This is a genomic window from Streptomyces sp. NPDC058985 (assembly GCF_042740985.1).
Classification (GTDB): Bacteria; Actinomycetota; Actinomycetes; order Streptomycetales; family Streptomycetaceae; genus Streptomyces.
In genome coordinates this window covers 1-223,917 of the sequence record NZ_JBHYJX010000008.1, presented here as the reverse complement: position 1 = coordinate 223,917, position 223,917 = coordinate 1, and the positions used below count along the sequence as shown (strand labels likewise).

Below are 223,917 nucleotides of genomic sequence, written 5' to 3'. Positions count from 1 at the left end.
GCGGGCACGATGACCTGGTCACGCGGCCCGCCGTGCCCGGTGGCGGCCGTGCGCGCGACGGCCATCCGGTACCGGTCGGTGGCCACGACGTGCAGGGTGTCGCCCTCCACGTCGAACAGGACCCCGCCGAGCATCGGCAGCTCGGGGTCGGCGCCGACGGCGAACCGGACCGCGTCGAGCGCGGCGGCCAGTCGGTCGGCGGGGACGGACAGCCGGACGGCGTCGGTACGGGGCGAAGCGGTCATGGGATTCTCCCTCTGGTCGAGCAGGACTCGGAGTGCGGAGAACTCGCTGCGGGCATCGGCCAGCCCACCTTCGAGCCGGCGCAGGTGCGCCTGGAGGAGCCCGCGCACGAGGTCCGTGTCCGAGCCGGACCAGCCGGCCAGCACCAGCCGAACGTCCGCCAACGGCATCCCGGCCCGCCGCAGCCGCGCCAGCAGCCGGGCCTCGTCCAACTGCCCCGGCGCGTACCAGCGATAGCCGCTCACCGGATCCACCCAGGCGGGCACCAGTACACCGGCGCGGTCGTAGAACCGCAGGGCGCTCACGCCCAGTCCGCTGTCGCGGGCCATCTCCCCAATGCTGCGCATCTCGCTCTCCACGTCCGGAACACTGGGCCCTTGACCAGGTCGAGGGTCAATCCCCACCCGGATGCACCCGACCCCCCTCAGGACGCGCCCTCGCGTCTGCCATTCTTGCGCCGTGCAGAAGCCCAGCGCCGTCACTCCCGACGCCCCCGCACCGATACGCGTGCCACTCCTCACCCAGGAGTGGCTCGACCTCGCCTTCGTCCACTGGGCCGTGGATCCCGCGGACGTGGCGGGCCTCATGCCGCGCGGCACCGTCCCCGACACGCACGACGGGCTCACGTACGTCGGGCTGGTCGCCTTCCGGATGCACAGGGTCGGCTGGTTCCGGCTGCCCGGGGTTCCGTACTTCGGCTCGTTCCCGGAGACCAACGTCCGCCTGTACAGCGTGGACGCCCACGGCCGCCGCGGTGTGGTCTTCCGGTCGATGGACGCCTCGCGGCTGATCCCGGTGGTGATGGGGCGCGTCGGTTTCCGGCTGCCCTACCTGTGGTCCCGCATGAGTGTCCGCACCGCCGGCGACACCGTGACCTACACCAGCTCCCGGCGCTGGCCCGGCCCGCGCGGCGCCCACAGCCGCATCACCGTACGGCCCGGCGAACGCATCCACGAGCCGACCGCCCTGGAGCACTTCCTGACCGCCCGCTGGGGCATGCACAACATGTTCTTCGGCGGGGCGGCGTACCTGCCCAACCACCATCCCCGCTGGCCTCTGCACCGGGCCCAGCTCGTCACGTGCGACGAGGACCTGGTCGCGGGCGCCGGGATCGAGGCCCCCACCAGTGCCCCGGTGAGCGTCCTGTACTCGCCCGGCGTCCCCGTCCGACTCGGCCGCCCCGCCCTCGCGGCGAAAGGGTGATGCGCGCCGGCTCCCGGCAACCGCCTCGAAGTCCTGGAAGCCCGTTCGCATCCCCTGCCCAGTCCTACGTCGACGAGGGCGGGCCCGCGGAGCGGAGCACCAGCAGGGTGATCTCACTGGGGGCGAAGACACGGAACGGCGGGCCCCAGAAGCCGGTGCCGCGGCTGGTGTAGAGGAGCGTGCGGGAGCCGTGCTCGCTGAGGCCGGCCAAAGCGGGCTGGTCGAGCCGGACGAGGTGGTGGAAGGGCCAGATCTGGCCGCCGTGGGTGTGGCCGGAGAGCTGGAGGTCGATGCCGGCGGCTGCCGCCCGGTCGATGAACTTGGGCTGGTGTGCCAGGAGCAGGACGGGCAGGTCGGGGTCGGCGCCGTCCAGGGCCCCGGCGAGGTGGGCGCGATGGCCCGCCACGCCGGAGGACTCGGCGGTCACGTCGTCCACGCCCGCGACCACGAGGGTGTCGCCTCCGCGTTCGAGCAGCACATGGCGGTTGCGCAGCGGCTCCCAGCCCAGCTCGTCCATCAGGTCGACCCAGCCCTGGGCCTCGCTGTAGTACTCGTGGTTGCCGGTGACGTAGACCCGGGCACGGGTGGCCCGGACGGTTCCGAGCGGGGCGGCCTGGGCGCGGCGGCGTTCGGCCGTGCCGTCCGCGATGTCGCCGGTGTGGCAGACCAGGTCGGCCTCCAGGGTGTTCACCGCCTCGCACACCCGTGCCGACCAGCGGGCGCGATCGAGTGGACCGTAGTGGGTGTCGGTGATGAGAGCGACCCGGGTGCCGTCCAACCCGGCGCCCAGCCGGGGGAGTCGCACGTCCAGCCGGCGCACCCGTGGCACGCGGCGGGCCTCGGCGTACCCCCAGGCGAGCAGGACGGCGGTCACACCGAGGACGGCCCACGTGACGATGCGGGCCCGGTCCTGCCCGTCGCCGACACCGGCCACGGTCAGGGCGAGCCGCAGGAGGACGCCGAGCAGGACGGACCACGTGAACAGAACCCAGCCGGCGCCCAGCAGGGTGTCTCCGACGATCGCCGCCCGGTCCTGCTGACGCCGGCCGTGGCCGCGCGCCATCGCGAGCGGCATCCCGACCAGGCCGAGCACGAACAGCGCGCTGGCGACCAGCGTGACGGACAGCGGCCAGTGCTGCCCGGCGTACAGGAGCACCCAGCAGGGCACGGCCCACAGGAGTACGGGGGCGACCAGGGGGAGATAGCGCATCAGGCGGTGCAGTCTGTTCTGCCGCGGAGTCCGCGATTCGCTGTCGGCGGATCGGGTGTTGCTGGTGTCGGTCACGCTGCCCCTCTCTGACCAAGGCGGGCCGTCCCGCGCACTGTATCCGGTGGCTCTGGGCCGGCCGGACCGGCGGTGAGGGGCAGGCACCGTACCACCGGAACGGCAGCTTCGGGTCGGCGATCTGGAACTGGAAGTCGACGATCAACAGGTCGAGACCGTCGACAGCCGCCGTGGCCGGGCTGCGCATGCCCTGGCCATGGACGGAAGCCGCAGTCGTTGACGTCGAGGGGCCGGCGGCGAGCAGTCCGGGCTCGTCTGCTCGCGGTACACCGCAAGGCGCAGAGGTGGAACCGGCTGTCGTTCCTCGGCTGAGCGACGTGGCCACGGCAGACCGCGGCGTGCCCCGTGCTAACGTTGTGCGTTTGCAGGGTCGCTGCGTCGGTACACCGTTCGGTGTCCCTGGCTTGTTGACCGCGTCCCCGCCCGCCGCGCCTTCCTCGGTACGGTCCCTTCGGAGGAAGGCTCTCTGTGAGCGAATCAGCACGTGGCGATGGACGGCGGCAGGACTGTGTGTCCGAGGCGGCGAGCGCCACTTCGGCGATGCCCACGGTGGCGTCCTTCGCACAGCTGGGGCTACCGGCCGAGGTTCTGCGGACGCTGGACGAGCACGGTGTGACCGTGCCGTTTCCCATCCAGGCGGCGGCGCTGCCGAACGCGCTCGCGGGACAGGACGTCCTGGGCCGGGGCCGCACAGGTTCCGGCAAGACGCTCGCCTTCGGCCTGGGGATGCTCGCCCGGACGGCCGGGCGGCGCGCGCAGCCCAAAGAGCCGCTGGCGCTCGTTCTGGTGCCCACCAGGGAGCTGGCACAGCAGGTCGGTGAGGCACTCACCCCGTACGCCGAGGCGCTGCGGCTACGGGTCGCGACCGTGGTGGGTGGAGTGTCCATCGGACGGCAGACCGCCGTGCTGCGGGACGGCGCCGAGATCGTCGTCGCCACGCCCGGTCGGCTGCACGACCTCATCGAGCGCAAGGGCTGCCGACTGGGACGGGTCCGCATCACGGTCCTGGACGAGGCCGACCAGATGTGTGACATGGGTTTCCTGCCGCAGGTGACCGAGATCCTGGACCAGGTGCGTTCCGACGGGCAGCGGATGCTGTTCTCCGCCACCCTCGACCGTGACGTCGACCACCTGGTGCAGCGGTACCTGCGCGCCCCCGCCGTCCACTCCGTGGACCCCTCGTGCAGCGCGGTGTCCGCGATCGAGCACCACGTCTTCGTCGTGCACGGCCCGGACCGGTACGCCGTGACCACGGAGATCGCCGCCCGGGACGGGCGCGTCCTGATGTTCCTGGACACCAAGCACGGCATCGACCAGCTCACGCGGCATCTGCGCGCCAGCGGCGTGGCCGCCGCCGCCCTGCACAGCGGGAAGTCCCAGCCGCAGCGCACCCGGACCCTGGCCCAGTTCAGGAACGGGCAGGTCACCTCGCTGGTGGCGACGAACGTCGCCGCACGCGGCCTGCACGTCGACGACCTCGACCTCGTGGTCAACGTCGACCCGGCCACCGACCCGAAGGACTATCTGCACCGCGCCGGACGCACGGCTCGGGCCGGTCGCTTCGGCACCGTCGTGACACTCGTGCTGTCGGGGCAGCGCCGCGAGACGAGCCAGGTCATGGCGGACGCCGACGTCGCCCCCAAGGTCACCAAAGTGCGGTCGGGCGAGGCGGAACTGAGCCGGATCACCGGCGCCAGGGCTCCCTCCGGAAAGCCTCTCGACGGCGGGCCGGCTGTATCGCGCCCCAAGAACCACAACGCCCCGTTCCGTGGCCTGGGCAGCGCCAAGGACGCGAAGAGCGGCTCCGGTGGCAGGTCGTCCCGCAAGAGCAGCGAGGCCCGCAAGCTCGCGGAGGCCCGCAAGGCGGCCCGGGTGCGGCGCGGCGGCTGAGCCCGGCTTCCCGGAGGCCGAGAGGAGTGTTCGTCTACGCTGCCGGACGGACCTGCGGGACGGGATACCGGCCGGGGTGCACCGACGGTGCCCGGAACTGACACCTGACCGAGTACACCCGGCGGAGCAGCCGTAGTCGTCCTGCTCGTCGAGGGAACGGCCAGGCCAGGACACCGACCTTGCGCGGCACCCGGTCGGTGTCCTGGAAGCGGTCCACGTCGACTCGACCGCGGACCAGCCCGGCTCGTGCTGCCGGGCTGTGGCTCAGGCGTCGATGATGACCGGGATGATGAGGGGCTTTCGGCGGTGGGTGCGGAACGCCCAGTTCGCCACGGCGCGAGCGAGGAGCTGTTCGAGTTGGCGCGCGTCCCCGACGCCTTCCTCGGCCGCGGTCGCCAGGGTCTTCTCGATGACGGGGATGACCGGTTCGAAGGTGGTGTCGTCGTGGACGAAGCCGCGGGCCAGGAAGTCGGGGGCCTCGGCGAGGGCGCCGGTGTCCGCGTCGACGATCGCCACCACGGTGACGACGCCTTCCTCCGCGAGGGTGAGGCGGTCCTTGAGGGACGCCTCGGTGGCGCCGCCGACTTCCATGCCGTCCACGTAGACGTTGCCGGCGGGGACCTTCCCGGTGATGGAGACCCGCCCGGCGACGAGGTCGACGACGACGCCGTCCTCGGCGATCACGACACGGTCGGGATCGACGCCGGTACGGATGGCGAGGTCGCCGTTGGCCCGCAGGTGGCGCCATTCGCCGTGCACGGGCATGACGTTGCGCGGTTTGACGATGTTGTAGCAGTAGACGAGTTCGCCGGCGCTGGCGTGCCCGGAGACGTGCACCTTGGCGTTGCCCTTGTGGACCACGTGGGCGCCCCACCGGGTGAGTCCGTTGATCACCCGGTAGATGGCGTTCTCGTTGCCGGGGATGAGGGAGCTGGCGAGCAGGACGGTGTCGCCCTTGCCGATGCGGATCATGTGGTCGCGGTTTGCCATCCGTGACAGCGCGGCCATCGGTTCGCCCTGGGAGCCGGTGCACACCAGAGTGATCTTGTGGTCCGGGAGCTTCTCCAGCTCCTTCGTGCTCACGACCAGACCGGACGGGACCTTCAGATAGCCCAGGTCGCGGGCGATGCCCATGTTGCGGACCATCGACCGGCCGACGAAGGCGACCTTGCGGCCGTGCTGGTGGGCGGCGTCCAGGACCTGCTGGATACGGTGCACATGGCTGGCGAAGCTGGAGACGATGACCCGGCGCGGCGCGGTTCGCATCACCTGCTCGATCGCCGGGTTCAGCTCACGCTCAGAGGTGGTGAAGCCGGGTACTTCGGCATTGGTGGAGTCGGTGAGGAACAAATCAACGCCCTCCTCGCCGAGGCGGGCGAAGGCGCGCAGGTCGGTGATGCGGTCGTCGAGAGGGAACTGGTCCATCTTGAAGTCGCCGGTGTGCAGCACCATGCCGGCGCCGGTGCGGATCGCGACCGCGAGGCTGTCCGGGATGGAGTGGTTGACCGCCACGAACTCGAGGTCGAAGGGTCCGAAGCCGCGCCGGTCGCTCTCCCGCACCCGCACTGTGCGCGGCCGGATGCCGTGTTCCTTGAGCTTGGCCTCCAGGAACGCGAGCGTCAGCTTGGAGCCGACGACGGGAATGTCGGACCGCTCGCGCAGCAGATACGGCAGGCCGCCGATGTGATCCTCGTGGCCGTGGGTGAGGACCACGGCCACGATGTCGTCCAGCCGGTCCCGGATCGAGGTGAAGTCCGGCAGGATCACGTCCACGCCTGGCTGGGTCTCCTCGGGGAACAGCACGCCGCAGTCGACGATGAGCAGCTTGCCGGCGTACTCGAACACGGTCATGTTGCGGCCGATCTCACCCAGGCCGCCCAGGGCGATGACCCGCAGCCCTCCTTCGGGAAGGGGCGGGGCGGCTTTCAGCTCGGGGTGTGGATGGCTCATACCTTGACGGTACCCGGAGAGCGCAACGAGGTGATCCATCGCCTGTGCGATCTTTCCGTCCTGCGGGGCTCGGCACCCGCAGCGGCTGCCCCGGACGACCGCGTCACGTCGGCAGCCAGTACAGGGAGTGGTGAAGGCGGGACCGCCTTCCGTGGGTGAACCGGCGGTGCGTCCGATCGCTGTCTCGTCGAAAGGACGACTCGATGCGGAGCGGCAACAGGATGGCCGAGCCTGTGCACCCGAGCGGTTCTGCGCGGCTGGCCGCCCGCGGAGAGCGTGTCCGGATCCTTCAGTCCTCCACCCGGCCAGGCCCGCACAGTCATGCCCAACATCATGGGAACATCCTGACGGGACCGCGGTGCGACATACTTTCCCGATGAGTTCACGCAGTTCCCCGATCCGCCTGCCGATCACGATACGGAGGGCAGTCGCGCGGGATGCCAAACGGCTCACGCGGCTCGTACGTGGCTCAGGCGCCTACGAGGGTAAGTACGCGGCCGCAGTGGCGGGCTACCGGGTCGGTCCTGACTACATCGAAGCCCACCGCGCCTTCGTAGCCGTCGGTGCCGACGAGCATGAAGGCCGGGTCCTCGGGTTCTACTCGCTCGTCCTTGGTCCGCCGGAGCTCGATCTGCTGTTCGTCGCCGACGAAGCGCAAGGCCGCGGTATCGGACGGCTGCTCGTCGCGCACATGCGGTCCGAGGCCCGTGCCGCCGGGATCGACCGTGTCAAGGTCGTGTCGCATCTTCCCGCCGAAGGCTTCTACCACCGCGTGGGCGCGGTGCGGACCGGGACCGCGCGCGCGAACCCGCCCGCCGTGCCGTGGGACCGTCCCGAGTTCGAGTTCTGCCTTGCTGCGGCATGACGCGGTGTGCCGGTTCGCAGAAGACCGGCTTCCGTGCATGGCTGCCAGAGTTCGGCGCGCGGCTGCGGACCGTCATGACGTGCCAGGCCGGAGACGAGGTCGATGTCGTTCGTGGTGAGGTCCACCCAGACCGATCCCTGGCGCAGCGCGGCCGGCGTGCCCCCGTCGAGCATGACGGCCTCCATATGATCGGGACGTGGCCGCGATGTCAGGAAGGTGTCAGCCGCGGACGCGCAGGCGGTCGCGGATTCGACGGCGACAGCCCCCGGCCTCGACCGCCGAGGCGACCTTCGCGACGTTAATGTCGAACGCACACACGTCGTAGCCGGCCTGCGCCAGACGGCGGAACGAGCGTCGCGAAGCGCACCGCCTTGGCGCGGCCGTTCTCAAGTGCCGCCGGATTGGCGGGCGTGGCCCCTACGCGGTCCACGAGCTCGCCCACGGACCTCTTCCGCCTGGCCGGCATCACGTCGATGACGGCAGCGATCGGCATCAGATCACCTCGTCCAGCTCAGCCTGCATCTGCGACGCTTCGACGTCGCGCGCGACGGCCTGGGCGAGCAGCATCCGCAGCACGAGGACGATGAGCGCGACCCCCAGGATGGCCACACCGATCCCGCCCATGATGACGGTGACGCCCGGGTCGTCCCGCTGGCCCGGCGCATTGATGATCGTGATCGCGAACCACAGGAGGGCAGCCCCGACGAATGCGCCGATCACGCCGTTCACGTACCGGAAGGCGGCGTGGGAGAACACGGTTCCGCGTCGCACCATCGTCACCAGCCGCCCTAGGCAGATCAGGGCGACCTGGGCCGCCAGCATGCCCAGGACAGTGATCACCCGCAGCGGGGTCAGCGGGAGCGCCCCGTCCTCCGGGTCGCTCCCGCTGACCAGTGTCCACACCATCAATGCCTGCACGAAAACGGTGCCGACGAGCAACAGCACGAGCACGGCGCGCAGTGCACGCACGGCAAGCTCTCCCATGACCCACCTCTCCATCGAAATGCGATGGGAATCTATCGAGATTCGATAGATAGAGCAAGGGCTGAGGTGAAGGGGAGCGGTACATCGCGTGGCGACATGCCGTTGCCGCCCCTCATGGCACGGCGCGATTGCACGAACCATCTTGATCTTGTCGAAGTCGGCCTCACTTGAACACAAATCGGACGCCGCCCGATTGCGCGGGCCGTGCGCTGGGCGGGGGCGTTACTCGCCCGGCGCGGATCCGAACGAACGAAGCGCCGGGAGACAGAACTCCTTCGTGGCCAAGAGGAGATCCGCGAGGACCGTTCGCTGCGACGCACCTGTTATGTGGAACTCAACCGAGATGCCCGCCGGTTCACCCGCACCCAACCGCCAACTCCACGTCATGAGGGAGCGCGGAGTGGAGGAGGCTGACAGCGACGCACTTGAGGAGGCGAAGAACGCGCACCGCGATCGATGCTCCGAAGCACAGATGATCGCGCCCGAAGAAGTGCGCCGGCGGTGAGAGCCGGCGACTGCTCGATGACCAGGTAGGTCGGCCCGAGCCGCCAGCTGCATCCGCCTCCCCCCTCCCGGACGATCTCGTCGAGCAAGGAGGAGCCATGGGTCATGGTGCCGTCGTCGGTGCCTGCGGTTATGGCGTGAACCAGGCTCCGTGTTGAAGGGGCTGAGCGCGAGGCCTGACCGGGTCAGAGACCAGGCCAGGCGCCCTTTCATGTGCTCTCTAGAAGAAGCCCAGCTTCTTGGCCGAGTACGACACCAGCAGATTCTTCGTCTGCTGGTAGTGATCCAGCATCATCTTGTGGTTCTCCCGCCCGATGCCCGACTGCTTGTACCCGCCGAAGGCGGCGTGCGCCGGGTACGCGTGGTAGCAGTTGGTCCACACGCGTCCCGCCTGGATCGCACGGCCCGCGCGGTAGGCGGTGTTCATGTCGCGGGTCCACACCCCGGCGCCGAGGCCGTACAGCGTGTCGTTGGCGGTCTTGATCGCGTCGTCGAAGTCGTCGAAGGACGTGACCGACACGACCGGGCCGAAGATCTCCTCCTGGAAGATCCGCATGCGGTTGTGGCCCTCGAAGATGGTCGGCTGAACGTAGTAGCCGCCCTTCAGCTCGCCGTCGTGCTCGATGCGCTCGCCGCCGGTGAGCACCTTGGCGCCCTCCTGCCGGCCGACGTCCAGGTAGGACAGGATCTTCTCCAACTGGTCGTTGGAGGCCTGCGCGCCGATCATCGTGTCGGTGTCCAGCGGGTGCCCCGGCTTGATGGACCGGGTGCGGGCGACGGCGGCCTCCATGAACTCGGCGTAGCTGCCACGCTGGATCAGGGCCCGGGACGGGCAGGTGCAGACCTCACCCTGGTTGAGCGCGAACATGGTGAAGCCCTCGAGCGCCTTGTCGCGGAAGTCGTCGTCCCGCGCCCAGACGTCGTCGAAGAAGATGTTCGGCGACTTGCCGCCCAGCTCCAGCGTGACCGGCTTGATGTTCTCCGAGGCGTACTGCATGATCAGCCGCCCGGTGGTGGTCTCGCCGGTGAACGCCACCTTCGCCACCCGAGGGCTGGACGCGAGCGGTTTGCCCGCCTCCACGCCGAAGCCGTTGACGACGTTGAGGACACCGGGCGGCAGCAGGTCCGCGACCAGACTCAGCCAGTAGTGGATCGACGCCGGGGTCTGCTCGGCGGGCTTGAGCACCACCGCGTTCCCGGCCGCGAGTGCGGGGGCGAGCTTCCAGGCCGCCATCAGGATCGGGAAGTTCCACGGGATGATCTGGGCGACGACACCGAGTGGCTCGTGGAAGTGGTACGCCACGGTGTCGTCGTCGACCTCGCCGAGCGACCCCTCCTGGGCGCGGACCGCTCCGGCGAAGTAGCGGAAGTGGTCGATGGCCAGCGGGATGTCGGCCGCCAGCGTCTCGCGCACCGGCTTGCCGTTCTCCCAGCTCTCGGCGACCGCCAGACGCTCCAGGTTCGCCTCCATGCGGTCGGCGATCTTCAGCAGGATGTCGGAACGCTCGGTCACCGAGGTGCGGCCCCAGCCCGGGGCGGCCTCGTGTGCCGCGTCGAGCGCCCGCTCCACGTCCTCCGCCGTTCCCCGCGCGATCTCCGTGAACGGCTGCCCGTTCACCGGAGACGGGTTCTCGAAGTACTGCCCGCGGGCCGGAGGCACGTAGTCGCCGCCGATGAAGTGGTCGTAGCGCGACTGGTAGGAGACGATCGCGCCCTCGGTGCCGGGCGCCGTGTAACGGGTCATCCTGAATGCCTCCTCGTCGAGCGCTGCCCGCCGTTGGACAGCTCTGCGCGCGAGGCTAGGCAGCGAGACGTTGCAGACACGTTGCGCCGGCGACGGTCACCACGGGCCCGGCGCCGTCAGTTCCGACTCCAGCGCGGCGAGCCGGGACCGAGTCGCCGCCGTGGGCCGGACCGTGGCGAGCGCGCGCCAGACGTCGAGGTCGTCCTCACCCCACGGCGCGTGCGCCCAGTCGGCCAGCAGGTCGGGATCACGGCGGGCGATCAGCGCGGCGCGCAGCCCGTCGGCGAGGCGGCGCCGGAGCCGCACCACCGCCGGGGCCTGGGACCCGGGCAGCAGCGGACCGGCGTACGCCGTCGCCGCCCCGGTGACCGCTCCCGCCCGCAGACGACGCTCGACGACGGCGGCGTCGGACTCCACGGGCAGCGTGAGCCGGTACGGCCGGGACGCCAGCCGGCCCGGCCCCACGATGCCGCGCAGCCGGGCCAGTTCGGCCCGCAGGGTCACCGGCGGCGCCGTCTCGTCCTCGTACAGCGCGCACAGCAACTCGTCGCCGGTCAGGCCCTCCGGATGCTGGGCCAGCAGGACGACGATCTCGCTGTGCCGTCGGCTCAGCCGGATCCTGCGACCGTCCGCGCTCAGCAGGGCCTCGTCACGGCCCAGCGCGGTCAGCTCCGCGGCCTCGCCCGCGGGTGCCTCCGGAGCGAGCAGGGCCAGCTGTGACTCGGCGGCACGCGCCACAGCCTGTACGAAGCCCAGGCTGTGCGGGTGTGCCAGCCCGTCCCCGCCGGTGATGTCCACGGCGCCCAGAACCCGCCCGGTGCGCGGATCGTGCACCGGAGCCGCCGCGCACGTCCACGGCTGCACCCGGCGTATGAAGTGCTCCGCCGTGAAGACCTGGACCGGACGGCCGACCGATATCGCCGTGCCCGGCGCGTTCGTCCCGACCGCGGACTCCGCCCACCGGGCTCCCGGCACGAAGTTCATCCGTCCCGCCCGGCGCCGGGTGGCCGGATGTCCTTCCACCCAGAGCAGTCTGCCGTGCGCGTCGCACACGGCGAGCAGATGCTCGCCGTCCGCGGCGAAGGTGCCCAGGAGTTCCCGGACCAGCGGCATCACGTGCGCCAGCGGATGCTCGGCACGGTAGGCACCGAGGTCGCCGTCCATCAGCTCCACGCTCGCCGTGCCGTCCGGACCCACCCCCGCCCGGACCGACCGCCGCCAGGACTCCGCCACCACGGCGCGCACAGGGCGCGACACCGTGCCCGCCGCGGTGAACGTCTCGTGCGCGCGGCGCAGTGTCCGGGCACGTTCGGCGGGGTCGGCCCCCGGTTCCAGAGCCAGCCATGAATCAGTCAACTCGGCCTCCCCGGACAGTGATGGGATGGGAGACATCGTCACTCCGCCGATACGCGCGGACAACCTCTTCGACCAGCCGGATCAGCGCGACGTGGGATCTGCCGGGGCCGAGGCCAGGTTGACCAGTCTGATGTAGCGGGTCCAGTCCCAGTAGGGCCCCGGGTCCGTGTGGTCGCTGCCGGGAACCTCATGGTGCGCGATGATGTGCGTGCGGTCCATGGGGATGCCGTACGTGGTGCAGATCGCCGCGGTGAGCCGGGCCGACTGCTCGTACATCGCGTCCGTGAAGTACGCCGGCTGGTCCACCCATCCCTCGTGTTCGATGCCGATGCTGCGGGTGTTGTAGTCCCAGTTGCCCGCGTGCCAGGCGATGTCCACCTCGCGGACGCACTGCGCCACGTGTCCGTCGGAGGACCGGACGACGTAGTGCGCGGACACCTGCCTCTCGGGGTCGCGGAAGATGGCGAGGGTGTCGGCGTATGTTTCCTGCGTGACGTGGATGACCACGTAGTCGACGGGATAGGCCGTGGGCCTGCTGGACCGGCTGTAGTTGGACGTCGTCGCGGGCTGCCACTCGGCGGAGGGGTAGTCGACCGCCCGGGGCCGTGCGGCGGCCGGCGTACCGGAGAGCAGGGTGAACGGGACGGTGGCGAGCGCGGCGCCCATCAGAATCCGCCGCCTGGTCGGAACCGGAGCTGTCCTTTCCCTGTCCATGGATGCCCTTTCGTCGGTGGGCCCTGGAGCCCGGTGGGGGGAGTGGGTGCTCAGCTGTTCGGTCATGCCGAGGAGAAGTCCGGCCCTGCCGAGGAGAGCAACGCCGACGGTCCGTCCACCCTGTCTGCGGGGTGCGTCCGCGCAATCACCGTACGGGGGACGGGGATTGCGCAGAAGAACGCCGCGCCGTTCTGTGGACGGCCACCGCCTTGTGGACATCACGCTCACTCGATCGAGTGAAAGAGGGGCGTGAGTGGACCCCTCGCCGAGCCCCTGAAAGGCTCAGGCGCGCTCCGCCACCACCGCCGGGTCGTCCAGAACCGCCCGCACCACCGAGTGCGCCGCGCCGAGCAGCGGCCCCCGCGGGCCCAGGTCCGACACCGAGACCGGGCAGGCCGGGCCGGCCGTGCGCCGGGCCAGTTCGTCGCGCAACGACGGCAGCAGCCAGGGCGCGAGCCCGGCCAGCGCGCCGCCCAGCACCACGCTCTCGGGATCCAGCAGGTTGACCGCCCCGGTCAGCGCGATGCCGAGCGCCGTGCCCGCCTCGCGCAGGGCGCGCCGCACGTCCTCGTCGCCGTCCGTGGCCCGTCCGGCGAGCAGCCCTACGCGGTCCTCGCCCGGCTCCACGCCGGCGGCGCGCAGTACCGCCTTCTCACCCGCGTACTGCTCCAGGCACCCGCGTCCGCCGCAGGGGCACTCCGGGCCGTCCGGCCGGACCGGCACATGACCCAGCTCGCCCGCGAATCCGCGCGTGCCGCGCAGGAGCCGTCCGTCGAAGACCACGCCTGCGCCGATGCCGATCTCGGCCGAGACGTGCAGGAAGTCGCGGAGCGTCCCGTCGCCGAGCCAGAGTTCGGCGAGCGCCCCGAAGTTGGCCTCGTTGTCCACGGTCAGCGGCAGGTCCGCGGGCAGCAGCGCGCCGAGATCGGCGTCGTGCCAGTCCAGGTTCGGTGCGCGTACGACGGTGCGGCCGTCGCGCGCCACGAGACCCGGCACGGCCACCGCCAGCCCGGCCGGCCACAGCCCTTCGGACTCGGCCTCCGCGACGACCTGCCGCACCAGAGTGGTGAGCCGTTCGATCACCGGCGTGACGGAGCTGTCCCGGTTGCTGCCGTACCGCACGGCACGAGACCGCACCCGGCCGCGCAGATCGACCGCGCAGACCGCGAGGTGGTCGACGCCGACCTCCGCGCCGATGCCCGCCGGGCCCCGCGCGCTGACGGCGAGCGCCGACCCGGGCCGCCCCACCCGGCCCGGCCGCTCGGGACCCAGCTCTTCCAGCAGGCCCGAGCGGATGAGTTCGTCGACGAGGGTCGAGACCGCCGCGCGTGTCAGCCCGATCCGTGAGGCGACGGCGGCCCGGGACAGCGGTCCTTCCGCGCTGACGGTGTGCATCACCCGGGCGAGATTCCGGCGGCGCATCCCCTGCTGGGTGTCCGGAAGCACGCGCCCGTGCCGGGCCGGTTCGGCTTCGTGCGGCGGTGCGGTCATGCCTCCGTCATCCCTCGGTCGGTCGTCGCCCGGGTCACCGCGTCCTCAGCGGGAATCCGTGGACCGCTCCAGCAGCGGTGCCGCGTCGGAGAGTACCCCGGTGATCCTCGCCAGCGTCGCCTCGTCCCGTTCCACGGCGTCGAGTACCGGTCCGGCGGCCGTGTTCCAGCGCCGGGCGACCGCGGCGGCGTCCTCGCCGGTCAGCAGGCCGGCGGCCTGTGCCGCGGCGCCGAGCGCGACCAGTTCCCTGGCATCGGGGATCTGGACGGGACGCCCCGACAGCCGCCGTACCGTCTCCTGCCAGGCGCCCCCACGTGCCCCGCCGCCGATCAGGAGCAGCGGCGCCGACGGGTCGGCGTCGGCGTCGAGCACCAGGTCGAGGGCGTTGAGCAGCGAGTGGACGGCGCCGTCGTACGCGGACTGGAGCAGCTGACCGGCGGTCGTGTCGTGCCGCAGTCCGTGCAGGAGGCCGGAGGAGTGCGGGAGGTTCGGGGTGCGTTCGCCGTCCAGGAAGGGCAGCAGCGTCGCCTCGGTGCCGGGTTCGACGGCATCCCGGTCCAGGCCCAGCAGGGTCGCCACGCGGTCCACGGCGAGCGTGCAGTTCAGGGTGCAGGCGAGCGGCAGCCAGTCACCGCGCGCGTCGGCGAAACCCGCCACCGTGCCGGTCGGGTCGGCGGGGCGCCGCTGCGAGACGGCGTACACGGTGCCGGACGTGCCGAGGCTCATCACCGGCACACCGGGACGGAGCCCGAGTCCCAGAGCGGCGGCCGCGTTGTCACCCGTGCCCACGGCGACCAGGGTGCCCCTCGTGAACGGCAGGCCATGGCCGTCGCGCACGGTGCCGGCCACCTCGCCGGGCCGGACCACCCGGGGCAGCAGTGCCGGGTCGAGTCCCACGCGCGTGAGGATGTCCTCGTCGTACGCCTCCGTGCCGGACGCCCACCAGCCGGTGCCGGACACGTCGCCCCGGTCGGTGGTCCCCTCGCCGGTGAGCCGCTCCGTGAGGTAGTCGTGCGGGAGGCGGACGGCCGTCGCGGCGCGGACCGCGTCCGGCTCGTGTTCTGCCAGCCAGGCCCACTTGGTGACGGTGAAGGAGGCGCTGGGCACGCTGCCCGTGCGCTCCGCCCAGGACTTGGGCCCGCCCAGCTCCTCGATCAGACGCCGGGCCTGCGGGGCGGACCGCACGTCGTTCCACAACAGTGCCGGGCGCACCGGCTCACCCTGGGCGTCCAGGGTGACGAGCCCGTGCTGCTGCCCGCCGATCGACACCGCGGCGGCCTCACGGGCGGCGTCGCCGCACTGGTGCAGCGCCTCGCCCAGCGCGTCCCACCACTGGCGCGGATCGCTCTCCCGGCCGGCTCCGGAGGACACGGTGTGGGGGGCCTGGCCGCTCGCGACGACCCGGCCGGTGGCCGCGTCGACGACCAGCGCCTTCGTGGACTGAGTGGATGTGTCCACACCGACGACGAGCGGACCCTCGGCTGCTGACATCGGTCTACTCCCTCTTCCCGGACTTCACTGCTTCGGGCACTGGCACACCTTGTCCCTTCCCAGGACCGTGTGTGCATACTAATTTGTAAAGCGCCATGACGAAATAGTCGGCAGCGAGTGATCGGCAGCGAGTGAGGAGCCGCGGAATGAACTACCAGCCCACTCCCGAGGACAGGTTCACGTTCGGTTTGTGGACGGTCGGCTGGCAGGGCCGTGATCCGTTCGGCGACGCCACCCGGCGGGCCCTGGACCCGGCGGAATCGGTGCGTCGCCTGGCCGAGCTGGGCGCCCACGGCGTCACGTTCCACGACGACGACCTCATCCCGTTCGGGTCGAGCGACTCGGAGCGGGAGGCGCACGTCAAGCGTTTCCGGCAGGCCCTCGACGCCACCGGCATGAAGGTGCCGATGGCGACGACGAACCTGTTCACGCACCCGGTGTTCAAGGACGGCGCCTTCACGGCGAACGACCGGGACGTGCGCCGGTACGCACTGCGCAAGACGATCCGCAACATCGACCTCGCGGTGGAGCTGGGCGCGAGCGTGTACGTCGCCTGGGGCGGCCGGGAGGGCGCGGAGTCCGGTGCGGCCAAGGACGTGCGGGACGCTCTCGAGCGGATGAAGGAGGCCTTCGACCTGCTGGGCGAGTACGTCACCGAGCAGGGCTACGACTTGAGGTTCGCGATCGAGCCGAAGCCGAACGAGCCGCGCGGTGACATCCTGCTGCCGACGGTGGGCCACGCGCTGGCGTTCATCGAGCGCCTCGAGCGGCCGGAGCTGTACGGCGTCAACCCGGAGGTCGGCCACGAGCAGATGGCGGGGCTGAACTTCCCGCACGGGATCGCGCAGGCCCTGTGGGCGGGCAAGCTGTTCCACATCGACCTCAACGGCCAGTCCGGCATCAAGTACGACCAGGACCTGCGGTTCGGCGCGGGCGACCTGCGGGCGGCGTTCTGGCTCGTCGACCTGCTGGAGCGGGCCGGATACGCGGGCCCGCGGCACTTCGACTTCAAGCCGCCCCGGACCGAGGACCTCGACGGTGTGTGGGCGTCCGCGGCCGGCTGTATGCGCAACTACCTGATCCTCAAGGACCGCGCGGCCGCCTTCCGCGCCGATCCGCAGGTGCGGGAGGCCCTGGCCGCGGCCCGCCTGGACGAGCTGGCCCGCCCCACCGCCGAGGACGGCCTGGCGGCACTGCTGGCCGACCCGACCGCGTACGACACCTTCGACGTGGACGCGGCCGCCGCGCGCGGTATGGCGTTCGAGCACCTCGACCAGCTCGCCATGGATCACCTCCTCGGCGCCCGCTGAGGTACCACGGAGGGGCCCGTTGCGGACTGGTGGGCTCCGGCCTCTCTCCGTGTTCCGGAAGGAGGCCGGAGCCCCCGCGCGGGAAGTGCCCACCGTGCGGGGGCCGGGACGTCAGGGTCGGTCGACCGTCCCCAAGGCGGCTGAGGCGAGCGCCGTAGCCGGGTCCTGAACCGGCCCGCCGACGGGCACCCAACGGTCACGTTCCTCGCGGTACGGCCACCAACGGCCGTCGTGGTCCAGGCGGAGCTGCCGCGGCTCCCCGACGACGGTCCACCGGTTGGCCCGCGCCCGCAGCGACGGGCGTTCGTCGTCCTCCCAGGCCGACTCCAGCGCCGCACGCGCGCGTGCGAGCGACTCGCCCTCCGGCGCCCACTCCTCCTCGAGCACGGACAGGGCGGTCACGCCGCCGAGCCGCCACGCGCCCACGGCGACGGCCAGTGCCTCCGGTGTGCGCCCCGAACCCTCGCCGAGGCGTCGCAGCACATCGGGGCCGGGCTCGCCCGCGGCCAGTCGTACCGCGTCCTGAGCGGCCGTCGCCTCCCTGCCCGCGGCCTGCTGCTCGTGCCCGCCGCGCAGGGCTTCGGCGAGCAGGCGGTGCGCGTCCGCGGCCGCCCTGGAGGCCAGGTGGGCCACGGCGGACGGATCGACGCCGTACGGGGGCGCCGTCTCGGTGTCCAGGGACGGCGGCACACCGGGGCCGTCCCCGAGTTCGGGCGGCGCGGGCAGCGGAGGCAGTACGTCCCCCGCCGCGTACGCCTCGCCTGCGTCCACGCCCTCCCTGTGGGACGCGGACTCCCGCGCGGGTGCGCTGCCCTGCGTCTGCAGTGCTTCGAGCAGCGCGCCCTCCGTGCGGCCTCGCATCAGCAGCAGGATGAAGGGGTCCTGGTCCAGCAGCCTGGCCATCTGGTAGCAGAGGGCGGCGGTGTGCCCGCAGTGGTCCCAGGCGCCGCAGTCGCACTCCGGTTCCAAGTCGCCCATGCCGGGCAGCAGATCGATGCCGGCGGTCGCCGCGTCCTCCACCAGGTGCGGGGGCATGTCCCGGTCCAGCAGTGCCGCGACGTGCCCGGAGCGCTCGATCGCCATGTCGACAAAACGATCCCACTGTGCGTCGGACAGCTGTTCCAGCAGGACGTCGGCCCGATGTGCGGTGCGATCGCGGTCCTGGACGACGGCCGTGATGCGCCCCGGCCGCACCGACACGGCGCCGACCGCTCCCGCGCGTGCGAGACGGCGGCCCGACTTCACCTGGGCCGCGTCCATCGCCGCGTCCTCCAGCGCCTTCAGCCAGGCAAGGCCCCACCAGGTCCGGGCGAAGCCCCGTCCGTGTGCGGGTGGCAGCGCGGTGAACGTCCGTTCCGTGTCGTTGTCGTACCGGGTCATCGGGTACCCCCTCGCAGTTCGACCAGGTCGGCCAGTTGCGCGTCCGTCAGCTCCGTGAACGCCGCCTCGCCGGTGCCCAGTACCGCCTCGGCGAGTTCCCTCTTGAGGTGCAGCAGGGCGGCGATGCGGTCCTCGATCGTCCCCTCGGCGACCAGCCGGTGCACCTGCACGGGGCGGGTCTGGCCGATGCGGTAGGCACGATCGGTGGCCTGAGCTTCGACCGCCGGATTCCACCAGCGGTCGTAGTGCACGACGTGCTCCGCGCGTGTGAGGTTCAGCCCGGTGCCCGCCGCCTTCAGCGACAGCAGGAAGACCGGCACCTCCCCCTCCTGGAACCGGCGGACCATCGACTCGCGTGCCGTGACGGACGTGCCGCCGTGCAGGAACAGCGACGCCACGCCGCGGGCGGCCAGGTGCCGTTCGAGGAGACGGGCCATCTGCACGTACTGCGTGAAGACCAGGACGCTCGCCTCTTCTGCGAGGATCGTGTCGAGCAACTCGTCGAGCAGTTCCAGTTTCCCCGAGCGGCCCCCGATCCTCGGCCGGTCCTCCTTGAGGAACTGCGCCGGGTGGTTGCAGATCTGCTTGAGGCTCGTCAGCAGTTTCACGATCATGCCGCGTCGCGCCATGCTGTCGGCTCCGGCGATCTCCGCGAGCGCCTCGCGCACCACCGCCTCGTACAGGCCCGTCTGCTCCGCCGTCAGTGACACGGGACGGTCGGTCTCGGTCTTCGGAGGCAGCTCGGGTGCGATCCCCGGATCCGATTTGCGGCGTCGCAGCAGGAAGGGCCGTACGAGCCGGGCGAGTCGCTCCGCCGCGGCAGGGTCCTCGCCGCTCTCGACGGCCTCGGCGTACTGACGGCGGAAGGTGCCGAGCGGGCCCAGCAGGCCCGGGGTGGCCCAGTCGAGGACGGCCCACAACTCCGAGAGGTTGTTCTCCACCGGAGTGCCGGTGAGCGCCACCCGCGCGCGTGCGCCGAGGGAACGCAGTCGGCGCGCGGTCTCCGAGTACGGGTTCTTCACGTGCTGGGCCTCGTCCGCCACGACCATGCCCCACTGCACGGCGGAGAGACGTTCGGTGTCCAGGCGCATGGTCCCGTAGGTGGTCATGACGAACTCGCCGTCCGCGAGGCCGTTCAGGTCACGTCGGGTGCCGTGGAAGCGGCGAACCGGTGTGCCGGGCGCGAACCGCTCGATCTCCCGCTGCCAGTTGCCCATCAGGGAGGTCGGGCAGACCACCAGGGTGGGCCCGGCGGCGGCCGGGTCGGTCTGCCGGTGCAGGTGCAGGGCGATCAGCGTGATGGTCTTGCCGAGGCCCATGTCGTCGGCGAGGCAGCAGCCGAGGCCCAGTGACGTCATGCGGACCAGCCAGTTGAGCCCGCGCCGCTGGTAGTCGCGCAGCGTGGCGTCGAGCGCGGCGGGTTGCGGGACCGCCTCCTGCGCCTCGGGGTCGGCCAGCCGTTCCCGCAGCGTCGCCAGCCAGCCCGTGGGGTGCACCTCGACGCGGTGTCCGTCGACGTCCGTCGAGCCGGTGAGAGCGGCCGCGAGCGCGTCCACCGGAGCGACCTCGTGGTCCTGCCGGGCGCGGGCGCGGTGGACCTCCCCGGGGTCGACCAGCACCCATTGGTCGCGCAGGCGCACGAGCGGCCGGCCGGCTTCGGCGAGCAGGTCCAGCTCCTCGCGCGTGAGGCTCTTGTCGCCCAGGGCGAACGTCCAGTTGAAGGCGAGCAGCGCGTCGGCGGACAGCAGCGAGGGGCCGCCCTCTGCGGCAGCCGCGAGGGGCGCCCGCGCGTCGTCCGGCGGTCCGACCTCCGCGCGTACGGTCAGATCGCGGGCCAGCTCCCTCGGCCAGTGCACGTCGACCCCCGCGCCCGCGAGTGCCCGGGACCCCGTGCCGAGCAACTCGGTCACGTCCGCGTCCGCGAGCTCGACCGCGTCCGGCACGGAGGCCGACAGCAGCGGCGTGAGCGCCGGCCAGGCCCGTGACGCGCGGCGCAGGGCGAGCAGGACGTCCACACGCGCGCGCGTGCCGAACGCCTCGCCCACCGTGCCGGCCCACACCTCGGCGGCGTCGACGACGAGCGCGGGGCCGCTGACGCTGTGCACCTGGAGCACCGCCCGGAACGCCGGCTTCTCCTCAGCGGGAGCCTCGGCCGACAGGCCACCTACCTCGACGCGCAGGGACAGCCGTACACCCGCGTCGTGTCCCGCGGCGACGTCGGCAGCCCACTCGTGCAGTTCGGGCATCCGCCGCGGTTCCCGCGAGGCGTAGGCGGGCCCGGCCGTCACCAGGGCGGCGGCGGGGGAGCGGGGCAGCGTGTCCGCCACGGCGTCCAGGAAGGCGCGTACCAGCCGTTCCGGGTCGTGAAGCCGCGGCGGACCGGTGGCGTCGATGGGGACCGCGTGCGCCTCTGGCGGCATGGCGGCGGCGAGATGGCGGACCCGCTCGGTCTCTTCCGGGCCCAGCGGGCCGGCCCGCCACGCGTCGTGGTCGGCCGTGGACAGGCCGGGCAGCAGCAGCCCGCGCGCGACCAGGTGCAGTGCCTCGACGGTGACGGCGCCCCAGAACACCGACGACCGGTGGGCGTGCGCGGAGGTACGCGCGCGCGTGAGGACCGGCAGGGCCGCCCGCAGCGGCAGCACCACCGCGGGTACGCTCACCCGTTCCACACCGGCGCCGTCGGGCAGGACGACGGTCAGGTCCTCGGTGGTCGGGTTCTCCCGGCCGCCCGGCGTGGTTCCGGGTGGGGCGCCGTCCGGTCGCCAGAAGGCCACGGCGCCGGTGCGGCCGGGGTCACCGGGCAGGAAGACAGCGCAGCAGCCGACGAGTGCGGAGATCTCGGAAGGGGTTTCCGGGAGAGCGGTCTGCACGGTGATGATGTATTCCTCAAATTTGACTAGCCGGTATGCGGCGGCTGACTGTACACCACTCCTGAGGTCACGGGGTGTGGATGATCTGTGGCATGGGTCACTATGCAAGGGGAGAGGCTTCTCGCCCCGGGCGGACGGATCGATGCACGGACGAGCGGGGCGGCCACGCCGACCGATCCCTCAGGGTTGTCGGGGTCCGGACTCAGGGACGTCTCAGGGTCGGGGTGCGGAACCGCCGGGAGCGCGGGCCCGTTTTCAGGACAGAGAGCGGCAGTGGCCGCGAAGGAGGCGACACCATGTCGAAGAACGCCAAAGTCGCAGCAGGGGGTGTGGCGGTCGGGCTCATCCTGCTGATCTGGCTGCCCTGGTGGGCTGCCCTGCTGATAGTTCTGGGAGTCCCGGCCGCCGCTTACCTCACCCTGGACCCCTCCCAGCGGCGCAGGCTGCGTCGGACCACGCGCAGGGAGATAGGGCGCTGACGCGCCGGCGCCGGCGCGTGCCCGGCTAGGTCGTGTCCGCAAAGTCCTGCCGTCCGCCCGGAGGGCGGGCCCCGCGGCGTCCGGTGCGTGCTTTGGGGGTCCCCCCCCGGCCGGAGGCTGGGGGAGTGCCGGGCGCAGCCCCTCGTACTGGGCGTACTCGGGGCTTCGCCCGGTGCGGCGAGAGTGCGTGCCGGGCGTCGCGGGGCAGGCAGGACTTTGCGGACACGGCCTAGCGCAAGGGGCAGGAGTCGATCACGTCGCCGTCCGCGGGCTCGCCGACCGTGTGGTCCGCGGGCGGCGGCGTGCCCCGCTCCACCCACGCGGTCAGGGCGTCGAAGGCCGACCGGAAGCAGGGCAGGATCGGCCGCAGCCGGTCGGGATACGTGTCGTACAGCCCGTCGACATGGGTCCCGCCCCGGACCGTGTAGTAGCGGTGCAGCACGCCCCGCCCGCGCGCGTCGATCATGCGCGCGTACACGTCGGAGTCGGCGGCCTTGGGCAGCAGTGCGTCCAGATCGCCGTGCAGCGTGATCAACGGCTTCCCGATGCGTCCGGTCAGTGCCACCCGAGCCACCGCGCGATGGACGGAGGCAGGACGTGCGGTGTAGTCATAGGCGGCGTCGGAGGCGCACGGCGCGAGGATCTCCTCCAAGGAGGATCCTGCCGAGCTGCCCGGGCAGCGTGGGTCGTAGGACGGGTCGAACTCGGCCCGGTAGATCTTCTGCGTCACGCCCCAGTAGGCGTTCTCGTGGTACGGCCAGAGAAACTCGGAGCCACGGGCGAACCCGGCCGCGTACAGGTCCGCGTCCCGGGCCGAGCCGAGCGTCCGGGCGACCGCGGTCGGAAGTGAAGTGAGCAGGCTGGGCCCGTCCGCCGTCCACAGGGCTCCCTCCCAGTCCACGCCGCCGTCGTAGAGCCCGGGGTGGTTCTCCAACTGCCAGCGGGTGAGATAGCCGCCGTTGGAGATGCCGGTGATGTACGTGCGGCGCGGCGAGTGGCCGTAGCGCTGGGCCGCCACCCGCCGGGCGGCGCGGGTCAGCTGGGTGGTGCGGGCGTTCCACTCGGCGACCGCGTCTCCGGGACGGACACCGTCCCGGTAGAAGTCGGTTCCGCTGTTCCCCTTGTCGGTGGCGGCGTACGCGTACCCCTGCGCGAGGACCCGGTCGGAGATCGCCTTGTCCGTGGCGTACTGCTTGCGGTTCCCGGGCGCTCCCGTCACGACCAGTCCACCGTTCCAGTGGTCCGGCAGCCGGATCACGAACTGCGCGTCGTGCCGCCAGCCGTGCGTCGTGTTGAAGCGGGAGGAGTCCGGGAAGTACCCGTCGATCTGGATGCCCGGAACGCCGGACGGCGTCCTGGTGCCGGCGGCCGTCAGTCCGGCCTGGTCGGCCAGGTCGGTGTACCGGGTGCCCGCCAGCCCGGTGGTGGTCAGATCGTCCAGGCAGGCGCCGCGCTGCAGGGCCGCGCCCGGCACCCGCACGCGCTCCAGCCGGGCACAGTGTCCGGCCGTCTCCACCGCGGCTGTGGCCGCGGGAGCCGGCCCGGTGAGCGTGACGGCCGTCAGGACGGCGGCGAGGAACGGAACACCACGGGACAGACGCATCAGGGCCTCCGGACGCGACGGGGGAGTGAGGTCGAGGGCTGCCCCATGGTGCGGGCCCGCCACGACCCCTTCCATGGGCTGGAGCCACATGGAGAGGAGGCCGATCATGGAGGTTGAAGACAGTCGGGGCCTCTGCGCCCCTGGTCAGCTCGGACGTACGGCCATCTTGTCGAGGGCCTCCAGGAGGCCCGGCAGCGACGGCCCCCGGCCCACCGGCAGGACCTCACCGGGTTCCTCGTCGAGCAGGATGAAGGCGATGTCGTCGGTCCGGGCGACGAGCGACCAGCCGGGGCCGTCGGCCCGCAGCGTCCGCGCGTCCCCCGGCGCGAACGACGACCGCACCCGGCCGAGCGGCGGGGGAGAGTCGACGTAGGAGCGGGCCTCCGCGAGCACCCTCCGGACCCCGCCGTGCCCCGAGGCCGCCGCGTCCTCCTCGCCGTGCGCGACGCCGCTCGAGACCGGCGCTTCGTCGCGCGTGCCCTCCCCGGTACTCACGCCGGCCTCCACGTCGCCGGAAGGCGTGTCGGACGAGGCGCCGGCGCCACCCGCCGCCGGGAACTCCGCGTCGTCGATCTGCTCCCGCCACTGCGCCCACTGCAGGGCGATCTCGTCGGCCCCCAGACGCCGCTGGGCAGGCCCCCACACCGTGGTGTCCGGCGGGCACAGCGCGGGCTGGTCGGCGGACTCGGGCCCGGGGTCGTGCGGCGCGGGTACGCCGGGTGCCGCCACGGCGACCGCCAGGGGCCAGCCGGGCAGCGCCGCGACGACTGTGCGCTCGTCCGGCGACAGGTCGTACTCCATGCCGCAGTCCCAGGAGGCCACGGCCACGGCCACCAGCGACACGTCGTCCACGACGACGGTCCACCGGGCACCGTCACCGTCCTGGCCGAGCACCAGTCCGTAGCCGTCGGCCAGCGGCGGGAGACCGAGCGCGGCGCACGCCTCCGGGTAGTCGTCGCCCAGCACACTCGGAAACTTCGCCGGCGTCAGCAGCACCGCCGTGAGCACATAGAGCGCGTCGTCCGCGGCGGCGACGGCGTCCTCATCCGTCCCGGCCATCCCAGCCTCCCCATCGGTTCGTCCAATGGCGCGCACCCTAGTGCGCCCGGGAATGCCTTGTCACGACTCCCAGACGCACCCGAGCTGCAGTTTTCCGGCTGGACGGGGGCGAATCGACCACGCGCCGCGGGGATCCGGCGGTCAGGTCGCGGGCAGCCCCAGGAGCGCGCGGGCGACGTCCGACGGCGACTGGTCGCGCTCCCGCGCCAGCGCGACCACGGCGCGGCACGCAAGCTCGTTCACCCCGAACGACAGGGCCTCCGGCGACACCCACCCCGCCGCCTCGTCGATCCGGTCCTGATCGTCGTCCGCGCACGCGGACACGTACGCGGCCGCGGCCTCGAACAGATTGTGCGACCTCGGTTCCGTTCCCGCCCTGTCCTCCGTGCGCCGGGCGGCGCGAGATCTGTCCCAAGCTTCGAGGATCCTGCCGAACAAGCGGACCACCCTCCCCTGCCGGTCACCATCGCCGATCGTGCATCTCCTGCTGCTCAACGTAGAGTTGAAGCCTCGGCGGCAGAAGGGTACGGGCACGGTGAAGCGCTTCCAACGGCTGGCGGAGATCCGGCGGATGGACCCCCACGAGGACGCCTCCGAGATCTACCGGCTGTCCTCGGCCTACGAGTTCCCCTGGGATTTCAGCCGTGCCCTGGAGCTGGCCCTCTTCCGCACCTACGCCGTGCCGAGCATCGGCCGGCTGCTGGCCGAGACGGCGGAGTTCACCGACCGGACGCAGAAGCGGTACGACGACACGGCACTGCTGCTCGACGCCGTCGTCGAGCACGGCTTCGGCAGCGATCAGGGCCGCACCGCCATCCGGAGCATCAACCGGATGCACCGCAGCTACGACATCGCCAACGACGACATGCGGTACGTCCTGTGCACGTTCGTCGTGACTCCCAAACGCTGGATCGACGCCTACGCGTGGCGCAGGATGTCGCGGCACGAGACCGTCGCCTCCGCCGTCCACTACCGCACGCTGGGACGGCACATGGGGATCCAGGACATCCCCGGGTCCTACGAGGAGTTCGAAGACTGCCTCGACGCCTACGAGGCAGCCCACTTCGCCTGGGACGAGAGCGCCCGCAGGGTCTCCGACGCCACCCTCGACCTCATGGCCTCCTGGTACCCGCGCCCCCTCGCGCCCCTCCTGCGCGCCGGCACACTCGCCCTGCTCGACGAGCCCTTGCTGCGCGCCTTCCGGTACACCCCGCCGAGCCCCACCGCGCGTGCGGTCGTGCGCCGCGCGGTGCGGCTGCGCGGGCGCGCCGTCCGGCTGATGCCCCCGAGGCGCGCCCCGCACCACGCCCGGCAGAACCGGGAGATCAAGGGCTACCCGAAGGGCTACCGGCTGACCGAGCTGGGCACCAGCCCGGTCCCCGGCGTGCGGGGCTGCCCGGTCCGCCACATCGACACGTCGTCAGCCGAGTGAGCCGATCGTCTCGCGCAACGAGCCGAGGCCGGTCCGGGAGGCTCCGGAAGCCGCGGGAGTGCGCGGCGACTGTCAGTTCTCGCGCACGGCCAGGGCCAGGAAGCGGTCGTCCTCGTCGACGTACGACGTCATGCGCCACCCCGAACCGGTCAGCAGCGGCCGCAGGTTGGCCTGGGCGCGCAGGTCGTCCGGTGTGATCCGCCGCCCCTGGCGTGCCGCGAGCGCCGCCCGGCCGATCGGATGGAACAGGGCCAGCACACCGCCGGGACGCACGACGCGCGCGAGTTCCCGCAGGTTCCCGCCGGGCTCGGGGAGGTGTGCGATGAGGCCCGCCGCGAACACGGCGTCGAGCGAGCGCGGGCGCAACGGCAGCGCGGCGACATCGGTCAGCACCAACCGTCCGGCACGGTCCCTCCCGGCCCGTACGGCGGCCTGGAGCATGGCCGGTGTCAGATCGGCACCGAGGACCAGCCCCGACGGCCCCACGGCCGCCCGCAGCGGCGGCAGGGCACGTCCGGTGCCGCAGCCTGCGTCGAGCACCCGGTCACCTTCCCGCAACCCCAGCTCGGCCACCGCGGCCGCGTAGGCGGGCCCGTCGTCGGGGAAGCGGCTGTCCCAGTCGGCCGCGCGGGCGCCGAAGAACTCCTGGACGTGCGTGTGGTCGTCGCTCATGGTCCGCATGATTCCCCAAACGCGCGGGGGATGCCGAGGCGCACACGTTCGAGCGTGACGCGATCGTTCCAGCGCCTCTCTGTGTCAGATAGCAACACCTTTCGAAATGCGCCCCCGTTGTGCGCCCTGCCCGGTACTAGCGTCCCGGGGTCATGGGACACCTGGACCACGCCGCCCTCGGCTGGCTGACCCCGGTGCTGTCGTACGCGATGGCCTGCACCGGCGCGGCCCTCGGACTGCGCTGCACCGTGCGCGCCCTCGCCACCACCGGGCGCTCGCGCCGCAACTGGCTGCTGACCGCGGCCTCGGCCATCGGCACCGGCATCTGGACGATGCACTTCGTCGCCATGCTCGGCTTCCGGGTCAGCGGCACCGACATCCGCTACGACGTGGCGCTCACCCTCGCCAGCCTGCTCGTCGCGATGCTCGTCGTCTGCGCCGGCGTCTTCGCGGTCGGGTACGGCCGCGACCGCGCGCGGGCACTCCTGCTCGGCGGACTCACCACGGGGATCGGCGTCGCGAGCATGCACTATCTGGGCATGGCGGCCGTGCGCCTGCACGGAGCCGTGAGTTACGACCCGGTCCGCGTCGCGCTCTCCGTCCTCATCGCCGTCGCCGCGGCCACCGCGGCACTCTGGGCCGCGCTCAACATCAGGTCGCCCCGCGCGGTCACCGTCGCCTCACTGATCATGGGGGCGGCGGTGAGCAGCATGCACTACACCGGCATGTTCGCGGTGAGGGTGCGGGTCGCACCCTCGGGCGAGACGCTCCCCGGGGCCACGGCGATGCAGTTCATCTTCCCCCTCGCCGTCGGCCTCGGGTCCTACCTCTTTCTGACCTCGGCCTTCGTCGCGCTGTCACCGACGGCGGGGGAACGTGACGCGTCCGCCGCGGCCCGCCGCCCCGTCGGCAGCACCGCCCGGTGACGGCGGACCCCCGCAGGCGGCCCGGCGACCACGCCCCGACCCCCGTCCCGAGCGAGGAGGCCATGCGTACACCCCGTACGACCCCCGCAAACGGCGCCGACACGCCGTCCCGGCCACCCACGCGCGGTCGTCGCGCGCACGCCGGACCACCTGCCGACGAGGGCCCGGTGGAGCCCACGGGCGAGGCACCCGAATCGGCTGCCACGCGCGCGTGGCGCGGGCGAGTCCAGCCCCGGACCGTGCGCGCCAGGATCGTCTGCCTGCTGATGGTGCCCGTCGTCTCCCTGCTGGCCCTGTGGGCGTACGCCACCGTCACCACCGCCCAGGACATCTCCCGGCTGAGGCAGGTGCAGCGCGTGGACGCCGGCGTCCGGGCCCCCGTCAGCGCGGCCGTGGCCGCCCTGCAGGCCGAGCGCCTCGCGGCCGTGCGCCACGCCACCGACCCGTCGGCGGTGCCGGACGCCGACTACCGGGAACTGTCCGAGCGCACGGACCGCGCCGTGGCGAAGCTGCGGCTCGGCGACCGCCACACGGTCGCCGACGGCGAGGAACTGCCCGCCGGAGTGGCACGGCGGCTCGACGCGTTCGTGACCGGCGCCGAACGGCTGGGACCGCTGCGAACCGCCGTCCTGGACCGCCGCACCGCCTGGGAGGAGACCTACCGCCGGTACACGACGGCCATCTCGGCCGCCTTCCGCGTGGGCGGCGCGCTGAGCGGGATCCAGGACGCGGACCTGGGCTCCGACGCGCGCGTGCTGGTCGAGTTCGCCCGCGCGGGCGAGGCCCTGGCCCAGGAGAACACCCTGCTCGCCGCCGCTCGCCTCGCCGGCCGCCTCGACGGCGAGCGGCTGCGCCTGTTCACCGGCGCCGTCGACACACGACGGAGTCTCACCGAGTCCGCCGTCACCGACCTGCGCGGTTCCGAACGCGCGGCCTGGCAGGACCTCGCCCGCGACGCCGCCTATACGACCGTGGGCAAGGCCGAGGACGGCCTGCTGGACTCCTCGGCTCAGGACCGTCCGGTCGAGGTGGCGGCACCCCTCGCCGCCTGGGACGGGGCCCACGCGCGCCTACGGGACGGCATGCGGACGCTGGAGCGGGACGCCGCGCGGGGAGTGGCCGACCGGGCCGATCCGTTCACCCGCGGTGCGCTCACCCCGGCCGGGGCCGCGGTCCTCCTCGGACTTCTCGCCGTCGTCGCCTCGCTCGTCATCTCCGTCCGCATCGGCCGTGGCCTGGTGGTCGAGCTGGTGAGCCTGCGCAACAGCGCCCTGGAGATCGCCCGGCACAAGCTCCCGGAAGCCATGCGCAGACTGCGTGCGGGGGAGGAGATCGACATCCGGTCCGAGGCGCCACCCGAACCGGCTGCCGAGGACGAGGCCGGCCAGGTCGCCGAAGCCCTGGGCACCGTGCACCGGGCGGCGCTGCGGGCCGCGGTGGAACGCGCCGAACTCGCCAGCGGCATCTCCGGCGTCTTCGTGAACCTCGCCCGCCGCAGCCAGGTCCTCGTCCACCGCCAACTGAGCCTCCTGGACAGCATGGAACGCCGCTCCGACGACCCGAACGAACTGAACGACCTCTTCCGCCTCGACCACCTCACCACCCGCATGCGGCGCCACGCCGAGAGCCTGATCATCCTCTCCGGCGCGGCGCCCGGACGGGCCTGGCGCATGCCGGTCTCCCTCACCGACGTGGTCCGTGCGGCCGTCTCCGAAGTGGAGGACTACGCGCGCGTGGAGGTACGGCAGCTCCCCGAGGCGTCCGTCGTCGGCGCGGCCGTCGCCGACCTCACGCACCTCTTGGCCGAGATCATCGAGAACGCCGCGCAGTTCTCCCCGCCCCACACGCGCGTGCGTGTCACCGGAGAACCCGTCGGCAACGGCTATGCGATCGAGGTCGAGGACCGCGGCCTCGGCATGGGCAAGGACAGTCTCGCCGAGGCCAACGACCGCATCACCCGCTCCGAGGCACTCGACCTGTTCGACAGCGACCGGCTCGGCCTCTTCGTCGTCAGCCGCCTCGCCGCCCGACAGGACATCAAAGTCCACCTCAAGACCTCTCCCTACGGCGGTACCACGGCCGTCGTCCTGTTGCCCACCGCGCTCCTGCACAGCGGAACCGCGGAACGCTCCCCAGGGGCGGCACACGAGGCGGCCCCGCCAGCGGAGCGCCTGTACACGCGCGTGCCGCACGCCGCCGCGCACCGGGAGACCGTGCCCGCGCCGTCCGGCCGCCCGGCACTGACGTCCGCCGCACCGGTGACCGTGGAGACGACGGCTCCGAACCGGCCCCCAGGAGCCCCCGCCTTGCGACTGCACCGATCCCCCGACGTCCCGGACGACTCCGCCGACGACACTGACGGCGACGGCTTCGGAGACTTCACACCGGACCCGGCCGCGGAGTCCGACAACCTGCCCCGGCGGGTACGCCAGGCCAGCCTCGCACCCCAACTGCGGGACGGGCGCCCCGCGGAACCCGCTCGCCCGCCCCAGTCGCGCGGCGACGAAGAGCGCACACCCCAAGCGGTGCGGGACCGCATGACCGCCTACCGCGACGGCTGGACCCGCGGGGGTGGACGCCGGCCCGGCCACGCGGAGCAGCCGGCCCCGCAGGCCGGCCACAGCAGCGAAGGAGACCTCGCATGATCCACGACCCCGGCACGGGGACCGCCCGGCGGACCCGCGAACTCGACTGGCTGCTGGACGACCTGGTCGGCTGCGTTCACGAAGTACGGCATGCCGTCGTGCTGTCGAACGACGGGCTCGCCGTGGGCGCGTCGGCCGGCCTGGGGCGGGAGGACGCCGAACACCTGGCCGCGGTCGCCTCCGGTTTTCACAGCCTGGCCAAGGGCGCGGGCCGTCACTTCGGCGCCGGGGGCGTGCGCCAGACCATGGTCGAGATGGACGACGGCTTCCTGTTCGTGGCCGCCGCGGGCGACGGCTCCTGCCTGGCCGTCCTCACCGCCGTGAGTGCCGACATCGGCCTCGTGGCCTACGAGATGGCGCGGCTGGTCAGACGCGTCGGCGAGCACCTCCACACCGCGCCGCGCGCCGTCGCACGGCCACCCTTCGGCGGATGACCCGGAAGGGCCGCACGGATGACCGACGAGAGCACGGACGGCGGCCGGGAACAGCCGGGCAGCCAGTGGTACGACAACGAGGCGGGGCCCCTGGTCCGCCCCTACGCGATGACCGGCGGGCGCACCAGGCCCGGACCCACGGGCGTACGCTTCGACCTCATCGCCCTCGTGACGCGGGTCCCGGGCGCGCCGGGCAGCGACGTCACCGTGCTCGGACCGGAACACCGCACGCTGCTCGAGCTGTGCCGCACCGAGACCCAGTCGGTCGCCGAACTCGCGGCGGACGCCGATCTCCCCGTGGGAGTCGTCAGGGTGCTCCTCGGGGACCTGGTGGAAGTGGGCTGCGTGACCGTCAGCCGTCCGGTGCCGCCGGCCCAGTTGCCCGACGAACGGATTCTGCGCGAAGTGATCGACGGACTGCGCGCACTGTAGAGAAGGCCGAGGACCATGACCGGCACGCACGCGTACGACCACCCGGACCGAGAGAAGTGATCAATGGTCTCCGAACACGCCGAACACGCCGAACACGCCGAACATGCCGCACACTCAGATGCCACGGACGGCGAGTCGGCCGCGCTGGCGCTGAAGATCCTCGTCGCCGGAGGGTTCGGCGTGGGCAAGACCACCCTGGTGGGCGCGGTCAGCGAGATCAGGCCGCTGCGCACGGAAGAACTGCTCAGCGAGGCCGGTCGGTTGGTGGACGACACCGGTGGCATCGACCGCAAGGTCACCACCACCGTCGCGATGGACTTCGGGCGGATCACCATCCGGTCCGGTCTCTCCCTCTACCTCTTCGGCACACCGGGGCAGGACCGCTTCTGGTTTCTCTGGGACGAGTTGTCGCAGGGCGCGCTCGGGGCCGTCGTCCTCGCGGACACCCGGCGGCTGGCGGACTGCTTCCCGGCGGTCGACTACTTCGAGCACCGGCACATCCCGTTCGTGGTGGCCGTCAACTGCTTCACCGGAGCACGCCGGCACGAGGCCCAGGACGTACTGCGCGCCCTCGACCTGGACTCCGGAACACCCGTGGTGCTGTGCGACGCCCGGGACCGCGACTCGGGCAAGGAGGTCCTGATCCGCCTCGTCGAGTACGCCGGGCGGATGCACACCGCCCGGCTGCTCGACTCCGTGCGCTGACGTGCCTCAGCCCGCGCCCTCAGTCCGCGACGGACTTCTGGGCGAGGACCTTGTCCACGGCGACACGGACGAGGAGTTCGCCCGGGACGCCGTTGCGCGCCCCGAACTCATCGGCACGTTCCTCACCCATGTAGCGCGCCCCGATGCGGCCCGCCCAGTGCCGGAGTTCGTCGAGGTCCTCCGAGATCCGGGCACGTCCCTGCAGCACCACGAAATGGAACGGCGGCCGGTCGTCGTCCACGCACAGGGCGATCCTGCCGTCGCGGGCCAGATTGCGCCCCTTCACCGTGTTCTTGCCGGTGTTGAACACGATGTCGTCCCCGTCCAGGAGGAACCAGATCGGCGCCACATGCGGACTGCCGTCCGCCCGGACGGTCGAGAGCTTTCCGGTCCGGGTGCCGTCCGAGACGAACGCCCGCCATTCCTCATCGGTCATCTTCTGTGCCATGCACCCCATCCTCCTTGCCCGGAGCACTGGCGTGGGGAAGGCTGGCGGACAGATCCCCCGGCCAGGGGGAGGCAAGGCATACGGGGACGACACGGGGAGTTCGGATCAATGGTGCAGAACCAGGGACTCGGCTGGCTGCTGGACGACCTGACCGCGCGCGTCGAGCACGTCCGGCATGCGCTGGTCCTGTCCAACGACGGCCTGGTGACCGGAGCCAGTACGGGACTGCGACGCGAGGACGCCGAACACCTCGCGGCCGTCTCGTCCGGGCTGCACAGTCTGGCCAAGGGCTCGGGCCGGCACTTCGGTGCCGGCCAGGTACGGCAGACGATGGTCGAGTTCGACGACGCCGTGCTGTTCGTGACGGCGGCGGGCTCGGGCAGCTGCCTGTGCGTGCTCAGCGGGGCCGAGGTCGACATCGGGCAGATCGCGTACGAGATGACTCTGCTCGTGAACCGGGTCGGCGAGCACCTCGACGTCGACGCACGGCAGCCGGGACGAATATCGCCCACAGACCTCTGACCTGCACATCCAACACCGTCGTGGGGTGGGCGGCGGAGTTTTCCACAGGCCGGACGCGGATGCCGTCGCAGCGGCTACGGTTTTTCGTGTCAGGCGGGCACGCACGGTGCCGGCCGAACACTCCACGGGGGAGACGAGCATGTCCGGCAGCACCGTCACGCGCGCATTCTCAGCGGCCACCGAGCAGACCGGCAGTACCCGGGACGCCCCTCTCACGCCAGGGCGTGCGGCGCGAGTACTGGGCCTCAAACGAAGCGAGTTCGACCTCGCCGTCCACCTCGGCCGCATCCGCACCGTGCCCGACGACGTAGGAGGCGGCGGGCGCGTCACCCGCGACGAGATCGAGCGGATCCGGGCGGCGGAGGGTTTCCCCGAGACCCTGAGGGCGGGCGTCCGGACCTTGGGGACCACGGAGGGTGCGGCCCTCATGGACGTGACCAAGGTCCGCTTCACCCGCCTCGCACGGCTGGGGCTGCTGGTCCCCGTGAAGTTCTACGTCAACCGGTATCGAGCCGTCGTCTGGTTGTACCTCGCCGACGAACTGCGGCATTTCGCCGCCGACGAGCGGAACGTCGCACTTCTCAAGGGCCGCACGCCCGAGGGACTGCGAGGCCAGCTGGGGGAGGGGCTGGACCTGCGCCCCCGCAACTGGAGGGGGCGGCACCTGGGTTTCCTGCTCCGCCAGGCCGACGACCCCTGGGCCCGTGCGGCGGCCGTGGCGTCCCTGCTCGACACCACCGAGGTCGCCGCGGTCGTCAAGGATCCCTACGAGCGTTCGTACCTGCGCCGGTTCCACCCCGTGCGGCCGGCTCACGGCTCGCCCGGGTCCCCCGCCGCACAACTCGCCGAGGAAATCATGACGGCGGTGGACCCGGACGAGATCGACTGGTTGCGCGCGGACCTGGCGGACGCGGTGGCAGCCGCCCGCGAGCAGCGCCCCGCGCCCGGACCGGCCCTTCGCACCGCTCCTGCCCCGCAGCAACCGGAGCCCACGCCGGACGACACCGAGGAGCCCAGGAGGCTGCGCGGTCTGCTCGGCAGGCTGTGGCGAAGAGACGCCTGACCCCGTGGCCTGCCCGGTGACCTAAAGGGCCCGGAAGAGCCCCTCCTGGACTACGGACACCAGCATGCGTCCCTCGGTGTCGTAGATCCGCCCGCGCGCCAGGCCCCGTCCGCCGGTCGCGATCGGCGACTCCTGGTCGTACAGGAACCACTCGTCCGCGCGGAACGGCCGGTGGAACCACATGGCGTGGTCCAGCGACGCCATGTCGAAGCCCCTGGGACCCCACAGCGGTTCCACCGGGATGCGTACGGCGTCCAGCAGGGTCATGTCGCTGGCGTAGGTCAGTGCGCAGGTGTGTACGAGCGGATCGTCGCCGAGCCGCCCGACCGCCCGCATCCACACCGCACTGCGCGGCTCGGCGCCCTTGACCTCCTCGGCGCTCCACCGCAGCCGGTCGACGTAGCGGATGTCGAAGGGCTGACGGCGGGCCATCCGCTCCAACTGCTCGGGCAGCGCGCCCAAGTGCTCCCGCACCTCGTCGGCCACCGTCGGCAGCGACTCCGGGTGCGGGACCTCGCGGGCCGGCGGCAGCTGGTGCTCGAAACTCCCCTGTTCAGGCTTGTGAAAGGAGGCGGTGAGCGTGAAGATCGTGCGGCCCTGCTGTACCGCGGTGACCCGCCGGGTCGTGAAGGACCGTCCGTCCCTGTCCCGTTCGACCTGGTACACGATCGGCACGCCCGGACGTCCGGGACGCAGGAAGTACGCGTGCAGCGAGTGCACCGGGCGGTCGCCGTCCGTGGTGCGGCCGGCGGCGACCAGCGCCTGGCCCGCCACCTGTCCGCCGAAGACCCGCTGCAGCGACTCCTCGGGGCTGCGGCCACGGAAGATGTTGACCTCGATCTGCTCCAGGTCGAGCAGGGCGACGAGGCTCTCGGCCGGATTCGTCATGGGCGGGGTTCTCCTGTGCTCACAGCTGGCCGACATCGGTGACGCGGACGACAGCCCGGCCCTCCGCGTCGGAGGCCGTGAGGTCGACCTGAGCGCTGATGCCCCAGTCGTGGTCGTCATTCGGGTCGTCGAAGATCTGCCGCACGCGCCACAGACCGTTCTGCGGCTCCTCCTCGATCACCAGCAGCTTCGGGCCGCGGGCGTCGGGACCGGTGCCGAGGTCGTCGTACTCGTCCCAGTACTTGTCCATCGCCTCGCCCCACGCGTCCGCGTCCCAGCCCGCCTCCGCGTCCATCTCGCCCAGCTCGTCGACATGGTCGAGGGCGGCGAGTTCGACCCGGCGGAACATGGCGTTGCGGACCAGGACCCGGAAGGCCCGCGCGTTGGCGGTGACCGGCCGCACCTGATCGGCCTTCTCCTGTGCCTCCTCGGCGGTCATCTCCTCCGGGTTGGCGAGTTGCTCCCACTCGTCCAGCAGGCTGGAGTCGACCTGGCGCACCATCTCGCCGAGCCACTCGATCAGGTCCTGAAGGTCCTCGGACTTCAGGTCGTCCGGGACGGTGTGGTCCAGGGCCTTGTAGGCGCTCGCCAGGTAACGCAGCACGATGCCCTCGGTGCGGGCCAGTTCGTAGTGGGAGACCTGCTCCGTGAACGTCAGCGCCCGCTCGTACATGTCACGGATGACCGACTTGGGCGACAGCGGATGGTCACCGACCCAGGGGTGGCTCCTGCGGTACGTGTCGTAGGCGTGGAAGAGCAGCTCCTCCAGAGGCTTCGGGTACGTGATGTCCTGGAGGCGCTCCATGCGCTCCTCGTACTCGACACCGTCGGCCTTCATCGCGGCCACGGCCTCACCGCGCGCCTTGTTCTGCTGGGCGGCGAGGATCTGCCGCGGGTCGTCCAACGTGGACTCCACGACGGACACCATGTCCAGCGCGTACGACGGCGATTCCGGGTCCAGCAGCTCGAAGGCCGCCAGGGCGAACGTGGACAGCGGCTGGTTCAGCGCGAAGTCCTGCTGGAGATCCACGGTGAGGCGCACGTCGCGCCCCTCGGCGTCCGGCCGGTCGAGCTTCTCGACGATGCCGCCGTCCAGCAGCGAGCGGTAGATGGCGATGGCCCGCCGGATGTGCCTCAGCTGCTGCTTGCGCGGCTCGTGGTTGTCCTCCAGCAGGTGCCGCATCGCGGCGAAGGCGTCGCCCGGGCGGGCGATCACCGACAGCAGCATGGTGTGCGTGACCCGGAACCGGGACGTCAGCGGCTCCGGATCGGAGCCGATGAGCTTGTCGAACGTGCTCTCCGACCAGGCCACGAAGCCCTCGGGAGCCTTCTTGCGGACGACCTTCCGCCGCTTCTTCGGGTCCTCGCCGGCCTTGGCGAGCGCCTTCTCGTTCTCGACGACGTGCTCCGGGGCCTGGGCGACGACGAAACCCTCCGTGTCGAACCCGGCACGGCCCGCCCGGCCCGCGATCTGGTGGAACTCCCGGGCCCGCAGCGTGCGCACCCGGGTGCCGTCGTACTTGGTCAGCGCCGTGAACAGCACCGTCCGGATGGGGACGTTGACGCCTACACCCAGGGTGTCCGTCCCGCAGATCACCTTGAGCAGACCGGCCTGCGCAAGCTTCTCCACCAGCCGCCGGTACTTGGGCAGCATGCCGGCGTGGTGGACGCCGATGCCGTGCCGGACGTAGCGGGAGAGGTTGCGGCCGAACTTCGTGGTGAAGCGGAAGTTGCCGATCAGGTCGGCGATCCGTTCCTTCTCCTCACGCGTGCACATGTTGATGCTCATCAGCGCCTGCGCCCGCTCCACGGCCTGCGCCTGTGTGAAGTGCACGATGTAGACGGGCGCCTGCCGGGCGGCCAGCAGATCGGTGAGCGTCTCGGTCAGCGGCGTGTAGCGGTACTCGTAGGAGAGCGGCACCGGGCGGGTGGCCGAGCGGACCACCGCGGTGGGCCGGCCGGTGCGGCGGGCCAGGTCCTTCTCGAAGAACGAGACGTCGCCGAGCGTCGCCGACATCAAGACGAACTGGGCCTGCTCCAGTTCCAGCAGCGGAATCTGCCAGGCCCAGCCGCGGTCCGGCTCCGCGTAGAAGTGGAACTCGTCCATGACGACCTGGCCGATGTCCGCGTGCTTCCCGTCGCGCAGCGCGATCGACGCCAGGACCTCGGCGGTGCAGCAGATGACGGGCGCGTCCGCGTTCACGGACGCGTCGCCGGTCAGCATGCCGACGTTCTCGGTACCGAAGATCTTGCACAGCTCGAAGAACTTCTCCGACACCAGCGCCTTGATCGGAGCCGTGTAGAAGGTGACCTCGTCCCGCGCCAGGGCCGCGAAGTGGGCACCCGCCGCGATCATGCTCTTGCCGGATCCGGTGGGCGTCGACACGATCACGTTCGCCCCGGAGACCACCTCGATCAGCGCCTCCTCCTGATGGGGGTAGAGCGTGAGACCGCGCTCCTGGGCCCACGCCTCGAAGGCTTCGTACAGGGCATCGGGGTCGGCGGTCCGCGGCAGCTGATCGATGAGGGTCACGCCCCCATCTTGCCTGCCTCGCGTCGTGATGGGGGAATCGGCTGTCCGCATGAAGATCACGAACGCTACGCTGGGTCGCCGACGAGGCATCAGTGGACCCGGACAACTGCACAGCGGCACACGAGGAATGGGGCGGGCAACGGCGATGATGGGACCAGCACACTCACTCTCGGGCGCCGCGGCATGGCTCGGCGTCGGAGCGGCGGCCGCCGCCGCGGGACACCCGATGCCGTGGCCGGTGCTGCTCGCGGGGGCCCTGATCTGTGCGGGCGCGGCGCTGGCCCCGGACCTCGACCACAAGGCGGCCACCATCTCCCGGGCCTTCGGGCCGCTCTCCCGGGGGCTGTGCGAGATCGTGGACAAGCTGTCGTACGCCGTCTACAAGGCCACGAAGAAGCCGGCCGACCCGCGCCGCTCGGGCGGGCACCGCACCCTCACACACACCTGGCTGTGGGCCGTCCTGATCGGCGCGGGCACGTCGGTGCTGGCCATCACGGGTGGCCGCTGGGCGCTCCTGGCGATCCTCTTCGTGCACATGGTGCTGGCCATCGAGGGCCTGCTGTGGCGGGCCACCCGGGGCTCCAGCAGCGACGTGCTGGTCTGGCTGCTGGCCGGGACGAGCGCGTGGATCATCGCCGGGATACTGGACAAGCCGGACGGCGGCGCGGACTGGCTGTTCACCGCGCCTGGCCAGGAGTACCTGTGGCTGGGGCTGCCGGTCGTCCTCGGCGCGCTGGTGCACGACATCGGGGACGCGCTGACCGTCTCGGGCTGCCCCATACTCTGGCCGATACCGGTGGGCCGGAAGCGCTGGTATCCGGTCGGGCCGCCGAAGCCGATGCGGTTCCGGGCGGGGAGCTGGGTGGAGCTGAAGGTACTCATGCCGGCGTTCATGCTGCTCGGAGGAGTGGGCTGCGCGTCGGCGCTCAACTTCATCTGAGGGAAGCGGGCCCTGGCACCTCAGCCGGAGGCCCCGGCGCCCTGCCCCTCGTCGTGGCCCTCGCCACCGTAGCGCCGCTCGAAGCGGGCCACCCGCCCCTCCGAGTCCACAGTTCGCGCCTTGCCCGTGTAGAAGGGGTGGCTCTCCGAGGAGATCTCCACCTCCACCACCGGGTAGGTCTCCCCGTCGTCCCACGAGATGGTCTGGTCGCTGGTCGCGGTGGACCGGGTCAGGAAGGCGTAGCCGGCACTGCGGTCGCGGAAGACCACGGGCCGGTACTCGGGATGCTTGTCCTGCTGCATGGCTGCTCCTCGTGCCGCGCGGATCATGGAACGGACGGCGCGGATGTGCCGCCGCGGGGGGTGTCAGCCGGGCAGCGAGTCCTCGTCGACGACGTGCATCGCGGCCTCCTCGGCGGAGGCGGCCGCGCCGTCGATGCCCACGTCCAGGGCCACCAGCGCCGGCTCCTCGTCCTCGTGCGCCCCCTCGTCGGGTGCCACGAGCCGGCCGGAACGGTCGGCGCCCACCTCGCCGTCCAGCAGTTCTCCGTCGGTGCCGTCGGCGTCCCCCAGCCCGTCGCCCTCGGGCGCGAGCACGTCGGGCCGCTCCTCGGCGAGCCGCTGGTCGAGGGACTCGCCCTCGTGACGTTCGGCCGCCGTCACGCCGGTGTGTTCCACCGCCCAGGGGCGCTCCGGCGGGGACCAGCCGCGATCGAGGGGATCGCCCACACCGTCGTTCTCGAGCGTGTCCTCGCTGTCGAGCAGCCCGGTGTCCTCCCGCTGCTCCGATCCGTCCGGCTGGTAGACGTCGTCTCCCCATCCGTCGGCGCTGTTCACGGGTACCTCCAGGGGGTGGGGACCGGCCCCTTCTCGCCGCGCGCCGCGGCGGGCCGCCGCTGCACGGGGCACAGGTTTCGCCCGTCGCGGAACCGCATGGTCCCCGGGCTCACCTCGAGCCGGTGCCTACCTCCAGCCTTCCACTCCGGTTCGGGAGCGCGCAACGGCACGGGCCCCGCCCGGGTGCCCGTCCTCCCTGTCCACCCCGTTCCTCGCCGCATCGCCGCTCAGTCCGGCACCCCCGCTTCGGCCCGGCCCGCGCCCGCCTGGTCCGGCACGGGTGAGCCGCCGTCCAGGGCCGATGGGCGGCCCTCAAGCACCGAAGGCCTGCCGTCCGGCACCGAGGGGCTGTGTACCGGCACCGCCGGGGGCCGACCGGGCGGGAGCGATGCCCGTGCCCGGTCGCATTCGAACCCGATTCCGAATCCGCCCCCACTCCCGGAGGGCGCCGCGGGCTCACCCGTGCCAGGACCGCCACAGTGCCGCGTAGGCGCCGTCCGCCGCCACCAGCTCGTCGTGGCTGCCCAGCTCGCTGATCCTGCCGCTCTCGACCACGGCGATGACGTCCGCGTCATGGGCGGTGTGCAGCCGGTGGGCGATCGCGATCACCGTGCGACCGTCCAGGACCCGGGCCAGGGACCGTTCGAGATGGCGCGCGGCCCGCGGGTCGAGCAGCGACGTCGCCTCGTCCAGGACCAAGGTGTGCGGGTCGGCCAGCACCAGCCGGGCCAGGGCGATCTGCTGGGCCTGCGCGGGAGTGAGAGCGAAGCCTCCCGAGCCGACCTCGGTGTCCAGGCCGTCGTCGAGCGCGCGGGACCAGGCGTCCGCGTCGACCGCGCCCAGCGCCGCCCACAGCTCGGCGTCGGTGGCGCCGGTTCTGGCAAGCCGGAGGTTGTCCCGCAGGGAGCCCACGAACACGTGGTGCTCCTGGTTGACGAGGGCGACGTGGGAACGGACCCGCTCCGCGGACATCCGGGACAGTTCGGCGCCACCCAGGGTGATCCGGCCGTCACGAGGACCGTAGATGCCGGCGAGCAGTCTGCCCAGCGTGGATTTGCCGGCGCCCGAGGGCCCGACCAGGGCGAGCCTCGTGCCGGGGGCGACCTCCAGCGACACCTTGCGCAGGACGTCCACGCCCTCGACGTAGCCGAAGTGCACGCGGTCGGCGTGCACGTCCCGTCCCTCGGGGGACAGGGTGCCGTCACCGGCGTCCGGCTCGATGTCCCGCACGCCCACCAGCCGTGCCAGGGAGACCTGGGCCACCTGGAGCTCGTCGTACCAGCGCAGGATGAGGCCGACCGGGTCGACCAGCATCTGCGCGATCAGGGCGGCCGTAGTCATCTGCCCTACCCCGATCCAGCCCTGCAGGACGAACACACCGCCGATCAGCAGGACGGAGGCGAGCACGGTCACATGGGTGACGTTGATGACCGGGAAGAGCACCGAACGCAGCCAGAGCGTGTAGCGCTCCCAAGCCGTCCACTCCCTGATCCGCTGCTCCGACAGCTCGATGCGCCGGGCGTCCAGACGGTGCGCCTCGACGGTGCGTCCGGCGTCCACCGTCTCGGCGAGCGCGGCGGCCACCGCGGCGTACCCGGCGGCCTCGGACCGGTAGGCGGAGGGTGCCCGCCGGAAGTACCAGCGGCAGCCGATCACCAGAAGCGGCACCGCGATCAGCACCACCGGTGCCAGCGGCGGAGCGGTGACCACCAGTCCGCCGAGCAGCAGCACCACCCACACGGCACCGATCGCCAGCTGTGGCACCGCCTCGCGCATGGCGTTGGCGAGCCGGTCGATGTCCGTGGTGATCCGGGAGAGCAGGTCCCCGGTACCGGCCCGTTCCAGCACGCCGGGCGGCAGTCCGACCGACCGCACGAGGAAGTCCTCGCGCAGATCGGCCAGCATCCGTTCGCCGAGCATGGCCCCGCGCAGCCGCACCTCGCGGACGAACAGCGCCTGCACGGCGAGCGCGAGCACGAAGAACGTGGCGGTGAGGCCGAGATGCAGCTCACGGGCGCCGTCCGACACCCGTTCCACGAGCCCGCCCAGCAGGTAGGGGCCTGCCATCGAGGCGATCACGGCGACGGTGTTGACCGTGACGAGGAGCAGGAACGCCCGGCGGTGCCGGCGCAGCAGTTCGCCCGTGTAGGCGCGGACGGTCGCGGGAGCGCCGACGGGGAGGGTGTTCGCCGTCGTGGGGGCCGCCGGGTCGTACGACGGTGGTGCGACGCCGATCATGCCTTCTCCTCGATCTCTTCCAGTCGGTGCAGTACGTCGCCGTCGTGGCGCAGTACGTCGTCAGCGCCCAGGACGTCGTCGTCCGGGGTCTTCGCCGGGCGGCCGCCGGCCTTGCGCCCGCCGACCGCGGTCACGTCCGTGCGGGCTGTCGTCTCCTCGTCGGTCTCGCGGGTCACCACCGCCCGGTACCGCGGCTCGGTGTGCAGCAGGTCCCGGTGCGTGCCGGTCGCGGCGACCTCGCCCTCGTGCAGGAACACGGTCCGGTCCGCGCGGTCCAGCAGCAGGGGCGACGAGGTGAACACCACCGTGGTGCGCCCCGCGCGCAGCGCCCGTACGCCCTCCGCGATCCGTGCCTCGGTGTGCGAGTCCACGGCGGAGGTCGGTTCGTCCAGGACGAGCGCTCCCGGGTCCGTGACCAGGGACCGGGCCAGGGCGAGCCGCTGGCGCTGGCCGCCCGACAGCGAGCGGCCCCGCTCGGTGATGCGAGTGTCCATGGGATCCTTCACATCGAGCGAGCCCTGCGCGAGCGCGGCCAGCACGTCGCCGCACTGGGCGGCGGCCAGCGCGTCCTCCGCGCTCACCGCGCCGGAGGCGGGTACGTCGAGCAGTTCGCGGAGGGTGCCGGAGAGCAGCACCGGGTCCTTGTCCTGCACCAGGACGGCCGTGCGGGCGGATCCGAGGGGCAGCTCGTCGAGCGGCACCCCGCCCAGCAGCGCCGACGTGCCGTCCTCCGAGGGGTGTCCGCCGAGTCGTTCCGCCAGACGTCCGGCCGTGTCCGGGTCGCCGCACACCACGGCGGTGAACCGGCCCGACGGGGCGAGGAGACCAGTGGCGGGGTCGTACAGATCGCCGGTCGGGGTCTCGGCGGTGCGCGTCCCCGCGGTGTCCGTGGCCCGTTCCAGCGCCAGCACCCGGGCGGCCCGCTTGGCCGAGGGCTTGGAGAAGGAGTACGCCATGGCGATCTCCTCGAAGTGCCGCAGAGGGTAGGTGAGGAGCATGACGGAGCTGTAGACGGTGACGAGTTCGCCGATGCCGATGCGGCCCTCGCGGGCCAGGTGGACGCCGTGCCAGACCACCGCGATCAGCAGCAGGCCCGGCAGCAGCACCTGGATCGCGGAGATCAGGGACCACATGCGCGCGCTGCGCACGGCCGCGTGACGCACCTCCTGGGAGGCGCTCCGGTAGCGGTCGAGGAAGAGTGCCTCCCCGCCGATGCCGCGCAGCACACGCAGGCCAGCGACGGTGTCGGAGGCGAGTTCGGTGGCCCGGCCGGCCTTCTCGCGCTGGACGTCGGCCCGCCGAGTGGCCCGGGGCAGGAGGGGCAGTACCGCGAGGGCCAGCACCGGCAGGCCCAGGATCACGACGACGCCGAGGGCCGGCTGGTAGACGACGAGCGCCACGCAGACCAGCACGATGGTGAGCGCGGCCGCGGTGAAGCGGGAGACGGCCTCCACGAACCAGCCGATCTTCTCGACGTCGCCGGTGGACACGGCCACGACCTCGCCGGCCGCGACGCGCCGGGTCAGTGCCGAACCGAGCAGCGCGGCCTTGCGGGCGAGGAGTTGCTGGACTCGGGCCGCGGAGGTGATCCAGTTGGTGACGGCGGCGCGGTGCAGGAAGGTGTCGCCGAGCGCGTTGCCGGCGCAGCACAGCGCCATGAGGCCGCCCGCGAGGGCGAGCCGGCTGCCGGACCGGTCGACGACGGCCTGGATGGCGAGCCCGACGCAGAAGGGCAGGGCGGAGACGGAGGCGAAGTGCAGCATGCCCCAGGCCAGTGACTTGAGTTGGCCGCCCAGCTGGTTGCGGAACAGCCACCACAGGAAGCGGGAGCCCGAGCGTGCGTCCGGCACACCCGGGTCGGGATACGGAAGGTCTTGGATCTGCATGACGTCCCAGTGGCTCGTGTCAGGGGGTGCCGTTGCCACACGGCATCGAGAGGCTGCAAACCGTGAAAGGTTCGCGTCGCGGCATGCCCAAAATCAAGCGGTTTTCCGCGGTGGGGAACGGATCAGGCTGCTTCCGCAGTACTCGCGCCGGGCGTTGGGGACGCGAGTGCGACCATGGACCGATGGGAAGTGGTGGCGCACGGCGTGCGGCGGTCGCGATGGCGGCCCTGGGATCCCTGACGGTGGCGGCGCTGGCCGGCTGCGGCGGCCCCTCCGGGGGCGGCGCGGAGGCCCGGGGGAGCCGGCCGGCCGACGGGGCCGGGCACGCGAGTGCCACGGCCGACCCGACACGGCTCCCCGGCGTCGGCGACCGGTACCAGCGGCTGGTGCCGGCCGGTTCCCGGCAGGTCGTGGCGGTGTACGGCGACGGCCCGGACTCCGCCGACGCCACCGTGGTGCTCTACACGAAGCAGGGCTCCGCCTGGCACCGCGCCCGCAGTTGGGCCGCGCACAACGGCACGAAGGGGTGGACGACCGACCACCGCGAGAACGACAAGCGCAGCCCCGTAGGCGTCTTCACGCTGAGCGATGCCGGCGGAGTACTCCCGGACCCGGATCCCGCCCCGGGTACCGGGCTGCCGTACACCCGTTCCGCGTCCTTCGCGGCGCCGAGATGGTGGGCGAAGTCGTACTGGCACGACTTCGACTACGTGATCGCCATCGACTACAACCGCGTCAAGGGCACCTCGCCGAACGACCCGACCCGTCCCCGGGGCGCGTCCAAGGGTGGCGGGATCTGGCTGCACATGGACCACGGGAGCGGCACGTCGGCCTGTGTCAGCCTGCCCAAGCCGGCGATGGAGTACCTGCTGCGCACGCTGGATCCGGACGCACGTCCCGTGGTGGTGATGGGGGACAAGGCACGGCTGAAGGCCTGACAGCGTCCGGGACCGCCTCAGCTCCCGGTGGCGCTCCGGTCCGGTCCGCAGCCGGGGCCGTCGACCAGCGTGTCCAGCAGACCGCCGAGCACCGCGCGCTGCTCGTCCGACAGCGGTGCCAGGATCTCCTCCGCCGCCGCTCGGCGGGCGCCGCGCAGTTCGCTCAGGGCGGTGCGTCCGTCGTCGGTGAGTTCGATCCGGATGACCCTGCGATTGGCCGGATCCGGGGCACGCCGCACCTTCCCGGCCGCCTCCAGCCCGTCGACCAGCGTCGTCACCGCCCGGGGAACCACCTCGAGGCGCTCGGCCAGGTCGGCCATGCGGGGCGGCGAACCGTAGTGCGCCAGGGTGCGCAGCAGCCGGGACTGGGCCGGAGTGATGCCGAGGGCGCGGTGCTCCAGGTGGCGCTTCTGGATGCGGTGCACCCGGCGGGTGAGCCGCAGCAACTGCTCGGCGAGCAGGCCGTCGGGATCGCAGGCGGTCATGCGGGAACAATATCAGGACGATATTCATTGTGAGTATAGGTAACAATGACCTATGCTCCGCAAGGCCGGCGGTCCGAGGGATCCGCCGGCCCTCCCACTGCCGACACACCCGTAGGAGCCCATGCAACCCGATCGCGCGTCCACCTGGACCGCACCCGCCGACGCCGAGGAACAGCCCCGGCAGGTGCGACGCATCCTGAAGCTGTTCCGCCCCTACCGGGGCCGCCTCGCGGTCGTCGGACTGCTGGTCGGCGCCGCCTCGCTCGTCTCGGTCGCCACGCCCTTCCTCCTGAAGGAGATCCTGGATGTCGCGATCCCCGAGGGGCGCACCGGCCTGCTGAGCCTGCTCGCCCTCGGCATGATCCTCGGCGCCGTCCTCACCAGCGTCTTCGGCGTGCTGCAGACGCTGATCTCCACGACCGTGGGCCAGCGTGTCATGCACGACCTGCGCACCGCCGTCTACGGCCGGCTCCAGAAGATGTCCCTCGCCTTCTTCACCCGCACCCGCACGGGCGAGGTCCAGTCCCGTATCGCCAACGACATCGGCGGCATGCAGGCGACCGTCACCTCCACGGCGACCTCCTTGGTCTCCAACCTCACCAGCGTGGTCGCCACCGTCGCCGCCATGGTCGTCCTCGACTGGCGCCTGACCGTCGTCTCGCTGCTCCTGCTCCCGGTGTTCGTGTGGATCAGCCGCCGCGTCGGCAAGGAGCGCCGGAAGATCACCACCCGGCGTCAGAAGCAGATGGCCGCGATGGCCGCCACGGTCACCGAGTCGCTCTCCGTCAGCGGCATCCTGCTCGGCCGCACCATGGGCCGCTCGGACTCGCTCACCCGCGCCTTCGCGGACGAGTCCGAGGGGCTGGTCGACCTCGAGGTGCGGTCGAACATGGCGGGCCGCTGGAGGATGGCCGTCATCACGATCGTCATGGCCGCCATGCCGGCCGTCATCTACTGGACCGCCGGCATCGCCCTCCAGTTGGGCGGGCCGGAGGTCTCCCTCGGCACGATCGTCGCCTTCGTCTCGCTCCAGCAGGGCCTGTTCCGTCCGGCCGTGAGCCTTCTGTCGACCGGTGTCCAGATCCAGGCGTCGCTCGCGCTCTTCCAGCGCATCTTCGAGTACCTCGACCTGCCGATCGACATCACCGAACGCGACGAGCCGGTCCACCTCGACCACATCAAGGGCGAGGTCCGCTTCGAGGGCGTCGGGTTCCGCTACGACGGCAAGGGCTCCGCGGTCCTCGACGGCATCGACATCACCGTCCCGGCGGGCAGCAGTCTCGCCGTCGTCGGCCCGACCGGCGCCGGCAAGTCCACCCTCGGCCACCTGGTGCCGCGCCTGTACGACGCGACGGACGGCCGTGTCACCCTCGACGGGGTCGACGTGCGCGACCTGGACTTCGACACCCTCGCCCGGGGGATCGGCGTGGTCTCGCAGGAGACGTACCTCTTCCACGCCTCGGTCGCCGAGAACCTGCGCTTCGCCAAGCCGGACGCCACCGACGCCGAACTGGAGGCGGCCGCGCGGGCGGCCCAGATCCACGACCACATCGCCGCCCTGCCCGACGGCTACGACACGGTGGTCGGCGAGCGCGGCCACCGATTCTCCGGCGGGGAGAAGCAACGTCTGGCCATCGCGCGGACCATCCTGCGCGACCCGCCCGTCCTGGTCCTCGACGAGGCGACCAGCGCGCTGGACACCCGTACCGAGGCCGCCGTGCAGGACGCCATCGACGCGCTGTCCGCCAACCGCACCACGGTCACCATCGCCCACCGCCTGTCCACCGTCCGGGACGCCGACCGCATCGTCGTCCTCGACTCGGGGCGCCTGGCCGAACAGGGCACGCACGAGGAACTCCTGGAGCGGGACGGACGCTACGCGGCACTGGTCCGCAGAGACGCCCGACTGGAGCCGACAAAATGACGATATGCCAGGTTTGTGTGCAAATCGGGGTTACCGTGCCCGCATGCAGACGAACACTCCGCGACGAAGCGCGAGGCGCGCGAGGAGCGCCGGCAGCACCAGGAGACCGAGGAGCCCGAGGCGGACGATTCGGCTGACGCGCCGGGGCCGTGTCGCCCTGATCGCGGCCGGCGCCGTCGTGGCCGCCACCGCCGTGGCGGTGCCGCTGCTGACGACGGACGAGGAGGGCGAGTCCCGCCCCACCTCGCTCGTGATCCCCGAGGGCTGGCGGGCGACGCAGGTCTACGAGGCGGTCGACAAGACGCTCGAGATGCCGGCGGGCACCACCAAGAAGTCCCTGGCCAAGGCCGACCTCAAGCTGCCGAACGACGCCGAGGGAAATCCCGAGGGCTATCTCTTCCCGGCGACATATCCGCTCGGTGAGTCTCCGACACCGGAGAAGCTGCTGGAGGCCATGGTCGACGCGGCGAACAAGAAGTTCACCGGCGCGCCGGTCGCCGCGGGCGCCCAGCGCAACGCACTGAACGTCTACCAGGCCGTCACCATCGCCAGCATCGTGCAGGCGGAGGCCGCCGCCAAGGAGGACATGGGCAAGGTGGCCCGGGTGGTCTTCAACCGGCTGGAGCGCGGGATGCCGCTCCAGATGGATTCCACCATCAACTACGCCCTGGGCCGTTCCACACTGAACACCACCACCAAGGACACCCGGATCGACAGCCCCTACAACTCGTACCAGCGCATGGGCCTGCCGCCCACGCCCATCGCCAATCCGGGCGACGTCGCGATGACCGCCGCGATCAATCCGACCCCCGGGGACTGGTTGTACTTCGTCACGGTCAAGCCGGGCGACACCCGCTTCACCGCCGACTACGCCGAACACCAGCGCAACGTCGCCGAGTTCAACCGGGCCCGGGAGAGCGCCTCGAAGGCGGCCGGGGCCGGGTGACCGGGCGGGACGTCACGCGGCCACCGGTGCCTCCTGGGCCAGCAGCCGCCTGATGTCCCGCACGGCCGAGCGCCCCGCCCGGTTGGCACCGATGGTGCTGGCAGACGGCCCGTAGCCGACGAGGTGGACCCGCGGATCGGCGACCGCGCGCGTCCCCTCGACCCGGATGCCACCGCCCGCCTCCCGCAGCCGCAGCGGCCGCAGATGATCGATGGCGGGCCGGAACCCGGTTGCCCACAGGATGACGTCCGCGGCCACGCGCCGCCCGTCGCCCCACTCGATCCCCTCGGGCGTGATCCGGTCGAACATGGGCTGCCGGTCCAGCACACCCGACTCCAGCCCCGCCCGGATCGCGTCGTTGAGCGGCAGCCCCGTCACCGACACCACGCTCTTCGGCGGCAGCCCCTGCCGCACCCGTTCCTCCACGAGCGCCACCGCCGCCCGGCCCGCGTCCTCGTCGAAGGGCCCCTCACGGAAGACGGGGGGCCGCCTGGTCACCCAAGTGGTGGAAGCGGCGTACGAGGCGATCTCCAGCAGATGCTGCGTCCCCGAGGCACCGCCGCCCACCACGACCACGCGCTGCCCGGCGAACTCCTCGGGCCCGGCGTACTGAGCGGTGTGCAGTTGCCGGCCCCGGAAGGACTCCTGCCCGGGGTAGCGCGGCCAGAAGGGCCGGTCCCAGGTGCCGGTCGCGTTGATCAGCGCCCGCGTGGACCAGGACCCGGCCGAGGTCTCCACGAGCAGCCGCCCGCCCGCCCCCTCGCGCACCGCGCGCACGTCGACGGGCCTGCGCACCCGCAGGTCGAAGGCCCGCTCGTAGTCGGCGAAGTACCCGCCCACCACCTCGGCGGACGGCCGCGCCGGATCCGCGCCGGTCAGCTCCATGCCCGGCAGCGAGTGCATGCCGTGCACCTTGCCGTACGTCAGTGACGGCCAGCGGAACTGCCAGGCGCCCCCTGGGCCGGGCGCGTGATCCAGCACCACGAAGTCGCGTTCCGGCTCGAAGCCGGTGCGCCGCAGGTGATAGGCGGCGGCGAGTCCCGCCTGACCGGCCCCGATGACGACGACCTCGACCTCGCGTGTGTAGTTCACGCTTCTACCAACGGTGCCGGGGGCCCGGATCTTCCCGCGGTGTCAGGATGGTGCCATGTCAGATGCCTTCACCACCCGCGTCCTGAACCTCGCCACCGGCTCGGCGGAGCGCGTCGCCGACATCACCGGTGACTGCGAGTCCTTCCTGCGCGATGCGGCGGCCGGCCGCGACGGCCTCCTCAACGTCTTCGTGCCGCACGCGACCGCCGGGATCGCGATCATCGAGACCGGCGCCGGCAGCGACGACGACCTGCTGGCCGCACTGCACACCCTGCTCCCGGCCGACGACCGCTGGCAGCACCGCCACGGCAGCCCGGGCCACGGCCGCGACCACGTCCTGCCCGCCTTCGTACCCCCGCACGCGACCCTGCCGGTGATCGACGGCCGCCTGGAGCTGGGAACCTGGCAGTCCGTGTGCCTGGTGGACACCAATAAGGACAATGCCAACCGTCAGGTTCGACTGAGTTTCCTGGGCTGAGGGATCGTCCTGGGTGCGGCCGCCGATTCTCGGATGAAGCCCGCCGCCTCGTCGCCGGAACGGCAACGCGAGGACCGCTGACCGCCGCCGCGTCTGTCGGCGGCCACAGCATCGGCTGGGCCGACGACTGAGAGGTCGGTCTTGGGCGCCACCGCTCCCGTGCCCCGGCCGAGACTGGGCCCCGGGCTTCGAGTATGCGGCCGACGCGGATGCCTGCCACGGCGGACACCAGCAATGCCGCAGAGAACGCGGCGCCGTGGTTGCGGTCGCGCGCCAGCCCGTGGCCATGGTGATCTGCGGGTTGAGGACGGGAAACGCGTTGTAGACCATGCCCGAGCCAGTGATCTGGGTCAGACACAGGGCAGGGAGGGCCGCGCCGGTTGGTCGACGGCGACGGACGCAGGAGCAGCCGTGGAGCGGTCGTTCGTGCGGCGGTCAGCAACAACTCGTTGTCGTGGTCTGCGGCCCGGGCTGGGTGGCGTCGGAGGAGGCGCAGCATGTGCTTCCGGGCTGCTTGGCCAGGGTGTCCGCATCTGCCTTCACGACGTACACCTCCCACGCCTCCTGGCCGGGACCCTGCACCCACACCTTGTCCTGCACGGCGTAGCAACAGGCGGTGTCCTTCTCTTCACGGGTCGCCAGCCCCGTCCCGGCCAGCCGGGCGGTGGCTGCCTGGACCTCCTCGGCGGATGCCACCTCGATGCCGAGGTGGTCCAGGCGGGTGTCGTCGCCCTCCTCTCCCTCGATCAGGACGAGCTTGAGTGGTGGCTCGGTGATGGCGAAGTTGGCGTAGCCGTCACGGAGCTTGGCCGGCTCGGTGCCGAACAGCTTGCTGTAGAAGTCGATGGCGGACTGCAGGTCAGGGACTCGCAACGCGAGTTGGATCCGGGACATGAGGTCATTCCTCCTGACGGTGTGTTGGAGTGCGCTGACCGTAGTGCGCGTGTCTGCGCGTGCGGACTGACGCGCAGGGCAGGTCAGGCTTTGCAGCCGCTGCCGGGTGCGGTGACCGATCCCGGCGCGACGGCGGACAGCTCGACCAGTTGCGGAGCTGGGGGCGAACAGCAGCCTTCCGTTTCGGGCTTGGTGGCCTCGTCCGTGTCGAAGAGTCCGGAGCCACCGCACACGCCGGTTTCCGGCAGGACCAGTTCAACGCGGTCGGCCGCGTCGGTTTCGCCGGCCAGGGCGGCCACGACGGAGCGGACCTGCTCGTAGCCCGTCATCGCCAGGAACGTGGGAGCCCGTCCGTAGCTCTTCATGCCGACCAGGTAGACACCGGAGTCCGGGTGGGACAGTTCCCGATGGCCGTGCGGGTACACGGTGCCGCAGGAGTGCTGGTTGGGGTCGATCAGCGGGGCGAGTTCCACCGGCGCCTGCAGGCGGTCGTCCAAGCGCAGGCGGACCTCGGAGAGGAACGACAGATCGGGTCGGAAGCCGGTCAGGACGATGACCTCGTCCACGGCCTGGAGCCGACGGCCGTCCTCGGCGACAAGGATCAGCCGGCCCTCGGCGTCTCGTTCCACGCCTTCGGTGCGGAAGCCGGTGACCGCCTCGGCGTGACCTTCGTCGACGGCGGCCTTGGCCGCCAGACCGAGGGCGCCGCGCGCGGGCAGCTGGTCGGCGTCGCCGCCGCCGTAGGTGGAGCCGGAGAGACCCCGGCGCAGTACCCACACCGTCTCGGTCCTCGGGCTGTCCTGGGACCGTGACAGCTCGGCCAGGGCAGCGAGCGCGGTGAATGCCGAGGCGCCCGAGCCGATGACCGCGGTGCGCTTACCCGCGTAGCGTGCGCGCACCGCCGGGTCCGTGAGGTCGGGGACGCGGTAGCTGACGTGGGCGGAGGCCCTGTGCTCGCCGAGGGCGGGCAGACCGCTGCTGCCGGCCGGGGAGGGGAGGGACCAGGTGCCGGAGGCATCGATCACCGCGGAGGCGGTGATCCTTTCTTCCCGCCCGTCGGAGTGCTTCAGCTGCACGACGAACGGCTGTGCCTCACGGTCGGCGTCCACGACCCGGTCGCGACCGGCCTTCGAGACGCCGGTGACTCTGGCTCCGTAGCGGATCCGGTCGCCGAGGGCGTCGGCGAGTGGCTGCAGGTAGTGCTTCACCCAGTCGCCGCCACTGGGGTAGGCGCCGTCGTCGGGCGTGCTCCACCCGGTGGAGGCGAGCAGCTTCGCGGCGGTGGGGTCCACGACCTCGCCCCAGGTGGAGAACAGGCGGACGTGCGCCCACTCGCTCACGGCGTTGCCCGCACCGGTGCCGGCTTCCAGCACGAGCGGGGCGAGGCCTCGATCCAGTAGATGAGCTGCGGCGGCCAGCCCGATGGGTCCGGCGCCGATGACGACAACGGGGGAGGTGGGGGCGGCAGACGCGGTCACGACGACTCCTCGGGTTCGATGTTTGTCGATGCCCCCAGGATGACTCTGGGATTGACGTTCGTCAACATAGAAGTACATCTATTCCGCGCGAGGTCCGTGCCCGTCCGTGCCCGTTCGTGCGCAGAGGGGTTCCGTTTGCCGCTTGGCAAAGGATTTGATGCCTGTCAACATAGAGACATGTCGAATCTGGCTCTTGACTCCGCCAACGCGAACGCCGCCGCGTCCTGGTGCTGCCGGCCGCTGGGCGAGGAGGAGCTGTCCGCCGCCGACTCCGAGAAGATCGCCGCCATGTTCAAGGCGCTGTCCGATCCGGTCCGGCTGCGGCTGTTCTCGAAGATCGCCGCTCGCCCGGGCGGAGAGGCCTGTGTCTGCGACATCCAGGACGTCGGGGTATCGCAGCCCACGGTCAGCCACCACCTGCGCAAGCTGCGAGAGGCCGGACTTCTCGAGTCGGAGCGTCGTGCCAGCTGGGTGTACTACCGAGTGGCGCCCGGCGTTCTGTCAGCCATGGCGGGGCTGCTGTCACAGACCACCTGAACCGGTCCGCTCCGGGGGCCCACGGTGCAGCTCCGAGGGGATGCGGCAGCCCCTTGGGCGCCGCGACATATCCACCGGTAACGGATCCCAGAAGGCGCGTTGGGAGGGCAGCGCAGGCAGGTCGGCGCACAGCAGTCGGCAGCCGTGTCCCAGGTCCAGCTCCTGGTGATCAGCCCACGGCGGCAGCCGTCGATGCCGCCACGGGTTGAGCCAGGTGGACGGTCGCGTCGCACAGGGGCCCCACCTGTGCCGGGCCGTGGGAGACCAAGAGGACGGCCCGGCTTCCGCGTAGCGCCGAGATGGGCTGTTCGACCTTGTCCCTGCTGCGTTCGTCGAGTGCGCTGGTGGGTTCGTCGAGCAGCAGTCCTGCTGGCTCAAGAGCCAGAGCCCGGGCAAGACAGAGCCGTTGACGTTGTCCCCGGACAGGTTCTGCGCGGGTACGTCGAGCCGGTCGGCGACCTCCTTCCACAGCCCAGCCCCTCCAGCACAACTGTCGCCACCGTCCGGCTGCGGGCCAAAGGTCACCGGGGCGCCGGCAGTGCGGCCGCCGACCTGGTCATGGTCTTCAAGCTCGTCGAGTCCGCCCAGCAGCGGTGGCGGGCCGTGAACGCACCCCAGCTCGTCGCCCTGGACCGTGCCGGAGCCCGCTTCGAGCGCGGCCACCTCGTCGAACGCTCCGAGAGCCACGCGGCCTGAACGACCGCAATTGATACACAGGTCATGACTCCTACAACCGGCCTATCCACCCCAGCCTGAGGCCAGCCCCCTCAGAGGACCGGCAGCAGGGCCAGCGCGTCGGGCCGATGAGATTGCCGGTTGCCTGAAGTCTTCCTTGTGACACTCCCGCACCGTCGGCGGATCGGGAAACGCCGGATCCTCGATGCCATGGAGGAGAGACGGAGGCCCAGCATGAACAATCCGATTCGGCTGTACATGTCGATGTCGCTCGACGGCTATATCGCCGGCCCGGACGATCGGCCGGGGCAGGAGCTCGGACGCGACGGTGGACGGCTCTTCAACTGGCTCGACGACCGAGAGTCCGAGGGTCCGAGTGGCCAGGTCTACCGCGAAGCGCTGGCGACCGGCGCGGTGATCTCCGGCCGTCGGACCTTCGAACTAGCCGGACGCTGGCAGGGCGACCACCACGACGGCGTGCCGATCTTCGTACTCACCCACCGGGTGGATGACGGGGATGTGCCACCCGGCCACGCGCGTTTCGTCACCGATGCCGAGGACTGCGCCCGTCAGGCTCGCGCAGCCGCAGGGGACCGGCCGGTCATGGTCCACGGTGCGGGGGCGGCCCAAGCACTTCTCCGAGCCGGGCAGGTGGACGAGATGGAGATCCACCTGGTTCCGGTCCTCCTCGGGGCCGGCCGACGGCTGTTCGACCACCTGGGTAGTGATCACATCGAACTCGACCTCGTCCGACGGCTCGAGGACCGAGACGTCACGCACCTCCGCTACCGGGTGCGTCGGCCCGAGGAGGCCGCGTGAAGACACTCTTCGTCTCCTACCGCGTCACCGACTTGGACCGCTCGCTCGGTTTCTACACCGCCTTGGGCTACGTCGAATTGGGCAGGGTCGAGGTCGGCGACGGGGCTCGCCTCGTGATCCTCAAGTTCCCCGACGAACCGGCGGCCTCGCTCGAACTGGTCCACCGCCCCGGCGACCGACCGGTCGACGTAGGCAGCGGTTTCGACCACCTCGCGATCCAGGTCGAAACGCTCGACGCCACCCTGGAGACGCTGACCGAAGCCGGCCTGAGACCCGAACCCCTCCAGTACCCGGGCGGCCCTCACGGCCCGAAGACGTTGTGGCTCACGGACCCGGATGGTTACCGGATCGAGTTGGTGGAGTGGCCCTCCGGTCATCCCGACGGCATCACCGCAGCAGACTTCTCCTGAGGCGGTCACGGTCTGCGGAGTGACGAAGCTCCCCCTCGGTGCGACCGCGGTGCAACGCAACAATGCACCCCATCTGCAGGTCTTGACGATCACTCCTCTCGCTGTCGAGGGCACATGCGATCTTGTCGTCGGAGGACGCGCGGTTCTGCATGACCTGGGATGCCCGCGGCGTAAGCGGCGGTGGACGACGGTGACCGAGCGGGCGAACGGGTGAGGAAGGTGGCCTCCTCCGTAGCCTGACGGGTCTTCACAGATCGACGGAGACGATGTCGTCCTCCACGATCTCGGCGCCGAACCTCTCCGCCTGGCACGCATGCCGGCCATCAGTGGGAGGCGGTATATCCGGCCGGTTTTGAGTCGATGACTATGACAGGGTGAATCGTGCTCATGCGCTCGTCTCCGGTGCGATCTCCTTGAGAAGTCCCTCGACCAGTGCCTTGATCTCGTCGCGGATCGGGCGCACGGCTTCCACGCTCTGGCCGGCGGGGTCGTCGAGCTTCCAGTCCAAGTAGCGCTTGCCGGGGAAGACCGGGCAGGTGTCGCCGCAGCCCATCGTGATACACACGTCCGACTCCTTGACCGCGTCCGCGGTGAGGATCTTCGGTGTCTCGGCGGAGATGTCGATGCCGACCTCGGCCATCGCCGCGACGGCGGCCGGGTTGACGGCGTCGCCGGGGGTGGATCCAGCGGACCGAACCTCGACGAGGTCGCCGGCCAGGTGGTTCAGCCACGCAGCCGCCATCTGGGAGCGGCCGGCGTTGTGGACGCAGACGAACAGGACGGACGGCTTGCCGGAAGACTCGGCCATGATCATTTTCTCTCTGTCGCGCGACGGGAACAGCCGTCAATGACTTCAGGCCTCGCTGCTGTCAGCGGGCGATGATGTGAAAGTATCAGTACATGCTGACTTCAGTCGATACTGATGTGATCCGCGTGCTGGGCGATCCCCTGCGCCTGCGGATCGTGACTCTGCTGGCCCGCGAGACGCTCTGCACGACGCACCTGGTGGAGGAGACGGGGGCCAGGCAGACGAACCTCTCCAACCACATGAAGGTCCTGCGCGAGGCCGGGGTCGTGGAAACCGAACCGTGCGGCCGCTACACCTACTACAAGCTGCGCCCCGAGGTCCTGGCGGGACTGTCCGAGCAGTTCGCCGTCCTCGCGGCCTCCGCCCGTACCGCCGCCGGGAACAAGAGGGCCTGCCCGTGACCTCCTCGGAAACCAACACCACGGCCACGGCGCGACCAGTCGGCCAGGACGACTCGATCGTCAGGAAGCTCTCCACCCTCGACCGCTACCTCGCGGTCTGGATTCTTGTCGCCATGGCCGCCGGCCTCGGCCTGGGCCGTCTCGTCCCGGGTATGAACGACGCGCTCGCGAAGATCGAAGTCGGCGGTGTCTCGCTGCCGATCGCTGTCGGCCTGCTTGTCATGATGTACCCGGTCCTGGCCAAAGTCCGCTACGACAGGCTCGACTCCGTCACCCGCGACCGGAAGCTGATGGTGTCCTCGCTGGTCATCAACTGGCTCATCGGTCCAGCGGTGATGTTCGCACTGGCCTGGATCTTCCTGCCTGACCTGCCCGAGTACCGGACAGGGTTGATCATCGTCGGTCTGGCCCGCTGCATCGCCATGGTCATCATCTGGAACGACCTGGCCTGCGGTGACCGCGAAGCCGCCGCCGTCCTCGTAGCGTTGAACTCCGTCTTCCAGGTCATCGCGTTCGGGGTGCTCGGCTGGCTCTACCTGGACCTGCTGCCGCAGTGGCTCGGTCTCGGCGACGGCCAAGGTCTGGACGTGCCCGTCTGGCACATCGCCCTCAACGTCGTCGTGTTCCTGGGCATCCCGCTTCTCGCCGGCTTTCTCACCCGCCGCATCGGCGAGAAGAGAATGGGCCGCGAGTCCTACGAGGTGAACTTCCTCCCGAGAATCGGCCCTTGGGCTTTGTACGGTCTGCTGTTCACCATCGTCATCCTCTTCGCTCTGCAGGGGAAGACGATCACCTCGCAGCCGCTTGACGTGGTCCGGATCGCACTGCCGTTGCTGGTGTACTTCGCAGTCATGTTCTTCGGCAGCTTCATCCTCGGCAAGTCCCTCGGCCTCGCCTACGAGCGCACCAGCACCCTTGCTTTCACCGCTGCGGGCAACAACTTCGAACTGGCCATCGCGGTCGCCATCGCCACCTTCGGCGTCACCTCGGGACAGGCTCTCTCGGGCGTCGTCGGCCCTCTGATCGAGGTACCGGTCCTCATCGGACTCGTCTACGTCGCCCTCGCATGGCGCAAGAAGTTCACGTCCGGCACCCTCGCTTCATGAAGGGCGCAGTTGATGCGTTGCCGCCGTCGGTGCGATCGCAGCGCCAACCACCCCGCTCGCCTACTGGCGGACCGCGACGGCGATCTTGCCACGTGGGCGTCTGCGGCCCCCGCCGGCAGAGCCGCCCTCCAGCAGTGTGTGCGCCTGTGCGACGTCGGCCAGCGGTAGCACGGCGCCGATCACCGGCCGGAGTCCGCCCTGGTCGACCAGTCGGCCCAGTGCCTCGAGCTTCGCCCGGCCGGGGCTGACGAACAGGAAGTGGTAGGTCGCGTTCACGCCCCACGCGGCGAGCAGATTCTGCGGTTCGGGGGTGTCCACGATGGAGACCACGCGGCCTCGGTCGGCGAGGACCTCCGGGCTGCGGGCGAGGGTGTCCCCACCCACCGTGTCCAGCACGACGTCCACCCCACCCAGCGCGCGGACCTGCGGCACGTAGTCACCGGCCGAGAAGTCGATCACAGTGTCGGCTCCCAGTCCGGTGACGAACTCGTGATCCCTTGCCCGTGCGGTGGTCACCACCTCGGCTCCCAGTGCGCCGGCGAGCTGGATCGCGGCCGAGCCGACCCCGCCCGCTCCGCCGTGCACCAGGACCCGCTCCCCGGCCCGCACCCCGGCGCGTTCGACCAGCGCCTCCCACACCGTGACGCCCACGAGCGCGAGACCGGCGGCCTCGACGTGCGACAACCGGGTGGGCTTGCGGGCGACCAGGGCCTGGTCGACCACGTGGAACTCGGCGTAGGTTCCCTGCCCGGAGAAGATCGGCGCCAGGTACCAGACCTCGTCGCCCGGCTGGAAGTCGCCCGCCCCAGGGCCGCTCTCGACCACCACGCCGGACGCGTCGTTTCCGACCACCGCAGGCAGCGCTACCTGGTCACGGTAGTCGCCGCGCCGGGTCTGCAGGTCGAGAGGGTTCACGGACGTGGCCTCCACGCGCACCAGCAACTGGCCGGGTCCGGGAGTGGGTCTCGGCAGCTCTCGCGGGGCGAACGCGGTGTCCGCGTCGCCGAAGCAAACGAGTTCCATCACACGCATCAACGTCGTCATGAGACGACGGTAGATCGTCATATCGCGAATCGTCAATATGTGTGTGCGTTACGATCACCAGATGTTCTCGGAGGCGGAGTTGCTGGCTGTGTTCCGGGCCCTGTCCAACCCGGCCCGCCGCCAGATGCTGGTGTGGCTCAAGGAGCCGATGAGTTTCCCTGGCCAGAAGCCCGAGGACGTCGAGATCGGTGTCTGCGTCACCGACATCCAGCGGCGCACGGGTCTGGGGCAGTCAACCACCTCGCAGTACCTCGCGATGCTGCGGCAAGCAGGGCTGGTGGTCGCCACCCGGCGGGGCAAGTGGACCTACTACCGCCGCGACGAGGCGAACATCGCCCGCCTCCTGGAGACCCTGCGCGACGTCTTTTAGAGCACTTTCAGAGCGGATACCACTGTCCAGCAGCTTCCCTGCCTGCGAGCGTGCCGAGCTTCCCCGGGCCACGTGTGCGGACATGCACCCACCTCTCCATCCATCGACGCACGTGACGGACCGGCCCGCATCTTTTGCGGAGTGCCTGAACGGTGCAGCCGCGCCGTCCCGGCGCAACGGCACGCCCCGCCCCTCGAGAACCACGGCCCGTGTGAGGGAAGGGCCCGTCCGTTACCCGTCAGTGCCTGCGGGCGGGTCGGCGAAGACACCTTTCAGCATCCCGGTGGCCTGCCCCACCTCGATCAGGTAGCCGTCCGGGTCCCTCATGTAGCAGCGCACCTCCGCCTTGCGATCGATCGGCTCGGTCAGGAACCGCGCTCCCTTCGCGCTCGCATCCGCATAGAAGGCGGCGATGTCGGCCACCCGAACGTTGAGGAAGCTGGACACCCTCGCCGGCCCGCCCGTCGCCGGGTCCGGCGGCGGCTCCAGCGAGATGCCGGGCTTGTCGGGGGTGGGGCCGCCCCCGGGGTTCATGATGATCCAGCTGTTGGCGACCTTCACGATGGCCGGGTTCTCCTCCAGCACGATGTCCCCGCCCAGGACCTCGGCGTAGAAGCGCCGGGAGACCGCCACGTCGCGGACGGTCAGGAAGTGGGTGAGGACCAGCCCCTCGGCCGGAGCCGGCAGGTCTTGCTGTGCCATCGTCCATACCTCCTGATCGGAGAGTGGGGATCGGACGGACGTGACCCGAGTGCCCGCCTCCGGCCGTGCCCAGGCATCCCCGCACCCTGATCGCTTCGCCCCGGTGGGCGTGGCGGAGGCCGCAAACCCCCGGTGCCGCCCTACGGTGCTGGTCGCGGCGTTCTCGAACTGCTCACCACGCACCCAAGGGGAACCGATCATGGCAGGACCCGGAACGGAAGCAGGCGCGAGGTCCACAGACGGGAACGGGCCCCGTTTCGACGGGCTGCGGGCACTGTTCATCAACGCCACCCTCAAACGGTCACCCGAGATCAGCAACACCGGCGGCCTCATCGACCGCAGCGTGGAGATCATGCGGCACCACGGAGCGCAGGCCGACATCGTCCGGGCCGTCGACCACGACATCGCCACCGGTGTCTGGCCGGACATGACCGAGCACGGCGCTGCACGGGACGAGTGGCCCCAGCTCTACCGTCGCGTGATGGACGCGGACATCCTGGTCCTGTGCGGCCCCGTCTGGCTCGGGGACAACAGCTCCGTCATGAAGCAGGTCATCGAGCGCCTGTACGCCTGTTCCAGCGTGCTCAACGACGCAGGTCAGTATGCCTACTACGGCCGGGTCGCCGGCTGCCTGATCACCGGCAACGAAGACGGCGCCAAGCACTGTGCCATGAACGTCCTTTACAGCCTGCAGCACCTGGGCTACACCATCCCCCCGCAGGCCGACGCTGCCTGGGTCGGAGAGGCCGGGCCGGGACCGTCATATCTGGACGCCGGCTCCCGGGGGCCGGACAATGAATTCACCAACCGCAACACCACATTCATGACGTACAACCTGCTCCACCTGGCGGCGATGCTGCGCGCAGCCGGAGGCATCCCGCCATACGGCAACCAGCGCACCGCATGGGACGCCGGCTGCCGCGCCGACTCCAGCAACCCGGAACACCGATAGCCGAAGCGGAGGTGGACGCCGTGAGCCTCCAGCACTCATCCACCGCATCCGAGTCCTCGCACCGCGCAGCTTGGCCCGCACTACGGGTGGCCGACTGGACCAGAACCCGTGACACCCTGCACATGTGGACACAGATCGTAGGCAAGCTGCGGCTGGCCCACGCCCCCATGGTCAACCACTGGTGGCAGGTGACCCTCTACGTCACTCCGAGGGGCCTGACGACCAGCTCAGTGCCCTACGGCGACGGCGCCTTCGACGCTGAATTCGACTTCGTCGAACACCGGCTCGTCATCCGCAGCAGCAAGGGCGCGAGCCGCGAAGTGGCCCTGAAGCCCAAGTCGGTCGCGACCTTCTACGCCGAAACCATGCATGCCCTGAACGAGCTGGGCATCGAAGCTGCCTTCCAGCGCCGTCCCAACGAGGTGGAACCCTCCATCCCGTTCGCCGAGGACGAGCAGCACTGCTCCTACGACGGGACGGCAGCACAGCTCTTCTGGCGCCAACTGCTGCAGGCCAACCGTGTCCTGGGCCGATTCCGCGCGGAGTTCGTCGGCAAGGTCAGCCCCGTTCACTTCTTCTGGGGCGCCATGGACCTGGCCTGCACCCGCTTCTCCGGCCGGTCGGCTCCCACCCATCCGGGCGGCGCCCCGAACTGCGGCGACTGGGTGATGGTGGAAGGCTACTCACAGGAACTCTCCAGCTGCGGATTCTGGCCCGGCGGCGGCGACGAGGGTGCCTTCTACTCCTACGCGTACCCCGAGCCGGACGGTTTCGCCGCCCACCCGACTCGCCCCGACGGCGCCTACTACAGCACCGAGAACGGACAGTTCCTGCTGCCGTACGAGACCGTGCGCACCGCGCGCGATCCCGACCAGGCACTGATGGAATTCCTGCACACCACCTACGAGGCCGCTGCCGAGCACGGCGACTGGGACCGCGCCGCGCTGGAGAGCGATCCGGGCCGTTGGGACCGGACTGCAGTACGAGCAGCGCCGGGCTGAGCGTGTCGTGCCCTCGCGATCACGTACGTGGGCGCCGAGACCGAAGCAGCGCGAGGACGTGGCTGATCGTCTCGACCCTGTCGGGGGCTCATCAACCTTGGGTCGACGGTCAGGCAGTCTCGGGCGTCACCGACCCGGTGCGGACGCAGCTGATCCCGGCGACCCTGCCGGACACGCAGGCGTTCGGCAGGCAGGCCCCCGGCCGGCTCTTGGTCCTCGGCGAGAAGGCCGCGGTCAGGCTTGACCTCAAGTTAAGTTGACGTTGCAGGGTGGGTGTGCTGCTGCAGATCCACCGGGAGGAACAGGCATGCGCGCCGTTGTTCTGTACGAGTTCGGACCCGCTGAGAACCTCCGCCATGAGACTGTGCCCGACCCCGTGCCGGGCCCGGGTGAGGTTCTCGTGCTCGTGAAGGCCGCAGGGGTCCATCAGATCGAGACGGCCATGCGGGAAGGGCTGGAGATCGGTCCGCCGCTTCCCGGGCTTCCGGCGATTTTCGGGGGAGAGGTGGCCGGCGTCGTCAAGGCGGTCGGGCCGGCGGTGGACGAGTCCTGGATCGGCGCCGACGTGGTGACCGCGCACGGCAGACCCGGGGGCTACGCCGAGTTCGCCGTCGCCGACGTGTCGTCCCTGCACCGGATTCCGGCCGGAGTGGGGCACGAGGCCGCCGTCACGATGGTCGTGACGGGTGCAACGACCATGGGCCTGCTCGACATCGCGGAACTCACCTCCGGCGACGTGGTCCTGGTCACCTCCGCGGCCGGTGGCATCGGCCGTCTGGTCGTTCAGTTCGCCGGCCGACTCGGCGCCACGGTCATCGGAGCGGCCGGGGGAGCGGCCAAGATCGCGGCCTTGCGCGAGCTGGGAGCGGACATCGCTGTCGACTACAACCTGCCGGACTGGGCGGGTACGGTTCGCGATGCCTTGGGCGGGCGCGGCGTCACGGTCGTTCTGGACGGTGTCGAGGGCGACAAGGGACGGACGGCCTTCGAGCTGCTGGCCGAAGGCGGTCGGTACATCACCATCGGGGCTGCCTCGCGGGAGGAGTTCCGTCCCGATGAGGCTGAGTTGAAGGAGCGCGGTGTGCACTTCACCGACGCGCTGGCCCTGCTGCTGGACGGCCAGGACGCCGCCGCCGACGAGGGCCGCGCGCTGGCGGCGGCCGCCGGGGGGATCCTGGTGCCCGCCTTCCAGACCTTCCCCCTGTCGCAGGCGGCTGAGGCGCACGCCGCTCTGGAAGCCAGGGCAACAACGGGCAAGGTCGTCCTGGTCCCCGACGCACAGGCCCCCGCATAGTGGGCCGCGCCCGTTCTTCCAGCGCGTCGCCGAAGGGGAGGTAGTGCGGACTGGGTGCATCTCGACATCCCGGTCGGCACCGGGCTCGCGGGGGACGAGCGCCTCGCCGCACTCGAAGCAGAGTGCGCACGACTGATCGCGCTCGGTGCGACCCACGTGCAAACGCCGTACGCCGATGAGGAAAACGAGTCGTGCATCCCCATGCTGGACACCGAGGGCAACGAGTTCTGCATCGACTGATCGCGGACTCGTGGCGTCGGGTGGTCAGGACCGCGGGGATGTCCCGATCCACCTGACCGGCGTCACTCCGCATCAGGGGCGTCCAAGCCGGACGCCTCCCCGTGCGACACCCGATCGACCCGCACCACCCGTGTCTTCGCGGGGGAGCCGACCTCACCGCGCCGCAGAAGGACCACGGCCTTCGCGCTGATCCACTCCGTGACAGAGCGCAGGGCACAGGATCAGACGAAGGCCGTCTTCACGTCCGCCGAACTGCGAAACGCCGATCGAGTGAGAGTCGCCTCGTTCAACGTCGGACGGTGAACCTCGAGGTCAGGGCAGGTTCCATTTCTGGTTGGCGTCGGTGTGGCAGGTCCACAGGTGGACCGGGGTTCCGTCGTTCCAGGTTCCGCCGGAGGCGTCGAGGCACTTGCCGGACTGCGGATTGCGTACCGTGCCGTCGGCCTGTGGCTGCCAGGACTGCGCGCCGGAACCGTTGCAGGTCCAGAGTTGGATGCGCGTGCCGTCCGCGCTGCCGCCGTTGGAGACATCGAGGCACTTGCCCAGTGCCGTGATCGTGCCGTCTCCAGGCAGCGTCCACCTCTGCGCGGCCGTGCCGTTGCACGTCCACAGCTGGACCTTCGTACCGTCCGCGGTCTGCGAGTTGTCGACGTCCAGGCACTTGCCGTTCACGCCCTTCACCTCACCCGTGCCGGAGATCGCGCCCGGCAACTTGTTGAGCGTGTACCACGCCTCGGTGCTCCACAGGGCCTCGCCTCCCGTGGAGCTGAAGGGACGCGGTGAGCGGACATGGACCACCCGGTCCGCCTTGAGGCCGGGAATGGCCAGGGTGACCGTCCTGCCGTCGGCGGACAGGGTGGCCGACTGGGCGGTGAGGGTCTCCTGGTCGACCTTGGGGCCGCCGTAGTCGGCGGTCGGGACGTAGCGCCACTGCTTGATCTTGTAGCGTCCGGCCAGGCCTGCCGCGGTCTCCTCGGAGAGCGGCTGGGTGTACTCCAGCTCGAAACCGCCGGGCACAGCCCGCATGGCGCGGATGTCGAAGGCGTCCGTGCCGTTCGGCGTCAGCTTCTGCAGGCCGTGGCTCAGTTTCCCCTCCTGGCCCCAGTTGCCGCCCGCGCCCAGGCCGCCCGCGTAGAGCGCTCCGTCCGGACCGATGCTGATCCGTGTGACGCCTGCCTCCAGGCCCTGGGTGAGGCGGAAGACGGCACCCTGGTACTCACCGCCGACCTTCTCCAGATAGCCGCGCTGGACGCCGCCGTAGGTGACGTCGCCGAAGAGCATCTGCCCGGCGAACGGTCCTTCGGTCAACTGCAGGGGTGTGCTGGGCGAGTTGCCGATCTCGTTCTGCGGCAGCCACAGTACCGGCTGGGTCACCGGCTTGTTGTCGAAGGGGCCGTCCGGGTTGGTGTAGTGGTTGAAGAAGCGGTCCTGCTTGATGTGGACCAGCTTCGACGAGGGCAGCCACCCGCCCTGGTTGTCGGTGACGAAGATCCCGCCCTCGGGGCCCCATCCGATGCCGTTGGGCGTCCGCAGCCCGCCGGCGATGTAGTCGACCTTTCCCGTCTCCTTGTTCACCTTGATGGTGGTGCCGCGGTTCTGGTCGGGCTGCGGGTCGGTCGTGGCGCCGCCGTAGTTGATGGAGACGGAGAGGTTCAAGTAGAAGGAGCCATCCTTGTAGAGCAGGCCGAAGGCGAACTCGTGGAAGTTGCCGCCGAAGGGCCAGGTCGCCACCCTGCGGTAGGTGTCGGTGACCTCGTCGCCGTTGGTGTCGTTCAGTTCGGTCAGCTCGTGCTTCTGGGAGACGTAGAGCTTTCCGTCGACGTACTTGATGCCCATCGGCTCCTTGAGGCCCGAGGCCACCTTCTTCGCCGTCACCTTGTCAGGGCCGGTGTTCCCGGTGACGTTGTCCAGGAGATAGACCTCTCCCGTGGTGTTGTTGCTGCCGCCCCAGGTGGTGATGGCCAGCCGGCCGTCCGGCAGCCAGTCCATCGCGGAGACCTGCGGCTCGAAACCTGCGGGACGCAGGTCGGTGAGGGTGTAGTTCGGATGCACTCCCGTCAGGGGCAGGCCGTCGCCCGGCGAGTCCGTGCCGCCCTCGCACTCCTTCTGGCCGGGCGCGGTCACCCGGACGACGTCCGCGTCGGTGCTGAGCGCCGAGTTCGGTACGACGGAGAACCCGGAGGCGCCCGGCGGCTTCCAGGCCAGGGTCAACTGCTGGCCCCCGTCGCGCTCGAAGTGCTCGATGCGCAGCGAGTGGTACCCGGCCGTCAGCTCTGCGGTGCCGTCCTTCGGCTCCGGACCGTGCAGGCCGTCGTGATCGATGACCAGTTGGTCGTCGATCCAGAGGCGGGAACCGTCGTCGCTCGTGAGGCGGAAGGCATAGCTGCCCGCGCCCGGGGCGTTGAGGTTGCCGAGGGCGTGGGTGACGAAGCCGCTGTCCAGGCCGAAGTCGTCGACCGAGGACCAGTCGATCACCGGCATCAGCTTGTCGATGTTGGGCGTCTGGCCGGCCTTGAGCGTGCAGATCCCGCTCAACGGGGTCTGCACGTCGAAGACGCGCATGGTGACGCCCGGTTCCTGCGGGGGCAGATCGGCGGCGGCCGCGTCCTGCGCCGGGGCGGGAGACGACGACAGTCCGACGGCCAGCAGGGAGGCGACGAGCGCGCCGGCCAGGCGTCTGCCCAGGCGGTGGGGGTACAGGTGTGGATACACGTGACCTCCTGACGGCCCCCGGGGGCAGGGGGCTCGGTCGGATGGGTGGGAGATCCACCGCGGCCGGGACGCGCCGTCGTCCCGGACTCGGCAGGGTGCGGACGGGGACTGGAGCCGCCCCCGCGCCGGGCTCGGTGAGGTGTCTTGAGGACGGTGCGGTCTCCGTCGGGGACGGGTCCTCACGGCTGGTTCCTCACGGCCGTTTCTTCACGGCCGTTTCTTCACGGCCGGTTTCTCAGGGCAGGGTCCACTTCTGGTTGGGGCCGGTGTGGCAGGTCCACAGGTGGACCGGGGTTCCGTCGTTCCAGGTTCCGCCGGAGGCGTCGAGGCACTTGCCGGACTGCGGATTGCGTACCGTGCCGTCGGCCTGTGGCTGCCAGGACTGCGCGCCGGAACCGTTGCAGGTCCAGAGTTGGATGCGCGTGCCGTCCGCGCTGCCACCGCCGGAGACGTCCAGGCACTTGCCCAGTGCCTTCACCGTGCCGTCTCCCTGTACCGTCCACTTCTGCGCGGCCGTGCCGTTGCACGTCCACAACTGGACCTTCGTACCGTCCGCGGTCTGCGAGTTGTCGACGTCCAGGCATTTGCCGTTCACGCCCTTCACCTCGCCCGCCGACGGCCCGGCGTTCAGTACCTTGGCCCGGATGTTGCGGAACGACACCGTGTCACCGTCACCGTGGTTCTGGATGCCGATGTGTCCCTGGCGGAGGCTGCGGGCGGGGTCGGTGTTGGTGAAGTCGTTGATCCTGCGGCCGTTGAGGAAGATTTCCAGCCGTTCCCCGGTGACGCGGAGTTCGTAGGTGTTCCACTCTCCGGGCGGGTTGAGCGCGGCGTCCCGTGCGGCGACGTCCGCCGCCTGGAACCCGTACACGGAGCCCGTGGTGCGGTCCGGGGAGTCGCTGGCGTCGATCTGGATCTCGTAGCCGTTGTTGACCGCGGACCAGGGGTCGTCGGAGGCGGGGAAGCCCAGGAAGACACCGGAGTTGGAGTCGTCGTCCATCCTCCAGTCCAGCTTCACGGAGTAGTCACCGGTGAACTCCTTGGCGGTGTACCACATCATGCCGAGGCCGCCGTACGACGTCAGGGAGTCGTCGGCGAGCGTGAAACCGCCGGGACCCGCCTGGCTCCAGCCACTGGTGCCGGAGCCGTCGAAGAGGCTGCTGTAGCCGGTTTCCGGACGGCAGTCCGACTCGGTCATGCCGGCCGCCCACCGGACACCGCCCAGCAGGTGGCGGCGGAACTCGGGCTGTCCGTAGGACTCGTCGGTGTGGCCGCCACCGGTGTAGAAGGCACGGCCGCCTTCGTAGTCCTTGCACCAGGCGATCGGATGGTCGCCGGACATGGAACCGCCGGAGTAGCTCGACTCGTCCAGTGAGGCCAGAACGCGTGCGGAGGCACGCGGGTTGGTGCGGTAGTTGTACCACTCGTCGGTGCGCTGCCAGGCCCGGTCGAGATGGGCGGTGGCGTCGTGGGCCCGGTCCTCGACCTGGACGGTGGCGGACTGGACGGCGGGATGGGACTGGAAGAGGGCGCCCGCCAGACCCTCGTAGAACGGCCAGTCGTACTCGGTGTCCGCGGCCGCGTGCACGCCGACGTAGCCGCCGCCGTCGTTGATGTACTGCTCGAAGGCCGTCTGCTGGGCGTCGTTCAGCACGTCGCCCGTGGTCGAGAGGAAGACCACCGCCTCATAGGGGGCCAGGCCGGCCGTCGTGAAGGCTCCCGCGTCCTCGGTGGCGTCGACGGTGAAGTTGTTGGCCGTGCCCAATTCGCGCAGGGCCGCCAGGCCGTCGTCGATCGAAGAGTGGCGGAATCCGGCCGTCTTGGAGAAGACCAGGACCTCGTAGTGGGGGTCGGCGGCTGCCTGTGCCGCCTGAGCGGCGGGCGCCGACGGCGGGGACGGTCTCTCGGGCGCTGCCGCGGCGTACGGTGTGGCACTCAGCGCTGCCGCCGCGATCAGGGCCAGGGTACTGATCAGTTTTCTGGGCAAGACGGCGTCATCTCCTTCGATGAGAGGGATGGACTGCGCAGTTACGGTCCCGGATCCCGGCCGTCAGACCTCGAAGTCCGGGCATGCTGTGCCGCGACGGGAGATGCCCGACGCGGAAGTGTCCGCCGACGCCGTCGGCCGGAGTCGATCGCTCTGCCGGCCTGGAGTGCTGCTTCCCAACGGTCGTTTCGTGCGCACAGGTGTCTCCCGAAGCTGTGAGGGGTTGAGGCATGCATGCCCGTCAGGGGGCATGTGTGGGGAGTACTGGCGCGCGCCGTCGCGCCGATGTGCGGCTGCCGGAGGTCATGACATGGCCGCAACAATGAAGCTAGCGGTCATCGGGTGTGTGCGTAAGACCTTCAGCACGAAACACGGTTACTTTTCCCTTGATCGGGACAAAGGGGTCCTGGAGCGCGTTCGGGCGCCCTGTTGCCGTCGCGAACGTGGTGGCGAGGCCGGTCACACGAAGAAGCTGTCGTGGCGCACGAAGAACTCCGCGCGCTCCTCTTCGCTGAGGCCGTCGAGCCGGGTGACGCCTTCGAAGTAGTCCTCTCGGGGCGCACCCGGGGCGAAGAGCATGAGCATGGAGGCGGGTTCGCCGGATTCGTTGCGGAAGGCGTGCAACCCGCCGACCGGTACGTACAGGTAGTCGCCGGAGGTGGCGTCGATCCAGCGTCGCCCGTCGAAGAGCCGCATGGTGCCGGACAGGATGAAGAACGACTCGGACATGGCCTTGTGGAAGTGTGTACTGGGCCCGCCGGACTCCGGGCCCATGTCCACCCGGTACAGGCCGTACTCGCCGCCGGTGGAGACGGTGGTGGACAGGTAGTGGTAGGCGGTGCCCCGGGAGACGTTGGGGCCGTCGGTGGCGACGGGCCGGGAGACGAAGTCGGGCGGGGTCGTGGCGGGGCGGAAGTCGGCGTTGATCTCGCCGTGTTCACCGAAGTAGCGGGGGTCGGGGTAGGACACGGTCACTCCATGGGCGTACGAGAAGGAAGAGCAGGCTGGGGAGGGGGCGTCGGGAGCCGGAGTCAGTCGTCGAGGAAGTCGTGGGTGAGCGCGACGAGTTGTGTGGGGTCGGCGAACCAGTCCATGTGGCCCGCGTCCGGGATCTCCACCAGCCGGCTGCCGGTGATGCCCGCATGCAGGTGCCGGGAGCCCTCGACGGGGATCATGGCGTCGCCGCCGAAGCCGACGACCAGGGTGGGCGCGGTGACCGCGGGGAGCAGGTGCCTGATGTCGACCTGTCCGGCAAGGTCGATCTGGCGGACGATGCCGGCCGGCGGCCAGGGGTCGGCCAGCGACTGGGTCAGTCCGTCGTGGCCGAACAGGTCCAGTGTCGCGGCGCTGAAGCCGGTCAGTGCCGAGAACCGCTTGAGCAGTTCGCGGTCGGTGGCGAGCAGCTTGCGCCAGGTCTCGAAGTAGTAGCTGTCGCGTGGTCCGCCGGAGTGCGTCCAGCCGCCGACGAGGACGAGCCGGCGCACCAGGCCGGGGTGGGCGGCGGCGACCGCGGCGGCGGCGACAGCGCCGAGGGAGAAGCCGAGCAGGTCGACGGGGCCGTCGGAGGCGTCGCGTACGGCGGCCGTGACCTGGTCGGCGATCAGGTCGACGGTCAGCTCCGTACCGTCGTCCTCGGTCCGGCCGCTGCCGCTGAGGTTGGGCCGGACGACGGTACGGGTGTCGGCGAAGTGGCCCACGACGTTGCCGAATACCTTCTCGGCGTCGCCGCCGACGCCGTGCACCAGGGCGAGTCCGGGGCCGGGGCCCTGGCCGTCGACCTCGTAGTGGACGCGGGAGTTGCGGGCAGGGGTGAACGGCATGGCCGACTCCTTCGTTGAGCGCCGATTAAGTGAGTGCTAAGGTAAACGAGACTTTGGTGAGCGTCAATTAAATGAGCGCTCAGCTATCTAGGTTGACGGCAGAATGACGGCAGGACTGGAGGGCCCATGGCGGACGCGGTGGAGTCAGTGCTGGAGCAGTGGCAAAGGGAGTGCCCCGACCTCGATTTCACGCCGATCGGCGTCGTCGGCAGGGTCATGCGGCTGTCCCGGCTGTGGGACAAGGAGATCAAGGACTTCCTCGCCGGGCACGGCCTCGAACCGGGCGAGTTCGACATCCTGTCCACGCTGCGCCGCTCGGGGGAGCCCTACGAACTGACGGCGAAGACCTTCCTCAGGGCCTCGCTCGTCACCACCGGGGCGATCACCCTGCGGGTCGACCGCATGGCCGCCAAGGACCTGGTCACCCGCGTGCCCGACGCCACCGACCGACGCTCGGTCAAGATCCGCCTCACTCCGCACGGCCTGACGGTGATCGACCGGGTCCTCCCGCTCCACCTGGCCAACGAGGCTCGCCTGTTGGAGGGCCTCGCCCCCGAGGACCGCCAACGCCTCGCCACCGCACTCGCCGCGGTACTCGAATCCCACGGCGACACTCCCGCCCGCTGACTCCGAGTGGCGTGGCCGCGCAACATCTCCAGCCCTCACCGCTGTCCGGCGAGCGATGTGCGGAGGCGTGAAGCCGGCACCGGGGAGCTACTCGGCCGCCGGGCTGCCGGGCAGGCGCTCCAGTGCGGACGCCACGTCTGTGTGGCGGGCGACCTCCTACGGGGCGCGAGCCATGTGTGCGGCACGATGCCGGCTCATCGGGCAGTCCGGACGTGGGCGAAGGGTGTGGCTACGGGTGCGCCGGACCAGTGGGACGTCCAGTGCCTTCCCCAGTTTCTGGATCGCCGTTCCCGGGAGAGGGTGACCAGCGCTGACCAGTTGCTGAAAGCGGACCAGTTGCTGAAAGCGAACCGGCCTCACGGCCAGGGCCGGCTGTGCAGCTTTGCCAGCAGGCCGTACGCGTTCTCTTCGGCGGCGGCGACCTCGGCGGGGTCCAGTCCGGCGGGCCACAGTTCTCCGGCGGCCACGTCGTCGGCTTCGCGTAGCTCGACCACGGCCGTGGCGAGCTCCGCCTGGACGGTGGGTCGCGGTTTCGACGCCGCTGCGAGCGCCGACTCGGCACGTTGGGCAGACCTCCGGCAGGCGGCGAGGGCGCGTTCGGTCCGTAGGGCGGCGTGGTCGTGGACGACCAGCATCGCGCAGAGCAGGCCGACGACGATCCCCAGGAGGCTGCCCAGCAGCCGGTGGTGGACCAGTTCGCCTGCCGGTGCTGGTTCGGCGAGATCGCTGAGCAGCAGCGCGATGGGCGTGATGAACACGACCCCCAGGCCGTAGTTGCGCACCACGATGTACTCCAGCAGGAACTCCAGCACCACGATGACCAGGGCGAGCGCCACGGGAGTGGGATGCGTGGCCAGGACGGCGAGGGCGAGCAGCACTCCGAGGACCGTACCGACGGTGCGCTGCGCTGCTCGCTGGGCGGTGGTCCTCAGATTGACGGAGTGCAGTACGGCGGCCGCCGAGATGGCAGCCCAGTATCCGTGCTGCAGGTCCAGGAGCACGGCCAGCCCGCCGGCCGCCGCGGTGCCCAGGGCCATGCGGAGCGCGGGAATGGCGAGGACGACGAGACGATCCGGAATGCCGAGGCGCCGTAGGCCCAGCAGCTCGGCCGTACGCTTCGCGACGGGATCGACCGGTGGTGTCTGGTCGGGGACCGTCGCCGGCCTCCCTCGGCCTCGGTCTCCCGGCGCCGAGTGCCCCGAGTGCCCCGTGGGCCCCGTGGGCCCCGAGTGCCCCGTGGGCCCGGAAGGCTCCGGAGGCCACGGCAGCTCGGGCAGCAGCACGGGAGGCCTGCGCCGTCGGTCCGTCAGAAGACGAGCCTGCCGACGCAGGAGGAACGCGGTGCCGTCAGGGTCGGCGAGCCCATGGCGTGCCAAGCCGACCAGCAGTGACCAGGACAGGTGGCTGAGCCTTACGAAGGCCGAGGGGTGGCTCTGCGGCAACGATTCCGCGGCCGGTACGAGCCCGAGTGAGCGGTAGGCGTTGAGTACGGCGTGGGTCGCCACGTGCCGAGCCCGGCCCGCAGCAGCCCCGGACGGCGCGACCAGCAGGTCGGCCACGGCCCGCAGAGCCGCGGCCACGGCCAGTCGCTGCGGGCGGTCGGGGTGGATGAGCCGCCCTGACAGGCCGAGGGCCCAGGCCGCCGCGGCTCCCGCGGCGGCCAGTGCCGTCTGGGGGAGGACATCGGTCCAGGGCGATGGGTCGTTGGCCGCCACGGCGAACGAGAACAGCAGCATGACCGCCCCCAGCCCGCTCAGTTGTGTCGCGTCACAGGCCAGCTTCGCCAACCCGGCGACGACCGCGGTCACGGCAACCACGACCGCAGCGCCGGCCCCGCCCTCCCACGGCCGGGCCCAGACGCCCAGGACCGAACCGCAGCCCACGCATGCCGTCATGGCCACGGCGACGAAGGCGAGCGCGTGAGCGCGCCGTGCGTACGGCAGGTTGCGGCCGAACGTGGTCGTGAAGCCGCCCAGCATGGCGTACACCGCGAGGCCGGGGTGGCCTGCCAGGGTGAGGGGCAGGGCGAGCCAGCCCAGGGCCAGCGCCGAGCGCGCCGCGAAGAGAAGGGCACCGTCCGCGGCGTGCAGGGCGAAGACACCGTGGGGGGAGAGTGTGCGGACCGCGTCGGCCATGAAGCGCCTGAGGCCGTGCCGGGAAATCGTCCGAAGGACGCGACGAGGGGAGAGCATGCGCGGCGGGTCACCCGATCTGGTCGTGCAGCCGCCGAGTGCGAGGGACACCTCGATGTCCGACGATCGCGCCAGGTCCACCCGGCGCGGATCGGATGGGCAGGAGCACCTGGACCTCGGGGGAGGGGTGAACGGTTTCTTGGCAAGTCGAGCCCGGGCTCAGCCTTCGGCGGCCGCCTCCTGGAGGTCCTGGTGAGTGTGGTCCATCACCTCACCCAGGTCGTCCAGCGCGGGATCGAGTTCCTCCGCACGCGGCGCCACCCGTTGCAGGCAGTCGGTCGTCGCCAGCGCCAGATCGACCGCCTTCCCCTGCTGGCCGTCGCTCAGCAACTCCTCGACGGTGAAGGAGAGACCGGCCAACGTTTCGTCGTTGGTCTGCGGTAGCAGGTAGCCCTTGAGACCCGCCGGGTACGGCTCCCGCTCCCGGTACTCGCGCAGAGCGGCGACGACGGCGGGGTTCTCGCTGTACTGGTCGAGGAGTCCCATCAGGACGTACAGCCGGGCCACCAATCGCGGTAGACCGGGGTACTCGTCCAGCCAGGCGATGAGCTTGCGCTGACCGCCGAGGTCGTCGATGAATCGGGACATGGCCTCGGCGAGCTTGTTCGGCTCCGACCAGTGAGCCGGCAGCTCCCGGGCCACCTGCTGCGCCAGTTCCCGCTGACCGGCCGGTGAGAGCGTCCCGGCCCCGAAAGCAGTGATCAGCTCCTGATCCACGCCGAAACCGGCAGGCGCCGATCCGCCCTCAACGGCACGCGACGCGTCACGTCGGATGCGCAGCAGTTCATCGCCGATCTTGCCGAACGGCTTCTCCCTCATGGAGCCCTCCCGGTCCAGAGTGCGTACCCGACATCCTGGCTCCCGGCTCGGCCGGACGCGCGCCGGTGGCGACCATGTGGGCTAGGAGGCGTGCGCACGGTGCCTCGTCCGCACTGGGTCGCGTAGTACATGGAGGCGTATCGGGTGGCGTACATCAGGTGCATGGTGGCCCAGGCCATGAAGACACGCATCCCTTTAGTCTGCTATGTCCGGGTGTCCGGGTGTCCGGGTGGCCGGGATCGCTGACGTGCGACCCGTGCCGGGCTCAGCCCCAGGTCTGGCCGGCCGGTTCCTTGATGGTGCGATTGATCCTGTTGAAGAAGTTCGTCAGCGCGATCTCCAGGTTGATCGCGCCGATCTGCTCCTCGGTGAAGTGGGCGTCGGCCTCTTCCCAGATCTCGTCGGTGACTCCCTCCGCACCGTCCTGCAACCGGGTGGCGGCCTCGGCCAGCGCCAGTGCCGCACGCTCCGCGTCGGTGTAGAACGGCGCCTCCCGCCACGCCACGACGCTGTGCAGCCGCTCCTCGGTTTCACCGGCCTTCCTGCCCCCGGAGACACTGGCGTGGACGCACGCCGAGCAGCTGTTGATCTGGCTGACGCGCAGGTGGACCAGCGCGAGCAGCTTCGGGTCGACGCCCCCGGCTGCGATCGCCTTGTGCAGGTGTCCGATCGCCTTCCACACGTGGGGGTTGTCGGTGTTCTCGCTCTTCAGCCGGTTCTGCATGGCAGGGTGCTCTCCTTGGTCGGGGTTACCTTGCGGGGCTCGTGCCCGTCACCCCTGTGACGGAGCAGCTGCCAGGGAGGTAACACCATGTCCGGCGCCCATCCCGCCGATCCGATAGCCGTGGCCTTCGAGACGCACCGCGCCCGGCTCACGGCCGTCGCCCACCGCGTACTCGGCTCGCACGCCGACGCGGACGACGTGGTCCAGGAGGCGTGGCTGCGTCTGTCCCGCCAGGACGCCGGCGGCATCGACAATCTCGGCGGCTGGCTGACCACCGTGGTCGGCCGCATCAGCCTCGATCTCCTCCGCTCCGGCCGCACGCGCCCGACGGTGCCCCTCGACGACCGGCTGCCCGAACTCACCGTGACGCTCGACGACGGTTCGACTCCGGAAGAACTCGTGGCTCTGGGCGACTCGGTCGGTCTGGCGCTGTTGACGGTCCTGGACTCGCTGCGCCCCGACGAGCGCCTCGCGTTCGTGCTGCACGACGTGTTCGCCGTGCCCCACGGGGAGATCGGCACCATCCTCGGCAGGTCGGCCGACGCGACCAAGATGCTCACCAGTCGCGCCCGCCGCAAGGTGCGGGCCGCCCGGCGGTCGGTGAGCGACCGGCAGCAGCAACGCGAGCTGGTCGGGGCGTTCTTGGCCGCGGCCCGCGAGGGCCGGTTCGAGCGGCTGCTGGAAGTTCTCCATCCCGAGGTGGAGTTCACCGTCCGCGCCCCCGGCGGACGGTTCGTCACGATCGGAGCCACCGAGGTCGCCGGCCGAGCCCGAGTGGCCGGCGGTGCTGCACACGGACATGCCGTGACCGTCAACGGGCGACCCGGAGTCATCGCCTGGAACGAGGACGGCGTCCCGCTGTCCCTGCTCACGTTCACCGTCGCCGACGGCCGCATCACCGAGATCACCGCCGTCGTCGACCCGGCCGAACTCGCTCAGATGGACTTGCCGGACCTGGTGTGACCGGACGTGGTGGTTGGCGTGCTGGTTTGTCAGCGGGCCCGGTCCGCGTGAGCGGGGGCCGCTCACGTTCTAGTATGAAATGATGAAATGAGCTTTAAAGGCACATTTCCTCCGGTGGAGGAGGGCTGCACCGTGTCCGCCAGGTATCTGCCCGTCTCGGAACACGGGCTGATCGGAGACCTGCGCAGTGCTGCTCTCGTGGGGACGACCGGCACGATCGACTGGTACTGCTGCTCCCGATTCGACGCCCCCAGTGTGTTCGCCTCGATCCTCGACGCCGAGAAGGGAGGGAGCTTCGAGCTCGCGCCGGACGTGCCGGCCCGCACCAAGCAGTTCTACTTCCCCGACACCAATGTGCTCATCACCCGCTTCTTCGCGCACGACGGTGTGGCCGAGATCCAGGACTTCATGCCGATCGTCGACAACTCGCGTGAGGCCGACCGGCATCGGCTGATCCGCAGAGTGGTCTGCGTCCGCGGATCACTGCCCTTCCGGGCCGGCGTCTCACCACGGTTCGGGTACGCGACCGAGCCGCACACCATCCGCACCGAGCACGGCTGTCCGGTCTTCGAGTCTGCCTCGCTCTCCCTCGCCCTGACCTCCAGCGTGCCGGTGGAGCACGACGGCCGGGACGTGTGGTCGCTCTTCAAGCTCCACGAGGGCGAGAGTGCCGTCTTCGCACTCGACCGTGTCGGGGACAGCGTCGTCCCCCGGGCCTGCGCCGTGGCCGAGGCGGAGGAACTGTTCCAGGCCACCGTCCGGTACTGGCGGGGGTGGCTGTCCTCGTCGCGCTACCGCGGCCGCTGGCGCGAGATGGTGCACCGCTCCGCGCTGACGCTCAAGCTGCTCACCTACGTCCCGACCGGCGCCATGGTGGCGGCACCGACGACGAGCCTGCCCGAGCGGATCGGCGGCGAACGGAACTGGGACTACCGGTACGTGTGGATCCGCGACGCGGCCTTCTGCGTCTACGCGCTTCTGCGGCTCGGTTTCACCGAGGAGGCGCAGGCTTTCATGCGCTTCCTGACCGAGTACGCCCACCCCTCCGACTCCGGCAACGGCCCGTTGCAGATCATGTACGGCGTCGACGGTCGCCGGGATCTGGCCGAGCGCGAGCTGCCCGGTCTCGAGGGCCACCTGGGCTCTTCCCCCGTCCGCGTCGGCAACGAAGCGGTCGGCCAGCTGCAGCTCGACATATACGGCGCCCTGGTCGACTCGATCTACCTCTACGACAAGTGGGGAGAGCCGATATCCAGCGCCCACTGGGACACGGTCTGCGCCTTGGTCGACTGGGTCTGCGACAACTGGGACCAGCCGGACGAGGGCATCTGGGAGCCCCGCGGCGGACGCAGGAGCTACCTCTACTCGCGACTGATGTGCTGGGTGGCGATCGAGCGGGCGATGCGCCTGGCCAGGCGTCGCGGGCTGCCGGCCGACATCGCGCGCTGGAGCGGCACACGCGACGCCATCTACCGCCAGATCATGGACCGCGGCTGGTCGGCCGAACGGAAGGCGTTCCTCCAGCATTACGGCGGCAGCGTCCTCGATGCCTCCGTGCTGATGATGCCGCTGGCGAAGTTCATCTCCCCCACGGATCCGAAGTGGCTGTCGACGCTGGACGCACTGGGGGAGGAGCTGGTCGCCGACTCCCTGGTCTACCGGTACGACCCGCAGGCCGGCCCGGACGGGGTGCGGGGCGAGGAAGGGACGTTCTCGATCTGCTCCTTCTGGTACGTCGAGGCACTGAGCCGTGCCGGACGGCTGGAAGAGGCACAGCTGGCGTTCGAGAAGATGCTCACGTACGCGAACCATCTCGGGCTGTACGCGGAGGAAATCGGCCACACCGGCGAGCAGAACGGCAACTTTCCGCAGGCGTTCACCCATCTCGCCCTGATCAGCGCGGCATTCAACCTGGACCGGGCGCTGGGCTGAACCGCGCGGCATCGGCGAAGGACCGCCGACGGTCATGGCGGCCACCGCCCCGGTCGGATCCTGGTCCACGAGGCGAGGTCTCCCATGGTCATGCGCGCTCACGACGGCAGCGCCGGTGACGTCGGCCACGGCGCCACCGGATCCGGCCGCGCCCGCGCGCGCCGCCCGCATGGCCCGGGACCTCGCGGAGGCTCTCGGTGACACCGGCACCGTCCCCGACGCGTACTACGGCCGCCCCGAGATGCTCCTCGACCCCGGGGCGGGGCAAGCCTGCTCGGCGTGGAGCTTCATCGACGACCGCGCCCGCCGGGAGTCCGACTTCTCCCTGCGCCGTGTCCCGGGCTCCGGCGCCGGGGACGGTCATGTGATCCGGGGTAGCGTCCTCGGCATGGACTTTCCTACCACCGTTGAGCGGGCTCAACTCCTCAGGCAACTGCACGCCCAGTACCAGCCGTTGGTGCTGCCGACCGTCTGGGACGTGTGGTCCGCGCGGACGGCGGCCGGCGCGGGGTTCCCCGCGCTGACGATCGGCAGCCATCCGCTCGCCGGCTCCCGGGGGGCCGAAGACCGGGAGGGGCAGACGTTCGAGGAGGTGCTCGCCGCGGTCAGGCCGATCATCGCGGCGGTCGACGTCCCCGTGTCCGTGGACCTGGAGGCCGGTTACGGACAGGAGCCCGCGGACCTCATCGCCGGGCTCACCGAGGTCGGCGGCGTCGGTCTCAACCTCGAGGACACCGTCCACTCGGAGGGCGGACGCGTGCGCAGTACGCAGGAGCACGCGAGCTACATCGCCGGCCTGCGCGCGGCGGCCGACGACGCGGGGATCCCCGTCTGGGTCAACGGGCGTACCGACCTCTTCCTGCACGCGGAGGACGCGGCCGGCGTCCTCGACGAGGCGATCGGGCGGCTGCGGGCCCTGGAGCAGGCCGGCGCCGACAGTGTCTACCCGGTGCGTATCCAGGACGACGACGACCTGCTCGCGGCGGTGACCGGCGCGGTCTCCGTTCCCGTGAACTCCACGGCCCACCCGGTCAAGCACGACGTCGAACGCTTCCGTCGCCTCGGTGTCGGCCGGATCACGTACGGCCCGCTGCTGCAATCCGCGATGACGGACGCGATGAAGGACGTGCTCGGGCCGTGGACGCCCTGAAAGGCTGATCGAGCGACGGGCGCACCCCTGGAGAGGGGTGCCCCGAGCTCCAGCGGGAGGCCGGCCTACCTGAACGGCCGTACGCCCCTCAGCTGCGGTCGACCGCCATCTCACCCAGCAGCGACCAGTCGTCCTGGTCGAGCGACGCGTTCACGATGCGCGGCGTCCGGGCCAGGTAGCGCGGCAGCTGCTCCTGCGCGGCGCGGAAGTGCGCCGACTGGACGTGCGCCGCGCCCGCCTCGTCGTCGCGGAACGCCTCGACCAGGACGTACTCCGCGGGGTCCTCGACGCTGCGGGACCAGTCGAACCAGAGACAGCCGGGTTCCGCCCGGGTGGCCCGGGTGAAGTCGCCGGAGATCTCCGGCCACCGTTCCGCGTGCTCCGGAAGGACCTGGAACTTCGCGGTGATGAAAATCATGGGGCTCTCCCTCTGTCGTGCGGACGCGGGTCCTGCGGGACCGAGCAGGACCCGTCTCCGGATCACGGTACGAGGATCTGGGGTCAGGCGTCGGCCCGCGTCCGTCCCCGGCCCGCCAGCCGCGCCAGCGGCCGCCTCAGCAGCGGCCAGGCCAGCAGCAGCACGATCACCGCGTACACCGTGACCGCGAACGGCGTGTTGACCAGGCCCGTCACGCTGCCGTCGCTGATCTGCAGGGCGCGGCGCAGCTGCTGCTCGGCGTTCGGGCCGAGGATGACGCCGATGACGGCGGGCAGGACGGGCAGGCCGTAGCGCCGCATGCCGAAGCCGACCAGGCCGATGATCAGCAGGATCACCAGGTCGACGACCTCACCGCCGACGGCGTACGCGCCGACCGCCGCGAAGAACATGATCCCCGCGTAGAGGTACGGCCGCGGGATCCGCAGCAGCTTGGCCCACACGGGTGCCAGCGGCAGGTTGAGCGCGAGCAGCAGCACCATGCCGACGAAGAGGGACGCGATGAGGCCCCAGACCAGCTCGGGTTCGCGCTCGAAGAGGAGCGGGCCGGGCTGGATGCCGTACTGCTGGAAGGCGGCCAGCATGACCGCCGCGACCGCCGTCGTCGGCAGGCCCAGGGTCAGCATGGACACCAGCGTGCCCGCCGCCGAGGCCGACGCCGCGGACTCCGGTCCGGCCACGCCCTCGATGGCGCCCTTGCCCCACTCGTCCTTGTGCTTGGACAGGCGCTTCTCCGTGACGTAGGAGAGGAAGGTGGGTATCTCCGCACCGCCCGCCGGGATCGCGCCGAACGGGAAGCCGATGAAGGGGCCGCGCAGCCACGACTTCCAGGTGCGGCGGACATCCCCGCGGCCGAGCCAGGGGCGGCCCACCGGGATCGGCTCGGCAGCGCCGCGCCTCAGGTGCGCCGCCACCCACAGCGCCTCGCCGATCGCGAACAGACCGACCGCGACGATCACCACGTCGACGCCGTCGGCGAGTTGCAGCGAACCGAAGGTCAGCCGCTGCTGCCCCGTCATCTGGTCCAGGCCCACCAGGCCGATGGTCAGGCCGATCAGCAGCGAGGCCAGACCTCTGACGCGCGAGGACCCCAGCACCGACGTCACGGCGATGAACGCCAGCACCATGATGGCGAAGTAGTCCGGCGCACCGATGTCCACCGCCAGGTCGGCGACCGTCGGCGCCAGCGCCACCAGCAGGATCGTGCCGATCATGCCGCCCGCGAAGTGGCCGATGGCGGCGGCCGCCAGCGCCTGCGCACCACGCCCCGCCTTGGCCATGGGGTTGCCCTCCATGGCCGCCACCACCGCGGCGCTCTCGCCGGGGGTGTTCAGCAGGATGGAGGTGGTCGAACCGCCGAACATCGCGCCGTAGTAGATGCCGGCGAACATGATGAACGCCGCGACCGGGTCGAGGCCGTACGTCACCGGCAGCAGCAGCGCCACCGCCATCGCCGGGCCGATGCCGGGCAGGACACCGATCGCCGTGCCGAGCAGCACACCCAGGGCGGCCCACAGGAGGTTGAGCGGGGACAGGGCCGTGCCGAACCCGTCCATCAGGGAGTTGAGGGCGTTCATGTCAGAGCACTCCCATCAGCGGACCGCCGGGCAGCGGCACACCGAGCAGCTTGTCGAAGACGACGTAGGTGAGCAGGGACAGCGCCGCGGCGATCAGCGGGTCGCGGTCCACGCGCCGGCTGCCCAGGGCGAAGGCGGCGCCCCAGAAAAGCAGGGCTCCGGCGACCGGGAAGCCGGCCGGCTCGATGAGCGCGGCGGCGCCCAGGAAGATGCCGGCGAGCAGCAGCACCGTGCGCCAGTCCGCCGGTTCGGACAGGTCGACGTCCTCGCCGCCCTCGGCCTCGCCCCGGCCGCCGCGCAGGACGTCAACGGCGAGCAGCGCGGCGATCACCAGCAGGCCGATGCCTACCACGATCGGCACGGTCTTCGGGCCGACCGGACCACGCTGGGTGATGTCGACGTCCATGGTGAGGGCGTCGGTCAGGACGAGAACGCCCAGCGCCAGCAGCATGGCGCACACGCCGAGTTCGGAGTGGTCCCGCAGCCACGAGCGCCGCTCGGGCGCCGACGTGCCGGCCGCCTCCCGGGCGGGCTCGGGGGTGGGGACGGAATCGGTCGGTGTCGTCACAGTCCCAGCTCCTTCAGCACCGACACCACACGCTTGTCCTGGGCCTCCAGGAAGGTGCCGAACTTCTCACCGGTGAGGAACGCGTCGTCCCAGCCGTTCTTGTCCATCGACTCCCGCCACTCGGGCGAGTCGTGCAGCTTCTCGACCAGGCGCGTCAGCTTGTTCCGCTCCGCCTCCGAGAGGCCGGGCGGGGCGACGATGCCGCGCCAGTTGGTGAAGTCCACGTCGTAGCCGGACTCCTTCAGCGTCGGCGCGTCCCCGAGGTCGTCCACCCGCTCCGGGCCGGTCACCGCGAGCACCCTCAGCTCGCCCGCCTTGATCTGGTCCAGGTACTCGCCGACGCCGGAGACGCCGAAGCCGACCTTGTTGCCGAGGATCGAGGCGAGCAGCTCGCCGCCGCCGTCGAAGGGGATGTAGTTGACCGACTTCGGGGCGATCCCGGCGGCCTGCGCCATCAGCATCGGCGCGAGGTGGTCGGGCCCGCCGGGCGACGAGCCGCCGCCCACGGGGATCTTGCCCGGGTCCTTCTTCCAGGCGTCGATCAGCTCGTCGATCGTCCGGTACGGCGAGTCCTTGGCGACCACGACGACGTCCTGCTCCTCGGTGAGCCGCGCGATCGGCGTGGTGTCGGCGAGGGTCTTGGGCGCGTGGTTGGAGCGGGCGGCGCCGACGACGCCGAGGCCCATGGACATCGCCAGCTTGCCGTTGCCGTGTTCGCTCACCAGCCGGCTCAGGCCCACGGTGCCGCCCGCGCCGGGCAGGTTGAACACCTCGATGTTGTGCGTGAGCCCGGCGTCCTCGGCGTTCTTCGCGGCCGTGCGGGCGGTGATGTCGTAACCACCGCCGGGCGTGTTGGGAACCATGAAGCGCAGGCCGGGAATCTGCGTGCCGGAGTCGGAATCGCCGCCGGAGGAGAGCAGCGGCGGTCCCGCGAGCACGAGCACGGCGGCCCCGAGCAGGGCAAGGGGGGTGCGCAGGCGCACGTATGACACCACCTGTCGGTTGGGTAGATCGGTACGGGGAGCCCTGTGGGGAAGGGTGACGTGGGCCACATGGTGCCCGCGCTCCGGCGGCGTGTCTTCCTTGCGGAACCAAGGGAGGTTGTGGTCATTGCGGTCGCCGCTTCATTGCGAAGACGGCACATCCCTTTCCTTCGCCGCAGGTGGGCGCCATGATGGCGACCCGGCACACCCGCCCGCCCCCAGTCAGCCGAGCCCGCCCCAGTCAGCCGAGATCGAGTCCGCCGTGGCACCCACCTTCCGCCGTCAGACCCTCGCGGGCGAGATGCTGGTCCTCCAGCTCGCCATCGTCGTGGTGGTCCTGTGCGCGGTTGCCGCCGTCTCGCTCGCCCAGTCCCGCGCCACCTTCAACCGCGTCGAGGGCCGCCGGGTCACCGCGCTGGCCGAACAGCTGGCCGCCACGCCGCTGGTCCGCAGCCAGCTGCTGCGCCCCGTGCCCGAGGAGGCCCTCGCCCCGCTGGTCAACTCCACCCAGACCCAGTCCGGCGTCACCTCCGTCACGATCGCCGGCGCCGACGGCAGCGTCGTCAGCTCCACCGACCCCACGCTGATCGGCGGCCGGCTGCCGCGCGCCGAGGGCGCCGCCGCGGGGCGGGGCTGGTCGGGGCCCCTGACCCTGCGGGGCAGCCGTGAACGCGTCGCCCAGGTTCCGGTGCTCGGCGCCACCCGGGACACCCTGGGCCGGCACCTCGGCACGGTGATGGTCGGCGAGGCCGACCCGACGGTGTGGCAGCGACTGAGCGGCGCCTCCTCCTACCTCCTCGCCTACCTCGGCATCGCCAGCGGCCTCGGCGTGGCCGGCTCCTGGCTGCTGGCCCGGCGCGTCAAACGGCAGACGCTCGGCCTGGAGCCGCGCGAGATCGCGGGGCTCGCCGAGCACCGGGAGGCCATGCTGTACGGCATCGCCGAGGGCGTCGTCGCACTCGATCCGCAGCACCGGCTCACCCTGGTCAACGAGATGGGCCGGCGCCTGCTCGACCTCCCCGCCGACTGCGTCGGCCAGAGCCTGGACGGCCTCGGCATCGAGGGACGGCTGCGCGACGTACTGGGCGGGACCGCGCCGGACGCCGCCGAGCCCCGCGACGAGGTCGTCGTCCGGCACGGGCGGGTCCTGGTCATGAACCGCATGACCGTCACCAAGGACGGCCGCCCGCTGGGCTCGGTCACCACCCTGCGCGACCGCACCGAACTGGCCCGCCTGGAGCGGGAGATCGGCTCCTTCCGCAGCACCTCCGAGCTGCTGCGCGCCCAGGCCCACGAGTTCGCCAACCAGCTGCACACCATCTCCGGGCTCATCCAGATCGGCGAGCAGGACGAGGTGGTGCGCTACATCCGCGCGCTCAACCAGCGCCGCCAGTCCCTGGACGTCACGCTCAGCCGCCGGGTCCGCGACACCGCCGTCGCCGCGCTGATCACGGCCAAGTCCTCGCTCGCCGCCGAGCGCAGGGTCGCGCTGCGGGTCTCGGACCGCACGGCGCTGGACCGGCTCGTCCCGCAGGACGCCGCCGACGTGGCGACCGTCCTCGGCAACCTCGTCGACAACGCCGTGGACGCCGCGGCGGCGGGCGAGGACCACGACGCCTGGGTCGAGGTCGAGCTGCGGCAGGACGCCACGAGCGTCGAGATCGTGGTCCGCGACTCGGGGCCCGGCGTGGCGCCCGGACTGGCCCGCGAGGTCTTCTCCCACGGCTTCACCACCAAGGCCGCCCGGCAGGGCGAGCGCGGCATCGGCCTGGCGCTGACCCGGCTCGTCTGCGAACGTCACGGCGGTGAGATCTCGGTGACCAACACCCCCGAGGGGGCCAAGTTCACCGCACGCATGACCGTCAGCCACCTCACCGACGCGGTGGCGGAAGGAGCAACGCGATGACGGGCAGGAGCGGCACGTCCGACGCGACCGGTACGGCGGGGGCGCCGGCGTCCCCCCGCCCCGGCGCCGCGATCGGCGTGCTCGTGGTCGACGACGACTTCATGGTGGCCCGCGTCCACCGCGCCTTCGTCGGACGCGTCGAGCCCTTCCGGGTCGTCGGCGTCGCCGGCACCGGCGAGGAGGCGCTCGCCGCCGTCGCCGAACTCCGCCCCGACCTCGTCCTCCTCGACCTCTACCTGCCGGACGTCTTCGGCCTGGACGTCATCCCCAGGCTGCGCGCGGCCGGGCACGACTGCGACGTCATGGTCATCAGCGCGGCCCGGGAGGCGGACGCGGTGCGCGGCGCGGTCCGCCACGGCGTGGTCGACTACTTGCTCAAGCCGTTCGAGTTCGACGATCTGCGGGTCCGGCTGGAGCGCTACGCCGTCCAGCGCGGGCGGCTGCTCGGCACGGTGGTGCGCAGCCAGGCCGACGTCGACCGCGTCCTGGCGGGCGCGGTACCCGCCGCCGCACCGGCGCTGCCCAAGGGCATGAGCGTGGAGACCGCCGAGCTGGTCGAACGCACCCTCCGGGAGGCCGACGGCACGCTGTCCGCGAGCGAGTGCGCGGCACTGACCGGCGTCTCCCGGGTCAGCGCCCGCCGCTACCTCGAGCACTTCCACACCGTCGGCACCGCGGAGGTCTCGCTGCGCTACGGCGTGGCGGGCCGCCCGGAGCGCCGCTACCGCTTCCGGGGCGCGGTCACCGGCCTGGCGCTCCCGCCCGCAGCCCGTCCATGACGAGGTCGAGGAGCCGGGTGACCCTCGGCTGCCAGTCCTCGCTGGCGTCGACCTGCCAGAGGCCGCCGATGGCCAGGAAGAAGTCGTCCGCCGACACGCCGGGCCGGATGGTGCCGGCCTCGTCGTTCGCGCGGAGCAGGAGTTCGGTCGCCTCCGTGACCGGGGCGGGTTCCGGTTTCGCCGGGCTGCCCGGTGCGCTGGTGACCAGCCGGATGGCCTCCGCCAGACCGACCTTGGTCAGGGCGAACCGGGCGAGCCGGTCCATCCACTCGCGCAGCGCCCGGTCGGGTTCCCGGGTGGCCAGCAGTTCCCTCGCGGCGTCCGCCACCTGCTGCATCTCGTAGCGGTAGACCTCCAGGACCAGCGCCTCGCGGTGCGGGAAGTTGCGGTAGAACGTGCCCTGCCCGACGCCCGCCTTCTTGGCGATCGTGCTCAGCGGGGCGTTCGCGCAGCGCGTCAGCTCCTCCGTGGCGACGCGCAGGATGCGCTCGCGGTTGCGCTGCGCGTCGGAGCGCAGGGGCGCGTCCGTCCTGTCCTTCTTCGGCGGCGGCACTCCTCCTCCTTCCGGGTTCGTGGCCGAATCCCGTTCTTGCTAACCGGACAGCTGTCCGTTACGTTTGCGTTCTCAGCGAGCGGACAGTTGTCCGGTTGTGAGTCCACTCTAACGGCGATCGGGGCCGGCGAGACCGGCCGGAGGCCCCGGCCGCGAATGTCTTCCCGCCTGCAGCCCCGTTCATCCAGTCGTCGGACACCCAAGAAGCTGTCACCAGAGACCAGAGAAGGCTGATCATGGCCCCAGCACCTTCCTCTACGACCAGCGCCGTAACCCTGAACATCAACGGCGAGAAGCACCAGCTGACCGTCGACCACCGCACCACCCTGCTCGACGCCCTGCGCGAGCGGCTCGACCTCACCGGCACCAAGAAGGGCTGTGACCAGGGACAGTGCGGCGCCTGCACCGTCCTGGTCGACGGGCGCCGCGCCGTCTCCTGCCTGAACCTCGCCGTCGCCGCCGAGGGACGCGAGATCACCACCATCGAGGGCATGGCCGAGGGCGACCGGCTGCACCCGGTGCAGCAGGCCTTCCTCGACCTCGACGGCTACCAGTGCGGCTACTGCACCCCCGGCCAGATCTGCTCGGCGATCGCCGTCATCGAGGAGCACGCGGCCGGCTGGCCCAGCGCCGCCACCGACGACGTACGTCCCGAGGCCGGGCCGCCACCCCTGACACCGGACGAGATCCGCGAACGCATGAGCGGCAACCTGTGCCGCTGCGGCGCCTACGTCTCCATCGTCCAGGCCGTGACCCGCGCCGCCGAGGCGCACGAGGCCGCGGCCCGCGACGACGACCACGCCCCGACCGCGGAGGGGGCGGCGGCATGAGGCAGTTCGGATACCAGCGTGCCGACGACGTCTCCGGCGCGGTGGCGCTGCTCGCCGCCGACCCGGACGCCCGCTTCCTCGGCGGCGGCACCAACCTCGTCGACCTGATGAAGACCGGCGTCGAACGCCCCGCCCGCCTCGTCGACGTGCGCGAACTCCCGCTGGACGGCATCGAGCCGGCCGCGGACGGCGGCCTGCGCATCGGTGCCACCGTCACCAACAGCGACCTCGCCGCCCACCCCGAGGTGCGCCGGCGCTACCCCGCGCTGGCCCAGGCGGTCCTGGCCGGCGCCTCCGGCCAGCTGCGCAACATGGCCACCGTCGCCGGCAACCTGCTGCAGCGCACCCGCTGCGGCTACTTCGCCGACCTCAGCCGGCCCTGCAACAAGCGCGCCCCCGGCAGCGGTTGCCCCGCCGTCACGGGCGAGCACCACAACCACGCGATCCTCGGCGCCTCCGACCACTGCGTGGCCACGAACCCCTCCGACATGGGCGTGGCACTCGCGGCCTTCGACGCCGTCGTCACCTACGAGACCCTCGACGGCCCCGGCGAACTGCCGCTCGCCGACTTCTACCTCCCCGTCGGCGACACCCCCGACCGCGAGACCGCCCTGCCGCCCGGCGCGCTGATCACCGGCATCACCCTGCCGCCCGCCCCGGTCGCCGCCCACTCCCGCTACCGCAAGGTGCGTGAGCGTGCCTCGTACGCCTTCGCGATCGGCTCCGTCGCCGCCGCGCTCGACATCGAGGACGGCGTCGTGCGCGAGGCGCGGCTGGCCTTCGGCGCGGTGGCCTCGCGGCCCTGGCGGGCGCACGCGGCCGAGGCCGTGCTCACCGGCTCGCCCGCCGACGGCGAGACCTTCGCCGCCGCGGCCGACGCCGAACTCGCGGCCGCCAGGCCGCTGCCCGACAACGGATACAAGGTGACCCTCATGCGCAACCTCGTGGTGGCCGTGCTCACCGAACTCAGCGAGGAGGCCGCCCGATGACCACCGCCACGACCGGCGGCCGTACGACGCTCAGGGGCGTCGTCGGCACCTCGCGCACCCGCGTCGAGGGCCACGAGAAGGTCACCGGGGCCGCCCGCTACGCCGGTGAGATCCCCTTCGCCGACCTCGCGCACGGCTGGCTGGTGCTCTCCACCGTCGCCCGCGGCCGCGTCCGCTCGGTCGACACCGAGCCCGTCCTCGCCATGCCCGGCGTCCTCGCCGTCCTGCACCACGGCAACGCGCCGCGCCTCGAAACCGACTACGTCGGCCTGCTCGGCATCCGGCCGGACCCGACCGCCGCCGTCTTCCAGAACGACCGGGTGCCGCACCTGGGCTGGCCGGTCGCCCTCGTCGTCGCCGAGAACTCCGAGCAGGCCCGCGAGGCCGCCGAGGCCCTGGTCGTCGCCTACGACGAGGAACCCCACGACACCCGGCTCACCGGCGCCCACCCCGATGCCTACCCGGCCGCCGGGGTGATGCCCGCCGAGACCGAGAAGGGCGACCTCGACGCCGGCCTCGCCGAGTCCCCCTTCGTGGTGGACGAGGAGTACACCACCCCCGAAGAGCACCACAGCATGATGGAGCCGCACGCCGCCACGGCCCTGTGGGACGGCGGACGGCTGGAGGTCGTCGACTCCAACCAGGGCACCACCTGGATCCAGGGCGAGCTGGCCAAGATGTTCTCCCTGGACGAGTCCGCGGTGCGGGTGCGCTCCGAGCACATCGGCGGCGGCTTCGGCAGCAAGGGCCTGCGCGCCCACCAGGTGTCCGCCGTGATGGCCGCGACCGTCCTCCAGCGCCCGGTGCGCGTCGTCATGACCCGGCGTCAGATGTTCACGCTGGCCGGCTACCGCAGCCCCACCGCCCAGCGGGTCAGGCTCGGCGCCGGCCCCGACGGGCGGCTGCGCGCCCTGGACCACCGCTCGGTGAGCCAGACGTCCACCGTCTACGAGTTCGTCGAGCCCAGCGCGGGCGTGGCCCGGGTCATGTACGACGCCGAGGCACACCGCACGGCCAACGAGGTGGTCCGCCTCGACGTGCCCTCCCCGACGTTCATGCGCGCACCGGGCGAGGCGCCGGGGTCCTTCGCGATCGAGTCGGCGCTCGACGAACTCGCCGAGCGCTGCGGCGTCGACCCGGTCGAACTGCGCCTGCGCAACGAACCCGAGACCGGCCCGGTCTCCGGCCTGCCGTTCAGCAGCCGCAATCTGGAGGCCTGCTTCCGCGAGGGCGCCCGCCGCTTCGGCTGGGCCGAGCGGGACCCGCGTCCCGGAGTGCGCCGCGACGGGCGCTGGCTGCTGGGCACCGGCACGGCGGCGGCCTCCTTCGGAGCGGGCGCCGCCCCCTCCACGGCTCTCCTCACCGCCGAGGCCGACGGCGGCTTCACGGTACGGATCTCCGCCGCCGACATCGGCACCGGCGCCCGCACCGCGCTCACGATGATCGCCGCCGACGCACTGGAGGTGGCGCCCGACCGGGTCCGCGTCCGGATCGGCGACAGCGACTTCGGGCCCGCCATGATCGCGGGCGGTTCGATGGGCACCCGCTCCTGGGCCTGGGCGGTCACGGAGGCGGCCCGAGAACTGCGCGAGCGGCTGGCGCTGGGCACCACGGTCCCGCCCGAGGGCATCACCGTACGGTCCGACACCAGCGCCGCCCTGGGCAGCCTCGCCAAGAAGGAACGGCACTCCTACGGCGCCCAGTTCGCCGAGGTCGCCGTGGACACCGCCACCGGCGAGGTGCGGGTGCGCCGCATGCTGGGCATCTTCGCGGCGGGCCGGATCGTCAACCCGCTCACCGCCCGCAACCAGCTGGTCGGCGGCATGGTCTGGGGCGTCTCCATGGCCCTGCACGAGGAGGCGGTACGGGACCGCGCGAGCGGTGGCCTCTACGCCCCCGACCTCGCCGGTTACCACGTCGCCACGCACGCCGACATCGGCGACATCGACGCGGACTGGGTGGACGACTCCGACCCGGAGGACCCGGTGGGCATCAAGGGCGTCGGCGAGATCGGCATCGTGGGCGCGGCGGCGGCCGTCGCCAACGCCGTCTGGCACGCGACCGGCGTCCGCCACCGGAACCTGCCGATCCGGCCGGACCGCGTCCTGTCGGCGGCGACCGCGAGCGGGGGAGCGGCCGGCCCGGGCGGAGGAGCGGCGGATGCTTGACATCGCCGCCGAACTGAACCGCTGGCTCGACGAGGGCCGGGAGTTCGCCGTCGCCACGGTGGTCTCCGTGGGGGGCAGCGCACCGCGCGGTCCCGGCGCCGCACTCGCCGTGGACAGCGAGGGCACGGCGATCGGCTCGGTCTCCGGCGGCTGTGTGGAGGGCGCGGTGTACGAGCTGTGCTCCGACGCCCTGCGCAGCGGCGAGACCGTGCGGGAACGGTTCGGCTACAGCGACGAGGACGCCTTCGCGGTCGGGCTGACCTGCGGCGGGGTCATCGACATGATGGTCACTCCGGTCGGTGCGGACGCGCCGTCGCGGGAGCTGTTCCGGGCGGCGCTGGCGAGTGCCGCCCGGGGCGGGACCGCCGCCCTCGCCCGGGTCGTCCAGGGCCCGTCCGACCTTCTGGGCCGGGCCCTGCTCGTCCACCCCGACGGTACGTACGACGGCGGTCTGGGCGGTCACCCGGACCTGGACCGCACGGCGGCGGCCGAGGCCCGTGCCCTGCTGGACAACGGCCGCACCGGCACGGTGGGCCTCTCGGAGGACGGCTCGCACTGCCCCGGCGGGCTCACCCTGCTCGTCGAGTCCAGCGTGCCGCCGCCCCGCATGATCGTCTTCGGGGCGATCGACTTCGCCGCGGCGCTCGTGCGGGCGGGGAAGTTCCTCGGATACCACGTCACCGTCTGCGACGCCCGGCCCGTCTTCGCCACGCCGGCGCGTTTCCCCGCGGCCGACGAGGTCGTCGTCGACTGGCCGCACCGCTACCTGCGGAGCACCTCCACCGACGCGCGGACCGTGCTGTGCGTGCTCACCCACGATGCCAAGTTCGACGTGCCCCTGCTGACGGAGGCACTGCGGATGCCGGTCGCGTTCGTCGGCGCGATGGGCTCGCGCCGCACCCACCGGGACCGGGACCGGCGCCTGCGCGAGGCCGGCCTGACCGAGCACGAGCTGTCCCGGCTCCGCTCACCGATCGGCCTGGACCTCGGCGCACGCACCCCCGAGGAGACGGCGCTCTCCATCGCGGCGGAGATCGTCGCCGCCCGGCGCGGCGGTACGGGCGAACCCCTGACGGGCGGAGCGACCCCGATCCACCGGGACCTCACGGGGACGGCCGCCTGAGCCCGGCGGGGCCGGTACGGACGCCCCGGGAGCCGGCGGCGCAGGCCGCGGCACCTTCGCATCACGGCCTTGGCACAGGCCCCGGTATTGCTCCGCCCGTCCTCCGCGCCGGCGGCGTGCGCCCTCGCGAGGCCGCGCGGCGGAAGCGCAGAGGACTGGGCGAGCGGCACGTCAGGGGTGTGCGGGCCACGGTGCCCGAGGCGCCGGCGTCATCCGCCTGGACGGGGGCGTGCCACGCGCGTCCGTGTGCGGGTGCCGGAGCGGTCACGCCACGTCACGTCACGGCACGGGCGCCGGTACCGGCCCGCGCCGTCCGGCTCCGCCCGGCTCCGATGCCGGTGGCGGCGTCCGCACCGGGGATCCCGTGCTCGCCCAGCGGCCCCACCTCCAGCCCCGTCGTGCGGCAGTCCCGCACGAGGTCCGGCAGGGCGCCGAGCGCGGTCCGCCAGCTGCCCGCGGCGGAGGCGTGGTCGGTGTCGTGGAGAAGGATCGTGCCGCCTCCGCCCAGGTCCGCCGCGACGGTGGCCCGCACCGACGCGGGTGTGGCGTCCGGCCGCCAGTCCTTTCCCCAGGCGGTCCACAGCACCGGCCGCAGCCCGGCCCCGCGGGCGGCGGCCCAGCGCCCCGAGCTGAGGATGCCGTACGGCGGGCGATACCAGAACGGTGCCCGCCCCGCGGCCTCGCCCACCACATGGGCGGCCCGCAGCAACTCGCGCGCGTCCCGGCCCGGCGACGGCAGCCAGGGACGGTCGTGGGCCCAGCCGTGGACCGCGAGTTCGTGCCCCCGCCGGGCCAGCTCCCGGGCCGTCGCCGGGTGGCGTACGACGTTCTCGCCGAGCAGGAAGAACGTGGCGCGCACCCCGAGTCCGTCCAGTACGTCGAGGAAGCGCGGCGTGGTCACCGGATCGGGGCCGTCGTCGAAGGTGAGGGCGACGTGACCGGGGCGGCCCTGCCCCGCCAGGCCCGGGAACCGGCGCCGGCGCAGCTCCGGCAGCCAGGTCACGGCCGGACCGATGTGGGCCAGCGCGACGACGGCGGGCGCCACGGCGCAGACCGCCCGCCCGGTGTGAAACCCCTGACGCATCCCTGGTGCCTCCCGTCCGCTCGCCGCAACTCATGCCCCCCGGTGTTCCCCTTCCCGCCGCCCGGGCCCGTCCCGAGCCGCCGGCGCCGTGTCCCACGCCCCGTGGACCGACGGCGCCCGCGCCAGCCCGACACTGCCGAGGCCGATCAGCGCGACACCGATCAGCTCGGGCAGCACCCGCACGCCGAGGACGATCTCCTCGCCGAACAGACCCCACCCGAGGGCGACGCTGGTCAGCGCGTCGCCGAGGGTCAGGGCCGGCTGCGACGCGGCCAGCGTCCCCGCCCGCAGGGCGCTCTGCAACAGCAGGAAGCTGACCACACCGACCGCCGCGGTGGCGTACGGCGGCCACTGGGACAGCACCGCGCCCACTCCCTGGGGCAGCCGCCCCGTGACCTCCTTCAGCAGCGCCGCCGTACCGCCGAACCCCACTGCGGCCGCCGATCCGAACAGCGCGGCCCGGGGCGCGCCCCGCACCAGGCTGCCCGCCGAGGCGAGCGCCGTCACCAGGACGAACAGCGCCAGCCCCGCCCAGCCCCACCGGCCCTCGACGGCGGTGTCCTCACCGGCGGAGGGAGCCGCCGCGCCCAGGAACAGCGCGAGTCCCAGGGCCAGGGCCACGAAGGCCACCCACGTCCGCGCATCGGGACGCCGGTGGAAGACCACGCTGCCGACCATCAGGGTGAACAGCAACTCGCTGGCCATCAGCGGCTGGACGACGGCCAGACTGCCCACCGCCAGCGCGGCCGCCTGCAGGACCGTCGTCACCGCCAGCAGCGCCGCGCCCGCCACCCAGTACCGGTCGCGCACCAGCCGCAGCAGTGAGCGCACCACCGTGTGCCTGGCGCCCGCCCGCTCCTCGTCCTGCGCCGCGGCCCGCCGCTGCAACACCGACGCCGCAGCGTTGGCCAGCGCCGCGAACAGGGCCAGGACGACGGTGAGGACACTCACCGCCGCGCGTTCCCGCTCATCCGAACCGCGCCGCCAGACGCCGGTACAGCCCCGGAGCCGCGCCCCGCACCCGGCACGGCAGCCGCAGCCAGGCGGGTACGTACACCTCGTCCCGGCCCCGCCGCACCGCGTCGCGCACCGCGTCGGCCACCCGCTCGGGAGGCACGGGGCGCGGCCTGGAGCGCCGGTAGGGAGCCCCGCGCCGCTCGAAGAACGGCGTGTCCACGACCCCGGGCACCACATGGGTGACGCCCACGCCGGTGCCCCGCAACTCGTAGCGCAGCGCGTCGGCGAAGGCGCCGATCGCGGCCTTGGCGGCGGAGTACACGGCTTCGTCGCGGACCGCCACACTGCCGGCCAGCGAGCCGATGAGCACCACCCGGCCCGAGCCCGCGGCCACCATCCCCGGCAGCACCAGCCGCACCAGCCGCAGCGTGGCCAGCACGTTGATGTCGAGCACGTCGTCGACCGTGTGCGGGGGCATGTCCAGGAACTCCCCGGCCCAGCCCACCCCGGCACCCGCCACCAGCAGGTCCACGTGACCCACCGTGGCCAGGGTGAAGTCGGTCAGCTGCCGGTCGGCCCCGGGCAGGGTGAGGTCCGCGGCGAACGCGGTGGCCGACGCGTCGTCGGCCACCTCCCGCAGCCGCACCGGGTCACGCCCGGTGAGCACCAGCCGCCAGCCGTCCTCGTCAGCCAGCCGGCGGGCCACGGCCGCGCCGATGCCGGAGGACGCCCCCGTCACCAGCGCCGTCCGGGTCCGCGTGTCCGGGACGCCCGCGGGCTGCCGCCGGGTGCTCGCACGGTCCGCGTCGGGGGTGACGGCCCGCGGTCCGGGGGCGGACCGGGGGCGGGAGAACGCATGGACCATGGGGACCACCTTGGCTCGGGGCGGACACCGGAGGCGTGCGACCGGGCGGTCGGGCTCCGGCGGCCGGCCGGACGGGCGGTCACGGAGTATCCCTGTCAGCCTGCCCGAAACGCACCCATGTGGGGTGGTTTGGAACATGTCGGGTGGGCAACTTGGTCCGCCGTGCATCCTCGCAGTTCATCGGCCGGCCCCCCGACGGGCTCCCCGGTGCCCCGGCCGGCAGCACCGCCCACCACGCGGGAGCGCTGCCGTCTGCTGGTGGTCAGCGCGAGCATGGGCGCCGGCCACGACACCGTCGCCGCCGAACTGGTCCGCCGCGCCCGCGAGCGCGGCGGCGACGCCCTGGTCGTCGACATCCTCGCGCTCCTGCCCTACGGCCTCGGCGGCGCCCTGCGGCGCTGCTACCGCGGGTCGGTACGCCACTTCCCCTGGCTCTACGCCGCGGTCCACCGCATCTTCCTGCGCCCCGGCGCGGGACGCCGCCCCGGCGGCACGCCCCTGGCCCGGCTGGCCGGCGGCCGGCTGCGCGAGCTGGCCGAGCGGTCCGGCGCGGACGTGGTCGTCCCCGTGTTCCACCTCGGCGCCCAGCTGACCGGGCACCTGCGCGCCCGCGGTCTGCTGCCGGTGCCCAGCGTCGTCCTCGTGATCGACTTCGCCGTCCACCGGCAGTGGCTGCACCCCGGCAACGACCACTGCCTGTGTCTCACCGAGGACGCGGCACGCGAGGCGCGCGAGAGCACGGGTGGCTCCGCGGGGACCTGCGGTCCCGTGGTGGCCCCGGAGTTCTTCACCGAGGCCCCCGGTGCGGCCGGGTGGCGGGCGCTGTTCGACCGGCTCGGTCCCGGGCGGACCCCCGTCGTGGTGTCCGCCGGCGCCTGGGGTGTCGGCACCCACCTGGACGGCACCGTCCGGCTCCTCGCGGCCCACGGCTTCCTGCCGGTCGTGCTCTGCGGCGGCAACCAGCGGCTGCGCCGCACTCTGTCCGGCACCCCGGGCGTCGTCGCCCTGGGCTGGGTGACCGACATGCCCGGCCTGCTGCACGCCGCCGGCGCCCTGATCGACAACGCGGCCGGCCAGACGGCCGTACAAGCGCTCGCCGCCGGACTGCCGGTCGTGGGGTACCGCCCGATACCGGGCCACGGCGCGGACGGTGTCCGGCGGATGGCCGCGCTGGCCGTGTCGGAGGTCGCCGGGGACGACACCGCGCTGCTCGGCGCGGTACGCCGGCTCACCGCCCCGGGGCCGGCCCGCCGCGAGCGGATCGCCGCCGGACGCGCGCTGTTCGGGGACGACGCCCTGACCCGGGTGACCGACCTCGCCGCCGCCGTGCGCGCCCGCGGCTGAGCACGGGCACGGGCTGGTTTCCCCTCGCGGGCGGTGGGCACCCGGCCCCGAGCCGTAAGCGGCACAGGGAGGCGAGGACGTGCGGCTGGACGAATTCCTGACCCGGGTCCGCGACCTCGGCGAGTACCACAGCGACGACGAGGCCGAGCAGGTCAGCAGGGCCGTTCTCTGGGTGATCGCGTCCCGCGTCTCCCCCGGGGAGGCGGCCGTGCTCGCCGCCGACCTGCCCGCGCCCCTGGAAGACGTGCTGCGCCCCGAGCGGGGGAGGCCCGAGTCCTTCGGGCGCGACGAGTTCCTGCGGCGGGTGGCCCAGCAGACCGGCGCCCGCCCGCGCACCGCGGAGTGGGACGCGGGCGCGGTGCTCGCCACCCTGGCCGAAGCGGTGCCCCGCGAACGCGTCGACCGGCTCCTGGCCCAACTGCCCGCCGACTGCGCCGACCTCCTGGGCGGCCCGGGCGGGGCGCCGCGCTGAACCCTCGCGAGCCCGGGGGCCCGGCGTCAGGTCAGTCGCGGTCCGCGCGCTCGGCCCGTTCGGCGTGCAGCTTCTTCACCCGGGCCGTCTCCTTGCGGACGTCGGCCTGGACGGCCTGCTCCCGCTCCAGCCACTCCGGGCGTTCCTGCTTCAGCGTCTCGATCTGCTCCGTGGTGAGCGGCTCCGACACTCCGCCGCGGTGCAGGCCCGCGATGGACACCCCGAGCTTGGCCGCCACCACCGGCCGCGGGTGCGGGCCGTCGCGCCGCAGGTCACGCAGCCACGCGGGCGGTTCGGTCTGGAGCGCGTTCAGCTCGGCGCGCGTGACGACGCCCTCCCGGAACTGAGCGGGTGTGGCTTCGAGGTACACACCCAGCTTCTTCGCCGCGGTCGCGGGCTTCATGGACTGGGTGTTCTGGTGCGACGTCATGCCGTCAAGGGTATCGAGCATGTGAGCGGCCCCCGACCACGCCCGGTAACCTGGCCGGGTGACAGGCTCGGAAGACCGCCCCTCGTTCCGGCTCGCGTACGTCCCGGGGGTGACGCCCGACAAGTGGGCGCGCATCTGGAACGAGCGGCTGCCGGACGTCCCGCTGTCCCTGACCCAGGTCCCCGCGGCCGGCGCCGTCGGCGTCCTGCTGGACGGCGACGCCGACGCCGGACTGGTGCGGCTGCCCGTCGACCGGACCCGCCTCAGCGCCATCCCCCTCTACACCGAGACCACGGTCGTGGTGATCCCCAAGGACCACCTCGTCACCGCGGCCGACGAGGTGACCGCCGAGGACCTCGCCGACGAGATCGTGCTGCACCCCCTGGACGACGTCCTCGGGTGGGAGGAGCGGCCGCCGGGCCGGCCCGCGTTCGAGCGTCCGGCCACCACCGCGGACGCCGTCGAACTGGTGGCGGCCGGGATCGGCGTCCTGCTGATGCCCCTGTCGCTGGCCCGGCTGCATCACCGCAAGGACCTCACGTACCGGACGGTCACCGACGCCCCCCAGTCGGGCGTGGCGCTGTCCTGGCCTCAGGACGCGCACACGGACCGGGTCGAGGACTTCATCGGCATCGTCCGAGGCCGGACCGTCAACAGCACCCGGGGCCGGCAGCCCGACCCGTCGTCCGCCGGACGGAAGCCGGCGGCCGGCAAGCAGCAGGCCGGCAAGCAGCAGGCCGGGAAGCAGCAGACCGGCGGAGCCCGGCGCGGCGGCGGCACCCCGCGCAGGAAGAGCGGCAGCGGCGGCGGGCGCGGCAAGCCCCGCCGCCGCTGACCCGCCGGACCTCCGAACCCGTCAGCGGACCGTCGGACTCGGCGTCGGCGCCGAGGTGTTGACGTCGAGACCGGGCGGCTGGGTGAGGGAGAGCACCGGCTCACCCGGCTGCGGCGCGGGCGGTGTCAGCTGCACCTTGGGCAGGCTCGGCGGCGCCGTCTGCTGGAAGTTGACCTGGTCGAAGTTGACCAGCCCGGTCTTCTCCAGCACGGTGATGTGGTCCAGGACGGTGTCGTTGGCCTGATCCGCCAGCTGCCGCACCAGGGAGTTCTTGGTGTTGGCGCGGATCTTGGCGATGGCCGGGAAGATCTGGCCGTGCGTGATGCGCATGATGTTCACCGCGGTGGTGTCGAACTGCCTGCCCGTGGTCCCGTCCACGGTCGACACGAACTGCTGCTGCTGCGGGGACGCCAGGTTGGGCAGGGTGATCCCCAGCTCGGGAGCGATCTTGCGGCAGGTCGCGTCGAGCCGGGCGTGCCCGACGACCAGGTGCTCCCCGGCCTCCTTCATCTCCGGTGTCGTCCCGCGCTCGATCGCCATCAGCCCCAGCGGGTGCTCCCACAGCCCCGCGGCACGCACCTTGACCACGAAGTCCCGGTCCTGCTCGGTGAGCGGTCCGTACCGCGTGTTGGTGATGATCCTGGCCTGGTCACTGCTCGTGTTCTGCATCCCGAGCATGGTCGGGTAGGCGAGGGCGGTGAGGGTGAGGACCAGGGCACCGGCCACGAAGGCCGTCCCTGCCGTGGTGCGCGTGATGCGCATCGTGCCTCCTGGGGCGAAAACAGGCTCGGACACCAGGAGGTACGGATACGGGCCGTGCTCTGATCACCTCTCCGGGCAAAAACTTGCCCGCGCCGGTCCCGCGAGCCAGTCGTACGCCGCCCGCGCGGTGAACGCGTCCTGGCCCCCGCGCACCAGCAGTCCGGCGGTGGCGAACTCGGGGGCGTCCGCCTGCGCCGCGACGTACGGCACCGCGATGCAGCGCATCCCCGCCGCGTGCGCGGCGGCGGCCCCGGGAGCGGCGTCCTCCAGGACCACGCAGTCGGCCGGGGCCGCGCCGATCCTGCGGGCGGCCTCCAGGAAGACGTCGGGGGCCGGTTTGCCCCGCGCCACCTCGTCGGCCGAGACGACCGTGCGCAAGTGGGCGTCCAGGCCGGTGCGGGCCAGGATCGCCCCGATGGCCTCGGGTGACGACCCGGAGGCGACCGCCAGCGGGACGCCCTCGCCGGCCAGCCACTCGACCAGCTTCCGCATCTCGGGGTACGCGCGGGCCGAGGTGCGGGCCAGCTCCAGGTAGTGGCGGTTCTTGACGGCGAGCAGCTCCTCCACGGCTGCCGTCAGCGCGTACCGCCGCTTCCAGTCGGCGACCGTCTCCTGGGTGCTGATGCCCACGTACGTCTCGTGGTCCGCCCAGGTGAAGTCCTCGACGCCGTACTCGGCGAGGGTCAGCCGACCGGCTTCGTAGTAGTTCGGCTCGCTGTCCACGAGCGTGCCGTCGAGATCGAAGATGACCGAGATGCCGCCGAGAGTGCACATGCGCTCCAGGATGCCAAGGATCACTTCCGGGCCGAGCGCCCGATCGACTCCACCAGGGGCAGCAGCCGGTGCGTGACGCGTTCGCGGAGCACCACCTCGCTGCGGGTGCGGACCACCCCGGGCAGGCTGATCAGCTTCTGGACCACGTCCTCCAGGTGCGCGTTGTCGCGGGCCACGACGCGGGTCAGCAGGTCCCCGCCGCCCGTGATGGAGAAGGCCTCCACGATCTCGGGCACGGCCGCCAGCGCCTCGCCCACCTCGTTGAGGTGGCCCTGGGTGACCTCGATGTGCACGAAGGCGAGCACCGGGTGGCCCAGCGCGGCGGGGGAGAGGGTGGGCGCGGTACCGGTGATCACGCCCTCGCGCTCCAGCCGGTCGAGCCGGGCCTGCAGCGTGCCGCGGGCGACACCGAGGAGCCGGGCGTACTCGCGCACGCTGGTGCCCGGCTGTTCGAGGAGCAGTCGCAGGATGCGGGTGTCGAGCGCGTCGACGGCCATGACGGGGCCAGTCCTTCCTTCGTCGGCCATTGGCTCTCGGGTGGCCGGGAAATTGCCACGACGACTGTACCAATGGCACAGTCCGGAAGCGCCCGGTTGAGCCAGTGGCGGCAGGGATGCTCCTATAGGACGGTCGATGGCGCTGCGGATCCCGCGGCGCCTTTTTCATGCCAGTACGTTCGGGCCGGTGCGAGGGGGCGGTAAGCAGTGCTGAAGAAGGTGTTCATGAGCCCGGATCCGGGGCGGGTACGGCTGCGGTTCGCCGCGCGCGCCGTCCTCGGCATCGGGGCGGCCGTCGTCGTGTGCGGGCTGGCCGGCGTCTCGCTGGTGGGCGCCGTCATCGGCGGGCTCGCCGCGCTGCTGGCGCTGTTCACCGTCACCGACGCGACCGTCCGCGGACAGGTCGTCACCACCGCGCTGCTGCCGTTGGCCGGACTGCCCGTGCTCGCCGCCGCGGCGGCTCTGCACGACCTCCCCGTGGCCCGCGACCTCACCTTCCTCGCCGTCGTCGGCGCGGGCGTCTACGCCCGGCGCTGGGGCCCGCGCGGGCACAGCCTCGGCGTGTTCGCGTTCATGACCTTCTTCATCGCCCAGTTCCTGCGGGCGACCACGGACCGGCTGCCCGAGATGTTCACCGCCGTCCTGCTGTCCGTGGCGACCGCCGCGGCGGTCCGCTTCGGCCTGTGGTGCTACGAGCGCGGCCGGCCCGCGCCCGCCGTCCCCGCGCCGCCCGGTGGCACCGGACTCGCCCGGATCACCACCCGCCAGGCCGTCCAGGCCACCGCGGGAGCGGGCTTCGCGCTGGTCGTGGGCCAGCTGGTGTCGGGCGAACGCTGGTACTGGGCGGTCGGCGCCGCCTGGTGGGTGTTCGTCAACACCACCTCGCGCGGTGAGACCCTGGTCCGCGGCTTCCGCCGGGTCCTCGGCACCGTCGTCGGCATCGGTCTGGGCTTCCTGGTGGCCTTCCCGCTGGCCGGCTCCGTGGTGCCCACCGCCCTGCTCGCCGCCGCATGCGTCTTCGGGATCTTCTACACCGCGGCCGTCTCCTACACCTGGATGATGCTCTGCGTGACCCTCCTCGCCGAGTTGCTCTACGGCCTCCTGGGCGTCCTCAGCCCCGGCCTGCTCGCCCTGCGGATCGCCGAGACCGGCGTCGGTGCGCTCGGCGCCGTACTCGCCGTGCTCTTCCTCCTGCCGGTCACCACGCACGCCGTCACCGACGCCTGGATCCAGCGCGCCCTGCGCTGCGTGCACGCCTGCACCGCCGAGGCCGCCGCCCGGCTCGCCGGAACCGAGGGCGCCGACCCCGCGCCGCGCGTGGCCGAACTGGAGCAGCTGCTGGGCCGGGTCCGGCTGTCGGTCGCCCCGCTCGTGCACCCGCTGAACCCGATGTCCGGCCGCAAACGGCGCGCCCGGCGCGTGCTCGACCTGCTCGACGACTGCGCCCGGGAGATCCGCGGCCTGGTCGCCGTCGCCGCCGACCCGGAGGCCTCGCACGACGCCCGGCTGGCCGCCGCCTGCTGGCGGGTCGAGTCCGCCGTGGAGGCCCTCACCGGCGGCGGCGACGTGCCCGCCCACGCGGCCGGCCCCCGCGCCGTCGAACCGGCGCTGGCGCACCTCCACGACCTGGAGCGCGCCCTCGCCGAACTCGCCGCGCCCCTGCGCGCCCCCTCCGGGTCCCCGCTGGTCGGCGCCTGAGCCGTCGGGCGCCACGCCACCCGTTTGGTCTAGACCGCAGGTGATCGACTGCTACCGTCGCTGCGGGGCGGACGACCTGTCGTGACCGGCCCGACCGGGACGGCGTGCGACGAGTGACGCAGGACGAGAGGGGCAGCGGTGGCGGACGGTGGCAGGCGGCAGCGGCGGGCGTACATCGGGTCGTTCACGGCGGCCGGCGGTCCCGGCATCCTGACGGCGGACGTCGACCTCGACAGCGGCGCGCTCACCGTCGTGAGCGGCACGGACCGGCTGCCCGACCCGTCCTACCTCGCCCTGGCCCCCGACGGAGCCACGCTCTACGCCGTCAGCGAGACGGCCGAGGGCGCGGTGGCCGCCTACCGCGTGCACGGGGACAAGCCCGAGCCCGCCGGGCGCCCGGTGCCCGTGGGCGGCGACGGACCGACCCACCTCAGCCTGTACGACGGCCACGTGCTCACCGCCAACTACGGCTCGGGCACCGTCTCCGCCGTGCCGGTCCGCTCCGACGGCAGCCTCGCCCGGTCCGCCTCCGGCGTCCTGCGGCACACCGGTTCCGGCCCCCATGCCCAGCGGCAGCAGACGCCGCACGCGCACCAGGTGCGGCCCGACCCGAGCGGGCGGTGGGCGGTCAGCGTGGACCTGGGCACCGACTCGGTCCGCGTCTGCACCCTGACGGACGGCGCCCCGGCCGTGCACCGGGAGACCGCGCTGCGCCCCGGCTCGGGCCCGCGCCACCTGGCCTTCCACCCGGACGGCAGCCACGCCTACGTACTCAACGAACTGGCGCCCACCGTCACCGTCTGCCGCTGGGACGCGGCCGAGGGCGTCCTCCAGCCGCTCACCGAGGTGCCGGTGCTGCCCGGGGCGCCGGCCGGGGACGCCTACCCGTCCGGCGTCGTGGTCTCGCCCGACGGCCGCTTCGTGTGGACCGCCACCCGCGGCGAGGACGTCCTGTCCGTCCTCGCCGTGGAGACGGACGGACTGCGCCTGACCGCGACCGTGCCCTGCGGCGGGCACTGGCCCCGGGAGATCGCCGAGTCCGACGGCTTCCTGTACGCGGCCAACGAGCGCTCCGGGGACGTGACCTGGTTCGCCCTCGACCCGGACACGGGCGTGCCCCGCCGGGCCGGCTCACTGGCGGTGCCTGCGGCGTCCTGCGTGGTCTTCGGCTGACGTCGCCCGGGGGCCACGGCCGACCGTCGAGGGCCCTCTTCGCGCACGGCACGACAAAGGGCCCGCTCCCGTACCGGAGCGGGCCCTTCGGCTGCCCTGAGCTGCCGTGTCGCCGTGTCTCGTGCCGCCCGCGACCGCGTTCGCGCAGGCGTCCGCGCGTCAGCGGACCGGCGTGCCCTGCGGCTGCTGCGGCGAGATGCCGAGCGCCGTCGTGTACTTGGCCAGCGCCAGCTTGCCGATCGCCGGGTACGGGCCGAGCGGCTCGGCGGTGGAACAGCCCGCCTCCTTGGCGGCCTCCTCCAGTACGGACGCCTCGATCTCGGGGCCGATCAGGTAGGGCGCGAGCGCCAGCTGCTGGGAGCCCGAGGAGCGCAGCTGCTCGGCCACGGACGCGATCGAGCCCTCCTCGTCCAGCGCGGCGGCGATCACCGGCACGGCGAGGCGCGCGGCGAGCAGCATGCCGGTGATCCCGGCCGCCTGGACCGCCTCGTCACCGCCCACGGAGGCCAGGATGATGCCGTCCGCGGCGGTCGCCACGGTGAACAGCCGGGCGCGGTCGGCGCGGGCCAGCCCGGCCTCGGAGAGCCGCACATGCAGGGCCTCGGCCAGCAGCGGGTGCGGGCCGAGCACGTCGGTCAGCTCGGCCGCGACCCTGCTGTCCATGACGGCCTGCCGGATCCGGCGGAGCAGCGCGTTGTCCGGGCCCGCGAGCAGCGGCACGACGACGGCGACGGGGCCGTCGGGCTCCTTCACCTCCAGGCCGGCGGCGCGCGCCTGCTCGAAGCGGGCGGTGCGCTCCTCGGCGGCGCTCACGAGCACGGCCGACAGCGAGGGGAACTCGGCGTCGTCCCCTTCGAGGTGTCCGATCCGGGCGTCGAGGCCGGGGAGCTCGGAGCGGGCGATGCTGATGACCTCGTCGGCGAGGCCCCGGGTGGCGCTACTGGGCGTGCCCGGGACCGCGAGGACAAGCGCGGGCGCGCCCTCGGGAGCCACCAGGGGTTCGGGGCGGCGGTGCCGTCCCGGCTGGCGGGGGCGCGGCATTCGTACTGGCAGGCCGGACGCGGGCCCAGTGGGGGAGCTCATGGCGCCGCATGTTACTGGTTTCCGGGGTTTCCCTGTTCGGGGAGGGTGCAGGTGAGCGGTATCCGTCCTGTTTTGTCTGATGAGTGATGTACGGATCGGCCGACATCGGCACGATTCACCTCTCCGGCGGACCGGTTATCGGCCTTCCGTCACGGTCGTCACCCACAGCATCGCGTCATCGCCCGGAAGGGTGAGCGTCCCGGTCGCCAGGTCGGTGGCGATGCGGACCGAGCCGTCCAGGGGATCGCCGTCCGCGGCCGTCCGCCGTGCCTGCGGCAGCCGCTTCGCCAGCTCCTCCTCCAGCGGTACGACGAGCGGGTCGCCCAGCTTCAGCAGGCCGCCGGTGACCGCGAGGCGGGGCTCGCCGTCGCGGGGGCAGACCGCGGCGGCCGAGTCGGCCATGTGCCGTGCCGCGGCGCGCAGGATCCCGGCGGCCACGGGGTCGCCGGGCGCGCAGGCGGCCACCTCGGGCGCGAAGGAGGCGAGGACGGCGGGGCGGTCGGTCCGCGGATACAGCTGCCCGGGGATGCCCGCCGCCGGGCCGAAGCGCTCCCGGGCCCGGGCCAGCAGCGGCGCCGAGCCGCCCTCCCGCCCGTCGTGGGCGCGCAGCGCGGCCTCCAGACCGGCCCGTCCGATCCACGCGCCGCCCCCGCAGTCGCCCAGCAGGTGCCCCCAGCCGTCCGCCCGGTGCCAGCGGGCCAGGTCGGTGCCCGTCGCGATCAGACCGGTCCCGGCGGCCACCACCGCTCCGGGCCGGGGGCCGAGGGCGCCGACGTAGGCGGTCACCGCGTCGGCGACCAGCGCGACCTTCCGCGCTCCCAGCTCCCGCGCGAGCGCGCCCGGCAGTTCGGCGCGCAGGGCGTCGCCCAGGGTGGCAAGACCCGCGGCCCCGACGACGACGGTGCCGAACCGGTCCACCAGGGTCTCGGCGGTCAACGCCCGCACCATGGGCAGCAGTTGGGCCATCAGGTGCTCCGGCTCGATGCCACGGGGCCCGGTGCGCACGGGCTCCCGCGACGCGCGGTGACCGAGCGGGCCGCGTCCGTCGGTACCGGCGGTGCCCACGACCACGCGCAGACCCGAGCCGCCGGAGTCCACGGCCAGGAAGCCGCCGCTCACGGCAGCCGCCAGTCGACCGGCCGGCCCCCCAGCCGCACCAGCAGGTCGTTGGCCCTGCTGAACGGGCGGGAGCCGAAGAACCCGCGGTCGGCCGACATCGGGGACGGGTGCGCGGACTCCAGGGCCGGCAGGTCGCCGAGCAGCGGCCGCAGGTTGCGGGCGTCGCGGCCCCACAGGATGGAGACGGGCTTCTGCGGGGCGGTGGTGAGCGTCCTGTTGTGCAGCAGCACGCCCTGCCGGGTCCACGGGGTCAGGTCGCCGTTGGAGGGATGATGAACGTGGCGGAGTGGCTTGAGCACTGGACGGAACAAGCTCCTCTCCTTCCCGATGACCGGCTGCGTGAGCTGCTCGACCGACTCGCAGGTCTCGACGAGGAGGAAGGGTAGCGCCTGCGGGACGGCCCGTGTGCGGGGGCTCGCCTGTGTATGCGGGGCGGCGGTGTGGGCCAGTAGAGTGACGCGGCGTGGCACCACGACCTTTGCATGAACTTGTTGAAGCAGGCTGGGCGAAGGCCCTTGAGCCGGTGGCCGAACGCATCGCGGCGATGGGGGATTTCCTGCGGGCCGAGATCGCGGCGGGGCGCACGTACCTTCCGGCCGGGGCGAATGTCCTGCGGGCTTTTCAACAACCCTTCGATGATGTTCGTGTCCTGATTGTCGGTCAGGACCCCTACCCCACGCCGGGTATGGCGATCGGGTTGAGCTTCGCGGTGGCGCCGGAGGTGCGTTCCTTGCCGGGGAGTCTCGAGAACATCTTCCGGGAGATGCACTCCGACCTCGGGCTGCCGAGGCCGTCGAACGGCGATCTGACGCCATGGACGCGGCAAGGTGTGATGCTGCTCAACAGGGCGTTGACGACGGCCCCGCGCAGTCCGGCGGCCCACCGCGGCAAGGGCTGGGAGGAGGTCACCGAGCAGGCGATACGCGCCCTGGCGGCACGCGGCAAGCCAATGGTCTCCATCCTGTGGGGCCGGGATGCCCGAAACCTGCGGCCGCTGCTGGGGGATCTGCCTGCGATCGAGTCGGCGCACCCGTCGCCGATGTCGGCGGACCGTGGGTTCTTCGGCTCCCGCCCGTTCAGCAGGGCCAACGACCTGCTGGTCGGGCAGGGTGCCCAGCCGGTGGATTGGCGACTTCCGTAGGGCCTCGTGTGTCCGGCCTCCCCTCTCGCTGATCACCGCCCCGGACGGTACCGGGACCCCGGTCCCCGCCCAGCCGGGGCCCGCTCAGCACCGGTGGCCTGCGGTTCGAGGCCACCGCGCTCGAACTGCTGGAGGGCAGCCTGCTCGCCCTCTGATGTTCCGTGCTCGACGGAGAGCCCACGGTGTCCCGCGAGGCGGGCTGACCCGGCAGCGCCGGACTCAGTCGGCGATCTCGATGGCGAAGGCGTCCCGCACCCCACCACGCGGGCTGGACCCGCTCGGCCAGGTCCTGGGCATCGTCGCCGTACTGGCGCTGGCCGGCATGCTCAACGAGGCCGGCACCCAGGGCTGGGACTCGCCGGTGGTGCTGGGCGCCGGCACTCTCGGTGTGGTCGCGCTCGCCCTCTTCGTCGTGGTCGAGCGACGCACGGAAGCACGGGGGATCGCGGAGAAGCCGCCGCTGCTGCCCCTGTCGCTCTTCCGGTCACCCGGCTTCGCCTCCACTGCCGCGGTGGGTGTCCTGCTCAACCTCGGCTACTACGGCATGCTCTACCTGTCCACGCTCTACCTGCAGAACGAGCGCGGCTACGACGCACTGGGCGCCGGTCTGGCCCTGCTGCCGACGGTGTGCATGGCCGTCGTGGCCGCGCCGCTCTCCGGTCGCCTGACCGCCCGCTACGGCCCATACGTCCCGATGACCGGGGCCCTGCTGCTCGGTGCCGCCGGGTTCGTCGGCTGGCTGTTCGCCGGTCCCGACACCCCGTACTGGATGCTGCTGCCCGCCCTCGTCGCGACCGGCCTCGCCACCCCGAGCACGGTCCCGGCGGCCACGGCCGCCATCGTGCAGGCCGCCCCCACCGAGAACGCGGGTGTGGCGTCGGCGGTGTTCAACGTGGCGCGCCAGATCGGCAACTCGCTCGGCGTCGCCCTCTTCGTCTCCCTCATCGCCGGCCGGGACCTGGTCTCCGGCCTGCACATCTCGGCGCTCATCGCCTCGGCGGCCTTCTTCGCCGCAGCGCTGCTCGCCCTGTCCTCCTGGCGGAACGCACAGGCGCGCACCGTCGCCTGATTTTCTGCACGAGGAGTACCGGAGAGTACCGGCACCATGGCAACTCGCATCGCCATCAACGGATGCGGCCGCATCGGACGGACGGTCACCCGAGTGGCGCTCACCCGCTGGGACGTCGAGATCGTCGCCGTCAACGACCTGACGGACCCCGATCTCCTGGCCAGCCCGCTGCGGCCCACCTCGACGCGGGCGCGCGCCCGTTGGGGACGGGCGAGCGCCCGGTGCGCTTGTGGACGGCGCGCTCCGCCCGAACACGCGGCTCGGCGGGCAGCACCGGCGGCTACACGCACGCCTGACAGGCGCGCACGACGACGGCCGTGACGAGAAGGCGGGCCACGCCGTGACCGGCAGACTGCCCTGGCCCGAACCCGGCCATGACACCGACGCCCACACCGCGGACACCCCGGTTGTGATCGTCGGCCTGACGGCCCCGGAAGGGGCCGCCGAGGCCGTGCGCCGGTCGGACTGATCAGGCTCGGTCGCCGTGCGGTGCGCTGTGGGCCAGACGGGGTCGCGGCGTCCTTCGGAGACCGTGCGCGCGAGGCGTCCCGGGAGCGCGCAGGAAGTCACCCATCGAGGTGATCCGCCCGGCGACGGGGTCCAGCGTCTTCGCCCAGCCCGCTTCGACGATTTCGTTCAAGGGTCGTGGTGCCACGGGCGTCACCCTACTGCCGTACGGGTGACGCCGATCAAGCGGTGGCCAAGGCCGGTTCTCCCGCCCGGTTCACGCCAGGACCGCGGCCCGCACGCACAGGACGTCCGGCAGGTGGGAGGCCAACTGCCGCCAGCTGTCGCCGTCGTCGGCCGACGCGAACACCTCGCCGTTGCGATTGCCGAAGTACACGCCCGCGCGGTCCGCGTCGTCCGTGCACAGCGCGTCGCGCAGCACCGTGCCGTAGTGGTCCTCCCGGGGCAGGCCCGCCGACAGCGGCTCCCAGCTCTTGCCCGCGTCCGCGGTGCGGAAGACCCGGCACCGGTGGTCCGCGGGCACCCGGTCGGCGTCGGCGTTGATCGGGAAGACGTACGCCGTGTCGCCGCGGTGCGGGTGGGCGGCCACGGCGAACCCGAACGTGGACGGCAGCCCCTCGCCGATGTCCGTCCAGTGGGTGCCCGCGTCGTCGCTGCGGTACACCCCCCAGTGGTTCTGCAGGTACAGGCGGTCCGGGTCGGCCGCGTCCCGCGCGACCTTGTGCACGCACTGGCCGAACTCCGGGTCGGGGTCCGGCAGGAAGACCGCGGAGACACCGGAGTTGGACGGCGCCCAGGTCGCGCCGCCGTCGGTGGTGCGGAACACGCCCGCGGTCGACACGGCGACCGTCACCGAGCCGGGGTCCCGCCGGTCGGTGAGGACGGTGTGCAGCCCCTCCCCGCCGCCGCCCGGCACCCACTGGGACCGCGTGGGGTGCTCCCACAGGGGCCGGACCAGCTCGAAGCTCTCGCCGCGGTCCTCCGAGCGGTACAGCGCGGCCGGTTCCGTGCCCGCGTAGACCACGTCCGGCTCGGCGGCGGACGGGTGCAGCTGCCACACCCGCTCCAGTGAGGCGCCGGTGTCCTTGGGGAACTTGACGGCCGGAGCGCTCGGTTCGGTCCAGGTGCGGCCCAGGTCGTCGGAGTGGAAGACCGACGGGCCCCAGTGCGCGCTGTCGCCGCCCGCCAGCAGGCGCGGCGTGTCGCCGCGGATGTCGAGGGCGACCGAGTAGACGGCCTGGGCGTTGAAATACGGGCTCTCGTCGAACTCCCAGGTGCCACCCCGCCGGCGCCCGATGAACAGGCCCTTGCGGGTGCCCACGGCGAGCAGTACCTCGGTCATGCCGATCACCTCCGCGGCGTCCTCGTCGACGCCTTTGTCTCGGACACGGGCCAGTCTGCACCCAGCCACTGACAGTCACCTCTGGAGTCGGCGTCGTCGCAGCTCATCGCGGTGATGCGGCATGCTCGCGGAGCCGGGGGAGGGGGGCGGGCGCGGGGCCGGAACCCGACCCCGCCCGCTCAGACCCCGCCCGCTCAGTCCGCCGTCGGCAGCGCCCGCGCCAGGATGGAGCCGAGGCCGGCCGTGGACGGCAGGGTGCCGAAGGCGTGCCCCCAGTCGCCGCCGAGCCGCGTCGCGCAGAAGGCGTCGGCGACGGCGGGCGGCGCGTGCCGGACCAGGAGGGAGCCCTGGAGGGTGAGGGCCATCAGCTCCACCAGCCGGCGGGCACCGGTCTCGGACGCCTCGGTCAGCCCCCTCTCCAGCCGGGCCACGGCGGCGTCCAGCCGGGCGTCCGCCCCGCGTGCGAGGGCGAGTTCCGCGAAGAGGGCGTGCGCGGTGGCGGGGGAGCGGCCCAGCGCGCGCAGGACGTCGAGGGCGTTGACGTTCCCCGAGCCCTCCCAGATCGACAGCAGCGGGGCCTCGCGGTAGTGGCGGGGCATGCCCGACTCCTCCACGTAGCCGTTGCCGCCGAGGCACTCCAGGGCCTCCGCGGTGAACGCGGGTCCCCGCTTGGTCACCCAGTACTTGCCGACGGCGGTGGCGATCCGCCGGAAGGCCGCCTCGGCGGTGTCCCCGCGCACCGCCCGGTCCGCCGCCCCGGCCAGCCGCAGGGTGAGCGCCGTCGCGGCCTCGGACTCCAGTGCCAGGTCGGCCAGCACGTTGCGCATCAAGGGCTGGTCGAGGAGCCGGGCGCCGAACGCGCTGCGGTGCCGTGCGTGGTGGCCGGCCTCGACCAGCGTCTTGCGCATCAGCGTCGCCGAGGACATCACGCAGTCCAGCCGGGTGCAGTTGACCATCTCGATGATCGTCTTGACGCCCTGCCCCTCGGGTCCGACCAGCCAGGCGACGGTGCCGTCGAACTCGGGCTCGGACGAGGCGTTGGACCGGTTGCCGAGCTTGTCCTTCAGCCGCTGGATGCGGAAGGCGTTGCGGGTGCCGTCCGGCAGCACGCGAGGCACCAGGAAGCAGGACAGTCCCCCCTGCCCCCTGCCGGGCGCCACCTGGGCCAGCACCAGGAACACGTCGCACATCGGCGCCGACGTGAACCACTTGTGCCCGCGCAGCGTGTACACGCCGGGCTCGGCGGTCGGGGTGGCCGTCGTGGTGTTCGTGCGGACGTCCGAGCCGCCCTGCTTCTCGGTCATGCCCATCCCGGCCAGCAGGCCGCGCTTCTCCGTGGGCGTCCGCAGCCCCGGCTCGTACTCCCGGCCGGTCAGCAGCGGCTCGTAGACCTCGGCCAGCTCCGGGGTGGTGCGCAGCGCCGGGACGGCCGCGTAGGTCATCGACGTCGGGCACCCGTGTCCCGCCTCCGTGTGGCCCCACACCAGACCGCCCGCAGTGCGCGCCACATGGGCGCCCGGCCGGTCGTCCGCCCAGGGCGCGCCCGCCAGGCCCTCCCCGACCGCCACCCGCAGCAGGCGGTGCCAGCTCGGGTGGTATTCCACCTCGTCGACCCGGTTGCCGTACCGGTCGTGGGTGCGCAGTACGGGTTCGTGGCGGTTGGCCAGGTCGCCCCAGTCCTGCGCCTCCGCGCTGCCGGCCCGCCGCCCGAGCCGGCGCAGCCCTTCCTCGGCCCACCCGGCGCCCTCCCGCCGCAGACCTTCCAGCAGCGCCGTGTCGTCCGAGGCGTCGTAGGGGGCCAGGGGAGGGGGCTGGTTGGTGACGTCGTGCGTGGCGTACCCCTCCGGGTTGCCCGCGGACTCCTCGTACCGCTCGTCCGGCTCCTGCGCGAGTGTCGTCATGACCCGAGTGTTGCATCGTCGCTACGGCCGCAGCAATAGTGCAACACCTCGGGCGCACGTACAGTACGTGCTCATGTGGACGGACGACGCGTGCCCGCGCGGATGAACGGTTCCGAGGCCTCCGGCGAGCCGCCGCTGCGCCCGCTGTCCGCGCGGTCGGTGGTGCTGAGCCTGCTGCTCGGCACGCATCCCCCCGAACTGCCGGTCCGGGAGCTGGTGCGGCTCGTGGAGGGGTTCGACGTCGGCGGGTCCACGGTGCGCGCCGCGCTCAGCCGGATGGCCGCCGCCGGGGACCTGAGGCGCACGGACACCGGGTACCGGCTCAGTGAGCGGCTGGTGGAACGCCAGCGGCGCCAGGACGAGGCCCTGCGCCCGCGCACGCGCGCGTGGGACGGCGACTGGGAGATGCTCGTGATCACCGCGACGGGCCGCGGTCCGGCCGAACGCGCCGAGCTGCGCACCCGGTTGACCGCCCTGCGCCTCGCCGAACTCCGGGAGGGCGTCTGGCTGCGCCCCGCCAACCTGCGCCGCCCGCTGCCCGCCGCTCTCGACGGCGTCGCCGAGCGCCTCGTCTCACGCCCCGAGCGCCCGGCCGCCGAACTGGCCGCGCGGCTGTGGCCGCTGGACACCTGGTCCCGCACGGCCCGGGACCTGCTCGCGCGGGTCGGCCGGGACCGGCGGCCGGCCGACCGTCTCACCGCCTTCGCGGCCGTCGTGCGCCATCTGCTCGCCGACCCGGTGCTGCCCGCGGAACTGCTCCCGTCCGACTGGCCGGGGGCGGCCCTGAGGGACGCCTACACGGAGTATCAGCGGGAGCAGTCCGGGCAGGTCCGGGCGGGCGGCACCCGGACCTGACGCGTCACTTGTAGGTGATGTCGGAGGACGCGTACCTGCAGTACGTGCCGTCGGGGCCCGAGCCGTTGGAGTCCGGCTCGTCGCCGTCGTCGTTGCCGATGTACTTCTGGCACGGGACGATCTTCTTGCTGCTGTCCCCGACGATGGTGATGTTGCGCAGGGTCGCGCTGTCGCCGTAGTTGGTGTTGATGCCGGCGATCCGGCCGCCCTTCCAGTTCACCTCGATGGTGTTGAGGTTGATCGTCCGCTTGTACTGCGACGAGCAGTTGCCGCAGGAGCGGATGAAGGTGCCGAAGTTCTTCACGGCGAAGTCGGAGACGTTCAGGGTGCCGGCGCCGTTGAACTGGAAGACCTTGTCACTGGCTTCCTTGGCGCCGCCGCCGGAGACGGTGTAGACGTTCGACGACGAGGAGCCCCGGAAGGTCGCCGCGTCCTCGCCGACGTCCTCCCACCAGACGTTCTGCAGTGTGCAGCTGCCCTCGCAGTGGATGCCGTCCGCGGCGGGGGCGCCGATGATCACGTTCTTGAGGACCGCGCCGGGTGCCAGTTCCAGGATCGGGCCCTGGTCCTCGTCCTGGCCGCCGGAGCCGAGGTCGCCGGTGCCGTACAGGCGCTTCATCCCGTAGTCCTTGGTGCCGGACACCGAGATGGTGGAGGAGACGCCTTCGCTGCCGTTGGGGGTGGGCCAGGTCGCGGCGTGCGCCGAGGTGGCCTCGGAGGTCATGAGCATGCCAAACGAGAGGCTCAGTGCGGCCAGCGCGCCTACGGCCGCACGCCGTTGCGTGTGGGGGCGTGTCGCTGCGGTCATGTTCTGATCCCTTCCATAGGGAGTGGGGGTGGAACGGAACATGTACGTGAACGATGTGCGTCGACATGATTGCGATGCACGCGCGGTGGGGTGCAAGCGGGGCACTGGGCGCCCCACCGTGCGCGCAACGGTCATGCTGATGAACGGACCGTAGAGGGTAAGCGCTTTCTGGTCAACGCTTCGCGCGGAACGCCACCTCACATGCCCCAGCCGTACTGGTCCGGCATCCGGACGTCCTCGCCCAGCTCCCGCGCCGCGTGCTGCGCCCAGGACGGGTTGCGCAGCAGCTCGCGACCGAGCAGAACCGCGTCGGCCTCACCGTTGGCCAGGATCTTCTCGGCCTGCGCCACCTCGGTGATCAGGCCGACGGCGGCGACCGGCACCGTGGCCCCGGCCCTCACGCGCGCGGCGAAGGGCACCTGGTAGCCGGGCCCGGTCGGGATCCGCACGCGCGGGACGTTGCCGCCGGTGGAGATGTCGAGGAGGTCGACGCCGTGTGCCTTGAGATCCCCGGCCAGCCGGACGGTGTCCTCCGGCGTCCAGCCGCCCTCGTCGAGCCAGTCCGTCGCCGAGACGCGGAAGAACAGCGGCTTGTCGTCCGGCCACACCTCCCGTACGGCGTCGACGACCTCCAGGGCGAACCTGGTGCGGTTCTCGTACGAGCCGCCGTAGGCGTCGGTGCGGTGGTTGGAGTGCGGCGACAGGAACTCGTGGATCAGGTAGCCGTGGGCGCCGTGCAGCTCGACGATCTCGAAGCCGGCGGCGAGGGCCCGGCGTGCGGCGTCGGCGAACCGGCCGACCACCTCCTGGATCTGCGGGACCGTCAGCTCGGTCGGCACCGGGTGCCGTGCGTCGAACGCGAGCGCGCTCGGGGCCACCGGCTGCCAGCCGTGCGCGTCCGGCCCCACCGGGGCGCCGCCCTTCCAGGGCTGCGCGGTCGACGCCTTGCGGCCCGCGTGGGCCAGCTGGACCGCGGGGACGGTGCCCTGGGAGCGCATGAAGTCCGTGATCCGGCGGAACGCCTCGACCTGCGTGTCGTTCCACAGCCCCAGATCCTGCGGGGAGATGCGGCCCTCGGGCGACACGCCGGTGGCCTCCACGACGATCAGGCCGGTGCCGCCGGCCGCGCGTGCGCCGTAGTGCGCGAAGTGCCAGTCGCCGGGGACGCCCGCCAGCGGGCCTTGAGGTGCGGCGGAGTACTGGCACATCGGCGGCATCCAGACCCGGTTCGGGATCGTGGTGTCGCGCAGTTGCAGAGGCTGGAAGAGGGCGCTCATGGCGGGCTGCTCCCTGGGGTGCGGCGGGTCAGGACAGCTCGTACGATACGTCTCGTAGTACGGCGGATGTCAAACTACGGTGGTCCTCGTACAATGGGGCCTCCCCGGACGAACTGGAGTCGCCGTGACCCCCGCCGCCACCGCCACAGGCGCCCGAGAGCTGCCGCACCCCACGCGCGGGGAGATCCGGCTGGAGGGCGTGCTGCATGCGCTCTCCGATCCGGTGCGGCTGCGGATCGTGCGGGATCTCGCCGCCGACAGCGACGCGCTCTTCTCCTGCTCGCACTTCGACCTGCCGGTCACCAAGTCGACCACCACGCACCACTTCCGGGTGCTGCGCGAGAGCGGGGTGGTCCGGCAGACCTATCGCGGCACGGCCAAGATGAACGGCCTGCGCAGGGGTGACCTGGACGCGCTGTTCCCGGGGTTGCTCGATGCCCTGCTGTCCGCGGCCGCCCGCCAGGCCGCCGCCCTTGGCGGCGGCTGACCGCGTGTTCCGTTCGCATGGAATGTGATCATTCGGTTACGTTGCGTATGTGCTCGAAGCATCCTTCTTTGATCGTTCTCTTCAGCTTTCCGATCGCTGTCCGGACGACGGTGAGATGTCCGTGCGGCACGCCTGGGTGGTGCGGGAGGGCGGCGCCACGGCCTCCTGGTTCGATGTCCGGCTGGATTTCGCCGACGGCGCCCGGGTGGACGCGCTCGCCGTCCTGTCCGGCCGGGAGGTGCGGGTCGAGGGCGTGCGGGCCGAGCCGCCCCTGTCCCTCGACGACCTCGCCGTGCTCGCCGAGTGGCTGGAGACTCCGCTCTTCGCGGCCTGCGTGCCGGCGCGTGCCCGCGCGCTGCCGGCCGCGTCGCGCCGGGGCCGTCCCGCGTGGCCGCGCGGCAGGGAGGAGTGCCGGCTCGTGGCGCGGGAGTACCGGGAGGCCCGCGAGGAGGGGGCCGACCCCGTCCTCGCGGTGATGCGCGTGACCGGGCACAGCAGGCGCAAGTCCCTCAGGCTGATCGGCCAGGCGCGTGACGAGGGGTTCCTGGCGCCGCGTCGCGCTCGCCGCTGAGCCGCCGTCGGTCCAGGGGTGTCGTTTGGATCTTGCCGGGGTCGCGGGGTGATTCCAAGGCGCCGTTGCCCGGAGCCGGCCTGATCCGAACGACACCCCCTGGGGTCACAGCATCTCGCGCATCCGCGAGATCTCGCTCGTCTGCTGGGCGACCACGTCGTCGGCCATCTCCTCGACCTGCACGTTGTTGCCCTGCGACTTGACGTCCGTGGCCATGGTGATCGCGCCCTCGTGATGGGTGATCATGAGGGTGAGGAAGAGCTGGTCGAAGGCCTTCCCCCGCGCCGCGCGCAGCTTCTTCAGCTGGGCCTCGGTCGCCATGCCGGGCATCCCGGCGTGCTCGTGCCCGCCGCCCGACCCCTTCTCGTCCTTCTCCTTCTCGCCGTGGTTCTTCAGCCAGCCCCGCATCGCCTCGATCTCCGGGCCCTGCGCGGCGGAGATCCGTTCGGCGAGCTTCTTGATCCGGCCCGACTCGGCCTGCTTCGGCACGAGGTCGGTCATCTTCAGTGCCTGGGCGTGGTGCTGGATCATCATCCGCGCGTAGGCGACGTCCGCCGAGTTGGGGGAGTCGTCGTCGGCCCGCTGCTTCTCGGCGTCCTCGGCGGACATCGTCCGGTTGTCCTCGCCCGGCCGGCCGGGAGCGATCACCGAGGGCCCGGCCCCGGCGGCCGGCCCGGTGTCCGAGTCCGAGTCGCAGGCGCTCAGGCCGAGCACGGCCAGTGCGGCCAGTGAGGCCGTGACGAGCGACGCGCCGGACATCGCGGAGCGAAAGGGCACAACAACCTCCTGTGGCAGGCGGAATGCGGAACACCTTGTGGGTGCGATGACCGTCCTAGCACGCTTCCGCGCGTCACTGATCAAAAAACTTCATTGCGTGTTTGTTGCCCCCTGTTGGTATGAGCATGGCGAAGACGATACTGCGTGGTGCGTGAACCGTTCCGACGGGAACGGACCTAGGGAGGAAACAGTGACCCTGTTGAACGACCCGCGAACGCGGCGCAGACGCCTGGGAGTCGCGGCGGTCGCCGCCGGACTGCTCTCCGCGCTGCTCACCGCCGGCCCGGCCGTGGCGACCCCAGACCCCGGGGACAGCCCGGCCACGTCGAAGGACGTGTCGAAGAGCGCGCGCGCCGAGGTGCGCGAGGCGATACGGAGCGGCGAGATCCCCGGCCAGGACGAGATAGTCCACTCGGACAACATCGAGCACCTGACGAACATCCCCAAGGACGCACTCCCGGGCACCAATTCGGACCTGGCCTTCCAGGGCCGGTACGCCTTCGCCGGCAACTACGACGGCTTCCGTATCTTCGACATCAAGAACCCGAAGAAGCCGAAGACCGTCGCCCAGGTGCTGTGTCCCGGTTCGCAGAACGACATCTCCGTCTCCGGTGACCTGCTGTTCCTGTCGACCGACTCCTCGCGCAGCGACAGCAGTTGCAACAGCACCACGCAGCCGGCGACCGAGAAGTCCTCCTGGGAGGGCATGAAGGTCTTCGACATCAGCGACAAGCGGAACCCGAAGTACGTCGCGGCCGTCGAGACCGCCTGCGGCTCGCACACCCACACGCTGGTGCCCGAGCGCAAGAACGTCTACGTCTACGTCTCCTCGTACTCGCCGAACGCCTCGTACCCCGACTGCCAGCCGCCGCACGACGGGATCTCCGTCATCAAGGTGCCGCGCAAGGCGCCCGAGCGGGTGGCGGTCGTGGACTTCCCGGTGCTGTTCCCCGGTGAGGGCCCCGACGGCGGCGGCAACCCGGGCGGGCCCACCAACCCGGGCGTCTCGAAGACCACCGGCTGCCACGACATCACCGTGCTGCCCTCCGAGGACCTCGCGGCGGGCGCCTGCATGGGTGACGGCATCCTGTTCTCCATCAAGGACCCCGAGCGCCCGAAGGTCATCGACCGCGTCCAGGACAACGTGAACTTCGCGTTCTGGCACTCGGCGACCTTCAACCAGAAGGCCAACAAGGTCGTCTTCACGGACGAACTGGGCGGCGGCGGCGCGGCCACCTGCAACGCGGAGATCGGCCCGGACCGGGGCGCCGACGGCATCTACGACATCGTCGGCCGCGGCGACCACCGCGAGCTGGTCTTCCGCAGCTACTTCAAGATCCCCCGCCACCAGGCGGACACCGAGAACTGCGTCGCCCACAACGGCTCGCTGATCCCGGTCAAGGGCCGCGACATCATGGTGCAGGCCTGGTACCAGGGCGGCGTCTCCGTCTGGGACTTCACCGACTCCAAGCGCCCCAAGGAGATCGCCTACTTCGAGCGCGGACCGCTGACCACGGACGGCACGACCACGGGCGGTTCCTGGTCGGCGTACTACTACAACGGCTACATCTACTCGAACGACATCGCCAAGGGCTTCGACGTCCTCAAGCTCGACGACCGGCGCACCGACCCGGCCAAGCGGGTTCACCTGCGTGAGCTGAACACGCAGACGCAGCCGGACTACTTCGACTGAGCCTGGTCGTCGCGCTCGCCGGTCGCGAAGAACCGCGACAGGTCCACGTCGCACGCCGTCCCGCCGGACGCCTCGGTGTCCGGCGGGACACCCGTCTCCCACTCCAGCCGGTAACGCTTGAACAACTCGGCGCGCAGCACCGGCACGGGCATCGGTACGCCCGGCACCAGGGCCGCGAAGACGGCTCCCATCAGCAGCGCACGCAGCATCGGGTAGTCGCGGTCGACGTCCCGCGAGCCGTGCCGGGCGACGGTGTCCCGCAGGAGTTCCGCCAGCCTCCGCTGCTCGGGGCACGGCACGAAACCCACCTCGGCCTGGAGCAGGCCCGCCATGTGCTGGCGCATGAGCACCGGCCGGTCCCTGGCGAGGCCCAGGATCGCGTCGATGGCCCGCGCCATCCGCTCGGCCCCGTCGGCGGTGCGGGGTTCGCGCTCCAGGGCCTCCTCCAGCGTGCGGTGCATCAGCCGGTGGACGGCGGACTGCACCAGCTGGCGTTTGCCGGGGAAGTAGTACGAGACCAGGCCGCGTGCCGAGCCCGCGCGGTCGGCGATGGCGCCCAGCGTGGTCGCCTCGTACCCGTGCTCGCCCACCAGCTCCACGGCGGCCTGCAGAAGCCGCTCCTTCGAACGCCGCCGCAACTCTTCATTGACCGAGGCGCTGCGCGGGGACATGCTGTACTCCTGCGTTGACTGGCTGCCAGCCAACTATACTCGGCGCAGGCGGGCCGGCCCTTCAGAGGTCCGGTCCGGTCATGTCCGTCCCGGGCGACACGGGGGATCGTCCGGGACGGACGCATCCGCCCCGCTGGTTGCCTCGGGCTACGTGACCGGCCCCGTTCGGCGCACCAGGCCGAGCACCGGCCGCAGCCCGGCCGGACGCTCGGTCACCGGCAGATGATCCACGAAGTACACTCCGCAGCCGAGGGCCGCGGCGCCGCCGTCCGCCCGCCGGTCGTCGCCCACCATCAGGGTCCGCCCCGGCTCGGCGCCGAGCGCCTCGCAGGCCAGCGCGAAGAGCCGGGGGTCGGGCTTGCGGATGCCGCGTTCGTAGGACAGGGCGTACGTGTCCACGTACCGGTCGAGGCCGTGTGCGCGGAAGACGGGCCGCAGGTCCCAGCCGATGTTGCTGACCACGCCCACGGCGACGCCCTGCCCGCGCAGCGTCTCCAGCACCGCGGCGGCGTCGGGGTAGGGACGCCAGGCGTCCGGCGTCATGTGCCGCTCGTACAGCGCGTCGTGCAGCCCGGGGTCCGGCAGCGGCACCCGCCGGGACAGCCCGGTGTAGGCGGTCCGGTGCAGCTCGGAGCTCTGGTCGCGGATCTCCCACACCCGGGCCAGCTCCTCCGGCACCCGCACCGGCGGTGCGCCACCGGGCAGCGCCCCCGCCGCCTCCAGCGCCCGTGCCGTCCCGGCCAGCTCCTGACCCGACAGGGACACCCCGGCACCGTCGAGCACGGCGCGCAGCCAGTCCTCGGACGATTCGATACGGAACAGGGTCCCGGAGAAGTCGAACAGCACGGCGGTCATGGGCGGATCCTATGAGGCGGGGCCGCGGCCTGTGCCGGAGTCAGGGATGCCGGCGCCGGTGCACGAGGACCGCGAGCGCCGTGACCAGGACGCCCAGGAGCCAGCCGCCCGCCACGTCCGTGGCCCAGTGCACGCCCAGCCATACCCGGGTCACACCGACGCCCGCCACGGAGATCGCCGCCACGGTCCAGGCGGTGCGGCGCAGGGCGGGGGAGGCGCCGTAGTAGTGGACGAGCCACACCAGCAGGCCGCACACGAAGGTCGCCGTCATGGCGTGGCCGGAAGGGAAGGCCGCGTAGTGGGCGGAGTCGACGGGGTCGGGCCAGACCGGGCGGGGACGGTCCACCGCGGCTTTGAGGACCTGTTGGAGGAGGCTGCCCAGCAGGCAGGTGGCCCCCAGCCAGACGGCCGTCCACCGGTCCCCGCGCCGGAACCACAGCGACAGCACGACCGCCGCGCACAGGAGCCGCATCGTCCACGTGTCCCACACCCAGTCGGTGAGGACCCGCATGACCTGCGTGACGTCGGGTTCGCCCACGGCCCAGCGGTGCGTCGTGGTGGCGATGTCGTCGTCGAGGCGGATCAACGGCCCCCACTCGACCGCCACCAGCGTGAGCAGCAGCACCGAGCACACGGCCAGCGTCCAGGTGAGGCCGAGAGCCGTGCGGGGGCGCGGTGGAGTGGGCGGGGAGTCGACGGGCGGCGTCTGCATGCTGCGATACTCGCCGACCAGGTGACCTGGAGGCGAATTCCCGGGGTGGAGCGGCCCGTGGACCGGCCAGGGCTGTCGTTCGGATCATCCCGGGGCGCCGGCGGGGATCTCGCGCGCGTGGAAGCGGCGGGCGCTGGAGAGGGCGGGCTCGGCGCCGTGCCCGGCAGCGATTGACGGGCCGTCTGTCTTCGGCCGCGCTGTACCCGGCATCCCACGCGGCGGCGCAGGCGCGAGGAGGCAGGACCTCGATGACCGTGGCCGTGTCGGCGACGGGGCTGCTGTCATGCATGGTGATCACGTCACCGACCTTCGGACGGCGCCACTTCCCAGGGCTCAGCGGGCCGGCGGAACGGCGGCGGTCTCCCCGGGGCCGAGCCCTTCCGTGCACTGCACCCACAACGTCGCGATGCGCAGGTTCCGCTCTCCCTCAGCGCGGATACCGATGTCCGACAGGAGTGTGAACGCGTCATCCACGTGAGGCATCGTCTCCCGGTCATGGCCTCCATGGATCAGGCCGGTACTCCTTCCGGCTCCCCGACCTGCCCGGCAGGCTGCGGCCCTTGCGTGCTCCCGACGGTGAGGCCGTGGCGTGATCCCGGGACGCGTCCGAGATTGGGCCGGATGGCGGGAACGCGCGGCGTGAGTGCGGCAGGGAGGGGAAACCTGCGGCTGAGGCATCCTCAGCAGACCCCGGCAACCAAGAGTGGAGACGAGCGATGGCCACCACGACGGGCGGAGTCCGGGCCGGCACGGCACAGCCGGCGAGTATCCAGTTGCCGGGCATCGTGCTCGGGGTGGGGATGGGCGGCTTCGTCGACGGCATCCTGCTCCACCAGCTCCTGCAGTGGCACCACATGCTCTCCAGCACCAACGAGGACCACATCGGGGTGAAGTACTACAACCCCCACACCGTTTCCGGCCTGGAGATGAACACCCTGTGGGACGGCATCTTTCACACCGTGTGCTGGCTGGCGGTCCTCCTCGGTCTCGCCGTCCTGTACGCGCGGGTCACGCACAACCGCCTGCGGGTGTGGACCTCCCGGGTGCTGTGGGGGTGGATGCTTGTCGGCTGGGGCCTGTTCAACCTGGTCGAGGGCGTCCTGGACCACCACATCCTCGGCATCCACCACGTCTACGCCGGAGACGGCCAGGTCTGGTGGGACATCGGATTCCTCGTCCTGGGTGCTCTGCTGGTCGCGGGCGGCTACCTGCTCCAGCGCTCCGGCCGGCCCTTCGACCCGGCCGCCCCCACCGGGCCGCATGAGGGTCGGCACGCCTGATGCACCACGTCCCCGATCGCGGCCACGAGGCGGGCGGCAGCCTCGGCAGCGCCCTGGAGTGGCTGCTGCCCGCGCTTGTGCTGCTGGCCGCTGTCTGCACGTACTTGCTGCTCGTCCGCCGGGCGCGCCACCGCAATCCGGTCCTGGGCTGGAGCCGGTGGCGGACCGGCTGCTTCCTGGGCGGCGCCGTCCTGCTCGGCGCAGCGCTGCTGCCGCCCGTGGTGTCCTTTGCGCACGAGGACTTCCGCGGCCACATGGTCCAGCACATGCTCATCGGCATGTACGCGCCCCTCGCGCTCGTCCTGGCCGCCCCGGTCACTCTCCTGCTGCGCAACCTGCCCGCAGCCCGTGGTCGGCAGCTGACCGCCACGCTCCACAGCGCGCCCGCCCGCGTGATCGCCCATCCCGCCGTCGCACTGGCCCTGTCCACCGGGAGCCTCGCGGTTCTCTACTTCACCCCCCTCTACAACGCGACCATGGGCAATCCGGCGGCCCACTGGCTGCTGCACGCGCATTTCCTGCTGTCCGGATGCCTGTTCGCCTACGTCATCGCCGGCCCCGACCCCGCCCCCTCCCGGCCGACAGTGCGCGCCCGACTGGTCTACCTCGGCGTCGCCATCGCGGGCCACGCGGTCGTCTCCCAGCTGATGTACGGCGGTCTCTGGGTCGACATCCACGCCCCCATCCCCCAGGTCAGGGCGGGCGCCGAGATCATGTACTACGGCGGCGACATCGCCGAACTGCTCCTGGCCGCCGCCCTGGTCGCCACCTGGCGCCCCGAACCCCGGCGCTCGGCCACCCGCGAGCCCGCCACCACCCGGGACGTGACGGCACCCGCCTGAGCACGCCGCACCGTGTGACGCGGACCGAGGAATCGTCCCCGTCCCTACCCAAGCGCCCGCAGCCCCGGTGCGAACGCCACGAGTACCGGTACCGCCGGCACCAGCGCGGCCGCCGCAGTCAGCCGCAGCCGCCGGGCCGTCGTGAGCCGGTCGGGCGGGGTGAGCAACCGGTGCACCCGCTGCGGGACCTGGGCCTGCGGGGTCGGGCACGGACCGAACACGCCGCGGTCCTCGTTGAGTTCGACCAGCGCCAGCGCGGTTGTCAGGCGGCCGAAGCGGCGGGACGCCACGTCGTCCGCGGCGAGTTCGACCAGACGGTGCATCTCGTCGCGGAACGCGGCGAAGACCGGAACCTGCGGGAACCCGTCCGCCAGCGCGGCCGAGCAGTGCAGCAGCCAGTCGTGCCGCGCCTGCGCGTGCCCCTTCTCGTGGGCGAGGACCGCGTCCAGCTGACGGCCCTTGAGGCGGCTCAGCGCGGCCGTGGTGACGACCAGTTGCGGGGGAGCGCCGGGCAGCCACCAGGCGTCCGGCCGCTCGCCCTCCAGGACGACGAGCCGGTCCGGTCCTGGCACCTCGCCGGGCAACAGCGGGGCGCGGTGCAGGAGTTCCGCACGGCGCACGCGACGCCGGGACCGGGCCCGTACGACCTCCCTGACGAGCATCGTGGCGCTCCACAATCCGGCACAGGCCAGGGTGAGGGCGGTCGTGTCCGCCCAGAGGCCGGACGTGCCGAGCGCGTAGGCCTCGACCACCGGGCCCGGCGCCGTCGCGAAGACGGGCCCGCCCACCGCGTGCCAGGCCGCCGCCGCGCTGAACGTCATCGACAGCGCGCAGCACACCAGCACGGCCGCCACCACGCACTGCCACACCCACAGGGCGACCACCGGTTCGCGGTCCGGCCAGTCGGCCCGGGCGAGCAGCCTCGGGGCGAGCACGGCCGTCAGGGCGCCGAGCAGCAGCAGTGCCGCGGGGAGAATCATGGGGGCAGCCTATGAGCGCGGCGCCGCCCGCAGTACGGGCCGAGACGCAAAGTGACGCAGGCAACGATTGCGCGCGTCGCACACCGGGCACGGCCGGCCGACGACGCGGTCGCAGGGCCGCGTCACACGGCCCCGGCGCACCGCCGGGTCACATGGCCGCCAGCATGGCCAGCATCGCGATGCCCATGGAGAGGCGGCAGGCCCGGGCCAGCTCCGGCCGGTCCCCCCACCCGGCCGTCGGACGGCCGCCTCCGGCGACGGCGACGACCGGCAGCAGGCGTACGCCGGACAGCAGGACGTATCCGGTGAAGTAGAGCAGCAGCGCACCCGTCGCCGCGGGCGGGCCCGACACGCCGTGTCCGTGGGCGTGGGCGGGTGAACCGGCCATCACCACCGCCATGTAGACCATGGCCGCGGCTCCGACGAGGTGGTGCAGATGGTGGCCCCCGTACCGCGCCGCCGCCCACAGGGCGCGCAGGCCGGCGGCGCCGAACACCATCACGTATCCGGCCCAGGCCCACGCCGGTGGGGTGAACGCCGCCGCGGGCACGGCCATGGCGGCCATGCCGAACCCCATCAGCGCCTCGCCGCCCGCGGCCCGGCGCTGTTCCCCGTCGTGGCTGCGCATCCGCAGCAGGCAGTACGCGCCGGTCGTCGCGCACAGCGCGACCAGCAGCCATCCCGGCGACACCGGTCCGTGCACACGCACCTCCCCGTTCGGCGGTCCACGGTCGGTCAAGGCCTGCCCCGGCCATGCGGCGCGCACGCGAGCGCAAGGGAGTACGCAGGGGGTATCCGGGGGAGCGCGGGGGATCGCCGCTGGTCGGCGCCACGCCATGGCGGCGTGGGCGTTCGCCGTCGATACCGGGGAAATTATTCACTAGTAAAACACCTGCTAAGATAATTTCATGAGCAGTGCGCCCCCCTCCCTCCCCGGCACCTCACCGGGCCGACGTCTGTCCCTGGCCGGCGTGCTGCGCCTGCGCCGGCCCTCCGAGATCTGGTTCAAGCCCGCCCTGAGTTCGGTCGCCGCCGTCGCCCCGCCCAACCTGCTCCTGCTGGCGCTCGGCCGGCTCGACCTGGCGATGTACACGATGGCCGGGTCCCTGTGCGCGCTCTACGCCCACAACCGCCCCTACGCCGCCCGGGCCCGGACCCTCGCGTGGGTGGTGCTCGGCATGCTCGGCGGCGTCGCCGTCGCCCTGGTCACCGCCTCGCTCACCCACAACGCCGTCGTCCTGGTCACCGTCGGGGCCCTGCTGGCCGCCGTACAGAAGGCACTGTGCGACGCCACCCGCATCGGCCCGCCGGGCAACGTGGTCCTGACCTTCATCAGCTCCGCCGCCCTCTTCGTCCCGCACACCCTCGGGCAGATCCCCGCCCACCTGGCCCTGGGCGCCGCCGCCGGCGTCTGGGCCTGGCTGGTCTGCATGGCACCCGTCCTGGTCCGACCGCACGGCCCTGAACGCCGGGCCACCGCCCAGGCCCTGAACGCCGCCGCCGCGTACGCCGAAACCGCGCACGCCGACCCCCATGGCACCGGCGACGCCCAAGCCGCCGCCCGTGCCGCCGGGTACGCCGCGGTGCAGCACGCCTGGCAGACGCTGCTGTCCCTCCCGGCCACCGTCTCCCGCGCCACCACCCGGCACGCCCTCGAACGCCTCGTCGTCCGCGCCGAGGTCGCGCTGGCCGCCCCCGCCGACACCGCACCCGAGCCGCTGCGCACCTGGGCCCGCGCCCTGCGCGGCACCGGCCGCGTCCCCCGCACCGACGACGGCCCGGCCGTCACCGACGAACTCCTCGGCGTCGACGCCGAACTCGCCACCCGCCCCGCCCCCCTGTGGCAGCGGCTCGGCCCGCTGGCCCCGGTCGCCGTACGCACCGCCCTGGGCTGCGCGCTGGCCGGCTACGCCTCCCTGGCCCTGGGCGTCGGCCGCCCCTACTGGGCGCTGGTCACCGCCGCCGCGCTCTACCAGGCCAACCTGACCCTCACCTGGAGCAGGGCCGTGCAGCGCGTGGTCGGCAACCTCGCCGGGGTGCTGCTCTTCGCCGCCATAGCCCCGCTCGCCCACCTCGGCCAGGCGCCGCTCGTCCTGCTCTGCCTCGCCCTCAACTTCGGCGCCGAGGCCCTCATCACCCGCAACTACTGGCTCGGCAGCGTCTGCGTCACCCCGATGGCGCTGCTCGTCACCGAGTTCGCCGGATACCAGGAACCGGGCTCCCTGATCACCGAGCGGGTGGTGGACACCCTCGTCGGCGCCCTGGTCGGCTTCCTGGCCGCCGTCGCCGTCACCGACCGAAGCGCCGGGAACCGCGTCGAGCGGGCGCTGCGGGCCGCCGACCGGGCCCGGGAGCGCACCGCCCGCGTCCTGGCGGAGCCCGATCCGGCGCCCGGCGCCCTGGAGGCCGCCCGCCGGTCCCTGGCCGCCGCGCTGACCGACCTGCGGGCCACCGTGGACGGGGCGGCCGGTGAATGGTGGGGACGCGCACTGCCGCAGGAGAGGGTCGTGCTTGCCGAGCAGTCCGGACACCGTACGCTCGCCGCAGCGGTGCGACGCCGGGCAGCGCGTCGGGACCGGGACACGGGCACGAGAGCGGAGGACGTACGGCCATGACCGCAACCGACGGGGGCTCGGCGACCTGGGGCGACGGGAGAGGGGGACCGGGCGGCGACACCGTGGCCGCGGTCGTGCGGCAGTGGCGGGCCGTCCATCCGGAGCTCGACACCGGGCCGATGGAGATCATCGGCCGGATCAACCGCTGCGCCGCCCTCCTCCAGCAGGCCGAGGACGCGCCACTGCGCCGGGCGGGACTGAGCCGGGCCGAGTTCGACCTGCTCGGCGCGCTGCGCCGCACGGGCCACGAGCTGACCCCGGGCGACCTCGCCCGCGAGACCTTCTCCTCCGGCGCCGCCGTCACCAAGCGCCTCAAGCAGCTCACCGAGCGCGGCCTGGTGGAGCGCCGGGGCGACACCCGCGACCGCCGCGTCGCGCACGTCCGCCTCACGGACACCGGACGAGAACTCGTCGACGGAATCCTGCCCGAACAGCTCGCCTACGAGGCCGCCGTGCTGTCGGGCGTCGACGAGCCCCGGCAGGGCGAGCTGGCGGCGCTTCTCGGCGGACTGCTGGGCCAGCTGGAGGGCCGCCTGGACGCGCTGCGGGTCTGAAGCGGCCCCCGAAGGCCTTACCGATCCGGCCTCGGCGGGCGCCACAGGCCCCCGCCCCGGCGGCCGCCTCACGCCCCGCCCCGGCGGGCTCAGCGCTCGTCCCCCGCCCGGTAGACGCCGAACATCGCGCCCCGCGGATCGCGCAGCACCGCGATCCGCGGTCCGTCGGGCGGTGAGACGGGCTCCATCAGCACGGTGCCGCCGCCGTCGGTCGTGCTGGCCGCCGCCGTGTCCACGTCCGTCACCGCGAAGTAGGGCAGCCAGTGCGCCGGCACCTCGTGCGGGAACTTGTCGTCCATCGTCACCATGCCGCCGAAGTCCGCCCCGCCGATGCCCCACTGCGGGTAGTACGCCGAGGCGGACAGGGTCCAGCCGAAGACCGTGGTGTAGAAGTCGGCGGCCAGATCGGGCTCGCGGGTCAGCAGTTCGACCCAGCCCAGCGAGCCGGGCGCGTTGAAGAGTCCGGCACCGGCGAACGAGCCGGGCTGCCACAGCTGGAACAGCGCCCCGGTGGGGTCCACGACCACCACGAAGCGGCCGTGGCCGAGCACGTCCGTGGGGCCCTCCGGCACCGTGCCGCCGGCCGCCGTCACCTGCCGGACGGCGGTGTCCGCGTCGCGGACGGCGAACACCACGTTCCATGCGACCGGCTGGTCCGGCCGCGACAGGGGCGTCAGCCCGGCGACCGCGTCGCCGCCGAGCCGCGCGATGGTGTGGCCGCTCGCCCGCTGCCTCGGGTCCGTCTCGGGGCGCCAGCCGAACAGCCCGCTGTAGAACCGCTCGGCCGCCGCCAGGTCGTCGGTCCCCAGCTCCGCCCAGCACGGTCCGCCGGTCACCGGTTCATGGAGCTTCATCGTGGGCCTCCTTGCGCCGGGCCGCGGGCCGTCCGCCCCCTTCCAGCACGCTAAGGCCGCCCCGGTGCCGGGGCCATCCGGCACGCACCGCGCCGGCGGGCCGGACCCTTCAGATGCCCGGCCGGAAACGCAGCGGATGCTCCGCGGGCACCTCCACCAGCACGATCCGGGTGCCGTCCGGGTCCGCGATCCACATCTCCACCAGCCCCCACGGCTCCTCGACCGGCGGCCGCACGATCTCGACGCCCTTGGCGCGCAGTTCGTCCTGGGCCGCCGCCGCGTCCTCGACCTGGAGCCACACCTTGAGCGCGGGGGAGAGCGGGGCCTCGGAGCGCCCGGAGACCTCCAGGAAGCCGCCGCCGAGGAAGTAGACGGTGCCCCGTTCCGGACCGGTGCCGAACTCCCGGTGGACGGCGAGTCCGAGCTGGTCGCCGTAGAAGGCGCGGGAGCGTTCGGGGTCGGTGGGGCGGAGCAGGATCCGGCTGCTGAGTACATGCACCATGCGTCCCGACCCTACTGGCGGCGTTACCCTCATCGATGCCCCCGCCGCGCCCCAGAGAGAACCGGAGACGCCCCACATGGACACCACCGCCGGCCGACTGATCTACCGCGATGCCACCGACGCCGACGTGGACGGGATCGTGGCGCTCATAGAGTCGGCCTACCGGGGCGACTCCAGCCGGGTCGGGTGGACCACCGAGGCGGACATCCTCCAGGGGCAGCGCACGGACCCGCAGGGCGTGCTGGACGTCGTGAAGTCGCCGGACAGCCGGCTGCTGACGGTCGAGCGGGACGGCCGGATCGTGGCCTGCTGCCAGTTGGAGCACCGCGGGGAGCACGCGTACTTCGGGATGTTCGCCGTCAGTCCCGCGCTCCAGGGCGAGGGCCTCGGCAGGACGATCATCGCGGAGGCGGAGCGGCAGGCCCGCGGGGCCTGGGGCGTCACGGAGATGCACATGACCGTGATCTCCGTCCGCGAGGACCTCATCGCCTGGTACGAGCGCCGCGGCTACCGCCGTACGGGAGAGATGACTCCCTTCCCGTACGGCGACGAGCGGTTCGGTATTCCGCAGCGGGACGACCTGCAGTTCGAGCTGCTGGTCAAGCCGCTGGGCTGAGCCCTTGCGCGGTCCTCAGGCGGTGAAGCGGCCGGTGCGTTTGATCTCCGGGTAGTCGGTCGTCGCGCCGTCGAGGCCCAGGGCGCGCACCAGCCGCAGCTGGTCCTGGGTGTTGACGGTCCAGGAGAAGACCCGCAGGCCCGCCTTGCGGGCCCGCTCCACGATCTCCAGGGTGATCCGGTTGATGTCCAGGCACAGGGTCCCGGCGCCCGCCTCCACGGCCCGGTCCACGACCTCCTTGCCGTAGTACTGCGCGACCAGCGCGGTGCGCACCCCCGGCACCAGCCGCGCGATCTCGACGATGGCCTCGTCGTGGAACGAGATCACCTCCACCCGGTCCACCAGGTCCCGGCGGAGCATCACCTCGGAGAGCGTCCGGGCGGCCGCCGCGTCCTTGATCTCGGCCTGCAACGGCACCGAGATGGCGTCCAGCACCTCCTCGAAGACGGGGACGCGCTCCCCGCGGCCCGCGTCCAGCGCGCGCAGTTCCTCGAGGGTCTTCTCGGCGATGGCGCCGGTGCCGTCGGTGGTGCGGTCCACCTCCGCGTCGTGCATCACGACGAGCGCGCCGTCCTTGCTCAGGTGCAGGTCGAGTTCGACGACGTCGAGGCCGGCCTGCTCGGCGGCGACGAAGGAACGCAGGGTGTTCTCGGGTTCGACACCCATCGCTCCGCGGTGACCGATGGTGAGGAAGTTCAAGGCTCGACTCGCTTCCGTCGACGTCGGCGATGGCAGGGCGGCAGCCTAACGGCCCTGCGGGACCGTTTCCCCTCTGCCGCGCGTGGTATACGAGCCAAGGCGTCCCGCAGGAAAAAATGCGGTGAAGGCCCGGGTGGGGCAGGATAATTTACGGGGGCTCCCCTTGCTGGGAGAAACCTCGTATGCATACGGTGTCCTGACGCAAGCTTCTCTCGTAGAGGATGGGACATGACGGAAATTCTTGTGCAGGTGGGTGCGGAGGAGAACATTCCTCCGGTGAGCAGGGTGGTTGAGCACCCGGCGTGGCCCGTGCTCAAGGATGCCGTGGAGCGGATCCGGCCATGGCAGTCCAAGGACGGGTCGATCGACTTCGACGCCGAGGGCGCGCCGGGGCGGACCGACGCCGAGGACGCCGTGCGCCGGGTCGTCGCGGCGGTCCGGGAGCTGTCCCCGCTCCTCCCGCACGACCACGCGTACCACGAGGCCCTGGTGGCCGACCTCGGCCGCTGGGCCGACGGCGGCTTCGAGGTGCCCGACTTCCTCGACTCGCTGCTGGCCTTCCAGCCCGCCGCGAACCGCGCGGACGGCCTCCAGCACCTGGTCGTCTTCCCGATGTACACGCAGAACGGCAACCCGGACCGCAACTTCGAAGCGGTCGTGCTGCGCATGGTCTGGCCCGACTGGCTGGCCGAGCTGGAGCGCACCCGCTACGACAACCCGCTGTTCTGCGGCATCACCTTCGAGGACTTCACGGCCGGCTACGACACCAACTCGGCCGTTCTCTTCCCGGAGACCATCGCCGTGCGCGAGGCCCCCGAGCGCTTCTCCTGGGGCGGCATCTTCTGCGACCGCGAGGCCGCCCGTTTCCGTCGCGTCACCGAGGCCGCCGTGGGCATCCTGGGCCTGGAGCTGCCCGGGGACGTCGCCGCGCTGGTGGACGACCAGAAGCGCTGCGAGGAGGCCTTCGTCCTGTGGGACATGGTCCACGACCGCACCCACAGCCACGGCGACCTGCCCTTCGACCCGTTCATGATCAAGCAGCGCCAGCCGTTCTGGATGTACGGCCTGGAGGAGCTGCGCTGCGACCTGACCGCCTTCAGGGAGGCCGTACGCCTGGAGGCCGACGGCGTCCCGCAGGCCCGGGACGTGCAGATCGCGGTCCTCTTCGACCGCATGTTCCGCTTCCCGGTCACCGGTGAGCGCGTGCGCAACTACGACGGGCTCGGCGGCCAGCTCCTCTTCGCCTACCTGCACAAGCACGACGTCGTGCGCTGGACCGACAACAAGCTCTTCATCGACTGGCAGCGCGCCCCCGAGGTCACCAACCAGCTGTGCGCCGAGATCGAGACGCTCTACCGGGACGGCATCGACCGCCCGAAGATCGTCCACTGGTTCGCCGGCTACGAGCTGGTCTCCACCTACCTCGCCCCGCATCCGGGCTCGAAGTGGGCGAAGGGCCCCGACGCCCTGGACCTCACCCTGCCTCCGCGCAAGCTGGTCGACGACGTGCTTCCGGACGAGTTTCCGCTGAGCATGTTCTACGAGGCGCTGTCCAAGAAACTCAAGAAGGTGATCGCCTCGACCCGGGGCATCACCGCGGACGGCGCCGAACGGGCCGCCGCGTGAGCGACGGCACCGGCGGTCAGGCACAACAGCGGCAGGCACAGTCTCGGGAGGCGAGGACCATGGGGAACGGGGCGCTCGACGGCGCGGTGATCGCGGTGGCCGGAGCGGGCGGACCCGCCGGACGGGCCGCGCTGCTGCGGCTCGCCGAGGCGGGTGCGACGGTCGTCGGCTCGGACAACGACCCGGAGCGGCTGGCGGAGGCGGTGGACGCGGCCCGCTACGCGCACGGCGGCGCCAGCGTCACCGGCGAGACCGTGGACCTGCTCGACCGGGACGCCGCCCAGGCCTGGGCCGACCGCACCGAGCAGGAGTTCGGGCGGGTCGACGGCCTCGTCCACCTCGTCGGCGGCTGGCGCGGCAGCCAGAGCTTCACCAAGACCAACCTCGACGACTGGGACCTGCTGGAGCTGCTGCTGATCCGCACGGTGCAGCACACCTCCCTCGCCTTCCACGAGGCGCTCCAGCGCAGTGACCGCGGCCGGTACGTGCTGATCAGCGCCGCGGGCGCGAGCAACCCCACCGCGGGCAACGCCGCCTACTCGGCCGCCAAGGCCGCGGCCGAGGCATGGACCCTGGCGATGGCGGACTACTTCCGCAAGGCGGGGGGCGAGCAGGGGCCGACGTCGGCGGCTGCGATCCTGGTGGTGAAGGCGTTGGTGCACGACGCGATGCGCGCCGAGCGGCCCAACGCGAAGTTCGCGGGCTTCACGGACGTGCGTGACCTCGCCGAGGCCGTCGCCGGAGTCTGGGACAAGCCCGCCGCGGAAGTGAACGGAAACCGTCTGTGGCTGACCGAGAAGCCGTGAACCCCCCGAAGACCGACGCGCGTCGCCATCACGACCCCGAGGTCCGCGGTTTCGCCAGTGACAACTACGCCGGGGCCCACCCCGAGGTGCTCGCCGCGCTGGCGCTGGCCAACGGCGGGCACCAGGTCGCGTACGGCGAGGACGAGTACACGGAGAACCTCCAGCGGGTGATTCGCGGCCACTTCGGCTCCGGTGCCGAGGCCTTCCCCGTCTTCAACGGCACCGGCGCCAACGTCGTCGCGCTCCAGGCGGTCACCGACCGCTGGGGCGCGGTGATCTGCGCCGAGAGCGCGCACATCAACGTCGACGAGGGCGGCGCCCCCGAGCGTATGGGCGGGCTGAAACTGCTCACCGTGCCCACGCCCGACGGCAAGCTCACCCCCGACCTCATCGACCGGCAGGCGTACGGCTGGGACGACGAGCACCGCGCGATGCCGCAGGTCGTGTCGATCACCCAGAGCACCGAGCTGGGCACCCTCTACACGCCCGACGAGGTCCGGGACATCTGCGAACACGCCCACGCGCACGGCATGAAGGTGCACCTGGACGGCTCCCGGATAGCCAACGCCGCCGCCTCCCTGGACGTGCCCATGCGGACGTTCACCAACGCCGTCGGCGTCGACCTGCTCTCGCTCGGCGGCACCAAGAACGGTGCCCTGTTCGGCGAGGCGGTCGTGGTCCTCAACCAGGATGCCGTCAGCCACATGAAGCACCTGCGCAAGCTCTCCATGCAGCTCGCCTCCAAGATGCGCTTCGTGTCGGTGCAGCTGGAGGCGCTGCTTGCGAAGGACCTGTGGCTGCGCAACGCCCGGCACGGCAATGAGATGGCGCAGCGCCTCGCCGACGGCGTGCGTGCCGTGCACGGTGTGGAGATCCTCTACCCGGTGCAGGCCAACGCGGTCTTCGCCCGCCTGCCGCACGAGGTGAGCGAGCGCCTGCAGAAGCGGTTCCGGTTCTACTTCTGGGACGAGGCCGCCGGCGACGTGCGCTGGATGTGCGCCTTCGACACCACCGAGGACGACGTCGACACCTTCGTGGCGGCGCTCAAGGAGGAGATGGCGCGCTGAGCCGCTAGGCTCACTGATGCATAGATATGCGGTCACCTGAAAAGTAATTGACTGACGGGTGATCGCGTTTCTATGCTCTGCGGGCATGGAGCTGATCCAGAAGACCCCCGACCTGTCCGCCTATCTGGCTGCCGACGAGGTCATCGACCATGACCATCCCCGGGTACGGGAGGTGGCCGGCGGACTCGCCAAAGAGACGGCCGACTCGTATGCCTATGCGCGACTGGCCTTCGAGTTCGTGCGGGACACCATCCCGCACTCGCAGGACTCAGGAGACCCGCGCGTCACCTGGCGGGCCTCCGACGTCCTGGAGCGGCGCACCGGCATCTGCTATGCCAAGGCCCACGCGCTGGCCGCCCTGCTGCGGGCCGAGGACATCCCGACCGCCCTGTGCTACCAGCGGTTCGACGTGGTGCACGGACTGGTCGCGGTGCGCTTCAACGGCGCCTGGCACCGGCAGGACCCGCGCGGGAACAAGCCCGGCGTGAACGCGCGGTTCTCCCTGGAGGGGGAGCGGCTGGCCTTCACGCCGGACCACGAGGCCGGGGAGGCGGACTACCCGGAGCTGTACGCCGCGCCGCACCCGGCCGTGGTGGGCGTCCTGAAGGCGGCCACCGACCGGCCGCACCTGTGGGAGACCCTCCCCACGGCGCTCTGACGCGCCCGGCTCAGTGCGCCTGGGCCGCGCGCAGCTGCTCCTGCGTCGGCGCGGTGCCGCCGAGGTGGGCCGGCATCCACCAGGTGTCGTCCGCGCCCTTGGGGCGTACCGGGTAGGCGCGCTGCGCGGCCTCCAGCAGCTCCTGCACGCGCTCGCGCAGGCGGCGGGTGATCGCGCCCGCGTACTGCTCGCGGGAGGCCTCCATCGCCTCGCCGACCCGGATCGTGATCGGGGTGTGGCTGCGCTTGAAGTTGCGCGGGTGTCCCTTGGTCCACAGGCGCTGGGTGCCCCACAGCGCCATCGGGATCAGCGGGACGCCGGCCTCCTGCGCCAGGCGCGCGGCACCCGACTTGAAGCTCTTCAGCGTGAACGACTCGGAGATCGTCGCCTCCGGGAACACCCCGACGATCTCGCCGGACCGCAGCGAGTCCAGGGCGTGCGCGTACGCCGCCTCGCCCTGCTTGCGGTCCACCGGGATGTGCTTCATGTTGCGCATCAGCGGACCGGAGACCCGGTGCCGGAAGACCGACTCCTTCGCCATGAAGCGCACCAGCCGCTTCTGGGGCAGCGCCGCCAGGCCGTCGAAGATGAAGTCCAGGTAGCTGATGTGATTGCTCACCAGCACGGCGCCGCCCGCGCGCGGGATGTTCTCCGAACCCTGGCAGTCGATCTTGAGGTCCCACACCTTGAACAGGGTGCGGGCGAGACCGATGGCCGGGCGGTAGGCGAGTTCTGCCATGGGCGGGTCGGACCCTTCCTTGTCAGCCTGGGAAGGGGACTCCCAGTCGAAAGTTACGCAGCCGTAGGTTTACGGCTTGTCGCAGATCGTGCCCCAAGAACGGCCCATGTACCAGCCTTGGTGCCCGTACGCGGCGAGATCCTCATCACTCGCCCGTCCATTCGGTGGCTGAAAGACGATGGTGGACCGGGAATCTCCACGCCGCCGCGAGCGCTGCACCTGGGGACGACCGGACCGGTGGCGCGCTGCTCAGGCGTGCCCATGAGTGCCGCGGACGCGGCGGAACGGGGGCGCGCTGGTGCGCGGGCAGGGTGACGACGGCGGGCTCGGGACTCCGGGCTCGCACCTCGACGCGGCCGACCTCGGGGCGCAACTCGGCGGCCGCGCGACGCTCGTGCAGTTCTCCAGCGCCTTCTGTGCCCCCTGCCGCGCCACCCGGCGGGTCCTCGGTGAGGTGGCCCGCATGGTCCCCGGCGTCGTCCACGTCGAGATCGACGCCGAGGCCCGCCTGGAACTCGTCCGCGCCCTCGGCGTGCACAAGACCCCGACCGTGCTGGTCCTGGACAGCGGGGGCCGCGTCGTGCGGCGTGCCGTCGGGCAGCCGCGCAAGGCGGACGTGATCGCCGCCCTGGGTGAGGCGGTGTGATCAGCGCCACGCCGGAGGTGAGGCGTCCTCCACAGCTTCCGCGTCCCGGGACGTATTTGACTGTGTGTGCCACCTGTCGTCAGCCTGCCCGAAGGCCCCGCTCCCCGTTGCGGGGACCGAGGCGCAACGCAGAAGGACACCCCGTATGACGGCCACACCCGACGTCGCCGCGCCGCGGCTCGCCACCGACGACCTGCTGCGGTCCGTCTTCCGGCGCCACGCGGCGGGAGTCGCCGTGATCACCGCGTCCGGTGCCGCCGGTCCGGCCGGCTTCACGGCCACCTCCCTCACGTCCGTCTCCGCCCGGCCGCCGCTGCTCTCCTTCGGCATCGGCACCGGCTCCTCCAGCTGGCCGGCGGTCTCCGCGGCCGAGTACGTCGGCGTGCACGTCCTGGGCGAGCACCAGCAGGAGCTGGCCGCCACCTTCGCCCGCAGCGGTGCCGACCGCTTCGCGGCGCCCACCGCCTGGCGGGAGGGCCCGCACGGCGTCCCGCTGCTGGACGGGGTCCTCGCCTGGCTCGTGGGCCGCGTCGTCGGCCGGGTGCCCGCGGGGGACCACCGCATCGTGCTGGCCGAGGTGCTGACCGGCGACCCCTCGGGCACCGGCGGTCCGCTGCTGTACCACCGGGGCGGTTACACCGGCCTGCGCGACTGAGCGGTACGTGCGCCCCGGCACCGGCCGCTTCTGCGGAGGCGTCGAGTTCCGGTTACGCTGCGTTGCGAAGGTCACAGTTCAAAGCGCTTGCTTAGCGGGAAAGAACTGGGTGTACTGACGAGTAATATTCCGGTGCGAAGCGCAGGTCGCCCCGCCCGGGATCGGCCGCTTGGGGCGCCTATGCTGCCTGCAAGAGGCAGCACTGAAATGTCGACGCAGTAGGAGAGCCGGCGTGAGCTTGAGGATCGTTGTCACTGTGAAGTACGTGCCCGACGCCACTGGCGACCGGCACTTCGCCGATGACCTGACCGTCGACCGGGACGACGTGGACGGTCTGCTCTCCGAGCTGGACGAGTACGCGGTCGAGCAGGCGCTGCAGATCTCCGAGAATTCCGACGACGACGTGGAGATCACCGTCCTGACGGTGGGCCCCGAGGACGCGAAGGACGCGCTGCGCAAGGCGTTGTCCATGGGCGCGGACAAGGCGATCCACGTCGAGGACGACGACCTGCACGGCACCGACGCCATCGGCACCTCCCTGGTCCTGGCCAAGGCGATCGAGAAGGCCGGCTACGACCTGGTCGTCTCCGGCATGGCCTCCACCGACGGCACCATGGGCGTCGTCCCCGCGCTGCTCGCCGAGCGCCTGGGCGTGCCGCAGGTGACGCTGCTGTCCGAGGTCTCCGTCGAGGGCGGGACGGTCAAGGGCCGCCGGGACGGCGACACCGCCACCGAGCAGCTGGAGGCCTCCCTGCCCGCCGTCGTGTCGGTCACCGACCAGTCGGGCGAGGCGCGTTACCCGTCCTTCAAGGGCATCATGGCGGCCAAGAAGAAGCCGGTCGAGTCCTGGGACCTCTCCGACCTCGACATCGACGAGGACGAGGTCGGCCTGGAGAACGCCTGGACCGCGGTCGACTCCGCGGCCGAGCGCCCGGCGCGCACCGCGGGCACCATCGTCAAGGACGAGGGCGAGGGCGGCAAGCAGCTCGCCGAGTTCCTCGCGGGCCAGAAGTTCATCTGAGCCCCGCTCCGCCGACCGCCCCTCATCTTTCGCAAGCAGGAGAGAAGAAGTCCCATGGCTGAAGTTCTCGTCTACGTCGATCACGTGGACGGTGCCGTCCGCAAGCCGACCCTGGAGCTGCTGACCCTCGCCCGCCGCATCGGCGAGCCGGTCGCCGTCGCACTGGGCAACGGCGCCGCCGACACCGCCGCCGCGCTCGCCGAGCACGGCGCGGTGAAGGTCCTCACCCACGAGGCCGCCGAGTACGCCGACTACCTGGTCGTGCCGAAGGTCGACGCCCTCCAGGCCGCCGCCGAGGTGGTCTCCCCGGCTGCCGTGCTGGTCCCGTCCTCCGCCGAGGGCAAGGAGATCGCCGGCCGCCTGGCGCTGCGGCTGGGCTCGGGCGTCATCACCGACGCCGTCGACCTGGAGGCCGGCGACCAGGGCCCGGTGGCCACGCAGTCGGTGTTCGCCGCCGCCTTCACCACCAAGTCCCGCGTCTCCAAGGGCACCCCGGTCATCACGGTCAAGCCCAACAGCGCCGCCGTCGAGCCCGCCCCCGCCGCCGGCGCGGTCGAGGCGCTGTCGGTCACCTTCTCCGCCGCCGCGACCGGCACCAAGGTCACCGCGCGCACGCCGCGCGAGTCGACCGGCCGCCCCGAGCTGACCGAGGCCGCGATCGTCGTCTCCGGCGGCCGTGGCGTCAACGGCGCGGAGAACTTCGCGATCATCGAGGCGCTCGCCGACTCCCTCGGCGCGGCCGTCGGCGCCTCGCGCGCCGCGGTGGACGCGGGCTGGTACCCGCACACCAACCAGGTCGGCCAGACCGGCAAGTCCGTCTCGCCGCAGCTGTACATCGCCTCCGGCATCTCCGGCGCGATCCAGCACCGCGCGGGCATGCAGACCTCGAAGACGATCGTGGCGATCAACAAGGACGCCGAGGCCCCGATCTTCGACCTGGTCGACTACGGCGTCGTCGGCGACCTCTTCGACGTGGTCCCGCAGCTCACCGAGGAAGTGAAGTCCCGCAAGGGCTGACCGCCCTCCCGGCATTTCGGCCGAGGCCCCCGCGACCGTCGTCCTGGTCGCGGGGGCCTCGGTGTCTGCGCAGGATGGTGTTGACCGGCGACGAACCGCCAGATAACTTCGCACTACGGATGTTTGATTCCGTTCAGCGGAAAAGTTGAAAGCCAGGAGGGTGTCGGATGGGTCAGCAGGAGAAGGTGGCAACGAGCCTCGCGGGCGCCGTCGGCGAGGAGATCAGTGCCTCCCTCGCACCGGTCGACGCGGAGCTGGAGCGCCGCTACCCCGGAGACCCGGGCACCCGCCAGCCCGTCCACACCGTGTACGTCCCCGGTGACGTCTTCGCCGCCGGCACCATCCGCTCCTGGGGCGACCAGGCGCTCGCCGCCCTCGACGAACACGCCCCGGACGCCGCCTCCTTCGCCGCCGTCCTGGGCCTCACCGACGACCTCGCCGAGCCCGTGTACACGCGCGTGCGCGCCAAACTGGAGCGCGAGCCGATCGAAGACCTCCGGGTCGACTTCGAGGACGGCTACGGCAACCGCACGGACGCCGAGGAGGACGAGGCCGCCGCCCGTGCCGCCCGTCTGATCGCCGAGGCGTACGAACAGGGCACGGCGGCCCCGTACATGGGCATCCGGATGAAGTGCATGGAGGCGCCGGTGCGGGCCCGCGGCATCCGCACCCTCGACGTCTTCCTCAGCGGCCTGATGGAGGCCGGCGGCCTGCCCGAGGGCCTCGTCCTCACGCTGCCGAAGGTGACCTACCCCGAGCAGGTCACCGCCATGGTGCGGCTCCTGGAGGCGTTCGAGAAGGCACGCGGCCTGACGCCGGGCCGGATCGGCTTCGAGATCCAGATCGAGACCAGCCAGTCCATCCTCGCCACCGACGGCACCGCCGCCGTCGCCCGCATGATCCAGGCCGCCGAGGGCCGCGCCACCGGGCTGCACTACGGCACCTTCGACTACAGCGCCTGCCTCGGCGTCTCAGCCGCCCACCAGGCCAGCGACCACCCCGCCGCCGACCACGCCAAGGCGGTCATGCAGGTCGCCGCCGCGGGCACCGGCGTACGCGTCTCGGACGGTTCCACCAACGTCCTGCCGGTCGGCCCCACGGCCAAGGTGCACGACGCCTGGCGCCTGCACTACGGCCTCACACGCCGCGCCCTCGCCCGCGCCTACTACCAGGGATGGGACATGCACCCCGGCCACATCCCCACCCGGTACGCGGCCGTCTTCGCCTTCTACCGCGAGGGCTTCGAGCAGGCCGCCGCCCGCCTCGCCCGCTACGTGAACCGCGCGGGCGGCGACGTCATGGACGAGCCCGCCACCGCCAAGGCCCTCGCCGGCTACCTGCTGCGCGGCCTGGACTGCGGCGCACTCGACATCGGAGAGGTCGCCCGCCTCACCGGCCTCACCCGCACCGACCTGGAGGGCTTCTCCGCGCCCCGGCGCGGCGACCTCACGGCATCGGCGCAGTAGGAGGCGGCGGGCGGGGCCCGGCGCGGGGGTCCCCGTGCCGGCCGGGGCGCACGTACCGCTCCAGGCCCGAAGCCGTCACCCGGCGCTCCTCGGCGAACAGCCGCGTGCCCCGGTCGCACAGCGAGCGGTCGGCCCGGGCCCGGGCGCAGAACTCCTCGGGTGTCGTGCCGAAGAGCGCGCGCAACCGGGCCGATCCGCGCAGGAGGTCGGTGATCAGGGGCCGTTGCTCGCCCGGGTGCCGCCGTGGCGTGCCGGTGCCGTCGTGCAGGACGCCGTGGCGGTTGACGTAGATGTACGCGCCGCGCAGCACCGTGCCGTCCGGCGGCTCGACGCGTACCTCGGGTGCGGGGAGCCAGGCCCGGTCGAAGTTGCCGCGGGCCATGGGCACGCCCTCGCTTGCGTCGATCACGGCGAGCTGCTCGGGATCCAGCCACAGGACGAACAGCTCCCGTACGACGCCCGGGGCGCCCACCGGCGAGGCGGACACGTAGCCCATGCGGCTCACATGGGCGGAGACCCCGATGTCCAGGCCGGTGACCCGGGTCCTGACCATCGGGATCGGCGAGTCGATGCCGAACTCGGCCATCTTGTGGCGCAGCTGGCCCGGGCTGGCGTTGGAACCGATCGCCAGCACCGGAACCCGGTCGCCCCCGTCCTCGGGGACCGACCGGTCCAGCGGCAGCAGCCGGTCGCCGTCGAGCAGCCCCGACTCCCGGGGCCACGCGCCCGGGTACAGCAGCGGCTCCTCACGGGGCACCCCGGCCAGCCCGAGCGCCTCCAGCGTCCGGTCGTCGTCGGCCCGTGCGGCCACGCGGGTGCCCTCAGGAGGCCGCGGCGCGGAGTCTTCCCCCGGTGGCTTCGGCACGCCCGCCTCAGCCCGCCGGCGGCAGCTCGCCCGAGCCGCGGGTGACGAGCCTGGTCGGCAGCTCGATGCGGTCCGGCGCGATGAGGGTGCCGTCCAGCTGCCGGAACAGGCGCTCGGCGGCGGTGCGGCCGAGGGCGGCCGCGTCCTGGGCGACCACGGTGACGCCCGGCTGGAGCAGGTCGGCCAGCTCGATGTCGTCGAAGCCGACGAGTGCGACGCCCGGGGTGTGCTCGGCCAGGACGCGGATGACGGTGACGGTCACCCGGTTGTTGCCGGTGAAGATCGCGGTGACCGGCTCCGGGTCCGCGAGCATGTCCTCGGCCGCCCTGCGCACCCGCTCGGGGTCGGTGACGCCCAGGGACATCCAGGCGTCCTTCACCGGGATGCCCGCGTCCTCCATGGCGGCCCGGTAGCCGCGCAGCCGCTCGGCGGCCGTGTGGATGCGGGGCATGTCGCCGATGAAGCCGATCCTGCGGTGCCCGTGCGCGATGAGGTGGGCCACGCCGTCCCGGGCGCCGCCGAAGTTGTCGGACACCACCACGTCCGCGTCGATCTGCCCCGCCGGGCGGTCCACGAACACCGTCGCGACGCCCGCCTTCAGCTCGGGCTCCAGGTACCGGTGGTCGTCCCCGGCCGGGATGACCACGAGACCGTCGACGCGCCGCGCGCACAGCGCCAGCACCAGCTCCTGCTCACGGTCCGGGTCCTCCGCGCTGGACCCGTTGATCAGCAGCGCGCCGTGCGCCCGGGCCACCTCCTCCACGGCGCGGCTGAGCGGCCCGTAGAACGGGTCGGCCAGATCCTCCAGGACGAGGCCGATGCTCGCGGTCCGTCCCTTGCGGAGCACCCGCGCGCTGTCGTTGCGGCGGAAGCCGAGGGCGTCGATCGCCTCCTGGACGCGGCGCTCGGTCTCCGGGGTGACGCCGGGCTCCCCGTTGACCACCCGGGAGACGGTCTTCAGGCCGACCCCGGCCCGGGCGGCGACGTCCTTCATGGTCGGGCGATTGCCGTAGCGGTTCCCGGGGAGGCGGTCTGCGCGGCGGGTCGTGTCGGGCACGATGCGGTGTCCTGTCCTGTCGTCCACGGGAGTGCGTCGGCTCCTGTCGTCCACGGGGGATGTGTCGGTCATGCGTTTGTATGAGGATGTGGCGTCGAGCATAGAGCCTGGACAACGTTGTCAGATGCGGGAGACACTGTCCATCGCACTCTCCGGTCCTCGCCCCCACCTGGGACCGGTCCACGGTGCGCGCTTGTGTTCGCCTTTTTCGCTTTCTTTTTTCGTTTTCGGTCCGACGGGGAGATCCGACTCTGATGCACACCGACCTAGTGGCAGCGCTGGACATCGGCGGCACCAAGATCGCCGGCGCGCTGGTGGACGGCGACGGCCGCATCCACGCGCGCGCCCAGCGTGCGACGCCTGCCCGGGAGGACGGCGGCACCGTGATGCGGGCCGTCGAGGCCGTGCTCGCGGAGCTGACGGCGTCGGCGCTGTGGGGGCGGGTCACGGCCGTCGGGATCGGCAGCGCGGGCCCGGTGGACGCCTCCGCCGGTACCGTCAGCCCGGTGAACGTGCCCGGCTGGCGCGACTACCCGCTGGTCCGACGGGTCCGGGAAGTTGTCGGCGAGCTGCCCGTCGAGCTGATCGGCGACGGGGTGGCCATCACGGCGGCCGAACACTGGCAGGGCGCCGCGCGCGGGCACGACAACGCGTTGTGCATGGTGGTCTCGACGGGTGTCGGCGGCGGACTGGTACTGGGCGGCCGGCTGCACCCCGGCCCGACGGGCAACTCCGGCCACATCGGTCACATCAGCGTGGACCTGGACGGGGACCCCTGCCCGTGCGGTGCCCGCGGCTGCGTCGAGCGCATAGCGAGCGGCCCCAACATCGCCCGGCGCGCCCTGGACGGCGGCTGGCGGCCCGGCCCGGACGGGGACACCTCCGCCGCCGCGGTCGCCGCCGCCGCCCGCCTGGGCGACCCCGTCGCGGTCGCCTCCTTCGAGCGCGCCGCGCAGGCACTGGCCGCCGGTATCGCCGCCACCGCGACCCTGGTCGAGATCGATATCGCCGTGGTGGGCGGCGGCGTGGGCAAGGCGGGCGACGTCCTCTTCACCCCCCTGCGCAAGGCCCTGACCGACTACGCGACCCTCTCCTTCGTCCAGCGCCTGGTGGTCGTCCCCGCCCAGATGGGCACGGACGCGGGCCTCGTGGGGGCGGCGTCGGCAGCGCTGACCAGGGTGACCGGGGTGACGGCGGCGCACGTCTGAGCCGCCGGCGCACCGGGGCGACCGCGTGGCCCCCCGCCGGGCGACGGAGGATTGGCCGGTCGCCGCTGGCCGATGCCGGGAGAGCGGGCTGGACCGACGCTTCCCGGGGCGCACCCGTGACCATGGCGTCGCCCCGCAGTTGAACGGGGCATGAAGAAGCGCAGCATGCTCGCCCTCGCCTCCCTCGCCACCGGCTTCGTCGTCGCGGCCGTCACTCCGTCTCACGACGCGCCGAGCGAACTTCCGCTCGGCCTCGACGTGCAGGACACCGTCAGCACCGCCCAGGACACGGTGGCCACCGAGAGCCTGACCCCGGACGACGACGCCCTGGGACAGCTGGACTGACGCCCGCCGCGCCCTTCGCACCCACGGCGCCGGCTCCCCTCTCCCCGGGGGCGCCGGCGCCGCTGTCGTACGCCCTCAACTGGGCCTGGTTTCCGTGGCAGGGTGGAACGGGCAAGCCACAGGGGGCCAACAGAAGAGGGGGACCTGTGACCGTCGTCTGGATCAACGGCGCGTTCGGTGCGGGGAAGACCACCACCGCACGGGAACTGATCGAACTGATCCCGAACAGCACGCTCTTCGACCCCGAGATCATCGGCGGAGCACTCGCACACCTGCTGCCGCCCAAACGCCTGGCCGAGGTGGGCGACTTCCAGGACCTGCCGATCTGGCGCCGCCTGGTGATCGACACGGCGGCCGCGATGCTCGCCGAGCTGGGCGGGACCCTCGTGGTCCCGATGACCCTGCTCCGCCAGGAGTACCGGGACGAGATCTTCGGCGGTCTCGCCGCCCGCCGGATCGAGGTCAGGCACGTCCTGCTGGCCCCGGCCGAAACGATCCTGCGGGAGCGGATAGCGCGCCGCGGGACACCGGAGGGCCCGCCCGACGGCGAGATACGCGTGCGGCAGTGGTCGTACGACAACATCGAGCCCTACCGGTCAGCCCTCGCCTCCTGGCTCACGGCCGACGCCCACCCGGTCGACACCGGCACCCTCACCCCGTACGAGGCCGCCGCCCGGGTCGCCGAGGCCGTCGGCACCGGCGCCGCGCGGGCCTGCGAGATCGTGCAGACTCCGGAACCCACGGGGGAGACCGTCGCCGCCGGTGTCCTGCTCTTCGACGAGCGGGACCGCGTGCTGCTGGTCGACCCCACCTACAAGCCGGGCTGGGAGTTCCCCGGCGGGGTCGTCGAGCCCGGCGAGGCGCCCGCCCGCGCGGGCGTGCGCGAGGTCCACGAGGAGACCGGCATCCGCCTCGCCGACGCGCCCGCCCTGCTGGTCGTCGACTGGGAACGGCCCGCACCCCCCGCCTACGGCGGTCTGCGGCTCCTCTTCGACGGCGGACGGCTCGACTCCGCCGACGCCGGCCGGGTGCTGCTCCCCGGCCAGGAACTGCGCGACTGGCGCTTCGTCACCGAGGACGAGGCGGCCGGCCTGCTGCCCCCGGTCCGCTACGAGCGGCTGCGCTGGGCGCTGCGGGCCCGGGAACGCGGAGCCGCCCTCTACCTGGAGGCGGGCATCCCCGTCGGCTGACGTCAGAGGGCCACCCCGTAGCTCCGTGCCGACTCCCGCAGCGTCCGGCCGGCCCGGACGGTCACCGGATCCCCGTGACCGAAGCAGACCACCTCCGAGTCGAGGGCGGCCAGACGCCCGAAGGAGGCGACGGCCCGGTCCCGGTCGGTGTTGAACACGCCGAGGACCACCCTGCCGTCGTCCGGCGACGCGGCGACGGCGTCCCCCGTGCACAGCACACCGTGCCGAGGCAGGTGCAGCCCGATGCTTCCGTCCGTGTGGCCGGGCGCGTGCACGACCCGCGCCCCGCCGCCGAAGTCCAGGACGTCGCCGTCGGACACCTCGGTCACCCGCGCCGGCCGGTCGAAGCCGCCCTGGGGGAGCAGCCGCAGCGCGTTCTCGTGCAGCGGACGCTCCCAGTCCTCGTACACGGGCGGCGGACCCGGCACCTCACCGCGCACGACGGGTGCCTCCAGGGTGTGTGCCACCACCTCGGCCCCGGTGAGCGCGGCGGCCTCCTGTGCCCCGCCCACGTGGTCCTCGTGGAAGTGGGTGAGGACGACACGCCGTACACGCCCGAAGGAGCCGGCCCACGCGACGATGCCCGCACCGGCCCCGGCCGGCCCCGCGTCGATCAGTGTCAGGTCGTCGCCGTCGCGCCAGAGGAAGGCCTGGCCGACCGGGAAGCGCAGCAGGTGCAGACGCGGCAGTAGCTCGATGACGTCCATGGGACGACCGTAGGCAGGGCCCCGCGTGGTGGCGAGGCCCCTCTGCCGACGGCAGAACCCGAGCAGCCCCGGCTCAGCTCGCCGCGTAGTTGCGCAGGAACAGCGCCTCGGCGACCGACAGCCGCTCCAGCTCCTGCGGGGACACGCTCTCGTTCACCGCGTGGATCTGCGCCTCCGGCTCGCTCAGGCCGATCAGCAGGATCTCGGCCTCCGGGTACAGCGCCGCCAGGGTGTTGCACAGCGGGATGGAGCCACCCTGACCGGCGTACTGCATCTCCTCGCCGGGGTACGCCACCGCCATCGCGTCCGCCATGGCCTGGTACGCCGGGCTGGAGGTGTCGGCGCGGAACGCCTGGCCCTGGCCGATCTGTTCGACGCCGACCCGGGCACCCCACGGCGTGCGCGCCTCCAGGTGCGCCTGGAGCAGCTTGGTGGCCTCGGCGGCGTCCACGCCCGGCGGCACCCTGAGGCTCACCAGCGCGCGGGCGCCGGCCTGCACCGACGGGGTGGCGCCGACGACCGGCGGGCAGTCGATGCCGATCACCGTGACGGCGGGGCGGGCCCAGATCCGGTCCGCGACCGCACCGGAGCCGATCAGCTCCACGCCCTCCAGCACCCGCGCGTCCCGGCGGAACTGCTCCTCGTCGTATGCCAGGCCCTCCCACGCGCTGTCCGCCGCCAGCCCGTCGACGGTCGTGGAGCCGTCCTCGGCGCGCAGCGAGTCCAGTACGCGGATCAGGGCGGCCAGCGCGTCGGGCGCCGCACCGCCGAACTGGCCGGAGTGCAGGTTGCCTTCCAGGGTGTCCACGCGCACGCGTACCAGGGTCATGCCGCGCAGCGTCGAGGTGACCGTCGGCAGGCCGACCCGGAAGTTGCCCGCGTCGCCGATGACGATGGTGTCCGCGGCCAGCAGCTCCGGGTGCGCCTCGGCGTACCGCTCCAGACCGCCCGTGCCCTGCTCCTCCGAACCCTCGGCGATCACCTTGACGTGCACCGGCACGCCGCCGTTCGCCTTGAGCGCGCGCAGCGCCAGCAGGTGCATCAGCACACCGCCCTTGCAGTCGGCCGCGCCGCGCCCGTACCAGCGGCCGTTCCGCTCGGTCAGCTCGAACGGCGGCGTGACCCAGCCGGCCTCGTCCAGTGGCGGCTGCACGTCGTAGTGCGCGTAGAGCAGCACCGTCTTCGCGCCCTCGGGCCCGGGCAGGTACCCGTACACCGACTGGGTGCCGTCCGGTGTGTCGAGCAGGTCCACGTCCTGGAATCCCTCGGCGCGCAGGGCCGACGCTATCCAGTTGGCGGCGCCGACGCTCTCGCTGCGCGGGAACTGGTCGAAGTCCGCCACCGACTTGAAGGCCACCAGCGCGGCGAGTTCCTCCTTCGCGCGGGGCAGCAGCGAGGAGACGGTCTCGGCGACCGGATTCGACGACATGGGCACGCTCCTTGTGGGTGCGACGTTGTACCAAGGAGTACTTGGATTGACGGGCCGATCCTCCCACAGTGGCCTGCGGCGATGGCCGCCGTAGGATGCGGGGGTCAGGTGCGGCATGCGGTTTGATCGGAGCAGTAGACCATCGTGAGCAGCGAGAACTCTTCGGCGGACGACGCGCGTCAGGTCTGGGACGTCGTCGTGGTGGGCGCGGGACCGGCAGGGGCCTCGGCCGCCTACGCGGCGGCGGTCGCGGGGCGCCGCGTGCTGGTGCTGGAGAAGGCGGAGCTGCCCCGCTACAAGACGTGCGGCGGCGGCATCATCGGTCCCTCGCGGGACACCCTTCCGCCCGGCTTCGAGCTGCCCTTCCGGGACCGGGTGCACGCCGTGACGTTCTCGAACAACGGACGCTTCACCCGGACCCGGCGCTCCCGGCAGATGCTGTTCGGGCTGATCAACCGGCCCGAGTTCGACCAGCAGCTCGTCGAGCACGCGCAGAAGGCGGGCGCCGAGGTGCGCACCGGGGCGACGGTGGCCCGGGTGGAGCAGCACGGGTCGGCGGTCCCGGACCGGCGCACCGTCGCCGTCGTCCTCCAGGGCGGGGAGACGGTGCTGGCACGCGCGGTCGTCGGCGCGGACGGCAGCGCCAGCCGGATAGGCGCGCACGTCGGGGTGAAGCTGGACCAGGTCGACCTCGGCCTGGAGGCGGAGATCCCGGTGCCGGACACGGTCGCCGAGGACTGGAAGGGCCGCGTCCTCATCGACTGGGGGCCGATGCCCGGCAGTTACGGCTGGGTCTTCCCCAAGGGCGACACACTCACCGTCGGGGTGATCTCGGCGCGGGGCGAGGGCGCGGCGACCAAGCGGTACCTGGAGGACTTCGTCGGCCGGCTCGGACTCGCCGGCTTCGAGCCGAGCATCTCCTCCGGCCATCTGACGCGCTGCCGCGCGGACGACTCGCCGCTCTCCCGCGGCCGGGTCCTGGTCTGCGGCGACGCGGCGGGCCTCCTGGAGCCGTGGACCCGCGAGGGCATCTCCTTCGCGCTGCGGTCCGGCCGGCTCGCGGGGGAGTGGGCGGTGCGGATCTCGGAGGCGCACGACGCGGTGGACGCGCGCAGGCAGGCGCTCAACTACGCCTTCGCCATCAAGGCGGGCCTCGGCGTGGAGATGAGCGTCGGCAAGCGGATGCTGACGGTGTTCGAGCGCCGCCCCGGTCTCTTCCACGCGGCCCTGACCGGCTTCCGCCCGGCCTGGAAGGCGTTCAAGGACATCACGCAGGGATCGACGTCCCTGGGCGAACTGGTCCGCGGCCACCCGCTGGCCCAGCGGGCACTGACGGCCATGGACCGACGGCCCACGCCCGAGGACGCTTCCTGACACGGCTCGCCCTTGGAGGGGGCGTCGCGCGGACCCACCCAGGGGCGCGGGGAACTGCGCGCCCAGCCACCGCACACCCGCACCCGCCCACCGTCAGAAGCCCCCACTCACGGCCGCCCCACCGGCGGAGCCGCGCCGTACTTCCCCGGGAGTACCCGTGATCACCACGCCCGGCTGACGCCGCCGCAGGCACCCGGCGTCTAGCGTGGCGGCATGGACGGACAGCGCGAGCGCCGCGGTGGGCCACCGCAGTGGTGGCGGCACGGACCCCCGTGGTGGGACCGGCGGGACGACGAGGCGCTCCGCCCCCGGTGGCCCTGGCGTTCCACCGCGCTGATCACGGCGTTCGTGCTGATCGGCTCCAACTTCGCCGCGCACGCCCAGGCGGGCGAGCGGGCCGGCCTGGACCCCCTCGCGCGGGCGCTGCTGTTCGTCACCGGGGCCGCCCTGCTGTGGCGGCAGCGCCACCCGGTGCCCGTGGTGTTCGGCACGGCGGCAGCCACGCTGATCTACCTGGGTGCGGGGTACCCGTACGGGCCGGTGTTCGTGGCCGTCGCGGTGGCCTGCTTCAGCGCCGTCGTCACCGGGCACCGCCGGGCCGCGTGGACGGCGATGGCCGCGCTGTGGGCCGGGCACGCCCTGGTGTCGCACTGGCTCTACCGTTGGCTGCCGCCGTCCGGTGACTCCGCCGCCTCCTGGGGAGAGGAGATCGTGATCGCCACCTGGGTGGTGGCGATCGTGGCGCTGTCAGAGCTGGCCAGGACCCGGCGCGAGCAGTGGGCGCGGGAGCGGGCCGAACGGGCCCAGGCGGCGAAGCGCCGTGCGGACGAGGAGCGGCTGCGGATCGCCCGTGAGCTGCACGACGTCCTCGCGCACAGCATCTCCGTGATCAACGTGCAGGCGGGCGTCGGACTCGCCCTCCTCGACTCCGACCCGGAGCAGGCGCGCACCGCGCTCACCACCATCAAGGACCAGAGCAAGGAGGCGCTCGGCGAGGTGCGGCAGGTCCTCGACGCCCTGCGCACCCCCGGAGACGCGCCGCGCGCACCGGCCCCCGGCCTCGACCGGCTTCCCGAACTGGTCGAGCAGGCGGCGAGTGCGGGCCTCACCGTCGAGGTCGAGGGGGAGTCGCCGCGACTGTCGCCCGGTACCGACCTGGCGGCCTTCCGCATCGTCCAGGAGGCGCTCACCAACGTGGTGCGGCACTCGGGTTCGCGGCACGCGCGCGTGCGCCTCGACCGGGACGGCCGCACGCTGCGGCTGCGCGTCGACGACGACGGACCGGCGACGGGCGCCGACGCGGGCGGCAGCGGCAACGGGTTGGCCGGCATGCGGGAGCGGGCGGCGGCGCTGGGTGGCACCATCGAGGCGGGCCCGCGCGCCGACGGCGGCTTCCGCGTGCTCGCCGCGCTGCCGATCGACGTGGCGCACACGAAGGAGGACCGGTGATCCGCGTACTGCTCGCCGACGACCAGTCACTGGTACGGGCCGGATTCCGGGCCCTGCTGGACGCCCAGGCGGACATCGAGGTGGTCGCCGAGGCCGCCGACGGCGAGGAGGCGGTGCGCGTGATCCGCGAACTGCGCCCCGACGTCGTCCTGATGGACATCCGCATGCCCCTGCTCGACGGTCTGGCCGCGACCCGCCGGATCACCGGGGACGCCGGCCTGCGGGAGGTGAAGGTCGTCATGCTCACCACCTTCGAACTCGACGAGTACGTCTTCGAGGCCATCCGCTCGGGCGCCTCCGGCTTCCTGGTCAAGGACACCGAACCCGACGAACTCCTGCGCGCCGTGCGCGCGGTGGTGGACGGCGACGCGCTGCTGTCGCCGGGCGTGACCCGGCGTCTGATCGCCGAGTTCGCCGCCCGGTCCAAGGAGCCGGCGGCGGCAGGCGAGTTGGCCCGGCTGACCGAGCGGGAACGGGAGGTGATGGCCCTGGTCGGCATCGGCCTGTCCAACGAGGAGATCGCCCGCAGACTGGTCGTCAGCCCGCTCACCGCCAAGACCCACGTCAGCCGCACCATGGTCAAGCTGGGCGCCCGCGACCGCGCCCAACTGGTCGTGCTCGCCTATGAGTCGGGGTTGGTACGGCCGGGCTGGCTGGGCTGATCCCCGCGTCCGAACCGCACCAGCACACTCACCACCCGCACCAGGAACACCGCGACGGCCAGCACCGCCCCCGCGGCCACGAGCGCACCCCGCGCACCGGCCGGCAGACCGAAGAGATACGCGGGTCCCGCCACGGCCCCGAACAGCACGGCCGCCGCGAACGCCGCGCTGCACAGCGCGTAGCCGATCTCGACCGTCATCGCGTCCCGCTCGCCCTGCGTACGCCGCCCCCCGTATGTCTCCATTCGGCAAGTCTGGCAGATCCGGCCGGTCCGGCGACCGGTCGCGGGCCGAGTGCGCTCTGCTACGGTGCGCCCATGGCGGGGGACAGGTCCGAACAGGCGCTCGTCGCGCGGTGGCGCGGCATGCTGGCACTGCACGCCAGGACCCAGTGCGAACTCGACCGCGCGCTGCACCGACACGGGCTCTGCGGAAGCGACTTCGAGGTGCTCGACATCCTGGCGGGCTCGCCGGACGCCGACGGGGCCTGCGGCTACCGGGTGCAGCAGATCTCCGAGCGGGTCCATCTGAGCCAGAGCGCGCTGTCCCGGCTGGTCGCCCGCCTGGAGAGGGACGGCCTCGTCGAGCGCTCCCTGTGCCCGGAGGACCGGCGGGGCGTGCGGGTGGCGCTCACCGCCGAGGGGCGGGCCCGGCACGCCGCGGCGCTCCCGGTGCAGCGGGGCGTGCTGAACCGGATGCTGGTGCGCTGACCGTCCCCGTGCCTCAGCCCTCCACCGCCGCGCGCCGGGTCGCCATCGCGACGAGCACCGCGACCGCCGCGAGCGCGGCCACACTGGTGAGCGCGGCCGGCAGGGAGAACCAGTCCGCCATGAAGCCGATCGCGGGCGGCCCGAGCAGCATGCCGCCGTATCCCAGCGTGGACGCGGTCGCCACACCGCTCGGTCCGCCCAGGGCGCCGGCCCGTTCGACGGCGACCGGGAAGATGTTGGCGAGTCCGAGCCCGGTGATCGCGAAACCGAACAGGGTGACCCACACCGACGGGGCGAGCGAGCCGAGCAGCATCCCGGCCACGGCGGTGGTGCCGCCCGCCACCACCGTGGTGGTCCGGCCCAGCCGCTCCAGCAGGGTCGTGCCGGTCAGCCGGCCGACGGTCATGGCGAGGGCGAAGCAGGAGTAGCCGGCCGCGGCCAGACCCGGCGAGGCGTCCAGGTCCTGCTCCAGGTGCAGGGCGCCCCAGTCGGCCATGGCGCCCTCGCCGTACGCCGTGCACAGGGCGATCAGCCCGAAGGTGACGACCAAGCGGCGGGTGCGGCGGTCGAGGCGGCGCGGGGAGCCGTCGTCCCCGGCCGGGCGGTCGGGCGGCGCGGCGGGTTCGCAGCGCAGCAGGGCGCGGCCCGCGACGAGGGTGACGAGCAGTCCGAGCATGGTGAGGCCGAGCAGGTGCCGCGTCGGGGACAGCGACCCGGCGACCAGCCCGCCGAGCCCGGCACCGACCATGCCGCCGAGACTGAACGCCGCGTGGAAGCTCGGCATGATCGGCCGCCGCAGCACGGCCACCAGATCGACGGCGGCACTGTTGAAGGCGACGTTGATCCCGCCGTACGCGCTGCCGAAGACCAGGAGTACGGCGCCCAGGGCGAGCGCCGAGTGGGTGAGCGGGGGCAGGGCGATGCTCAGGCAGAGCAGGACCGCGCAGGCGACGGTGACGGGATGGCTGCCGTAGCGGCGGACCAGCCGGCCGGTGAGCGTCATGGTGACGACGGCACCGGCCGAGACACCGAGCAGGGCCAGCCCCAGGGCGCTGGCGGAGGCCCCGGTCTGCTCCTTGATGGCGGGGATCCGCACCACCCAGCCGGCGAAGACGAAGCCGTCGAGGGCGAAGAAGGCGGTCAGGGCGATGCGCAGGCGGGTGAGATCGTCGCGGGGACCCGGCACGGCGCTGTGCGATCGGGTTTTGTTTATCAGCGGCACAAAGTCAGGCTAAGTGCCGAACGGGGATCGCGGCAAGGCACGGCCCCGCGCCCCGTCATTTGACGGAGCCGCCGGTGATCCCGGCGGCGATGTACTTCTGGGCGAGGATGAGCAGGATCGCCGCCGGTACCGCGGAGAGCACGGAGGCGGCCATGACCGAGCCCCAGTCGCCGACGTGCGCGCCGATGTACTGGTAGATGCCCAGGGTGACGGGCTTGACCTCGTCGGTCGTGTTCAGGGTCAGCGCGAACATGAAGTCGCTCCACGCGAACAGGAACGCGAACAGTCCCGAGGTGATCAGCGAGTTGCGGCTCATCGGCAGCACCACCCGCGCGAACGTCCGCACCGGCCCGGCCCCGTCGATCTGCGCGGCCTCGATCACCTCGCCCGGGATCGACACCATGAAGGAGCGCATCAGCACAATGGAGAACGGGATGCCCAGCGAGGCGTCCGCGAGCATCAGGCCGAAGTAGGAGTTGACGAGGCCCAGGTCGACGTACGAGTTGTAGAGCGCGTTGGCGATGACGATGCCCGGCACCATCTGGGTGATCAGGGTGCCGAACACGATGGTGCGCGAGCCGCGCAGCCCGAACCGCGCGAGCCCGTACGCCGCCGGCGCCGAGATCGCCAGGCAGAGGGCGACCGCGCCGAGCGAGACGGCCAGTGAGGTCAGCAGGTGCCCGCCCTGGTCGCGGATGGCCTTGGAGAAGCCGGACAGGTCGAGGCCGCCCGGCACCGGGTCGACCCGGAGCAGCCCCGACTCGGGCTGGAGCGCGGTGTTGAGCATCCAGTACAGCGGGAAGAGCATCACACCGAGGACGAGCACGCCGGCGACGGTGGAGCCCCAGCGGCGCCGGGACGCGGTGGGCGTGTGGGTGGCCATCGTCGGTCACTTCCCCTCGGTGCGGTTGGCCCGCAGATAGAACACCGCGAACACGGCGGAGATCAGGATGAGTACGTTGCCGACCACGGCGCCCGCGCCGAAGTCCAGCTGCACGAAGGAGTTCTGGTACGTCAGTGTGCCGAGCGTCTGCGTGGCGTCGGCCGGGCCGCCGTCGGTCAGGGCGAGGATCAGGTCGAGGATCTTCACCGTCGACATGAACCCCAGCACCAGCACGACCGTGACGACCGGCCTGAGCACCGGCAGCGTGACGGAGCGGAAGGTCCGCCACGCCGACGCGCCGTCCAGGGCGGCCGCCTCGTGCAGCTCCTTCGGGATCTCCTGGAGACCGCCGTACAGGATGACCATGTTGAACGGGATGCCGATCCAGACGTTGACCAGGACGACCGACAGCAGGGCGAGGTCCGGGCTGGTCAGCCAGGGCGCGTGACCGCCCGCCCCGAGGGTGTCCAGGAACGAGTTGAGCACGCCCGTGTCCTGGTCGAGGATGCGCCGCCACACGATGCCGGAGACCACCATGGGCACCAGCCAGGGCAGCAGGATCAGCGAGCGCAGCACGCCGTTCAGCGGGAAGCGGCGGCTGAAGAAGACCGCGAGCGCCAGCCCGACGCAGAACTGCCCGAGCAGCGACCCGGCGGTGAACACCAGCGTGTGCCACAGCGCCTTGCCGAACAGCGCGTCCTGGAACACGCCCGACCAGTTGTCGGCCCCGTTGAAGGGCGCCTCACCGGTGAAGAAGGTCTTCGGCGTGTAGTGCTGGAAGCTCATCACGACGTTGCGGACCAGCGGATAGCCGAAGAACAGCAGCATGAAGACGACGGCGGGGGCGACGAACCCCCACTGCGCGAGCCGGCGCCGGGTGCGGGCGGAGACGGTGGGCGTGGTCATGGGGGTGTACCTCAGTTCCCGCTCGTGGCCCGCTGCTGGGCGCGCTTCAGGGCGGACTCACTGGACTGGCCGGTCAGGGCGGACTGGAAGGCGCTCTGCAGGGCGAGCGACACACTCGACCAGCCGGCGCCGAGCTGCGCCGTCCGGGACCGGGCGACGGCCACCTGGTCGGCGAGGGAGTCCAGTTCGGGCACCCGTTCGCGCCAGGCGGCGGCGGCCCGGGCGTTGGCCGGGACCATCCAGCTGTTGAGCGCGTAGGTGAGCTGCTCCTCCTCGCTCGACAGACAGGCCACGATCTTCCCCGCCGTCCTCTCCCGCGCCTCGTCACCGGTGTGGGGCACGGTGAGCACGGCGCCGCCCAGGGGACCCACCGAGTCGTCGCCGGCTCGGGGGACCGGGACCGGCGCGATGCCCCAGTGCAGCGACTCGTCGCTGTTGAGGGTCTCCACCTGCCACGGCCCGTTGATCATCATCGCCGCGTTGCCGGCCATGAACTGGTCGTTGACGTCCGCCTGCGTCCAGTTGACCGTCGACTTCGAGAGCGAGCCGTCCGTGAGCAGGCCCTTCCAGTAGTCGAGGGCCTCGACCACCTCGGGACCGTCCAGGTCGGTCTCGTCGCCGCCGTTGGACCACATGAACGGCAGGAACTGGAAGACGCCGTCCTCCGCGCCGCCCGCGCTGAGCGCCAGTCCGTACCGCCCGCCCCGGGTGAGCTGCTTCGCGGTCTCCCGCAACTGGGCCCAGGTGGTGGGCACGCGCACGCCCGCCTCGTCGAGGACGTCCTTGTCGTAGAACAGGGCGAGGGTGTTCACCGACCGGGCCGCGCCGTAGTACGTCCCCTCGTAGGAGCCGAAATCGACGATGCCGTCGGGTATGCCGTCGGTACTGAGCCCGAGGGTCCCGAGGTCGACCAGACCGCCCGCCTCGGCGAACGTCGGCATCTCGGACGCGTCGAACTGCACGATGTCCGGCAGCGACTTGGACGACGCCATGCGCAGCGCCTTCGTCATCACCTGCGCCGCCGGAACGCTCTGCTGCTCGATGGTGATCCCCAGCCGCTCCCCGCAGCGAGCCATCGCCTCGGCGTCCCAGCGGTGGTAGGACTCGTCGGTCGAGGAATTCATCACGGTGTACACGTCCGCGTCGCGCTGCTGTCCGCAGCCGGCCAGCGCCGCCCCGGCGACCAGCACGGAAGCGGTGGCAAGCGAGGTGAAGCGCTTCGACATGGTGCGGCCCTTGCTGTCGTCCCGTCCGGCTGCCCCGCCGGACCGTTTTGTTTGATGGGATGACTAATACGTCACGGAACCGCTCCCGCGCTAGACCGAAGCAGCTCCGGTCTCTTCGCTCCGCGCGGTGACGGTGGTGTTGTTTTCGGTGATCATGCCTGTTCAAGTCGGCTGAGTTGGCGTGAACACCTCGGAACCGGGAGGGGTTCTGTGTACGATCAACTTGCTGTGCGACGGCTTCTGCGCTCCCCATCCGACAGCTCCCGCCCCACCCGAGGAAGATCATGAAGTTCACCGACGGCTTCTGGCTCATCCGTGAGGGTGTGCATCTCTCGTACGCCACCGAGGTACGCGATGTACGCCCGGAATCGAAGCGCTTCACCACCTATGCCGCCGTGAAGAAGGTGGCGCGGCGGGGGGACACGCTCAACGCGCCGCTGCTCACGGTCGAATGCTTCTCGCCCGCCGAGGGGGTCATCGGCGTCCGCGTCACCCATCACGCCGGAAAACGCGGGCCCGGCCCCGACTTCGTCCTAGCGGACCCGGCCGACGGCGCCGGCGCGGTGCGCCAGGACGGCACCGTCACCGAGCTGACCAGCGGCCCGCTCACTCTCCGGCTGGACCGCGCCGGCCCCTGGGGCCTGACCTTCCACGACGCGGACGGACGCGAGCTGACCCGGGCGAACGCCAAGGGCACCGCCTTCGCCACCACCGGCGACGGCGCCCACCACATGCTGAGCCGCCTCTCGCTCGGCGTCGGCGAGCAGGTCTACGGACTGGGTGAACGCTTCACCCCGTTCGTCAAGAACGGCCAGGTCGTCGACATGTGGCAGGCCGACGGCGGCACCAGCAGCGAGCAGGCCTACAAGAACATCCCGTTCTACCTCTCCTCGCGCGGCTACGGCGTCTTCGTCAACCACCCCGGCGCGGTCTCCTTCGAGGTGGGCTCCGAGTCCGTGGGCCAGGTGCAGTTCAGCGTCGAGGACCAGACGCTGGAGTACTACGTCGTCGCCGGGCCCACCCCCAAGGACGTCCTGACCCGCTACACCGCCCTCACCGGCCGTCCCGCCCTCCCCCCGGCCTGGTCCTTCGGCCTCTGGCTCACCACGTCCTTCACCACGTCGTACGACGAGCGGACCGTGACGTCCTTCGTGGACGGCATGGCCGAACGCGGCATCCCGCTGAGCGTCTTCCACTTCGACTGCTTCTGGATGCGCGAGTACCAGTGGTGCGACTTCCAGTGGGACCCGGACGTCTTCCCCGATCCGGAGGGCATGCTCGCCCGGCTCAAGGCGAAGGGACTGAAGGTCAGCGTCTGGATCAACCCCTACATCGCCCAGAAGTCCCCGCTCTTCGACGAGGCCGCCGCCCTCGGGCACCTGGTCCGCAGGCCGGACGGCGACGTCTGGCAGTGGGACCTGTGGCAGGCCGGGATGGGCCTGGTCGACTTCACCGACCCCGCCGCCCGCGACTGGTTCGCCGGGAAGCTCAAACCCCTGCTCGACCAGGGCGTGGACTCCTTCAAGACCGACTTCGGCGAGCGCGTCCCCACCGACGTCGTCTGGCACGACGGCTCCGACCCGCAGCGCATGCACAACTACTACACCCACCTCTTCAACCGCACCGTCTTCGAACTCCTGGAGAAGGAACGCGGCCAGGGCGAGGCGGTCCTCTTCGCCCGCTCGGCGACCGCGGGCGGGCAGCAGTACCCCGTCCACTGGGGCGGTGACTGCTGGTCGTCCTTCGAGGCGATGGCCGAGTCGCTGCGGGGCGGACTGTCGCTCTCCCTGAGCGGCTTCGGCTTCTGGAGCCACGACATCGGGGGCTTCGAGGGCACGCCCGACGCCGCGGTCTTCACCCGCTGGCTGGCCTTCGGCCTGCTCTCCTCGCACAGCAGGCTGCACGGCTCCTCGTCCTACCGGGTGCCCTGGGAGTTCGGCGAGGAGGCGGTCGACGTCGCCCGCCGGTTCACCCTCCTCAAACACCGCCTGATGCCGTACCTGTACGGCGTCGCCGCCGAGGCCCACCGCACCGGCGTGCCGATGATGCGTCCGATGCTCCTGGAGTTCCCGCACGACCCCGGCTGCCGCCCGCTGGACCGCCAGTACATGCTCGGCCCCGACCTCCTGGTCGCCCCGGTCTTCACCGAGGACGGCGAGGTGGAGGTCTACCTCCCCGAGGGCACCTGGACCCACCTCCTGACCGGCGAGCGCGTCACGGGCCCGGCCTGGCGCACCGAACGGCACGCCTTCGACAGCCTGCCGCTCTACGTCCGCGAGGGCGCCGTCCTGCCGCTGGCCTCCGACGACCGGCGCCCCGACGGCGACTGGCTGGACGACCCGACCCTGCTGGTCCACCCGCCCGTCGGCGCGGACTACGCGACCGAGGTCACCGCGCCCGACCTGCTGGGCACCCCGGCCGCCACCTTCCGCGTGCGCCGCGACGGCGACGTCCTGCGGGTCACCGCCACCGGCACCGACCGGCCGTTCACCGTGCGGGTCGCGGGCGGCGTGAGCGCGCGCGGCGCGGGTGAGGTGACGGTGCCGCTGGGGTGAGCCCGGACGCCGGGACTCCCGGTCAGCCGGTGGGGAGAGCGGCGAGGGCCGTCAGGAGCCGGTCCACGTCGTCGGCACTGGTGTAGGGCGCCAGGCCGACGCGGACCGCGCCCTCGTCGCCCAGGCCCAGGCGGCGCGAGGCCTCCAGCGCGTAGAAGGTGCCGGCGGGCGCGTCGATCCCTTGCCCGGCGAGCCGCCGGTACACCTCGGCCGGGCGCAGGCCCGCCACGGTGAACAGCAGGGTGGGCGTGCGCCGGGCGGCGCGGGAGTGGACGGTGATGGTGCCGAGGTCCGCCAGCCCTGCCTCGATCCGCCGGCGCAACGCGTCCTCGTGCGTCTCCAGCGCGGTGAAGGAGGCGACGAGCCGCTCCCTGCGGCCGCCGGGCGCGTCCGGTTCCAGACCGGCGAGGAAATCCACCGCGGCACGGGTGCCGGCCAGCAGTTCGTACGGCAGCGTGCCCAGCTCGAACCGCTCGGGGACGGCGTCGCTGGACGGCAGCAGCTTGTCCGGGCGCAGTGTCTCCAGGAACTCGGGCCGCGCCGCCAGCACGCCCAGGTGCGGCCCGAGGAACTTGTACGGCGAGCAGACCAGCGTGTCCGCGCCGAGCGCCGCCGGGTCGACGACCGCGTGCGAGGCGTAGTGCACGGCGTCCACGTGCAGCAGTGCGCCGACTCCGTGCGCCAGACGGGCGACGGCCGGCAGGTCGGGCATGGTGCCGATCAGGTTGGAGGCGGCCGTCACGGCGACCAGCCGGGTGCGCGGGGAGAGCACCGCCTCGATGTGCTCGGGAAGCAGCTCCCCGGTGACCGGGTCGAAGTCCGCCCACCGTACGCTCGCGCCCACCGCCTCGGCCGCCTGGATCCAGGGCCGGATGTTGGAGTCGTGGTCGAGGCGGGTGACGACCACCTCGTCGCCGGGCCCCCACGCCTTGGCGAGCGTCCGCGAGAGATCGTAGGCGAGCTGGGTGGCGCTGCGGCCTAGGACGATCCCCCGCGGCTCGGTGCCCAGCAGGTCGCCGAGCGCGCTCCGGGCGTCCGCGACGATGCCGTCCGCGTTGCGCTCACCCTCGGTCGTCCGGCCCCGGTTGGCCAGTGGGCCGGCCAGCGCCTCGCCGATGGCGTCGATCACCGGCTGCGGGGTCTGGGTGCCGCCCGGCGCGTCGAAACGGGCGGAGCCGGACTTCAGGGCGGGTATCTGCGCGCGGATCGCGTCGACGTCGAGGGCCATGTGCACTCCAACCAACCGAAGGCGGAAACTCCGTCCTCATGATCGCAGCCGGGCCGCGTTCGGAACAGACGGGGCGGTCGGGCGGGCCCGGATTCCGGGCCGCCCGCCGACGGGGAGTGAACGGCGGGCGGCCGGTCCGTCCGGGCGCGGTCAGGGAACGAGGACGACCGTCTTGCCGGGCAGCCGTCCGGCGCCGGCGTCCTCGTGCACGGCGGCCAGCTCGGCCACCGGGCGGCGCGCGGCGACGTGCAGCCGGAGCCTGCCCGCGTCCACCTTGGCCACCAGCTCGGCCAGCTGGGCTCCGTCGCTCCGGACCCACAGGCTCGCGCTCCGCACGCCCCGGGCGGGATCCTCGGGAATCGGGCCGGCCGTGCTCGCCGCGACCCCGCCGTCGGCGACGTACTCCGTCAGCCGTGCCAGCTCTTCGGGGGAGACGCGGACGTGGTTCACCACGGCCTGGAACGGACCGCCCACGGCGGCCGGGCCCGCGGCGAGGTCGAGAGGGCCGGCGACGCGGTCCGCGCCGTAGTCCCGGAGGCGGTCGGCGTGCGTCGGCGCGTCCACCGCGGTCACCTTCGCGCCCGCGTCGACGGCGAGCTGCACGACGAGGCTGCCCACCGCACCCCCCGCCCCGTTGACCAGGACGGTCTGTCCGGGCTTCAGCCCGGCGAGTTCGAACACCGTCTGCCAGGCCGCCAGACCGGTCAGCGGCAGCGCGGCCGCGTCGGCAAACTCGGTCGTCCGGGGGGCCGGGGCCACGGACGCGGCCGGAGCGAGCACGTACTCGGCGGCACCTCCGGCGGAGTCGAGGGGGAGCATCGCCACGACCCGGTCGCCCACCTCCGGGCCCGTGACGCCGGCGCCGAGTTCGGCGACGGTGCCCGCCAGGTCGATCCCCGGCACGTAGGGGAGCGCGATCGGGATCATCTTGGCCAGGACACCGGCGCGGATGTGGTCGTCGACGGGGTTGAACGACGTGGCCGTCACGCGCACCAGCACCTGCCCGGGGCCGGGGACCGGACGGTCGACCTCCTCGTAGCGCAGGACGCCGCTGCTGCCGAACTCGTGGAAACGTATGGCCTTCATGGCAGTTCCTCAGGGTATGCCTGACGTCCTCGCCAGGGCGTCAAAGGACTATTGACTTGCTCAGGCAAGTATTTTTACTTGCCGAGGCAAGTGTGAAGCTAACCCAATTAGACTTGCCCAGGCAAGTGATTCAGGTTGCCCGGGCAAGTATGATGAGACCCATGGACACCCAGTCACCCTGGCTCGACGACGACCAGCAGGACCTGTGGCAGGCGCTGCGCACGGTCGTCATCGCCCTCCCGGCAGCCCTCGACCGCCAGCTGCAGCGCGACGCGGGCATCTCCAACTTCGAGTACGGGGTGCTGGCCCAGCTGTCCATGGCTCAGGAGGCCACGATGCGTCTCAGCGAACTGGCCCGGGTCAGCGACAGCACCCAGCCCCGGCTGTCGAAGGTGATGGACCGTTTCGAGTCCCGCCACTGGGTCGCCCGCCGCCCCGACCCCGGAGACGGCCGGTACACCCTGGCCACCCTGACCGACGCCGGCCGTCAGAAGCTCGTCGAGAGCGCGCCGGAGCACGTCGCGCTGGTGAAGCGGCTCGTGTTCGATCCGCTGACCGCCGCTCAGCGCCGTCACCTCGGGGCCGCGCTCACCCGCATCGCCGCTACGGTGCGGGAGGAACTCGACTGAGGCCACTCGACTGAGGTCAGGGGTGCCGCCGCCTCAGGACTCCTCCGCCGCCGCCGGCTCCTTCTCGCGCCCGCCGGGGTGCCGGTGACGCCAGATCCAGAAGACCGCGCAGGACAACAGGGCCCATCCGCCCAGCACCAGGAACGGGAACACGTGCTGATGGCCCTGGAAGTACACCGCCGTGTGCTGCGCGTTGACCGAGGCGCCCGGCGGCAGCCACTGGCCGATCACCCCCAGCGGGGACGGCAGCAGCGGCCATGACACCGCGCCGCCGGACGAGGGATTGCCGAGGAGCACCATCAGCCCCCAGGTCGGCAGCATCGCCCAGCGCCCGAACAGGGTGTTGAACATGGAGAAGACCATGCCGGAGGTGAACAGCGTGAGCGCCAGGATCAGCCACGACTCCGCGAACGGCAGGTCGAGCGCGTCCAGCAGCCAGTCCACCGTCGCGGCGATGGCGAAGCCGCCGAGCAGCGCGTAGGCCATCGTGAACAGGATGCGCTCGAAGGGGACCAGCGACCGCGCGTGCACGCTGAGCTGGATCGCCCCGACGAAACCGATGATCACCGCGGCGAGGGAGATGTAGAAGATCGCCAGCCCCCGTGGGTCGCCCTCCTGGAGGGGGTTGATGTCCCGGACGGTGACCTGGACGCCCGTCTTCCGGCCCACTGCCGGTGCCGCGTCGGACAGGACTTCGGCGACCGAGGCGCCCGACGCGCTGGACAGGTCGAGGACGGCGGTCCGTCCCCCTTCGCGCAACTCGAAGATCGCGAAGACCTCCTGGTCCTCCAGCGCCCCGACCGCCGCGGACCGGGTGTCGTAGGTGTGCACCTTCACCGAGGCGTTCAGGGCCTGCTCAAGGCCGTCCAGATAGGCCCGGCTGCGGGCCTCGTCGTACGAGCCGACCACCGCTGTCGGGATCGAGCGCGGCGTCGGGTCGGCCATCGAGTAGGTGTACGAGCCCGCGAAGAGACCGGCGGCGGCGGCGAGGATCAGCACCAGCACCGTGGCCGGCCAGAACGGCGACTGCCGGAACGCGGACCAGCGCCGCCCGCGGGTCGGAGACCTGCCGTGGGCGCCGTGGGACAGGTGGGCCATGATCCGGACGTTTCCACAGCCGGGCGGAAAGGGCACCAGGAGCGCCGTCGCCCGGGGGTGCACGGAGCGTGAGGGGCGCGGGCCCGATCCGGGGGGTGCACGGAGCGTGAGGCCCCTGGCCCCGCACGAGCCAGGGGCTTTGCCGGCGGGGACCCCGGGTGCGGGCCGCCGTGCCGCGACACTCCGTGAGTCTGCGGCCCCAGCAGCGGCTACCGGGGTCCGACGCCGGTCTGCGGCGCCGTCGGCGCCGAGTAGACCGACCGCACGCCCGGGACCGGGGCGGCGGCTGCCGCGGCCAGCGCCGCCGCCGCGCTGGCGATGCCCACGACGGCGCCCGCGGCGACGTCGCCGGGGTAGTGGACGCCGGTGTGGACCCGGGAGTAGCCGACGGCGCTCGCCAGCGCGCCCAAGGGGACGGCGGCGGCGGGCAGGACGACGCCGACCGCGGTGGCGAACGCGACCGCCGCGGCCGTGTGGCCCGACGGGAAGGACGCCGACGCGGGCATGGGCACGTACCGGTCCACCGTCACCCGCGCCGACTCCCGGTCCGGCCGCGCCCTGCGCACCAGCCGCTTGCCCAGCAGGTTCGTCGAGGCCGAGGCCACGGCGACCGCCCCGGCCCCGACGAGCGCGGCCCTGCGCGCCCGCGCCCCGCTCAGGGCGAGGGCGGCGGCGATCCCGAGGGAGACCTTCGAATGGTCCGCGGCGTGGGAGAGGCGGCGCAGCGCCCGGTCGAGCGTGGGCGTGGAGGTGGCGGCGACCGCCGCGTACAGCGCGCCGTCGACGGCACGCAGGTCGCCGAGCACGGCGCCGAGGGCCCGGCCGGGGGCCAGTCGCGGGGCGGGCAGCGGGTCCGGCGGGCCGCCGGTGTCGTCGTCCCCGTCGGCTCTGGTCGGTTCGTTCATCGGCTTCTGCTCCGTGGGCCGGCCGGGTACGTGGCGTGGTCCTCGCCGCACCATCCTGGTCCGTCTCGGTGCCCCGAGGCGCGTCGGTGGGGCCGTCCGGGGGACGTGGACCGCGCGTGGAACGGGGCCGGGCGGATGCACTCGGCCGACGCCGACGCCGACGCCGCCTCCGGCGTGCCGGTGGCCCGCTCAGCCCGCGGCCCGGAAGGACCGCAGGCGCAGCGAGTTGGCGACGACGAAGACCGAGGAGAGGGCCATGGCCGCACCGGCGATCATCGGGTTGAGGAGTCCGGCCGCGGCGAGCGGCAGCGCGGCGACGTTGTAGGCGAAGGCCCAGAACAGGTTGGACTTGATCGTGCCCAGCGTCCTGCGGGCCAGCCGGATCGCGTCGGCGGCGGCGCGCAGGTCGCCGCGGACCAGGGTGAGGTCGCCGGCCTCGATGGCGGCGTCGGTGCCGGTGCCCATGGCGAGCCCCAGGTCGGCCTGGGCGAGCGCGGCGGCGTCGTTGACGCCGTCGCCGACCATCGCGACCGAACGCCCCTCACCCTGGAGGCGCTTGACCACATCGACCTTGTCCTGGGGCAGCACCTCGGCGAAGACGGCCCCGGGGGCGATGCCGACCTCGCGGGCCACGGAGGCGGCCACGGCACGGTTGTCCCCGGTCAGCAGTACCGGCGTCAGCCCCAGCGCGCGCAGTCGGCCGATCGCCTCGGCGCTGGTCTCCTTCACCGCGTCCGCGACCTCCAGGACCGCCCGCGCCTCCCCGTCCCAGGCGACGACGACCGCGGTCCGCCCGGACGTCTCCGCCTCGCCCTTGGCACGGGCCAGGTCCGCCGGAAGGGCCATCGCCCACTCGGCGAGCAGCCGCTCCCGGCCGACGAGGACCGCGTGGCCGTCGACGACGCCCTGCACGCCGAGGCCCGGGACGTTGGCGAAGTCCTCGGGGGTGGGCAGGGCGCCGCCCAGCCGCTCCAGCGCCCCGTCGGCGATCGCGCGGGCGACCGGGTGCTCCGAGGCGTGCTCCAGGGCACCGGCCAGGCGCAGTACGTCGTCCTCCTCGGTGTCAGCGGTGGTGTGCACGGTGAGCAGGGTCATCCGGCCGGTGGTGACGGTGCCGGTCTTGTCGAGGACGACGGTGTCGACCCCGCGGGTGGACTCCAGCACCTCGGGTCCCTTGATGAGGATTCCGAGCTGGGCGCCCCGGCCGGTGCCGACCATGAGGGCGGTCGGCGTGGCCAGGCCCAGGGCGCAGGGGCACGCGATGATCAGTACGGCGACGGCGGCCGTGAACGCGGTGGTGGGTCCGGACCCGTTGCCGAGCCAGAAGCCCAGGGTGGCCAGCGCCAGGGCGATGACGACGGGGACGAAGACACCGGAGACGCGGTCGGCCAGGCGCTGGGCGGCGGCCTTGCCGTTCTGCGCGTCCTCGACCAGCCTCGCCATCCGGGCCAGCTGCGTGTCGGCGCCGACACGGGTCGCCTCGACCACCAGCCGGCCGCCCGCGTTCAGGGTCGCGCCCGTGACGCCGTCGCCCACGCCGACCTCGACGGGGACCGACTCGCCGGTGAGCATCGAGGCGTCCACCGCGGAGGAGCCCTCCACGACCGTGCCGTCGGTGGCGATCTTCTCGCCGGGGCGGACCAGGAAGCGGTCACCCACCGCCAGCTCGGCCGTGGGAACCGTCCGTTCCCGGCCGTCGGAGCCCAGGACCGTGACCTCCCTCGCGCCCAGTTCCAGCAGGGCTCTCAGCGCGGCGCCGGCCTTGCGCTTGGCGCGTGCCTCGAAGTAGCGCCCGGCGAGGAGGAAGGCGGTCACCCCGGCGGCCGCCTCCAGGTAGATGTTCCCGGAGCCGTCACCGCGTGCGATGGTCAGCTCGAAGGGGTGGGTCATGCCGGGTGTGCCGGCGGTGCCGAGGAACAGGGCCCACAGCGACCACAGGAACGCCGCCGAGGTGCCCACCGAGATCAGCGTGTCCATGGTGGCCGCGCCGTGCCGGGCGTTGGCGAGGGCGGCCCGGTGGAAGGGCCACGCGGCGTACGTCACCACGGGCGCCGCGAGAGTCAGCGACAGCCACTGCCAGTACTCGAACTGCAGCGCCGGCACCATCGCCATCGCAATGACGGGGACGGCGAGCAGTACGGCGGTGACCAGCCGTTGCCGCAGGGGCCGCAGCGCGTCGCCGTCCCCGGGGGGAGCGGCCGGCCCGGTGCCGGACGCGAGCCCGGTGCGTACCGGCTCGGGTTCGTGGGCCGTGTATCCCGTCGCCTCGACCGTGGCGATCAGGTCCGGTACGGACACCTCGCCCCCGTAGCTGACCTTGGCCTTCTCCGTCGCGTAGTTGACGGTGGCGCTGACCCCGTCCATCCGGTTGAGCTTCTTCTCGATCCGGGCGGCACATGAGGCGCAGGTCATGCCGCCGATGGCGAGTTCCACCTCGGCCTGTGTGCTGGTCGTGCCGGTGGTCATGGCTGCTCCTGACGCGTGCGCGGCGTGTGCGGGGTCGCTTATACGGGGAGGGGGTATCTCTGTTCCGGATTCATGTATACCCGCAGGGGGTATCGAACGCAAGCGTTCACCTCGCTTGACTAGGTACCCCCTAGGGGTATTGTGAAATGCAGAAAGAGTCCTCCAGTCGCCGTCGAGTCGGAGGGCCCGCAACCCGAGGAGACGACCGTCATGCGCACCGGACTGAGGATCACCGCCTTCGCCGCCGCCCTCGCCGCGACCTTCGGCACCGCGTACGGCGTCGGCCTGGGAGTCGACCCCGTCGTGGAGGAGAGCGCGCTGCCCGCGCCCCACGACGAGCACGGCGGGCCGGCGCCCCGGGAGTCGGAGGGCGGCGTCCACGAGGGGCACGAGAGCACCCCGCCCGGCGGACTCCAGGTCTCCGAGAAGGGCTACACCCTCGACCTCGCCACCCCGAGCGTCAGCGCCGGTGAGCGTCGGGAGCTGCGCTTCACGGTCCGGGACGCGAGCGGCGGGGCCGTCACCGCGTACCAGCGCGAGCACGACAAGGAACTCCACCTCATCGTCGCCTCACGCGACCTGGTCACCTACCGCCACCTGCACCCCACGCGCGCCGCCGACGGCACCTGGAGCACCCCCGTCGACCTGCCTCGCGCGGGCGGCTACCGCGTCTTCGCCGACTTCACCCCGGCCGGGAAGGGCGCCGGGAACCTCACGCTCGGCGCCGACCTCGCCGCCTCCGGCAGCTACGAGCCCGCGCGCATGCCCGCCCTCAACGGCACCGCCAGGACCGACGGTTACCAGGTCGAGCTCGCCGGATCCCTGCGCCCCGGCAAGGCGAGCGAGCTGAAGTTCGAGGTGTCCCGTGACGGCGAACCCGTCAATGACCTCGAGCCCCACCTCGGCGCCTACGGCCACCTCGTCGCCCTGCGCTCCGGTGACCTCGCCTACCTGCACGTCCACCCGGGCGGCGCGCCCGGCGACGGGACCACCAGCCCCGGCCCGGGCATCTCTTTCACGGCCACCGCGCCCAGTGACGGCACGTACCGCCTCTTCCTGGACTTCCGGCACCGGGGCGAGGTCCACACCGCCGCCTTCACCGTGCGGGCCGGTGCGGCGCCGGACGCGTCGGAACCGGCGCCCTCCTCGCCGACCGGACACGGCGACGGACACGGTGATGAACACGGCGACGAGCGCGGGCACTGAGGCTCCGGCGAACCGCTCCTACGCGCCGGCCGTGACGACCCGGACCCCCGCCTCCTCGAACTGGCGTACCAGCTCGGGGTCGGCCGAGGCGTCCGTGACCAGCGTGTCCACCGACTCGGTCGCGCAGATCCGGGCGAACGCCCGCCGGCCCAGCTTGCTGGAGTCGGCGGCCACCACCACACGCTCGGCGCGCTCGCACAGCACCCGGTTGATCGCCGCCTCTGCCTCGTCGTGCGCCGCCGCACCGTGTGCGGCGTCGAAGGCGACGACACCCAGCACCGCCACGTCGAGCGTCACCTGGCCCAGCACGCCGTCCGCGAGCGGCCCGATCAACTCGTACGACTGCGCCCGGGCCACCCCGCCGGTCACCACGATCTTGAACTGCGGCCGCACGGCCAGCTCGTTGGCGATGTTGAGCGCGTTGGTGACCACCGTCAGTGCGGGCGTCCCGGCGGCCAGGTCGGCGCGGACGGCCAGGGCGCGCGCCACCTCGGTGGTGGTCGTCCCCCCGGTCAGTCCCACCGCCTCCCCGGGCGCCACCAGGGCGGCGACCGCCTGCGCGACGTGCTGCTTCTCCGAGGCGCGACGGGCGGTCTTGTAGCGCAGCGGCAGCTCGTACGACACTCCGTGCACGACCGCGCCACCGCGCGTGCGCACGAGCATCTGCTGCTCGGCGAGCCGGTCGAAGTCCCGGCGGATCGTCGCGGCCGAGACCTCCAGCTCGGTCGCCGCCTCCTCGACGTCCAGCCGGCCCCGCTCCACGAGCAGTTCCAGCAGCGCCTTCCAGCGGGCGTCGCGCGACATCCGCGCCTCCGTTCCTCGATCTCCCGCCGACCCTAGCGCACGGTCCACTTCCCCGGATTGCTTGATTGTGCTCGAAAGCTCGCTATATCTTGCAGGAACAATCAGAACAATCAGAGCGGTCGATCGGGGAGTGTGCGGCATGACGCATGTCGAGGACGAACTCAACAGCCAGCCCGAGTGCTGGACGCGCGCCGCCGCGGAGGCGGCGGGGCACACGGCGGCGCTGCCCGCGGCGGGCGAGCGGGTGGCCGTCGTCGGCTGCGGCACCTCGTACTTCATGGCGCAGTCGGTGGCGGCGCTGCGCGAGGGCGCGGGCCAGGGCGAGACGGACGCGTTCGCCGCCTCGGAATTCCCGCGGGGACGCGCGTACGACCGGGTCGTCGCCCTCACCCGCTCCGGCACCACCACCGAAGTGCTGGAGCTGCTCGCGGAGTTGAAGGGCAGTACCCGGACCGTCGCGATCACCGCGGACCCCAGGACGCCGGTCATGGCGGTCGCCGACGACGTGGTCGTCCTCGACTTCGCCGACGAACGGTCGGTCGTCCAGACCCGGTTCGCGACCACCGCCCTCACCCTGCTCCGCGCCCACCTGGGCCTGCACACCGACGCGGTCGTCGCCGACGCCCGCAAGGCGCTCGCCGCCGCGCTGCCCGAAGGACTGGTCGAGTGCACCCAGTTCACCTTCCTCGGCCGGGACTGGACCGTCGGACTGGCCAACGAGGCCGGACTCAAGATGCGCGAGGCGTCCCTCTCCTGGACCGAGGCATACCCGGCGATGGAGTACCGACACGGGCCCATCAGCATCAGCACCGCCTCCACGGCCACCTGGATGTTCGGCGAGGCCCCTGAGGGACTGGCCGACCAGGTCCGCGACACCGGCGCGATGTGGGTACCGGGGGAGCTGGACCCGCTCGCCGAACTGGTCCGGGCCCAGCGGCTCGCCGTCGCCGTCGCCGCCGCCCGCGGCCTCGACCCGGACCGCCCGCGCCACCTCACGCGCTCGGTGATCCTCGCCCCCTGACGCCGCCCCGCGCACCCGGTGCGCACCCGTCACCCGTCCCGAGCCCGCCCCCGACACCCGTGCCCCGACGCCCGGGAAGGGAGAGACCGTGCCCCTCGCCAGCACCGGCGACCTGGTCGGCCGCGCCACGGCCGCACGCTCCGCCGTAGCCGCCTTCAACGTCATCACCCTGGAACACATCGAGGCGGTCGTCGCCGGCGCCGAGTCCGTGCGCATGCCCGTCGTGCTCCAGGTCAGCGAGAACGCCGTGAAGTACCGCTACGGCCGCCTGCTGCCCCTGGCCGCCGCGGCCGTCGCCGCCGCCGAGGGCGCGGCCGTGCCCGTCGCCCTGCACCTCGACCACGTCCAGAGCGACGGCCTGCTGCGCCAGGCGCGGGACGCCGGGTTCAGCTCCGTGATGTACGACGCCTCCCGGCTGACGTACGCGGAGAACCTCGCGGCCACCCGGGCCGCCGTCGACTGGGCGCACGCCCAAGGGATCTGGATCGAGGCCGAGCTGGGGGAGGTCGGCGGCAAGAACGGCGCGGCGCCCCTCGACGCCCACGCCCCGGGCGCCCGCACCAACCCCGCCGAGGCCCGCGCCTTCGTCGCCGAGTCCGGCGTGGACGCCCTGGCCGTCGCCGTCGGCAGCTCGCACGCCATGACCAGCCGCACCGCGGCCCTCGACCACGACCTGCTGAAGGCACTGTCGAGCGCGCTGGACGTCCCGCTCGTCCTGCACGGCTCCTCCGGCGTCCCGGACGCCGAACTCGCCGCGGCCGTCGCGGGCGGCATCGCCAAGGTCAACGTCGGGACCGCCCTCAACATCGCCATGACCGGCGCGATCCGGGAGCACCTGGCCGCCCGCCCCGACGCGGTCGACTCGCGCGGCTACCTCACCGCCGGAAGGGAGGCCATGGTGCGGACGGTGGCGACGATCATCCAGGTGGTCGGCGCTACGTCCTGACGGCCCTCAGCACCACGAACCGGCTGTCGCTCGCCACCAGGTCGCTGTTGCCGAACAGGCGCTTCAGCTTGACGTGGTAGCCCAGGTGCCGGTTGCCGACCACCCACAGCTCGCCGCCGGGGCGCAGCACGCGCCGCGCCCCGGTGAACATCCGCCACGCGGTGGCGTCGGTGGTCGCCTGGTGGGAGTGGAAGGGCGGGTTGTTGAGCACCAGGTCGACACTGCCGTCGGGCACCCCGGCCAGCCCGTCGCCCACCCGGAACTCCGCCTGTCCGGTCGCCCCGTTCGCCTTGTACGTCGCCTCCGCGGAGGCCGCGGCCTGGAACGACTCGTCGGTGAACAGCACCTCCGCGCCGGGGTCGGCCAGCGCCATCGCCGTACCGACCACGCCGTTGCCGCAGCCCAGGTCCACCACCCGGCGGGCGCCACCGGGCGTCGGCAGGTGCTGGAGGAAGAACCGGGTACCGACGTCCAGCCGGTCGGCGCAGAACACGCCGGCGTGGTTGACGACGGCCCGGCCGGAGAGCAGCGGTCCGACGTCGTCGGGGAGCCGGTAGGTGAGCGGCCACGGGTTGGCCGGCCGCCGCAGCGCGGGGTCGGGTGTGGCGAAGATCAGCCGGGCCTTCTTCACGGCCAGCGAGGTCCTGGTCGGGCCCACGATCCGCTCGAACAGCCGGAGCGTCGAGGTGTGGATCTCCTTGACCATCCCGGCGCCGACGACGACCGTGCCCTCGTGCAGTGCGGGCGCCAGCCGCAGCAACTGGTCCTCCAGCAGCGCCAGGCTCTTGGGGACCCGCACCAGCAGCACGTCGACGCGGTCCGGCGGAGGGTCCTGCGTGGTCAGCAGGCGCACGGAGCCCGGTTCCGCGCCGGCCCGTTCCAGGTTGACGCGAGCCGCCTCCCGGCCGAGGTGGGAGTCGGTGATCTGCACCGGCCGGTGCCCCGCCAGCGCCGTCACCAGCGCCCCCCAGCGGTCCCCGAGCACCACCACCGTGCCGGTCAGCGGCACCTCCCGCTCCGCGAGGTGCCCCAGCAGGTACTCGTCGGAGGCGTCCCAGGCCCGGAGCCGGTCGCGCGGGTCCTCGGGGAAGCGGGTCAGCACCTGCTCGCCCCATGGCGTCGTCATACGGTCACTGCGGTCGTTCATCGTGCGCCCAGGCTAACCGAGCCGCAGCTCAGGCCCCCTCGCGCGGACCGGACGGCGTCGCGGGCAGGATGGGGACATGGACTCCGAGCTGTTCCCCAGGAGCCGTACCGAGACCGCGCCCGGTGCCGTCCACGTGCCGGACTGGCTGACGCCCGGACACCAGCGCGAGCTGCTGCGTGCCTGCCGGGAGTGGGCCCGCCCCCCGGCCGGGCTGCGCACGGTCCACACTCCCGGCGGCGGCACCATGACCGCCCGGCAGGTCTGCCTCGGCTGGCACTGGCATCCGTACGCCTACGCCCGCACCGTCGTCGACGGCGACGGTGCGCCGGTCAAACCCTTCCCGGCCTGGCTCGGCGAGCTGGGCCGCGGCGCGGTGACCGACGCGCTGGGCGCCGACGCCGCGGCGGACGCGCCGTACGACATCGCCCTGGTCAACTTCTACGACGCCGACGCCCGCATGGGCATGCACCGCGACGCCGACGAGCGCTCCGACGCGCCCGTGGTCTCCCTGAGCCTCGGTGACACATGCGTCTTCCGCTTCGGCAACCCGGAGACCCGGACCCGCCCCTACACCGACGTCGAACTGCGCAGCGGCGACCTGTTCGTCTTCGGCGGGCCCTCCCGGCTCGCGTACCACGGCGTGCCGAGGGTGCACCCGGGCACGGCACCGCCCGAGTTGGGGCTCACCGGACGCCTGAACATCACGCTCCGGGTCAGTGGCCTCTAGACACGCCACACCTGGGGATCATGGGAGACTCCCCTCCATGAGCGGCAAGGCGGACCCCCGGGCGGCGGGGGAAGGGACCACCTCGAGGACGCGGCTGGAGCGGGGGCGCGGTGCGCTCGGACCCGCGTTGGAGCTCGTACACACCGGACGCGCCCCCACCAGGGCCGTCCTCACCGCGGAACTCGGCGTGACCCGGGCCACGGCCGGCGCCGTCGCCGCCGAACTGGAGGCGCTCGGCCTGATCCGGGTCGACGCCCGGCCCGGCGCGGCGGCCGGTTCGCAGGGCCGCCCCTCGCACCGCCTCGCGGTCGCCGAGGACGGCCCCGTCGCACTCGCCGCGCAGGTCCACGCCGACGGCTTCCGCGCGGCCCTGGTCGGTCTCGGCGGCCGGATCGTCGCCACCGCACCCGGCTGCGAGGTCGTCGACGCCGACCCGGCGAAGGTGCTCGGCTCCGTCGTCGAGACGGGTGCGGAGCTGCTGCGGGAGACCGGGCGGCGGTGCGTCGGCGCGGGGCTCGCGGTGCCGTCCGCCGTCGCGGAACCGGAGGGCCTGGCCCTGAACCCGCTGCACCTGGCCTGGCCCGCGGGCGCGCCCGTGCGGCGGATCTTCGCCGAGCAGGTACGCGCCGCCGGTATCGAGGGGCCCGCGTTCGCGGCCAACGACGTCAACCTCGCGGCCCTCGCCGAACACCGGCACGGTGCCGGGCGCGGAGCGCGCGACCTGCTGTGCGTGGCCACCGGGCACCGGGGCGTCGGCGGTGCCCTGGTCCTCGACGGCCGCCTGCACATGGGCAGTTCGGGTCTCGCCCTGGAGGTCGGCCACCTCGCCGTCAACCCCGAGGGCCGCCCCTGCCACTGCGGCAGCCGCGGCTGTCTCGACGTGGAGGCCGACCCGCTGGCCTTCCTCACGGCGGCCGGCCGCGAGCCGGGTCCCGAGGTGTCCCTGCTCCAGCAGTCCTACGACCTGATCCGCGACCACTACACCGACCCGGCCGTCCGCACCGCCACCGAGGCCCTCATCGACCGCCTCGGCCTGGGTCTCGCGGGCCTGGTGAACATCCTCAACCCGGACCGCATCATCCTCGGCGGCCTCCACCGCGCCCTCCTCGACGCCGATCCCGAGCGGCTGCGCGCGGTCGTCGCCGACCGCAGCCTGTGGGGCCAGAGCGGCGGCGTACCCATCCTGCCGTGCGGCCTGGACCACAACAGCCTGGTCGGCGCGGCCGAGTTGGCCTGGCAGCCGGTCCTGGACGACCCGCTGGGCGCGCTGGTCCAGGGCGGGGCGGGCTGACGGCTCAGGGCGCCGGCCGGGCGCCCCCGCTGGGGGAGTTGCTCAGGTCGACCACACAGAAGACGTTGCCGTCCGGGTCCGCGAGGACGACGAAGTCGGGGTCGGGCGGGTAGCGGTCCCAGTCGGCCTCCCGCGCGCCGAGGCCGACCAGCCGCCGTACCTCCGCCCGCTGTTCCTCCGCCGAGTCCGTGTAGAGGTCCAGATGGACGCGGGGGTGCGGCTCGGCCGGCGACTCGCTGCGCATCAGGCCGAGCGCCCGTCCGGAGCCGTCGGCGTGGTTCAGCGTGCGCCAGCTCTCGCTCCGCCACTCGTCCGTGGCGACCAGAGCGAGCGCCGCGGTCCAGAACGCCTCCGCGCGGGGCAGGTCCGTGACGCCGATGACGGGGACACCGAGTCTCAACATGGCCCGAGCCTACGTACCGCGCGCCCCGTACCGCGCGATCCCGTGGCCGGGCCACCAGCCGGCGGAGGTGTTCTCGGTCAGGGTGACGAAGACGTTCCGCGTTCGGTACCCGCGCAGGTCTCGGCCCGGTCGGCGAGGCGCAGGACATCCGCAGTCCGGCGGGGCAGGAAGCAGGTCCGGACGGCGTACGTACTCCCCGCGGGGTACGCACACTGCCGCTGGCGGTACGACGACCGGGACCCGTCTCGGGGGCGACGCTCGGAAGCGACACGAAGGACATCGCCACCGAGGAGTTGGACGACATGGAGACCCTGGCACACTTCGGCGACGGCGGGCCCGGCCCCTGGATCCTGCTCTTCCCGCTGATCTGGGCGCTGGTCATCGGCGTCGGCATCACCCTGCTCCGCCGCACCGTATGGCGCGGGCGCCGCGGACCCGGACGGTCCACCGTCGAGGACAACTCGCCCATCGCCGTCCTCGGCGACCGCTTCGCCTCCGGCGAGATCGACGAGGACGAGTACTGGCGCCGGCTCTCCGTGCTGGACGAGCAGTTCGGCCGGACCCGCAAGGGCGGAGCGGCATGACCACGACGACCGTCACCGGGGCGGCCGCCCGGGTCGTCGGCGCCGAGAAGGTGTAGGGCGGCGACGACACCGCGCCGTCGGGCAGACCCGGGCCCAATTGCGTCCGCGGTCCGCTGGGTGTCCGTCCCGGTCGCCGCCTCCGGCGCGGCCGGCGGCCCCGGCACCTTCCTCGGCTGGGCGCCCGTGACGGCCTCCCACGGCGCCTCGTACACCGCCTTCGCCGTCGCCTTGCCGCCCGCCCAACTCGCGGTGGTGGCCCTCGTCGGCCTCACGGCACGCACCCTCGCCGGCCTCCGCCCGGCCCGCCCGGACGTACTGCGCGCCGTAGACACGGAGTAGCGGCCCGCCCGCGGGCGACCCGTGCGTGCGGGCCGCTACGCGGGACTTCGTGCGGGCCGCCGCTTAGGGGTACTCCGAGCGTGCACACGCGGCGGGCGTCCGCCTTGCGGGCATGCGCGGCAGGCGTCTACATAGCGTGCACACGCGGCAGGGGCGTCCCCCTTGCGGCGCGCGCTGGGGCGCTCTGCGCGGGCAGCCGCTTCAGGGCACCCGGAGCGCGCGCACGCGGCGGGCGTCCGCCTTGCGGGCATGCGCGGCAGGCGTCTACATAGCGTGCACACCCGGCAGGGGCGTCCCCCTTGCGGCGCGCGCTGGGGCGCTCTGCGCGGGCAGCCGCTCAGGGCATCCGGAGCGCGCGCACGCGGCGGGCGTCCGCCTTGCGGGCATGCGCGGCGGGCGTCTCCACAGCGTGCACGCGGTAGGGGCGTCCCCTTGCGGGGCACGCGTGTTGGAGGACTCTGCGCGGGCACACGCGCCGGGCGTACTCCTTGCGGGCGCGCGCCGCGAGTCGTTCTGCGCGGCCACGCGCCACGGGGCGTGGCGCCCGGGCACACACCGCGGACCGTGCCGCACGGGCGTACGTCCTGCGCGCCCGCGTGCCTCGGGAAGTGCGGGCGGGCCCACGCCGTGGGCCATCCCGCGCGGGCACACTACCCGCGGGCACGGGCACGGGCACGGGCACGGGCACGGGGCACGGGGCACGGGCACGGCGTCGGACGCGGGCGCTGGAGCCCGCACCGGCACCCACACCCCCACCGAACCCACCGGGTACCGGACCCACACCGCACGGCCCCCGGCAGCGAGGGGTCACCGCCCGGTCAGCCGGCAACGGCCGACCGGGCGGGAGCGGGTTGGGGGCTGCCCAGATCGACCGCGTGCTCGGTCTCCGCGAACACGGCGGCCGGCACCTCCTCGACCAGGCGGCGCGGCGGGCGCGCGGTGACCGGAGCCAGGCCGCCGCTCGTCGGCAGCGTGAACCAGACGACCTTGCCGGACTCGCCGTCCGGCCGGGCGCCCCAGCTCTCGCTCATCGCCGCCACCATGGCGAGTCCCCGCCCGCAGGTGGCGAGGGGCTCGGCGTCGTCCACGACGGGCAGGCGCGGATCGTGGTCGCGCACCGAGACGGTGAGCCGCTCCAGCAGCAGCTCTATCTCCACGGTGCACGTCTTGTCCGGCCGGGCGTGCAGGTGGACGTTGGTCAGCAGCTCCGTCACGCCGAGCGAGGCCCGGTCGATCAGGGAATGCATATGCCAGTAGCGCAATTGCGCAGATACGATTCTGCGGACCTGGCCGATCCGCGACGGCAGGGCTTGCAGCTCCACCGTGCAGTGTCTGCTTGGGTGACTGATCACGGCTGCGACTCCCCGACAAAGAGGTCCGGAAGAACACGGAGTTCGGATCCAGCAGGGCGCACGCGGCGCGCCGCCGCCTGCTGTCATGGCCGGCGGGCTGGTTCGCAGCGTTATCGCCGGTAAACCCAGAGTGACGTGAGACCAGCGTGACGCAAGGGGTGAGGCACCGCAACTTACGGACATCTCAACGGTGATGTCCGGCCGCCCTGTGCACGGCCTCGATGAAACGGCGGGCCGCAGGCGGGCCCGGCTCACCCGGCGCGGGGTCCCGCTCGCCGAGCGTCAGCAGGTACCGCTTGCCGTTGAGGTCGGCGAGGGCCCGGTCGTGCGGGCCGAACCAGGGGCGCGAGGCCCGTACCGCCTGCACCGGCGCGCTGTCGATCTCACTGCCGTAGCTGGTGAGCAACTCGACCCTGCCACCGCTGATCCGGACCGTCCCGGCCCGGGTGAGTGAGCGCAGCCGTTTACCGATCCGCACTCCCGTGGCCCTGAACTCCGGGTCCGCCATGCCGTCGCCCCCTCGCGCGCGCGTCGGTCGTCCCACCCGCTGGCAGTCTGCCCGCACCGCGCGTCGAGCACCAGTGCGCACCCTCCCTTTCCGGGGTCGTCCGGAGCACTCGCGTGAATGCGCCCCCACCGTGCGTGCCGACGCGCCCCAGGGGGCCTTTAAGGCGCCCAAAGATGTGTTTATGCAGGTGAGAAGCGTGTGGAAGATGTCTATGATCGAGGCGTCGGCCGCCCGGCACGCCGTCGGCGCGCAGCGTAAGGAGCCTCCTCGTGAGCACCACCCCGCGGACCCGCACCGGGGCCACCCTGGACGTCGACCACAGCGACGCCGACTACCGGGCATGGCTGAAAGAGGCCGTGCGCAAGGTCCAGGCCGACGCGAACCGCTCGGCCGACACCCACCTGCTCCTCTTCCCGCTCCCCGAGCAGTGGGGCATCGACCTCTACCTCAAGGACGAGTCGACCCATCCGACGGGCAGCCTCAAGCACCGTCTCGCCCGCTCGCTTTTCCTCTACGGACTGTGCAACGGCTGGATCCGCCCGGACCGCCCGGTGATCGAGGCGTCCAGCGGTTCCACGGCCGTGTCCGAGGCGTACTTCGCGAAACTGGTCGGTGTGCCCTTCGTCGCCGTGATGCCGCGCACGACGAGCACGGAGAAGATCCGCCTGATCGAGTTCCACGGCGGACGGTGCCACTTCGTGGACGACTCCCGCCGGATGTACGAGGAGTCCGCACGCCTCGCGGCCGAGACCGGCGGCCACTACATGGACCAGTTCACCTACGCCGAACGTGCCACCGACTGGCGCGGCAACAACAACATCGCCGAGTCGATCTTCCGGCAGCTGCGGCTGGAACGGTTCCCCGAACCGGCGTGGATCGTCGCCACGGCCGGTACCGGAGGCACCTCGGCGACGCTCGCGCGCTACGTGCACTACATGCAGTACGACACCCGGGTCTGTGTCGCCGATCCGGAGAACTCCTGTTTCTTCGAGGGCTGGACCACCGGCGATCCGGACGTCGCCTGCGACCGCGGCTCACGGATCGAGGGCATCGGCAGGCCCCGGATGGAACCGAGCTTCGTGCCCGGCGCCATCGACCGCATGATGAAGGTCCCGGACGCGGCGAGCGTCGCGGCCGTCCGCGCCCTGGAGCAGGCCATCGGCCGCAAGGCGGGCGGTTCCACGGGCACCGGGCTGTGGAGCGCGCTGAAGATCGTCGCCGAGATGGTGGCCGCGGGACGCCGGGGCAGCGTCGTGACGCTGCTGTGCGACCCGGGGGACCGGTACCTCGACAAGTACTACTCGGACACCTGGCTCGCCGAACAGGGCCTCGACATCGGCCCCTACACGACCGCGATCGAGACGCTGCTGCGCACGGGCACCTGGCCCGACTGAACCGGCACTCCCCGCCGGACAGGCCCTAAGAACGGGTCAGGCGCCGGTCCAGCGCCGTGACCGCGCCACGGAAGGACCGCCTCAGTCCCGGGCGCGCCCGGCCCAGCACGAAGCGGAACAGGGCCGTACCGTCCGCCGCGAAGGTCCACCGCACGCGCGTGCCCGTCCCGGCCGGCGCCAGCCGCCACTCCTCGGCGATCGCCCGGGCGCCGGGCGCGTTGGTGACGTCCACGCGATAGGCGTACACCTCGGGCCGCTCGGCCGTCAGGACGGTCTCGACGAACCGCGTCCCGCCCCGGAGCCTGACCTCGCGCCCCGCGTCCTCACCGATGGGCCGGGCGAAGGTCACCGCCGAGAACCACGTGGGCCAGCCCGTCACGTCCTCGGCGAGCGCGCGGAAGACCGCGTCGGGAGCGGCGGAGATCTCCCGCGCGAAGACCAGGCGCACCGGCGCCGTCTCGACGAAGTCGAGACCCACCGGACGCAGACGGTGAGCCATGGACACAACCCCCTTGTACGCGGCGGCGCATGCGGACCAACCATCGGCCGAGTGGCGCCACGATAGCCGGGGGCGCGTGCGGTGTCAGCGGGGCCTGACGGGACGGACGGCGCACGCGGGGCACGGGGCGCCATGGACGCCGGGGCCGGGAATCGCCGCGCCGCGTCCGCGTACCCGGATCAGTCGGTCGTCGGCTCGGGCTCGCCCGCCACGACCAGCCCGAGGTGTTCGGCGACCTCCGCGCGGGCGTCCGCCGACAGGCCGCCGTCGGTCACCAGCGTGTCCACCTGCTCCAGCGTCGCGAAGGAACTCAGGCCCACGACACCCCACTTGGTGTGGTCCGCGACCACCACGACACGCCGCGCGGACTGCACCAGCCGCCGGTTGGTCTCGGCCTCCGCCAGGTTCGGCGTGGACAGGCCGGCCTCGGCCGATATCCCGTGCACACCGAGGAACAGCACGTCGAAGTGGAGCGTGGCGATCGCCTGGTCGGCCACCGGGCCCACCAGCGAGTCCGAGGGCGTGCGCACCCCGCCGGTGAGGACCACCGTGGCCGTGCCCGGCCGGGCACCCGACGTGCGCTGCGCCACGTGGAACACGTCGGCCACCCGCACCGAGTTCGTGACCACCGTCAGGTCCGGCACGTCCACCAGCCGGTGTGCGAGCGCGTACGTCGTCGTACCGCCGGACAGGGCGATCGCGGCGCCCGGCGCGACCAGCTCGGCCGCGGCCCGCGCGATGTCCTCCTTGGCCGTCGGCTCCAGACCCGACTTGGCCTCGAAGCCCGGCTCGTGCGTGCTCGCCTCCGCCACCGGGACCGCGCCGCCGTGCACCTTCTCCAGCACACCCTGCCGGGCCAGTGCGTCCAGGTCACGACGGACCGTCATGTCCGACACGCCGAGCTTGCGGGTCAGCTCGTTGACCCGGACCCCGCCCCGGCGGCGCACCTCGTCGAGGATCAGGGCGCGCCGCTGCTCCGCGAGGAGGTTCGGATTCTCACTCACGTACGCTTCGGTCCTTTCGCCGCAAACCGTCCGACCCGCCGCCGCACTCGCTCTGATGAGGACTTCTCCCCGCACCCGTGCGCGGACGTCCCATCCTCGCACGCCGCACCGCCGGCCGCGCCACCACCCGTCCGTCGCGCACATGTCACACGCGTCTCGTCATGGCGTCACTCGTCACACGGTTCGGGGAGATTTCGTGCCGAAGGGTGTGCGGAGCCCGTCGAACGGAGATCCTTGTGCCCGCACGGACAGGGCCGACGGCGCGTCACGGGGGAGTGCGGACAGTGGAACAGGCCGAGCAGCGGGACGGGAGATCCGGCACCGCCCTGGAACTCCTGGTGCACGGAGTGGGCGGCACCACGCCCGCGGAGATGCTGGACGACCCGCGGACGGTGCGGGTCACCGGCGACCACGTCGCGGCCGTCTTCCGGCGCGCGGAGGACGTCGACGCGGAGTCCCGGCCCGAGGACTACCGCGGCCGGCCGGTGCCCGAGGCCTACGTCTGGTGCAACCTCACCTCCGGCAACGGCACCCGCGCGCTGTGGCTGCTGCTCCTGCCGTTCATGGTGGTGAACCTCGCCCACTGGATGCGGCCCGCCGCCGGCGGCCGCATCCGCACGGTACGGCTGTACGGGCTGCTGGTGCGGCTCGCGGGGCTCACCCTGACGGTGCTGCTGGTCGCCGCCGCCTGCGAGGTCGCGCTCGACCTCGTGGCCTGGCAGTGCGCGGGCACACGCGCGTGCGCCGAGCGCCACTCCTGGGTGGGCTTCCTGTCACCGGTGGTCTCCGACGGCGGCTGGTGGAGCGCGCCCGGCCGCCGGCTCGCCCTCGCGGCCGCGGTACCCGCCGCCCTCACCGGGCTGCTGTGGTACCTGTCGCTGCGCACCTGGCGGGCGTACGAGTCGCAGCAGCCGATGGACCGCGAGTCCGAACCCGAGGAGGGCCCCGGCCACACCGCCCTCGGCCGGCCGGGCTTCTGGTACGGCCGCCGCCTGGTGGCCCGGCTGCGCGCCGCGCACACCGCCGCCGGGCTGCTGACCATCGCCCTGGCGGTCGGCGCACCCGCGGCCCGCTTCGACCGCCGGCCGGGCGGCCCCGCGGCACTGGACACGCTGGGATGGCTCCTCCAGGGCGCGCTGGCCGCCGGTGCCGTCGCCGTGGTCGTGGTGGTCTGCCGCCGGGGCCGCAGCGAGAACCGCCTCGACCGGCGCCTCGACCGCCACCTCGTCCGGCGTCTGCCGCTCGCCGCCCTCGTCCTGTTCGTCCTCGCCCTGCTGTACGGCGGCTGGGACCGCCCGGGGTGGGCGTCGGCCGGCCGGCTCTCCGGTGACATGGCCTTCGGTGGCATCGCCCTGACGCAGGGCCTGCTGGTCATCGCCCTCGCCGTGGTCGCGCACCTGCTCCACCGCAGCCTCCCCGACGCCCGCGCGGCGATCCGCGGCCTCGGTGGACCCGCCGTCGTCATGCTGGCCTGCGCGCTGGGCGGCTTCATGTCCGGCGGCGTCGCCCAGCGCGTCTCGGACTGGATGGACGGCACCGGCACCTTCCTGTACGGCCCGCCCGTCCTGCTGACCTGGCAGGCGTCCGTCATCCCGCCGCTCCTCGTCGTCGTGCTGCTGCTGTGCGCCGTGCTGGCCCGGCACACCTGGGGCCTCGCCCGCGCCGAACGGGACGCCGTGGAGGGCGACCTCGCGGGGGAGGCCGGGGATCCGGGACGCACCCGGCGCATCGCCCTGGCCCGGGCGACGGCCACCCTCACGGACCGGGCGCCGCTGCTCGTCGCCATCACCTCCGCCGCCACCCTGCTGCTGGGTGCCGGAGCGCTGGTGGGTGCCCTGACGACCGACCAGGTGCCCGGTGAGGCGGCGCGCGGCACGTACGCCGTCGTGCACGGTGCCGCGCAGACCGCGCAGGCACTGGGCTCCTGGCTGATCGGCCTCGGCTTCATACTGTTCGTGACCTGGGGCAGGCGCGCCTACAAGGACGCCTCCGCGCGGCGCACCATCGGCATCCTGTGGGACGTCGGCACCTTCTGGCCGCGCGCCGCCCACCCCTTCGCACCGCCCTGCTACGCCGAGCGCGCCGTACCCGACCTGACCTGGCGGATGGCGACCTGGACCCGCGCCACCGGCGGACGGCTGGTCATCTCCGGACACTCGCAGGGCAGCGTCCTCGCCGCCGCCGCGTCCTGGCAGCTGGAGCCGGCCGCCCGCAGACGGGTCGCCCTGCTCACCTACGGATCACCGCTGGAGCGACTGTACGGCCGCTGGTTCCCGGCCCACTTCGGACCGGAGGCGCTCGCCTCGCTGCACCGGGAGGTCGACTGCTGGCGCAACCTGTACCGCCGCACCGACCCCATCGGCGGACCGGTGCGGCTGCCCGGCGACTCGGGCCCCGCGGTGGACCGCGAGCCCCTCAAGGACCCGCTGACGTACGGCCGCACCGAACTCCATCCGCTGCCCGCCCCGGTCCTCGGCCACTCCGACTACCAGGCCGACCCGGTCTTCGCCGAGGAGCGCGGGCGCCTGCTGGCCCGGCTCCGACCGGAGGTGCCGGCGCCCCGCCACACCGGGGGCCCCGCGTCCGTTCCGGCGGCGGACGACGCCACCGGGGCCTGCTAGCGCCCCCTCGGCCGCCTGTCCGCCGGATCGGTCACGGCAGCTCGGGCAGGTCGTCGGCGTACAGCAGGGTCAGGTCGTCCGTGCTGGGATCGGCCAGCTGGGCCACCCGGCTCGCGTGCCGTTCCACCATGGCCTCGAAGGTCTGGCGGGCGGTGCGGCCGTTGCCGAAGGCGGGGCCCTTGGGGATCGCCGTGAAGAACTTCGTCAGCGCCTCGGCCGTGCCGGGGGCCAGCCGGTACTCGTGCTCGTCGGCCTGCTGCTCCACGATCCGCAGCAGCTCGTCGGGGCCGTAGTCGCCGAAGGTGATGGTCCGTGAGAAACGGGAGGCCACCCCCGGGTTGACCGAAAGGAAGCGCTCCATCTCGGCCGTGTAGCCCGCGACGATCACCACGACCGAGTCGCGCTGGTCCTCCATGAGCTTGACCAGCGTGTCGATGGCCTCCTTGCCGAAGTCCCGGCCCGCGTCCTCGGGGGAGAGCGCGTACGCCTCGTCGATGAACAGCACCCCGCCGTGCGCCCGCTGGAACGCCTCCTGGGTGCGGATCGCCGTGGAGCCGATGTGCTCGCCGACCAGGTCCACCCGGGAGACCTCGACCAGGTGCCCCTTGTCCAGCACACCGAGGGAGGCGAGGATCTCGCCGTACAGCCGGGCGACCGTCGTCTTGCCGGTGCCCGGGGAGCCGGTGAAGACCAGGTGCCGCTTGACCGAGGCGGCCTTCAGGCCAGCCTGCTGCCGGCGCCGGCCCACCTCGATCATGTCGGTCAGGGCCCGCACCTCGCGCTTGACGCTGTCCAGGCCGACCAGGGCGTCCAGTTCGCCGAGCACCGCCGTCGAGGTCCGCGCGGGATCCTGCGGGGCGACGGCCGCGATCAAGGGCTCCTGCTCGGTGGTGCGCTGCCCGGGGATCGAGCCCAGCAGCCCGGGGGACTGGCTCACCGTCTGCACGACCGGCTCCGCCGGGGCGGTCGCCGCCGCGGCGCCGCTCTCGTCGCTGGTGCAGTCCTCGACGAGCGGACCGGAGTCGTACGCGCTGTCCGGGCCGCCCTCCGCGAACTCGTACCCGCCGCGCGCGCACCGCTCCGTGCGGCACTTCCTGAGCGTCGTACGGCAGCCGTCGATCACATGGAAGCCGTAGCCCGCGCTGCCGGTCACCCGGCAGTTCAGGAAGCTGCCGCGGCCGCCGGCCGACACGTAGACACCGGCCTCCGAAGGGGAGTCGACCGTGCAGCGTTCGATCGTGGGGTCGGCGCCCTTGGTGACTATGACGCCGGTGCGGTTGCCGTCGAGCGTGCAGTTGTTGAGGGTGCCGCCGCTGCCGTGGTCGCGGAACCACGCGCCCGTGGCCGCGTCCCGGATGCGGCAGTCGTCGAGCTGGGCGGTGGCGCCGTCGCTCACCGACACCGCCGTGTTGCGCACCTGGGACAGGTCGCTGTCGACGACGTCCGCGCGGGAGCCGCGGTCCAGGACGAACAGCGCGTCCGGTACGTCGTGCACCCGGCAGGAGTCGAGCACCGCGGTGGCGCCGTCGCTGACCCACACGGCCGGGTAGTCGCCCGTGCTGTCGAAGATCTCGCACTGGTTGGCGTCCACCCGCGTGCCCGGGTCCCACACCGACAGGCCGTTGCGGCCGAACTGCCGCACGGTGGTGCGGGTCAGGGTGAGGACGGAACGGGAGCGCAGGTCGACCGCGTTCTCCGGGATGTCGTGGATGCGGCAGTCGGCGAGGGTGAGCACGGCGTCCGTGTCCAGGGTGACGCCGTCGCCGGTGGTGCGGTGCACGTCGCAGTCGGTCAGGTGCGCGGTGGCCCGGCCCGTGACCTGCACTCCGCTGCCCCGTACCTCGTACACCTCGCACCCCACGGCCTCCAGCGCGGAGCCCTCACCCGTCGCGGTCAGCCCGGAACCGGCGGCGTGGTGCACGCGGCAGCGCTCCAGCCGGGGATGCGCGCCGGAGCGCACCGCGACGCCCGCCTGTCCGGCCGAGACGACCTCGCACTCCTCGAACACGCCGCCCCCGCCGTCCAGGACGGCGATGCCGACACCGGCCGGATTGTCGACGACGCAGCGCCGCACCGTGGGTCGCGCGCTGCCGCGCACCTCTATCCCTGAGGCGGAACGCGCGACCACTCTCAGGCCCAGCAGCTCCGGCGTACCGTCCTCGACGAGCACCGCGGGCGCCGCCGCGTCCTGGCCCTCCACGTGCAGGTCCTGGATCACCGCCGAGGCGCGCACGGTCAGCGGGACGCCGTCGACGGGCGCGATGCGGACCGAACCCTGGCCGCCCTCGGGCCCGCGCAGGGTCACCGCCCGCTGGACGACGAGGTTCTCCCGGTAGGTCCCCGGGGCGACGGTGAGGACGTCACCCTCGGCCGCGGCCTCCAGGGCGGCGGCGAGCGATGCGTACTCACCTGTGCGGCGCCGCCACCGCGAGGTGCCGGTGTGCGTCACCTGGACCGTGCCCTGTGCCATGGTGTTGCTCTGCCCCCACCTCGTCGTACGCGGGTCGTCGCCGATTCGCTTCGGCCGGTCCACCGTAGCGTGCGCGCAGGTGGTGAGTTGACCGGAGCCGGAAGCCCGTCAGCTGCCCGTGCCGGTTCTGCCCCAGTCCGGGCCCGCCCGCTCCCACTCCCACTCCCAACGCGCGTACCGGCCGCGGACCATGCGCCAGACGGCCATGCGCCGGCCGGCCTCCACGAGGGCCGCCGCCGCCACCGCGGCGCCGATCCCGGCGAGCACGGCGTGCGTGGCCGCCGTCGCGCCGTCCAGCGGGCGGGCCACCGCGCGTCCCCGCTCGTCCGTCCACAGCCCGAAGCGGTCGCCGGGATCGGGGTCGCCGATGCCGACCGTGACGGAGCCTTCGTGCCGGGATCCGTCCGGGCCGGTCCAGTCGGCGAGGACCCGGCTGCGCAGGCTCTCACCGGCGCCCTCCGGATCGACGGCCAGGGTGGAGCGCTCCAGGGGACGCACCACGGTGGCCGTCACCCGGTGCCGGGACTCGTGCTGTTCGCGTACCGACCGCTGGAGGGTGTCCTGGGCGGCGCCGCCCGCGAGCACCCCGAGCAACGGCGCCACGGACAGGATCAGCACCAGACCCGCCAGTGCCACCCATGCCTCGGCCAGGTCGGTCGCGCGGCACAGCGGATTGCGCCGCCAGCGCCACAGCCCCCGGATCGCCCGCACGTCCGCCCCCTTTCCTGCTCCCCGCCACCCCCCCGGCCGGCCCGTCCCGGCCTGATTCTCATGAACGTCTCACAAAGCCCAACGCCCGGACCGGGGACCGGGTTCCCGGCTCCGGGCCGGTGTCCTGATCCCGTCTCCGGGCCTCCGGGGCGTGGCACGTCAGCCGACGATCCGCACCGGGTCGCCGACCCGGACCGTGCCGCGGCGGGCCGGGACCAGGTTCTGCCCGAAGACCAGCTTGCCGTCGACGCGGCGGTGCCGTCCGAGGGTGTGCAAGGGCTCCGCGCCGCGTCCGGCGGTGGCCTGGTCGGTGGTGGTCACGACACAGCGCCCGCAGGGTTTGGCGACCCGCAGGACGACCTCACCGACGGCGATGCGGGACCAGCCGTCCTCGGCCCACGGCTCGGTGCCGGAGACGACCAGGTTCGGCCGGAAGCGGTTCATGGGCAGGGGGCCGTCGGCGGCGTGCGGGCCGCCCTCGATCAGGGAGTTGAGGGCGTCCAGGGAGGCCGTCGTCGTGAGCAGCAGCGGGAAGCCGTCGGCGAAGGTGACGGTCTCGCCCGGCAGCGCGTACCGGGGGTCAACGGGCCGGCGGGTCGCGGGATCGTCCAGGTGCACCAGCCGGACCTCCGCCCCGAGGAAGGCGCTGCACCAGTCGTGCGCGGCCGCGTCGTCCGCGGGCAGCGCCTCGACCTTGTCACGGAAGAGCTGCGTCGGGACGGTGGCCGCCCCGCGCGGCACCGGCACCGCGAGCGGCTCCATGCCGGGTGCGGACAGCCGGACGCCGCCGCCGGGCAGAAGCTCGGCGGCGGCCAGGGCGAGGCGCGGCTGCTTGCGTTGCGTGACGACCTTTCCCCCGTCGTCGATCAGCATCCAGCGTCGGTCTCCGGCCGGCCCCCAGGGCTCCATGACGACCTCCCGGAGCGACAGGCTCCGGAACGCCTTGACCGGATGGACGTGGATCGACTGCAGTCGCGCGTTCCCCATGACGCCATCGTGCCAGGTGGCACGGACGATCCCGGGAACGGCTCAGTAGCCGCGGTACTGCTGCTGGTTGTACGGGTCCTGGTACGGCGCGGGGGCCGGCCGGGGAGTCGCGGGGCGCATCGCCTCGTAACCCGCGGGGCCGGGCGCCGCCGGGCGGGGCTGCTGCTGGTACTGGGGACCGGGGTACCCGCGCGGCGCGGTCGCCTGCTGGGGGATGTACGCGGCTGGGGCCTGCTGCAGGGGCGCGGGCTGCGGCGCCTGCTGCGGGTAGCCGTAGGAGGACTGGGAGGGGCCCGCCGGGAGGGCGGGCAGGGCGGACGGGAGCGCCGGCAGATGACTGCTCGGCACGTCGTACGCCGCGGGGACCCGGATCGGGGCGATCTGCGGGGTGCCCCGTTCGGCCACGAGCGAGTCGTAGATCGGGGTGTCCGGGAAGGAGGCGGAGTAGTAGCCGCCGCCATAAGTGGAGCGGGGGGAGGTCATGGCCATAAGTTAAGCCCACGATGTGCTGGTTGGGGAGACCGATAAGAGGGTTGTTTTCCGTGTCCGCACTGACCCGGTATCCCCAATGCGAGCGAACTTGGCAAAATAGGGCGTCAGGCCGTGTGCTTTTGAGGTAAAGGCCGTGTTCCCAGCGGGTTACCGGCGGTTGGCCGGACACCTCGCCGAACCTCTCGTCGCACTCCGCGCGTGGGACGGACGGCCGGCCGGGAGAATAGGTTGGGCGCCAAGAACGCGACGAAGCGCCGGGACGCGGCCCGGTCACATCTGATGGGGGCGGACATGTCCATGTCGAAAGGATCGAACACCCCGGTGCCGACGACGGCGCTGCGGGTCGAACTGGGCTGGCGATCCGGCCCCTCAGTCCCCGACGCGGACGCGTCAGCCCTGCTCCTGGTGGGCGGGAAGGTGCGTTCCGACGCGGACTTCGTCTTCTACAACCAGCCCGCGCACTCCTCCGGCGCGGTCCGGCACGAGGGCAAGCGGGACGCCGGCGGGCGGGTGACCGACAGCCTCCACGTCGACCTCTCGCGCGTGGAGCCCGCGATCGAGACCGTCATCCTCGCCGCATCCTCCGACGGCGGCTCGTTCGGACGGGTCCCGGACCTCTACGTCGAGGTGCGCGACGCGGCGCGGAACACCGTGGTGGCCCGCTTCGACAACCCGGGCGCGACCGTGGAGACGGCCTTCGTGCTCGGCGAGTTCTACCGCCGCCAGGGCGCCTGGAAGTTCCGCGCCGTCGGCCAGGGTTACGACAGCGGGCTCGAAGGTCTGGCCACGGACTACGGCATCTCGGTGGACGAACCCCAGCAGGCACCCGCGCCCACTCCACCGGCTCCCGCGGTCACGCCGCCCCCACCGCCCGCGGCCCCTCCCGCTCCTCCGGTCACCCCTCCCGCCGTCACCACCCCGCCCCCGGCCGCGCCGCCGTCGGCCGCGCCGGTCCGGCTGACCAAGGTCACGCTCACCAAGGCGGCGCCCTCGGTCTCGCTGACCAAGCAGGGCGGCACCTCGGGTGCGCTGCGCGTCAACCTCAACTGGCAGGTGCGCAAGCAGTTCTCCGGCTGGGCCCGCAAACTGGGCCGCCCGGTCGCCATGCACGACGACCTCGACCTCGACCTGTGCGCCCTGTACGAACTCAACGACGGCAGCAAGGGTGTGGTCCAGGCACTCGGCAACGCCTTCGGAGCCCTCGACCGGCCGCCGTTCGTCCACCTCGACGGCGACGACCGCACCGGCGCCGTCTCCACCGGCGAGAACCTCACGGTCAGCCTCGACCACAAGCAGTACTTCCGGCGCATCCTCGTCTTCGTGACCATCTACCAGGGGGCCCGCTCCTTCGCCGACCTGCACGCCACGGTCACCCTCCAGCCGCAGTACGGCGCCCCGGTCGACTTCTCGCTCGACGAGTGCACCGTGCCCTCCACGGTGTGCGCCCTCGCGCTGATCACCAACACCGGCGGCGACCTCGTCGTACAGCGCGAGGCCCGTTACCTGGTGCCGGAACGCGGCGTGAGCCCGCAGCGCACCGTCGACCACGCCTACGGATGGGGCATGAACTGGACCCCCGGCCGCAAGTGACCGGACCCCGTCCGGCCCGTCAGCCCTCGTCGGGCACGACGTCCGGACGGGCGTAGGTGCGGCCCTTCCACGCCGCACCCCGCCCCCGGTAGTGCTGCACCGCCGAGTCGACCGTCATCAGGAGATAGAGGAAGGCGGTGAACGGCAGCAGGGGAGCGAGCCACAGCGGCTGCCGGTAGTGGCGCACCATCGGCGCGTACGTCCCCGCCATCACCAGCCACGCGGCGCCCCCCAGGAGAGCCGCCGCCGTCCCGCCCCCCGCCGCGCCGACGACCACCGCGAGCGGCGGCACCAGGTACACGAGGGCCAGCCCGGCCACCGTGCTGGCGAGCACCAGCGGGTTGTGCCGCAGCTGCGCGTACGCGCTGCGCGAGACCATGCGCCACAGGTCGCGCAGCTGCGGATAGGGGCGCACGCTGTCCACTCGCTCCGCCAGGCCCAGCCAGACGCGCCCGCCGGAGCCCTTGACCGCGCGGGCGAGGGCCACGTCGTCGATGACGGCGTGCCGGATGGCGTCCGGGATCCGCGCCCGTTCGGCCGCCCCGGTCCGCAGCAGCACACAGCCGCCGGCCGCCGCCGCGGTCCTCCCCTCGCGCCCGATCCACCGGAAGGGATAGAGCTGCGCGAAGAAGTAGACGAAGGCGGGCACCACGAGCCGCTCCCACCCGCTCGCCACCCGCAGCCGCGCCATCTGGGAGACGACGTCGAAACCGCCGGTGCCGGCCGCCGCCACCAGCGCGCGCAGACTGTCCGGGGCGTGCGCGATGTCGGCATCGGTCAGCAGCAGGTACTCGGGCTCACGCCCGCGCGCCAGGGCGATGCCGTGCCGCACCGCCCACAGCTTGCCCGTCCAGCCGGCGGGCGGCTCCCCGGGCGAGGCCACGGTCAGCGGCAGCCCCTCGTGCCGCCGGGCCAGCTCGCACGCCAGCTCACCCGTGCCGTCGGTGCTCCCGTCGTCGATCAGGAAGACCTCCGCCCGCCCCGGGTAGTCCTGGGCGAGCAGCGAGGGCAGGCTCGCGGGCAGCACCGCCGCCTCGTCGCGCGCCGGGACGACGACGCACACCGAGGGCCAGACACCGGGTTCCTGCCGGGCCGGCAGTCCGACGTCCGTGCGCCAGAAGAAGCCCCGGGCGAACAGCAGCCACAGCCAGGCCGCCAGGGACAGTGCGGATACGACGGTCACCGGGGTCATCCACGCGTCGGCGCTCACGTGCGCAGTCTGCCCCACGCCCCCGGCCCTCGACCGCGCATCGTCTATGGTGGCCGGGTGAAGATCGCGCTCATGGACTCCGGAATCGGTCTGCTGGCGGCAACCGCCGCGGTACGGCGCCTGCGACCGGACGCCGATCTCATCCTCTCCCTCGACCCCGACGGCATGCCCTGGGGCCCCCGCACCCCCGAGGACCTGACCGGGCGGGCCCTCGCGGTGGCCGAGGCCGCCGCCGCGCACCGACCCGACGCGCTGATCGTCGGCTGCAACACCGCCACCGTGCACGCGCTGCCCACACTGCGCGCCAAGCTGGAGCCCGCGCTGCCCGTCGTCGGCACCGTACCGGCGATCAAGCCCGCCGCGGCCGGTGGCGGCCCCGTGGCGATCTGGGCGACCCCCGCCACCACCGGCAGCCCCTACCAGCGCGGCCTCATCGCGGACTTCGGCGGCGACGCGACCGTCACCGAGGTGCCGTGCCCGGGGCTCGCCGAAGCCGTCGAGCACGCGAACGAGGCGGCCATCACCGCGACCGTCGCCGCCGCGGCGGCCCTCACCCCCGACGACGTGACGACCGTCGTCCTGGGCTGCACCCACTACGAACTGGTCGCCGAGCGCATCCGCGCCGCCGTACAGCGCGCCGGCGCCCCGCGGCTCGTGCTGCACGGATCGGCGGGCGCGGTCGCCGCCCAGGCGCTGCGCCGGATCGGCGCCCACCCCGACCCGGGCGCCCCGGCCGAGGGCACCCTCACCGTGCTGCTCAGCGGACGCGAGGGCACGCTGCCCGCGCCCGCGCTGGCCTACGCCGAGGGCAGGCTGCTGCGCGCGGCCACACCGGCCCGCTGACGGCCCGCCCGCCCGGACGGCCCAGTCACCCAGCGCGACGAGGTACCCGCGCAGCGAAACATGAGTAACCTCATATCCATGAGGCATCGCCACGGCGAGACCACCCCGCAGCCGGACATCTGGACCGGACGTGCCACCAACCGGGTCCAGTGGTTCCTGGCGCTCATCGGCGCGGCCTGCATGGCGCTCGGCATCGCCCTGGCCGTCGACTCCGCCTGGGAGTCCGGCGTCGTCCCGCTCACCATGGCGGTCGTCGGCTGCATCGCGGCGGGACTGCTGGTGCTCTTCGGCACGCTCGCCTTCGTCCACGTCGCGCTGCGGGTCGACGAGGACTGCCTCGAAGTGCGCTGCGGCCACATCGGCCTGCCACGACGGCGCATCCCCCTGTCCCACGTCGTCGGGGCCGAGTTCGCCCCGCACGTCACCCCGCGCCACTGGGGCGGCTGGGGCTACCGCTGGCGGCCCGAGAAGGGCACCGCCGTGGTCGTGCGGCGCGGCGAGGGCCTCATCCTCAAGCTGGGCGACGGGCACACCTTCACGGTCACCGTGGACGACGCGGAGGCGGCCGTCCAGGTCATCACGGACCGGCTGCGCCCGAAGGCACCCGAGCAGCCCGCGCACTGAGCGCACCGTGCCATGTGCGGGCCGTCCGCCTGCCGCCGCGGACCGTGCTGTCGGGGGTTCGGTCACCCGCCGTACACTCCGGGGGGTGACAGCCACCACCTCCGTCGGCGAGCCGGACCGGACGCAGCCGCAGCCCCCACCCGCCTCCCGGCTCACCGCACGGCTCCTGAGCCTCCTCCCGGCCGCCGCGGCCGCGCTCTCCGGAGTACTGCTCTACGTCAGCTTCCCGCCGCGCACCCTGTGGTGGCTGGCCCTGCCCGCCTTCGCCGTCCTCGGCGGGGTGCTGCGCGGCCGCGGCTGGAAGGCGGGCCTCGGCCTCGGCTACCTCTTCGGCCTCGGCTTCCTGCTGCCGCTGCTGGTCTGGACCGGTGTGGAGGTCGGCCCCGGCCCCTGGCTCGCCCTGGTGGCGATCGAGGCGCTCTTCGTCGCGCTGGTCGGCGCGGGTGTCGCCGCGGTGTCGAAGCTGCCGGGATGGCCCGTGTGGGCGGCGGCGCTGTGGATCGCGGGGGAGGCCGCACGCGCGCGTGTGCCCTTCGAGGGGTTCCCCTGGGGCAAGATCGCGTTCGGCCAGGCGGACGGCGTGTTCCTGCCCCTCGCCGCGCTCGGCGGCACGCCGGTGCTCGGGTTCGCGGTCGTCCTGTGCGGCTTCGGCCTCTGCGAGGCGGTGCGTCTCGCCGTCCGGGCGCGCCGGAAAGGCGAGGTACGGCGGGGCGCGGCGGCGGTGGCCCTCGTCGCCGTGGCCGTCCCGGTCGTGGCCGCCGTCGCCGCCCGCCCGCTGGTCAGCGACGAGGCGGAGGACGGCACCGCGACCGTGGCGGTGATCCAGGGCAACGTGCCGCGCGCGGGCCTCGACTTCAACTCACAGCGGCGGGCCGTACTCGACTATCACGCGCGGGAAACGGAACGCCTCGCCGCCGAGGTGAGGGCGGGCCGGGTGGACCGCCCCGACTTCGTGCTCTGGCCGGAGAACTCCTCGGACATCGACCCCTTCGCCAACACCGACGCGCGCATGGTCATCGACCGGGCCGCCAAGGCGATCGGCGCGCCCGTCTCGGTCGGCGGCGTCGTCGAACGGGACGGCAGGCTCCTCAACGAGCAGATCCTCTGGGACCCCGACAAGGGCCCCGTCGACACCTACGACAAGCGGCAGATCCAGCCCTTCGGCGAGTACCTCCCGCTGCGCTCGCTCATCGGGGCGATCAACGACGACTGGACCTCCATGGTCAGCCGGGACTTCAGCCGGGGCACCGAGCCCGGCGTCTTCTCCATGGCGGGCACCGAGGTCGGCCTGGTCACCTGCTACGAAGCCGCCTTCGACTGGGCCGTGCGCTCCGAGGTCACCGACGGCGCCCAGATGATCTCCGTACCCAGCAACAACGCGACCTTCGACCGCAGCGAGATGACCTACCAGCAGCTCGCCATGTCCCGCGTCCGCGCGGTCGAGCACAGCCGGACCGTCACGGTCCCGGTGACCAGCGGCGTCAGCGCGATCATCATGCCGGACGGCCGGATCACCCAGAAGACCGGCATGTTCGTCGCGGACTCCCTGGTCCAGGAGGTGCCCCTGCGCTCCTCCGAGACCCCGGCCACCCGGCTGGGCGTACTGCCCGAGATCGCTCTCGTGCTGGTCGCGGCCGGCGCGCTGGGCTGGGCCGTCGGCTCCGGTGTGCGCGGGCGACGCGCCCGTGACGTGTAGCCGTACGCCCGTCGCACGCCCCGTGACACCGCCGGGAGTGGCCGGCCCGGCCCGTTAGGGTCGTCCGCATGGCTACTCCCGACTTCATCCGCGACCTGCGCGCCACCGCCGGACAGCAACTGCTCTGGCTCCCCGGAGTCACCGCCGTCGTCTTCGACGACCAGGGCAGAGTGCTCCTGGGCCGGCGGTCCGACAACGGGCGATGGTCACTGATCGGAGGCATCCCCGAGCCCGGCGAGCAGCCCGCCGCCTGCGCGATGCGCGAGGTGGAGGAGGAGACGGCCGTACGGTGCGTCGTCGAGCGGCTGGTCCTCGTGCAGGCGCTGAACCCGGTGACGTACGACAACGGGGACGTCTGCCAGTTCATGGACGTCACCTTCCGCTGCCGGGCCGTGGGCGGTGAGGCCCGGGTCAACGACGACGAGTCGCTGGAGGTGGGCTGGTTCGCCGTGGACGCGCTGCCGGAGCTGGGGGAGTTCGGGCAGGTCAGGATCAAGCAGGCGCTGGCCGACGCACCCACATGGTTCGACCCCACTGACCCCTACTGAAGTATGGGGCGTGCCCACATGGGGAGCCGGGCGGGCGCTGCCTAGGGTCGGGGACATGACCTCGCCCAGCGTCCTCCCGGCCCCCCACGCCTCCACGCTCGACCTCGACGGCCGCACCGCCCTCGTCACCGGCGCCGCCGGGGGTATCGGCCGTGCCTGCGCCCTGCGCCTGGCCGCCGCCGGAGCCCGGGTCAGAGCGGTCGACCGGGACGCGGCAGGACTGGACGCGCTCGCCGAGAGCAGCACCGACCTCGCGGGCAGCGTCCTGCCCCAGGTCCTGGACCTGACCGACCTGGACGCCGCCGAACGCGCCGCCGCCGGCACCGACGTCCTCGTCAACAATGCCGGGATCCAGCTGGTGCGGCCCATCGAGGAGTTTCCCCCGGACGTCTTCCACACGGTGCTCACCGTGATGCTGGAGGCGCCCTTCCGCCTGATCCGCGGCGCCCTGCCCCACATGTACGGGCAGGGCTGGGGCCGCATCGTCAACATCTCCTCCGTGCACGGCCTGCGCGCCTCCGCCTACAAGTCGGCCTACGTCGCCGCCAAGCACGGCCTGGAGGGCCTGTCCAAGACCGCGGCCCTCGAAGGCGCGGCCCACGGCGTCACCTCGAACTGCGTGAACCCCTCCTACGTGCGCACCCCGCTCGTCGAGCGGCAGATCGCCGACCAGGCCCGGGCCCACGGCATCCCCGAGGAGCAGGTGCTCACCGACGTGCTGCTCCAGGACAGCGCCGTGCGGCGGCTGATCGAACCGGACGAGGTCGCCGAGGCGGTCGCGTACCTCTGCGGGCCACAGGCGTCCTTCGTCACCGGCACCTCACTCGTGCTGGACGGCGGCTGGACGGCGCACTGAGCCCGGTCCCGGCCCGCGCACCGGCCGGCCCGGCGGCGGCCCCTGCGGACGGGGTTGTCCACAGGGCTGCCGGGACGACCGGGCGATGGGGAATCCTGTGAGCATGTCCCGCGATCACCTGCAGTCCACCGAGCGCCCGGCCGACGCCGCCGGAGCGCCGGCCGGCGCCGCCGCCGTCCCGGCGTCCGCCGCCGTCGAGACGCCGTTCCTGGAGCTGCTGGCCCGGGGGGCGTCCGCCGACGCCTACGAGCAGCCGGTACTGCTCGCCCGCGCCGAGGGAGGGCCGGCCGACCGGATCGACGCGCTCGACCGGGCCAAGCACCTCGCGCTGCGCGTGCGCTCAGAGCTGGAGGGCCGGCGCAGGCGGGAGGCGGAGCTGTCCGCGCTGTTCGAGACGGCCCACGACCTCGCCGGGCTGCGCGACCTGGACGCCGTGCTGCGGGCGATCGTGCAGCGGGCCCGTTCCCTGCTCGGCACCGACGTGACCTACCTCAGCCTCCACGACGCGGCCCGCGGCGACACCTACATGCGGGTCACCGAGGGCTCGGTCGCCGCCCGCTTCCAGCAGCTGCGGCTCGGCATGGGGGAAGGGCTCGGAGGCCTCGTCGCCCAGACCGCCCGGCCCTACGTCACCGACGACTACTTCAAGGACGCCCGCTTCCAGCACACCCGCACCATCGACGCGGGCGTAGCCGACGAGGGCCTGGTCGCCATCCTGGGCGTCCCCCTCATGCTCGGCCACCACGTCATCGGCGTGCTCTTCGCCGCGGACCGGCGGGCCAGGGTCTTCGAGCGCGAGCAGATCGCCCTGCTCGGTTCCTTCGCCGCCCTCGCGGCAGCCGCGATCGACACCGCCAACCTGCTCGCAGAGACCCGCTCGGCCCTGGCCGGCCTGGAGCGGGCCAACGAGATCATCGGGGACCGCAGCGCCGTCATCGAGCGCGCCTCCGACGTCCACGACCGGCTCACCGAGCTGGTCCTGCGCGGCGGTGGGGTGCACGACGTGGCGGCCGCCGTCTCCCAGGTCCTGGACGGCACCGTCGAGTTCACCGAGGCCGTCTCGGCACCGGCGGGCCCCCTGGAGGTGTCCCGCGCCGAGGGACACGCCGTGCGGCACGAGGACGACTGGATCGCGGCGGTCGCCGCGGGCGACGAACTGCTGGGCGCCCTGGTCCTGCGCGGTCACCCGGGGCTCGACCCCGTCGACCAACTCACCCTGGAGCGGGCCGCGACGGTCACCTCCCTGCTGTTGCTCGCCCGCCGCTCCGCCGCCGAGGCCGAGCAGCGTGTCCGGGGCGAGCTGCTCGACGACCTGCTCGACGCCCGCGACCGCGACCCGCGCCTGCTGGGCGACCGCGCCCGGCGGCTCCGTGCCGACCTGGCCGCCACGCACGTCGTGCTCGCCGCCCGGCTCGACACCGCGGCGCCCGACGCCGATCAGGAGGCGGACGCGCGCAGGCGCCTGTGGGCCGCCGCCTCCCACCTCGCCGCGACCCGGCACGGCCTGGCCGCCGCCCGGGACGGCGGCACGGTGCTCCTGCTGCCGCTCGACGCCGGTGACGGGGCCACGGACCTGGCCCGCCGCACCGCCCGTCACCTCGGCCGGGCCGTCCACGAGAGCGTCACCGTCGGCGCCTCCGCACCCGTGGAGGACCTCGCCGCCCGCCCCGCCGCCGTCGCCGCCGCCTACACCGAGGCCCGGCGCTGCCTCGACGCCCTGGGCCTGCTGGGCCGCTCCGGGGACGGCGCCGCCGCCGAGGACTTCGGCTTCCTGGGCCTGCTGCTGGCCGGCGAGCAGAACGTTCCGGGTTTCGTCCAGCGCACCATCGGCCAGGTCGTCGCCTACGACGAGCGGCGCGGCACCGAGCTGCTGCACACCCTCGACGCCTACTTCGCCTGCGGCATGAGCCCGGCCCGCACCAAGGACGAACTCCACGTCCACGTGAACACGGTCGCCCAGCGCCTGGAGCGCGTGGGCCGCCTCCTCGGCGACGACTGGCAGAGCCCCGACCGCGCCCTGGAGATACAACTGGCCCTCAGACTCCACCGGCTGTCGCTCCCGGCACAGCACTGACCCCGCACGCGCACGGGCGTACGGGGTCGGCATCGGACGGCGGGGCGGGCTCAGACCGAGCGCGCCCCCTGCGCACGGGAGGCCTTGACCGCCCCGTCCTCGTCCTCGTCCTCGGAGGACGACAGGGGCTCCGCGAGGTCCCGGTGGCGTGTCTCCTTGGCCACGCCCACCGCGACCAGGGTCAGCAGGACGGAGGCGATCACGTAGAGGGAGATCGGGGTGGAGCTGTCGTACTCGGAGAGCAGCGCGGTGGCGATCAGCGGCGCCGGAGCCCCAGCCGCGACGGAGGCGAACTGGGCGCCGATCGACGCCCCGGAGTACCGCATCCGGGTCGCGAACATCTCGGAGAAGAAGGCGGCCTGGGGCGCGTACATGGCGCCGTGCAGCACCAGCCCCACGGTCACCGCGAGCAGCAGACTGCTGAAGTCGCCGTGGTCGATCAGCATGAAGAACGGGAACATCCACAACCCCACGCCCGCCGCGCCCAGCAGATACACGGGCCGTCGGCCGATGCGGTCCGACAGCGCGCCCCAGGCCGGGATGACCGCGAAGTGCACCGCTGAGGCGATCAGGACCGCGTTGAGCGCGGTCTGCTTGGAGAGGTCGGCCGCGGTGGTGGCGTAGACGAGGATGAAGGCGGTGATGACGTAGTAGCTGATGTTCTCCGCCATGCGCGCGCCCATCGCGATCAGCACGTCGCGCCAGTGGTGCCGCAGCACGGCGACGATCGGCATCGGCTCGGCCTTCGCCCTGCGCGACTCGGCCTGCGCCAACGCCTGCTTGAAGACCGGCGATTCGTCGACGGACAGCCGGATCCACAGACCGACCATGACCAGTACGCCGGAGAGCAGGAACGGGATCCGCCAGCCCCAGCTGTTGAACGCGGAGTCCGACAGCACGGCGGTCAGCAGCGACAGCACACCCGTGGCCAGCAGCTGCCCCGCCGGCGCCCCGGTCTGCGGCCAGGACGCCCAGAATCCACGCCGTCGCGCGTCCCCGTGCTCGGACACCAGCAGCACGGCGCCGCCCCATTCACCACCGAGCGCGAACCCCTGGACGAGCCGCAACACGGTCAGCAGCACGGGGGCGGCCGTGCCGATCGTCGCGTGGGTGGGGAGCAGCCCGATCGCGAAGGTCGCGCCGCCCATCATCAACAGGCTCAGGACCAGCAGCTTCTTGCGCCCGAGCCGGTCACCGTAGTGACCGAAGACCAGGGCACCCAGCGGCCGCGCGGCGAAGCCGACGGCATACGTCAGGAACGAAAGCAGTGTGCCGACCAGCGGGTCGGAGTCCGGGAAGAACAGCTTGTTGAAGACGAGGGCGGCGGCGGAGCCGTAGAGGAAGAAGTCGTACCACTCGATGGTGGTGCCGATGAGGGACGCGGCGACGATGCGCTTGAGGTTGTTCGGGGCTGGTGGAGCGGCTGCGGGCGACGACATCGGCACCACTTCCTGGGGATGTGCGGGGACGGTTGTGTGTCGCCACACCGTAGGAACCCGCAGGTGAGAGGCGTATGTGGCGGGACACCATAGTTCGGAGGCGAGCTATGCGCGCAGTACCCATGTGTCCTCATCAAGGGGCGCTTTGGCGGCTTGGGAGAGGTCAGAACGAGGGGTGCCTGCGATGCGTTGTTTGGCATGATTTAACGGTGGCGTGCTGACTCCCGTGCTGGTTCGGTGCTGACTGAAAGCCCACGTCATCACCCTTCATCACCTGTCCCGTGCTGACTTGGTGCTGACTACGCTGCGTCGAACTCCGGCATATGGTGGCCGCTCGGGCAGGGCCGTTTCCTCGTTGCTGCCGCGTGCGGTAGGAAGCTTTCCCTGGGTGAAGTCACGGCGACGGGCATGTGGTGGTCAAGATGCTCCCCGAGGCGCACCAAGGCGATGGACGTGGCCCTCACCGGACCGAAGGCCGGTTGCTCGTGGCGGTCGGGAAAGAGGCACGGTTCGCGGCTGAAGGGAAAGGACGATGTCTTTCCTGAGGGCTGGCGAAGACTTGTCCCGCAATGATCACGGAGGAGGCGTCGCTGCCGATTCCCTGCCGGCTGCGGAGTCAGTCAAGGCCGGTCGCCCATGCCGTCAGCGTGGCGAAGTCGTCGATGGCGAGGCCGCGTCGCGGGTCGATCCGGTGCAGTAGGGCGGGACCATCGTGGTGTTCCTTCACCCAGGAACGATCCGCCTCTGTGATCTCGTCGTCCACCCAGGCGAACGCACGGCCTGTCGCCCAGGCGACGATCTCAGGCGTCTTCCAGAACACACCGTCCCCTGGCTCGGGCTGCTGCGAGGGCCAAGGGATGAAGGGCAGTTCGGGCAATCCCAGGACTGGCGCGACGAAGGCGTTGGCTTCTTCCTCCCACGTAGTCGCCCACACCAGGTCGAAGGGAAGTGCCTCCAGCGCGGGGCCGTGATCCGGGTTGAGCCACACCCGCAGCGGCTTCACCGGCTTGTTAGGCAGCCCTCACTCAGTCAGCCTGCGCCGCTCGGCGGCCCCCCACCGAGGCGTCAGCAAGCGGTGGGTCTGATAGCCCTCGGGCCGATGGTGCGGCTTCGCTGCATACGGGTTCAGCGGTCCGTCCACATCCACCAACAGCACTGGGCGCACCAGCTCATCCCCCCTACTCCTGCGTCGCACCGTACCGGCCGGTGAAGAGACCGCCCAACAGAATTCTGGCCGGTGCTGGTCCGCAACTCTGGCTCCGGGTAGTGGGACGATCTTGACGTGTCAGCAGTAATCACGGCGTCACAGCCGTCCTGGATAGGCCCGTTCACAGGGCTGAGCCGGCGCTGCTTCGGCAAGCTGGTGAACGCCTTGCGCCGTGAGGGGGCGGACGCGGTCGGCCGAGGCCGGCCGTGGAGCCCTCCCCTGGAGGACCGAGCCCTCCTCGTCGCGGCCTACTGGCGCACGAACTTGACACTGCGCCAGCTCGCGCCGCTGTTCGGAATCTCGAAGTCTGCGGCCGACCGGATCATCGACCGCCTCGCACCGCTGCTCGCGCTGCGGCCGCGCCTTCGGTTCCGCAAGGGCACCGTGCTTATCGTGGACGGCACCTTGCCGCGATCGTGTTCGTTGCGACCTCGGGCTGCACGTGCCAGTAGCTGCCGACGGCCTCTTTCGATCCATCCGGCGCGACGGCTCACCGCCGGTTCACCGAATGGACCAGGGCCCGGGTGTGGGTCAAGCTCCACCGCCTGGTCCTCGATGAGCTTGGCTCCCGCGGTTACCCTGGACTGGTCGCGATGCGCGATCGACTCGGTCAACATGCGGGCCGTGAAATGGGGGACCTGACAGGTCCGAATTTTGTCGACCGGGGCAAGTACGGTTCGAAGATCCATTTGATCACCGAGCGGACTCGTTTGCCCATCTCCGTCGGTACCTCGGGGGCCAACGTCCACGACAGCCAGGCCCTGATTCCGCTCGTGAGGGGCGTTCCTTCGATCCGGCTACCGTCACCTGCGGCAACGGCTCTCTGGTCTGTCTTGTTGCGAGGTGGGCGGTTAAGGAGCTTAAGCAGACGACGGTGTTGGCTCGGCGTCCCGCGCCGCCTTCACTGTCGGCTGTTGCCTTCGCATGGCCAGAAGGAGCAAGCCGGCCGCGCAGAACACCGCACCCGTCGTGACGTACAAGGCCAGTGGCGTCCAGCCCGCGTCCAGCAGCCAGCCAGCCGTGGTGGGTGCGATGATGGCACCCACGCGGCCGACACTGATCGCCGCTCCCACACCTGTCGCCCGCAGCGGTGCCGGGTAGACGCTCGGCGTCAGGGCGTAGAGGCCGGCGATGCAGCCGTTGACCGCGACTCCGATGGCGGCGCCGATGCAGAAGGCCAGGACGAGCGTGTCCGTAGACGACGCGAAGGCTACGACGAGTGCTGCCGACACGAAGAGGTAGGTACGCAGGACGCTGCCGAGCGCGTACCGCGCGGCCAGCGCGCCCAGGAGTGCGGTGCCGAAGACGCCGCCCAGGTTGAGCAGCGTTCCGCCGGTCAGGCTCTGTGTCGCGGACATCCCGGCCTCCACGAGGAGAGTCGGCGTCCAGCTCGTGACGAAGTAGAAGGCCGCCATGACGAGGAAGAAGGCACCCCACAACACCAGGGTGGGGCGGCGGAGATCTGGCGCCAGGAGGCGGCGGAACCCGGCTGCGGAGGTGAGCGTCGTCGGCTCCTTGTCCGGGAGCGTGGACAGGTCTGGCTGCCCCATGCGGCGGGCCAGCTCGTTGACACGGCTCAGGGCATTGGCGGGTCTCCTGCTGAGGAGGAAGTCGAGCGATTCCGGCAGAAGACGGAAGGCAAGGGGAATGACGGCCAGGGTGGCGAGTCCGCCGGCCACGAACACCGAGCGCCACCCGTAGCGATCGATGAGGGCGACCGAAGAGACGCCGCCGATCGTCGCTCCCACGGCGTATCCAGTGGAGTTGAGGCTGACGGCCAGACCGCGCCAGCGGCGGGACGCGAACTCACCGGCGATGACGTTGCTGCAGGCGAGAACGGCGCCGATGCCGACACCGGTGAGCAGGCGCAGCGCCCCCAACTGCTGCCAGTTTTGACTGACCGAGGACAGCAGCATGCCCGCGGCAGCGAGGGCCAGGCCGGCCAGGATGACCGGCCGCCGGCCGATCCGGTCGGCCTGGGGAGCGATGAGCAGGGCGCCCAACGCCATGCCCGCCAGCCCGCTGCTCAGCAGCAGCCCGAGAGTACCGGAGTCGAGGTGCCACTCGCCGGAGATCGTCTTCCCGGTGAAGGACATGACCAGCACGTCGAAGCCGTCAAGGGTGTTGAGCAGCACGCAGATGGCGATCGCACCCCACTGGAAGCGGCTCATGGGCCCGTCGTCCAGGGCCTGCGTGAGGCGGGCGGTCACCGGACGGCCTGCGGTGCGGTGGGGCGGTGAGGGCACTTCTCCATGGCAGCACTCCGTTGTCGACTGCGGGATGGCCGAACCGGCTCGTCGGCGCGCCGTGGGCGGCAGCCTCGGGTTCGGTAGTGGGAGCAGTCATGGTGCGAGCGGCGGTCTCGCGCGGCCAGGTGGTTTCCCGGATGCCGGGAAACAAGTGTGGCGGGCCGATGTCCTTCAGGGGTCGGGCGTGTCAAAAGCTCGCGAAATGGAGCGGCCGCATGAGCGGACCAGATCGGCGAGCGCTCCGACGGATGTGGACCCGTGCCGGACCACCACGGAGACGGCTGCGGACACCTCGCCGGCGTCGGTGGTGACGGGCGCGGCGACGGAGAGGGTGTCGGTGGACAGTTGCCGGTCGCTGACCGCGTAGCCGCACGTGCGTGCCTGGGCGAGGGCCGACCTGATCCGGCCGCGGTCGGTGAGCGTGAATGGGGTGTGCCGGGGTAGCGTCCGCGTGAGAGCCTCCTCCTGAACGGCTGCCGGTGCGTGGGCGAGCAGCACCAGTCCCGCTGCTGTCGTGGTGATGCCCAGCCGTCCTCCGACTCGTGTCAGCGTGGGCACGGCACAGCTCGGCGCGATGCGTTCGATGAAGACCACCTCGCTCGTGTCACGGACGGCGAGCTGGACGTTCTCACGGACGAGGGTGGAGAGGTCTTCCAGGTAGGGCAGTGCGCGCTCGCGCAGTCCTTGACTGCGCGGAGCCAAGGACGCGACCTCCCACAGTCGCAGCCCGATCCGGTAGCGGCCTTGCGCGTCGCGTTCCAGAGCGCCCCACACGAGCAGGTCGCCCAGCATGCGGTGTGCGGTGGACACGGGCAGACCTGATCGCCGGGCCAGCTCGCTCAGGGACAGGTGAGGACGCTGTGCGCTGAAGGCACCGAGGATGCGCAGGGCCCGGCCGATGACGGGTCCTGTTGCGGTGGCTGGCGAGGATCCGGCTTCCTGCGGGGGAGCGGAGGGAGGCGCGCTGCGTAGGGCGTGACGGGTCAAGGCGTGAGTCCTTCCTCGCTACCTGGACGTCCCGCGCTTCACCGAGCTCACGGGTCGTCGCTGAGTGCCTCGGCGTCCAGCGATGCGATCTTGCGAAGGACGTCTACGGCCAGCTTGCGTTCGTCACCGGGAAGCGCGTCGAGCAGTTGCTCGTTGACGGCCTCGGCCGGACCGATCAGAGAGTCGAGCAGTTCGGTTCCCTGATCGGTGAGGCTCAGCCGGGTCCGCCGGCGGTCCTCCTCGTCGCGTACCTGACTGACGTAGTGCTGCTCGGTCAGCCGGCGGACGATGTGGTTGACCGTCGAACGGTCCAGTGAGGTGAAGCGCGCCAAGGTGCGCTGGTCGATGCCGGGGTCACGGCTGAGGGCGTTGAGGACGGCGAACTGCTGGGAGGTGATCTCCCTGGACACGTGCCGGTACCACAGGGCGGTGTGCACCTGTTCCGCGCGCCGGATCAGGTGTCCGACGTAGTTGTGCAGTTCCAGTGCGTGCGCCACAGTCTTCCGTCCGTCGGTCGCCGGGTGGTGCCGGCCGGGGACGGCCGGTGTGGGGAGTCTACGAGTGCCTGCACCACCCCGGCGGCGACCGAGCGGTCAGCGGCTGCGGCGGCCGGGGCGCTGGTCGTAGGGAACGGCACGGGAGCCGTCGACACCGACCTCCAGGCGACCGACCTTCTCGATGTCCAGGACCACGCGGTCGCCGTGGCTGAGCGGTCCCACTCCGGCCGGGGTGCCGGTGGCGATCACGTCGCCCGGGTGCAGGGTCATGACGGAGGAGGTGTAGGCGATCAGTTCGCGGACGCCGAAGATGAGGTCGGCGGTGTTGGTGCGCTGCCGGGTGGTGCCGCCGACGTCGCAGCGCAGGTCGAGGGTGTCCGGGTCCGGGATCTCGTCGGCGGTCACGATCCAGGGGCCGATGGGGGTGAAGGTGTCGAAGGACTTGCGGGTGGAGCGGTCCTCGCCGGAGCGGACGGTGATGTCCAGGACGCAGGTGTAGCCGAAGACGTGGTCCAGGGCTTCGTCCGTGCTCACGTGCGAGGCGGTGCGGCCGATGACGACTCCCAGTTCGCCTTCCTGGTCGGTGCGCTTGTCGGAGTAGGGGAGGAGGATGTCCTGGCCCGGGCCGATGACGGAGGAGTTCGCCTTGAGGAAGACGCCGAGGTCGGCGACCGAGGTGGTGTACTCCATCTCGGCCTTGTGGTCGAGGTAGTTGACCGGCGCGCCGATGATCTTCCCGGGGCGGGGGAGCGGGGCCTCCAGGACCGCTTCGGACAGGGGGATGCGAGGTCGGCCGGCTGTTTCGAGACGGGCCGTCTCCCCGTCGGCGGCTGCCTCGACGTACCGCTGGAGCGCGCCGACGGGGCCGGCGGTGTCGGCTCCGGCGACCTGGTCGGTCACGTCGACGAGCTCGTCACCGACGACGAGTCCGAGGCGTCCCTTGTTGAACAGTGCCAGACGCATGCTGGCCTCCTTGTGGGTGTCGGGTGGGAGGGTCAGGCGCCGGGGTCGGCGTCTTCGGTGCGGTAGAGGCCGAGGGAGCGCATGACGGGCTCGTCGTTGTAGGAGAACAGGACGGCGTCCGCGGAGGCGGAGGTGTTGACGTGGCGGTAGGAGGCCCAGCCGGGGACGGCGAAGGTGTCGTGCTCGGACCACTCCAGCCGTTCGCCGTCGACGATCGTGGCGCCTTCGCCGCGGACGACGTTGAAGATGGTCGAGGCCGTATGGCGGCGGCCGGCTCCCTGGAAGCCGGGGCGCAGCCGCTGGACGCGGCAGCCGATGGTGGGCATGACCGGGCCGCCGGTCCAGGGGTTGGTGTACTCCAGGACGACGCCGTCGACGTCGCTGCCGTCGGCGGTGTAGGCGATGGCGTCCAGGGCGCGCTGCGTCTCCTGCCAGGTGTACCGGGTGACGGGGGAGTTGGGGCCGTCTTTTGTGAGCCAGGCGGGGGTGAGTCGGCCGTGCAGAAACTGGCGGCTGCCGGCGTCGTCGGGCTTGGTCACGGGCTGCAGGCGCTGCGGGTACTGCTCGTAGAAGCCGGCTTCCAGGGCGTTGACCAGGGGGTAGTCGAGTGCGTCCAGCCAGATCATCGGCGCGTCGCCCTCGTGGGTGTGGTCGTGCCAGTGCCAGCCGGGAGTGAGGAGGAGGTCGCCGGGGGACATGAAGACCCGCTCGCCGTTGACGGTGGTCCAGGCGCCGTCGCCCTCGAGGATGAAGCGGAAGGCGTTGGATGTGTGCCGGTGTGCCTGGGCGGTCTCGCCGGGCAGGATGATCTGGAGGCCGGCGTAGAGGGTGTTGACCGTGGCCGGGGGGTCGGTGAGGCCGGGGTTGACGAGCATGAGGACCCGTCGTTCGGCCTCCTCCAGGGAGAGCGTCTTGGAGAAGTGCAGGAGATGCGGGCGGAGTTCGCGCCAGTCCCAGCGGTAAGGGACGGCGCGGCTCTTGGGCTGGGCGGGGAACAGGTTGCCGTAGAAGCGCCACAGCGGGGCGGCTCCCAGACCTTCCAGGGCCTTGTAGGCGAGTTCGTCGGTCGTCATGGTGTCCTCCTACGCGAGCCGGATCACAGGGCGGGTGCAGGTGCGGGGGTGGGGGTCCACACCCAGGAGATGTCGTCGAACGCCTCGGGGTCGCGCGACGAGAGGAGCATGTTGCGCAGGGTGGCTCCCATGCCTTCGAGGTGGCAGATCTCGCCGAAGCGGCGGGCGTTGGTCTGGATGAGGGTCGCCCGTTCCCGACGCCGGTCCGCGTATGCGGCGAAGGCTTCGGCGGGGTCCGCGCTCCGGCCGAGGGCCTGGCCCAGCGCCACGGCGTCCTCCAGCGCCTGGCAGGCGCCCTGCGCGAGGTACTGGAGCATGGGGTGGGCGGCGTCTCCGAGGAGGGCGATCCGCCCGTGCACCCAGGTGCTGATCGGGGCGCGGTCGTACAGCGGCCAGCGACGGTCGCGAGAGACGAGCGGCAGCGCGTCGCGCACGGCCTCGCAGGCGCCGGCGAAGCGCTCCTCCAGCTCGGCCTCGGTGCCCCAGTCGTCGGAATCCGGCGTGTAGTGGTCGCTCTCGAACACGGCGACCTGGTTGTACAGCTCGCCGCGGCGTACGGGGTACTGCACCAGGTGCATGCGCGGCCCGGCCCACACCATGACCGCTTCCGAGGCGGCGTGCTGGGACATCCGGCCGGTCATCTTCCCGGTGGGCAGAGCGCCGCGGAAGGCCACGTAGCGCGAGCAGACCGGTTCCCCGTCACCGACCAGTGCCTGGCGCAGCCGGGAGTGCAGTCCGTCCGCGGCGACGACCGCGTCGGCGGTCAGTCTCGGGTGGCCCTCCGCGAAGCGCAGGTGTACCCCGGATCCGTCCTGGTCCGCCTCGGCGACGGTGTGTCCCGTGCGCAGCGTGACGGTGGGGCGCTCCTGACAGGCGGTCAGCAGAGCGGCGTGCAGGTCGGTGCGGTGGGTGACCAGGTACGGGTGCGCGAAGCGGTCGGTGTAGGCCGAGCTGCGCAGGTCGAGGGAGGTGACCTCGTCACCGGTCAGGGCGTCCATCATGACCAGCCGGGGCGGGGCTACCGCGGATGCCCGGACGGCCGGCAGTACGCCGAGTTCGTCGAGGGCGAGGGAGGCGTTCGGGGCGAGCTGAAGGCCGGCCCCGATCTCGCCGAAGCGGGCGGCCCGCTCCACGAGCGTCACGCGATGGCCGGCGTGGGCGGTCGCGAGCGCGGCGGCCAGTCCGCCGATACCGCCTCCGACTACGGCGATGTGGAGAGGAGAGGTGAGGACGGGCATCTGGCCTCCAAAAGTCGGCTCGGGAGGACATCGGGAGCGGAGGCGGTCAGACCCGGCCTCCGATGGTCCGTACACCAATCATTGGTGTACGGACCATATTCCGAGGGTGTTTCCCCCGTGTCAATGGTTCGTGGAGAAACTCTCTCGGCCGCCGCTCAGCACGCGGCGGAGATGCTGTCCACCTCCAGGGCGGTGCCGGTGCGGGCGGTGATGTCCTCGACGGTGACGCCGGGTGCGGTTTCGACCAGGGCGAGGCCCTGGGGGGTGACGTCGAGAACGCCGAGGTCGGTGATGATCCGGTTCACGCACTGCTCGCCGGTGAGGGGGAGGGAGCACGCGTCGACGATCTTGGGGGTGCCGTCCTTGGCGGTGTGTTCCATGAGGACGATGACGCGGCGTGCGCCGTGGACGAGGTCCATGGCGCCGCCCATGCCCTTGACCATCTTGCCGGGGATCATCCAGTTGGCGAGGTCGCCGCGGGCGGAGACCTGCATGGCGCCGAGGACGGCGGTGTCGATGTGGCCGCCGCGGATCATGCCGAAGGAGAGCGCGGAGTCGAAGAAGGATGCGCCCGGCAGGACGGTGACCGTTTCCTTGCCGGCGTTGATCAGGTCGGGGTCGACTTCGTGCTCGGTGGGGTAGGGGCCGGTGCCGAGGATGCCGTTCTCGGAGTGCAGGACGACGCTGACGCCGCGCGGGAGGTGTCCGGGGATCAGGGTGGGCAGGCCGATGCCCAGGTTGACGTAGGAGCCGTCGGTGAGTTCGGCGGCGGCGCGGGCGGCCATCTGCTCGCGGGTCCAGCTCATGGGCGTACGGTCCTCTTCTCTATGGGCTTGTCGGCGGCCTGGCCCGCGGTGAGCGCCACGACCCGCTGAACGTAGATCCCGGGCACGTGGATCTCGTCGGGTCGGAGCGCGCCCGGTTCGACGAGTTCCTCGACCTCGGCGACGGTGACGCGGCCGGCCATGGCGGCGAGGGGGTTGAAGTTGGCGGCGGCGTGCCGGAAGACGAGATTGCCGTGGTGGTCGCCGCGCCAGGCCCGTACGAGGGCGAAGTCGGTGGTGATGCCGTGCTCCAGGACGTACGGGCGGCCGGCGAAGTCGCGAGTCTCCTTGCACGGGGAGGCGACGGCCACGCTGCCGTCGGGAGCGTAGCGCCACGGCAGCCCGCCGTTCGCGACCTGAGTGCCGACACCGGCCGGGGTGTAGAAGGCGGGGATGCCCGCGCCACCGGCCCGCAGCCGCTCGGCGAGGGTTCCCTGCGGGGTCAGTTCCACTTCCAGTTCTCCGCCGAGGTACTGGCGTGCGAACTCCTTGTTCTCACCGACGTAGGAGCCGGTGACGCGGTCGATGCGGCCCGCGGCGAGCAGGATGCCGAGTCCCCGGCCGTCGACGCCGCAGTTGTTGGAGACGACCTTCAGGCCGGTCGTACCCTGTTCGTACAGGGCGCGGATCAAGACTTCGGGGACGCCGCTGAGGCCGAAGCCGCCGACGGCGAGCGAAGCGCCGTCGGGGATGTCGGCGACCGCTTCGGCGGCGCCGGCGCGGACCTTGTTCACGTGCGGACTGCCTTTCGGTTCGGGGCGCCCGGCAGGACGGTGGACCAGCCGCCGTCCACGACCAGGTTGGCGCCGGTGATGTAGGCGGCCTCGTCGGAGGCCAGGAAGACGGCCGCGTTGACGACGTCGTCGGGATGGCCCAGTCCCCCGAGCGGGATGTGACCGGAGATGTCGTTCATCGGGTGGTCGTTGGCGAGCAGGTTGTCGCGCGAGCCCTCGGTGTCGATCACCCCGGGGCTCACGCAGTTCACCCGGACGCCGTGCGGTGCTCCCTCGGCGGCCAGTTGGCGGGTGAGCGCGATGACCGCGCCCTTCGAAGCCGAATGGGCCACACGCCGGTTGGTGAGGGAACCGGCCAGTCCCGCGGTCGAGCCGACGGTCAGGACACAGCCGCGGCTGCGCACCAGGTGCGGCCAGGCCGCCCGCACGGTCAGCCACACCGAGTCCAGCTCGGCCCGCATCGTGAACGCGAAGTCCTCGTACGGCTGGCTGTCGATCGAGCCGAACCGCACGGCGCCTGCGTTGGCATACACGATGTCGATGCCGCCGAACGCGTCCACCGTCTCTTCCACCCAGGCACGGACGCCCGCCTCGTCGGTGACGTCGAGCGGGCCGCCCGTGAGGGCGGTGCCGCCTTCACGGGCGATGAGCCGCTGGGTCTCCACGGCCTCCTCGTGCAGCAGGTCACCGCCGACCACGAGCGCCCCCTCGGCGGCGAATCGCAGCGCGGCGGCCCGGCCCTGGCCGCGCGCGGTCCCGGAGATCAGCGCCACCTTGCCGTCCAGCCGCTTCACGGCGTCCCCTCCCGCAGGGCGTCGGAGACGGACTTGACGCCGCCGTGCGCGGTCATGCCGCCGTCCACCGGGATCTCCGCACCGCTGATGAACGACGCGTCGTCGGACAGCAGGAACACGACCAGGGGCGCCACCTCGCCGACGGTGCCGGTGCGGCCGAGCGGCGTCTCCTTGATGTTGGCCTCGCGGAAGGCGGGCGCGGCGGAGGCAGTCATCTCCGTCTCGATGTAGCCGGGGTGGATCGTGTTGACGCGGATGCCACGCGGGCCCAGCTCCAGGGCGGCGGTCCTCGACAGGCCGCGCAGCGCCCACTTGCTGGTCGTGTAGGCGACCGGGTAGTGCGCGGTGAGGGCCGCCGAGGAACCGACGTTGACGACCGAGGCGCCCGGCGGCATGAGCGGGGCAAGGTGCTGGATGCCGAGCAGCGGACCGACGACGTTGACCGCGTGGACGCGGGCCATGTCCTCGGGGCGTACGTCGCCGAGGCGGGCCCGCCAGGTGATGCCGGCGTTGTTGACCAGGCCGTGCACCTGCCCGTACGCCTCCCGCACTTCGGCGGCGAGTGCGGCCCAGCCCTTCTCGTCGGTGACGTCGAGGCGACGGCAGCCGGGCGCCTCGGTCGCGTCGGTGGCGATGACGCGGGCGCCCTCTCGGGTGAGCAGCTCGGCCTCGGCTGCGCCCTGCCCGCGGGCGGCCCCGGTGACGACGACGACCTTGCCGAGCAGCCTCTTGGGGTGCAGGTCGCTCACGGCCGTTCCCGGGAGCGGCGCCGACCTGTGGGGAGGGGGACGGGATCGACGCCGGGGACGACGGTGTTGGTGAGGGTGCCGAGGCCCTCGACGGTGAGGGCGACGGTGTCGCCGGGCTTCAGCGGCGGCGGGGTCTGCTCGCCGCGCCGGCCCCACAGTTCGGCGAGGCAGCCGCCGTTGCCGCAGGTGCCGGAGCCGAGGACGTCGCCGGGCACGACGCGGCTGCCGCGGGAGGCGTAGGCGGTCATCTCCTCGAAGGTCCAGCTCATGTTGGACAGCAGGTCCTCGCCGACCTTCTCGCCGTTGACCTCGGCGGTCATGGCCAGGCGCAGGAAGCCTTCGGCGTCCCGGTACGGCTCCAGCTCGTCCGCGGTGACCAGGTACGGGCCGAGGGCGGTGGCGGTGTCCTTGCCCTTGCACGGGCCGAGACCCACCTTCATCTCCGCGCCCTGGAGGTCGCGCGCGGACCAGTCGTTGAAGACGGTGTAGCCGACGATGTGGTCGCGGGCCTGTTCGGCGGTGAGGTCGCGGCCCTCCCGGCCGACCACGGCGCCCACTTCGAGTTCGAAGTCGAGCACGGCCGAACCGGGGGGGACGGGGACGCCGTCTCCGGGGCCGTAGATCGCGTGCGGATTGGTGAAGTAGAAGGTCGGGGCCGCGTACCACTGCTCGGGCACGCCGCCGGTGCCCTCCACGGACCGGCGCACCCCCTCCACGTGCTCCTCGAAGGTCACGAAGTCCCGCACGGACGTGGGCTGCAGCGGAGGGAGCAACCGGACCTGGGAGACGTGCGGGCCCGGGGGGACGTCCAGGGTCGCGGCGCCGGCGGCAAGCAATCCGGGGAGCCCGTCGGTCTGCTGGATCAGTGCGGTGAGCGAGGTGACGCCCGGCAGCGGGAAGAGGGTGCCGTCCTCCTCCACGACCGCCACCCGGTGGTGGTGTCGGTGTTCGTATGCGGCGAAACGCATGGTGCGGCTCCAGCGGAGTGTGATCAGGAAAGTGGGATGCGCATGAGGTCGTGACCCACGGTGAAGCGGCCCCGGTAGCCGGCCGCCCGGGCGGAGGCACGGGCCGCCGCGCCCCACTCGTGGTCGGAGAACTGGGCCGGGTCGGCCGGCGCGAGGTGACTGAGAACCACTTGGCGCGCCCCCGCGGCGGCGGCGATGGCGCCCACCTCGGCGACGTCGGTGTGCACCTCGCGCATGTGGCCGACGAGGGGAGCGGGCATGCCCTGACCCTCGAACCACGCGGCGTCGACGGCCTCGTGGACCAGCAGGTCGCAGCCGCGGGCCAGCGCGATCAGGTCGTCGCTGCGACTGGTGTCGCCGGAGAAGACGACGGAACCGTCCGCCGTGTCGAACCGATAGGCGTACGAGGGGGACATGTTGCCATGCGGGACCCGGGTCGCCGTCACCTTCACGGTGGCGGTGTCCAGGACGGTCACCACCGTGCCGGGCCGTGCCGACAGCTCGGTCACGTCGAGCATGGACACGGGGTCGATGCCGAAGCCCTCAGCGACGAAGGCGTTGGTGGAGGCGGCGAAAGCGGCGTTCGCACGCCGGGTGGTCTCGACGATTCCGGGCGCGGGCTGCTCGGGGGTGACGGGACCCGAGGTGACCGTGTCGCTCGGTCCAGGACCCCACACCCGCACCGTGCCGCCGAACCCCGGCTGGGGCGGCATGACACCGGCGCACAGCAGCGGGAAGTCGAAGTAGTCGACGATGTGGTCGGCGTGCAGGTGAGTGAGGAAGATTCCCTTGAGCGACGGCATCGGCAGTCCCGCCCGCAGGTACTGGGTCACGGCGCCCCGACCGCAGTCCACCAGGTAGGTTTCGGTGCCGACGGTAACGGCGGAGGCGATGCCCATACGCTCGCCGTACGGCGGGGGTCCGCCCGCCGTGCCCAGCAGGTGCACGACGGTGCCCTTTCCCGGCCGGGACTCGTCCCGCGGCTCGGCGCGGGGCACGGCGGCGGCCGGTGAGGTGACGGCGAACGCGGTGGCGGCCGCGCCGCCGGCCAGCAGGCCGCGACGGGACAGCGGGGTCCTGCGAGGGGTCATCGGGGCGGTTCCTTCGATCGTCGTTGATGCGGGAGCCGTGGGGGGGGGTGAGGAAGGGGGTCGAGCGGGGCCGGGGGCGCGGCGGCGGGAGTCAGGGCGTGGACGCCGCCGCCGCGCCCCCGGCGTACGGGGAGCGGCTCAGACCGGCGGGGCGACGAACACGCCGCGGTCGGGGTCGTTGAAGGACTCCTTGGCGACGAGTTCGTTCATGGGGTTGGCGGTGCCCCACTGGTCGGTGACCTCGGGCTGCGAGAAGTCGTAGACGTGGGGGTGCCAGGTGTCCTCGTCCAGGCACTCCAGCTCGGTGGTGTACTCGACGGTGTTGCCGTGCGGGTCGAGGAAGTACGTGAAGGTGTTGTCGCCCGCCATGTGCCGACCCGGGCCCCAGACCTTCTTGAAGCCCGCGCGGATGACGCGCCCGGAGCCGCGCATGTACTCGTCGATGCCGCGCATCTCGAAGGAGATGTGGTGCAGCGCGGTGTGCGGTCCCTTCGCGAGGGCCATGGAGTGGTGCTGGCTGCTGATCCGCATGAAGTGCATGACCTCGCCCATGTGGGGTGAGCTGAGTGTGTCGGAGAGGGCGAAGCCGAGGTGGCGCTCGTACCACTCGCGGGTGCGGTTCAGGTCGGGGGAGTTGAGGACCACGTGGGAGAGCTTGACCGGGATGGACTCCTTCTCCTCGATCTTGCGGTGCTGCCTGACCTCGACGTCCGCGGAGACCTCGATGGTGCGGCCGTCGACGTCGAAGAAGCGGAAGCCGTAGCCGCCGCCGGGGGTGTCGACCTTGCCGGGCTGGGTGATCAGCTGCACGCCCTCCGCGAGGAGTTGCTCGGCGAGGGTGTCGACGTCCGCGGGGGAGGCGGCGCCGTAGGAGACGAGGTCGAGGCGCTTCTCCTCGGCCTTGCGCAGCCGCACGACGTACTGCTCTGGAGAGCCCTCGGCGGCCAGGAATGAGATGCCGGAGTCCTCGGCGACCTTGGTCAGACCCCAGACGCCGGCGTAGAAGTCGAGCTGCTTGTCGTAGTCGGGCACGGCGAGGTCGACGTGCCGCAGGTGGGTGAGCAGGCGTGCACTCATGGTGTCAGTCCTTCCGGAGGAGGGCGGCGGCATTGCCGCCCCGGACGGCGTGGAAGTCGGCGTCGGACAGGCGCGCGGCGCGCAGGATGCCGACCGGGTCCTCGGTGCCCATGTCGAAGGGGAAGTCGGAGCCGAGCAGCACCCGGTCCGCGCCGGCCACCCGGACCAGCTCCCGCAGCACGTGCGGGTCGTGGACGAGGGAGTCGAAGTACAGGCGCTTCAGGTAGCTGCTGGGCGGGTGTGCGCAGCCGGCGCCTGCGTCGGAGCGCGCCGACCATGCGTGGTCGGAGCGGCCGATGTGGGTGGGCAGGTAGCCGCCGCCGTGCGCGGCGATCAGCGTCAGCTCCGGGTGGCGGTCGAGCACTCCGGAGAAGATCAGGTGGGACAGCGCGACGGCGTTCTCGGTGGGCTGGCCGACCGTGTTGGACAGGTACCACTGGTCCAGTCGCTCGTCCAGGGTGCAGCCGAAGGGGTGCAGGAAGACGAGCGCGCCGGTTTCCCCGGCCCGGGTCCAGAAGGGCTCGTAGGACGGGTCGGACAGCTCGCGTCCCGGGGCGTGGCTGGAGATCTCCACCCCGGCCAGGCCCTGCTCCAGGGCGTGGTCCAGGGCCCGCACCGCCTGCTCAGGGTGCTGGAGCGGGGCCAGGCCGAGTCCGCGCAGACGCTCGGGGGCGGCCGAACAGTGCGCGGCCGTCGCCTCGTTGGCGAGCCGGTACAGCTTCTCGGCGGTGTCCTCGTCGGTCCAGTAGTGGTAGTGCGAGGGGGAGGGGCTGACCAGCTGCACGTCCACGCCCTGGGCGTCCATCGCGGCCAGGCGCACGGCGGGGTCGGTCAGCCGCGGGACGCGTTCGCGGACCATGGGGCCGCTGACGGCGAGGGCGGCGGGGCCGTTGCGGCGGGCGTCCAGCGCCCTGGCCTCGGCGTGACCGGGCAGGCCGGCGACGAGCGCCTCGACCTCGGGCAGCAGGACGTGGGCGTGAACGTCCACGGTGGGCGCGTGCGCTGCGGTGGCGTTCACGGCGGGTGCGTGCGCGGCGGAGGCGGCGGTGCGAGTGTTCGCCGCGGTCGCGGCGGTGGGTGCGTTCTCGGCGGTCACGGCAGCTCCCTGAGCATGGTCATGGTGCGGCCCATCAGCCCGGGCACGTCGGCGTCACGCACCCCGTCGAGCTGCCACTGCCCGATCTGTACGGACGCCTCCACGACCGGGCGGACGCGCGCGATCCGTCGTTCGTAGTACGCCTGGAACAGCGCGTCGTCCCAGACGTCGGACCCGGTGAGCATCTGTGAGAGCACCCAGGCGTCCTCCAGGGACAGTGCGGCGCCCTGGGCGAGGGTGGGCGGGCAGCAGTGCGCGGCGTCGCCGACGAGCACCACCCGGCCGCGGTGCCAGGAGTCCTCGACGAGCATCCGGTCGAACCAGGTGTAGTTGACCTTCGCCGGGTCGGTGATGTGCTCGGTGATCTCCGGCCAGAAGCCGCCGTAGTGCCGGGTGAGGCCGCGCATCTCGTCGGCGTACGACTCCGGCGGGATCGACGCGCGGTCGCGGTTGGCCTCGACGACGTACGCGTACAGGGTGCTCTCGCTGGTGGGGCAGTAGCCGGCGATGTAGGCCGGGCCGCCGTAGGCGAGGTCGGTACGGGTGACGCCCGCCGGGCGGGGAGCGGCGATGCGCCAGATGGCCATGCCGGTCGGTTCCGGCTTCGACGTGATGCCGATCGCGGCCCGGGTGCGGGAGCCGAGTCCGTCGGCGGCGACCACGAGGTCGTAGCGGTGCTCGGTGCCGTCGGAGAGCCGCACCCGGACGCCGTCGGCGTCCTGGTCGAGGATCTCGGCGGTGGTGCCCAGCCGGACCGACGCGCCGCTGTCGCGCACGGCGTCGATGAGGATCTGCTGGAGCCGGGGGCGCTGCATGCCGACGGTGGCGGGCAGGTCGTCGCCGCCGGTGCGCAGGTCGTCCTGGGCGTGCAGGACGGTGCCGTCGGGGGCGGTGATGCCGACGGAGCCGAAGCCGAAGCCGGATGCCTCCACCTGCTCCCATACGCCGAGTTCGCGCAGGACGCGCAGGGCGTTGCCCTGGAGGGTGATGCCGGAGCCGGCGGTGGCGTTCCAGTCGTCCCTGGCCTCGACCAGGTCCACGGCGACTCCGGCGCGGCGCAGCAGGACCGTCACGGCGTTGCCGGCCGCACCCCCGCCGAGCACCAGGACCTTACGGGCATTGCTCATGGGAACTCCCTTGTTCCGCTGGTTACTTGACGGCGATCGGGTTGACGGGTGAGCCGACGGCCCCGGTGATGGGCAGCGGCGCGGCGGTGAGCCAGAACGCGTACTCCCCGTCGGCCGCGCAGTCCTGGGCCAGGGCGTCCAGGTCCCACATCTCGCCGATCAGCAGGCCGATGTGCGGGATGGCGACCTGGTGCAGCGGCTGGAAGGCGTGCTCGAACTCGTTCGGACGGACCTCGAAGCCCCAGGTGTCGGTGGCGATCGCGGCGATCTCGCTGCCGTGGAGCCAGCCCGCCGTGGTGAACGACAGCCCCGGCGCGGGCCCGCCGGCATAGTCGCCCCAGCCGTCGCGGCGCACCCGGGACAGCTGCCCGGTGCGGACGAGGGCGATGTCGCCGCGGCCCACCCGCACACCGTGGGCCTCGGCGGTGGCGGCCAGGTGCTCCTCGGTGATCGCGAAGCCGTCCGGCAGCTCACCGTCGTCGCCGACGACCCGGCCGACGTCCAGGAGCACTCCGCGTCCGGCGACGTGCGGGGCCATGTGCTCGATGCCGGTGACCTGGTCGCCGTCGGAGGTGACGACCTGCTCGGCCGGGCGTCCGTTCCATGCCTTGCCGTGGTCGAAGATGTGCCCGAGCCCGTCCCACTGCGTCGAGCACTGCAGCGGCATCGCGATGACGTCGTCGGCGCCGCCGATGCCGTGCGGCAGGCCCTGGTTGCCGAGGGCCGCGTCGGTGCCGGTGTCCAGCATGGTGTGCACCGGGTTGGTGCGCTTGCGCCAGCCCTTCTGCGGGCCGTCGATGTCGAAGCGCTGCGAGAGGGAGAAGCTGACGCCCCGCCGGATCAGCGCGGCACCTTCGCGGCGCTTGGCCTCGTCGAGGAAGTTGAGGGTGCCGAGCACGTCGTCCTCGCCCCAGCGGCCCCAGTTCGAGCACGCCTTCGCGGTCCGGGCGACCGACCCCTCGGGGTCCGTGCGGTCCGGCGTCATCGGGCCACCTCCGCCACACAGCGGGTGCGCTGGGCGCCGAGCCCGGTGACGGAGGCGTCCATGACGTCGCCGTCGCGCAGCAGCCGGCCCCAGTGCATGCCGTTGCCGGCGGGGGAGCCGGTGAGCACCAGGTCGCCGGGGAGCAGCCGGGCGGTTCGCGAGGCGTAGGACACCATCCGCGCCACGTCGAAGATCATGTCCTTGGTCGACTCGTCCTGCATGGTCTCGCCGTTCAGCTTCAGCGTCAGCCGCAGGTCACCCGGGTCCGCGATGGACGCGGTGGGCACGATCCAGGGTCCGAGCGGCGTGAAGCCCGGGGCGTTCTTGCTGCGCAGCCAGTCGGTGCCGATCTGCGGCATGTCCCGGCGGAAGACCGTGGCACGGTCGGTCAGGTCGTTGGCGATCGTGTAGCCCGCGACGTGGTCCAGGGCCTCCTCGACGGACACGTGGTGGGCCGGGCGGCCGATCACCGCGACCAGCTCCAGTTCCCAGTCGGGCTTCTCGGCCCAGGCGGGCAGCACGACATCGTCGTACGGGCCGGTGATCGCACTCGGCAGGCCGATGAACACGTACGGCAGGTCCTCGGCCGCCCGCCGGTCCATGATCTCCGCGGCCTCCGCGCGGCGCTCCGCCTCCGGCCGCTCGTCACCCGGCGCGCGGTGCGCGACGTGCAGGTCGATGACGTGCTGCCGATAGTTGGCGCCGGACTGGAACACCTGGCGCGGCTCGACCGGCGCGTGCACCCGGAAGTCGGCCAGCAGCGCGCGACGTGCCGCGCTGTCGTCGGCCAGCGCCGACAACCGGGGCAGCACCGCCTCCCAGTCGTCCAGAAGGTCCCGCACGCTGAGGTCGGCGTCGTCCAGGGCGTCTCGCAGGTCGATCACCTGGGCGTCGGGGGTGACGAGGGCGGGGAACGCGGCCCCCTCGGGGGCCGAGAGGGTGGCGAGGGCGAAGGGTCCGGCGAAGAGGGCGGACGCGGCTTCAGGTTTCACGGACATGTCCTCCTGATTGCGATGGCACTAATCTGGACGCGCCACCAGTGATCAGGGAAATCAATTCTGTGGATGACAGGCATCCACCATGCAAATTTACGCAGGTCGCCGCCGCCTAACGAGAAAAGACGCCCGTGAATCTCAGTCGCCTGGACCTGAACCTCGTCGTCGCCCTGCGCGCTCTTCTCGAAGAGCGCAACGTCACCCGCGCCGGACAGCGCGTCGGCCTCAGCCAGCCGGCGATGAGCGCGGCGCTCTCCCGTCTGCGCAAGCACTTCGACGACGACCTGCTGGCCCGGGTCGGCGGCCACTACGAGCTCACCGCCCTCGGACAGGTCCTCCTAGACCGCGCGTCCACCGCCTACGACCTGCTGGAACGGCTCTTCGCCAGCCAGGCGGACTTCGACCCGGCCAAGGAGAGCCGTGAGTTCAAGCTGGTGGCGTCCGACTACGCGGTCGCCGTCTTCGGTGCCGAACTCGCCCGGGTCGTGCACCAGGAGGCCCCCGGCATCCGGCTGCGCTTCGCCCAGACGCCGACCACCGTGGTGGACGCCACGGACACCCTGCTGAGCACCACCGACGGCCTGCTCATGCCGCACGGCGTCATCAGCGACTTCCCTGCCACCGACCTCTACCAGGACCGGTGGGTCTTCCTCGTCGCCGAGGACCACCCGAGCGTCGACGACCGGCTGACCCGGGAGGACCTGGCCCGGCTGCCCTGGGTCACCTACCAGCGCACCTACGACGCCCCGGCGGTCCGCCAGCTCGGCATGCTGGGCATCGAGCCCCGCGTCGAGGTCTCCGTGGACAGCTTCCAGATGATGCCGCTGCTGGTCAGCGGAACCCGGCGCATCGCCCTCATCCAGGCCCGCCTCGCCCGGCTCCTCGCCCCGCTCGCCGCCGTGCGCGTGGTGGAGCCGCCCTACGAGGCGGTGCCGCTGAGCGAGGCGTTGTGGTGGCACCCGGTGCACACCCACGACGCGGCCCACATCTGGCTGCGGGAGACCGCCGCCCGGGTCGGCAGGCGGATGACCGACGCGCCCGGGGGGTGAGCGAGGCCCCACTCGTGAACTGCGGGTCTCATCCACGGGATGGATGCGATCCATCGGCAAGGTGAATGACGTCGGGGGTGGGCAGGGCCGCCCGGCAGGACGCATGCTCGGACGGGACCTGTCGCCGCGTTCTCGCGCGTCGTCTTCTCCCGGCAGCCGGAGATGGCCGTCATCTCCGCGGTCGGCCCTCCCGTACCACCGCCCGGAGTTCCGCCGTGCTCGCTTTCCGTGCCGTACCCGCCTCCGGTCCCGCACCCGTTCCCCCCGGCCGCGGACCGAGCCGCTCAGCGCGCAGGAGCCGCCAACGTCGACCGGCGTACGACCAGTTCGGGCTGGAGCACGACGTGGCGGTGCGCGTGTCTGATTCCGTGGGCCGTGTCCTCGATGAGCAGTCGGCCTGCCTGCCGCCCCATGGCGGCCGCCGGTCGTCGCACCGAGGTGAGCGGCACCACGGCGGACGCGGCGAACTCGATGTCGTCGTAACCCACCACGGCGATGTCGTCCGGCACCCTCAGACCGGCCTCGTACAGGGCCTGCAGGACACCGAGGGCGAGCAGGTCGTTGGCGCAGAAGACGGCCGTGGGCCGCTCGGGCAGACCGAGGAGGCGGTGCCCGGCGTCCTTGCCGGCCGTCACGGTGAGGGCGCCGCAGGACAGGTCGGTCAGCGCGGTGGACGGCAGGCCGGACTCGCCGAGCGCGGTGAGGGCGCCACGACGGCGGTCCCTCACCTGCTGGAGGCGGTCGGGGCCGCTGACGTAGGCGAGGGAGCGGTGACCTTGCTCGAGCAGGTGCCGTACCGCGGCCCGTCCGCCCGCCACGTCGTCGATGCCGACGGAGCACGCCGCCGGCTGGGGCGCGTACTGGTCGGCGACGACGAAGGGGACGGCGTTGCGGCGGAAGGCGGAGACGGTGCGCCCGACTCCCTCGCCGGAGGCCAGCACGGCACCGCGGACCTGGTGCGACGTGATCAGCGACAGGTGGCGTGCGGCCTCCGCCGGATCGTGGGCGCCCGTGCAGACCATGACGCCGAGGTCCGCCTCACGGGCGGCCTGTTCCACCCCGGAGGCGAGCGCGGTGAAGAACGGGTTCGCCATGTCGAGGACCATGACGGCGATCACCCGCGAGGCCCATCCACGCAGTTGACGGGCACCCTCGGCGCGGACATAGCCGAGCGCGTCGATCACTTCCAGGACGCGCGAGCGCGTTCCCTCGGCGACGATCTCGGGCCGGTTGAGGACGTTGGAGACGGTGCCGAGCGAGACGCCGGCCTCCCGTGCCACGTCCTTGATGCCGACCCGGGGATGTGCGCGGCCGACAGGGCCGGCCACCGCCGTCGCTGCGCCGGAGCCTCGTTCGCGGTGAGCCGGGGGAGCGACGGCCGGCCGCCGGTCCACGGCCTAGCGTCCCTGCGGAGCGCCGGTGGTGGAGCGCACCACCAGACGGGGGGTCATTGTGGTCTGCATGGGTCTGTCCCTTCGGCTCTCGACGCGCTCGACGAGCATCCGGGCGGCGGCCGAACCCATGGTGTGTCCCGCCTGGTCCACGCTGGTCAGTTGCACGGGCGCCAGGGCGGCGAGCGCGGTGTTGTTGTAGCCGACGAGCGACAGGTCCCGGGGGATGCGCAGGCCGAGTTCGTGCGCGGCGCGGTACACGCCCAGTGCGGCGACGTCCGCACCGGTCATCACGGCCGTGGGCGGACGGTCGGCCGTCAGCAGTGTCATGCCCGCCTTGAAGCCGCCGTCGTCGGAGTACGCGGTGTGGTGGACCCGCGCGAGGCGGGCGAGTCCGTGCCGTTCCATCGCGTGCAGATAGCCCTCGCTCAGAACGGCCTCCGGTGTGCGCTTCCACTTGTTGGCCCGGGTGCCCGGGGCCGAGACCAGCGCGATGTCACGGTGGCCGAGCGAGACCAGATGATCCACCACCAGGCCGGCGCCGAGGTCGTCGGCGTCGACGACCGAGTCGTAGCGGTCCGAGGCGTCGTGGTGCCCGATGACCACGGTCGGCGTCGAAGCGGCCGTGTCCAGCACCTCCGCGCGAGGTGTCCCCGGGGCGATCAGGATCAGTCCGTCCATCTGCCGGTCCACCAGGGAACGGATGGTCTTGGCCTGTTCCTCGGGGTCGAAGCCGGCCGCGCCGATCAGCACCGTGTAGTCGGTGTGGCGCAGTTCGTCCCGGATGCCGTCGAGGATGTCCGCGAAGAACGCGTTGCGGACGTTGTCCAGCAGGACACCGATGGTGTAGGTCCGGCCGCGCATCCCTCGGGCCGCCGCGTGCGGACGGTAGCCCAGCGCGTCGATGGCCGCCTGGACCTTCTCCCGCATCCCCTCGCTCACGCCATAGGCGTTGCGCATCACCTTGGAGACGGCGGCCGTGGACACCCCGGCGTGCCGGGCGACATCGGTGATGGTCACGCGCTTGGTCGGCTTGTCTGCGGAAGCCCCGTCCATGGTCCACATCCCGAAGTGAGTAGGCGTAGGTATAACGGTCTACACGCTACTCCCCGCTGCCCGTCAAGCCTTTCGTTCATCGCCGCGGTGTTACCTGCTTGTGTCTTGACGGTGGCCGGGGAGCGGTGCAGGGTGTTGCCCACTCGGTGTGGAGAACGTTTTACACGCTCCGTCGAGCAGCTGCCCGCATTTGCCGCCGGGCCCGTACTCCGCCCCCGGCGCTGTTTCCCGCACCTCGCCCCGCTCGCCATGATCCTTGGGAGTTCTCCGTGCCCCTTCGTACCTCCCGCGCCCGTCGGACGCGACTGAGCCTGCTCACCGCCGGCGCCGCCTCGCTGGCGCTGCTCGCCACCGCCTGCGGCGGCAGCGGGTCCGGCGGCTCCTCCTCCGCCCCCGAGAACTTCGACTACCTGAGCGTCACCGAGAACACCACCGTGAAGACGGCGCTCACCACCATGTCCAAGGGCGCGTGCAAGAGCGCGAACGACGCCCTGCCGCTGAAGGTGGAGACCGTTCCGCAGGCGAGCCTGGACCAGAAGCTCCAGCTGCTGGCCGGCCAGGACGCACTGCCGGTGCAGTTCGCCGCCGGCAACGCCCCCGCGCTCACCCAGGAGCTGGACAAGTCCGGCAAGGTCGCCGACCTGGAGGCGAAGCTGAAGGAGCTGGGGGTGCTCGACCAGCTGGAGCCGGCCGCCGTCTCCACCATCAAGGCCCTGTACGGCGGCGAACTCCAGGTCCTGCCGTACGAGTACAACATCGAGGGGATCTTCTACAACAAGAAGCTCTTCGCGGACAACGGCCTGAAGGTGCCCGGCACCTGGGAGGATCTGGTCGCCGCCGCGGCGAAGCTGGAGTCCGCCGGCGTCCAGCCGTTCTCCGCATCCGGTCAGCAGGGCTGGCCGCTCACCCGCCTGATCAGCGGCTACCTCTACCGAAGCCTCGGCCCCGACGCCCTGCAGAAGGTGGCCGACGGCAAGGCGAAGCTGACCGACCCCCAGTACGTGAAGGCCGCCGAGGAGGTCGCTGCCCTCGGCAAGAAGGGCTACTTCGGCAAGGGCGTCGGCTCCATCGACTACGACACGGCGATGAACCAGTTCCTCACCGGCAAGGCCGCCATGTTCTACATGGGCAGCTGGGCGCTGGCCAACATCTCCGACGACAAGCAGAACAAGATCGGCGCGCAGAACACGGGCTTCATGCCCCTCCCGGCCGTGAGCGGCGGCAAGGGCTCCGCCGACCAGTACCCGTCCAACGTCGGGCTCGGCATCACGCTCGCCTCCAAGTCCTTCGACGACAAGACCGGCGACTGGGTCTCCTGCATCGCGAAGAACTACGGAGCGACCGGGCTCAAGGACCACGGCTCCATCTCCGGCTTCAAGGTCAACAGCGAGGTGCAGGACCCCAACGAGGTCACCACTCAGGTGCGCGACACCATCAGCTCCTCGAAGCAGAACGTGCTCTGGTTCGAGGCCCTGTTCAGCACCAAGGCCACCACCGTCAGCCAGCAGAACGCGGCGGGTCTGGTCAGCGGCAGCACGAGCCCCGAGCAGTTCATGCAGACCGTCCAGGACGCGCTGGCCGCCCAGTGACCGGCCGGGGGCGGCCCGCACGCTCCTGCCCGCCCCGCCGCGCGCGGGCCGTCCCCGTCCCCTGCCAAGAAAGTGGACACCACCCATGCACCGCGTACTCGGTGACCGCAGGGCCATCGCGCTCCTGCTCGGTCCCGCCCTCCTCGTCTACTCGCTGATCATGCTGGTCCCGATGGTGTGGTCGCTCGGGTACTCCTTCACCAAGGGCAACACGATCAACGGCTTCACCGGAAACGGTGTCGCCAACTTCTCCCGCCTCCTGGACGACCCGGCCGTCCACGACGCCCTGTGGTTCACCCTGAAGTACGCGGTCATCGTCACCGTCGGACAGGTGGTCGCCGGGTATCTGCTGGCGCTGCTCTACGTCTTCTTCCTCAAGCGCGCCTCGGCACTGGTCCGCACCCTGGTGTTCTTCCCGGTCGTGCTGCCCACCGTCGCCGTCGGCCTGCTCTTCCAGAAGTTCTTCCAGGTCGCCCCCCAGACGGGCCCGGTCAACTCCCTCCTCAACGCCGTCGGCATCGACTCGATCGACTTCTTCGGCAGCGCCGGCAGCGCCTTCTGGGTCCTGATCGCCATGGACATCTGGCGCTCCATGGGCTTCTACGCGGTCCTCCTCTTCGCCGGCCTGGTCGACATCCCCGACGAGGTCCTGGAATCGGCCCGCCTCGACGGAGCCACGGGACTCAGGCTGGTCCGCCACATCGTGCTGCCGCTGTCCCTGCCCGTCCTGATGTCCTCGCTGATCTTCAGCATCAACGGCACGCTCAAGGTCTTCGACTCGATCGTCGCCCTGACCAACGGCGGCCCCGGCACCGGCACCACACCGCTGACCCTGTACATGTTCCAGACGTCGTTCACCTACAGCGACTACGGCTACGGCAGCACCATCGCCCTGCTGCTGACCGTCGTGTGCCTGCTGGTGAGCCTGGTCGTCTACCGCGTCTCGCGGCGCGACCTCACGGAGGGCTGAGAGACATGGCCACCATCGAGACACCCGTGAAGACCTCGGCGAGCCGCTCCGGGAACGCTCCCGCCCGTGCTTCCCGGGCCCGGCGCGGCCGTCGGGGAAACCGGCTCTGGGTCAAGATCGTCGTCGCCGTCCTGCTGGTCGTCGAGATCTACCCGATGATCTGGATGTTCCTCACCTCCCTGAAGTCCAACGACGACTACCTGAACAACTCCACCTGGAGCCTGCCCACCACCTGGGAGTGGGGCAACTACACCGAGGCGTGGACGACCGGCAACATCGGCCTCTACGTTCAGAACAGCCTGCTCGCCGTCGTCCCCGCGCTCGCGCTGATGCTGCTGCTGGGCACAGCCGCCGGCTTCGCCTTGCAAGTCATGGTGTGGAAGGGCCGCAGCCTCACGCTGCTGGTCTTCCTCGCGGGCATGATGGTCCCGCCGCAGATGATCCTGCTGCCCCTATTCACGGTGTACTTTCAGACCGGACTGTCGGGCACCCTGTGGCCGCTGATCCTCACCTACACCGGCACGGGCCTGCCGCTGACCGTCTTCATGATGGCCACCTACTACCGGGGCGTCCCCCGCGAGCTGTTCGAGGCCGCCACGATTGATGGCGCGGGCATCCTGCGCGCCTTCTGGACCATCAGCCTCCCCCTGGTCCGCAACGCCCTGCTCACCGTCGGCCTGGTGCAGTTCTTCTTCATCTGGAACGACCTGCTCATCGCACTGACCTTCACCAACAACCAGGACCTGCGCACCATCCAGGTCGGACTGCTCAACTTCACCGGCGACTTCGGTGCCACCCAGTACGGCCCCCTCTTCGCGGCCATCTGCATCAACGTCTTCGGCACCCTCCTGATCTACCTCTTCCTCAACCAGAAGGTCATGAAGGGCCTCACCTCGGGAGCGCTCAAGGGCTGACCCACGGTCCTCGCCCCGGCCTGCCGGCTCCCCGGACTTCCGGCTCCGGGGAGTCCGCCGCGCCCACCCGCCAACGCTCCCGGCGTGACCACATGTGAAAGAAGGCTCGCCCCTTGCTCCCCCCTCAGCCCTCCCCGGTCATGTTCGAACACCTGCCGGACGGACTCGGCATCGGCGTCGCCTCCCCCCGGCTGACCTGGACCCTGCCCGCAGGCACCGGCCGCCAGGCGGCGTACGAACTGGAACTCGAACGCCGTGGCAGTGTCCGCCGTACGGGGCGCGTCGACAGCGCCGAGCAGGTCCTGGTGCCGTGGCCCGACGCCCCCCTCATGTCCCGGGAACGCGCCACCGTCCGCGTCCGCGTCTGGACCCCCGACGCCGCAGACCCCTCGGAGTGGAGCGCACCGGCAACCGTCGAGGCCGGACTCCTCGACGCCGCCGACTGGCAGGCCGTACCCGTGGGAGCCGGCTGGGACGAGGACCCCGAGGGCGAACGCCGCCCCGCCCGCGTGCGCAAGGACTTCCGTCTCGCCCGGCCCGTCGCCCGCGCACGCCTCTACGTCACCGCGCACGGCCTGTACGACGTGGAGATCAACGGACACCGCGTCGGCGACGAGGCCCTCGCACCGGGCTGGACCGTCTATCCGCACCGGCTGCGGTACCGCACCCACGACGTCACCGCCCACCTCACCGAGGGCGCCAACACCGTCGGCGCCTGGCTCGGCGACGGCTGGTACCGGGGCAAGTACGGCTTCGACGGCGGCACCCGCAACATCTACGGCACCGACCAGTCCCTCATCGCCCAGCTGGAGGTGGAGTACGACGACGGCACCACGCAGGTCGTCGCCACCGACCGGACCTGGAAAGCGGCGTACGGCCCGATCCTCACCAGCGGCCTGTACGAAGGGGAGACCTTCGACGCACGCCTGCACGACCCCGCGTGGGCCACACCGTCCGCGGCCGGCACGGGGGACTGGACGCCGGTCCGCACGGGCGCACGAGACGCCGGCACCCTCGTCGCTCCTCTCGGGCCGCCCGTGCGCTGCACCGAGGAGGTCCCCCCGGTCACCGTCACCCGCACCGGCGACGGACGTCACCTGCTCGACTTCGGGCAGAACCTCGTCGGCCGTCTCCGGGTCACCGTCGACGGCCCGGCCGGTACCACCCTCACCCTCCGGCACGCCGAAGTCCTCCAGGACGGACAGCCGGCCACTCGCCCCCTGCGTGAGGCGACGTCCGTGGACACCCTGATCCTCTCCGGCGCGGGGCCCCTGACCTGGGAACCCCGCTTCACCCTGCACGGATTCCGCTACGCCGAGATCAGCGGCTGGCCGGGCGAGATGACGGCGGGGCAGGTGACCGCCCGCGTGTACCACACGGACATGCGCCGCACCGGATGGTTCGAGTGCAGCGACCCGCTCGTCAACCGCCTGCACGAGAACGTCGTGTGGAGCATGCGCGGCAACTTCGTCGACCTGCCCACCGACTGCCCCCAGCGCGACGAACGCCTCGGCTGGACCGGCGACATCCAGGTCTTCGCCCCGACGGCGAGTTTCCTCTACGACTGCGTGGGCCTGCTCGACTCCTGGCTCACCGACGTCGGCATCGAACAACTCCCCGACGGCACCATCCCCTGGTACGTCCCCGTCATCCCGGGCGAGCCGATGTGGACGCCGATCCACCCCGGCGCCGCCTGGGGGGACGTCGCCACCCTCACTCCCTGGACGCTCTTCCAGCGCTACGGCGACCTGGAACTCTTGCGCCGCCACTACCCCATGGCCAAAGAGTGGGTCGACCTCGTCGAACGCCTCGCCGACCCTACCCGCTTGTGGGACACCGGCGTCCAGCTGGGGGACTGGCTCGACCCCGCCGCGCCACCCGACGACCCGGCCGCGGGCCGCACCGACCGCTACCTCGTCGCCACCGCCTACTTCGCCCACTCCGCACGACATCTCGCCCTGGCAGCAGCGGAGTTGGGGTTCGACGCGGACTCCGAACAGTACGCGGCACTCGCCGCCGAGGCGGCCGACGCCTTCCGGCGCCGGTACGTCCTGCCCTCGGTCCGCCTCGCCAGCGACAGCGCCACCGCGTACGCGATCGCCCTCGCCTTCAACCTGCTCACGCCGGAACAGCGCGGACCGGCCGCCGACCGCCTCGCCGAGATCGTGCTCGCCGACGGCGCGCGCATCTCGACCGGCTTCGTCGGCACCCCGCTCATCTGCGACGCCCTCAGCGACAACGGTCACCTCGACGTCGCCTACCGGCTGTTGCTGCAGACCGAGTGTCCCTCCTGGCTCTACACCGTCACCATGGGCGCGACCACGATCTGGGAGCGCTGGGACAGTCTGCGACCCGACGGCACCCTCAACCCGGGCGGCATGACCAGCTTCAACCACTACGCGCTCGGAGCCGTCGCCGACTGGCTGCACCGGGTGGTCGGCGGTATCAGCGCCACCGCGCCAGGTTACCGCCGGCTCTCCTTCCGTCCTCGTCCCGGCGGCGGCATCAGCTGGGCCCGGGTCCGCCACGACACTCCCTACGGCACGGCCGCACTGTCCTGGGAGCTCACCGCCACCGGCATGACGGCCGACATCACGGTGCCGGCAGGCTGCACGGCCACCGTGGAACTCCCCGGCTGCGCACCACTCGCCCTCGGCCCCGGCGACCATGTCCTGGACACCGCTGAACTCGGAGCGGCGGCCTGACCGCAATCCGTACGCGAAGAGGAGCAGCCCGGCGCATCACGCGATGCCCCGGGCTGCTATTCGTCTTGCGAATTCCCGTCATCCAAGGCGTCGATGGCAGAGGACGTCATCGGCCCGTTCAATTGAAATTTCAGGGCGCCATTCAAATGCTAAGGGTGAAAACCGCTGGTCAGGGCCTCTTCGAAAGAGGAGGTGCGGAAGGGTTGACCTTGCCTCGGAAAAGGCCATAGTTTCCAGCCTGCTGGGAGAAACTTCGTGGCCGAATACGGTCGTGGCGCCAAAAGCTCACCGTGGGATGCGGCGAGCACTCTGCCGCCGGGAAGTGAAAAAGGGAAATGTGATCCCTCGGGGCTCCGCGACCACGCGGCTGCTCCCACTGCCCCATCCAGCCGGGGCCGGCCGTGACCTGACCCCTCGGCCGGCCTCATCTCCCCCCAACCCGCGGCGGCGCGTCGTACTGCCGCCATCTCAGTCCGGAGAGCCGCTGTGAACCGACGAACCTTCCTGTCCGCCGCAGTCTTCACGGCCGTGGCCGCGAGCATGGCCCCCACGGTCACCGACCGAGCGGTCGCCGCGCCGCGGTCCGTGGCGCAGGACCGGGCCGCCGAACTCCTCGCCCGTATGACGGCCGACGAGAAAGAGGCCCTCGTACGCTGTGACTTCGCCGCCGTGGCCCACCTCGGCATCCCCGCCCTCACCATGGTCGACGCCTCTGCGGGCCTGCGCGGCGAGACGGGCGTCACCGCCTTCCCCGTCCCCGTGGCCCAGGCGGCCACCTTCGACGAGGCGCTCGCCGGCCGGATCGGCACGGCCATCGGAACCGAGGGCCGGGCCAAGGGCTACAACAACGCCCTCGGCCCCACCATCGACCTGACCCGGACCTGGCACTTCGGCCGTCAGGCCGAGGCCATGGGCGAGGACCCGGTGCTCGCCGGACGTCTGGGCGCCGCCCTCACCGTGGCCATCCAGTCCCAGCACATGGCGGCCACCCTCAAGCACTTCGCCGCCTACACCCAGGAAGTCAACCGCTTCTTCATCGACACCAAGGTGTCCGACCGGGCGCTCCACGAGTACTACCAGGCGCCCTTCCGTCGCGTCATCGCCACCGCCCCCGCCACTTCGGTGATGATGGCCTACCCGAAGATCAACGGCACGTTCGCGACGCGGCACACCGGTCTGTTCGACGACTTGAAAAAGGGCATGGGCCTCCAGGGCTACACCGTGCCCGACTTCTGGGCCGGCGACGACCAGGTCGCCGCCGCCCGGGCCGGCATGGACCTCGCCGGACTCGGCCCCGGCGGCGTCCAGATTCCCGCGGGTTCCCTCACCGGCGGTGCGATACCGGCCGCCCGGCTCGACGACGCGGCCCGGCGCATCCTCGTCACCATGTTCGCGAACGGCCTCTTCGACCACCCAGTCCCCACCCCGGCGGGCAACGTCAGCACCCACGCACACAAGGACCTCGCGCACGAGGCGGCCGTCGCCTCCACGGTGCTGCTCGCCAACCGCGCCTCGGCTCTCCCGTTGACCGGCGCCGTGAAGTCGCTGGCCGTCATCGGCCCTGCGGGCACCGACACCTTCACCGGCGTCTCCGGCTCGACGTACGTCGACCCCGGCACCTGGACCACCCCCCTCGACGCGATCAAGGCCCGCGCCGGAAGCTCCGTCAAGGTCACACACGCCCAGGGGACCAAGGGCGACCTCCCCCTCACCACGGTCCCCTCGGCCGTGCTCCGCACCTCCTCCGGGACGGCCGGTCTGACGGGGACCTACTACGCCAATGCCGACGGCACCGGCACGCCGGTCACGACCCGCACCGACGCCACCGTCGACTTCACCACCGCTCCGGTCGAGGGCCTGCCGCAGGTGTGGTCGGCCAGGTGGACCGGCACGCTGACTCCCACCACCACCGGCCTGCACCGCTTCTCCCTGCTGCCGTCCGGGACGACCTCGCTGAAGATCGACGGCAGAACGGTCGTCTCCGGCACCCGCCAGATGGCCCGCTTCTTCCTCGGCCCCTACGACTACCCGCTCCAGGGAACCGCCGAACTGACCGCCGGACGCGCCGTCACCGTGGAAATCACCTACAACAACACCACCGCGGAACCCGGCACCTGCGGCCTGACCTTCGGCTGGCAACCGGACTCCCTCATCCCCGCCGCCGTGACGGCGGCCCGCGCGGCCGACGCCGCCGTCGTCTTCGTCAACCGGGTCGCCGGCGAGGGCATGGACCACGACGGATACGCGCTGCCCGGAGACCAGGACCAGCTCATCAAGGCCGTGGCCGCCGCCAACCCCCGCACGATCGTCGTGCTCAACACCGACGGTCCCGTCGCCATCCCCTGGCTGGACGACGTGGAGGCCGTCGTCCAGGCGTGGTACGCGGGCCGTGGTGCCGGCACCGCCCTCGCCGCCGTCCTCTTCGGCGACCGCGACCCGGCCGGCCGACTGCCGGTCACCTTCCCGACCGACGCCACCCAGGGCCCCGGCACCACGCCGGCCACCTACCCGGGCACGAAAGGCACCGTCTCCTACGAGGAGGGCATCGCCGTCGGCTACCGCTACTTCGACGCCAGGAGGCAGGAACCCCGCTTCCCCTTCGGCCACGGCCTGTCCTACACGACCTTCGCGCACGGCTCCCTGGAAGCCACCTACGACAAGGCCACCCAGCAGGTTGTCGTCGAGGTCACCGTGACCAACACTGGACGGCGCGAGGGCACCGAGGTCCTCCAGGTGTACGCCACCCTGCCCGCCTCGGCGGCGGCGGAGCCCCGCCGCCTGGTCGCGTTCCAGAAGGTCACCCTCCCAGCCGCCGGCTCCAGGCGACTGAGCCTGACGATCCCGGCCCAGGACCTCAGCGTCTGGTCGTCGGGAGCGATGACGCTCACCCCAGGTGCCTACACCTTCGCGACAGCGCGTTCCTCCCGCGTCGTCACCGCACAGCGTGCCCTCACGCTCGGCTGACCACCGTCGGCCGCCCGGGGTTGTTGGCGGCTCGTGTGACCACTGCGCAGTCGAGTGAACGTCGTACGAGCCGCCACCAGCCGACCCAGCCCGACACCCCACGCCTCGCGCCAGCCAACTCACTCCTCCTCGCGCCCGGAGACCGTCCGTGACACGCACCTCACACCTGCTCGGCCTCGCCATCAGCCTGGCGCTCGCAGCCACCACGACGACCGGATGCGGCCCCTTCGGGGCCGAACCGGACGGGCCGGTCGAGTTGTCAGTCAGGGCAAGCGCCACCGACAGGTCAGCGATGGACGCCGTTGTCGCAGAGTTCCACCGCCTCAACCCCGACACACACGTCACGGTCCACTACTCCGACGCCGGCGACCTCCAGCAGGAACTGCCGGGCGAGCTTCACGCGGGCGACGGCCCCGACGTGTTCACCGTCTGGCCCGGCAACGGCAACCCCGCCTCCGTCACCGCGATGGAGCACGACGACCTGCTGGAGAACCTGAGCCTTCGCCGCTTCAACCTCACGATGCCCATAGGCGTCAAACCGGTCACCGACGTGAACGGCGGCACGTTCGCGGTACCCGTGACCTTCAGCGGCATCGGCACGGTCTTCTCCACGCAAGCCCTGGACGCCATCGGAGGAGCACCTCCCCGGACCTGGACAGAACTCCTGACCCTCTGCGACAAGGCCCGCGACCACGGCAAGGTCCTCCTCGCCCTGGGCAACGCCACCCCCTGGGTCACCCAACTCGTCACCTACGCCCTGGTCGCGACCACCGTCTACGCCGACGAACCGGACTTCGACACCGACATGGAACTCGGCAAGGAAACATTCGCCACCTCCGACTGGCGAACCGCCCTGCGCAAATACATGGAGATGGACGAGCGCGGCTGCTTCAACGGCGACCCACTGGACACCACGTACGAGGAAACGCTCGACCAGGTGGCCACGGGCCGGGCCGTGGGAGTCGTCCAGGTCGCGAGCGTACTCTCCGAGCTACGTGCCGCCGCCCCCGGCCTGACACTGCGCATGACCGCACTGCCCGCCACGGATGACCCCGACGACACACGGATGCCGGGCGCCGTGTCGGCCGCCTATGGCCTCAACCCCGACACTCCACACCGTAAGGAGGCCCTAGGAGTCGTCTTCAAAGGTGATCAAGTGATGAGGGATCATGCCTGTCGTGGTGCGTCGTCATGAGCTTTCGGATGCCGAGTGGGCTGTGTTG

General features: G+C 72.1%; 205 protein-coding genes and 11 pseudogenes (1 of these 216 only partly in view). 100 read left to right on the top strand and 116 right to left on the bottom strand.

Annotated elements, in window-relative coordinates:
• Positions 1 to 590: the 5' portion of a MerR family transcriptional regulator gene (locus ACFW01_RS10385; RefSeq protein ID WP_384502937.1), read on the bottom strand. Its footprint begins 496 nt before the window's first position; the window shows 590 of its 1,086 coding nt (coding positions 1–590); its start codon is at positions 588 to 590; the stop codon falls past the left edge of the window.
• Positions 591 to 702: 112 nt separating this feature from the next.
• Between ACFW01_RS10385 and ACFW01_RS10380 the strand changes: the two genes are divergently transcribed.
• On the top strand, positions 703 to 1,446 hold the full coding sequence (locus ACFW01_RS10380; RefSeq protein ID WP_384502935.1) for a YqjF family protein: 744 nt from the start codon (positions 703 to 705) through the stop codon (positions 1,444 to 1,446).
• A 64-nt stretch (positions 1,447 to 1,510) separates the two neighbouring features.
• Here ACFW01_RS10380 and ACFW01_RS10375 read toward each other — a convergent pair whose 3' ends face one another.
• Positions 1,511 to 2,731, bottom strand: a complete 1,221-nt coding sequence (locus ACFW01_RS10375; protein WP_384502933.1) for a metallophosphoesterase — start codon at positions 2,729 to 2,731, stop codon at positions 1,511 to 1,513.
• 468 nt (positions 2,732 to 3,199) lie between these two features.
• Here ACFW01_RS10375 and ACFW01_RS10370 point away from each other — a divergent pair, with 468 nt between their 5' ends.
• On the top strand, positions 3,200 to 4,621 hold the full coding sequence (locus ACFW01_RS10370; RefSeq protein ID WP_384502931.1) for a DEAD/DEAH box helicase: 1,422 nt from the start codon (positions 3,200 to 3,202) through the stop codon (positions 4,619 to 4,621).
• A 264-nt stretch (positions 4,622 to 4,885) separates the two neighbouring features.
• Here the strand turns inward: ACFW01_RS10370 and ACFW01_RS10365 are convergent, their stop codons facing one another.
• Positions 4,886 to 6,571, bottom strand: coding sequence for a ribonuclease J (locus ACFW01_RS10365; protein WP_234957492.1), 1,686 nt, complete (start codon positions 6,569 to 6,571; stop codon positions 4,886 to 4,888).
• Between the two features lie 376 nt (positions 6,572 to 6,947).
• Here ACFW01_RS10365 and ACFW01_RS10360 point away from each other — a divergent pair, with 376 nt between their 5' ends.
• The gene (locus ACFW01_RS10360) at positions 6,948 to 7,436 is read left to right on the top strand and encodes a GNAT family N-acetyltransferase (protein WP_234957491.1); all 489 of its coding nucleotides are present in this window, start codon (positions 6,948 to 6,950) and stop codon (positions 7,434 to 7,436) included.
• 349 nt (positions 7,437 to 7,785) lie between these two features.
• On the opposite strand, the pseudogene ACFW01_RS10355 reads toward ACFW01_RS10360, so the two are convergent.
• The 7 genes and pseudogenes from ACFW01_RS10355 to xylB all read right to left on the bottom strand — a co-directional run.
• Positions 7,786 to 7,929 (bottom strand): annotated as a pseudogene (locus ACFW01_RS10355) (helix-turn-helix domain-containing protein); the annotation flags it as partial.
• Positions 7,929 to 8,420, bottom strand: a complete 492-nt coding sequence (locus tag ACFW01_RS10350; protein ID WP_384502928.1) for a DUF2975 domain-containing protein — start codon at positions 8,418 to 8,420, stop codon at positions 7,929 to 7,931. The pseudogene ACFW01_RS10355 and the gene ACFW01_RS10350, both read right to left, overlap by 1 nt.
• Before the next feature lie 724 nt (positions 8,421 to 9,144).
• Complete coding sequence (locus tag ACFW01_RS10345; RefSeq protein ID WP_234957489.1) at positions 9,145 to 10,668, bottom strand: aldehyde dehydrogenase family protein; 1,524 nt, start codon at positions 10,666 to 10,668, stop codon at positions 9,145 to 9,147.
• Positions 10,669 to 10,764: 96 nt separating this feature from the next.
• Positions 10,765 to 12,060, bottom strand: a complete 1,296-nt coding sequence (locus ACFW01_RS10340) for a GAF domain-containing protein (protein ID WP_384502926.1) — start codon at positions 12,058 to 12,060, stop codon at positions 10,765 to 10,767.
• Between the two features lie 45 nt (positions 12,061 to 12,105).
• Positions 12,106 to 12,738, bottom strand: coding sequence for a peptidoglycan recognition family protein (locus tag ACFW01_RS10335; protein ID WP_234957487.1), 633 nt, complete (start codon positions 12,736 to 12,738; stop codon positions 12,106 to 12,108).
• 282 nt (positions 12,739 to 13,020) lie between these two features.
• A complete protein-coding gene (locus ACFW01_RS10330) occupies positions 13,021 to 14,229 on the bottom strand; it encodes an ROK family transcriptional regulator (protein WP_234957486.1) in 1,209 nt (402 codons plus the stop codon).
• Between the two features lie 45 nt (positions 14,230 to 14,274).
• Positions 14,275 to 15,720, bottom strand: a complete 1,446-nt coding sequence (gene xylB / locus ACFW01_RS10325) for a xylulokinase (protein ID WP_384502923.1) — start codon at positions 15,718 to 15,720, stop codon at positions 14,275 to 14,277.
• Positions 15,721 to 15,866: 146 nt separating this feature from the next.
• Here xylB and xylA point away from each other — a divergent pair, with 146 nt between their 5' ends.
• Entirely contained in the window at positions 15,867 to 17,030 is a 1,164-nt protein-coding gene (gene xylA / locus ACFW01_RS10320) for a xylose isomerase (RefSeq protein ID WP_234957484.1), read from the top strand.
• A gap of 111 nt (positions 17,031 to 17,141) precedes the next feature.
• Here the strand turns inward: xylA and ACFW01_RS10315 are convergent, their stop codons facing one another.
• Together ACFW01_RS10315 and ACFW01_RS10310 are read right to left on the bottom strand one after the other, a co-directional pair.
• Positions 17,142 to 18,410: an SWF or SNF family helicase gene (locus ACFW01_RS10315; RefSeq protein ID WP_384502921.1), complete on the bottom strand. Its 1,269-nt coding sequence runs from the start codon at positions 18,408 to 18,410 to the stop codon at positions 17,142 to 17,144.
• Positions 18,407 to 21,280 (bottom strand): DEAD/DEAH box helicase, encoded by a 2,874-nt coding sequence (locus tag ACFW01_RS10310; RefSeq protein WP_384502919.1) that lies wholly within the window; start codon positions 21,278 to 21,280, stop codon positions 18,407 to 18,409. Before ACFW01_RS10310 ends, ACFW01_RS10315 begins: the two co-directional genes overlap by 4 nt.
• 296 nt (positions 21,281 to 21,576) lie before the next feature.
• Here ACFW01_RS10310 and ACFW01_RS10305 point away from each other — a divergent pair, with 296 nt between their 5' ends.
• Entirely contained in the window at positions 21,577 to 21,759 is a 183-nt protein-coding gene (locus ACFW01_RS10305; RefSeq protein WP_122620855.1) for a hypothetical protein, read from the top strand.
• A gap of 229 nt (positions 21,760 to 21,988) precedes the next feature.
• Here the strand turns inward: ACFW01_RS10305 and ACFW01_RS10300 are convergent, their stop codons facing one another.
• The 3 genes from ACFW01_RS10300 to ACFW01_RS10290 all read right to left on the bottom strand — a co-directional run bounded on the left by ACFW01_RS10300 (position 21,989) and on the right by ACFW01_RS10290 (position 24,859).
• Positions 21,989 to 23,362 carry a tannase/feruloyl esterase family alpha/beta hydrolase gene (locus ACFW01_RS10300; RefSeq protein ID WP_384502917.1) on the bottom strand — a complete coding sequence of 458 codons (1,374 nt, stop codon included), beginning with the start codon at positions 23,360 to 23,362 and terminating at the stop codon, positions 21,989 to 21,991.
• Between the two features lie 144 nt (positions 23,363 to 23,506).
• On the bottom strand, positions 23,507 to 24,421 hold the full coding sequence (locus ACFW01_RS10295; protein WP_384502915.1) for a hypothetical protein: 915 nt from the start codon (positions 24,419 to 24,421) through the stop codon (positions 23,507 to 23,509).
• Positions 24,422 to 24,562: 141 nt separating this feature from the next.
• Positions 24,563 to 24,859 (bottom strand): hypothetical protein, encoded by a 297-nt coding sequence (locus tag ACFW01_RS10290; RefSeq protein WP_384502913.1) that lies wholly within the window; start codon positions 24,857 to 24,859, stop codon positions 24,563 to 24,565.
• A gap of 97 nt (positions 24,860 to 24,956) precedes the next feature.
• On the opposite strand from ACFW01_RS10290, the gene ACFW01_RS10285 reads away from it, so the two are divergent.
• Complete coding sequence (locus ACFW01_RS10285) at positions 24,957 to 25,853, top strand: oxygenase MpaB family protein (RefSeq protein WP_384502911.1); 897 nt, start codon at positions 24,957 to 24,959, stop codon at positions 25,851 to 25,853.
• 72 nt (positions 25,854 to 25,925) lie between these two features.
• Here ACFW01_RS10285 and ACFW01_RS10280 read toward each other — a convergent pair whose 3' ends face one another.
• Positions 25,926 to 26,525, bottom strand: a complete 600-nt coding sequence (locus ACFW01_RS10280) for a class I SAM-dependent methyltransferase (protein ID WP_384502909.1) — start codon at positions 26,523 to 26,525, stop codon at positions 25,926 to 25,928.
• 152 nt (positions 26,526 to 26,677) lie between these two features.
• On the opposite strand from ACFW01_RS10280, the gene ACFW01_RS10275 reads away from it, so the two are divergent.
• From ACFW01_RS10275 to ACFW01_RS10255, 5 genes are all read left to right on the top strand, one after another.
• Positions 26,678 to 27,451 carry an MHYT domain-containing protein gene (locus tag ACFW01_RS10275; RefSeq protein ID WP_384502907.1) on the top strand — a complete coding sequence of 258 codons (774 nt, stop codon included), beginning with the start codon at positions 26,678 to 26,680 and terminating at the stop codon, positions 27,449 to 27,451.
• 62 nt (positions 27,452 to 27,513) lie between these two features.
• Positions 27,514 to 30,096 carry a nitrate- and nitrite sensing domain-containing protein gene (locus ACFW01_RS10270; RefSeq protein ID WP_384502905.1) on the top strand — a complete coding sequence of 861 codons (2,583 nt, stop codon included), beginning with the start codon at positions 27,514 to 27,516 and terminating at the stop codon, positions 30,094 to 30,096.
• Positions 30,093 to 30,530: a roadblock/LC7 domain-containing protein gene (locus ACFW01_RS10265; protein WP_234957476.1), complete on the top strand. Its 438-nt coding sequence runs from the start codon at positions 30,093 to 30,095 to the stop codon at positions 30,528 to 30,530. Before ACFW01_RS10270 ends, ACFW01_RS10265 begins: the two co-directional genes overlap by 4 nt.
• 18 nt (positions 30,531 to 30,548) lie before the next feature.
• Entirely contained in the window at positions 30,549 to 30,962 is a 414-nt protein-coding gene (locus tag ACFW01_RS10260) for a DUF742 domain-containing protein (RefSeq protein WP_384502903.1), read from the top strand.
• Between the two features lie 63 nt (positions 30,963 to 31,025).
• Complete coding sequence (locus ACFW01_RS10255) at positions 31,026 to 31,667, top strand: ATP/GTP-binding protein (protein WP_234957474.1); 642 nt, start codon at positions 31,026 to 31,028, stop codon at positions 31,665 to 31,667.
• A 19-nt stretch (positions 31,668 to 31,686) separates the two neighbouring features.
• Here ACFW01_RS10255 and ACFW01_RS10250 read toward each other — a convergent pair whose 3' ends face one another.
• Positions 31,687 to 32,115: a PPOX class F420-dependent oxidoreductase gene (locus ACFW01_RS10250; RefSeq protein ID WP_384502900.1), complete on the bottom strand. Its 429-nt coding sequence runs from the start codon at positions 32,113 to 32,115 to the stop codon at positions 31,687 to 31,689.
• A gap of 108 nt (positions 32,116 to 32,223) precedes the next feature.
• On the opposite strand from ACFW01_RS10250, the gene ACFW01_RS10245 reads away from it, so the two are divergent.
• Both ACFW01_RS10245 and ACFW01_RS10240 read left to right on the top strand, forming a co-directional pair.
• Positions 32,224 to 32,637 carry a roadblock/LC7 domain-containing protein gene (locus ACFW01_RS10245; protein WP_122620844.1) on the top strand — a complete coding sequence of 138 codons (414 nt, stop codon included), beginning with the start codon at positions 32,224 to 32,226 and terminating at the stop codon, positions 32,635 to 32,637.
• Between the two features lie 139 nt (positions 32,638 to 32,776).
• Positions 32,777 to 33,700 carry a DUF6397 family protein gene (locus ACFW01_RS10240; RefSeq protein WP_384502898.1) on the top strand — a complete coding sequence of 308 codons (924 nt, stop codon included), beginning with the start codon at positions 32,777 to 32,779 and terminating at the stop codon, positions 33,698 to 33,700.
• A 21-nt stretch (positions 33,701 to 33,721) separates the two neighbouring features.
• Here the strand turns inward: ACFW01_RS10240 and ACFW01_RS10235 are convergent, their stop codons facing one another.
• Together ACFW01_RS10235 and ACFW01_RS10230 are read right to left on the bottom strand one after the other, a co-directional pair.
• A complete protein-coding gene (locus tag ACFW01_RS10235; RefSeq protein WP_384502896.1) occupies positions 33,722 to 34,588 on the bottom strand; it encodes an acyl-CoA thioesterase in 867 nt (288 codons plus the stop codon).
• A gap of 19 nt (positions 34,589 to 34,607) precedes the next feature.
• The gene (locus tag ACFW01_RS10230) at positions 34,608 to 37,121 is read right to left on the bottom strand and encodes a DEAD/DEAH box helicase (protein ID WP_234957470.1); all 2,514 of its coding nucleotides are present in this window, start codon (positions 37,119 to 37,121) and stop codon (positions 34,608 to 34,610) included.
• Between the two features lie 145 nt (positions 37,122 to 37,266).
• Here ACFW01_RS10230 and ACFW01_RS10225 point away from each other — a divergent pair, with 145 nt between their 5' ends.
• Positions 37,267 to 38,061: a metal-dependent hydrolase gene (locus ACFW01_RS10225; RefSeq protein ID WP_234957469.1), complete on the top strand. Its 795-nt coding sequence runs from the start codon at positions 37,267 to 37,269 to the stop codon at positions 38,059 to 38,061.
• 20 nt (positions 38,062 to 38,081) lie between these two features.
• Here ACFW01_RS10225 and ACFW01_RS10220 read toward each other — a convergent pair whose 3' ends face one another.
• The 4 genes from ACFW01_RS10220 to ACFW01_RS10205 form a co-directional block, all read right to left on the bottom strand.
• Complete coding sequence (locus ACFW01_RS10220; RefSeq protein WP_384502893.1) at positions 38,082 to 38,363, bottom strand: type B 50S ribosomal protein L31; 282 nt, start codon at positions 38,361 to 38,363, stop codon at positions 38,082 to 38,084.
• Positions 38,364 to 38,426: 63 nt separating this feature from the next.
• Entirely contained in the window at positions 38,427 to 38,897 is a 471-nt protein-coding gene (locus tag ACFW01_RS10215) for a DUF5709 domain-containing protein (protein ID WP_234957467.1), read from the bottom strand.
• A 456-nt stretch (positions 38,898 to 39,353) separates the two neighbouring features.
• Positions 39,354 to 41,135, bottom strand: coding sequence for an ABC transporter ATP-binding protein (locus tag ACFW01_RS10210; protein WP_234957466.1), 1,782 nt, complete (start codon positions 41,133 to 41,135; stop codon positions 39,354 to 39,356).
• Positions 41,132 to 43,021, bottom strand: coding sequence for an ABC transporter ATP-binding protein (locus tag ACFW01_RS10205; protein ID WP_384502890.1), 1,890 nt, complete (start codon positions 43,019 to 43,021; stop codon positions 41,132 to 41,134). Before ACFW01_RS10205 ends, ACFW01_RS10210 begins: the two co-directional genes overlap by 4 nt.
• Positions 43,022 to 43,203: 182 nt before the next feature.
• On the opposite strand from ACFW01_RS10205, the gene ACFW01_RS10200 reads away from it, so the two are divergent.
• A complete protein-coding gene (locus ACFW01_RS10200; RefSeq protein ID WP_384502888.1) occupies positions 43,204 to 43,959 on the top strand; it encodes a L,D-transpeptidase family protein in 756 nt (251 codons plus the stop codon).
• Positions 43,960 to 43,976: 17 nt separating this feature from the next.
• On the opposite strand, the gene ACFW01_RS10195 is transcribed toward ACFW01_RS10200, so the two are convergent.
• Positions 43,977 to 44,444 carry a MarR family winged helix-turn-helix transcriptional regulator gene (locus ACFW01_RS10195; protein ID WP_384502886.1) on the bottom strand — a complete coding sequence of 156 codons (468 nt, stop codon included), beginning with the start codon at positions 44,442 to 44,444 and terminating at the stop codon, positions 43,977 to 43,979.
• Positions 44,445 to 44,565: 121 nt separating this feature from the next.
• On the opposite strand from ACFW01_RS10195, the gene ACFW01_RS10190 reads away from it, so the two are divergent.
• Positions 44,566 to 46,368: an ABC transporter ATP-binding protein gene (locus ACFW01_RS10190; RefSeq protein WP_384502884.1), complete on the top strand. Its 1,803-nt coding sequence runs from the start codon at positions 44,566 to 44,568 to the stop codon at positions 46,366 to 46,368.
• A gap of 43 nt (positions 46,369 to 46,411) precedes the next feature.
• A complete protein-coding gene (gene mltG, locus ACFW01_RS10185) occupies positions 46,412 to 47,314 on the top strand; it encodes an endolytic transglycosylase MltG (protein ID WP_384502882.1) in 903 nt (300 codons plus the stop codon).
• A gap of 12 nt (positions 47,315 to 47,326) precedes the next feature.
• Here the strand turns inward: mltG and ACFW01_RS10180 are convergent, their stop codons facing one another.
• Positions 47,327 to 48,406 carry an NAD(P)-binding domain-containing protein gene (locus ACFW01_RS10180; RefSeq protein WP_234957461.1) on the bottom strand — a complete coding sequence of 360 codons (1,080 nt, stop codon included), beginning with the start codon at positions 48,404 to 48,406 and terminating at the stop codon, positions 47,327 to 47,329.
• Positions 48,407 to 48,461: 55 nt separating this feature from the next.
• On the opposite strand from ACFW01_RS10180, the gene ACFW01_RS10175 reads away from it, so the two are divergent.
• A complete protein-coding gene (locus tag ACFW01_RS10175) occupies positions 48,462 to 48,884 on the top strand; it encodes a secondary thiamine-phosphate synthase enzyme YjbQ (protein ID WP_384502880.1) in 423 nt (140 codons plus the stop codon).
• A 435-nt stretch (positions 48,885 to 49,319) separates the two neighbouring features.
• On the opposite strand, the gene ACFW01_RS10170 is transcribed toward ACFW01_RS10175, so the two are convergent.
• Together ACFW01_RS10170 and ACFW01_RS10165 are read right to left on the bottom strand one after the other, a co-directional pair.
• Positions 49,320 to 49,778: an ArsI/CadI family heavy metal resistance metalloenzyme gene (locus ACFW01_RS10170; protein ID WP_384502879.1), complete on the bottom strand. Its 459-nt coding sequence runs from the start codon at positions 49,776 to 49,778 to the stop codon at positions 49,320 to 49,322.
• Between the two features lie 83 nt (positions 49,779 to 49,861).
• Complete coding sequence (locus ACFW01_RS10165) at positions 49,862 to 51,256, bottom strand: NAD(P)-binding domain-containing protein (protein ID WP_384502878.1); 1,395 nt, start codon at positions 51,254 to 51,256, stop codon at positions 49,862 to 49,864.
• Positions 51,257 to 51,433: 177 nt separating this feature from the next.
• On the opposite strand from ACFW01_RS10165, the gene ACFW01_RS10160 reads away from it, so the two are divergent.
• On the top strand, positions 51,434 to 51,793 hold the full coding sequence (locus tag ACFW01_RS10160; RefSeq protein WP_384502876.1) for an ArsR/SmtB family transcription factor: 360 nt from the start codon (positions 51,434 to 51,436) through the stop codon (positions 51,791 to 51,793).
• A 169-nt stretch (positions 51,794 to 51,962) separates the two neighbouring features.
• On the opposite strand, the pseudogene ACFW01_RS10155 reads toward ACFW01_RS10160, so the two are convergent.
• A pseudogene (locus ACFW01_RS10155) lies at positions 51,963 to 52,270 on the bottom strand (ATP-binding cassette domain-containing protein); the annotation flags it as partial.
• Between the two features lie 9 nt (positions 52,271 to 52,279).
• Between ACFW01_RS10155 and ACFW01_RS10150 the strand changes: the two are divergent.
• The 3 genes and pseudogenes from ACFW01_RS10150 to ACFW01_RS10140 all read left to right on the top strand — a co-directional run.
• Positions 52,280 to 52,489: pseudogene (locus ACFW01_RS10150) on the top strand (IS256 family transposase); the annotation flags it as partial.
• Between the two features lie 213 nt (positions 52,490 to 52,702).
• Positions 52,703 to 53,287 (top strand): dihydrofolate reductase family protein, encoded by a 585-nt coding sequence (locus ACFW01_RS10145; RefSeq protein ID WP_384502985.1) that lies wholly within the window; start codon positions 52,703 to 52,705, stop codon positions 53,285 to 53,287.
• A complete protein-coding gene (locus ACFW01_RS10140) occupies positions 53,284 to 53,697 on the top strand; it encodes a VOC family protein (RefSeq protein WP_384502874.1) in 414 nt (137 codons plus the stop codon). The genes ACFW01_RS10145 and ACFW01_RS10140 overlap by 4 nt, the downstream gene beginning before the upstream one ends.
• A 97-nt stretch (positions 53,698 to 53,794) precedes the next feature.
• On the opposite strand, the pseudogene ACFW01_RS10135 reads toward ACFW01_RS10140, so the two are convergent.
• A pseudogene (locus tag ACFW01_RS10135) lies at positions 53,795 to 53,933 on the bottom strand (NAD-binding protein); the annotation flags it as partial.
• A gap of 149 nt (positions 53,934 to 54,082) precedes the next feature.
• Entirely contained in the window at positions 54,083 to 54,505 is a 423-nt protein-coding gene (locus ACFW01_RS10130) for an arsenate reductase ArsC (protein WP_384502872.1), read from the bottom strand.
• Positions 54,506 to 54,597: 92 nt separating this feature from the next.
• Here ACFW01_RS10130 and ACFW01_RS10125 point away from each other — a divergent pair, with 92 nt between their 5' ends.
• Together ACFW01_RS10125 and arsB are read left to right on the top strand one after the other, a co-directional pair.
• On the top strand, positions 54,598 to 54,906 hold the full coding sequence (locus ACFW01_RS10125) for an ArsR/SmtB family transcription factor (protein ID WP_384502870.1): 309 nt from the start codon (positions 54,598 to 54,600) through the stop codon (positions 54,904 to 54,906).
• On the top strand, positions 54,903 to 56,012 hold the full coding sequence (gene arsB, locus ACFW01_RS10120) for an ACR3 family arsenite efflux transporter (RefSeq protein ID WP_384502868.1): 1,110 nt from the start codon (positions 54,903 to 54,905) through the stop codon (positions 56,010 to 56,012). The genes ACFW01_RS10125 and arsB overlap by 4 nt, the downstream gene beginning before the upstream one ends.
• A 60-nt stretch (positions 56,013 to 56,072) precedes the next feature.
• On the opposite strand, the gene ACFW01_RS10115 is transcribed toward arsB, so the two are convergent.
• The gene (locus tag ACFW01_RS10115) at positions 56,073 to 57,056 is read right to left on the bottom strand and encodes a zinc-binding dehydrogenase (RefSeq protein ID WP_384502866.1); all 984 of its coding nucleotides are present in this window, start codon (positions 57,054 to 57,056) and stop codon (positions 56,073 to 56,075) included.
• Positions 57,057 to 57,117: 61 nt separating this feature from the next.
• On the opposite strand from ACFW01_RS10115, the gene ACFW01_RS10110 reads away from it, so the two are divergent.
• The gene (locus ACFW01_RS10110; protein WP_161328243.1) at positions 57,118 to 57,426 is read left to right on the top strand and encodes a helix-turn-helix transcriptional regulator; all 309 of its coding nucleotides are present in this window, start codon (positions 57,118 to 57,120) and stop codon (positions 57,424 to 57,426) included.
• 231 nt (positions 57,427 to 57,657) lie between these two features.
• Here the strand turns inward: ACFW01_RS10110 and ACFW01_RS10105 are convergent, their stop codons facing one another.
• Positions 57,658 to 58,128, bottom strand: coding sequence for a VOC family protein (locus ACFW01_RS10105; protein WP_384502864.1), 471 nt, complete (start codon positions 58,126 to 58,128; stop codon positions 57,658 to 57,660).
• A 199-nt stretch (positions 58,129 to 58,327) separates the two neighbouring features.
• Between ACFW01_RS10105 and ACFW01_RS10100 the strand changes: the two genes are divergently transcribed.
• From ACFW01_RS10100 to ACFW01_RS10085, 4 genes and pseudogenes are all read left to right on the top strand, one after another.
• Entirely contained in the window at positions 58,328 to 59,080 is a 753-nt protein-coding gene (locus tag ACFW01_RS10100; protein WP_234957449.1) for a flavodoxin family protein, read from the top strand.
• Between the two features lie 20 nt (positions 59,081 to 59,100).
• Positions 59,101 to 60,081: a DUF5996 family protein gene (locus tag ACFW01_RS10095; RefSeq protein ID WP_384502861.1), complete on the top strand. Its 981-nt coding sequence runs from the start codon at positions 59,101 to 59,103 to the stop codon at positions 60,079 to 60,081.
• Between the two features lie 307 nt (positions 60,082 to 60,388).
• Entirely contained in the window at positions 60,389 to 61,375 is a 987-nt protein-coding gene (locus ACFW01_RS10090) for a zinc-binding dehydrogenase (RefSeq protein WP_234957447.1), read from the top strand.
• Positions 61,296 to 61,615 (top strand): annotated as a pseudogene (locus tag ACFW01_RS10085) (VOC family protein). Before ACFW01_RS10090 ends, ACFW01_RS10085 begins: the two are co-directional and overlap by 80 nt.
• Before the next feature lie 312 nt (positions 61,616 to 61,927).
• Here the strand turns inward: ACFW01_RS10085 and ACFW01_RS10080 are convergent.
• The 4 genes from ACFW01_RS10080 to ACFW01_RS10065 form a co-directional block, all read right to left on the bottom strand.
• Positions 61,928 to 64,327: a ricin-type beta-trefoil lectin domain protein gene (locus tag ACFW01_RS10080; protein WP_384502859.1), complete on the bottom strand. Its 2,400-nt coding sequence runs from the start codon at positions 64,325 to 64,327 to the stop codon at positions 61,928 to 61,930.
• 235 nt (positions 64,328 to 64,562) lie between these two features.
• Positions 64,563 to 66,314: a ThuA domain-containing protein gene (locus tag ACFW01_RS10075; protein WP_384502857.1), complete on the bottom strand. Its 1,752-nt coding sequence runs from the start codon at positions 66,312 to 66,314 to the stop codon at positions 64,563 to 64,565.
• 459 nt (positions 66,315 to 66,773) lie between these two features.
• Positions 66,774 to 67,289, bottom strand: coding sequence for a cupin domain-containing protein (locus ACFW01_RS10070; RefSeq protein WP_384502855.1), 516 nt, complete (start codon positions 67,287 to 67,289; stop codon positions 66,774 to 66,776).
• 56 nt (positions 67,290 to 67,345) lie between these two features.
• Entirely contained in the window at positions 67,346 to 68,134 is a 789-nt protein-coding gene (locus tag ACFW01_RS10065) for an alpha/beta fold hydrolase (RefSeq protein ID WP_384502853.1), read from the bottom strand.
• 126 nt (positions 68,135 to 68,260) lie between these two features.
• On the opposite strand from ACFW01_RS10065, the gene ACFW01_RS10060 reads away from it, so the two are divergent.
• Positions 68,261 to 68,761, top strand: coding sequence for a MarR family transcriptional regulator (locus ACFW01_RS10060; RefSeq protein WP_234957442.1), 501 nt, complete (start codon positions 68,261 to 68,263; stop codon positions 68,759 to 68,761).
• Positions 68,762 to 69,117: 356 nt separating this feature from the next.
• On the opposite strand, the gene ACFW01_RS10055 is transcribed toward ACFW01_RS10060, so the two are convergent.
• From ACFW01_RS10055 to ACFW01_RS10045, 3 genes are all read right to left on the bottom strand, one after another.
• Entirely contained in the window at positions 69,118 to 70,896 is a 1,779-nt protein-coding gene (locus ACFW01_RS10055; RefSeq protein ID WP_384502850.1) for an FUSC family protein, read from the bottom strand.
• A 216-nt stretch (positions 70,897 to 71,112) separates the two neighbouring features.
• A complete protein-coding gene (locus ACFW01_RS10050) occupies positions 71,113 to 71,772 on the bottom strand; it encodes a hypothetical protein (RefSeq protein WP_234957440.1) in 660 nt (219 codons plus the stop codon).
• Positions 71,773 to 72,037: 265 nt separating this feature from the next.
• Positions 72,038 to 72,496 (bottom strand): carboxymuconolactone decarboxylase family protein, encoded by a 459-nt coding sequence (locus ACFW01_RS10045; protein ID WP_384502848.1) that lies wholly within the window; start codon positions 72,494 to 72,496, stop codon positions 72,038 to 72,040.
• Positions 72,497 to 72,583: 87 nt separating this feature from the next.
• On the opposite strand from ACFW01_RS10045, the gene ACFW01_RS10040 reads away from it, so the two are divergent.
• The 3 genes from ACFW01_RS10040 (at position 72,584) to ACFW01_RS10030 (ending at position 76,541) form a co-directional block, all read left to right on the top strand.
• On the top strand, positions 72,584 to 73,459 hold the full coding sequence (locus tag ACFW01_RS10040; protein WP_384502846.1) for a sigma-70 family RNA polymerase sigma factor: 876 nt from the start codon (positions 72,584 to 72,586) through the stop codon (positions 73,457 to 73,459).
• Between the two features lie 87 nt (positions 73,460 to 73,546).
• Positions 73,547 to 75,391: a glycoside hydrolase family 15 protein gene (locus ACFW01_RS10035; RefSeq protein WP_384502844.1), complete on the top strand. Its 1,845-nt coding sequence runs from the start codon at positions 73,547 to 73,549 to the stop codon at positions 75,389 to 75,391.
• Between the two features lie 388 nt (positions 75,392 to 75,779).
• Positions 75,780 to 76,541: an isocitrate lyase/phosphoenolpyruvate mutase family protein gene (locus tag ACFW01_RS10030; RefSeq protein ID WP_384502983.1), complete on the top strand. Its 762-nt coding sequence runs from the start codon at positions 75,780 to 75,782 to the stop codon at positions 76,539 to 76,541.
• An 88-nt stretch (positions 76,542 to 76,629) separates the two neighbouring features.
• Here ACFW01_RS10030 and ACFW01_RS10025 read toward each other — a convergent pair whose 3' ends face one another.
• The 4 genes from ACFW01_RS10025 to ACFW01_RS10010 form a co-directional block, all read right to left on the bottom strand.
• Entirely contained in the window at positions 76,630 to 76,959 is a 330-nt protein-coding gene (locus ACFW01_RS10025) for a putative quinol monooxygenase (protein ID WP_234957436.1), read from the bottom strand.
• A gap of 83 nt (positions 76,960 to 77,042) precedes the next feature.
• A complete protein-coding gene (locus ACFW01_RS10020) occupies positions 77,043 to 78,554 on the bottom strand; it encodes a tripartite tricarboxylate transporter permease (protein ID WP_161328231.1) in 1,512 nt (503 codons plus the stop codon).
• A 1-nt stretch (position 78,555) separates the two neighbouring features.
• The gene (locus ACFW01_RS10015) at positions 78,556 to 79,122 is read right to left on the bottom strand and encodes a tripartite tricarboxylate transporter TctB family protein (RefSeq protein WP_384502841.1); all 567 of its coding nucleotides are present in this window, start codon (positions 79,120 to 79,122) and stop codon (positions 78,556 to 78,558) included.
• Positions 79,119 to 80,105: a tripartite tricarboxylate transporter substrate binding protein gene (locus ACFW01_RS10010; protein WP_234957435.1), complete on the bottom strand. Its 987-nt coding sequence runs from the start codon at positions 80,103 to 80,105 to the stop codon at positions 79,119 to 79,121. Before ACFW01_RS10010 ends, ACFW01_RS10015 begins: the two co-directional genes overlap by 4 nt.
• Before the next feature lie 262 nt (positions 80,106 to 80,367).
• On the opposite strand from ACFW01_RS10010, the gene ACFW01_RS10005 reads away from it, so the two are divergent.
• On the top strand, positions 80,368 to 82,011 hold the full coding sequence (locus ACFW01_RS10005) for an ATP-binding protein (RefSeq protein WP_384502839.1): 1,644 nt from the start codon (positions 80,368 to 80,370) through the stop codon (positions 82,009 to 82,011).
• On the top strand, positions 82,008 to 82,790 hold the full coding sequence (locus tag ACFW01_RS10000; protein WP_384502837.1) for a response regulator: 783 nt from the start codon (positions 82,008 to 82,010) through the stop codon (positions 82,788 to 82,790). Before ACFW01_RS10005 ends, ACFW01_RS10000 begins: the two co-directional genes overlap by 4 nt.
• Here the strand turns inward: ACFW01_RS10000 and ACFW01_RS09995 are convergent.
• Positions 82,753 to 83,343 (bottom strand): TetR/AcrR family transcriptional regulator, encoded by a 591-nt coding sequence (locus ACFW01_RS09995; protein ID WP_234957432.1) that lies wholly within the window; start codon positions 83,341 to 83,343, stop codon positions 82,753 to 82,755. The two genes, ACFW01_RS10000 and ACFW01_RS09995, sit on opposite strands and share 38 nt — an antisense overlap.
• A gap of 236 nt (positions 83,344 to 83,579) precedes the next feature.
• Between ACFW01_RS09995 and ACFW01_RS09990 the strand changes: the two genes are divergently transcribed.
• The 4 genes from ACFW01_RS09990 to ACFW01_RS09975 are packed head-to-tail and all read left to right on the top strand — an operon-like array spanning position 83,580 to position 88,453.
• A complete protein-coding gene (locus tag ACFW01_RS09990; protein WP_355828381.1) occupies positions 83,580 to 84,173 on the top strand; it encodes a 2Fe-2S iron-sulfur cluster-binding protein in 594 nt (197 codons plus the stop codon).
• A complete protein-coding gene (locus tag ACFW01_RS09985; RefSeq protein ID WP_384502835.1) occupies positions 84,170 to 85,162 on the top strand; it encodes an FAD binding domain-containing protein in 993 nt (330 codons plus the stop codon). The genes ACFW01_RS09990 and ACFW01_RS09985 overlap by 4 nt, the downstream gene beginning before the upstream one ends.
• Positions 85,159 to 87,330, top strand: coding sequence for a xanthine dehydrogenase family protein molybdopterin-binding subunit (locus ACFW01_RS09980; RefSeq protein ID WP_384502833.1), 2,172 nt, complete (start codon positions 85,159 to 85,161; stop codon positions 87,328 to 87,330). The genes ACFW01_RS09985 and ACFW01_RS09980 overlap by 4 nt, the downstream gene beginning before the upstream one ends.
• A complete protein-coding gene (locus ACFW01_RS09975) occupies positions 87,323 to 88,453 on the top strand; it encodes an XdhC/CoxI family protein (protein ID WP_234957428.1) in 1,131 nt (376 codons plus the stop codon). Before ACFW01_RS09980 ends, ACFW01_RS09975 begins: the two co-directional genes overlap by 8 nt.
• A gap of 274 nt (positions 88,454 to 88,727) precedes the next feature.
• Here ACFW01_RS09975 and ACFW01_RS09970 read toward each other — a convergent pair whose 3' ends face one another.
• From ACFW01_RS09970 to ACFW01_RS09960, 3 genes are read right to left on the bottom strand one after another with little or no spacing between them, the layout of a single operon-like run.
• Positions 88,728 to 89,537 carry a polysaccharide deacetylase family protein gene (locus tag ACFW01_RS09970; RefSeq protein WP_384502831.1) on the bottom strand — a complete coding sequence of 270 codons (810 nt, stop codon included), beginning with the start codon at positions 89,535 to 89,537 and terminating at the stop codon, positions 88,728 to 88,730.
• Positions 89,538 to 89,567: 30 nt separating this feature from the next.
• Positions 89,568 to 90,488 carry a DMT family transporter gene (locus ACFW01_RS09965; protein ID WP_234957426.1) on the bottom strand — a complete coding sequence of 307 codons (921 nt, stop codon included), beginning with the start codon at positions 90,486 to 90,488 and terminating at the stop codon, positions 89,568 to 89,570.
• Positions 90,489 to 90,504: 16 nt separating this feature from the next.
• Positions 90,505 to 91,359, bottom strand: coding sequence for an SDR family NAD(P)-dependent oxidoreductase (locus ACFW01_RS09960; protein WP_384502829.1), 855 nt, complete (start codon positions 91,357 to 91,359; stop codon positions 90,505 to 90,507).
• 273 nt (positions 91,360 to 91,632) lie between these two features.
• Between ACFW01_RS09960 and ACFW01_RS09955 the strand changes: the two genes are divergently transcribed.
• Together ACFW01_RS09955 and ACFW01_RS09950 are read left to right on the top strand one after the other, a co-directional pair.
• Positions 91,633 to 92,703, top strand: coding sequence for a galactosyldiacylglycerol synthase (locus ACFW01_RS09955; RefSeq protein ID WP_384502981.1), 1,071 nt, complete (start codon positions 91,633 to 91,635; stop codon positions 92,701 to 92,703).
• A gap of 79 nt (positions 92,704 to 92,782) precedes the next feature.
• Positions 92,783 to 93,175, top strand: a complete 393-nt coding sequence (locus tag ACFW01_RS09950; protein WP_384502827.1) for a DUF2267 domain-containing protein — start codon at positions 92,783 to 92,785, stop codon at positions 93,173 to 93,175.
• Positions 93,176 to 93,206: 31 nt separating this feature from the next.
• On the opposite strand, the gene ACFW01_RS09945 is transcribed toward ACFW01_RS09950, so the two are convergent.
• Entirely contained in the window at positions 93,207 to 93,605 is a 399-nt protein-coding gene (locus tag ACFW01_RS09945) for a DUF5997 family protein (RefSeq protein WP_234957423.1), read from the bottom strand.
• Positions 93,606 to 93,663: 58 nt separating this feature from the next.
• On the opposite strand from ACFW01_RS09945, the gene ACFW01_RS09940 reads away from it, so the two are divergent.
• Positions 93,664 to 94,440: a LysR family substrate-binding domain-containing protein gene (locus ACFW01_RS09940; RefSeq protein ID WP_384502825.1), complete on the top strand. Its 777-nt coding sequence runs from the start codon at positions 93,664 to 93,666 to the stop codon at positions 94,438 to 94,440.
• A gap of 21 nt (positions 94,441 to 94,461) precedes the next feature.
• On the opposite strand, the gene ACFW01_RS09935 is transcribed toward ACFW01_RS09940, so the two are convergent.
• From ACFW01_RS09935 to ACFW01_RS09925, 3 genes are all read right to left on the bottom strand, one after another.
• Positions 94,462 to 95,202 (bottom strand): DUF4142 domain-containing protein, encoded by a 741-nt coding sequence (locus ACFW01_RS09935; protein ID WP_234957421.1) that lies wholly within the window; start codon positions 95,200 to 95,202, stop codon positions 94,462 to 94,464.
• A gap of 63 nt (positions 95,203 to 95,265) precedes the next feature.
• On the bottom strand, positions 95,266 to 95,976 hold the full coding sequence (locus ACFW01_RS09930) for an HAD family hydrolase (protein WP_384502823.1): 711 nt from the start codon (positions 95,974 to 95,976) through the stop codon (positions 95,266 to 95,268).
• A 20-nt stretch (positions 95,977 to 95,996) separates the two neighbouring features.
• Positions 95,997 to 96,473 carry an Lrp/AsnC family transcriptional regulator gene (locus ACFW01_RS09925; protein WP_384502821.1) on the bottom strand — a complete coding sequence of 159 codons (477 nt, stop codon included), beginning with the start codon at positions 96,471 to 96,473 and terminating at the stop codon, positions 95,997 to 95,999.
• A gap of 207 nt (positions 96,474 to 96,680) precedes the next feature.
• On the opposite strand from ACFW01_RS09925, the gene ACFW01_RS09920 reads away from it, so the two are divergent.
• Complete coding sequence (locus tag ACFW01_RS09920) at positions 96,681 to 98,171, top strand: FUSC family protein (RefSeq protein ID WP_234957419.1); 1,491 nt, start codon at positions 96,681 to 96,683, stop codon at positions 98,169 to 98,171.
• Positions 98,172 to 98,309: 138 nt separating this feature from the next.
• Entirely contained in the window at positions 98,310 to 99,344 is a 1,035-nt protein-coding gene (locus ACFW01_RS09915; RefSeq protein ID WP_234957418.1) for a lactonase family protein, read from the top strand.
• A 159-nt stretch (positions 99,345 to 99,503) separates the two neighbouring features.
• On the opposite strand, the gene ACFW01_RS09910 is transcribed toward ACFW01_RS09915, so the two are convergent.
• The 3 genes and pseudogenes from ACFW01_RS09910 to ACFW01_RS09900 all read right to left on the bottom strand — a co-directional run.
• On the bottom strand, positions 99,504 to 100,427 hold the full coding sequence (locus ACFW01_RS09910; RefSeq protein ID WP_384502818.1) for a sirohydrochlorin chelatase: 924 nt from the start codon (positions 100,425 to 100,427) through the stop codon (positions 99,504 to 99,506).
• A gap of 135 nt (positions 100,428 to 100,562) precedes the next feature.
• The gene (locus ACFW01_RS09905) at positions 100,563 to 101,546 is read right to left on the bottom strand and encodes a BadF/BadG/BcrA/BcrD ATPase family protein (RefSeq protein ID WP_234957416.1); all 984 of its coding nucleotides are present in this window, start codon (positions 101,544 to 101,546) and stop codon (positions 100,563 to 100,565) included.
• A pseudogene (locus ACFW01_RS09900) lies at positions 101,543 to 101,815 on the bottom strand (uracil-DNA glycosylase); the annotation flags it as partial. The pseudogene ACFW01_RS09900 and the gene ACFW01_RS09905, both read right to left, overlap by 4 nt.
• A gap of 194 nt (positions 101,816 to 102,009) precedes the next feature.
• Here ACFW01_RS09900 and ACFW01_RS09895 point away from each other — a divergent pair.
• From ACFW01_RS09895 to ACFW01_RS09880, 4 genes and pseudogenes are all read left to right on the top strand, one after another.
• Positions 102,010 to 102,687, top strand: coding sequence for a uracil-DNA glycosylase (locus ACFW01_RS09895; RefSeq protein ID WP_234957415.1), 678 nt, complete (start codon positions 102,010 to 102,012; stop codon positions 102,685 to 102,687).
• Between the two features lie 235 nt (positions 102,688 to 102,922).
• On the top strand, positions 102,923 to 103,756 hold the full coding sequence (locus tag ACFW01_RS09890) for an MFS transporter (RefSeq protein WP_234957414.1): 834 nt from the start codon (positions 102,923 to 102,925) through the stop codon (positions 103,754 to 103,756).
• A 36-nt stretch (positions 103,757 to 103,792) separates the two neighbouring features.
• Positions 103,793 to 103,951: pseudogene (locus ACFW01_RS09885) on the top strand (glyceraldehyde 3-phosphate dehydrogenase NAD-binding domain-containing protein); the annotation flags it as partial.
• Between the two features lie 145 nt (positions 103,952 to 104,096).
• Entirely contained in the window at positions 104,097 to 104,225 is a 129-nt protein-coding gene (locus tag ACFW01_RS09880; RefSeq protein ID WP_384502816.1) for a hypothetical protein, read from the top strand.
• Between the two features lie 255 nt (positions 104,226 to 104,480).
• On the opposite strand, the gene ACFW01_RS09875 is transcribed toward ACFW01_RS09880, so the two are convergent.
• Together ACFW01_RS09875 and ACFW01_RS09870 are read right to left on the bottom strand one after the other, a co-directional pair.
• Positions 104,481 to 105,635, bottom strand: coding sequence for a sialidase family protein (locus ACFW01_RS09875; RefSeq protein WP_234957413.1), 1,155 nt, complete (start codon positions 105,633 to 105,635; stop codon positions 104,481 to 104,483).
• A 125-nt stretch (positions 105,636 to 105,760) separates the two neighbouring features.
• A complete protein-coding gene (locus tag ACFW01_RS09870; protein ID WP_234957412.1) occupies positions 105,761 to 107,467 on the bottom strand; it encodes a DNA alkylation response protein in 1,707 nt (568 codons plus the stop codon).
• 102 nt (positions 107,468 to 107,569) lie between these two features.
• Between ACFW01_RS09870 and ACFW01_RS09865 the strand changes: the two genes are divergently transcribed.
• Positions 107,570 to 108,322 (top strand): PaaX family transcriptional regulator C-terminal domain-containing protein, encoded by a 753-nt coding sequence (locus ACFW01_RS09865; protein ID WP_234957642.1) that lies wholly within the window; start codon positions 107,570 to 107,572, stop codon positions 108,320 to 108,322.
• A 4-nt stretch (positions 108,323 to 108,326) separates the two neighbouring features.
• Here ACFW01_RS09865 and ACFW01_RS09860 read toward each other — a convergent pair whose 3' ends face one another.
• Together ACFW01_RS09860 and ACFW01_RS09855 are read right to left on the bottom strand one after the other, a co-directional pair.
• Positions 108,327 to 109,130 carry a pectate lyase gene (locus ACFW01_RS09860; RefSeq protein WP_234957411.1) on the bottom strand — a complete coding sequence of 268 codons (804 nt, stop codon included), beginning with the start codon at positions 109,128 to 109,130 and terminating at the stop codon, positions 108,327 to 108,329.
• A 197-nt stretch (positions 109,131 to 109,327) separates the two neighbouring features.
• The gene (locus tag ACFW01_RS09855; protein ID WP_234957410.1) at positions 109,328 to 110,407 is read right to left on the bottom strand and encodes an NADH:flavin oxidoreductase/NADH oxidase; all 1,080 of its coding nucleotides are present in this window, start codon (positions 110,405 to 110,407) and stop codon (positions 109,328 to 109,330) included.
• A gap of 124 nt (positions 110,408 to 110,531) precedes the next feature.
• On the opposite strand from ACFW01_RS09855, the gene ACFW01_RS09850 reads away from it, so the two are divergent.
• Positions 110,532 to 110,894 (top strand): helix-turn-helix transcriptional regulator, encoded by a 363-nt coding sequence (locus ACFW01_RS09850; protein WP_234957409.1) that lies wholly within the window; start codon positions 110,532 to 110,534, stop codon positions 110,892 to 110,894.
• 115 nt (positions 110,895 to 111,009) lie between these two features.
• The gene (locus ACFW01_RS09845) at positions 111,010 to 111,465 is read left to right on the top strand and encodes a DUF6214 family protein (protein ID WP_234957408.1); all 456 of its coding nucleotides are present in this window, start codon (positions 111,010 to 111,012) and stop codon (positions 111,463 to 111,465) included.
• A gap of 105 nt (positions 111,466 to 111,570) precedes the next feature.
• Here ACFW01_RS09845 and ACFW01_RS09840 read toward each other — a convergent pair whose 3' ends face one another.
• Positions 111,571 to 112,224 carry a DUF305 domain-containing protein gene (locus tag ACFW01_RS09840; protein ID WP_234957641.1) on the bottom strand — a complete coding sequence of 218 codons (654 nt, stop codon included), beginning with the start codon at positions 112,222 to 112,224 and terminating at the stop codon, positions 111,571 to 111,573.
• Between the two features lie 208 nt (positions 112,225 to 112,432).
• Between ACFW01_RS09840 and ACFW01_RS09835 the strand changes: the two genes are divergently transcribed.
• The gene (locus ACFW01_RS09835) at positions 112,433 to 113,935 is read left to right on the top strand and encodes an LVIVD repeat-containing protein (RefSeq protein WP_384502812.1); all 1,503 of its coding nucleotides are present in this window, start codon (positions 112,433 to 112,435) and stop codon (positions 113,933 to 113,935) included.
• Here the strand turns inward: ACFW01_RS09835 and ACFW01_RS09830 are convergent.
• The 4 genes from ACFW01_RS09830 to ACFW01_RS09815 all read right to left on the bottom strand — a co-directional run bounded on the left by ACFW01_RS09830 (position 113,923) and on the right by ACFW01_RS09815 (position 116,647).
• Positions 113,923 to 114,606, bottom strand: coding sequence for a TetR/AcrR family transcriptional regulator (locus ACFW01_RS09830; protein WP_234957406.1), 684 nt, complete (start codon positions 114,604 to 114,606; stop codon positions 113,923 to 113,925). The genes ACFW01_RS09835 and ACFW01_RS09830 overlap by 13 nt on opposite strands.
• Before the next feature lie 147 nt (positions 114,607 to 114,753).
• Positions 114,754 to 115,461 carry an HAD family hydrolase gene (locus tag ACFW01_RS09825; RefSeq protein ID WP_234957405.1) on the bottom strand — a complete coding sequence of 236 codons (708 nt, stop codon included), beginning with the start codon at positions 115,459 to 115,461 and terminating at the stop codon, positions 114,754 to 114,756.
• 40 nt (positions 115,462 to 115,501) lie between these two features.
• Positions 115,502 to 116,173: a phosphatase PAP2 family protein gene (locus ACFW01_RS09820; RefSeq protein ID WP_234957404.1), complete on the bottom strand. Its 672-nt coding sequence runs from the start codon at positions 116,171 to 116,173 to the stop codon at positions 115,502 to 115,504.
• A 333-nt stretch (positions 116,174 to 116,506) separates the two neighbouring features.
• On the bottom strand, positions 116,507 to 116,647 hold the full coding sequence (locus tag ACFW01_RS09815) for a hypothetical protein (RefSeq protein ID WP_234957403.1): 141 nt from the start codon (positions 116,645 to 116,647) through the stop codon (positions 116,507 to 116,509).
• A gap of 242 nt (positions 116,648 to 116,889) precedes the next feature.
• On the opposite strand from ACFW01_RS09815, the gene ACFW01_RS09810 reads away from it, so the two are divergent.
• Both ACFW01_RS09810 and ACFW01_RS09805 read left to right on the top strand, forming a co-directional pair.
• Entirely contained in the window at positions 116,890 to 117,453 is a 564-nt protein-coding gene (locus tag ACFW01_RS09810) for a DUF2243 domain-containing protein (protein ID WP_234957402.1), read from the top strand.
• Positions 117,453 to 118,295: a cytochrome c oxidase assembly protein gene (locus tag ACFW01_RS09805; protein ID WP_234957401.1), complete on the top strand. Its 843-nt coding sequence runs from the start codon at positions 117,453 to 117,455 to the stop codon at positions 118,293 to 118,295. The genes ACFW01_RS09810 and ACFW01_RS09805 overlap by 1 nt, the downstream gene beginning before the upstream one ends.
• 44 nt (positions 118,296 to 118,339) lie before the next feature.
• On the opposite strand, the gene ACFW01_RS09800 is transcribed toward ACFW01_RS09805, so the two are convergent.
• The gene (locus ACFW01_RS09800) at positions 118,340 to 119,275 is read right to left on the bottom strand and encodes a M56 family metallopeptidase (protein ID WP_384502808.1); all 936 of its coding nucleotides are present in this window, start codon (positions 119,273 to 119,275) and stop codon (positions 118,340 to 118,342) included.
• Positions 119,276 to 119,423: 148 nt separating this feature from the next.
• Complete coding sequence (locus ACFW01_RS09795; protein WP_384502806.1) at positions 119,424 to 119,978, bottom strand: DUF5134 domain-containing protein; 555 nt, start codon at positions 119,976 to 119,978, stop codon at positions 119,424 to 119,426.
• A gap of 205 nt (positions 119,979 to 120,183) precedes the next feature.
• Here ACFW01_RS09795 and ACFW01_RS09790 point away from each other — a divergent pair, with 205 nt between their 5' ends.
• Together ACFW01_RS09790 and ACFW01_RS09785 are read left to right on the top strand one after the other, a co-directional pair.
• Positions 120,184 to 121,890, top strand: coding sequence for an FUSC family protein (locus tag ACFW01_RS09790; RefSeq protein ID WP_384502804.1), 1,707 nt, complete (start codon positions 120,184 to 120,186; stop codon positions 121,888 to 121,890).
• The gene (locus tag ACFW01_RS09785) at positions 121,887 to 122,444 is read left to right on the top strand and encodes a MarR family winged helix-turn-helix transcriptional regulator (RefSeq protein ID WP_384502802.1); all 558 of its coding nucleotides are present in this window, start codon (positions 121,887 to 121,889) and stop codon (positions 122,442 to 122,444) included. The genes ACFW01_RS09790 and ACFW01_RS09785 overlap by 4 nt, the downstream gene beginning before the upstream one ends.
• A gap of 89 nt (positions 122,445 to 122,533) precedes the next feature.
• Here the strand turns inward: ACFW01_RS09785 and ACFW01_RS09780 are convergent, their stop codons facing one another.
• Both ACFW01_RS09780 and ACFW01_RS09775 read right to left on the bottom strand, forming a co-directional pair.
• A complete protein-coding gene (locus ACFW01_RS09780; RefSeq protein WP_384502800.1) occupies positions 122,534 to 123,298 on the bottom strand; it encodes a VOC family protein in 765 nt (254 codons plus the stop codon).
• Positions 123,299 to 123,407: 109 nt separating this feature from the next.
• Positions 123,408 to 123,800 (bottom strand): glyoxalase superfamily protein, encoded by a 393-nt coding sequence (locus ACFW01_RS09775; protein WP_234957395.1) that lies wholly within the window; start codon positions 123,798 to 123,800, stop codon positions 123,408 to 123,410.
• 76 nt (positions 123,801 to 123,876) lie between these two features.
• On the opposite strand from ACFW01_RS09775, the gene ACFW01_RS09770 reads away from it, so the two are divergent.
• Positions 123,877 to 124,416, top strand: coding sequence for a GNAT family N-acetyltransferase (locus tag ACFW01_RS09770; protein ID WP_234957394.1), 540 nt, complete (start codon positions 123,877 to 123,879; stop codon positions 124,414 to 124,416).
• A gap of 15 nt (positions 124,417 to 124,431) precedes the next feature.
• Here the strand turns inward: ACFW01_RS09770 and ACFW01_RS09765 are convergent, their stop codons facing one another.
• On the bottom strand, positions 124,432 to 125,115 hold the full coding sequence (locus ACFW01_RS09765) for a glycerophosphodiester phosphodiesterase family protein (protein WP_234957393.1): 684 nt from the start codon (positions 125,113 to 125,115) through the stop codon (positions 124,432 to 124,434).
• 228 nt (positions 125,116 to 125,343) lie between these two features.
• Between ACFW01_RS09765 and ACFW01_RS09760 the strand changes: the two genes are divergently transcribed.
• The 4 genes from ACFW01_RS09760 to ACFW01_RS09745 all read left to right on the top strand — a co-directional run bounded on the left by ACFW01_RS09760 (position 125,344) and on the right by ACFW01_RS09745 (position 129,272).
• Positions 125,344 to 126,741 (top strand): DUF6421 family protein, encoded by a 1,398-nt coding sequence (locus ACFW01_RS09760; RefSeq protein WP_384502796.1) that lies wholly within the window; start codon positions 125,344 to 125,346, stop codon positions 126,739 to 126,741.
• 59 nt (positions 126,742 to 126,800) lie between these two features.
• Complete coding sequence (locus ACFW01_RS09755) at positions 126,801 to 127,547, top strand: SDR family NAD(P)-dependent oxidoreductase (protein WP_064726548.1); 747 nt, start codon at positions 126,801 to 126,803, stop codon at positions 127,545 to 127,547.
• Positions 127,544 to 128,614 (top strand): low specificity L-threonine aldolase, encoded by a 1,071-nt coding sequence (locus ACFW01_RS09750; RefSeq protein ID WP_234957391.1) that lies wholly within the window; start codon positions 127,544 to 127,546, stop codon positions 128,612 to 128,614. The genes ACFW01_RS09755 and ACFW01_RS09750 overlap by 4 nt, the downstream gene beginning before the upstream one ends.
• An 85-nt stretch (positions 128,615 to 128,699) precedes the next feature.
• Positions 128,700 to 129,272, top strand: coding sequence for a transglutaminase domain-containing protein (locus tag ACFW01_RS09745; RefSeq protein WP_234957390.1), 573 nt, complete (start codon positions 128,700 to 128,702; stop codon positions 129,270 to 129,272).
• A gap of 10 nt (positions 129,273 to 129,282) precedes the next feature.
• Here the strand turns inward: ACFW01_RS09745 and ACFW01_RS09740 are convergent, their stop codons facing one another.
• Entirely contained in the window at positions 129,283 to 130,011 is a 729-nt protein-coding gene (locus ACFW01_RS09740) for a lysophospholipid acyltransferase family protein (protein WP_234957389.1), read from the bottom strand.
• Between the two features lie 265 nt (positions 130,012 to 130,276).
• Here ACFW01_RS09740 and ACFW01_RS09735 point away from each other — a divergent pair, with 265 nt between their 5' ends.
• The 5 genes from ACFW01_RS09735 (at position 130,277) to ACFW01_RS09715 (ending at position 134,816) form a co-directional block, all read left to right on the top strand.
• On the top strand, positions 130,277 to 130,657 hold the full coding sequence (locus tag ACFW01_RS09735) for a TlpA family protein disulfide reductase (RefSeq protein ID WP_384502793.1): 381 nt from the start codon (positions 130,277 to 130,279) through the stop codon (positions 130,655 to 130,657).
• A gap of 145 nt (positions 130,658 to 130,802) precedes the next feature.
• Positions 130,803 to 131,312, top strand: coding sequence for a flavin reductase family protein (locus ACFW01_RS09730; RefSeq protein WP_234957387.1), 510 nt, complete (start codon positions 130,803 to 130,805; stop codon positions 131,310 to 131,312).
• 232 nt (positions 131,313 to 131,544) lie between these two features.
• Positions 131,545 to 132,333: an electron transfer flavoprotein subunit beta/FixA family protein gene (locus ACFW01_RS09725; protein ID WP_122620747.1), complete on the top strand. Its 789-nt coding sequence runs from the start codon at positions 131,545 to 131,547 to the stop codon at positions 132,331 to 132,333.
• A gap of 54 nt (positions 132,334 to 132,387) precedes the next feature.
• On the top strand, positions 132,388 to 133,350 hold the full coding sequence (locus ACFW01_RS09720; RefSeq protein WP_234957386.1) for an electron transfer flavoprotein subunit alpha/FixB family protein: 963 nt from the start codon (positions 132,388 to 132,390) through the stop codon (positions 133,348 to 133,350).
• A 167-nt stretch (positions 133,351 to 133,517) separates the two neighbouring features.
• Entirely contained in the window at positions 133,518 to 134,816 is a 1,299-nt protein-coding gene (locus ACFW01_RS09715) for a DUF6986 family protein (RefSeq protein WP_234957385.1), read from the top strand.
• Here ACFW01_RS09715 and ACFW01_RS09710 read toward each other — a convergent pair.
• Together ACFW01_RS09710 and ACFW01_RS09705 are read right to left on the bottom strand one after the other, a co-directional pair.
• Positions 134,797 to 135,627 carry a hypothetical protein gene (locus ACFW01_RS09710; protein WP_384502790.1) on the bottom strand — a complete coding sequence of 277 codons (831 nt, stop codon included), beginning with the start codon at positions 135,625 to 135,627 and terminating at the stop codon, positions 134,797 to 134,799. The two genes, ACFW01_RS09715 and ACFW01_RS09710, sit on opposite strands and share 20 nt — an antisense overlap.
• 61 nt (positions 135,628 to 135,688) lie before the next feature.
• A complete protein-coding gene (locus tag ACFW01_RS09705; RefSeq protein WP_234957383.1) occupies positions 135,689 to 136,765 on the bottom strand; it encodes a LacI family DNA-binding transcriptional regulator in 1,077 nt (358 codons plus the stop codon).
• A gap of 227 nt (positions 136,766 to 136,992) precedes the next feature.
• Here ACFW01_RS09705 and ACFW01_RS09700 point away from each other — a divergent pair, with 227 nt between their 5' ends.
• The 3 genes from ACFW01_RS09700 (at position 136,993) to ACFW01_RS09690 (ending at position 139,481) form a co-directional block, all read left to right on the top strand.
• On the top strand, positions 136,993 to 137,946 hold the full coding sequence (locus ACFW01_RS09700; RefSeq protein ID WP_384502788.1) for an ROK family protein: 954 nt from the start codon (positions 136,993 to 136,995) through the stop codon (positions 137,944 to 137,946).
• Between the two features lie 150 nt (positions 137,947 to 138,096).
• Positions 138,097 to 138,291, top strand: coding sequence for a hypothetical protein (locus ACFW01_RS09695; RefSeq protein ID WP_234957381.1), 195 nt, complete (start codon positions 138,097 to 138,099; stop codon positions 138,289 to 138,291).
• Positions 138,292 to 138,437: 146 nt separating this feature from the next.
• The gene (locus tag ACFW01_RS09690) at positions 138,438 to 139,481 is read left to right on the top strand and encodes an NUDIX hydrolase (protein ID WP_234957380.1); all 1,044 of its coding nucleotides are present in this window, start codon (positions 138,438 to 138,440) and stop codon (positions 139,479 to 139,481) included.
• 2 nt (positions 139,482 to 139,483) lie between these two features.
• Here ACFW01_RS09690 and ACFW01_RS09685 read toward each other — a convergent pair whose 3' ends face one another.
• Positions 139,484 to 140,188, bottom strand: coding sequence for an MBL fold metallo-hydrolase (locus ACFW01_RS09685; RefSeq protein ID WP_384502785.1), 705 nt, complete (start codon positions 140,186 to 140,188; stop codon positions 139,484 to 139,486).
• A 73-nt stretch (positions 140,189 to 140,261) separates the two neighbouring features.
• A complete protein-coding gene (locus ACFW01_RS09680; protein ID WP_234957378.1) occupies positions 140,262 to 141,617 on the bottom strand; it encodes a dipeptidase in 1,356 nt (451 codons plus the stop codon).
• Positions 141,618 to 141,761: 144 nt separating this feature from the next.
• On the opposite strand from ACFW01_RS09680, the gene ACFW01_RS09675 reads away from it, so the two are divergent.
• From ACFW01_RS09675 to ACFW01_RS09665, 3 genes are all read left to right on the top strand, one after another.
• Positions 141,762 to 142,991 (top strand): geranylgeranyl reductase family protein, encoded by a 1,230-nt coding sequence (locus ACFW01_RS09675; protein WP_125489606.1) that lies wholly within the window; start codon positions 141,762 to 141,764, stop codon positions 142,989 to 142,991.
• Positions 142,992 to 143,204: 213 nt separating this feature from the next.
• Positions 143,205 to 144,440 (top strand): sensor histidine kinase, encoded by a 1,236-nt coding sequence (locus ACFW01_RS09670; RefSeq protein WP_384502784.1) that lies wholly within the window; start codon positions 143,205 to 143,207, stop codon positions 144,438 to 144,440.
• On the top strand, positions 144,437 to 145,102 hold the full coding sequence (locus tag ACFW01_RS09665) for a response regulator transcription factor (RefSeq protein ID WP_234957375.1): 666 nt from the start codon (positions 144,437 to 144,439) through the stop codon (positions 145,100 to 145,102). The genes ACFW01_RS09670 and ACFW01_RS09665 overlap by 4 nt, the downstream gene beginning before the upstream one ends.
• Here the strand turns inward: ACFW01_RS09665 and ACFW01_RS09660 are convergent.
• Positions 145,063 to 145,347: a DUF6332 family protein gene (locus ACFW01_RS09660; protein ID WP_234957374.1), complete on the bottom strand. Its 285-nt coding sequence runs from the start codon at positions 145,345 to 145,347 to the stop codon at positions 145,063 to 145,065. The two genes, ACFW01_RS09665 and ACFW01_RS09660, sit on opposite strands and share 40 nt — an antisense overlap.
• A gap of 72 nt (positions 145,348 to 145,419) precedes the next feature.
• On the opposite strand from ACFW01_RS09660, the gene ACFW01_RS09655 reads away from it, so the two are divergent.
• Entirely contained in the window at positions 145,420 to 145,812 is a 393-nt protein-coding gene (locus ACFW01_RS09655; protein WP_234957373.1) for a MarR family transcriptional regulator, read from the top strand.
• Between the two features lie 13 nt (positions 145,813 to 145,825).
• On the opposite strand, the gene ACFW01_RS09650 is transcribed toward ACFW01_RS09655, so the two are convergent.
• The 4 genes from ACFW01_RS09650 to ACFW01_RS09635 all read right to left on the bottom strand — a co-directional run bounded on the left by ACFW01_RS09650 (position 145,826) and on the right by ACFW01_RS09635 (position 150,049).
• Positions 145,826 to 146,998, bottom strand: coding sequence for an MFS transporter (locus ACFW01_RS09650; protein ID WP_234957640.1), 1,173 nt, complete (start codon positions 146,996 to 146,998; stop codon positions 145,826 to 145,828).
• A 91-nt stretch (positions 146,999 to 147,089) separates the two neighbouring features.
• Positions 147,090 to 147,917: a carbohydrate ABC transporter permease gene (locus ACFW01_RS09645; RefSeq protein WP_384502783.1), complete on the bottom strand. Its 828-nt coding sequence runs from the start codon at positions 147,915 to 147,917 to the stop codon at positions 147,090 to 147,092.
• Positions 147,918 to 147,923: 6 nt separating this feature from the next.
• Positions 147,924 to 148,823, bottom strand: a complete 900-nt coding sequence (locus ACFW01_RS09640; RefSeq protein WP_234957371.1) for a carbohydrate ABC transporter permease — start codon at positions 148,821 to 148,823, stop codon at positions 147,924 to 147,926.
• A gap of 11 nt (positions 148,824 to 148,834) precedes the next feature.
• Entirely contained in the window at positions 148,835 to 150,049 is a 1,215-nt protein-coding gene (locus ACFW01_RS09635) for a sugar ABC transporter substrate-binding protein (protein ID WP_234957370.1), read from the bottom strand.
• Positions 150,050 to 150,333: 284 nt separating this feature from the next.
• Here ACFW01_RS09635 and yicI point away from each other — a divergent pair, with 284 nt between their 5' ends.
• Positions 150,334 to 152,604, top strand: coding sequence for an alpha-xylosidase (gene yicI / locus ACFW01_RS09630; RefSeq protein WP_384502782.1), 2,271 nt, complete (start codon positions 150,334 to 150,336; stop codon positions 152,602 to 152,604).
• Positions 152,605 to 152,626: 22 nt separating this feature from the next.
• Here the strand turns inward: yicI and ACFW01_RS09625 are convergent, their stop codons facing one another.
• Both ACFW01_RS09625 and ACFW01_RS09620 read right to left on the bottom strand, forming a co-directional pair.
• Positions 152,627 to 153,832, bottom strand: a complete 1,206-nt coding sequence (locus tag ACFW01_RS09625; RefSeq protein WP_384502781.1) for a cysteine desulfurase-like protein — start codon at positions 153,830 to 153,832, stop codon at positions 152,627 to 152,629.
• A 150-nt stretch (positions 153,833 to 153,982) separates the two neighbouring features.
• Positions 153,983 to 154,918 carry an NADP-dependent oxidoreductase gene (locus ACFW01_RS09620; RefSeq protein ID WP_384502780.1) on the bottom strand — a complete coding sequence of 312 codons (936 nt, stop codon included), beginning with the start codon at positions 154,916 to 154,918 and terminating at the stop codon, positions 153,983 to 153,985.
• 161 nt (positions 154,919 to 155,079) lie between these two features.
• On the opposite strand from ACFW01_RS09620, the gene ACFW01_RS09615 reads away from it, so the two are divergent.
• On the top strand, positions 155,080 to 155,547 hold the full coding sequence (locus tag ACFW01_RS09615) for a MarR family transcriptional regulator (protein ID WP_234957366.1): 468 nt from the start codon (positions 155,080 to 155,082) through the stop codon (positions 155,545 to 155,547).
• A gap of 33 nt (positions 155,548 to 155,580) precedes the next feature.
• On the opposite strand, the gene ACFW01_RS09610 is transcribed toward ACFW01_RS09615, so the two are convergent.
• From ACFW01_RS09610 to ACFW01_RS09600, 3 genes are all read right to left on the bottom strand, one after another.
• The gene (locus tag ACFW01_RS09610) at positions 155,581 to 156,645 is read right to left on the bottom strand and encodes an ABC transporter permease (protein ID WP_234957365.1); all 1,065 of its coding nucleotides are present in this window, start codon (positions 156,643 to 156,645) and stop codon (positions 155,581 to 155,583) included.
• Positions 156,646 to 156,854: 209 nt separating this feature from the next.
• Entirely contained in the window at positions 156,855 to 157,550 is a 696-nt protein-coding gene (locus ACFW01_RS09605; protein WP_234957364.1) for a phosphatase PAP2 family protein, read from the bottom strand.
• A 189-nt stretch (positions 157,551 to 157,739) separates the two neighbouring features.
• Entirely contained in the window at positions 157,740 to 160,016 is a 2,277-nt protein-coding gene (locus ACFW01_RS09600) for a heavy metal translocating P-type ATPase (protein ID WP_384502779.1), read from the bottom strand.
• A gap of 210 nt (positions 160,017 to 160,226) precedes the next feature.
• Between ACFW01_RS09600 and ACFW01_RS09595 the strand changes: the two genes are divergently transcribed.
• Positions 160,227 to 161,222, top strand: coding sequence for a hypothetical protein (locus ACFW01_RS09595; protein WP_384502778.1), 996 nt, complete (start codon positions 160,227 to 160,229; stop codon positions 161,220 to 161,222).
• Positions 161,223 to 161,240: 18 nt separating this feature from the next.
• On the opposite strand, the gene ACFW01_RS09590 is transcribed toward ACFW01_RS09595, so the two are convergent.
• A complete protein-coding gene (locus tag ACFW01_RS09590) occupies positions 161,241 to 162,026 on the bottom strand; it encodes a DeoR/GlpR family DNA-binding transcription regulator (protein WP_161330417.1) in 786 nt (261 codons plus the stop codon).
• A gap of 139 nt (positions 162,027 to 162,165) precedes the next feature.
• On the opposite strand from ACFW01_RS09590, the gene ACFW01_RS09585 reads away from it, so the two are divergent.
• A complete protein-coding gene (locus ACFW01_RS09585) occupies positions 162,166 to 163,047 on the top strand; it encodes an SIS domain-containing protein (RefSeq protein WP_234957361.1) in 882 nt (293 codons plus the stop codon).
• Between the two features lie 88 nt (positions 163,048 to 163,135).
• A complete protein-coding gene (locus ACFW01_RS09580) occupies positions 163,136 to 163,993 on the top strand; it encodes a class II fructose-bisphosphate aldolase (RefSeq protein WP_234957360.1) in 858 nt (285 codons plus the stop codon).
• On the opposite strand, the gene ACFW01_RS09575 is transcribed toward ACFW01_RS09580, so the two are convergent.
• Positions 163,983 to 165,119: a methyltransferase gene (locus tag ACFW01_RS09575; protein WP_234957359.1), complete on the bottom strand. Its 1,137-nt coding sequence runs from the start codon at positions 165,117 to 165,119 to the stop codon at positions 163,983 to 163,985. The genes ACFW01_RS09580 and ACFW01_RS09575 overlap by 11 nt on opposite strands.
• A 97-nt stretch (positions 165,120 to 165,216) precedes the next feature.
• Here ACFW01_RS09575 and ACFW01_RS09570 point away from each other — a divergent pair, with 97 nt between their 5' ends.
• Both ACFW01_RS09570 and ACFW01_RS09565 read left to right on the top strand, forming a co-directional pair.
• On the top strand, positions 165,217 to 165,867 hold the full coding sequence (locus ACFW01_RS09570; RefSeq protein ID WP_234957358.1) for an alpha-ketoglutarate-dependent dioxygenase AlkB: 651 nt from the start codon (positions 165,217 to 165,219) through the stop codon (positions 165,865 to 165,867).
• Positions 165,868 to 165,904: 37 nt separating this feature from the next.
• On the top strand, positions 165,905 to 167,158 hold the full coding sequence (locus ACFW01_RS09565; RefSeq protein WP_234957357.1) for an ROK family protein: 1,254 nt from the start codon (positions 165,905 to 165,907) through the stop codon (positions 167,156 to 167,158).
• A 4-nt stretch (positions 167,159 to 167,162) separates the two neighbouring features.
• On the opposite strand, the gene ACFW01_RS09560 is transcribed toward ACFW01_RS09565, so the two are convergent.
• Positions 167,163 to 167,561: a VOC family protein gene (locus tag ACFW01_RS09560; RefSeq protein ID WP_234957356.1), complete on the bottom strand. Its 399-nt coding sequence runs from the start codon at positions 167,559 to 167,561 to the stop codon at positions 167,163 to 167,165.
• A 302-nt stretch (positions 167,562 to 167,863) separates the two neighbouring features.
• On the opposite strand from ACFW01_RS09560, the gene ACFW01_RS09555 reads away from it, so the two are divergent.
• Complete coding sequence (locus ACFW01_RS09555) at positions 167,864 to 168,145, top strand: SHOCT domain-containing protein (protein ID WP_384502777.1); 282 nt, start codon at positions 167,864 to 167,866, stop codon at positions 168,143 to 168,145.
• A 70-nt stretch (positions 168,146 to 168,215) separates the two neighbouring features.
• A pseudogene (locus ACFW01_RS09550) lies at positions 168,216 to 168,484 on the top strand (ABC transporter substrate-binding protein); the annotation flags it as partial.
• A gap of 818 nt (positions 168,485 to 169,302) precedes the next feature.
• Here ACFW01_RS09550 and ACFW01_RS09545 read toward each other — a convergent pair.
• Both ACFW01_RS09545 and ACFW01_RS09540 read right to left on the bottom strand, forming a co-directional pair.
• The gene (locus tag ACFW01_RS09545) at positions 169,303 to 169,836 is read right to left on the bottom strand and encodes an ATP-binding protein (RefSeq protein ID WP_234957354.1); all 534 of its coding nucleotides are present in this window, start codon (positions 169,834 to 169,836) and stop codon (positions 169,303 to 169,305) included.
• A gap of 184 nt (positions 169,837 to 170,020) precedes the next feature.
• Entirely contained in the window at positions 170,021 to 170,344 is a 324-nt protein-coding gene (locus tag ACFW01_RS09540) for a hypothetical protein (protein ID WP_122620713.1), read from the bottom strand.
• A 269-nt stretch (positions 170,345 to 170,613) separates the two neighbouring features.
• On the opposite strand from ACFW01_RS09540, the gene ACFW01_RS09535 reads away from it, so the two are divergent.
• Positions 170,614 to 171,738, top strand: a complete 1,125-nt coding sequence (locus ACFW01_RS09535) for a PLP-dependent cysteine synthase family protein (protein ID WP_234957353.1) — start codon at positions 170,614 to 170,616, stop codon at positions 171,736 to 171,738.
• Positions 171,739 to 171,763: 25 nt separating this feature from the next.
• Here ACFW01_RS09535 and ACFW01_RS09530 read toward each other — a convergent pair whose 3' ends face one another.
• Positions 171,764 to 172,237: an SRPBCC family protein gene (locus ACFW01_RS09530; RefSeq protein ID WP_234957352.1), complete on the bottom strand. Its 474-nt coding sequence runs from the start codon at positions 172,235 to 172,237 to the stop codon at positions 171,764 to 171,766.
• A gap of 179 nt (positions 172,238 to 172,416) precedes the next feature.
• Complete coding sequence (locus tag ACFW01_RS09525; protein WP_234957351.1) at positions 172,417 to 173,241, bottom strand: DeoR/GlpR family DNA-binding transcription regulator; 825 nt, start codon at positions 173,239 to 173,241, stop codon at positions 172,417 to 172,419.
• 284 nt (positions 173,242 to 173,525) lie between these two features.
• Here ACFW01_RS09525 and ACFW01_RS09520 point away from each other — a divergent pair, with 284 nt between their 5' ends.
• Positions 173,526 to 175,862: a hypothetical protein gene (locus ACFW01_RS09520; RefSeq protein WP_234957350.1), complete on the top strand. Its 2,337-nt coding sequence runs from the start codon at positions 173,526 to 173,528 to the stop codon at positions 175,860 to 175,862.
• A gap of 31 nt (positions 175,863 to 175,893) precedes the next feature.
• Here the strand turns inward: ACFW01_RS09520 and ACFW01_RS09515 are convergent, their stop codons facing one another.
• From ACFW01_RS09515 to ACFW01_RS09500, 4 genes are all read right to left on the bottom strand, one after another.
• Positions 175,894 to 178,332, bottom strand: coding sequence for a right-handed parallel beta-helix repeat-containing protein (locus ACFW01_RS09515; RefSeq protein WP_234957349.1), 2,439 nt, complete (start codon positions 178,330 to 178,332; stop codon positions 175,894 to 175,896).
• 108 nt (positions 178,333 to 178,440) lie between these two features.
• Complete coding sequence (locus tag ACFW01_RS09510; protein WP_234957348.1) at positions 178,441 to 179,043, bottom strand: hypothetical protein; 603 nt, start codon at positions 179,041 to 179,043, stop codon at positions 178,441 to 178,443.
• Positions 179,044 to 179,202: 159 nt separating this feature from the next.
• Complete coding sequence (locus ACFW01_RS09505) at positions 179,203 to 180,030, bottom strand: MOSC N-terminal beta barrel domain-containing protein (protein ID WP_234957347.1); 828 nt, start codon at positions 180,028 to 180,030, stop codon at positions 179,203 to 179,205.
• A 42-nt stretch (positions 180,031 to 180,072) separates the two neighbouring features.
• Positions 180,073 to 180,513, bottom strand: coding sequence for a DUF6643 family protein (locus ACFW01_RS09500; protein WP_161328455.1), 441 nt, complete (start codon positions 180,511 to 180,513; stop codon positions 180,073 to 180,075).
• A 306-nt stretch (positions 180,514 to 180,819) separates the two neighbouring features.
• Here ACFW01_RS09500 and ACFW01_RS09495 point away from each other — a divergent pair, with 306 nt between their 5' ends.
• Positions 180,820 to 182,112 (top strand): TerD family protein, encoded by a 1,293-nt coding sequence (locus tag ACFW01_RS09495; protein ID WP_234957346.1) that lies wholly within the window; start codon positions 180,820 to 180,822, stop codon positions 182,110 to 182,112.
• Between the two features lie 19 nt (positions 182,113 to 182,131).
• Here the strand turns inward: ACFW01_RS09495 and ACFW01_RS09490 are convergent, their stop codons facing one another.
• The gene (locus tag ACFW01_RS09490; RefSeq protein WP_384502978.1) at positions 182,132 to 183,304 is read right to left on the bottom strand and encodes a glycosyltransferase; all 1,173 of its coding nucleotides are present in this window, start codon (positions 183,302 to 183,304) and stop codon (positions 182,132 to 182,134) included.
• A 75-nt stretch (positions 183,305 to 183,379) separates the two neighbouring features.
• Between ACFW01_RS09490 and ACFW01_RS09485 the strand changes: the two genes are divergently transcribed.
• The 6 genes from ACFW01_RS09485 to ACFW01_RS09460 all read left to right on the top strand — a co-directional run bounded on the left by ACFW01_RS09485 (position 183,380) and on the right by ACFW01_RS09460 (position 189,963).
• Positions 183,380 to 184,165 carry an aspartate/glutamate racemase family protein gene (locus ACFW01_RS09485; protein ID WP_234957345.1) on the top strand — a complete coding sequence of 262 codons (786 nt, stop codon included), beginning with the start codon at positions 183,380 to 183,382 and terminating at the stop codon, positions 184,163 to 184,165.
• A 78-nt stretch (positions 184,166 to 184,243) separates the two neighbouring features.
• Positions 184,244 to 184,789 carry a hypothetical protein gene (locus ACFW01_RS09480; protein WP_125495733.1) on the top strand — a complete coding sequence of 182 codons (546 nt, stop codon included), beginning with the start codon at positions 184,244 to 184,246 and terminating at the stop codon, positions 184,787 to 184,789.
• Between the two features lie 85 nt (positions 184,790 to 184,874).
• Positions 184,875 to 186,485 carry an apolipoprotein N-acyltransferase gene (lnt, locus tag ACFW01_RS09475; protein WP_384502776.1) on the top strand — a complete coding sequence of 537 codons (1,611 nt, stop codon included), beginning with the start codon at positions 184,875 to 184,877 and terminating at the stop codon, positions 186,483 to 186,485.
• 68 nt (positions 186,486 to 186,553) lie between these two features.
• Complete coding sequence (locus ACFW01_RS09470) at positions 186,554 to 187,033, top strand: NUDIX domain-containing protein (protein ID WP_384502775.1); 480 nt, start codon at positions 186,554 to 186,556, stop codon at positions 187,031 to 187,033.
• Between the two features lie 55 nt (positions 187,034 to 187,088).
• Positions 187,089 to 187,889 carry a 3-hydroxybutyrate dehydrogenase gene (locus ACFW01_RS09465; RefSeq protein WP_234957342.1) on the top strand — a complete coding sequence of 267 codons (801 nt, stop codon included), beginning with the start codon at positions 187,089 to 187,091 and terminating at the stop codon, positions 187,887 to 187,889.
• Between the two features lie 103 nt (positions 187,890 to 187,992).
• Positions 187,993 to 189,963, top strand: coding sequence for a helix-turn-helix domain-containing protein (locus tag ACFW01_RS09460; protein ID WP_384502774.1), 1,971 nt, complete (start codon positions 187,993 to 187,995; stop codon positions 189,961 to 189,963).
• A gap of 50 nt (positions 189,964 to 190,013) precedes the next feature.
• Here the strand turns inward: ACFW01_RS09460 and ACFW01_RS09455 are convergent, their stop codons facing one another.
• Together ACFW01_RS09455 and ACFW01_RS09450 are read right to left on the bottom strand one after the other, a co-directional pair.
• Positions 190,014 to 191,402: an MFS transporter gene (locus ACFW01_RS09455; RefSeq protein ID WP_234957340.1), complete on the bottom strand. Its 1,389-nt coding sequence runs from the start codon at positions 191,400 to 191,402 to the stop codon at positions 190,014 to 190,016.
• A 616-nt stretch (positions 191,403 to 192,018) separates the two neighbouring features.
• A pseudogene (locus tag ACFW01_RS09450) lies at positions 192,019 to 192,570 on the bottom strand (hypothetical protein).
• 114 nt (positions 192,571 to 192,684) lie between these two features.
• Between ACFW01_RS09450 and ACFW01_RS09445 the strand changes: the two are divergent.
• Both ACFW01_RS09445 and ACFW01_RS09440 read left to right on the top strand, forming a co-directional pair.
• Positions 192,685 to 193,017, top strand: a pseudogene (locus tag ACFW01_RS09445) (transposase family protein); the annotation flags it as partial.
• Positions 192,969 to 193,406, top strand: a pseudogene (locus ACFW01_RS09440) (transposase); the annotation flags it as partial. The pseudogenes ACFW01_RS09445 and ACFW01_RS09440, both read left to right, overlap by 49 nt.
• Positions 193,407 to 193,469: 63 nt before the next feature.
• Here ACFW01_RS09440 and ACFW01_RS09435 read toward each other — a convergent pair.
• The 17 genes from ACFW01_RS09435 to ACFW01_RS09355 form a co-directional block, all read right to left on the bottom strand.
• Positions 193,470 to 194,855 carry an MFS transporter gene (locus tag ACFW01_RS09435; RefSeq protein WP_234957339.1) on the bottom strand — a complete coding sequence of 462 codons (1,386 nt, stop codon included), beginning with the start codon at positions 194,853 to 194,855 and terminating at the stop codon, positions 193,470 to 193,472.
• A 174-nt stretch (positions 194,856 to 195,029) separates the two neighbouring features.
• Complete coding sequence (locus ACFW01_RS09430; RefSeq protein ID WP_234957338.1) at positions 195,030 to 195,845, bottom strand: IclR family transcriptional regulator; 816 nt, start codon at positions 195,843 to 195,845, stop codon at positions 195,030 to 195,032.
• A 47-nt stretch (positions 195,846 to 195,892) separates the two neighbouring features.
• Entirely contained in the window at positions 195,893 to 196,342 is a 450-nt protein-coding gene (locus ACFW01_RS09425) for a MarR family winged helix-turn-helix transcriptional regulator (RefSeq protein WP_234957337.1), read from the bottom strand.
• A gap of 96 nt (positions 196,343 to 196,438) precedes the next feature.
• Positions 196,439 to 197,305, bottom strand: a complete 867-nt coding sequence (locus ACFW01_RS09420; protein WP_234957336.1) for a fumarylacetoacetate hydrolase family protein — start codon at positions 197,303 to 197,305, stop codon at positions 196,439 to 196,441.
• 32 nt (positions 197,306 to 197,337) lie between these two features.
• Positions 197,338 to 198,378: a cupin domain-containing protein gene (locus ACFW01_RS09415; protein ID WP_234957335.1), complete on the bottom strand. Its 1,041-nt coding sequence runs from the start codon at positions 198,376 to 198,378 to the stop codon at positions 197,338 to 197,340.
• A gap of 23 nt (positions 198,379 to 198,401) precedes the next feature.
• The gene (locus ACFW01_RS09410; protein WP_234957334.1) at positions 198,402 to 199,616 is read right to left on the bottom strand and encodes an FAD-dependent monooxygenase; all 1,215 of its coding nucleotides are present in this window, start codon (positions 199,614 to 199,616) and stop codon (positions 198,402 to 198,404) included.
• Between the two features lie 155 nt (positions 199,617 to 199,771).
• Entirely contained in the window at positions 199,772 to 200,422 is a 651-nt protein-coding gene (locus ACFW01_RS09405) for a CoA transferase subunit B (protein WP_234957333.1), read from the bottom strand.
• Entirely contained in the window at positions 200,419 to 201,174 is a 756-nt protein-coding gene (locus ACFW01_RS09400) for a CoA transferase subunit A (protein ID WP_234957332.1), read from the bottom strand. The genes ACFW01_RS09405 and ACFW01_RS09400 overlap by 4 nt, the downstream gene beginning before the upstream one ends.
• Positions 201,171 to 201,968 carry an SDR family NAD(P)-dependent oxidoreductase gene (locus tag ACFW01_RS09395; RefSeq protein ID WP_384502773.1) on the bottom strand — a complete coding sequence of 266 codons (798 nt, stop codon included), beginning with the start codon at positions 201,966 to 201,968 and terminating at the stop codon, positions 201,171 to 201,173. The genes ACFW01_RS09400 and ACFW01_RS09395 overlap by 4 nt, the downstream gene beginning before the upstream one ends.
• Complete coding sequence (locus ACFW01_RS09390; RefSeq protein WP_234957330.1) at positions 201,965 to 202,717, bottom strand: SDR family oxidoreductase; 753 nt, start codon at positions 202,715 to 202,717, stop codon at positions 201,965 to 201,967. Before ACFW01_RS09390 ends, ACFW01_RS09395 begins: the two co-directional genes overlap by 4 nt.
• Positions 202,714 to 203,685 carry a fumarylacetoacetate hydrolase family protein gene (locus tag ACFW01_RS09385; protein ID WP_234957329.1) on the bottom strand — a complete coding sequence of 324 codons (972 nt, stop codon included), beginning with the start codon at positions 203,683 to 203,685 and terminating at the stop codon, positions 202,714 to 202,716. The genes ACFW01_RS09390 and ACFW01_RS09385 overlap by 4 nt, the downstream gene beginning before the upstream one ends.
• Before the next feature lie 23 nt (positions 203,686 to 203,708).
• Positions 203,709 to 204,776: an MBL fold metallo-hydrolase gene (locus ACFW01_RS09380; RefSeq protein ID WP_384502772.1), complete on the bottom strand. Its 1,068-nt coding sequence runs from the start codon at positions 204,774 to 204,776 to the stop codon at positions 203,709 to 203,711.
• 138 nt (positions 204,777 to 204,914) lie between these two features.
• Positions 204,915 to 205,853: a VOC family protein gene (locus ACFW01_RS09375; RefSeq protein ID WP_384502771.1), complete on the bottom strand. Its 939-nt coding sequence runs from the start codon at positions 205,851 to 205,853 to the stop codon at positions 204,915 to 204,917.
• Between the two features lie 4 nt (positions 205,854 to 205,857).
• Positions 205,858 to 206,871 (bottom strand): amidohydrolase family protein, encoded by a 1,014-nt coding sequence (locus ACFW01_RS09370; RefSeq protein ID WP_384502976.1) that lies wholly within the window; start codon positions 206,869 to 206,871, stop codon positions 205,858 to 205,860.
• Positions 206,872 to 206,945: 74 nt separating this feature from the next.
• Positions 206,946 to 208,076, bottom strand: a complete 1,131-nt coding sequence (locus ACFW01_RS09365) for an FAD-dependent oxidoreductase (protein WP_384502770.1) — start codon at positions 208,074 to 208,076, stop codon at positions 206,946 to 206,948.
• A 22-nt stretch (positions 208,077 to 208,098) separates the two neighbouring features.
• Positions 208,099 to 209,061, bottom strand: a complete 963-nt coding sequence (locus tag ACFW01_RS09360) for a cyclase family protein (protein ID WP_384502769.1) — start codon at positions 209,059 to 209,061, stop codon at positions 208,099 to 208,101.
• Entirely contained in the window at positions 209,058 to 210,059 is a 1,002-nt protein-coding gene (locus ACFW01_RS09355; RefSeq protein ID WP_384502768.1) for a fumarylacetoacetate hydrolase family protein, read from the bottom strand. The genes ACFW01_RS09360 and ACFW01_RS09355 overlap by 4 nt, the downstream gene beginning before the upstream one ends.
• 128 nt (positions 210,060 to 210,187) lie before the next feature.
• Here ACFW01_RS09355 and ACFW01_RS09350 point away from each other — a divergent pair, with 128 nt between their 5' ends.
• Positions 210,188 to 211,105 (top strand): LysR family transcriptional regulator, encoded by a 918-nt coding sequence (locus ACFW01_RS09350; RefSeq protein ID WP_234957323.1) that lies wholly within the window; start codon positions 210,188 to 210,190, stop codon positions 211,103 to 211,105.
• Positions 211,106 to 211,389: 284 nt separating this feature from the next.
• On the opposite strand, the gene ACFW01_RS09345 is transcribed toward ACFW01_RS09350, so the two are convergent.
• Both ACFW01_RS09345 and ACFW01_RS09340 read right to left on the bottom strand, forming a co-directional pair.
• A complete protein-coding gene (locus ACFW01_RS09345; protein WP_384502767.1) occupies positions 211,390 to 212,385 on the bottom strand; it encodes a LacI family DNA-binding transcriptional regulator in 996 nt (331 codons plus the stop codon).
• Positions 212,386 to 212,502: 117 nt separating this feature from the next.
• Positions 212,503 to 213,552 (bottom strand): LacI family DNA-binding transcriptional regulator, encoded by a 1,050-nt coding sequence (locus ACFW01_RS09340; RefSeq protein ID WP_384502766.1) that lies wholly within the window; start codon positions 213,550 to 213,552, stop codon positions 212,503 to 212,505.
• A gap of 269 nt (positions 213,553 to 213,821) precedes the next feature.
• Between ACFW01_RS09340 and ACFW01_RS09335 the strand changes: the two genes are divergently transcribed.
• The 6 genes from ACFW01_RS09335 to ACFW01_RS09310 all read left to right on the top strand — a co-directional run bounded on the left by ACFW01_RS09335 (position 213,822) and on the right by ACFW01_RS09310 (position 223,889).
• Positions 213,822 to 215,141: an ABC transporter substrate-binding protein gene (locus tag ACFW01_RS09335; RefSeq protein ID WP_384502765.1), complete on the top strand. Its 1,320-nt coding sequence runs from the start codon at positions 213,822 to 213,824 to the stop codon at positions 215,139 to 215,141.
• Between the two features lie 85 nt (positions 215,142 to 215,226).
• A complete protein-coding gene (locus tag ACFW01_RS09330) occupies positions 215,227 to 216,111 on the top strand; it encodes a carbohydrate ABC transporter permease (protein WP_384502764.1) in 885 nt (294 codons plus the stop codon).
• 5 nt (positions 216,112 to 216,116) lie between these two features.
• Positions 216,117 to 217,025, top strand: coding sequence for a carbohydrate ABC transporter permease (locus tag ACFW01_RS09325; RefSeq protein ID WP_384502763.1), 909 nt, complete (start codon positions 216,117 to 216,119; stop codon positions 217,023 to 217,025).
• A gap of 140 nt (positions 217,026 to 217,165) precedes the next feature.
• Complete coding sequence (locus ACFW01_RS09320; RefSeq protein WP_384502762.1) at positions 217,166 to 219,730, top strand: family 78 glycoside hydrolase catalytic domain; 2,565 nt, start codon at positions 217,166 to 217,168, stop codon at positions 219,728 to 219,730.
• Positions 219,731 to 220,216: 486 nt separating this feature from the next.
• Positions 220,217 to 222,694, top strand: coding sequence for a glycoside hydrolase family 3 protein (locus ACFW01_RS09315; protein WP_384502761.1), 2,478 nt, complete (start codon positions 220,217 to 220,219; stop codon positions 222,692 to 222,694).
• Positions 222,695 to 222,842: 148 nt separating this feature from the next.
• A complete protein-coding gene (locus ACFW01_RS09310) occupies positions 222,843 to 223,889 on the top strand; it encodes an ABC transporter substrate-binding protein (protein WP_384502760.1) in 1,047 nt (348 codons plus the stop codon).
• Positions 223,890 to 223,917: the final 28 nt, after the last annotated feature.

Excerpts from the sequence above, each read along its gene's own strand:
- ACFW01_RS10365 (WP_234957492.1), bottom strand. The coding sequence starts at position 6,571 with ATGAGCCATCCACACCCCGAGCTGAAAGCCGCCCCGCCCCTTCCCGAA.
- ACFW01_RS10360 (WP_234957491.1), top strand. The coding sequence starts at position 6,948 with ATGAGTTCACGCAGTTCCCCGATCCGCCTGCCGATCACGATACGGAGG.
- ACFW01_RS10350 (WP_384502928.1), bottom strand. The coding sequence starts at position 8,420 with ATGGGAGAGCTTGCCGTGCGTGCACTGCGCGCCGTGCTCGTGCTGTTG.
- ACFW01_RS10345 (WP_234957489.1), bottom strand. The coding sequence starts at position 10,668 with ATGACCCGTTACACGGCGCCCGGCACCGAGGGCGCGATCGTCTCCTAC.
- ACFW01_RS10340 (WP_384502926.1), bottom strand. The coding sequence starts at position 12,060 with ATGTCTCCCATCCCATCACTGTCCGGGGAGGCCGAGTTGACTGATTCA.
- ACFW01_RS10335 (WP_234957487.1), bottom strand. The coding sequence starts at position 12,738 with ATGGACAGGGAAAGGACAGCTCCGGTTCCGACCAGGCGGCGGATTCTG.
- ACFW01_RS10330 (WP_234957486.1), bottom strand. The coding sequence starts at position 14,229 with ATGACCGCACCGCCGCACGAAGCCGAACCGGCCCGGCACGGGCGCGTG.
- xylB (WP_384502923.1), bottom strand. The coding sequence starts at position 15,720 with ATGTCAGCAGCCGAGGGTCCGCTCGTCGTCGGTGTGGACACATCCACT.
- xylA (WP_234957484.1), top strand. The coding sequence starts at position 15,867 with ATGAACTACCAGCCCACTCCCGAGGACAGGTTCACGTTCGGTTTGTGG.
- ACFW01_RS10315 (WP_384502921.1), bottom strand. The coding sequence starts at position 18,410 with ATGACCCGGTACGACAACGACACGGAACGGACGTTCACCGCGCTGCCA.
- ACFW01_RS10305 (WP_122620855.1), top strand. The coding sequence starts at position 21,577 with ATGTCGAAGAACGCCAAAGTCGCAGCAGGGGGTGTGGCGGTCGGGCTC.
- ACFW01_RS10300 (WP_384502917.1), bottom strand. The coding sequence starts at position 23,362 with ATGCGTCTGTCCCGTGGTGTTCCGTTCCTCGCCGCCGTCCTGACGGCC.
- ACFW01_RS10295 (WP_384502915.1), bottom strand. The coding sequence starts at position 24,421 with ATGGCCGGGACGGATGAGGACGCCGTCGCCGCCGCGGACGACGCGCTC.
- ACFW01_RS10280 (WP_384502909.1), bottom strand. The coding sequence starts at position 26,525 with ATGAGCGACGACCACACGCACGTCCAGGAGTTCTTCGGCGCCCGCGCG.
- ACFW01_RS10275 (WP_384502907.1), top strand. The coding sequence starts at position 26,678 with ATGGGACACCTGGACCACGCCGCCCTCGGCTGGCTGACCCCGGTGCTG.
- ACFW01_RS10270 (WP_384502905.1), top strand. The coding sequence starts at position 27,514 with ATGCGTACACCCCGTACGACCCCCGCAAACGGCGCCGACACGCCGTCC.
- ACFW01_RS10265 (WP_234957476.1), top strand. The coding sequence starts at position 30,093 with ATGATCCACGACCCCGGCACGGGGACCGCCCGGCGGACCCGCGAACTC.
- ACFW01_RS10260 (WP_384502903.1), top strand. The coding sequence starts at position 30,549 with ATGACCGACGAGAGCACGGACGGCGGCCGGGAACAGCCGGGCAGCCAG.
- ACFW01_RS10255 (WP_234957474.1), top strand. The coding sequence starts at position 31,026 with ATGGTCTCCGAACACGCCGAACACGCCGAACACGCCGAACATGCCGCA.
- ACFW01_RS10250 (WP_384502900.1), bottom strand. The coding sequence starts at position 32,115 with ATGGCACAGAAGATGACCGATGAGGAATGGCGGGCGTTCGTCTCGGAC.
- ACFW01_RS10245 (WP_122620844.1), top strand. The coding sequence starts at position 32,224 with ATGGTGCAGAACCAGGGACTCGGCTGGCTGCTGGACGACCTGACCGCG.
- ACFW01_RS10240 (WP_384502898.1), top strand. The coding sequence starts at position 32,777 with ATGTCCGGCAGCACCGTCACGCGCGCATTCTCAGCGGCCACCGAGCAG.
- ACFW01_RS10235 (WP_384502896.1), bottom strand. The coding sequence starts at position 34,588 with ATGACGAATCCGGCCGAGAGCCTCGTCGCCCTGCTCGACCTGGAGCAG.
- ACFW01_RS10225 (WP_234957469.1), top strand. The coding sequence starts at position 37,267 with ATGATGGGACCAGCACACTCACTCTCGGGCGCCGCGGCATGGCTCGGC.
- ACFW01_RS10220 (WP_384502893.1), bottom strand. The coding sequence starts at position 38,363 with ATGCAGCAGGACAAGCATCCCGAGTACCGGCCCGTGGTCTTCCGCGAC.
- ACFW01_RS10210 (WP_234957466.1), bottom strand. The coding sequence starts at position 41,135 with ATGATCGGCGTCGCACCACCGTCGTACGACCCGGCGGCCCCCACGACG.
- ACFW01_RS10205 (WP_384502890.1), bottom strand. The coding sequence starts at position 43,021 with ATGCAGATCCAAGACCTTCCGTATCCCGACCCGGGTGTGCCGGACGCA.
- ACFW01_RS10200 (WP_384502888.1), top strand. The coding sequence starts at position 43,204 with ATGGGAAGTGGTGGCGCACGGCGTGCGGCGGTCGCGATGGCGGCCCTG.
- ACFW01_RS10195 (WP_384502886.1), bottom strand. The coding sequence starts at position 44,444 with ATGACCGCCTGCGATCCCGACGGCCTGCTCGCCGAGCAGTTGCTGCGG.
- ACFW01_RS10190 (WP_384502884.1), top strand. The coding sequence starts at position 44,566 with ATGCAACCCGATCGCGCGTCCACCTGGACCGCACCCGCCGACGCCGAG.
- mltG (WP_384502882.1), top strand. The coding sequence starts at position 46,412 with ATGCAGACGAACACTCCGCGACGAAGCGCGAGGCGCGCGAGGAGCGCC.
- ACFW01_RS10175 (WP_384502880.1), top strand. The coding sequence starts at position 48,462 with ATGTCAGATGCCTTCACCACCCGCGTCCTGAACCTCGCCACCGGCTCG.
- ACFW01_RS10170 (WP_384502879.1), bottom strand. The coding sequence starts at position 49,778 with ATGTCCCGGATCCAACTCGCGTTGCGAGTCCCTGACCTGCAGTCCGCC.
- ACFW01_RS10160 (WP_384502876.1), top strand. The coding sequence starts at position 51,434 with ATGTCGAATCTGGCTCTTGACTCCGCCAACGCGAACGCCGCCGCGTCC.
- ACFW01_RS10145 (WP_384502985.1), top strand. The coding sequence starts at position 52,703 with ATGAACAATCCGATTCGGCTGTACATGTCGATGTCGCTCGACGGCTAT.
- ACFW01_RS10130 (WP_384502872.1), bottom strand. The coding sequence starts at position 54,505 with ATGGCCGAGTCTTCCGGCAAGCCGTCCGTCCTGTTCGTCTGCGTCCAC.
- ACFW01_RS10125 (WP_384502870.1), top strand. The coding sequence starts at position 54,598 with ATGCTGACTTCAGTCGATACTGATGTGATCCGCGTGCTGGGCGATCCC.
- ACFW01_RS10115 (WP_384502866.1), bottom strand. The coding sequence starts at position 57,056 with ATGACGACGTTGATGCGTGTGATGGAACTCGTTTGCTTCGGCGACGCG.
- ACFW01_RS10110 (WP_161328243.1), top strand. The coding sequence starts at position 57,118 with ATGTTCTCGGAGGCGGAGTTGCTGGCTGTGTTCCGGGCCCTGTCCAAC.
- ACFW01_RS10105 (WP_384502864.1), bottom strand. The coding sequence starts at position 58,128 with ATGGCACAGCAAGACCTGCCGGCTCCGGCCGAGGGGCTGGTCCTCACC.
- ACFW01_RS10100 (WP_234957449.1), top strand. The coding sequence starts at position 58,328 with ATGGCAGGACCCGGAACGGAAGCAGGCGCGAGGTCCACAGACGGGAAC.
- ACFW01_RS10090 (WP_234957447.1), top strand. The coding sequence starts at position 60,389 with ATGCGCGCCGTTGTTCTGTACGAGTTCGGACCCGCTGAGAACCTCCGC.
- ACFW01_RS10065 (WP_384502853.1), bottom strand. The coding sequence starts at position 68,134 with ATGCCGTTCACCCCTGCCCGCAACTCCCGCGTCCACTACGAGGTCGAC.
- ACFW01_RS10060 (WP_234957442.1), top strand. The coding sequence starts at position 68,261 with ATGGCGGACGCGGTGGAGTCAGTGCTGGAGCAGTGGCAAAGGGAGTGC.
- ACFW01_RS10055 (WP_384502850.1), bottom strand. The coding sequence starts at position 70,896 with ATGGCCGACGCGGTCCGCACACTCTCCCCCCACGGTGTCTTCGCCCTG.
- ACFW01_RS10050 (WP_234957440.1), bottom strand. The coding sequence starts at position 71,772 with ATGAGGGAGAAGCCGTTCGGCAAGATCGGCGATGAACTGCTGCGCATC.
- ACFW01_RS10045 (WP_384502848.1), bottom strand. The coding sequence starts at position 72,496 with ATGCAGAACCGGCTGAAGAGCGAGAACACCGACAACCCCCACGTGTGG.
- ACFW01_RS10040 (WP_384502846.1), top strand. The coding sequence starts at position 72,584 with ATGTCCGGCGCCCATCCCGCCGATCCGATAGCCGTGGCCTTCGAGACG.
- ACFW01_RS10035 (WP_384502844.1), top strand. The coding sequence starts at position 73,547 with ATGAGCTTTAAAGGCACATTTCCTCCGGTGGAGGAGGGCTGCACCGTG.
- ACFW01_RS10030 (WP_384502983.1), top strand. The coding sequence starts at position 75,780 with ATGGACTTTCCTACCACCGTTGAGCGGGCTCAACTCCTCAGGCAACTG.
- ACFW01_RS10025 (WP_234957436.1), bottom strand. The coding sequence starts at position 76,959 with ATGATTTTCATCACCGCGAAGTTCCAGGTCCTTCCGGAGCACGCGGAA.
- ACFW01_RS10020 (WP_161328231.1), bottom strand. The coding sequence starts at position 78,554 with ATGAACGCCCTCAACTCCCTGATGGACGGGTTCGGCACGGCCCTGTCC.
- ACFW01_RS10000 (WP_384502837.1), top strand. The coding sequence starts at position 82,008 with ATGACGGGCAGGAGCGGCACGTCCGACGCGACCGGTACGGCGGGGGCG.
- ACFW01_RS09990 (WP_355828381.1), top strand. The coding sequence starts at position 83,580 with ATGGCCCCAGCACCTTCCTCTACGACCAGCGCCGTAACCCTGAACATC.
- ACFW01_RS09985 (WP_384502835.1), top strand. The coding sequence starts at position 84,170 with ATGAGGCAGTTCGGATACCAGCGTGCCGACGACGTCTCCGGCGCGGTG.
- ACFW01_RS09980 (WP_384502833.1), top strand. The coding sequence starts at position 85,159 with ATGACCACCGCCACGACCGGCGGCCGTACGACGCTCAGGGGCGTCGTC.
- ACFW01_RS09975 (WP_234957428.1), top strand. The coding sequence starts at position 87,323 with ATGCTTGACATCGCCGCCGAACTGAACCGCTGGCTCGACGAGGGCCGG.
- ACFW01_RS09970 (WP_384502831.1), bottom strand. The coding sequence starts at position 89,537 with ATGCGTCAGGGGTTTCACACCGGGCGGGCGGTCTGCGCCGTGGCGCCC.
- ACFW01_RS09960 (WP_384502829.1), bottom strand. The coding sequence starts at position 91,359 with ATGGTCCATGCGTTCTCCCGCCCCCGGTCCGCCCCCGGACCGCGGGCC.
- ACFW01_RS09955 (WP_384502981.1), top strand. The coding sequence starts at position 91,633 with ATGGGCGCCGGCCACGACACCGTCGCCGCCGAACTGGTCCGCCGCGCC.
- ACFW01_RS09945 (WP_234957423.1), bottom strand. The coding sequence starts at position 93,605 with ATGACGTCGCACCAGAACACCCAGTCCATGAAGCCCGCGACCGCGGCG.
- ACFW01_RS09935 (WP_234957421.1), bottom strand. The coding sequence starts at position 95,202 with ATGCGCATCACGCGCACCACGGCAGGGACGGCCTTCGTGGCCGGTGCC.
- ACFW01_RS09930 (WP_384502823.1), bottom strand. The coding sequence starts at position 95,976 with ATGTGCACTCTCGGCGGCATCTCGGTCATCTTCGATCTCGACGGCACG.
- ACFW01_RS09925 (WP_384502821.1), bottom strand. The coding sequence starts at position 96,473 with ATGGCCGTCGACGCGCTCGACACCCGCATCCTGCGACTGCTCCTCGAA.
- ACFW01_RS09910 (WP_384502818.1), bottom strand. The coding sequence starts at position 100,427 with ATGAGCTCCCCCACTGGGCCCGCGTCCGGCCTGCCAGTACGAATGCCG.
- ACFW01_RS09890 (WP_234957414.1), top strand. The coding sequence starts at position 102,923 with ATGGCGAAGGCGTCCCGCACCCCACCACGCGGGCTGGACCCGCTCGGC.
- ACFW01_RS09870 (WP_234957412.1), bottom strand. The coding sequence starts at position 107,467 with ATGACGACACTCGCGCAGGAGCCGGACGAGCGGTACGAGGAGTCCGCG.
- ACFW01_RS09865 (WP_234957642.1), top strand. The coding sequence starts at position 107,570 with ATGAACGGTTCCGAGGCCTCCGGCGAGCCGCCGCTGCGCCCGCTGTCC.
- ACFW01_RS09860 (WP_234957411.1), bottom strand. The coding sequence starts at position 109,130 with ATGACCGCAGCGACACGCCCCCACACGCAACGGCGTGCGGCCGTAGGC.
- ACFW01_RS09855 (WP_234957410.1), bottom strand. The coding sequence starts at position 110,407 with ATGAGCGCCCTCTTCCAGCCTCTGCAACTGCGCGACACCACGATCCCG.
- ACFW01_RS09845 (WP_234957408.1), top strand. The coding sequence starts at position 111,010 with ATGTCCGTGCGGCACGCCTGGGTGGTGCGGGAGGGCGGCGCCACGGCC.
- ACFW01_RS09840 (WP_234957641.1), bottom strand. The coding sequence starts at position 112,224 with ATGTCCGGCGCGTCGCTCGTCACGGCCTCACTGGCCGCACTGGCCGTG.
- ACFW01_RS09830 (WP_234957406.1), bottom strand. The coding sequence starts at position 114,606 with ATGTCCCCGCGCAGCGCCTCGGTCAATGAAGAGTTGCGGCGGCGTTCG.
- ACFW01_RS09825 (WP_234957405.1), bottom strand. The coding sequence starts at position 115,461 with ATGACCGCCGTGCTGTTCGACTTCTCCGGGACCCTGTTCCGTATCGAA.
- ACFW01_RS09820 (WP_234957404.1), bottom strand. The coding sequence starts at position 116,173 with ATGCAGACGCCGCCCGTCGACTCCCCGCCCACTCCACCGCGCCCCCGC.
- ACFW01_RS09810 (WP_234957402.1), top strand. The coding sequence starts at position 116,890 with ATGGCCACCACGACGGGCGGAGTCCGGGCCGGCACGGCACAGCCGGCG.
- ACFW01_RS09805 (WP_234957401.1), top strand. The coding sequence starts at position 117,453 with ATGCACCACGTCCCCGATCGCGGCCACGAGGCGGGCGGCAGCCTCGGC.
- ACFW01_RS09800 (WP_384502808.1), bottom strand. The coding sequence starts at position 119,275 with ATGATTCTCCCCGCGGCACTGCTGCTGCTCGGCGCCCTGACGGCCGTG.
- ACFW01_RS09790 (WP_384502804.1), top strand. The coding sequence starts at position 120,184 with ATGAGCAGTGCGCCCCCCTCCCTCCCCGGCACCTCACCGGGCCGACGT.
- ACFW01_RS09785 (WP_384502802.1), top strand. The coding sequence starts at position 121,887 with ATGACCGCAACCGACGGGGGCTCGGCGACCTGGGGCGACGGGAGAGGG.
- ACFW01_RS09780 (WP_384502800.1), bottom strand. The coding sequence starts at position 123,298 with ATGAAGCTCCATGAACCGGTGACCGGCGGACCGTGCTGGGCGGAGCTG.
- ACFW01_RS09775 (WP_234957395.1), bottom strand. The coding sequence starts at position 123,800 with ATGGTGCATGTACTCAGCAGCCGGATCCTGCTCCGCCCCACCGACCCC.
- ACFW01_RS09770 (WP_234957394.1), top strand. The coding sequence starts at position 123,877 with ATGGACACCACCGCCGGCCGACTGATCTACCGCGATGCCACCGACGCC.
- ACFW01_RS09760 (WP_384502796.1), top strand. The coding sequence starts at position 125,344 with ATGACGGAAATTCTTGTGCAGGTGGGTGCGGAGGAGAACATTCCTCCG.
- ACFW01_RS09755 (WP_064726548.1), top strand. The coding sequence starts at position 126,801 with ATGGGGAACGGGGCGCTCGACGGCGCGGTGATCGCGGTGGCCGGAGCG.
- ACFW01_RS09745 (WP_234957390.1), top strand. The coding sequence starts at position 128,700 with ATGGAGCTGATCCAGAAGACCCCCGACCTGTCCGCCTATCTGGCTGCC.
- ACFW01_RS09740 (WP_234957389.1), bottom strand. The coding sequence starts at position 130,011 with ATGGCAGAACTCGCCTACCGCCCGGCCATCGGTCTCGCCCGCACCCTG.
- ACFW01_RS09730 (WP_234957387.1), top strand. The coding sequence starts at position 130,803 with ATGACGGCCACACCCGACGTCGCCGCGCCGCGGCTCGCCACCGACGAC.
- ACFW01_RS09720 (WP_234957386.1), top strand. The coding sequence starts at position 132,388 with ATGGCTGAAGTTCTCGTCTACGTCGATCACGTGGACGGTGCCGTCCGC.
- ACFW01_RS09715 (WP_234957385.1), top strand. The coding sequence starts at position 133,518 with ATGGGTCAGCAGGAGAAGGTGGCAACGAGCCTCGCGGGCGCCGTCGGC.
- ACFW01_RS09700 (WP_384502788.1), top strand. The coding sequence starts at position 136,993 with ATGCACACCGACCTAGTGGCAGCGCTGGACATCGGCGGCACCAAGATC.
- ACFW01_RS09695 (WP_234957381.1), top strand. The coding sequence starts at position 138,097 with ATGAAGAAGCGCAGCATGCTCGCCCTCGCCTCCCTCGCCACCGGCTTC.
- ACFW01_RS09685 (WP_384502785.1), bottom strand. The coding sequence starts at position 140,188 with ATGGACGTCATCGAGCTACTGCCGCGTCTGCACCTGCTGCGCTTCCCG.
- ACFW01_RS09680 (WP_234957378.1), bottom strand. The coding sequence starts at position 141,617 with ATGTCGTCGAATCCGGTCGCCGAGACCGTCTCCTCGCTGCTGCCCCGC.
- ACFW01_RS09670 (WP_384502784.1), top strand. The coding sequence starts at position 143,205 with ATGGACGGACAGCGCGAGCGCCGCGGTGGGCCACCGCAGTGGTGGCGG.
- ACFW01_RS09660 (WP_234957374.1), bottom strand. The coding sequence starts at position 145,347 with ATGGAGACATACGGGGGGCGGCGTACGCAGGGCGAGCGGGACGCGATG.
- ACFW01_RS09655 (WP_234957373.1), top strand. The coding sequence starts at position 145,420 with ATGGCGGGGGACAGGTCCGAACAGGCGCTCGTCGCGCGGTGGCGCGGC.
- ACFW01_RS09645 (WP_384502783.1), bottom strand. The coding sequence starts at position 147,917 with ATGGCCACCCACACGCCCACCGCGTCCCGGCGCCGCTGGGGCTCCACC.
- ACFW01_RS09640 (WP_234957371.1), bottom strand. The coding sequence starts at position 148,823 with ATGACCACGCCCACCGTCTCCGCCCGCACCCGGCGCCGGCTCGCGCAG.
- ACFW01_RS09635 (WP_234957370.1), bottom strand. The coding sequence starts at position 150,049 with ATGTCGAAGCGCTTCACCTCGCTTGCCACCGCTTCCGTGCTGGTCGCC.
- yicI (WP_384502782.1), top strand. The coding sequence starts at position 150,334 with ATGAAGTTCACCGACGGCTTCTGGCTCATCCGTGAGGGTGTGCATCTC.
- ACFW01_RS09625 (WP_384502781.1), bottom strand. The coding sequence starts at position 153,832 with ATGGCCCTCGACGTCGACGCGATCCGCGCGCAGATACCCGCCCTGAAG.
- ACFW01_RS09620 (WP_384502780.1), bottom strand. The coding sequence starts at position 154,918 with ATGAAGGCCATACGTTTCCACGAGTTCGGCAGCAGCGGCGTCCTGCGC.
- ACFW01_RS09615 (WP_234957366.1), top strand. The coding sequence starts at position 155,080 with ATGGACACCCAGTCACCCTGGCTCGACGACGACCAGCAGGACCTGTGG.
- ACFW01_RS09610 (WP_234957365.1), bottom strand. The coding sequence starts at position 156,645 with ATGGCCCACCTGTCCCACGGCGCCCACGGCAGGTCTCCGACCCGCGGG.
- ACFW01_RS09605 (WP_234957364.1), bottom strand. The coding sequence starts at position 157,550 with ATGAACGAACCGACCAGAGCCGACGGGGACGACGACACCGGCGGCCCG.
- ACFW01_RS09600 (WP_384502779.1), bottom strand. The coding sequence starts at position 160,016 with ATGACCACCGGCACGACCAGCACACAGGCCGAGGTGGAACTCGCCATC.
- ACFW01_RS09595 (WP_384502778.1), top strand. The coding sequence starts at position 160,227 with ATGCGCACCGGACTGAGGATCACCGCCTTCGCCGCCGCCCTCGCCGCG.
- ACFW01_RS09590 (WP_161330417.1), bottom strand. The coding sequence starts at position 162,026 with ATGTCGCGCGACGCCCGCTGGAAGGCGCTGCTGGAACTGCTCGTGGAG.
- ACFW01_RS09585 (WP_234957361.1), top strand. The coding sequence starts at position 162,166 with ATGACGCATGTCGAGGACGAACTCAACAGCCAGCCCGAGTGCTGGACG.
- ACFW01_RS09575 (WP_234957359.1), bottom strand. The coding sequence starts at position 165,119 with ATGACGACGCCATGGGGCGAGCAGGTGCTGACCCGCTTCCCCGAGGAC.
- ACFW01_RS09570 (WP_234957358.1), top strand. The coding sequence starts at position 165,217 with ATGGACTCCGAGCTGTTCCCCAGGAGCCGTACCGAGACCGCGCCCGGT.
- ACFW01_RS09565 (WP_234957357.1), top strand. The coding sequence starts at position 165,905 with ATGAGCGGCAAGGCGGACCCCCGGGCGGCGGGGGAAGGGACCACCTCG.
- ACFW01_RS09560 (WP_234957356.1), bottom strand. The coding sequence starts at position 167,561 with ATGTTGAGACTCGGTGTCCCCGTCATCGGCGTCACGGACCTGCCCCGC.
- ACFW01_RS09555 (WP_384502777.1), top strand. The coding sequence starts at position 167,864 with ATGGAGACCCTGGCACACTTCGGCGACGGCGGGCCCGGCCCCTGGATC.
- ACFW01_RS09540 (WP_122620713.1), bottom strand. The coding sequence starts at position 170,344 with ATGGCGGACCCGGAGTTCAGGGCCACGGGAGTGCGGATCGGTAAACGG.
- ACFW01_RS09530 (WP_234957352.1), bottom strand. The coding sequence starts at position 172,237 with ATGGCTCACCGTCTGCGTCCGGTGGGTCTCGACTTCGTCGAGACGGCG.
- ACFW01_RS09515 (WP_234957349.1), bottom strand. The coding sequence starts at position 178,332 with ATGGCACAGGGCACGGTCCAGGTGACGCACACCGGCACCTCGCGGTGG.
- ACFW01_RS09505 (WP_234957347.1), bottom strand. The coding sequence starts at position 180,030 with ATGGGGAACGCGCGACTGCAGTCGATCCACGTCCATCCGGTCAAGGCG.
- ACFW01_RS09500 (WP_161328455.1), bottom strand. The coding sequence starts at position 180,513 with ATGACCTCCCCCCGCTCCACTTATGGCGGCGGCTACTACTCCGCCTCC.
- ACFW01_RS09495 (WP_234957346.1), top strand. The coding sequence starts at position 180,820 with ATGTCGAAAGGATCGAACACCCCGGTGCCGACGACGGCGCTGCGGGTC.
- ACFW01_RS09490 (WP_384502978.1), bottom strand. The coding sequence starts at position 183,304 with ATGACCCCGGTGACCGTCGTATCCGCACTGTCCCTGGCGGCCTGGCTG.
- ACFW01_RS09480 (WP_125495733.1), top strand. The coding sequence starts at position 184,244 with ATGAGGCATCGCCACGGCGAGACCACCCCGCAGCCGGACATCTGGACC.
- ACFW01_RS09470 (WP_384502775.1), top strand. The coding sequence starts at position 186,554 with ATGGCTACTCCCGACTTCATCCGCGACCTGCGCGCCACCGCCGGACAG.
- ACFW01_RS09465 (WP_234957342.1), top strand. The coding sequence starts at position 187,089 with ATGACCTCGCCCAGCGTCCTCCCGGCCCCCCACGCCTCCACGCTCGAC.
- ACFW01_RS09460 (WP_384502774.1), top strand. The coding sequence starts at position 187,993 with ATGTCCCGCGATCACCTGCAGTCCACCGAGCGCCCGGCCGACGCCGCC.
- ACFW01_RS09455 (WP_234957340.1), bottom strand. The coding sequence starts at position 191,402 with ATGTCGTCGCCCGCAGCCGCTCCACCAGCCCCGAACAACCTCAAGCGC.
- ACFW01_RS09420 (WP_234957336.1), bottom strand. The coding sequence starts at position 197,305 with ATGCGTCTGGCACTGTTCAACAAGGGACGCCTCGGACTCGTCGTCGGT.
- ACFW01_RS09415 (WP_234957335.1), bottom strand. The coding sequence starts at position 198,378 with ATGACGACCGACGAACTCGCCTACAAGGCCCTGGAAGGTCTGGGAGCC.
- ACFW01_RS09410 (WP_234957334.1), bottom strand. The coding sequence starts at position 199,616 with ATGCCCGTCCTCACCTCTCCTCTCCACATCGCCGTAGTCGGAGGCGGT.
- ACFW01_RS09405 (WP_234957333.1), bottom strand. The coding sequence starts at position 200,422 with ATGAGCTGGACCCGCGAGCAGATGGCCGCCCGCGCCGCCGCCGAACTC.
- ACFW01_RS09385 (WP_234957329.1), bottom strand. The coding sequence starts at position 203,685 with ATGCGTTTCGCCGCATACGAACACCGACACCACCACCGGGTGGCGGTC.
- ACFW01_RS09380 (WP_384502772.1), bottom strand. The coding sequence starts at position 204,776 with ATGACCCCTCGCAGGACCCCGCTGTCCCGTCGCGGCCTGCTGGCCGGC.
- ACFW01_RS09375 (WP_384502771.1), bottom strand. The coding sequence starts at position 205,853 with ATGAGTGCACGCCTGCTCACCCACCTGCGGCACGTCGACCTCGCCGTG.
- ACFW01_RS09365 (WP_384502770.1), bottom strand. The coding sequence starts at position 208,076 with ATGAGCAATGCCCGTAAGGTCCTGGTGCTCGGCGGGGGTGCGGCCGGC.
- ACFW01_RS09360 (WP_384502769.1), bottom strand. The coding sequence starts at position 209,061 with ATGACGCCGGACCGCACGGACCCCGAGGGGTCGGTCGCCCGGACCGCG.
- ACFW01_RS09355 (WP_384502768.1), bottom strand. The coding sequence starts at position 210,059 with ATGTCCGTGAAACCTGAAGCCGCGTCCGCCCTCTTCGCCGGACCCTTC.
- ACFW01_RS09340 (WP_384502766.1), bottom strand. The coding sequence starts at position 213,552 with ATGGACGGGGCTTCCGCAGACAAGCCGACCAAGCGCGTGACCATCACC.
- ACFW01_RS09330 (WP_384502764.1), top strand. The coding sequence starts at position 215,227 with ATGCACCGCGTACTCGGTGACCGCAGGGCCATCGCGCTCCTGCTCGGT.
- ACFW01_RS09325 (WP_384502763.1), top strand. The coding sequence starts at position 216,117 with ATGGCCACCATCGAGACACCCGTGAAGACCTCGGCGAGCCGCTCCGGG.
- ACFW01_RS09320 (WP_384502762.1), top strand. The coding sequence starts at position 217,166 with ATGTTCGAACACCTGCCGGACGGACTCGGCATCGGCGTCGCCTCCCCC.